The sequence below is a fragment of the Streptomyces sp. 5-10 genome (genome assembly GCF_014712245.1).
Taxonomy (GTDB): domain Bacteria; phylum Actinomycetota; class Actinomycetes; order Streptomycetales; family Streptomycetaceae; genus Streptomyces; species Streptomyces violaceusniger.
Map to the genome: position 1 here is coordinate 1 of NZ_JACVYG010000011.1, position 206,385 is coordinate 206,385.

General features: G+C 71.1%; 167 protein-coding genes, 6 pseudogenes and 1 riboswitch. Of the genes and pseudogenes, 90 read left to right on the forward strand and 83 right to left on the reverse strand.

The features are described 5' to 3' along the window. Position 1: 1 nt before the first annotated feature. The 3 genes from IEJ02_RS15595 to IEJ02_RS15605 form a co-directional block, all read right to left on the reverse strand. Positions 2-595 (reverse strand): histidine phosphatase family protein, encoded by a 594-nt coding sequence (locus IEJ02_RS15595; RefSeq protein ID WP_191065440.1) that lies wholly within the window; start codon positions 593-595, stop codon positions 2-4. A gap of 2 nt (positions 596-597) precedes the next feature. Then, on the reverse strand, positions 598-1,716 hold the full coding sequence (locus IEJ02_RS15600; RefSeq protein ID WP_317985805.1) for an IS630 family transposase: 1,119 nt from the start codon (positions 1,714-1,716) through the stop codon (positions 598-600). 90 nt (positions 1,717-1,806) lie between these two features. Next, on the reverse strand, positions 1,807-2,367 hold the full coding sequence (locus tag IEJ02_RS15605; RefSeq protein WP_191065442.1) for a PepSY domain-containing protein: 561 nt from the start codon (positions 2,365-2,367) through the stop codon (positions 1,807-1,809). Between the two features lie 112 nt (positions 2,368-2,479). Between IEJ02_RS15605 and IEJ02_RS15610 the strand changes: the two genes are divergently transcribed. Together IEJ02_RS15610 and IEJ02_RS15615 are read left to right on the forward strand one after the other, a co-directional pair. After that, positions 2,480-3,136: a response regulator transcription factor gene (locus tag IEJ02_RS15610; RefSeq protein WP_191065443.1), complete on the forward strand. Its 657-nt coding sequence runs from the start codon at positions 2,480-2,482 to the stop codon at positions 3,134-3,136. Beyond that, on the forward strand, positions 3,129-4,520 hold the full coding sequence (locus tag IEJ02_RS15615) for a sensor histidine kinase (protein ID WP_191065444.1): 1,392 nt from the start codon (positions 3,129-3,131) through the stop codon (positions 4,518-4,520). Before IEJ02_RS15610 ends, IEJ02_RS15615 begins: the two co-directional genes overlap by 8 nt. Before the next feature lie 10 nt (positions 4,521-4,530). Here IEJ02_RS15615 and IEJ02_RS15620 read toward each other — a convergent pair whose 3' ends face one another. The 4 genes from IEJ02_RS15620 to IEJ02_RS15635 form a co-directional block, all read right to left on the reverse strand. Beyond that, positions 4,531-5,007 (reverse strand): MarR family winged helix-turn-helix transcriptional regulator, encoded by a 477-nt coding sequence (locus IEJ02_RS15620; protein WP_191065445.1) that lies wholly within the window; start codon positions 5,005-5,007, stop codon positions 4,531-4,533. Positions 5,008-5,101: 94 nt separating this feature from the next. Beyond that, positions 5,102-5,782: an AIM24 family protein gene (locus IEJ02_RS15625; protein WP_191065446.1), complete on the reverse strand. Its 681-nt coding sequence runs from the start codon at positions 5,780-5,782 to the stop codon at positions 5,102-5,104. Next, the gene (locus IEJ02_RS15630; protein ID WP_137979607.1) at positions 5,779-6,429 is read right to left on the reverse strand and encodes an AIM24 family protein; all 651 of its coding nucleotides are present in this window, start codon (positions 6,427-6,429) and stop codon (positions 5,779-5,781) included. The genes IEJ02_RS15625 and IEJ02_RS15630 overlap by 4 nt, the downstream gene beginning before the upstream one ends. After that, positions 6,429-7,067, reverse strand: a complete 639-nt coding sequence (locus IEJ02_RS15635; protein ID WP_137979608.1) for an AIM24 family protein — start codon at positions 7,065-7,067, stop codon at positions 6,429-6,431. The genes IEJ02_RS15630 and IEJ02_RS15635 overlap by 1 nt, the downstream gene beginning before the upstream one ends. 163 nt (positions 7,068-7,230) lie before the next feature. Between IEJ02_RS15635 and IEJ02_RS15640 the strand changes: the two genes are divergently transcribed. Both IEJ02_RS15640 and IEJ02_RS15645 read left to right on the forward strand, forming a co-directional pair. Then, positions 7,231-7,575 carry a DUF3817 domain-containing protein gene (locus IEJ02_RS15640; protein WP_037958474.1) on the forward strand — a complete coding sequence of 115 codons (345 nt, stop codon included), beginning with the start codon at positions 7,231-7,233 and terminating at the stop codon, positions 7,573-7,575. Beyond that, on the forward strand, positions 7,572-7,865 hold the full coding sequence (locus IEJ02_RS15645; RefSeq protein WP_191065447.1) for an MTH1187 family thiamine-binding protein: 294 nt from the start codon (positions 7,572-7,574) through the stop codon (positions 7,863-7,865). Before IEJ02_RS15640 ends, IEJ02_RS15645 begins: the two co-directional genes overlap by 4 nt. Before the next feature lie 23 nt (positions 7,866-7,888). Here the strand turns inward: IEJ02_RS15645 and IEJ02_RS15650 are convergent, their stop codons facing one another. After that, positions 7,889-8,875, reverse strand: a complete 987-nt coding sequence (locus IEJ02_RS15650) for an ArsR/SmtB family transcription factor (protein ID WP_191065448.1) — start codon at positions 8,873-8,875, stop codon at positions 7,889-7,891. Between the two features lie 79 nt (positions 8,876-8,954). Here IEJ02_RS15650 and IEJ02_RS15655 point away from each other — a divergent pair, with 79 nt between their 5' ends. The 4 genes from IEJ02_RS15655 (at position 8,955) to icmA (ending at position 13,179) form a co-directional block, all read left to right on the forward strand. Continuing rightward, the gene (locus IEJ02_RS15655; protein WP_191065449.1) at positions 8,955-10,310 is read left to right on the forward strand and encodes an MFS transporter; all 1,356 of its coding nucleotides are present in this window, start codon (positions 8,955-8,957) and stop codon (positions 10,308-10,310) included. A 43-nt stretch (positions 10,311-10,353) separates the two neighbouring features. Continuing rightward, the gene (locus IEJ02_RS15660) at positions 10,354-10,863 is read left to right on the forward strand and encodes a MarR family winged helix-turn-helix transcriptional regulator (RefSeq protein WP_191065450.1); all 510 of its coding nucleotides are present in this window, start codon (positions 10,354-10,356) and stop codon (positions 10,861-10,863) included. A gap of 75 nt (positions 10,864-10,938) precedes the next feature. Further along, positions 10,939-11,271, forward strand: a complete 333-nt coding sequence (locus IEJ02_RS15665) for a DUF3817 domain-containing protein (protein ID WP_037958485.1) — start codon at positions 10,939-10,941, stop codon at positions 11,269-11,271. 207 nt (positions 11,272-11,478) lie between these two features. Continuing rightward, positions 11,479-13,179: a coenzyme B12-dependent isobutyryl-CoA mutase large subunit gene (gene icmA / locus IEJ02_RS15670; protein WP_191065451.1), complete on the forward strand. Its 1,701-nt coding sequence runs from the start codon at positions 11,479-11,481 to the stop codon at positions 13,177-13,179. Here the strand turns inward: icmA and IEJ02_RS15675 are convergent. Next, complete coding sequence (locus tag IEJ02_RS15675; protein ID WP_191065452.1) at positions 13,155-13,832, reverse strand: TetR/AcrR family transcriptional regulator; 678 nt, start codon at positions 13,830-13,832, stop codon at positions 13,155-13,157. The two genes, icmA and IEJ02_RS15675, sit on opposite strands and share 25 nt — an antisense overlap. 137 nt (positions 13,833-13,969) lie before the next feature. Here IEJ02_RS15675 and IEJ02_RS15680 point away from each other — a divergent pair, with 137 nt between their 5' ends. From IEJ02_RS15680 to IEJ02_RS15695, 4 genes are all read left to right on the forward strand, one after another. Next, a complete protein-coding gene (locus IEJ02_RS15680) occupies positions 13,970-14,941 on the forward strand; it encodes a tetratricopeptide repeat protein (protein ID WP_191065453.1) in 972 nt (323 codons plus the stop codon). Positions 14,942-15,503: 562 nt separating this feature from the next. Beyond that, a complete protein-coding gene (locus tag IEJ02_RS15685; protein WP_191065454.1) occupies positions 15,504-16,121 on the forward strand; it encodes a DUF6230 family protein in 618 nt (205 codons plus the stop codon). A gap of 136 nt (positions 16,122-16,257) precedes the next feature. Continuing rightward, positions 16,258-16,788, forward strand: coding sequence for a DUF6114 domain-containing protein (locus IEJ02_RS15690; RefSeq protein WP_137979617.1), 531 nt, complete (start codon positions 16,258-16,260; stop codon positions 16,786-16,788). Continuing rightward, positions 16,766-18,121, forward strand: a complete 1,356-nt coding sequence (locus IEJ02_RS15695; RefSeq protein ID WP_191065455.1) for a hydrogenase expression protein HypF — start codon at positions 16,766-16,768, stop codon at positions 18,119-18,121. Before IEJ02_RS15690 ends, IEJ02_RS15695 begins: the two co-directional genes overlap by 23 nt. A gap of 121 nt (positions 18,122-18,242) precedes the next feature. Here IEJ02_RS15695 and pyk read toward each other — a convergent pair whose 3' ends face one another. The 3 genes from pyk to pta all read right to left on the reverse strand — a co-directional run bounded on the left by pyk (position 18,243) and on the right by pta (position 23,025). Then, a complete protein-coding gene (pyk, locus tag IEJ02_RS15700; protein WP_191065456.1) occupies positions 18,243-19,670 on the reverse strand; it encodes a pyruvate kinase in 1,428 nt (475 codons plus the stop codon). Positions 19,671-19,765: 95 nt separating this feature from the next. Then, positions 19,766-20,911 (reverse strand): acetate kinase, encoded by a 1,146-nt coding sequence (locus IEJ02_RS15705; protein ID WP_191065457.1) that lies wholly within the window; start codon positions 20,909-20,911, stop codon positions 19,766-19,768. Continuing rightward, the gene (gene pta / locus IEJ02_RS15710) at positions 20,908-23,025 is read right to left on the reverse strand and encodes a phosphate acetyltransferase (protein WP_191065458.1); all 2,118 of its coding nucleotides are present in this window, start codon (positions 23,023-23,025) and stop codon (positions 20,908-20,910) included. The genes IEJ02_RS15705 and pta overlap by 4 nt, the downstream gene beginning before the upstream one ends. A 209-nt stretch (positions 23,026-23,234) precedes the next feature. Between pta and IEJ02_RS15715 the strand changes: the two genes are divergently transcribed. Next, on the forward strand, positions 23,235-24,260 hold the full coding sequence (locus tag IEJ02_RS15715) for an ATP-dependent 6-phosphofructokinase (RefSeq protein WP_191065459.1): 1,026 nt from the start codon (positions 23,235-23,237) through the stop codon (positions 24,258-24,260). A 255-nt stretch (positions 24,261-24,515) separates the two neighbouring features. On the opposite strand, the pseudogene IEJ02_RS15720 reads toward IEJ02_RS15715, so the two are convergent. The 5 genes and pseudogenes from IEJ02_RS15720 to IEJ02_RS15740 form a co-directional block, all read right to left on the reverse strand. Beyond that, positions 24,516-26,185, reverse strand: a pseudogene (locus tag IEJ02_RS15720) (nuclease/transposase family protein). Further along, positions 26,178-26,762, reverse strand: a complete 585-nt coding sequence (locus IEJ02_RS15725) for an IS607 family transposase (protein WP_191065460.1) — start codon at positions 26,760-26,762, stop codon at positions 26,178-26,180. Before IEJ02_RS15725 ends, IEJ02_RS15720 begins: the two are co-directional and overlap by 8 nt. A 251-nt stretch (positions 26,763-27,013) precedes the next feature. Further along, positions 27,014-27,910, reverse strand: coding sequence for a carbohydrate ABC transporter permease (locus tag IEJ02_RS15730; RefSeq protein ID WP_370467051.1), 897 nt, complete (start codon positions 27,908-27,910; stop codon positions 27,014-27,016). Positions 27,911-28,014: 104 nt separating this feature from the next. Beyond that, positions 28,015-29,343 (reverse strand): LCP family protein, encoded by a 1,329-nt coding sequence (locus IEJ02_RS15735; protein WP_191065461.1) that lies wholly within the window; start codon positions 29,341-29,343, stop codon positions 28,015-28,017. A gap of 201 nt (positions 29,344-29,544) precedes the next feature. Continuing rightward, positions 29,545-31,665 (reverse strand): bifunctional polysaccharide deacetylase/glycosyltransferase family 2 protein, encoded by a 2,121-nt coding sequence (locus tag IEJ02_RS15740; RefSeq protein WP_191065462.1) that lies wholly within the window; start codon positions 31,663-31,665, stop codon positions 29,545-29,547. A 156-nt stretch (positions 31,666-31,821) separates the two neighbouring features. On the opposite strand from IEJ02_RS15740, the gene IEJ02_RS15745 reads away from it, so the two are divergent. After that, the gene (locus IEJ02_RS15745; protein ID WP_191065463.1) at positions 31,822-32,607 is read left to right on the forward strand and encodes a methyltransferase domain-containing protein; all 786 of its coding nucleotides are present in this window, start codon (positions 31,822-31,824) and stop codon (positions 32,605-32,607) included. 10 nt (positions 32,608-32,617) lie between these two features. On the opposite strand, the gene IEJ02_RS15750 is transcribed toward IEJ02_RS15745, so the two are convergent. The 6 genes from IEJ02_RS15750 to IEJ02_RS15775 are packed head-to-tail and all read right to left on the reverse strand — an operon-like array spanning position 32,618 to position 37,749. Further along, complete coding sequence (locus tag IEJ02_RS15750; RefSeq protein ID WP_191065464.1) at positions 32,618-34,072, reverse strand: FAD-dependent monooxygenase; 1,455 nt, start codon at positions 34,070-34,072, stop codon at positions 32,618-32,620. A 33-nt stretch (positions 34,073-34,105) separates the two neighbouring features. Then, positions 34,106-34,714, reverse strand: a complete 609-nt coding sequence (locus IEJ02_RS15755; RefSeq protein ID WP_191065465.1) for an acyl-CoA-like ligand-binding transcription factor — start codon at positions 34,712-34,714, stop codon at positions 34,106-34,108. 54 nt (positions 34,715-34,768) lie between these two features. Beyond that, positions 34,769-35,977: a methyltransferase domain-containing protein gene (locus tag IEJ02_RS15760; RefSeq protein ID WP_317985806.1), complete on the reverse strand. Its 1,209-nt coding sequence runs from the start codon at positions 35,975-35,977 to the stop codon at positions 34,769-34,771. Continuing rightward, positions 35,974-36,939 carry an ATP-grasp ribosomal peptide maturase gene (gene tgmB / locus IEJ02_RS15765; RefSeq protein ID WP_191065466.1) on the reverse strand — a complete coding sequence of 322 codons (966 nt, stop codon included), beginning with the start codon at positions 36,937-36,939 and terminating at the stop codon, positions 35,974-35,976. The genes IEJ02_RS15760 and tgmB overlap by 4 nt, the downstream gene beginning before the upstream one ends. Positions 36,940-36,943: 4 nt before the next feature. After that, positions 36,944-37,240, reverse strand: coding sequence for a putative ATP-grasp-modified RiPP (gene tgmA, locus IEJ02_RS15770; protein WP_191065467.1), 297 nt, complete (start codon positions 37,238-37,240; stop codon positions 36,944-36,946). Continuing rightward, complete coding sequence (locus IEJ02_RS15775) at positions 37,237-37,749, reverse strand: ATP-binding protein (protein WP_223863891.1); 513 nt, start codon at positions 37,747-37,749, stop codon at positions 37,237-37,239. Before IEJ02_RS15775 ends, tgmA begins: the two co-directional genes overlap by 4 nt. A gap of 193 nt (positions 37,750-37,942) precedes the next feature. On the opposite strand from IEJ02_RS15775, the gene IEJ02_RS15780 reads away from it, so the two are divergent. From IEJ02_RS15780 to IEJ02_RS15795, 4 genes are all read left to right on the forward strand, one after another. Further along, positions 37,943-38,824 (forward strand): helix-turn-helix domain-containing protein, encoded by an 882-nt coding sequence (locus IEJ02_RS15780; RefSeq protein ID WP_191065468.1) that lies wholly within the window; start codon positions 37,943-37,945, stop codon positions 38,822-38,824. Positions 38,825-38,828: 4 nt separating this feature from the next. Further along, positions 38,829-39,035 (forward strand): DUF397 domain-containing protein, encoded by a 207-nt coding sequence (locus IEJ02_RS15785; RefSeq protein WP_191065469.1) that lies wholly within the window; start codon positions 38,829-38,831, stop codon positions 39,033-39,035. 78 nt (positions 39,036-39,113) lie between these two features. Continuing rightward, positions 39,114-39,335: a hypothetical protein gene (locus tag IEJ02_RS15790; RefSeq protein WP_191065470.1), complete on the forward strand. Its 222-nt coding sequence runs from the start codon at positions 39,114-39,116 to the stop codon at positions 39,333-39,335. Then, entirely contained in the window at positions 39,325-40,590 is a 1,266-nt protein-coding gene (locus IEJ02_RS15795; protein WP_191065471.1) for a sigma-70 family RNA polymerase sigma factor, read from the forward strand. The genes IEJ02_RS15790 and IEJ02_RS15795 overlap by 11 nt, the downstream gene beginning before the upstream one ends. Before the next feature lie 108 nt (positions 40,591-40,698). On the opposite strand, the pseudogene IEJ02_RS15800 reads toward IEJ02_RS15795, so the two are convergent. Next, positions 40,699-40,926 (reverse strand): annotated as a pseudogene (locus IEJ02_RS15800) (TetR/AcrR family transcriptional regulator); the annotation flags it as partial. Between IEJ02_RS15800 and IEJ02_RS15805 the strand changes: the two are divergent. Together IEJ02_RS15805 and IEJ02_RS15810 are read left to right on the forward strand one after the other, a co-directional pair. After that, positions 40,927-41,472: pseudogene (locus IEJ02_RS15805) on the forward strand (alpha/beta hydrolase fold domain-containing protein); the annotation flags it as partial. It abuts the pseudogene before it with no gap. 76 nt (positions 41,473-41,548) lie between these two features. Continuing rightward, positions 41,549-42,313: an NAD(P)-binding domain-containing protein gene (locus IEJ02_RS15810; RefSeq protein ID WP_191065472.1), complete on the forward strand. Its 765-nt coding sequence runs from the start codon at positions 41,549-41,551 to the stop codon at positions 42,311-42,313. Positions 42,314-42,325: 12 nt separating this feature from the next. Here the strand turns inward: IEJ02_RS15810 and pip are convergent, their stop codons facing one another. The 6 genes from pip to IEJ02_RS15840 form a co-directional block, all read right to left on the reverse strand. After that, the gene (gene pip, locus IEJ02_RS15815; protein WP_191065473.1) at positions 42,326-43,291 is read right to left on the reverse strand and encodes a prolyl aminopeptidase; all 966 of its coding nucleotides are present in this window, start codon (positions 43,289-43,291) and stop codon (positions 42,326-42,328) included. Positions 43,292-43,422: 131 nt separating this feature from the next. Next, a complete protein-coding gene (locus IEJ02_RS15820; RefSeq protein ID WP_223863893.1) occupies positions 43,423-43,815 on the reverse strand; it encodes a glycosyl hydrolase in 393 nt (130 codons plus the stop codon). Between the two features lie 243 nt (positions 43,816-44,058). After that, a complete protein-coding gene (locus IEJ02_RS15825) occupies positions 44,059-44,976 on the reverse strand; it encodes a carbohydrate ABC transporter permease (RefSeq protein WP_020868341.1) in 918 nt (305 codons plus the stop codon). A gap of 13 nt (positions 44,977-44,989) precedes the next feature. After that, complete coding sequence (locus IEJ02_RS15830; protein WP_191065474.1) at positions 44,990-46,366, reverse strand: ABC transporter substrate-binding protein; 1,377 nt, start codon at positions 46,364-46,366, stop codon at positions 44,990-44,992. Between the two features lie 136 nt (positions 46,367-46,502). Next, a complete protein-coding gene (locus IEJ02_RS15835) occupies positions 46,503-47,513 on the reverse strand; it encodes a chitinase (RefSeq protein WP_191065475.1) in 1,011 nt (336 codons plus the stop codon). A 199-nt stretch (positions 47,514-47,712) separates the two neighbouring features. Then, positions 47,713-48,693 (reverse strand): NADP-dependent oxidoreductase, encoded by a 981-nt coding sequence (locus IEJ02_RS15840; RefSeq protein WP_223863894.1) that lies wholly within the window; start codon positions 48,691-48,693, stop codon positions 47,713-47,715. Positions 48,694-48,719: 26 nt separating this feature from the next. Here IEJ02_RS15840 and IEJ02_RS15845 point away from each other — a divergent pair, with 26 nt between their 5' ends. Beyond that, positions 48,720-49,310, forward strand: a complete 591-nt coding sequence (locus IEJ02_RS15845; protein WP_191065476.1) for a TetR family transcriptional regulator — start codon at positions 48,720-48,722, stop codon at positions 49,308-49,310. 434 nt (positions 49,311-49,744) lie between these two features. Here IEJ02_RS15845 and IEJ02_RS15850 read toward each other — a convergent pair whose 3' ends face one another. Together IEJ02_RS15850 and IEJ02_RS15855 are read right to left on the reverse strand one after the other, a co-directional pair. Further along, on the reverse strand, positions 49,745-50,455 hold the full coding sequence (locus IEJ02_RS15850; protein ID WP_044569769.1) for a response regulator: 711 nt from the start codon (positions 50,453-50,455) through the stop codon (positions 49,745-49,747). A gap of 382 nt (positions 50,456-50,837) precedes the next feature. After that, a complete protein-coding gene (locus IEJ02_RS15855; RefSeq protein ID WP_191065477.1) occupies positions 50,838-52,460 on the reverse strand; it encodes a sensor histidine kinase in 1,623 nt (540 codons plus the stop codon). A gap of 163 nt (positions 52,461-52,623) precedes the next feature. Here IEJ02_RS15855 and IEJ02_RS15860 point away from each other — a divergent pair, with 163 nt between their 5' ends. Then, positions 52,624-54,063, forward strand: coding sequence for a cation:dicarboxylate symporter family transporter (locus IEJ02_RS15860; protein ID WP_191065478.1), 1,440 nt, complete (start codon positions 52,624-52,626; stop codon positions 54,061-54,063). A gap of 224 nt (positions 54,064-54,287) precedes the next feature. Here IEJ02_RS15860 and IEJ02_RS15865 read toward each other — a convergent pair whose 3' ends face one another. Beyond that, the gene (locus IEJ02_RS15865) at positions 54,288-54,482 is read right to left on the reverse strand and encodes a hypothetical protein (protein ID WP_191065479.1); all 195 of its coding nucleotides are present in this window, start codon (positions 54,480-54,482) and stop codon (positions 54,288-54,290) included. A gap of 254 nt (positions 54,483-54,736) precedes the next feature. Here IEJ02_RS15865 and IEJ02_RS15870 point away from each other — a divergent pair, with 254 nt between their 5' ends. Further along, positions 54,737-57,865, forward strand: coding sequence for an AfsR/SARP family transcriptional regulator (locus IEJ02_RS15870; RefSeq protein ID WP_191065480.1), 3,129 nt, complete (start codon positions 54,737-54,739; stop codon positions 57,863-57,865). 37 nt (positions 57,866-57,902) lie between these two features. Here the strand turns inward: IEJ02_RS15870 and glgB are convergent, their stop codons facing one another. From glgB to IEJ02_RS15915, 9 genes are all read right to left on the reverse strand, one after another. Next, positions 57,903-60,146 carry a 1,4-alpha-glucan branching enzyme gene (glgB, locus tag IEJ02_RS15875; protein ID WP_370467059.1) on the reverse strand — a complete coding sequence of 748 codons (2,244 nt, stop codon included), beginning with the start codon at positions 60,144-60,146 and terminating at the stop codon, positions 57,903-57,905. A gap of 807 nt (positions 60,147-60,953) precedes the next feature. Beyond that, positions 60,954-62,498, reverse strand: coding sequence for a maltokinase N-terminal cap-like domain-containing protein (locus IEJ02_RS15880; RefSeq protein ID WP_191065481.1), 1,545 nt, complete (start codon positions 62,496-62,498; stop codon positions 60,954-60,956). 706 nt (positions 62,499-63,204) lie between these two features. Then, positions 63,205-64,941 (reverse strand): maltose alpha-D-glucosyltransferase, encoded by a 1,737-nt coding sequence (gene treS / locus IEJ02_RS15885; RefSeq protein ID WP_191065482.1) that lies wholly within the window; start codon positions 64,939-64,941, stop codon positions 63,205-63,207. Further along, complete coding sequence (locus IEJ02_RS15890) at positions 64,938-66,932, reverse strand: alpha-1,4-glucan--maltose-1-phosphate maltosyltransferase (RefSeq protein ID WP_191065483.1); 1,995 nt, start codon at positions 66,930-66,932, stop codon at positions 64,938-64,940. Before IEJ02_RS15890 ends, treS begins: the two co-directional genes overlap by 4 nt. 279 nt (positions 66,933-67,211) lie before the next feature. Further along, the gene (locus tag IEJ02_RS15895; RefSeq protein WP_191065484.1) at positions 67,212-68,444 is read right to left on the reverse strand and encodes a S8 family peptidase; all 1,233 of its coding nucleotides are present in this window, start codon (positions 68,442-68,444) and stop codon (positions 67,212-67,214) included. 84 nt (positions 68,445-68,528) lie between these two features. After that, on the reverse strand, positions 68,529-69,392 hold the full coding sequence (locus IEJ02_RS15900) for a helix-turn-helix domain-containing protein (protein WP_191065485.1): 864 nt from the start codon (positions 69,390-69,392) through the stop codon (positions 68,529-68,531). 87 nt (positions 69,393-69,479) lie between these two features. Continuing rightward, positions 69,480-70,274 carry a pectate lyase gene (locus IEJ02_RS15905; protein WP_191065486.1) on the reverse strand — a complete coding sequence of 265 codons (795 nt, stop codon included), beginning with the start codon at positions 70,272-70,274 and terminating at the stop codon, positions 69,480-69,482. A 25-nt stretch (positions 70,275-70,299) separates the two neighbouring features. Beyond that, on the reverse strand, positions 70,300-72,207 hold the full coding sequence (locus IEJ02_RS15910; protein ID WP_191065487.1) for a rhamnogalacturonan lyase: 1,908 nt from the start codon (positions 72,205-72,207) through the stop codon (positions 70,300-70,302). A 243-nt stretch (positions 72,208-72,450) separates the two neighbouring features. Continuing rightward, positions 72,451-73,626, reverse strand: a complete 1,176-nt coding sequence (locus IEJ02_RS15915; RefSeq protein ID WP_317985808.1) for an RNA-guided endonuclease InsQ/TnpB family protein — start codon at positions 73,624-73,626, stop codon at positions 72,451-72,453. Between the two features lie 138 nt (positions 73,627-73,764). Between IEJ02_RS15915 and glgP the strand changes: the two genes are divergently transcribed. From glgP to IEJ02_RS15930, 3 genes and pseudogenes are all read left to right on the forward strand, one after another. Further along, positions 73,765-76,524: an alpha-glucan family phosphorylase gene (gene glgP / locus IEJ02_RS15920; RefSeq protein WP_191065488.1), complete on the forward strand. Its 2,760-nt coding sequence runs from the start codon at positions 73,765-73,767 to the stop codon at positions 76,522-76,524. Positions 76,525-76,691: 167 nt separating this feature from the next. Beyond that, positions 76,692-77,792, forward strand: a complete 1,101-nt coding sequence (locus IEJ02_RS15925; RefSeq protein WP_223863897.1) for a hypothetical protein — start codon at positions 76,692-76,694, stop codon at positions 77,790-77,792. A gap of 25 nt (positions 77,793-77,817) precedes the next feature. Continuing rightward, a pseudogene (locus tag IEJ02_RS15930) lies at positions 77,818-77,979 on the forward strand (IS5/IS1182 family transposase); the annotation flags it as partial. A gap of 29 nt (positions 77,980-78,008) precedes the next feature. On the opposite strand, the gene IEJ02_RS15935 reads toward IEJ02_RS15930, so the two are convergent. Further along, on the reverse strand, positions 78,009-78,944 hold the full coding sequence (locus IEJ02_RS15935; protein WP_191065489.1) for an oxidoreductase: 936 nt from the start codon (positions 78,942-78,944) through the stop codon (positions 78,009-78,011). A gap of 104 nt (positions 78,945-79,048) precedes the next feature. Between IEJ02_RS15935 and IEJ02_RS15940 the strand changes: the two genes are divergently transcribed. Together IEJ02_RS15940 and IEJ02_RS15945 are read left to right on the forward strand one after the other, a co-directional pair. Next, positions 79,049-79,633, forward strand: coding sequence for an acyl-CoA-like ligand-binding transcription factor (locus IEJ02_RS15940; RefSeq protein ID WP_191065569.1), 585 nt, complete (start codon positions 79,049-79,051; stop codon positions 79,631-79,633). A 296-nt stretch (positions 79,634-79,929) separates the two neighbouring features. Then, positions 79,930-81,174 (forward strand): pyridoxal phosphate-dependent aminotransferase, encoded by a 1,245-nt coding sequence (locus IEJ02_RS15945; protein ID WP_223863926.1) that lies wholly within the window; start codon positions 79,930-79,932, stop codon positions 81,172-81,174. A 57-nt stretch (positions 81,175-81,231) separates the two neighbouring features. On the opposite strand, the gene IEJ02_RS15950 is transcribed toward IEJ02_RS15945, so the two are convergent. After that, the gene (locus IEJ02_RS15950; RefSeq protein ID WP_191065491.1) at positions 81,232-82,131 is read right to left on the reverse strand and encodes a MurR/RpiR family transcriptional regulator; all 900 of its coding nucleotides are present in this window, start codon (positions 82,129-82,131) and stop codon (positions 81,232-81,234) included. A gap of 43 nt (positions 82,132-82,174) precedes the next feature. Next, positions 82,175-83,314 (reverse strand): C45 family autoproteolytic acyltransferase/hydrolase, encoded by a 1,140-nt coding sequence (locus tag IEJ02_RS15955; RefSeq protein ID WP_191065492.1) that lies wholly within the window; start codon positions 83,312-83,314, stop codon positions 82,175-82,177. Positions 83,315-83,468: 154 nt separating this feature from the next. Here IEJ02_RS15955 and IEJ02_RS15960 point away from each other — a divergent pair, with 154 nt between their 5' ends. Beyond that, complete coding sequence (locus IEJ02_RS15960) at positions 83,469-84,884, forward strand: amino acid permease (RefSeq protein ID WP_317985809.1); 1,416 nt, start codon at positions 83,469-83,471, stop codon at positions 84,882-84,884. A gap of 112 nt (positions 84,885-84,996) precedes the next feature. Here the strand turns inward: IEJ02_RS15960 and IEJ02_RS48580 are convergent. Next, positions 84,997-85,283: pseudogene (locus IEJ02_RS48580) on the reverse strand (IS630 family transposase); the annotation flags it as partial. A 111-nt stretch (positions 85,284-85,394) separates the two neighbouring features. After that, entirely contained in the window at positions 85,395-85,724 is a 330-nt protein-coding gene (locus IEJ02_RS15965; protein WP_191065493.1) for a hypothetical protein, read from the reverse strand. Between the two features lie 198 nt (positions 85,725-85,922). Here IEJ02_RS15965 and IEJ02_RS15970 point away from each other — a divergent pair, with 198 nt between their 5' ends. The 7 genes from IEJ02_RS15970 to IEJ02_RS16000 all read left to right on the forward strand — a co-directional run bounded on the left by IEJ02_RS15970 (position 85,923) and on the right by IEJ02_RS16000 (position 91,905). Next, the gene (locus tag IEJ02_RS15970) at positions 85,923-86,774 is read left to right on the forward strand and encodes a helix-turn-helix domain-containing protein (RefSeq protein ID WP_191065494.1); all 852 of its coding nucleotides are present in this window, start codon (positions 85,923-85,925) and stop codon (positions 86,772-86,774) included. Positions 86,775-86,787: 13 nt separating this feature from the next. Beyond that, a complete protein-coding gene (locus IEJ02_RS15975; protein ID WP_191065495.1) occupies positions 86,788-86,988 on the forward strand; it encodes a DUF397 domain-containing protein in 201 nt (66 codons plus the stop codon). A 128-nt stretch (positions 86,989-87,116) separates the two neighbouring features. Then, entirely contained in the window at positions 87,117-87,359 is a 243-nt protein-coding gene (locus IEJ02_RS15980; protein ID WP_191065496.1) for a hypothetical protein, read from the forward strand. After that, a complete protein-coding gene (locus IEJ02_RS15985) occupies positions 87,331-87,846 on the forward strand; it encodes a DUF6879 family protein (RefSeq protein WP_191065497.1) in 516 nt (171 codons plus the stop codon). Before IEJ02_RS15980 ends, IEJ02_RS15985 begins: the two co-directional genes overlap by 29 nt. A 25-nt stretch (positions 87,847-87,871) precedes the next feature. Next, on the forward strand, positions 87,872-88,720 hold the full coding sequence (locus IEJ02_RS15990; RefSeq protein ID WP_191065498.1) for a helix-turn-helix domain-containing protein: 849 nt from the start codon (positions 87,872-87,874) through the stop codon (positions 88,718-88,720). A gap of 87 nt (positions 88,721-88,807) precedes the next feature. After that, positions 88,808-89,119, forward strand: a complete 312-nt coding sequence (locus IEJ02_RS15995) for a hypothetical protein (protein WP_191065499.1) — start codon at positions 88,808-88,810, stop codon at positions 89,117-89,119. A 1,154-nt stretch (positions 89,120-90,273) separates the two neighbouring features. Next, entirely contained in the window at positions 90,274-91,905 is a 1,632-nt protein-coding gene (locus IEJ02_RS16000) for a substrate-binding domain-containing protein (protein ID WP_317985810.1), read from the forward strand. A 68-nt stretch (positions 91,906-91,973) separates the two neighbouring features. Here IEJ02_RS16000 and IEJ02_RS16005 read toward each other — a convergent pair whose 3' ends face one another. From IEJ02_RS16005 to IEJ02_RS16025, 5 genes are all read right to left on the reverse strand, one after another. Further along, on the reverse strand, positions 91,974-93,656 hold the full coding sequence (locus tag IEJ02_RS16005) for a M4 family metallopeptidase (RefSeq protein WP_191065500.1): 1,683 nt from the start codon (positions 93,654-93,656) through the stop codon (positions 91,974-91,976). A 145-nt stretch (positions 93,657-93,801) separates the two neighbouring features. Beyond that, positions 93,802-95,439 carry a M4 family metallopeptidase gene (locus IEJ02_RS16010; protein ID WP_191065572.1) on the reverse strand — a complete coding sequence of 546 codons (1,638 nt, stop codon included), beginning with the start codon at positions 95,437-95,439 and terminating at the stop codon, positions 93,802-93,804. Positions 95,440-95,763: 324 nt separating this feature from the next. Next, positions 95,764-98,031, reverse strand: a complete 2,268-nt coding sequence (locus tag IEJ02_RS16015) for a M4 family metallopeptidase (protein ID WP_191065573.1) — start codon at positions 98,029-98,031, stop codon at positions 95,764-95,766. Positions 98,032-98,523: 492 nt separating this feature from the next. Beyond that, positions 98,524-99,255: a dipeptidase PepE gene (pepE, locus tag IEJ02_RS16020; protein ID WP_191065501.1), complete on the reverse strand. Its 732-nt coding sequence runs from the start codon at positions 99,253-99,255 to the stop codon at positions 98,524-98,526. Positions 99,256-99,344: 89 nt separating this feature from the next. After that, positions 99,345-100,157, reverse strand: a complete 813-nt coding sequence (locus IEJ02_RS16025; protein ID WP_191065502.1) for an IclR family transcriptional regulator — start codon at positions 100,155-100,157, stop codon at positions 99,345-99,347. 242 nt (positions 100,158-100,399) lie between these two features. Here IEJ02_RS16025 and IEJ02_RS16030 point away from each other — a divergent pair, with 242 nt between their 5' ends. The 4 genes from IEJ02_RS16030 to IEJ02_RS16045 all read left to right on the forward strand — a co-directional run bounded on the left by IEJ02_RS16030 (position 100,400) and on the right by IEJ02_RS16045 (position 104,726). Next, on the forward strand, positions 100,400-101,362 hold the full coding sequence (locus IEJ02_RS16030) for a DUF1177 domain-containing protein (RefSeq protein WP_137980958.1): 963 nt from the start codon (positions 100,400-100,402) through the stop codon (positions 101,360-101,362). A 35-nt stretch (positions 101,363-101,397) separates the two neighbouring features. Further along, positions 101,398-103,104 (forward strand): OPT/YSL family transporter, encoded by a 1,707-nt coding sequence (locus IEJ02_RS16035; protein WP_191065503.1) that lies wholly within the window; start codon positions 101,398-101,400, stop codon positions 103,102-103,104. Positions 103,105-103,157: 53 nt separating this feature from the next. After that, complete coding sequence (locus tag IEJ02_RS16040) at positions 103,158-103,934, forward strand: AroM family protein (protein ID WP_317985811.1); 777 nt, start codon at positions 103,158-103,160, stop codon at positions 103,932-103,934. A 123-nt stretch (positions 103,935-104,057) separates the two neighbouring features. Further along, complete coding sequence (locus IEJ02_RS16045) at positions 104,058-104,726, forward strand: aspartate/glutamate racemase family protein (protein ID WP_191065504.1); 669 nt, start codon at positions 104,058-104,060, stop codon at positions 104,724-104,726. 102 nt (positions 104,727-104,828) lie between these two features. Here IEJ02_RS16045 and IEJ02_RS51070 read toward each other — a convergent pair whose 3' ends face one another. Beyond that, positions 104,829-108,506 carry an ABC transporter ATP-binding protein gene (locus IEJ02_RS51070; RefSeq protein WP_370467060.1) on the reverse strand — a complete coding sequence of 1,226 codons (3,678 nt, stop codon included), beginning with the start codon at positions 108,504-108,506 and terminating at the stop codon, positions 104,829-104,831. Positions 108,507-108,623: 117 nt separating this feature from the next. Continuing rightward, positions 108,624-110,972, reverse strand: coding sequence for a glycogen debranching protein GlgX (glgX, locus tag IEJ02_RS16060; RefSeq protein ID WP_191065507.1), 2,349 nt, complete (start codon positions 110,970-110,972; stop codon positions 108,624-108,626). Between the two features lie 328 nt (positions 110,973-111,300). On the opposite strand from glgX, the gene IEJ02_RS16065 reads away from it, so the two are divergent. The 5 genes from IEJ02_RS16065 (at position 111,301) to IEJ02_RS16085 (ending at position 115,726) form a co-directional block, all read left to right on the forward strand. Next, a complete protein-coding gene (locus tag IEJ02_RS16065) occupies positions 111,301-112,518 on the forward strand; it encodes a L,D-transpeptidase (RefSeq protein WP_191065508.1) in 1,218 nt (405 codons plus the stop codon). Positions 112,519-112,675: 157 nt separating this feature from the next. Further along, a complete protein-coding gene (locus IEJ02_RS16070) occupies positions 112,676-113,443 on the forward strand; it encodes an enoyl-CoA hydratase/isomerase family protein (protein ID WP_191065509.1) in 768 nt (255 codons plus the stop codon). A 301-nt stretch (positions 113,444-113,744) separates the two neighbouring features. Beyond that, the gene (locus IEJ02_RS16075) at positions 113,745-114,248 is read left to right on the forward strand and encodes an ATP-binding protein (RefSeq protein WP_165556277.1); all 504 of its coding nucleotides are present in this window, start codon (positions 113,745-113,747) and stop codon (positions 114,246-114,248) included. Positions 114,249-114,698: 450 nt separating this feature from the next. After that, a complete protein-coding gene (locus IEJ02_RS16080; protein ID WP_191065510.1) occupies positions 114,699-115,352 on the forward strand; it encodes an N-acetylmuramoyl-L-alanine amidase in 654 nt (217 codons plus the stop codon). 143 nt (positions 115,353-115,495) lie between these two features. Continuing rightward, complete coding sequence (locus IEJ02_RS16085) at positions 115,496-115,726, forward strand: EF-hand domain-containing protein (RefSeq protein WP_037960901.1); 231 nt, start codon at positions 115,496-115,498, stop codon at positions 115,724-115,726. Positions 115,727-115,850: 124 nt separating this feature from the next. Here the strand turns inward: IEJ02_RS16085 and IEJ02_RS16090 are convergent, their stop codons facing one another. The 7 genes from IEJ02_RS16090 to IEJ02_RS16120 form a co-directional block, all read right to left on the reverse strand. Then, a complete protein-coding gene (locus tag IEJ02_RS16090) occupies positions 115,851-116,159 on the reverse strand; it encodes a hypothetical protein (RefSeq protein WP_137979671.1) in 309 nt (102 codons plus the stop codon). 88 nt (positions 116,160-116,247) lie between these two features. Then, a complete protein-coding gene (locus IEJ02_RS16095; protein WP_191065511.1) occupies positions 116,248-116,895 on the reverse strand; it encodes a glycoside hydrolase family 25 protein in 648 nt (215 codons plus the stop codon). A 578-nt stretch (positions 116,896-117,473) separates the two neighbouring features. Next, entirely contained in the window at positions 117,474-118,205 is a 732-nt protein-coding gene (locus IEJ02_RS16100; RefSeq protein ID WP_191065512.1) for a DUF7873 family protein, read from the reverse strand. A gap of 98 nt (positions 118,206-118,303) precedes the next feature. Then, entirely contained in the window at positions 118,304-119,161 is an 858-nt protein-coding gene (locus IEJ02_RS16105) for a YhjD/YihY/BrkB family envelope integrity protein (RefSeq protein ID WP_191065513.1), read from the reverse strand. Positions 119,162-119,178: 17 nt separating this feature from the next. Then, the gene (locus IEJ02_RS16110) at positions 119,179-120,609 is read right to left on the reverse strand and encodes a hypothetical protein (protein WP_191065514.1); all 1,431 of its coding nucleotides are present in this window, start codon (positions 120,607-120,609) and stop codon (positions 119,179-119,181) included. A gap of 269 nt (positions 120,610-120,878) precedes the next feature. Next, positions 120,879-121,145, reverse strand: coding sequence for a hypothetical protein (locus IEJ02_RS16115; protein WP_191065515.1), 267 nt, complete (start codon positions 121,143-121,145; stop codon positions 120,879-120,881). Further along, positions 121,142-121,303 (reverse strand): hypothetical protein, encoded by a 162-nt coding sequence (locus tag IEJ02_RS16120; RefSeq protein ID WP_191065516.1) that lies wholly within the window; start codon positions 121,301-121,303, stop codon positions 121,142-121,144. Before IEJ02_RS16120 ends, IEJ02_RS16115 begins: the two co-directional genes overlap by 4 nt. A gap of 360 nt (positions 121,304-121,663) precedes the next feature. Here IEJ02_RS16120 and IEJ02_RS16125 point away from each other — a divergent pair, with 360 nt between their 5' ends. Both IEJ02_RS16125 and IEJ02_RS16130 read left to right on the forward strand, forming a co-directional pair. Next, complete coding sequence (locus IEJ02_RS16125; RefSeq protein WP_317985812.1) at positions 121,664-122,485, forward strand: helix-turn-helix domain-containing protein; 822 nt, start codon at positions 121,664-121,666, stop codon at positions 122,483-122,485. Continuing rightward, positions 122,485-122,709: a DUF397 domain-containing protein gene (locus IEJ02_RS16130; protein WP_191065518.1), complete on the forward strand. Its 225-nt coding sequence runs from the start codon at positions 122,485-122,487 to the stop codon at positions 122,707-122,709. Before IEJ02_RS16125 ends, IEJ02_RS16130 begins: the two co-directional genes overlap by 1 nt. 594 nt (positions 122,710-123,303) lie before the next feature. On the opposite strand, the gene IEJ02_RS16135 is transcribed toward IEJ02_RS16130, so the two are convergent. The 3 genes from IEJ02_RS16135 to IEJ02_RS16145 all read right to left on the reverse strand — a co-directional run bounded on the left by IEJ02_RS16135 (position 123,304) and on the right by IEJ02_RS16145 (position 129,753). Further along, positions 123,304-123,663: a hypothetical protein gene (locus IEJ02_RS16135; protein ID WP_191065519.1), complete on the reverse strand. Its 360-nt coding sequence runs from the start codon at positions 123,661-123,663 to the stop codon at positions 123,304-123,306. Between the two features lies 1 nt (position 123,664). After that, positions 123,665-128,893 carry a DUF6531 domain-containing protein gene (locus IEJ02_RS16140; RefSeq protein WP_191065520.1) on the reverse strand — a complete coding sequence of 1,743 codons (5,229 nt, stop codon included), beginning with the start codon at positions 128,891-128,893 and terminating at the stop codon, positions 123,665-123,667. A gap of 137 nt (positions 128,894-129,030) precedes the next feature. Beyond that, positions 129,031-129,753 carry a DUF4386 domain-containing protein gene (locus IEJ02_RS16145; protein WP_223863898.1) on the reverse strand — a complete coding sequence of 241 codons (723 nt, stop codon included), beginning with the start codon at positions 129,751-129,753 and terminating at the stop codon, positions 129,031-129,033. An 88-nt stretch (positions 129,754-129,841) separates the two neighbouring features. Here IEJ02_RS16145 and IEJ02_RS16150 point away from each other — a divergent pair, with 88 nt between their 5' ends. After that, complete coding sequence (locus IEJ02_RS16150; RefSeq protein ID WP_223863899.1) at positions 129,842-130,408, forward strand: MarR family winged helix-turn-helix transcriptional regulator; 567 nt, start codon at positions 129,842-129,844, stop codon at positions 130,406-130,408. 171 nt (positions 130,409-130,579) lie between these two features. Then, positions 130,580-131,146 carry a Uma2 family endonuclease gene (locus IEJ02_RS16155; RefSeq protein WP_191065521.1) on the forward strand — a complete coding sequence of 189 codons (567 nt, stop codon included), beginning with the start codon at positions 130,580-130,582 and terminating at the stop codon, positions 131,144-131,146. A 156-nt stretch (positions 131,147-131,302) separates the two neighbouring features. Here the strand turns inward: IEJ02_RS16155 and IEJ02_RS16160 are convergent, their stop codons facing one another. Together IEJ02_RS16160 and IEJ02_RS16165 are read right to left on the reverse strand one after the other, a co-directional pair. Next, complete coding sequence (locus IEJ02_RS16160) at positions 131,303-132,160, reverse strand: RNA polymerase sigma-70 factor (protein WP_191065522.1); 858 nt, start codon at positions 132,158-132,160, stop codon at positions 131,303-131,305. Beyond that, positions 132,157-132,714: a carboxymuconolactone decarboxylase family protein gene (locus IEJ02_RS16165; protein WP_191065523.1), complete on the reverse strand. Its 558-nt coding sequence runs from the start codon at positions 132,712-132,714 to the stop codon at positions 132,157-132,159. The genes IEJ02_RS16160 and IEJ02_RS16165 overlap by 4 nt, the downstream gene beginning before the upstream one ends. 363 nt (positions 132,715-133,077) lie before the next feature. On the opposite strand from IEJ02_RS16165, the gene IEJ02_RS16170 reads away from it, so the two are divergent. Continuing rightward, on the forward strand, positions 133,078-135,210 hold the full coding sequence (locus IEJ02_RS16170) for an ATP-binding protein (protein ID WP_191065524.1): 2,133 nt from the start codon (positions 133,078-133,080) through the stop codon (positions 135,208-135,210). Here the strand turns inward: IEJ02_RS16170 and IEJ02_RS16175 are convergent. From IEJ02_RS16175 to gcvT, 5 genes are all read right to left on the reverse strand, one after another. Next, positions 135,128-136,489, reverse strand: coding sequence for a CDP-glycerol glycerophosphotransferase family protein (locus IEJ02_RS16175; protein ID WP_370467061.1), 1,362 nt, complete (start codon positions 136,487-136,489; stop codon positions 135,128-135,130). The genes IEJ02_RS16170 and IEJ02_RS16175 overlap by 83 nt on opposite strands. Positions 136,490-136,974: 485 nt before the next feature. Further along, a complete protein-coding gene (locus IEJ02_RS16180; RefSeq protein ID WP_191065525.1) occupies positions 136,975-138,357 on the reverse strand; it encodes an L-serine ammonia-lyase in 1,383 nt (460 codons plus the stop codon). Between the two features lie 167 nt (positions 138,358-138,524). Further along, positions 138,525-139,790, reverse strand: a complete 1,266-nt coding sequence (glyA, locus tag IEJ02_RS16185) for a serine hydroxymethyltransferase (RefSeq protein WP_191065526.1) — start codon at positions 139,788-139,790, stop codon at positions 138,525-138,527. 26 nt (positions 139,791-139,816) lie between these two features. Beyond that, positions 139,817-140,197 (reverse strand): glycine cleavage system protein GcvH, encoded by a 381-nt coding sequence (gene gcvH, locus IEJ02_RS16190; RefSeq protein ID WP_046090265.1) that lies wholly within the window; start codon positions 140,195-140,197, stop codon positions 139,817-139,819. A 181-nt stretch (positions 140,198-140,378) separates the two neighbouring features. After that, complete coding sequence (gene gcvT / locus IEJ02_RS16195) at positions 140,379-141,506, reverse strand: glycine cleavage system aminomethyltransferase GcvT (protein WP_191065527.1); 1,128 nt, start codon at positions 141,504-141,506, stop codon at positions 140,379-140,381. A 170-nt stretch (positions 141,507-141,676) separates the two neighbouring features. Further along, a riboswitch (glycine riboswitch) is annotated at positions 141,677-141,787 on the reverse strand. Between the two features lie 169 nt (positions 141,788-141,956). On the opposite strand from gcvT, the gene IEJ02_RS16200 reads away from it, so the two are divergent. The 11 genes and pseudogenes from IEJ02_RS16200 to IEJ02_RS16250 all read left to right on the forward strand — a co-directional run bounded on the left by IEJ02_RS16200 (position 141,957) and on the right by IEJ02_RS16250 (position 153,452). Continuing rightward, complete coding sequence (locus tag IEJ02_RS16200) at positions 141,957-142,655, forward strand: AAA family ATPase (RefSeq protein WP_191065528.1); 699 nt, start codon at positions 141,957-141,959, stop codon at positions 142,653-142,655. 220 nt (positions 142,656-142,875) lie between these two features. Beyond that, positions 142,876-143,682, forward strand: a complete 807-nt coding sequence (locus IEJ02_RS16205) for an enhanced serine sensitivity protein SseB (RefSeq protein WP_370467056.1) — start codon at positions 142,876-142,878, stop codon at positions 143,680-143,682. A 111-nt stretch (positions 143,683-143,793) separates the two neighbouring features. After that, positions 143,794-144,591, forward strand: a complete 798-nt coding sequence (locus IEJ02_RS16210) for an enhanced serine sensitivity protein SseB C-terminal domain-containing protein (protein ID WP_191065529.1) — start codon at positions 143,794-143,796, stop codon at positions 144,589-144,591. A 476-nt stretch (positions 144,592-145,067) separates the two neighbouring features. After that, positions 145,068-146,072, forward strand: coding sequence for an ABC transporter permease (locus tag IEJ02_RS16215; RefSeq protein WP_137979691.1), 1,005 nt, complete (start codon positions 145,068-145,070; stop codon positions 146,070-146,072). A 131-nt stretch (positions 146,073-146,203) separates the two neighbouring features. Further along, entirely contained in the window at positions 146,204-147,964 is a 1,761-nt protein-coding gene (locus IEJ02_RS16220) for an ABC transporter substrate-binding protein (RefSeq protein WP_191065530.1), read from the forward strand. A gap of 160 nt (positions 147,965-148,124) precedes the next feature. Further along, positions 148,125-149,099, forward strand: a complete 975-nt coding sequence (locus IEJ02_RS16225) for an ABC transporter permease (RefSeq protein ID WP_223863901.1) — start codon at positions 148,125-148,127, stop codon at positions 149,097-149,099. Continuing rightward, positions 149,096-150,238, forward strand: a complete 1,143-nt coding sequence (locus IEJ02_RS16230; protein ID WP_223863902.1) for an ABC transporter ATP-binding protein — start codon at positions 149,096-149,098, stop codon at positions 150,236-150,238. Before IEJ02_RS16225 ends, IEJ02_RS16230 begins: the two co-directional genes overlap by 4 nt. A 20-nt stretch (positions 150,239-150,258) precedes the next feature. Further along, a complete protein-coding gene (locus IEJ02_RS16235; protein ID WP_191065532.1) occupies positions 150,259-151,335 on the forward strand; it encodes an ABC transporter ATP-binding protein in 1,077 nt (358 codons plus the stop codon). A gap of 53 nt (positions 151,336-151,388) precedes the next feature. Continuing rightward, the gene (locus tag IEJ02_RS16240; RefSeq protein ID WP_137979694.1) at positions 151,389-152,048 is read left to right on the forward strand and encodes a trimeric intracellular cation channel family protein; all 660 of its coding nucleotides are present in this window, start codon (positions 151,389-151,391) and stop codon (positions 152,046-152,048) included. 64 nt (positions 152,049-152,112) lie between these two features. Further along, positions 152,113-152,430: pseudogene (locus IEJ02_RS16245) on the forward strand (ArsR/SmtB family transcription factor); the annotation flags it as partial. 140 nt (positions 152,431-152,570) lie between these two features. Continuing rightward, positions 152,571-153,452 (forward strand): SRPBCC family protein, encoded by an 882-nt coding sequence (locus IEJ02_RS16250; RefSeq protein ID WP_191065533.1) that lies wholly within the window; start codon positions 152,571-152,573, stop codon positions 153,450-153,452. 532 nt (positions 153,453-153,984) lie between these two features. Here the strand turns inward: IEJ02_RS16250 and IEJ02_RS16255 are convergent. After that, complete coding sequence (locus IEJ02_RS16255; RefSeq protein ID WP_191065534.1) at positions 153,985-154,857, reverse strand: alpha/beta fold hydrolase; 873 nt, start codon at positions 154,855-154,857, stop codon at positions 153,985-153,987. 145 nt (positions 154,858-155,002) lie between these two features. On the opposite strand from IEJ02_RS16255, the gene IEJ02_RS16260 reads away from it, so the two are divergent. Together IEJ02_RS16260 and IEJ02_RS16265 are read left to right on the forward strand one after the other, a co-directional pair. After that, the gene (locus IEJ02_RS16260) at positions 155,003-156,172 is read left to right on the forward strand and encodes a cysteine desulfurase family protein (RefSeq protein ID WP_191065535.1); all 1,170 of its coding nucleotides are present in this window, start codon (positions 155,003-155,005) and stop codon (positions 156,170-156,172) included. Between the two features lie 207 nt (positions 156,173-156,379). After that, positions 156,380-157,819 carry an outer membrane protein assembly factor BamB family protein gene (locus tag IEJ02_RS16265; RefSeq protein WP_223863903.1) on the forward strand — a complete coding sequence of 480 codons (1,440 nt, stop codon included), beginning with the start codon at positions 156,380-156,382 and terminating at the stop codon, positions 157,817-157,819. 10 nt (positions 157,820-157,829) lie between these two features. Here the strand turns inward: IEJ02_RS16265 and IEJ02_RS16270 are convergent, their stop codons facing one another. Continuing rightward, on the reverse strand, positions 157,830-158,504 hold the full coding sequence (locus tag IEJ02_RS16270) for an N-acetylmuramoyl-L-alanine amidase (RefSeq protein ID WP_191065536.1): 675 nt from the start codon (positions 158,502-158,504) through the stop codon (positions 157,830-157,832). A gap of 194 nt (positions 158,505-158,698) precedes the next feature. Between IEJ02_RS16270 and IEJ02_RS16275 the strand changes: the two genes are divergently transcribed. From IEJ02_RS16275 to IEJ02_RS16285, 3 genes are all read left to right on the forward strand, one after another. Beyond that, entirely contained in the window at positions 158,699-159,610 is a 912-nt protein-coding gene (locus IEJ02_RS16275) for a TIGR03619 family F420-dependent LLM class oxidoreductase (RefSeq protein ID WP_191065537.1), read from the forward strand. A 70-nt stretch (positions 159,611-159,680) separates the two neighbouring features. Beyond that, complete coding sequence (mnmA, locus tag IEJ02_RS16280; protein ID WP_137979701.1) at positions 159,681-160,832, forward strand: tRNA 2-thiouridine(34) synthase MnmA; 1,152 nt, start codon at positions 159,681-159,683, stop codon at positions 160,830-160,832. Between the two features lie 149 nt (positions 160,833-160,981). Beyond that, a complete protein-coding gene (locus IEJ02_RS16285; RefSeq protein ID WP_498067037.1) occupies positions 160,982-162,715 on the forward strand; it encodes a glycine/sarcosine N-methyltransferase in 1,734 nt (577 codons plus the stop codon). 72 nt (positions 162,716-162,787) lie between these two features. Here the strand turns inward: IEJ02_RS16285 and IEJ02_RS16290 are convergent, their stop codons facing one another. Next, positions 162,788-163,861 carry a helix-turn-helix domain-containing protein gene (locus IEJ02_RS16290; protein WP_223863942.1) on the reverse strand — a complete coding sequence of 358 codons (1,074 nt, stop codon included), beginning with the start codon at positions 163,859-163,861 and terminating at the stop codon, positions 162,788-162,790. Between the two features lie 3 nt (positions 163,862-163,864). Between IEJ02_RS16290 and IEJ02_RS16295 the strand changes: the two genes are divergently transcribed. Both IEJ02_RS16295 and IEJ02_RS16300 read left to right on the forward strand, forming a co-directional pair. Continuing rightward, entirely contained in the window at positions 163,865-165,082 is a 1,218-nt protein-coding gene (locus tag IEJ02_RS16295) for a glycosyltransferase (RefSeq protein WP_191065539.1), read from the forward strand. 455 nt (positions 165,083-165,537) lie between these two features. Continuing rightward, positions 165,538-166,065, forward strand: a complete 528-nt coding sequence (locus IEJ02_RS16300; protein ID WP_191065540.1) for an LOG family protein — start codon at positions 165,538-165,540, stop codon at positions 166,063-166,065. Positions 166,066-166,176: 111 nt separating this feature from the next. Here IEJ02_RS16300 and IEJ02_RS16305 read toward each other — a convergent pair whose 3' ends face one another. Together IEJ02_RS16305 and IEJ02_RS16310 are read right to left on the reverse strand one after the other, a co-directional pair. Beyond that, on the reverse strand, positions 166,177-166,374 hold the full coding sequence (locus IEJ02_RS16305) for a DUF397 domain-containing protein (RefSeq protein WP_191065541.1): 198 nt from the start codon (positions 166,372-166,374) through the stop codon (positions 166,177-166,179). A gap of 12 nt (positions 166,375-166,386) precedes the next feature. Beyond that, complete coding sequence (locus IEJ02_RS16310) at positions 166,387-167,241, reverse strand: helix-turn-helix domain-containing protein (RefSeq protein WP_191065542.1); 855 nt, start codon at positions 167,239-167,241, stop codon at positions 166,387-166,389. Between the two features lie 290 nt (positions 167,242-167,531). Here IEJ02_RS16310 and IEJ02_RS16315 point away from each other — a divergent pair, with 290 nt between their 5' ends. The 9 genes from IEJ02_RS16315 (at position 167,532) to gatB (ending at position 178,417) form a co-directional block, all read left to right on the forward strand. After that, on the forward strand, positions 167,532-168,008 hold the full coding sequence (locus tag IEJ02_RS16315) for an ATP-binding protein (protein WP_191065543.1): 477 nt from the start codon (positions 167,532-167,534) through the stop codon (positions 168,006-168,008). A 165-nt stretch (positions 168,009-168,173) separates the two neighbouring features. Continuing rightward, the gene (locus tag IEJ02_RS16320; protein ID WP_137979707.1) at positions 168,174-168,863 is read left to right on the forward strand and encodes an SDR family oxidoreductase; all 690 of its coding nucleotides are present in this window, start codon (positions 168,174-168,176) and stop codon (positions 168,861-168,863) included. Between the two features lie 154 nt (positions 168,864-169,017). Beyond that, positions 169,018-170,034 carry a methionine synthase gene (locus IEJ02_RS16325; RefSeq protein ID WP_191065544.1) on the forward strand — a complete coding sequence of 339 codons (1,017 nt, stop codon included), beginning with the start codon at positions 169,018-169,020 and terminating at the stop codon, positions 170,032-170,034. Positions 170,035-170,049: 15 nt separating this feature from the next. After that, positions 170,050-172,272 carry an NAD-dependent DNA ligase LigA gene (gene ligA / locus IEJ02_RS16330; protein WP_191065545.1) on the forward strand — a complete coding sequence of 741 codons (2,223 nt, stop codon included), beginning with the start codon at positions 170,050-170,052 and terminating at the stop codon, positions 172,270-172,272. Between the two features lie 291 nt (positions 172,273-172,563). Next, positions 172,564-174,672 carry a putative bifunctional diguanylate cyclase/phosphodiesterase gene (locus tag IEJ02_RS16335; protein WP_191065546.1) on the forward strand — a complete coding sequence of 703 codons (2,109 nt, stop codon included), beginning with the start codon at positions 172,564-172,566 and terminating at the stop codon, positions 174,670-174,672. Positions 174,673-174,864: 192 nt separating this feature from the next. Further along, entirely contained in the window at positions 174,865-175,161 is a 297-nt protein-coding gene (gene gatC / locus IEJ02_RS16340; RefSeq protein WP_020868242.1) for an Asp-tRNA(Asn)/Glu-tRNA(Gln) amidotransferase subunit GatC, read from the forward strand. Positions 175,162-175,166: 5 nt separating this feature from the next. Then, positions 175,167-176,660 (forward strand): Asp-tRNA(Asn)/Glu-tRNA(Gln) amidotransferase subunit GatA, encoded by a 1,494-nt coding sequence (gene gatA, locus IEJ02_RS16345; RefSeq protein ID WP_191065547.1) that lies wholly within the window; start codon positions 175,167-175,169, stop codon positions 176,658-176,660. Further along, complete coding sequence (locus tag IEJ02_RS16350) at positions 176,657-176,896, forward strand: hypothetical protein (RefSeq protein ID WP_020868240.1); 240 nt, start codon at positions 176,657-176,659, stop codon at positions 176,894-176,896. Before gatA ends, IEJ02_RS16350 begins: the two co-directional genes overlap by 4 nt. 15 nt (positions 176,897-176,911) lie before the next feature. Beyond that, positions 176,912-178,417 carry an Asp-tRNA(Asn)/Glu-tRNA(Gln) amidotransferase subunit GatB gene (gene gatB, locus IEJ02_RS16355; RefSeq protein ID WP_191065548.1) on the forward strand — a complete coding sequence of 502 codons (1,506 nt, stop codon included), beginning with the start codon at positions 176,912-176,914 and terminating at the stop codon, positions 178,415-178,417. Between the two features lie 505 nt (positions 178,418-178,922). Here gatB and IEJ02_RS16360 read toward each other — a convergent pair. Beyond that, complete coding sequence (locus IEJ02_RS16360; RefSeq protein ID WP_191065549.1) at positions 178,923-180,413, reverse strand: M81 family metallopeptidase; 1,491 nt, start codon at positions 180,411-180,413, stop codon at positions 178,923-178,925. A 128-nt stretch (positions 180,414-180,541) separates the two neighbouring features. On the opposite strand from IEJ02_RS16360, the gene IEJ02_RS16365 reads away from it, so the two are divergent. The 3 genes from IEJ02_RS16365 to IEJ02_RS16375 all read left to right on the forward strand — a co-directional run bounded on the left by IEJ02_RS16365 (position 180,542) and on the right by IEJ02_RS16375 (position 186,833). Beyond that, complete coding sequence (locus IEJ02_RS16365) at positions 180,542-182,989, forward strand: MMPL family transporter (RefSeq protein WP_191065550.1); 2,448 nt, start codon at positions 180,542-180,544, stop codon at positions 182,987-182,989. Between the two features lie 150 nt (positions 182,990-183,139). Then, positions 183,140-183,331, forward strand: a complete 192-nt coding sequence (locus IEJ02_RS16370; protein WP_191065551.1) for a hypothetical protein — start codon at positions 183,140-183,142, stop codon at positions 183,329-183,331. Positions 183,332-183,518: 187 nt separating this feature from the next. After that, entirely contained in the window at positions 183,519-186,833 is a 3,315-nt protein-coding gene (locus tag IEJ02_RS16375; RefSeq protein ID WP_223863947.1) for a helix-turn-helix transcriptional regulator, read from the forward strand. Between the two features lie 119 nt (positions 186,834-186,952). On the opposite strand, the gene IEJ02_RS16380 is transcribed toward IEJ02_RS16375, so the two are convergent. The 3 genes from IEJ02_RS16380 to IEJ02_RS16390 form a co-directional block, all read right to left on the reverse strand. Next, on the reverse strand, positions 186,953-187,120 hold the full coding sequence (locus IEJ02_RS16380) for a DUF6191 domain-containing protein (protein ID WP_165556279.1): 168 nt from the start codon (positions 187,118-187,120) through the stop codon (positions 186,953-186,955). A gap of 143 nt (positions 187,121-187,263) precedes the next feature. Then, positions 187,264-188,439: a PQQ-dependent sugar dehydrogenase gene (locus IEJ02_RS16385; RefSeq protein ID WP_317985814.1), complete on the reverse strand. Its 1,176-nt coding sequence runs from the start codon at positions 188,437-188,439 to the stop codon at positions 187,264-187,266. A gap of 189 nt (positions 188,440-188,628) precedes the next feature. After that, complete coding sequence (locus tag IEJ02_RS16390) at positions 188,629-189,627, reverse strand: aldo/keto reductase (RefSeq protein ID WP_191065553.1); 999 nt, start codon at positions 189,625-189,627, stop codon at positions 188,629-188,631. A 75-nt stretch (positions 189,628-189,702) separates the two neighbouring features. Here IEJ02_RS16390 and IEJ02_RS16395 point away from each other — a divergent pair, with 75 nt between their 5' ends. The 9 genes from IEJ02_RS16395 (at position 189,703) to IEJ02_RS16435 (ending at position 203,035) form a co-directional block, all read left to right on the forward strand. Next, positions 189,703-190,701, forward strand: coding sequence for a 2-hydroxyacid dehydrogenase (locus IEJ02_RS16395; RefSeq protein ID WP_223863906.1), 999 nt, complete (start codon positions 189,703-189,705; stop codon positions 190,699-190,701). A gap of 346 nt (positions 190,702-191,047) precedes the next feature. Continuing rightward, positions 191,048-193,963 carry a putative bifunctional diguanylate cyclase/phosphodiesterase gene (locus IEJ02_RS16400; protein WP_191065554.1) on the forward strand — a complete coding sequence of 972 codons (2,916 nt, stop codon included), beginning with the start codon at positions 191,048-191,050 and terminating at the stop codon, positions 193,961-193,963. Positions 193,964-194,190: 227 nt separating this feature from the next. Next, positions 194,191-196,044, forward strand: coding sequence for an acetolactate synthase large subunit (locus IEJ02_RS16405; protein WP_191065555.1), 1,854 nt, complete (start codon positions 194,191-194,193; stop codon positions 196,042-196,044). Positions 196,045-196,077: 33 nt separating this feature from the next. Further along, positions 196,078-196,602 carry an acetolactate synthase small subunit gene (gene ilvN, locus IEJ02_RS16410; RefSeq protein WP_191065556.1) on the forward strand — a complete coding sequence of 175 codons (525 nt, stop codon included), beginning with the start codon at positions 196,078-196,080 and terminating at the stop codon, positions 196,600-196,602. Positions 196,603-196,739: 137 nt separating this feature from the next. Next, positions 196,740-197,738 carry a ketol-acid reductoisomerase gene (ilvC, locus tag IEJ02_RS16415; RefSeq protein WP_191065557.1) on the forward strand — a complete coding sequence of 333 codons (999 nt, stop codon included), beginning with the start codon at positions 196,740-196,742 and terminating at the stop codon, positions 197,736-197,738. A gap of 323 nt (positions 197,739-198,061) precedes the next feature. After that, positions 198,062-199,663, forward strand: coding sequence for a phosphoglycerate dehydrogenase (gene serA, locus IEJ02_RS16420; protein ID WP_191065558.1), 1,602 nt, complete (start codon positions 198,062-198,064; stop codon positions 199,661-199,663). A 216-nt stretch (positions 199,664-199,879) separates the two neighbouring features. Continuing rightward, the gene (locus tag IEJ02_RS16425) at positions 199,880-200,695 is read left to right on the forward strand and encodes a TetR/AcrR family transcriptional regulator (protein WP_317985815.1); all 816 of its coding nucleotides are present in this window, start codon (positions 199,880-199,882) and stop codon (positions 200,693-200,695) included. A 44-nt stretch (positions 200,696-200,739) separates the two neighbouring features. Continuing rightward, complete coding sequence (locus IEJ02_RS16430) at positions 200,740-202,242, forward strand: MFS transporter (protein ID WP_191065559.1); 1,503 nt, start codon at positions 200,740-200,742, stop codon at positions 202,240-202,242. 208 nt (positions 202,243-202,450) lie between these two features. Beyond that, the gene (locus IEJ02_RS16435; protein ID WP_191065560.1) at positions 202,451-203,035 is read left to right on the forward strand and encodes a Uma2 family endonuclease; all 585 of its coding nucleotides are present in this window, start codon (positions 202,451-202,453) and stop codon (positions 203,033-203,035) included. Between the two features lie 16 nt (positions 203,036-203,051). On the opposite strand, the gene IEJ02_RS16440 is transcribed toward IEJ02_RS16435, so the two are convergent. Both IEJ02_RS16440 and IEJ02_RS16445 read right to left on the reverse strand, forming a co-directional pair. Then, positions 203,052-203,339 carry a glycoside hydrolase family 6 protein gene (locus tag IEJ02_RS16440; protein WP_370467057.1) on the reverse strand — a complete coding sequence of 96 codons (288 nt, stop codon included), beginning with the start codon at positions 203,337-203,339 and terminating at the stop codon, positions 203,052-203,054. A 65-nt stretch (positions 203,340-203,404) separates the two neighbouring features. Then, positions 203,405-205,084 (reverse strand): MFS transporter, encoded by a 1,680-nt coding sequence (locus IEJ02_RS16445; protein WP_223863908.1) that lies wholly within the window; start codon positions 205,082-205,084, stop codon positions 203,405-203,407. 135 nt (positions 205,085-205,219) lie between these two features. Between IEJ02_RS16445 and IEJ02_RS16450 the strand changes: the two genes are divergently transcribed. Continuing rightward, a complete protein-coding gene (locus tag IEJ02_RS16450; RefSeq protein ID WP_191065561.1) occupies positions 205,220-205,870 on the forward strand; it encodes a TetR/AcrR family transcriptional regulator in 651 nt (216 codons plus the stop codon). 26 nt (positions 205,871-205,896) lie between these two features. Here IEJ02_RS16450 and IEJ02_RS16455 read toward each other — a convergent pair. Beyond that, the coding region (locus IEJ02_RS16455; protein ID WP_191065562.1) for a PucR family transcriptional regulator at positions 205,897-206,385 on the reverse strand (489 nt) is incomplete at its 5' end.

A 206,385-nucleotide genomic window follows, 5' to 3' on the forward strand; every position in this document is an offset into this window, starting at 1 on the left:
CCTAGTGCTCTGACCGGGAAGGTTCATCGGGTTGATCCGGCGGCGGGAGGGTGTACTCCCATCCGGGTTGCCAGTGCGCCGGGGCTTGGACGAGGTCTTCGAGGCGGGCGTCAGCAAGTAGGCAGTCCAGGGCCAGGCGGTTGGCCGAGTGGGCGATCAGCAGAATGCGGCTGCCGCCCCACCGGGTGGCCAGGTCGGCGAGGAAGTCTTCGGTGGCGGCCAGAACCTCGCGGTAGCTCTGGCCGCCGGGGAAAGGCTCGTCGATGTGCTGGCCTCGCCGCGGGGCGAGAACTGTCTGCGGGCAGCCGTTGAGGTGCCCGTAGTTGCATTCCCGCAGGCGGGGGTCGTGGTGGATGGGCAGTGTGGTGCCCGCGAAGGCGATCCGCGCGGTGTCCACGGCGCGGTGCAGGTCGGAGGTGAACACCGCCGCGATGCCGTCGTTGCGGCGGCGGTCGCCGAGTTCCCGGGCCTGTCGGCGGCCGGTCGGTGAGAGGCTGCCCGGCAGCCAGCCGGTGGCGATTCCGGCTTCGTTGTCGGTGGTGGTGGCGTGGGTCTCATAGACGAGCCGGATCGGCTTCGTTGCCCTGCCGGTCATCGTCAGGCCGCTTTGAGATGGCGTCCGCCCCAGCGGATGCCCTTCTCGCTGCGGATGCGGGCCCGTTCCCTCCGTTGGGCGGCGAGGACGTCGGGGTGGCGGGCGTTGGCGTTGCGCCAGCGCAGATAGCGGTGCAGGGCCTGCGTCTGCGCGGGGTGGCTGCGGTGGTGGGAGTTGGCCAGGGTGAACTGCCGCAGTGGGCCGAAGTGCGCCTCGATCGGGTTGGCCCAGGAGGCGTAGGTCGGGGTGAAGCACAGCTCGACCTTGTTCTTCTTCGCCCAGCGACGGATGTCTGCCCCGGTGTGGGCGGAGAGGTTGTCCAGGATGATGTAGATCGGGCCGCCGTCGGGTCGGGCGGCGCGGATCGACTTCAGCGCGGCCAGGGCGTTGGCGGTGCCTTTGCGGCGGTGGTTGACGCCCCACAGCCGGTCATCGCCCACGGAGTAGCAGCCGTGGAAGTAGGTGACGCCGTGGGTGCGGCGGAAGGTCGCCGGGAGGCGGTCGGGCTTGCCCTGCCTCGCCCAGCAGGAGCCGCCGGTGGGCCGGATCCCCAGGGGACCGAATTCGTCAAAGGCGAAAACCCGGTCTGGGAAGTGCTCCAGCACGTGCTCGATGCGGTCGAGCTTGGCGTCGCGGTCGGGGTCGGGGGACTCCTTCCAGGTCTTCGTCCGCTGGAAGGTGATGCCACGACGCGACAGCAGGCAGCGTAAGGCTTCCCGGCCGATGCGGATGCTGTGTCCATGGACGCGGCACAGGTAGGCGGCGAGTTTGCGGATCGACCAGCGGGTGAAGGGCTGGCCGAGTTTGGTGGGGCGGGTGGTGGCCGTCTGGATGACGAAGTCTTCGTCGTCAGGGGTGAGCAGGCGGGGGCGGCCTCCCGCCCATTGAGGGTCCAGGCAGGCCAGGCCGATCTCGTTGAACCGGTGGATCACCTCCCGCACGGTGTCCTCGTCCGCCTGGACCAGCTGGGCGATCACCGGCACGCGATTCCCGCCGGCGGACGCCAGCAACATCATCGCCCGCCGGTAACGCACCGAGCTGGTACTGCCCCGACGCACGATCTGTTGCAGCTTCTGCCCCTCTTGGCCGGTCAATCGGCGCACCCGCACAGGCTCGGCCACCACACCTCCAGCGGTCGGAACGAACATCACCGCCCATCCAACCGCGCCGACCGCCAGCCCGGCGAACATATGCGGTCACAGCACTAGTCGTCAGTCGTCGTCGCCGCTGTCGTCGTCACCGTGGTCGTCGTCGGCCGGAGCCTGGGTGACCTTGCCCGAGTGGGCGTCTACGGTCAGGTCACGCTCCTTGTGGTTCGTCACGGTCTCGACCTCCCACACCGGGGTGCGGTCGTCGTCGAATTCCACGGAGGTCACCGTGCCGCTGGACGCCTTCCGGGCCGCCTCGGTGGCCGAGACGTCGGCGTTCCGCAGGGCCTTGGCCTCGGCCGCGTCCTCGGCGTCGGTGTCCCTGTCGACGCGCTGGTCGATCACCTTGGCGTTGGCGTCCAGCGTGACCTCGTGCCAGGTGCCGTCCTGGCCCAGGACGTCCGCCTCCCAGCGGCCGTGGTCTCGCTCGATGGAGTCCAGCGTGCCCGGGACCGCCTTCAGCGCGGCATGGGCGGCGTCGGACAAGGACGCGCGGGCGGCGGTCGCCTGGAAGCCGGTGGACGAGGACCGTGCGCTGTCCGTCCCGTCGCTCGCCACGGCGAAGGCCGTCCCGCCGCCGACCAGGGCGGCTGCGGCGACAGATGCGATGATGATGCGCTTCATGTGGGTTCCTCCCCATTCGTGTTCGGACGTCAACCACCCTGGCCGATCGATGCTGAAGCCCACCTGAAGACACCTGAAGAGATCTTCAGGTTCGCTCTGCGACGCTGGGCGCATGCGTTTGCTGATCGTGGAGGACGAGCGGCGGCTGGCCCTGTCGCTGGCCAAGGGGCTGCGGGCGGAGGGGTTCGCCGTCGATGTGGCGCACGACGGCCAGGAGGGGCTGCACCGTGCGCAGGAGGGGGTGTATGACCTCGTCGTCCTCGACATCATGCTGCCGGGGCTGAACGGCTACCGCGTGTGCGGGGCGCTCCGGGCGGCCGGGAACGAGGTGCCGATCCTGATGCTCACCGCCAAGGACGGTGAGTACGACGAGGCGGAGGGGCTCGACACCGGGGCCGACGACTATCTGACCAAGCCGTTCTCGTATGTGGTGCTGGTGGCGCGGGTACGGGCGCTGCTGCGGCGGCGCGGCCCCGGGGCCTCGCCCGTGGTGCGGGTGGGGCCGCTCACGGTGGACCGGGGCGCGCGCCGGGTGGAGCGGGACGGCCGGGAGGTGCCGCTGACCGCCAAGGAGTTCTCCGTACTGGAGCAGTTGGCGACGCGGGCGGGGGACGTCGTCTCCAAGCCCGACATCCTGGAGCATGTGTGGGACTTCGCCTACGACGGCGACCCCAACATCGTCGAGGTGTATGTGAGCGCCCTGCGCCGCAAGTTGGGCGCGGGGCTCATCGAGACCGTACGGGGAGCGGGGTACCGGCTCCGTGCGTAAGGTGTTCGGTTCGGTACGGTCGCGGGCCGCGCTCGGGGCGACCCTGGTGGTGGCGGTGGCCCTGGTGGCGGCGGGGATCGCGGTGCTGCAGGTGCTGCGCGCCGATCTGGGGGACCAGGCGCGGCTGAAGGCCCAGGTGGACGCGCGGGAGGTGGCGTCGAAGATAGCGGCCGGGGCGGGCTACGGGGCGCTGAAGCTGGACGAGAGCGTCCCGGTGCAGGTCGTGGACGAGGACGGCCGGGTGCGGGCGGTCAGCGAGGACCTGGAGGCCGTGACGGGCACCGGGAGCGCGTCCGTGAGGCCTGTGGCGGTGGGTGGCGGGGACGACGACGATGACGACCGCGGCGCCGGAAAGGTCTCCTCCGGGGAGGAGTACGGCGACGGCTCCGCCCGTGTCGACGGGGAGACCGCGGACTACGTCTGGGCGGCCGTGGAGGCCACCGACCCGTCCGGCGAGGACGTCACCGTCTACGCGGGCGCCCCGCTGGCCACCGAGCGCGGCGCGGTCGCCACGGTGCGGAACGCGATGCTGCTCGGGCTGCCGCTGCTGCTGCTGGTCGTGGCCGCCGTGACCTGGCTGGTGACCCGGCGCGCGCTGCGGCCCGTGGAGGGCATCCGGCGGGAGATGGCCGCCATCACGGCGAGTACGGACCTGTCCCGGCGGGTGCCGGTGCCGGGGTCGTACGACGAGGTGGCGCGGCTGGCCCGGACCACCAACGAGACGCTCACGGCGCTGGAGGCGTCCGTGGAGCGGCAGCGGGCCTTCGTGGCCGACGCCTCGCATGAGCTGCGCTCCCCGGTGGCCTCGCTCCGTACCCAGCTGGAGGTGGGCGCCGCCCACCCGGAGCTGCTGGACCTGGACGGCGCGGTGGAGGACGTGGTGCGGCTCCAGCGGCTCGCGGCCGATCTGCTGCTGCTGGCCCGGCTGGACGCGGGGGAGCGGCCCACGGGTGGGGCGCCGGTGGCGCTGGACGCCCTGGTGCGCGAGGAGCTGGCCCAGCGGGTGGGGGACCGGGTGCCGGTGCGGGACGAGACGGCGCCGGTCGCGGTGCCGGGCTCGCGCGGGCAGCTGGCCCAGGTCCTGGGCAATCTGGTCGACAACGCGCAGCGGCACGCCCGGAGCGGGGTACGGGTGGCGGTGCGCGACGAGGGCCGGTGGGCCGTGCTGGAGGTCGCGGACGACGGCGCGGGCGTGCCCGAGGCCGAGCGGGAGCGGATCTTCGAGCGGTTCGTACGGCTCGACGACGCCCGCAGCCGCGACGATGGCGGGGCCGGGCTCGGCCTCGCCATCGCGCGGGACGTGGCGGTGCGCCACGGCGGCACGCTGGCCGTCCGGGCGGCACCCGAGGGCGGCGCCCTGTTCGAGCTGCGGCTGCCGACGTAGGCGTCGGTCCTTAGACCCGGCCCCGCTGGGTGCGCAGATGCTCCGCGACGGGCACCAGCGATCCGTGCAGCGCCTTGAGGTCCTCCGGCGCGAGCAGATCGATGAAGTGCCTGCGCACGGACGCCACATGGTGGGGGGCGACCTTGCGCATGGTGTCCCAGCCGTGCTCGGTCAGCACGGCGTACAGCCCCCGCCGGTCCGATTCGCAGTTCTCGCGGCGGACCAGGCCGGCGTTCTCCATCCGGGTGATCTGGTGGGACAGCCGGCTCTTGGACTGCAGGGTCGCGGACGCGAGATCGCTCATCCGCATCCGGTGGTCCTCCGACTCCGAGAGGTTGACCAGGATCTCGTAGTCGTTCATGGTCAGGCCGAACGGCTGGAGGTCCTTCTCGAGCTGGTAGGTCAGCAGCCGGCTGACGTCCAGGTGGGTGCGCCAGGCGCGCTGTTCCTCGTCGCTGAGCCAGCGCGTGCCGTTCTCGGTCTCCATGGAATGTATTCTACCTATAGAAGTTGAATTCCGAACCAATGGATGTATCGGGCTAGAGGTCACGTGTTCGACGTTACACTCCGCACCTTCGTGCTCACGAACCGGTACCCCCCGTCTCGCCGACCGATATCTCGGCGACCACCTCCTCCGTGGACTGGAGCAGTACGGTCCCCGCGCCCACGAACTCGAATTGGTGCTCCTCGCCCGAGGCGCCCCCGATGCCCGTGCGCGACCTGATGGCCCCGAGGAAGCCGCGCAGATATGCGTGGTCGTAGTGGTGGCACGGGGTCGGGCAGTCCGCCCAGCCCACCAGCGCCTGCGGGTCCACCCGGATCGGCGGCTCCATGAAGACCACGGGCCCGTTGGAGGCGGCCACGAACTTCCCCGTGCCGATGAGGGTGAGGAAGCCCGGGACGATGGACTGCTTCAGGGACAGCGAGGGCTGGAAGGCGAGCAGGTTGCCGGACCGGATGGAGAGGTTGCCGTCGTCCAGGTCGTAGGAGTTGACGTCGAAGGCGCGGTCCGCGAGCACCATCTTGCCGTGGCCCTCGGCCACCACCCAGTCCGCCGCGTGCAGCGGGGAGTGGAAGCTGTGCGCGATGAGGTGGTCGAGGTGGCCGAGCCCGACGCCCTGGAAGTCGATCTGCCCGTAGTAGGCGACCATCTTCCCCTTCTGCAGGAACCACTGGCCGTTCAGGTCCACGCTGAAGGCGTACGGATTGATGTTGTCGTCGACGGGCAGCGTCCAGGCGTCGTGGATGACGGGGCCGTTCACAGCTTCTCCTCCGATGCCTGGACGTAGACCATGCCGGTGCCGGACAGCTCCAGTTGGAACGCCTCCCCCGAGCCGCGGCCCACCATTTCGCGCCAGCCGATCGCCGTCGAGAGCTTATTGCGAACATCACCCCGGTGGGCGACATAGGCTTGCGGATCGACATGCACCGGACGTCCGGGGCCGATCGGCAGTTCCAGCACCCCGCCGTGCGCCATGACCGCCGCGGAGCCGTGCCCCTCCAGGGTGGTGGTGAACAGCCCCTGGCCGGTGACCTGGCCGCGCACCATGCCCATCACCCCGCCCTGGGAGCCCAGGAACATCGTGCCCTGGCGCAGCGAGCCGTCGAAGGCCAGCAGCCGGTCCGACTCCACGTAGAGGGTGTCGCCGACCAGGTCGATCACATGGACGTGGTGGCCGCCGTGCCCGAACATCACCGTGCCCTGGCCCTCGACGGTCATCAGCGGGGTGGCCTCGCCCGCGACCCGCCGCCCGATCATCCCCCGCACCCCGCCCTGGCCGCCGGTGATGCTGGGGGTGAACCGCACGTCCCCGCGATAGGCGAGCATCGCGCCACGCTGGCTGAACAGGGTCTGCCCGGGCATCACCTGGGCCTCGACCATCCGGGAGGTGAGGACGTTGAACGGCATCACACCTCACCTCCGATCGTGTTGCGCTCACTCGGCTGCACGTAGACCAGCCCATCGCCCTCGAAGCGGATCTGGAAGGACTCCCCGCCGCTCTCGCCTATCAGCGCGCGGAAGTTCACCCCGGCCTGGAAGTGCTGCTTGAGGCCGCCGGTGTGGGCGATGTACGCGCCCGGGTCGACCTGGAGCGGCGTCTGCGGGGTGACGCGCAGCACGACCGCCGTGCCGGCGGAGACGAGCGCGGCCTGGCCGGTGCCCTCGACGGTCGTGGTGAACAGGCCGTTGCCCTGCGAGGAGCCGCGCAGCCCGGTGAAGGAGGTGCCGGTGCGCAGCGCGGAGTCCGTGCACAGCAGATTGCTGGACTCCACATAGAGCTTCTCGCCGTTCAGCGACACCAGGTTGATCTCGCTCGCCCGGTCGGCGAAGTAGCACGTGCCGTGCCCCTTCACCTCCATGACCGCCATCTGCTCACCGGTGAGCCGCCGGGTCACCATCCCGCGCAGCCCCTCGCCGCCACCCGTCCTCTTCTTGAAGGTCATCTCCCCCTCGTAGGCGACCATCGCGCCGTTCTTGGCCTTCACGGAGTCGCCGGTCAGGTCGACCGCGAGCACCCTGCTTCCCTGGAGCCGAAACTGAGCCACGGAGCCGACGGTAGCGGTCCGGCGACGTCGGCGAACAGGGAGCGCCGGGGGCGTGGGGTGCCCCCCGGACGGTGATCGCCCGCGCGGCTGCGACAATGGGCGAAAGCTTGTGCATTGCTTCACAAGCTGCTCCGTGTCTCTCTCTTCACACGAAGGTGCTCTCGTGGACTTCAAGACCGCCACCGCGCTGCGCCGGCTCCGCCTGGTCTCCGCGCCCGAGGCCGTGTCGTTCCTGCTGCTGCTCATCTGCTCGGTGCTCAAGCGCACCACGGACTTCAACGCGGTGCCGGTGATGGGCATGGTGCACGGCGTGCTCTTCATCCTCTACGTGGTCTTCTGGGCGGACGCCTGGAACCGCGCCAAGTGGAGGTGGCAGACCGCGGCCCTGTACTTCGTCCTCTCCGTCCTGCCCACCGGCGGCTTCTTCGCCGAGCGCAAGCTCAAGCGGGAGGCCGAGGCCGGGGTGATCGCGGCCCGCGCCCGTAAGGAGGGCGTGGTCAACGCATGATCGTCGCCTTTTCGGCCACGCCGCTGGGCGTCGGCGAGGACGTGGGGGAGTACGTGGCCGACGCGGTGCGGGTGGTCCGCGAGTCGGGGCTGCCCAACCGTACGGACGCCATGTTCACCTCGATCGAGGGCGAGTGGGACGAGGTCATGGACGTCGTCAAGCGCGCCGTCGCGGCGGTGGAGGCGCGGGCGCCCCGGGTCTCGGTGGTCCTCAAGGCCGATATCCGCCCGGGCGTCACGGACGGTCTGACCTCCAAGGTCGAGACCGTCGAGCGGCACCTCTCCGACTGAGCACCCCGGTGCGGGCGGGGGCCTCAGCCCCCGCCCACCAGGGCGATGCCCAGCGGGGTCCGCTCGTACAGCACCTGATGGCCCTGGCGGCGCGAGCTGAGCAGCCCGGCGGCGCGCAGCACCGCCAGATGTGCCGAGACCGACGAGGGCGCCAGGCGGTGCCGGGCGGCCAGGGCCGTGGTGGACGCGGGCTCCTCCAGACCGGAGAGGATCGCCGCGCGGCTGGCCCCCAGGAGCCGTACGAGCGCGTCCGCCGTGACCGCGTCCGGCTCCCGCCACAGCCCGCCGACCCCGCGCGCCGGATAGATCACCGTGGGCTGCCACGGCGGGACGAAGCCGCTGATCACATCCGGCCAGACGAAGACGCTGGGCATCAGCAGCACCCCCCGGCCGTCGAGCTCCTGCGTCTGGGCGGGCACCACGGAGTTGCGGATGGTGAGCGTGGAGTCGGCCCAGCGCAGCGCCGGGTGCAGATCCGCGAACAGCCGCTCCAGGCCGCCCTCGGCCAGCTGCCGTGAGCGATGGGCGATATCGGCCTCCAGCAACGCCCGCAGCCGGGGCCAGTCCGGTGCCACCAGGGCCCGCCAGGCCCGTTCGGTCACCTCCGCCAGCCGCTGGACGGCCCGCGCCGGATCGTCCAGCATCGCCCGGCCCCGCGCGGAGTCGGCGGCCCCCGGGGTGCACTCCAGGGACAGGGCCAGCTCGCGGCGGGCGGCGGCGGGGTCCGTGGCCCGCATCCGCGCCAGCTCGTCCTCGAAGGGCGCGTACGGCGCCTCCGGCGGCGGGCCCAGGAAGTCCGGGGTGTAGCCGCGCCCCGGCATCAGCAGCCACAGCTCCGACAGGTCGAGCCCGGCCAGCGCCTCCCGCACCCGCCGCAGCCACGGCAGGTGATAGCCGTGCCGCTCGGTCCGGCGCAGCGTGCGCACCGCCTCGTGCGTCTGGCACAGCGGCGAGATGGCGAACCGGCAGCGCAGCAGATCATCCGCACCGAACTGCATGTGCAGTGGCATGGCGGCACCCCCGGGCCCGAAGATTCGGCTCAGTCCGAAACACTAGAGCCCGCCCCGCCCGTACGGGCACGCTTCCGGCATGGCAACGCCCTCCGGGCCCGGCACCACGGGCCCCCTCGAGTCGCGCCCCGACGCGCCCGCCTCCCGACCCGAGCTCGCGCCCGGCGCCGACGAGGGGCCGCCGCGGGGCCCGGGGAGCGTTGGCTACCGCGCGGTGTTCGCGGTCGGTGAGTTCCGGGCCGTCTTCGCCGCGCACCTGGTCTCCATGCTCGGCGAGGTGGTCGGCCAGATCGCGCTGTCCGTGCTGGTCTTCCGGCTCACCGGATCGCCGCTGCTGAGCGCCCTGACGTTCGCCACCTCGATGCTGCCGTACGTGATCGGCGGCACCCTGCTGTCCTCCGTCGCCGACCGCTTCCCGGCCCGCCGGGTGCTGGTGGTCTGCGATCTGGTGCACGCCGGGTGCGTGGCCGCCATGGTGGTGCCGGGGATGCCGGTGGCCGTGCTGCTCGCGCTGCGCTGTGTGCCCGCCGCGATCTCCCCGGTGTTCAGCGGCACCCGGTCGGCGACGCTCGGCGACATCCTCGGCGAGGGCGACGCCTTCGTGCTGGGCCGCTCGGTCCTGCGGATCACCGCCCAGACCGCGCAGCTCGCCGGGTTCGGCGTCGGCGGGCTGCTGCTGGCCGCCGTCTCGCCGCGGGCCGCGCTGGTGCTCACCGCGGCGGCGCTCGTCGGCTCGGCGCTGGTGCTCCGCTTCGGCACCCGCCGCCGCCCCGCGCGGCAGCTGACCGGGGGCGGGGCTCCCCCGGCTACCGCTGGGAGGTACCCCCTGCTCGGGGACTCGCTGAGCGGGATGCGGCGGCTGTTCGCGGACCGCCGGATCCGGGCGCTGATGCTGCTGTCGTGGGTGCCGCCGATGTTCGTGGTGATGCCCGAGGTCCTGCTGACGCCGTACTCCGATGGGCTGGGCCTCGGCTCGGTGGGTCTCGGGCTGCTGATGTGCGGGATGCCGGTGGGCGCGATCGCCAGTGAGGCGCTGGTGGGCTCGCTGCTGGGGCCGCGCGCCCGGGCCCGGCTGACGCTGCCGGTCGGCGTCGCGGCGATGCTGCCCGCCCTGGGATACGCGGTCCATCCCTCGTTCGGCTGGGCGCTGGCCCTCCAGGTGCTGACCGGCTGCGGTATCGCCTACAGCCTCGGCCTCGACCAGTGGTTCTTCGCCGCCGTCCCCGATGAGCTGTTCGGCCGGGCGATGACGGTGATGACGGCCGGGCTGATGACCGCGCAGGGTCTCGGCATGGCGGTCTCGGGCGCGGTCGCCGAGTTCGTACCGGTCCATGTGGTGGCCGCGGCGGCGGGCGGCTGCGGGGCGCTGTGCTCGCTGCTGGTGGCGCTGGAGGTACGGCGTACGGTCCCCGGACCCGTCCGGCCCGAAGTGTGAGATAGGGCTGACCGCGATATGACCGGCCGGTAGGGTCGGTGGTGTGCCGAAGCCGCTCAGTCTGTCGTTCGACCCCATCGCCCGCGCCGATGAGCTCTGGAAGCAGCGGTGGGGGTCCGTGCCCTCGATGGCCGCGATCACCTCGATCATGCGGGCCCACCAGATCCTGCTCGGCCAGGTCGACGCGGTCGTCAGACCCTACGGACTGACCTTCGCCCGCTATGAGGCGCTGGTGCTGCTCACCTTCTCCAAGGCCGGTGAGCTGCCCATGTCCAAGATCGGCGAGCGGCTGATGGTCCACCCGACCTCGGTCACCAATACGGTGGACCGCCTGGTCACATCGGGTCTGGTCGACAAGCGGCCGAACCCGAACGACGGCCGCGGCACCCTGGCCTCGATCACCGACCGGGGCCGTGAGGTGGTCGAGTCGGCCACCCGCGACCTGATGGCGATGGAGTTCGGGCTCGGGGTCTACGACGCCGAGGACTGCGGCCGGATCTTCGAGATGCTGCGCCCGCTGAGGGTCGCGGCGGAGGACTTCGAGGACGACTGAGCGGGGCTTCGGCGGCGGCCGGTGAAGACCGGGGGCGGCGGAGATCGCCCCGGAACGGGCGGTTACGCTCAGGGCATGAAACGCAGCGTGCTGACCCGCTACCGGGTCATGGCCTACATCACCGCAGTGATGCTGCTCGTGCTCTGCACCTGCATGGTGTTCAAGTACGGCTTCGACACGGGTGAGGACCTCACGCTCGTGGTCTCCCAGATCCACGGCGTGCTCTACATCGTCTACCTGGTCTTCGCCTTCGACCTCGGCTCCAAGGCCAAGTGGCCGTTCGGCAAGCTGCTGTGGGTCCTGGTGGCGGGCACCATCCCCACGGCCGCGTTCTTCGTCGAGCGCAAGGTCACCCGCGAGGTGGAGCCGCTGGTCAGCGGCGCCGAACCGGCGCCAGCCCAGGTCTGACCCGCGGGTCTTTCCCCTCGCCGCACCTTCCCGATCCAGGGGCTCCGCCCCTGCCCCCGGGGTCTGGGGCGTAGCCCCCCACGCGGCGGAAGAGCCCGCCGCAGGCGTACGCGTACCGCCGGACCCTCCTGGCCGGGGCCACCCGATCGGACGGGTGTGGCGAGTCTCCCGTCGACAATTAGTAGGACGTCCAAGTACTTTTGAAGCATGGACGCCGAAGGCATTGAGGCGGGCCGCCGACGCTGGCAGGCCCGGTACGACGCGGCACGCAAGCGCGACGCGGACTTCAGCACGCTGTCGGGGGACCCCGTCGAGCCGGTCTACGGACCCGCCCCGGGTGACTCCGTGGAGGGGTTCGAGCGGATCGGCTGGCCAGGGGAGTTCCCGTTCACCCGGGGCCTCTACGCCACCGGGTACCGGGGCCGGGCCTGGACCATCCGCCAGTTCGCCGGGTTCGGCAACGCCGAGCAGACCAATGAGCGCTACAAGATGATCCTGAAGGCGGGCGGCGGCGGGCTCTCGGTCGCCTTCGACATGCCCACCCTGATGGGCCGCGACTCCGACGACCCGCGCTCGCTCGGCGAGGTCGGCCACTGCGGTGTCGCCATCGACTCCGCCGCCGACATGGAGATCCTCTTCAAGGACATCCCGCTCGGCGATGTCACCACCTCGATGACCATCAGCGGTCCGGCCGTCCCCGTCTTCTGCATGTACCTGGTCGCCGCCGAGCGCCAGGGCGTGGACATCTCACGGCTGAACGGCACGCTCCAGACGGACATCTTCAAGGAGTACATCGCCCAGAAGGAGTGGCTCTTCCCGCCCGAGCCGCATCTGAAGCTGATCGGCGACCTGATGGAGTACTGCTCCGAGGGCATCCCCGCGTACAAGCCGCTGTCCGTCTCCGGCTACCACATCCGCGAGGCCGGGGCGACGGCCGCGCAGGAGCTCGCGTACACCCTCGCCGACGGCTTCGGCTACGTGGAGCTCGGCCTCTCCCGGGGCCTGGACGTCGACACCTTCGCGCCCGGGCTGTCCTTCTTCTTCGACGCGCACGTGGACTTCTTCGAGGAGATCGCCAAGTTCCGCGCCGCCCGCCGGATCTGGGCCCGCTGGATGCGCGATGTCTACGGGGCCACCACCGAGAAGGCGCAGTGGCTGCGGTTCCACACTCAGACCGCCGGGGTCTCGCTCACCGCCCAGCAGCCGTACAACAACGTGGTGCGGACCGCCGTGGAGGCCCTTGCCGCGGTCCTCGGCGGCACCAACTCGTTGCACACCAACGCCCTGGACGAGACCCTCGCCCTGCCCAGCGAGCAGGCCGCCGAGATCGCCCTGCGCACCCAGCAGGTGCTGATGGAGGAGACCGGGGTGGTCAATGTGGCCGACCCGCTGGGCGGTTCCTGGTACGTCGAGGCGCTGACCGACCGGATCGAGGCCGACGCCGAGAAGATCTTCGAGCAGATCAAGGAGCGCGGCCGCCGTACGGTGCCGGGTGGGCAGGAGCCCCGGTGGCCGATCACCGCGGGCATCCTCCAGGGCATCGAGGACGGCTGGTTCACCGGCGAGATCGCCGAATCCGCCTTCCGCTACCAGCGGGCCCTGGAGAAGGGGGACAAGAAGGTCGTCGGCGTCAACTGCCACGAGGGCTCGGTCACCGGCGATCTGGAGATCCTGCGGGTCAGCCACGAGGTCGAGCGCGAGCAGGTGCGGGTGCTGGGCGACCGCAAGGCCGGGCGTGACGAGGCCGAGATCACCAAGGGGCTCGAGGCGATGATCGCCGCCGCCCGCGAGGGGTCCAACATGATCGAGCCGATGCTGGCCGCGGTGCGCGCCGAGGCCACGCTCGGCGAGATCTGCGACGCCCTCCGCGACGAGTGGGGCGTCTACACGGAGCCGGCCGGCTTCTGAGCCCCGTCCGGGGCGGGTCCGGCGGCCGCCGCGCCCCCGGAGTCCGCCCCGGTCATCCCGTACAGCAGCAGATCCGTGAAGTCCCGCGCCCAACGCGGGTCCACCGGTTCCGCGCTGACCATCAGCCGGTGGAGCACCGTCCCGGCGACCGCGTCGAAGACCAGGTCCGCGTTGCGGGCCGACGCCTCAGGGTCCTCCTCGCGCGGCAGCTCACCACGGAGCCGGGCGCGCTCCCGGCCCATGGTCACCAGCCGCTTCTGCCGGTCCACGATCGCCGAGCGCACCCGGCACCGCAGCGACTCGTCGTGCATGGCCTCGGCGAGGACGGCCATCAGCGCGGTGCCCGTCTCGGGGCGCTCCAGCAGCGCCCCCAGCCGGATCACCGCGGCCTCCACATCGGCGTGCAGACTGCCGTGGTCGCCCGCCTCCAGGTGTTCGTCGAAGACCGCCGCGACCGCGTCCACCACCAGCTCGCACTTGCTCGCCCAGCGGCGGTAGAGGGTCGTCTTGGCGACTCCGGCGCGGGCCGCCACATCGCCCAGGGTCAGCTTCGCCCAGCCCAGTTCCACCAGGGCGGCACGCGTGGCGCCCAGGATGGCGCGGTCGGCCTCGGCGCTGCGTGGGCGCCCGGTGCGGCGTGCGGACGGGCTCATGCGCGGCACCCTACCCGCCAGTACCCGCAGCGTCCCGGGTGAGTTACGCTACGACTCGTAGCGTAAGGGTGTGCCACGGCCGGTCCATCGGCCGATGCGCTTTTCCCTTCACCGCGCGAAGAGGGGAGGATGGGACCATGCAGCCACGGAACATGTCCATGAGTGGAGTGGTCGACCTCGCCGCGGTGAAGGCGGCCGGAGAAGCGAAGCAGAAGGCGGAGAAGGCGCGGGCCGAGGCGGCCCGCACCGGGGGCGCGCCCGCGCCCGGCCGTCTGATCTTCGATGTCGACGAGGCGGGTTTTCAGCAGGACGTCCTGCAGCGCTCCACCGAAGTGCCGGTCGTCATCGACTTCTGGGCCGAGTGGTGCGAGCCGTGCAAGCAGCTCGGTCCCGTCCTGGAGCGGCTGGCCACGGAGTACGCCGGGCGGTTCGTCCTGGCGAGGATCGACGTCGACGCCAACCAGATGCTCTTCCAGCAGTTCGGCGTCCAGGGCATCCCCGCGGTCTTCGCGGTGATCGCGGGCCAGCCGGTGCCGCTCTTCCAGGGCGCCGCGCCCGAGGCACAGATCCGCCAGGTGCTGGACCAGCTGATCCAGGCGGCGGAGCAGCAGTTCGGCATCGTGGGTACACCGGTTGAACCCGGCGCCCAGGACGAGGCCGCCGAGGAGGCCGCCCCGGCGGCCCCCGAGTCGCCGCAGGACATCGCGCTCGCCGCGGCCCATCAGGCGCTGGACGCCGGTGACCTGGGCGGTGCGGTGCGGGCGTACCAGAACGTGCTCGCCGACGACCCCGCCAACAGCGAGGCCAAGCTGGGCCTGGCCCAGGCCCAGTTGCTGGAGCGCGTCCAGGGAGTGGACGCCGCGCAGGTGCGCAAGGCGGCCGCGGAGAGCCCGGCGGATGTCAAGGCCCAGATCGCGGCGGCCGACCTCGACCTGGTGGGCGGTCATGTGGAGGACGCCTTCGGCCGGTTGGTGGACGCGGTGCGCCGTACGGCGGGGGAGGACCGGGACGCGGCCCGCGTTCATCTCCTGAGTCTGTTCGATGTGATCGGCGGTGAGGACCCCCGAGTGGTGGCGGCGCGCGGCGCGTTGGCGCGGGTGCTGTTCTGACCTCTTGCTCCTCAAACAACACAGCGACCGCTCTTTGCCAAAACTTGGTAAACGCGGTCGCTGTTACTGCCAGTAAATGTCGGCCCGGACTTTGTCCGGTCTTGGAGTAAATCTCCCTCTCTTTCCGGTCACTGTCCGGCAACCCTGCGTGCCTGATCTCGACCGTCCTGCCGCGGTTCGGTTATCCGTCCGTTACTCGCTAGTAACGAACCCCTTGTGCCCGGGCCGGGAATGGACCACGATCGGCCAAGCTCGGTCCATCCCCCCGTAGCTCGGCATCCGGTCGGCGCGTCGGTGTGGTTGGGTCCCCACCGGGCAGGTCGGCGGCAGTGGCGCCGACCGTGGACAGGGGGGTCTCTGCCCACACGGCAGGGCCTGTCCAGGAGGTTGCGCGAGATTGCGTGGCCAGTGGTTGTCGCTCGGGGGTGATCGCCGGTGTTTCGGGTGCGGTGTGCGCCTGTGAGACGTGGGCGCTCTCCTTCCCGAGGACGTAGCACTTCTCCCATCCCAGGTCCGGGGCCCCGCCCCGGCCGGAGATGTACGTCCGAGAAGGAGGAAAGTCATGGAGTCCGTGGCTCGTGGCGGCACCAGATGGAAGCGGTTCGCCGTTGTCATGGTGCCGAGCGTTGCTGCCACGGCCGCGATCGGCGTCGCCCTGTCCCAGGGTGCGCTCGCGGCCTCGTTCAACGTGTCCGGTCAGCAGTTCAAGGTCTCGGTCGACCGGCTCGACGGCACCGGGTTCGCGCAGTACGGCGCGCTTGACACCCAGCACGGGGGCAAGAAGGTCCCCGTCGCGGTGTCGGCGTTCAAGAGCGCGAAGCTCAAGGGCCTGTGCCAGTCCGTCGTGATCCCGGTTCCGGTCTTCGGCGATGTGTCGCTGAAGCTGACGGCCGGCAACGGCAGCAAGCGGGTTGAGGCCAAGAACCTCTTCATCGATCTCGATCAGCTCAACGCGGACGCCACGTTCCGCGGCATCGACATCGGTGTCGCGGCCGGTGACGCCCACAAGGGTCCCGGGATCAACAAGGGCGACGCGGCCGATCCCGGTTCGTTCGGCCAGCAGTCCGATTCCGCCACGCTGACCGGTGTGAAGCAGACCGCCTGGGCGACCAGCGCGGGCACGTTCAAGCTCTCCGGCCTTTCGATGAAGGTCAGCAAGGGCAAGAACGAGTGCTTCTGATCAGCTGAGCCAAGGGTGGGGGGCCGCGGTGCTGCCCCTCACCCGGGCATCGACCCGCAGCGGGTATGCGCCACGCTAGTACCGCTGTAGAACAACCGCGATCACACCGATCGCCAGCCCCAGGGAGCTGTTTTCAATGAGTGCCGAGTCGCCGGGGGCGAGTGACCGTATCAGCCGCCTGCGGGAGTCCTTCAGGGCATGGCGCTGGCAGCGCCCGTTCTGGGCGGGGCTGTTGAGCCTGCTGGCGGGCGTACCGATCATGTACTTCCCGTACAACGACCTCAACGCCGGTGGATTCACCATCAACATGTCCACCACCGCCGGATCGGCCTCGCTGATCATCGGGGTGCTGTTGGTGGTCCTGGGCCTGACCATGTGGTTCCAGCCCATGGTGCGGGTGTTCGCCGGAGTCGCCACGATCCTGCTCGGTCTGGTGTCGATCCCCGTCTCGAACTTCGGCGGCTTCCTGATGGGATTCCTGCTCGCGCTGTTCGGCGGCGGCATGAGCATCGCCTGGGCCCCCGGGGAGGCTCCCTCCGCGCAGCCGGCCGAGGGGCCGGGAAACGCGTCAGAGGACGACGGGAACGGTGGAGACGTGCCGGAGCCGGCCGGGGCCGGGTCCGCGCCGGACCAGGAAGCCACGAATGGGAGGCACCGTGCGGGGTGAAGACCGACCCGAGCAGCCGGAGGGAGTGAGCGCACGCCGGGTCAGAACCGGCCCACGGCACGCGGCACCGAAGAAGTCGGTCCTCACCCGCCTTCAGGTGCCCGCCGGCAAGGCCATAGCGCTGGCCGCCATGCCGACGGCCGTGCTGATGGGCATGGGGCTCACCCCGCAGCTCGCCTCGGCCAACCCCCGGCCCGAGGACCGCTACAAGCCCGGACCGTGTGTGTCCCAGCCGGACGAGGCGGACAAGGACGCCAAGGGCGGCAAGGACGCCTCGGACTCCCAGAGCCAGGACAAGGACGCCAAGGGCTCCAAGGACAAGGACTCCAAGGGTTCCAAGGGTTCGTCCGAGAAGGGCTCCCGGGACGGCTCCAAGGGCTCTGAGGAGTCCTCGGACGGCCAGGCGGGGTCCCGGGACGACAAGGCCGCTCCCACGCCGTCCCCGTCCTCCTCCGCTCCGTCGTCCGACGCCGGGGACGAGAAGGAGCCCTCGGCCTCGCCGAGCCCGTCGAAGTCCAAGAACCCCCTGGACCCGCTGGGACTGGGGGACACGCTCCACGACATCTTCACGCCCGACGACAAGGGCGGGGAGGAGTCCGCCGAGCCGAGCGCCTCGCCGAGCCCGTCCTCCAGCGCCGAGCCCGGCTCGTCGCCGTCGCCGTCCCCGTCCAAGTCCTCCGGCAAGCCCACCGATCCGGTCAAGGACACGGTGGACAAGGTGGGCAAGGGCGTCAAGGACACCGCGGACGAGGTGGGCAAGACCGTCGACGACGCCAAGGACAAGGCGGACAAGGCGCTTCCCAAGCCCTCCGCGTCCGCCTCGAAGGGCGCGGACGGCAAGGAGCCGTTCCCCTGCCCGAAGTTCGACGCCGACGCGTACGAGAACGCCGAGACGGACCCGACCCCGAGCCTGCTGCCCGAGGACCCCTGGACCCTCAAGAGCACGCTGCTGACCCTGCACGGCCTGGACTACAAGGGCATCGTGGAGGTCAAGACGCAGGGGGGCCAGATCAAGAAGGTCCTGAAGTTCACCGCCTCGGGCGTGGACATCAAGGACCTCCACCAGCTGGTGGTGGGCCCGGCCGGGACCACCACGCATGTGCAGGCGCGCGAGGGGTCCACCTCGACCATTCGCAACGGCACGGTGACCATGTACACCGAGGAGCTGAAGGGGAACCTCCTGGGGCTCATCCCGATCACCTTCAACCCCAAGAGCCCGCCGCCGGTGAACATCCCCGAGGTGTTCTTCACCGATGTCACCGTCACACAGGCCGGTCAGTTCGGTGGCGATCTGACCGTGCCGGGTATGCACCTGTTCAAGACCGGGGAGTGATCCCGCGACACCACCGACCCGTTCGGGAGCCGCACACCCCTCCGTGAGGAGGGAAACGTCCGTGGGCACCGCCTCCACTTGGAGACGGTGCCCACGGACGCGTGACGGGCCCGTTCGGCGCTTACTGGTTCGCGCCGCCCAGGTGGTGCACCCGGACCATGTTGGTGGTGCCGGGGACGCCGGGGGGCGAACCGGCGGTGATGATCATGGTGTCGCCCTCGGCGTAGCGGCCCAGCTTCAGCAGCTCGGCGTCCACCAGGTCGACCATCGCGTCGGTGTGCTCGACATACGGCACCACGAAGGACTCCACGCCCCAGCTCAGCGTGAGCTGGTTGCGGGTGGCGGCGTCGGTGGTGAAGGCCAGGATCGGCTGCTGGGCGCGGTAGCGGGAGAGCCGGCGGGCGGTGTCGCCGGACTGGGTGAAGGCCACCAGCGACTTGGCGCCCAGGAAGTCGGCGATCTCGGCGGCCGCGCGGGCCACCGAACCGCCCTGGGTGCGCGGCTTCTTGCCCGGCACCAGCGGCTGCAGCCCGCGCGAGAGCAGCTCCTGCTCGGCGGCCTGGACGATCCGGGACATCACCTTGACCGTCTCGATCGGGTAGGAGCCGACCGAGGACTCGGCGGAGAGCATCACCGCGTCGGCGCCGTCCAGGATCGCGTTGGCGACGTCGGACGCCTCGGCGCGGGTCGGCCGGGAGTTGGTGATCATCGACTCCATCATCTGGGTCGCGACGATCACCGGCTTGGCGTTGCGGCGGCAGAGCTCGATCAGCCGCTTCTGCACCATCGGGACCTTCTCCAGCGGATACTCCACCGCGAGGTCACCACGGGCCACCATCACCCCGTCGAAGGCCGCGACGACCTCGGTCATGTTGGCGACCGCCTGCGGCTTCTCCACCTTGGCGATCACTGGTACCCGGCGGCCCACCTCGTCCATGATCCGGTGGACGTCCCGGACGTCGGCCGCGTCCCGGACGAAGGACAGGGCGACCATGTCGCAGCCCATCCGCAGGGCGAACTTCAGGTCCTCGATGTCCTTCTCGGACAGCGCGGGCACATTGACCGCCGCACCCGGCAGGTTGATCCCCTTGTGGTCGGAGATCACCCCGCCCTCGATGACGATGGTCCGCACCCGCGGGCCCTCGACGGCGGTGACCCGCAGCTCGACGTTGCCGTCGTTGATCAGGACCTGGTCGCCCTTGGAGACGTCGCCCGGCAGCCCCTTGTAGGTGGTGCCGCAGATGGTCCGGTCACCGTCCACGTCCTCGGTGGTGATGATGAACTCGTCCCCGCGGACCAGCTCCACCGGGCCGTCCTTGAAGGTCTCCAGACGGATCTTGGGGCCCTGGAGGTCGGCGAGGACGCCGACCGCGTGCCCGGTCTCCTCGGACGCCTTACGGACGCGGTGGTACCGCTCCTCATGCTCCGGGTGGCTTCCGTGGCTCATGTTGAACCGGGCCACGTTCATCCCGGCCTCGATCAGGGACTTCAGCTGGTCGTAGGAGTCGACGGCGGGGCCCAGGGTGCAGACGATTTTGGAACGGCGCATGAGGCGGATCCTATCGGGTTTGTTTCGGAGCGGAATATTTCAGTCAAGGGCACAGCGGAGCGGAACCGGAACCTGGGGGATCCATCAGCAGCCCCCTAGGCGCTGACCAGGTGATACGTCTGGCTGGCGATCTCCAGCTCCTCATCGGTGGGCACCACGGCCACCGCGACCCGGCTGGCCTCCGTGGAGATCAGCCGCGCCGTGGCGGAGCGCAGCGCGTTGCGGACGCCGTCCACCTCGATGCCGAACGCGGTGAGGCCGCGCATCGCCGCCTCCCGTACCGCCGCGGAGTTCTCCCCCACACCGGCGGTGAACGCGATGGCGTCCACCCGCCCGAGCACCGCGGCGTACGCGCCCACATACTTCCGCAGTCGGTGGATGTAGATGTCGAAGGCGAGCTGGGCGGCCTGGTCGCCCTCGCCCATCCGGCGGCCGATCTCGCGCATGTCGTTGTCCCCGCACAGCCCGGCCAGCCCGCTGCGCTTGTTGAGCAGCGTGTCGATCTCATCGGTCGACATGCCGCCCACCCGGGACAGATGGAAGATCGCCGCCGGGTCGATGTCCCCGGAACGGGTACCCATCACCAGGCCCTCCAACGGGGTCAGCCCCATCGAGGTCTCCACGCACCGGCCGCCTCGCACCGCCGAGGCGCTGGCCCCGTTGCCCAGGTGCAGCACGATCGTGTTGACCTCCGCGGGCTCCTTGCCCAGCAGCTCCGCGGTGGCCCGGGAGACATACGCGTGCGAGGTGCCGTGGAAGCCGTAGCGCCGCACCCCCCAGCGGTCGGCGGTCTCCACGTCGATCGCGTAGCGCGCCGCCGCCTCCGGGATGGTGGAGTGGAACGCGGTGTCGAAGACCGCGACCTGCGGCAGGTCCGGGCGCAGGTCGCGGGCCACCTTGATCCCCGTGACATTGGCCGGGTTGTGCAGCGGGGCCAGCGGGATCAGCTTCTCGATCTCCTCGACCACCTCGTCGGTGATCAGGGTCGGCTCGGTGAACCGGGTGCCGCCGTGCACCACCCGGTGGCCGACCGCCGCCAGCTCGGGCGAGTCGAGGCCCAGGCCCTTGGCGGCCAGCTCGTCGGACACCTGCTTGAGGGCCGCCGCGTGGTCGGTGACGGGGCCCTCGCCGATGCGCTCCACGATGCCGGAGGCCGGACGGGAGCCGTCGGCCATGTCCAGCAGCTGGTACTTCACGGACGAGGAGCCTGAGTTGAGGACGAGGACTCGGGAGCCGTTCACGCGGACTGCGCCTTCTGTGTCGGGGACGTCGGGGAGGTGGCGATCGCCGGGGACTGGGCCTGGATGGCGGTGATCGAGACGGTGTTGACGATGTCCTGCACGAGTGCCCCCCGGGACAGGTCGTTCACCGGCTTGCGCAGGCCCTGGAGCACCGGGCCGACCGCGATGGCGCCCGCCGAGCGCTGCACGGCCTTGTAGGTGTTGTTGCCGGTGTTCAGGTCCGGGAAGATCAGCACGGTGGCCTTGCCCGCCACCTCGGACTCGGGCAGCTTGGTCGCCGCCACCGCGGCGTCCACCGCCGCGTCGTACTGGATCGGGCCCTCCACCAGCAGGTCCGGGCGGCGCTCGCGGACCAGCCCGGTCGCCTTGCGGACCTTGTCCACGTCCGCGCCGGAGCCCGAGGTGCCGGTGGAGTACGACAGCATCGCGATCCTCGGCTCCACCCCGAACTGGGCGGCCGTCGTCGCCGACTGGATGGCGATGTCGGCCAGCTGCTCGGCGTCCGGGTCGGGGTTGACCGCGCAGTCGCCGTACACCAGCACCCGGTCGGCCAGGCACATGAAGAACACCGAGGAGACGATCTGGGCGCCCGGGGCGGTCTTGATGATCTCGAAGGCGGGCCGGATGGTGGCGGCGGTGGAGTGGACCGCGCCCGAGACCATGCCGTCGGCCAGCCCCTCCTGGACCATCAGGGTGCCGAAGTACGACACGTCGGCCACCACGTCGTACGCCAGCTCGTAGGAGACGCCCTTGTGGGCGCGCAGCTTCGCGTAGCCCTCGGCGAAGCGCTCCCGCAGCGGGGAGGTCTGCGGATCGATGATCTGAGCCTCGGCGAGCTGAATGCCGAGCTCGGCGGCGCGCTTGCGGACCGCCTCCTCCTCGCCCAGCAGTGTGAGATCGCACACATCGCGGCGGAGCAGTACGTCGGCGGCGCGCAGCACCCGCTCCTCCGCGCCCTCGGGCAGCACCACCCGGCGGCGGTGGGACCGGGACCGCTCGATCAGCTCGCGCTCGAACATCATCGGAGTGACCCGGCTGGAGCGGCCCACCGAGATGCGCTCGGTCAGCGCCGCGGTGTCCACATGCCTCTCGAAGAGACCCAGCGCGGTCTCCGCCTTGCGCGGCGCGCTCGCGGTGAGCTTGCCCTCGATGGCGAACAGCTCGGCCGCCGTCGGGAAGGACCCGCCCGCCACCGACACCACCGGGGTCCCCGGGGCCAGCCGCGAGGCCAGCGCCAGGATGTCAGGGCCCGGCCGCTCGTCCAGGGTGAGCAGCACCCCGGCGATCGGCGGGGCGCCCGCGCTGTGCGCGGCGAGCGCGCCGACGATCAGGTCCGCGCGGTCCCCGGGCGTCACCACCAGGCAGCCCTCGGTCAGCGCGGGCAGGAAGGTCGGCAGCATCGCGCCGCCGAAGACGAGGTCCCGCACGTCCCGGGAGAGCCCGGTGTGATCGCCGAGCAGCACCTCGGCACCCAGGGTCCGGACGATCTGGGAGACGGTGGGCGCCGACAGCGACCCGTCCTCGGGCAGCACATAGCTGGGGGCCGGCAGCTTGGCGGCCAGCCGCTCGGCGATGGCCGCGCGGTCCGCGGGCGCCACCCGGTTGACGACCACCGCGACCACGTCGCAGCCCCGCCCCTCATAGGCGCGGTAGGCGTTGTGGGCCTCGGCGCCGGCCGACTCGGCGGTCTGTTTCTGACCGCCGACCACCGTGATCACCGAGGCGCCGAACTCATTGGCCAGCCGTGCGTTCAGCCCCAGCTCGTCGGGGAGGCTGGTGGCCGCGTAGTCACTGCCCAGCACCAGGACGTAGTCATACGCGTCGGCCACCTCGTGGAAGCGGCCGACCAGCTGCGAGACCAGCTCGTCGGTGCCCCGCTCGGCCTGGAGCGTGGCCGCGGCCTCGTACGTCATGCCGAAGACGGACTCCGGCGACTGGCTCAGCCGGTAGCGCGCCCGCAGCAGGTCGAAGAGGCGGTCGGGGTCGTCGTGCACCAGGGGGCGGAAGACGCCGACCCGGTCGACATGGCGGGTCAGGAGCTCCATGACTCCCAGCTCCACGACCTGGCGTCCGTCGCCACGCTCGACTCCGGTCACGTACACGCTGCGTGTCACGCGTGCTCTCCGTTCCTCTGGCGTTCGTCGGTGTTTTCGTGATGTGCGCTCATCGGACACAAATTGGCCACATTGACCGGCCCAGTCCTCTTGACAATACCTGCGACCGTGATTAAGGCGCTTGTCGCTCGGGGGATACAGCACCACCCCGCCCATGAAACAATCGGACTGGCTCACATCTACCCGTAGGGAGCAGGAGACACAGCACGATGCGCATCGGAGTTCTCACCGCAGGCGGCGACTGCCCCGGCCTCAACGCTGTGATCCGGTCGGTGGTGCACCGCGCGGTCGCCGGCCACGGAGACGAGGTGATCGGGTTCGAGGACGGCTTCAAGGGGCTCCTCGACGGCCGTCACCGCAAGCTGGACCTCGACGCCGTCAGCGGCATCCTCGCCCGCGGCGGCACCATCCTCGGCTCCTCCCGGCTGGAGCGGGCCCGGCTCCGCGAGGCGTGCGAGACCTCGAAGGACCACGCCCGCGACTACGGGATAGACGTGCTGATCCCGATCGGCGGCGAGGGCACCCTCACCGCGGCGCGGATGCTCTCCGAGGCCGGGCTCCCGATCGTCGGCGTCCCGAAGACGATCGACAACGACATCTCCTCCACCGACCGCACCTTCGGCTTCGACACCGCCGTCGGCGTCGCCACCGAGGCCATGGACCGGCTGAAGACCACCGCCGAATCCCATCAGCGGGTGATGGTCGTCGAGGTCATGGGGCGCCACGCGGGCTGGATCGCGCTGGAGTCCGGGATGGCCGGCGGCGCCCACGGCATCTGCCTGCCGGAGCGGCCCTTCGAGGTCGACGGGCTGGTGAAGATGGTCGAGGAGCGGTTCGCCCGCGGCAAGAAGTTCGCCGTCATCTGCGTCGCCGAGGGCGCGCACCCGGCCGAGGGCTCCATGGAGTACCAGAAGGGCGAGATCGACCAGTACGGCCACGAGCGGTTCACCGGGATCGGCAACCGCCTCGCGGCCGAGCTGGAGCGGCGCCTGGGCAAGGAGGCCCGCCCGGTCATCCTGGGGCATGTGCAGCGCGGCGGCACGCCCACCGCGTACGACCGCGTGCTGGCCACCCGCTTCGGCTGGCACGCCGTGGAGGCGGCGCACCGGGGCGACTTCGGCATGATGACGGCGCTGCGCGGCACGGACATCACGATGGTGCCGATCGCCAACGCGGTCACCGAGCTCAAGACCGTGCCGGTGGACCGGATGGACGAGGCCGAGTCGGTCTTCTGATCGCCCACGCCCTCGCTCCCGCTCTTTCTCTTCGGCTCTTGTCCTCACCCCCGCCCCTACGTTTCTCCTCCCTCCGCGCCCCCGGTGGGGGGGATCCGGGGGTGGCAGGCGTGCGGCTGCCGCGCGCTCCGCAGCAGCCCACCGCTCGCGGCCACGCACCGCGCGAGAGCTGGTCCTCAGCGCACGGGACGGCTCACCGTTCTACCGGCTGGAGGCGTATGGCGGCCTCCTACGCGGAGGACGTCCGTTCCCAGTTCACCCGGGACTACGACTACGAGAACGTGACCGTTCCTCAAGGCTGAGCGGCGGTGAGTCCTGTTGCCAGGACCTGTGCTCAGCCGGACGCCCCGAACGGTGTTGGGCGTCCTGGTTCCTCGCGTTCTCGCCGCACCCGGCGTCAGCGCATCGTGTGCGTGCTCCGGGGATGCGGGGGCGGGGTCCCTCACGCCCTGGGGTACCCCCGTCGGCCTGGACGGTCCGATGCCCCGCACGATCGCTCTGGTCATGCGGGGGCGGTGCCGTCCGTCGCCGGATCGGGTGCCCCAGGGCGCGCCTGCCGATCGCCACTGCTGCCGCGTGGTGGCGAGTGGTCTTCCGGTTCTTGCTGGTGAGGGGCTTTTGCCAGTGCTGGGCGCCCCACCGTGAGGTGTAGGCCGGGTCCACGGCGACGACCGTGATACCAAGCTCGGCTGCCATCGATACGAGACGTGCCCGCAGCTTGGAGGTGGGCATGCCGGAGATCAGCTTGCGGAACGGCTTCTTGTGGCCGTGCTTCTCGCGGGTCTTCTCCGCTGCGAAATCAAGATCTTCAATCGCGATGGACATCCTGCGCCGTGCGGCCCAGTGCAGGAGGCGGATGATCGCGTGCCGGACCTGAGCGTCGCGGTGGTCCGCGCTGCCGGACAAGTCGTAGCCGAACCGGCGGGGCTGGCCGACCGGGTTGCCGTGCTCGTCCAGTCGCCAGGCCGCCAGGTGGTCGGCGTTGGTGTCCACGCCGATCAGCCCGCCGGCGCGGGCCGTCTCCAGCGGAACTGTCTGGATCGGCGGGATTGTCCACGACGCCGTCAGGTACCAGCGTCGGCGAATGGCATCTTCGTGGATGCGGTAGGCCACGGCCCGGTTCGCCCCGACGCGATCGCGCCACTGCTCGCCCCGGTGCGGAAATGACACTCTCGCGGCCAGCACGTACCGGCCCCCTGGCCTGTTCGCCAGCCCGGCCAGCGGCGCCGGAAGCTTGATGCTCACCTCACCGTCCGGGCTGACAGGGATTGTCTCGTTCCCATACCGCTTGCCGGACTCGCCGTTGGCCTGGAGGAACCAGCGCTCGGCCTCCCAACGCACGCGCCACTGGGCCTCGGTCAGTTGGGCGGCTTGGAGATTGTGCCGGTTGCGCAGTAGCTTCCTTCCGCCACGCACTACTCGCACGCGTCCGGTCTCACGGTCGACCCGCTCACGCTCCAGCCGGTCTTGGAGCAGGTGCAGGCGGCGGGACTTGGCGAACCACTCCTGCCGGGAGCGGTACCACCCGGCGAGCCCTTGGACCCCTTTGCCCCGACCGGCAGCGACAGTCGACGAACGATCATGTCGATACCCCTCTGGAGGGACTGGATATGGGCAAGCTGGCAACGCCGGGCCAGTGCCCACTGATCGTGCGTCGCCTTCGTGATGCTGCCCGCCCACCGCGACGACGACCGTCCGGTCAAGGCACGCTTGCGCTCCGCCCACTGGTCGCTGTCGTGGTCGAGCCCGGCCGCAGCGCGGGCCTTGAGGTCTTTCCCCGCGAGTGAGCCGAGCAGGTCACCGACCACGCGGAGAACCTTCTCATCCTCGGCTGTCAGTTCTTTGAGCCGGTCGCGGACCGCCACGCCCGAAGGCCCGAGAGCGACGAACGGCGGATCGATCGTGCGCAGCCGGGAGTCAACCATGCTCGGCGGCCTCCAGCGCCTTCCGAGCGCGGTCTCTGGCTGAGCGTCGACCGTACAAGCGAGCACAGAAGGAGGTCAGAACCTTCACCATGTCGCGTACGAGGTCATCATCGACGTCATCGGACTCGCCATCGTCGAGCGCCACCAGACGCCGCCCGCCGGCGGACAATGCGGCCTCAACGAGTTCGACGTTCACGCGGCCGAGCCGGTCTTTGTGCTCCACCACCAGACAGGTCACGACAGGATCGGCCAGCAGCCGCTTCGCTTTCGACCGGGAACCGTTCATGCCGGAGCCGATCTCCGACTCCACACGGACGACGTGGTGACCAGCCGTCGCAGCCCAACGGGTCAGCCGGGCGACCTGACGATCCAGATCAGCCTTCTGATCACGGGAAGAGACGCGGGCGTACAGACCGATCCCATCGGTCACCTCTGGTGTGGTAGCGGCCTCGATATTCACCAGGATCGTGCGTGGACCGACCCGCTGAGCCGGTACCGGCAGTGTCCCCTCACGGAACCAGCGATACGCGGTCTGCGGATGCACGCCCTGCGTCTTCGCCCATTCCGTCAGATTCACGCTCTGACAACGACACTCACTCGTACATGGTTACGCTCATTTACCCGACTTCGGTCGAAGGCCAGCAGATGAAGACCTCCGCCGAACGGCTCGCCGGGCGGCTGTGCAATGGCGCCCGCTGGGCCGGGGCCACCTGCCCACGCGAGCCGAGTCCGTCCTCATACCTGATCCGTGCTGACGATGCCGACGGGAAGCCCACCGCCCCGACCTTGCCCGAGGCTGAATCAACGGCCGGACCGGTGGCGGCGCCGTCATCCCTTGACGGCGCCGCCCAGGGCGAAGCCGCCGCCGAGGCGGCGGGAGATCAGGACGTAGAGCAGGAGCACGGGCGTGGAGTAGAGGATCGAGAAGGCGGCCAGCTGGCCGTAGACCACCTGGCCGTAGTTGCCGAAGAAGGTGAAGATCGAGACGGACGCGGGGAGTTGTTCGGGGGAGAGCAGGAGCATGAAGGGGACGAAGAAGTTGCCCCACATCATGATGAAGCTGTAGATCATGACGACCGTGATGCCCGGGCCCATCAGCGGCAGGATCACCCGGGTCAGGCTCTGCAGCCAGGACGCGCCGTCGGTCCACGCCGCCTCCTCCAGGATCACCGGCACGCCGTCCATGAAGTTCTTCATCAGCCAGATGGCGAACGGGAGTTGGGAGGCGGCGAGGAAGAGGGCCGTGCCGGACATGGTGTCGATGAGGTCCACCTGGACGAAGAGTCCGTAGACCGGAACCATGATCGCGGTGATCGGCAGACAGGTGGTGAAGAGCACCGTCAGCAGGTACGGGCGCACGACGCGGGAGCGGAAGCGGGAGAGGGGGTAGGCGGCGAGGGCCGCGCAGGCGACGGTCAGGATGGTGGCGCCGCCGCACAGGAGCAGGCTGTTGAGCATCGGTGTGAAGGTGATCTCGTCCGTCCACACCGCCGAGAAGTTGTCCAGCGTGGGCGAGCCGGGCGCCGAGACCCGCAGGGTGGCATCGTTGTCGATGGAGGCCAGGACCAGCCAGGCGAGCGGGAGCAGGAACGCGGCGGCGACGACCAGCAGCGCGGCGTCGGCGGCCAGCCGGCGGCGCAGCCGAGGGGACCAGCGGGGGCCGCCGGTACGGCTCTTGGCGGAGCGGGGCCAGGGGCGGGCGGGGCGGGCGGAGAGCGCGGACAACCTCGGACCTCCTCGCGCGCTTGCGAGCGCAGTCGATCAGCGTCCGTCCATGAAACCGGTTGCCACGCGCGTTGGGGAAGACGCGTGCGCGGGTCATACCCGCCTTACGGCGTCTGCGGGGCGATCGTCACCGGCTGGTCGTTCCGCAGCTGGTCGAAGAGGCGCCGCGCCTGCGTCACGTCCCACTGCACCGCGCTGCCCTTGGAGGTGCGGAGGTTGGTGTTGGACACCGGGACGTTGAGCTGCTTGCCGTTGCCCGAGGTGACGCCCTTCACCGCCTCGAACAGGGACATCAGGGTCGGCAGGCCCATGTCCTTGTCCACGATGAGCGTGTCCAGACCCGCGCGCACGGTCGGGAAGGCGGCGAACGGGTTGGCCAAAACGCCCGGGGTGGCGGCCTTTTTGGCGAGCGCCGCCAGGAACTTCTGCTGGTTCTGGGTGCGGCCCAGGTCGCCCTTGGCCTCCTGCTTGCGCTGGCGGACGAACGCGAGCGCCTTCGCGCCGTCGAGGGTGTGGCAGCCCTTCGTCAGGTCCAGCCCGGACTTGGGGTCCTTGATGTCCCGGTCCACGCACATCCGCACCCCGCCGACCGCGTCCACGACGTCCACGAACCCGGCGAAGCCGATCTCCGCGTAGTGGTCGATGCGCAGCCCCGTGTTGCGTTCGATGGTCGAGACGAGCAGATCGGGGCCGCCCATCGAATAGGCCGCGTTCAGCTTGTTCTGGGACGGGTTGTAGCGCCTGCCGGTCTCGGGGCGGACGAAACCGGGGATGTTCACCCAGGAGTCACGGGGCAGGCTCATCATCGTGGAACCGTGGGCGCCGGTGTGCAGCACCATCATCGAGTCGGTGCGGCGGCCCTCGGCCGAGCCGGTGCGCAGGTTCTTCCTGGCCTCCTCGGAAAGGCCCTCCCGGCTGTCGGAGCCCACGATGAGGTAGTTGGTGCCCTTGCCGGGCGGTGGGCGGTCCGGTGCCCTGCCGAGGTCGACCTCGCGGTTGAGCTGGGTGTCGGCCCAGACGTAGGCGCTGCCGGAGGCGAGGAGCAGCGCGGAGACCGCCACGATGGCCAGCCGGACGATCCGGCGGCGCCGGCTGAGCGGTTCCTTGGGGGCGCGGCGCCGGACGGTGGGGGTGGGCACGGGGGGAGGTACGGGCTCGGGTGAGGGTACGGGGTCGGGGGTGCGGGTCTCGTCGCCCGTGCGGTAGGGGGCCGGTTTGCTGGGCACGCCGGGGGACGCGGGGACACCCGGTGGCGCGGAGGGCCCCTGCGCGAAGAGGCCCCGGGGCCCCTGCGCGGGCATGCCCTGGGCCCCCTGCGCGGAGAGGTCCTGAGCCCCCTGCACGGGGATGCTCTGCGTGTCCGCCGTGGAGATCTCCCAGGCCCGCGCCGACGGCCGGTCCCCGGCGGCCCACCCGTCCAACCGATCGTTCATGGGCGGCAGTCTGCCGAGCGGCCGGAGGCGCCCGCCGTCCGTTCATAGAGGTATGACAACTTCGGCGCCGCGTTGAACGCGGAACCGGTCGCCGTACGTCACCCGCCTTGCGCCACCCCGCCTTGCGCCACCCCGCCGTACGCCATCCTGCCGTAGGTCATCCCGCGCTACGTCACACCGCCCTCGTCACCCCGCCCCACGTCACCTCGGTGTCAGGCTCCGGTGCGCGGCCGCCTCGCCGAGCGCCTGCGCGGCCGTCCCGGAGCGCTGGATGCGGTGCCACCGCAGCCGCGTCCCGAGCAGGAGGGCGACCACGGACTGGATGACCACCAGATACATCAGCTGCCGGTAGACGAAGAGCTGGAACGGCAGGGACCACAGCGCCCGCATCCGCTCCCCGTCCAGCCGCAGCGCGTACCCGGCGCAGACCATCTGGATGGCGAGGTAGCCGAACCACACCCCGGCCGCCTGAGCGGGGTCGAGGAAGAGGGCGCCGTACAGGGCGAAGAGGTCGATCACCGGCGCCAGCAGCGGCAGCAGCACCTGGAAGAGCGTGAGGTAGCTGAGCCCCCGGCGGCCGAACCGCCCCACCGAGCCCAGCGAGATCACCGCGCGGCGGTGCTTCCACATGGCCTGGAGCGTGCCGTACCCCCAGCGGTACCGCTGCCGCCACAGCTGGCGCAGCGAGGTGGGCACCTCGGTCCAGGCGACGGCGGTCTCCTCGTACACCACCCGCCAGCCCGCCCGCCACAGCGCCATGGTGAGGTCGGTGTCCTCGGCGAGGGTGTCCTCGCTGACCCCGCCGACGCCCATCACCGCGTCCCGCCGGAAGGCCCCGATGGCGCCGGGCACGGTCGGCATGCACTCCAGCACCTCGAACATCCGGCGGTCGAGGTTGAACCCGAAGACGTACTCCAGGTGCTGCCACCTGCCCAGCAGACTGCGCCGGTTGCCCACCTTGGTATTGCCGCTGACCGCGCCGATGGCCGGGTGGGCGAGCGGCTGGATGAGCTGGTGGATGGCGTCCGGTTCGAAGACCGTGTCGGCGTCGACCATCACCACGATGTCGTGCTTGGTGTGCACGAGACCGGTGTTGAGGGCGGCCGCCTTGCCCGCGTTGGGCTGCCGGACCACCAGCACCCGGCGGTCGTTGACGCTCGCGGCGATATCGGCGGTACGGTCCGTCGAGCCGTCGTCGATCACGATCACTTGCAGCCGCTGATGGGTGGAGGCGAGCAGCGAGCGGATGGTGGCCTCGATGCCCGCCTCCTCGTTGTACGCGGGGATCAGCACCGTCACCGGCTCGTTGACCTGCTTCCCGGGCCGGAAGCGGGTGAGCCGCCGGACATGGGTGCGGGCGAACACCACCAGCATCAGCAGCCGCAGCACCCCCAGCGCCCCCGCGATCCCCAGCACCCACGTCATGGTGGACACGAAGCCCCGGCCGATGGCCGCGACCCAGATCAGCGCCTTGCCCTCCCAGCGCTCCAGGCCGGAGACCGGGACGTCGACCGGGGGCACGCCGAGCCCGCCGGTCACGGTGGTGAACTTCTTGGCGCGCGGGTCCTTGAGCAGCTTCTCCGTCTCCTGGTACGCGGTGTCCGTCTGGCTGAACTGCCGGACCAGCCCCTGCGAGGGCTTCTTGCCCGACCGGTCGGCGGCCACCAGCGCGTAGCCCTCGGCGGCCACGCGCCGCGCCGCCTGCCACTCGTCGCCGCACAGCGTGTCCACATCGGTGGTCAGCGGCAGCCGCAGCAGCCTCGGCTGGACCCCCACGGAGCCCGCCAGCGCCGACTCGGTCAGGGACAGCTCCATCCGGGAGCGGCTGGAGGACGCCGTGCCCATGTCGGCGCCGGTGTAGGTGTTCGACCCGATCTCATGGCCCTCGGCGCGGATCCGGCGTACGAGGTCGGGGTACTGGGCCGCCTTGGCGCCGGAGACGAAGAACGTGGCCCGCGCGTCGTACCGGCGCAACAGGTCCAGCAGGCGCGGCGTCTGGACGGGGTCGGGCCCGCCGTCGTAGGTCAGCGCCACCGTCCCGGCGGGCATGCCCACGGTCCGCACCCGCCCCCCGTTGATCTGCACCACCGGCCCGCCGTCGGCCAGCGCCCGGGGCACCGGGCTGGTGCACGGCCGCCGCGTCTTCGCCGCGTCGACCTCGTGGTTGGTCCAGCCCTGGAACATCAGCAGGCCGAACATGACGGGAAGGACGAGCATCAGGAGCAGCCAGTGCGCGCGCGGATCACGGGCCGCCTTGTGTCGACCTCCCCGGGACAGGTGGTGTGGTTCCTGGCGTTTCTTCGACCGGTTGCCCTCAAACATGGTTGGTCGCACCGTAGTTGTCGGGCGCGCGGCGGATCCGGTGAAGCAGCGTGAATGGATAAGAATTCCCGGGACGCTCCCCGCCGCGTGGCCGGATCGCGTAGTGGGCACGCGGAAGGCCCGCCTCCGCGGGGCGGCTCTGCTTGACTGCCGCGTATGACCTCTCCCGTTCCCTCCGTCTTCGAGACCTCCAGGCCCGCGTCCGCCGACTACCTCACCCGTCTCGCCGCGAGCGACGCCGGACGCGACTACAAGGGGCGGATGCTGGACGCCCTCGAGCTTCGGGCAGGGCTGACCGTCCTCGACGCGGGCTGCGGACCCGGCGCCGATCTCCCGGCCCTCGCCGAGGCGGTGGCCCCCGGCGGTACGGTCATCGGGGTCGACCGCGACCAGGAGATGCTGGACGCGGCGGCGGCGCGCGGCGCCGCGCGTTCGTGCGTCGAGCTGCGGCGGGGCGATGTCCACGCCCTCCCGTTGGACGACGCCGCGGTGGACCGCGCCCGCACCGACCGGGTGCTACAGCATGTGGACGACCCGGCCCGTGCGCTCGCCGAGTTCCACCGGGTCCTGCGGCCTGGCGGGCGGCTGGTGATGGCCGAGCCCGACTGGGACACCCTCGTCGTCGACCACCCCGACCCGGCGCTCTCCCGCGCCTACACCCGCCACATCACCGAGCGGGTGATCCGCAACGCCACCATCGGCCGCGAGCTCACCCGGCTCGCCACCGGTGCCGGGTTCCGGGTGCCGGAGGTCATCCCGGCCACTCAGGTCTTCCGCGATGTCCGCGCGGCGGACCGGGTCTTCGGATTCGAGCGCACCACCCGCCGTGCCGTCGAGGCGGGCTACCTCGCCGAGGACCAGGCTGCCGAGTGGCTGCACCACCTCGCCGACGGCCCGTTCTTCGCCTCGGCGACGCTGTACGTGGTGGTGGCGGAGGCGTAGCCGGGCGGCCTCAGACGGGCCGGAACCAGGTGCCCAGGGCCTCGTGCAGACCGTCGTTCGTGGTGCCCTGCCAGGCGATGTAGCAGTCGGGGCGGAGCAGGAGGGCGGTGTCGAGGCCGGGGACGGTCGCGGTGTCGACGTGGGGTGACCAGGGGCCCGGGTCGAGGGTGCCGGTGGGGTCCAGGAGGAGGGGGCGAGCGGTGCGGGTCAGGTCGGGCAGGCCCGGGAGGTCCGGGGCCCAGTGGCCGACGAGGGGGCCGGTGGCCGGTCCCATGGCGTAGGTGATGTCCGCGCCGGAGAGCAACCCCGCGAGGTGCCGCCGGGCCGTGGGCTGGTCCAGCAGCTCGCCGAACAGTTCGCGCAGCGCGGTCACATCGCCGCCCGGCCGGGTCAGCAGCGACTGCGCCTGGGTATGCATGGCGACCCGCCGCGCCGCCGGGTGCCGCTCCGACTCGTACGTGTCGAGCAGCCCCTCCGCCGCGTGGCCGCGCACCTCGGCGGCCAGCTTCCAGCCGAGGTTCACCGCGTCCTGCAGTCCCAGGTTGAGCCCCGGGCCGCCGATCGCCGAGTGCACATGGGCGGCGTCGCCGAGCAGCAGGACGCGGCCCGCGCGGTATCGCTCGGCGATCCGGGTGTTACCGCCGAAGAGCCGCCGCATCAGATGCGGTTCCGGACCGGTCGGCGGGCCGACGGCGATGTCCGCGCCGAGCACCCGGCGGGCGCTGGCCCGCAGCTCGTCCAGCGACGCCTCGCCCTCGGCCGGCTGCCCCCATTCCACGGTGCTCAAGCTCGGGTCACGGCCCGGGAACGGCGCCCAGGTGATCAGCCCGTGCTCGGTCCGCAGATGCTGGAACGGCGGTATGACGCCGAAACCGGGCACGGTCAGGCCGCCGTCGGCACCGATGGCGTCCGGGGCCACGTTCACCTGCGCGGTGCGCGACACCGAGTCGTCCGTCGTCACGCCGGGGAACGCGATCCCGGCGAGCTTGCGGACCGCGCTGCGCCCGCCGTCGGCGCCGACCACGAACTCCGCCTCGATCGGGTCCCGTTCGCGCAGCTCGACCGTCACCGACTTCTCGCCCTGCGCCAGGCCGATGACCTCGTGGCCACGGCGGATGTCGACGCCCAGCTCCGCCGCGCGCTCGGCGAGCATGCCCTCGATCCGGCGCTGCGGCACCATGAGCGTGTACAGCGGGTTGTCCGGCAGATCGCTCAGATCGAGCGGGAACGCGCCGAACGTGAAGCGGGGCGCCGGTTCGGGTGTGGTGTGGGGCGCGGTCAGCCGCTCGTACAGCCCGCGCCGGTCGAGCAGACGCACGACCTGGCCCACGAGGCCGTTGGCGCGTTGAGCGTCGTGGGGTTCGGTGAGTCGTTCCAGGACGACCGGACGCACACCGGCCAGGGCGAGTTCGCAGGCGAGCATCAGGCCGTTGGGCCCCGCGCCTGCGATGACGACCTCGATCATGGATTCCCTTTCCGGGCAGGTTGGTTGAGGGCTCTACGGGGTGGACAGCCCCGCCGCGAACCGGGCGAGGGCGTCCGTGAGCAGGCGGCTCACCGGCACGGCCGCGTCGGTGCGGAGATGGTGGGCGATGGCGGTGTTGACCGCGCCCATGACCGCCGCGGCGACGAGGTGCGGGTACAGGTCCCGCTCCAGGTCACTGCCGGTACGTTCCGCGACGGCCGCCGCGATCTCGGCCTCGGCGGTGGCCCCGGCCCGCGACATCTCGCCCCGCAGGGCCGGCTCGGCGACCATCACCCGCACGCCCTCCGCCCACCGCTCCGCGTCGGCGACGGGCGGATGGGCGACCGCCTCCGCGTCCGGCGCGAACTGCCGCAGTACGGACTCGGTGATCGCGTCCCACAGCGGCTCGCCCGGCCGTTCGCGCAACGCCTCCGCGACGCGCAGACAGCGGTCGAGGTGGCGGAAGACGATCGCCTCGGCCTTGCTCGAGAAGTAGTTGTTGAACGTGCGCGGCGAGACCCCGGCGGCCTCGGCGATGTCCTCCACCCTGACCTTGTCGAACCCACGCTCCACGGTCAGCCGCACCGCGGCCCAGCTGAGCGCGGCATGCGTCTGGGCCTTCTTCCGCTCTCGCAGTCCCATGCGGGGAGCGTAGCAAAACTTGCGTGCCCCGCAAATGTGCGGACCCCGCAAGTTTTAGGGTTCGAGAGGCCAGCGATGTCGTCCGTCCGGAACGTGCCACGCGAAGTGGTGACCGTCGGCTTCGCGGGCATAGCCGAAACGGTCCTGAGCGGGGCGGTCGTGGTCGTTCCACCACCGCCAGGCGGCCTCCGCCCGCCGCCACAGGTCGGCGCTCCCGCCGTACGTGACGGTGGTGGTGTGTTCATCGGCGATCGGCGCGCGTGCCCATGTGCCGTCGCGCCCCTGGAGCTGGAGCGACATGGCCCCCGTGTCGTCGTCCATGTGATAGACCAGCTCGGCGCCGGGAAGGTGGAAGGCGAGCAGCAGCCGGAAGGCGTAGTGCGCCCGGATGTCGGCAGCGGTGAGCGAGGTGGAACGGGACCCGCCTTGCGGTGCGTAAGGCGCCCACCCGGGGTGCCGGTAGGCATGCGCGTCACTGCGGGCGGCCATGAACCGGCCGGTTGTGGTGGTGAAGTGGCCCACGGCACGTCCGTCTTCGTCCACGGTCAGGCGGACCAGGCCACCTTCGATGCCCAGGGACACGTCGGCGAGGATCGCGCCGCCGGGTCGCGTCTGCTCGATCCAGGCAGCCGGGATACGGGGGACCGAGCAGGTCGCGATGGTCCGGTCGAACGGTGCCGGGTGCCCCGGGAAGCCCTGTTGCCCGTCTCCGTCGGCGAGGTGCGGCCGGTACCCCACGGAGGCGAGCCGGCCACGGGCGGCTTCCACGAGCTCGGGGGAGACATCGACGGAGTACACAAGGCGATCGCCCAGCCGGGCGCACAAGAGTGCGGCGTTGTACCCCGTGCCGGTGCCGACTTCCAGCACTCGGTGGCCGTCCGCCACGTCCAGGTCCTCCAGCATCTGTGCCATGAGGCTGGGCAGTGTGCTGGAAGATGTCGGAATACCGGTCCACGCCCGCTCGCCGACGCGTTCGGCGGTGTCGGGGTCGAGTGCCGTGACGAGGGTCTGGTCGCTGTAGACGGCGGCTTCCCAGGCGTCACGGTCCACCGCGGCATCACGGTCCGCCGTGTCATGCCGGCGCCATACGGTGATACCCCTGCTGTCGGCCTCCTGCCCGTACCACTCGGGCACGAAGACATGGCGCGGCACTTTGGCGAACGCCTCGGCCCAGACGGCCGAACGGATCGCTCCCGCCCGCTGCAAGTCGTCGACCAGGGAGCGCAGTCGTGGCGGCGGGCCGTCGAAGCGGGGGACACTCACGTGGGTACTCCTTGCAGTTCATCGGCGATGGCTTCGGCGATGGGCAGACCTGTGGCGCCTTGAATCCAGTCCCATTGACCGCAGGGATTAGCCTCCAGGAACGTCCATGCTCCCGATGGCGAGACGACGAAATCGAGGGCGGCGAAACGAAGGCCCAGACGGCCCATCAGGCGGCGCACCCCCTCGGCGACGTCCGCGGGCGTGTCCGTCCGGCGATAGGTGAGGGAGCCGTAGTCGCTGCGCCAGTCCTCATGTCCTCGGGAGCTCCGGGCATGGACTTCTGCCGCGAGCAGACGGTCGCCCGCGGTGGCGAGCCGGACCTCGTACGCCTTCTCGATCCAGGCCTGAAAGAGGTGGGCGGTGGTGTCGATGCCGCGTAGATCGACCAGGTCGTGCGGGGAGAGGCGCCGGGTGTAGACGGTCTTGAGTTCATTTCCCTCGATGAATACCGGTGAGGCTACGGGTTTGCAGATGATCGGGCTCGGGATGTCCTCGGCGAATGCCCTGACGGCATCGGGATCGTTCGTCACGAGGGTCGCGGGGATGGCGAGGCCGCACTCACGGGCTGTCGCGAGCTGGATTGGTTTGTACTCGGCGCGCGTCATCGCCGCCGGGTGGTTGACCCACCGGGCGTCAAGCGCCGAGATCACTCCGCCGAACCCCGCGCGTGCCTGCGCCGCGGCGAACCGTCGTTCGGCCTCGGACATTCCGTCCGCGAGGCGGAACTGATGGGGGGCGCGGAAGTAGACGGCCTCGATGTCCGAGAGTTCGACAGCCCGGTGGGAGTTGGCGAGTTTGCCGCACCATCCTCGTCGGGTGTCGATGCGCCCAGCGAGGATGGCCCGCTGCGGAAAGTCCGCAGTGTCCATCCGGAATACCCGCACCCCTCGATTGGTGAGTACGTTCACGACGCGGTCCGTCGGCCAGTCGTCGCAGGCGGCGATCACGAGGATGGTGGGCATGCCCTCAATCCTTCGGACCCTCGTCGAGGGGCGGCGGATTGGTCATGTTGCCGTCGGGGACGGTGGGGCTGTGAGTCGTCATGTACGGCAGCGGGCCGTCGTAGAGGCCGACCGACATCTGCGATCCCTCGTCGTAGACAGCCGCTGGCAACTCGATCGCCTGTGTCGAGTCGGGCACACGGGCGAAACGAAGGATCCATGGGCGCGTGGTGGAGCCCGAGGGCCCCTCGTCGCTCTGCGGAATCCGCTCGCCAGGGGGCAGGAGCGGAAACGCCTCACGTGGATGCGCGAACGTGGTCACTGCTTGCTGTCCTCTTCCTCGCGATGGTCGAAGCGGCAGGAACCAGTGTGGTCCCATTCGCCTTGGTTACGGCTCGTTTGTGTGTCCAGCTCGGCCCAGATCTCCTTGCCGACGGTGCGTTCGCGGACGCCCCAGCGGTCCGCGAGGGCGCGGACGATGAGCAGGCCGCGGCCGTGCTTGTCGCGGGGCGAGGGGTGGCGGGGCCGGGGGAGCCGTTCGCCCCGGGGGTCGGATACGGCGATCCGCAGGCGGGTTTTGGTGAGCGTGAGCTCGACGCGGAAGAGCCGCCCGGGTACGTGTCCGTGACGCATGGCGTTGGTGGCCAGCTCGGAGACGATGAGCGCCGTGTCGTCGGCGAGCGCGGGGTGCCCCCACTCGGAGATCAGTCGGGTGGCGTGCTGGCGGGCCCTGGTCACGCTTATCGGTGTCGGGACGTAGTCGACGCGGCCCTCGTTGATGATGGGGTCGCTGGGGTCCGGGATCCGGGGGTCTTGGGGCGCGAATGCCATCGCGTACCTCCAGTGGGCAGGGCAGGGCGGAGTCCGTCCGCCAACTGACGTCCCTGTGCGAGCGGTTCATTACGGACCGTAGCCCCGTGATAGTGATCGGTTCAACTCCACTGAGGAAAATTCAACCGATCTCGATTGCGAGGCGCCCCGCTACGCTCCAGACTGGCGTCACATCACGGAGGAGAGGTATGCAGTGACAGAAGGTCAGTCCACCCAAGGGAACAGCACATCCAGCGTCTTGGGGAGGAGACTGGGCGCCGAGCTGATGAGCCTCCGGACCAGGGCGGGCCTGACGCAGACGCACGCGGCGAAGGCGCTCAGCGCTTCGACGGGCAAGGTCGCGAAGATGGAGGGCGGGTGGGTTCCCATCCGGGACCCGGACATCCGCGCCCTGTGCATGCTGTACGGCGCCAGCGATCCTGCGACTGTCGGCGGGCTGCTGGAACTGGCGCGTATCGACCGCGAACGCCGGAAGGCGAAGGGCTGGTGGAACGAGGCCGCGTTCACCGGCACCATGAAGGAGTACGTGCCGCTGGAGAATGCCGCCACTGCGATCAAGGCGTGGCAGGTTTCCTTCATTCCGGGCCTGCTCCAGACCGTTGGCTACGCCCGATCGGTGCGCCGAGCGACCGTGCCGGAAGAGCATCCGGACCGAGTGGAGGAGTTCGCCGCCTCCAGAGCCGCGCGGCAACGCAGGCTTTCAGGTGAGTCGCCACTCTCCCTCTGGGCCATCATTCCGGAGGCGGCACTGCGCATTCCCGGGGCCGAGCCCGCGATGGCGCGTGAGCAGTTGTCGAGCCTCCTCGACTGGGGAGAGCGGCCGAATGTCACCATCCAGGTACTCCCGTTCAGCGCCGGACTCGTCGCGAGTCTCACCGGCTCTTTCAACATCCTCTCGTTCGCGGAGCCCGGGGCCATGGACGTGGTCTACATGGAGCTGCCGCTCTCCGAAACGTGGGTGGAGGGTGGCGAAGGAGTCGCCCAACACGCAAAGCTGTTCGAGGAGACCGCGAGGATGGCTCTCCCCGAAGCCGAGTCCCATGCCTTCATCGGGGCGCTGATCAAGAAACTGTGAGCTCATGATGACCTTCGACTTCCGCAAGTCGAGCTACAGCAACGGAGCGCAGGAGTGCGTCGAGGTGGCCACGAACGTGCCCCACGTCGTGGCGGTACGCGACTCCAAGGACCCGGAGGGTCGAATACTCCGCTGCGCCCCCACCGCGTGGGAGACCTTCACGGCGGCGGTGCGCCACGGGCTGGACGAAAAAAGTTCCGCGTCGGCGTAACGGATCGGGTGTCCATCGACCCATACCGGTCGTGTGCCGCGTTATCAGGATGCGGCCGTCCGATCGCGAGGCGATGTGATGATCGATCCCTTGTTTCTTCCGGTGCTCGGCGCGGGCTTGTCCCTGGTGGTCCACCTGGGCGCTGCCGCCGCCGAGGTGTGGGTGTTGCGCGGGCGCGCCCGGCTGACCGCGGCGGCCGCCAGGGCGCCGGAAGGGGTTGAGCTGGGAGGGCGCGGGCGGGACGGCGCGACGTGGTACGTGCGGACGGCCCGGACGGAGGGCGGCGGGCGTGCGCGATGAAGCTGCGGGCGGTAGCCCCTGGCCCGATGGCCTGACCGTGGCCGACCTGGACCGTGACAACGGGCGGTTTTGGAAGGTGGACCTTCGCGCCTACGCCGAGCGCCAACTGAGACAGCACGGCGTGCCGTCGGGCCGGCTGGACGCCGACGATGTGGTCCAGTCCGCTTGGCTGGAGCTCCACACCGCGAAAACGGAGATCCGGTGGGCCGATCGGTACGCGTACCGGGTCGCTTGGAACGCGATCCGCCGGGCCGCCCGGGAAGGCCGTCGGACCGCCTCGACGGCCCTGGCTTCCGATGACGTACCCGTGCTCGGCGAGGCGTACCCGACCGCGCATGAGCAGGAGTGGAACTCCCCGGTCGAGTATCGGGTGCTGCAACAGGAGACGGCGAGCGAGATCGCCGCGGCCAAGGAGCGGCTGACCCCTTTGCAGCGCGGCGCGGTCGAGGGAACGGTGGAGCACGGGTTGCCGCGCTCCGATGTCGCTGCCCAGATGCGGGTGCGGGTGGGGACGGTATCGGCACATCGGGCCCGCGGGCTGTCCAAGCTCCGTGCCGAGTTGGTGGGGCTCTTCCTGCTGTGGTTGTTCCTGCTCTCGTGTGCCGTGTCGTTCGCTCTGGTGCATCCTCCGGGCTCGTTGGCCAGTGGGGTGGGCGGCCTCCTGGTGTTGCTCGTCACCGGCGTCGGGAAGTTGGTCCACTCGCTGAAGCGGGAGGGCAGGCGGATCATGACGTACGGGGTGGAATGGCTGGCGGTCGCCGCGACCCTGGGCCTTACCGCGTGTGTCGTGGTCTTGATCGTCGTGAGCCGTTCCGCCGACGGCACCCCCGGATTGGACTACGCGTCGGGGGCCGAGCCGACGCTGAACCGGTCGGGCCTGGAGAACTGCTTGGTGAGCGGCTACCCGCGATGCCCTGGCAACCAGTGGTGGTGGTCCGTCTCGACCGACGAGCCGCTGAGAACCACGCTCGCCCTGGACGGGGCCGGTACGTCCCGGGCCCTGCGTGGCCAGCTGTGGCTGGACCCCTGCGGCCTCGATGACATCTCCGTACGGTGGTCCATCGCGGCGGGCCCCCGGCAGGTCGCCTCCGGCACCATGACCACCCACGGCGCTCTCGAATCCAGGACGCTGACGGGGAAGGTCCCGCGGCAGGCCCGGACCCTGGTCCTCACCGTGCGGCGCACCGACTCCGATTCCGACTGCCACGGTGTCTTCACCTGGGACAGGGCCGGGGTTGAGGCGACGAGACGCTGACTGAGACTCACTCGACGGCGCGGCGGTGCGGGCCGGGTTCACACCCGCTGGTAGCGCTTCGGCGGGCCCACGCGGCCCGCCGTGCCGCCAACCGGCCGAGACGGCACATCAGGGGATCGCGGCCTCGATGTCGGCGAGTTGGGCGGCCAGGATCTCTTCGAACGCGGCGCGGCGGTCCGCCCCGAGGGGACGGACGTCGCGGGCGAAGTGGGCCAGGGCGGGGAAGCGTTCGGGGTCGGCGCCCAGCACCGCGACGCGGAAGAGTTCCATGCCCTGTTCGTACTCGTCGGAGGTGAGGGTACTGATTCCTCCCTCGGAGGAGATCAGCGCGGCGACTGGGACGTGCTCCGGCATGTGGTTCAGCACGCCGCCCAGTGGGGCATCGACCCGGCGCGCACGGCCCTGTTCGGCGAGAGTTGTGGCGCGTTGATCAGCGCCCTGGCCGCCCTCCGGGCCAGAGAGGCGGGCCCGCGCCTTACCTCGCAGGTGCTGGTCAACCCCGCTGTCGATGTGACCGAGACGATGCTCGACCACCCCTCGATCGCCGAGCACGCCCACACCCCCACCCTCACCGTGCCGCAACTGCGGCTGTTCCAGCGGCTCGCGGTGCCACCCGGAACCGACCCTCGCACGCTGTCGCCGCTGTACGCCGACACCCTGAGCGGGCTGGCCCCAGCGCTCGTGGTGGTGCCGACCCACGACCCGATCGCCGACCACGGCCGCCGCTACACCGAACGCCTGCGAGCGGCCGGAACGCCCGCGCGGCTGGCCGAATACCCCGGAGCGGGGCACGCGTTCCTCAGCTTGCCGGGCGTGGTGCCGCAGGCCGAGGCCGCGCGGAGGGAGATCCTTGCGTTTCTCCGGGCCTCCCTCGCCGCATGAGGAGAAAGACCGGGCGCTTGTCCCAGGCCCGGACCACCACGTGCCAGGACCACCACGGACCAAGGAGGCAGACACAGTGAAGCGCGTCGGCATCATCGGAGTGGGCGAGATCGGCCGGGCCATCGTGATGGGCCTGCGTCAGGGGGGCGGTGAGTCGCCGGAGGTGTTCCTCTCCCCTCGGGGAGCCCACACCGCCGCCGAACTGTCCGGGCGCTACGAGGGCGTACGGGTATGCGCCGACAACCAGGAGGTGGTGGACCGCTCCGAGCTGGTGATCATTGCCGTACGCCGCCAGGACCGGCACGCCGCTCTGGCCGGGTTGACGGTGGATGATGACAAGGTCGTGGTCAACGTGATGGCCGGCGTGGGCAACGACGAACTGCGCCGAACACTCGCCACCGACGCTCCGCTGATCCGGGCCATCCCCCTGCCCGCCATACGCGAACGCCGCTCCATCACGGTGACGTATCCCTCGCACCCGGAGGTGAACTCCTTCTTCGAGCGGATGGGTGGGGCGCTCCCCGTCGCCGAGGAGACCGCCTTCAACGTCCTCTCCACGCTGACGGGGACGCTGACCGCCCACTACGCCTATCTCGCCACGCTCACCTCGTGGGCCACCGGCCAGGGCATCGCCTCCGACACCGCCGACCGTTACGTCCGCGACCTCTTCCAGGGCGTCGCCCGCGCCCTGAGCGACGGGACCCGCTCTCTGCACCAACTCGCGGCCGACCACGAGACCCCGAACGGAAGCAACGAACGCATCCGCACCACCTGGTTCGACCCGGCCAACTCCGAAGCCCTCGAGAAGGCCCTCGACGACCTCCTCGCCGATCTGCGGTAGCCGGGGAGCCAGTCAGCGGCCCTTCTCGCCGAACCGTGCGATCGCGTCCAGGGCCGTGGCCCGCAGCGTGGGACTGCCCGTGTGTCCCGAGTCGTCGATCACCTTCAGCTCCGCGTCCGGCCAGGCCTTGGCCAGCTCCCACGCGCTCTTCAGCGGGCTGCCCAGGTCGAGTCGCCCGTGGATCAGCACTGCGGGGATACCGGCCAGCCGGTGCGCGTCGCGGAGGAGTTGTCCGTCCTCGAGCCATGCGTCATGGGAGAAGTAGTGGGTGCAGATCCGGACGAAGGCCATCAGCGCGTCGTCGGGCTTGTCGCTGTAGTAGCCCGGATGACCCAGTGCCTCGTGGGCGATGACGGCGTCCTCCCACGCGCACCAGGCCCGCGCCGCCTCGACCCTGACCGCCTCGTCCGGACTGTTCACCAGCCGGTCGTAGGACGCGACGAGATCGCCGTCCCGTTCCGCCTCCGGCACCGCGTCGCGGAACGCCTCCCAGGCGCCGGGCAGCAGGCGTCCGACACCGTGGTAGAGCCAGTGGGTCTCCTCCGGCCGGGTCATGGTGACGCCCGCGATGACGATCTCGGAGACCCGCTCGGGGTGGCGCTCGGCGTAGGCGAGGATCAGCGTCGAGCCCCAGGAGCCGCCGTAGAGGAGCCAGCGGTCGATGCCCAGGTGCTCGCGCAGTCGCTCCATGTCGGCGATGAGGTGGTCGGTGGTGTTGTGATCGAGGCTGACGGACGGGTCGGAGGCGTGCGGCAGGCTTTCACCGCAGCCACGCTGGTCGAACAGGACGATCCGGAAGACCTCGGGATCGAACATCCCGCGAACGCCGCGGTGTCCTCCGCTGCCGGGGCCGCCGTGCACGCACAGGGCCGCCTTCCCCTGGGTGTTCCCGCTGGTCTCCCAGTAGATCCGGTTTCCGTCGCCGACCTCGAGGAGGCCGTGCGCGTACGGTTCGACGGGCGGGAACGGCTCGGCCATGGCGGTCTCCTCCTGAAGGCGCGAACAACAACCTCGCGAGACTAGCGGCCGACTGACACGACGACACCTCATGTGTAGAGGCCCGTGGTGGCTGCGGAAGAGACACCACGGGCCGGGGAGAGGGGTCCGGGTCACCACCAGATGGTGCAGGCGACATCCGGATAATTGCTGGCCTTGCCGCAGGCCCGCATGAGGTTGCCCTTGTTGTTGAACGCGTCGGTATGGTTGCTGCCACCGGTGTTGATCTTGGTGACGCTGAGCTGGTTCCAGGTTCGGCCGCCGTCGTAGCTGCGGTCCACCCACACCAGGTCACCCGGGGAGCCGAAGATCCTGCCCCAGGCGCATGTCCCGTTGTACCGCAGCTCGATGCCGCGCGAGTGGGTCGAGGCGGACGCGACCGTCCGGGCGTTGTTGGTGTTGCAGCCTTCGGCGGCCTGAGCCGGAGTCGCGGTGACCGCGGTGAGCATGGCTCCGGTGAGCCCTGCCGCGGCGATGGTCCCGAGGAGGGCGTTGCGCATACCCATGTCTGGTGTCCTTCCGGTTGCGTGAATCGCTCGTTCAGCGACGTTCTGGGGTATATCGCAAGCCGGTTGGGACCGGTCCCGCCCGGTGTGGCGGGATATGGCCTGAAGTAGCCGGTGTGACGCAGGCCCCGGACGGGGCCGTTACCCCGGCCGGGCCCACCCCGGCCGGGCCCACCCCGGCCGGGCCCACCCCGGCCGGGCCCACCCCGGCCGGGCCCACCCCGGCCGGGTTCAGGGTGGGGTTCAGACCTCCTCGCGCATCAGCCGTAGGTACACCACCGAGAACACCGCGCCCACCAGCAGCAACAGCAGGGCCACCGCCGTGCCGTAGCCGATGAGGGACTTGTTGAACGCCTGGTCGTACATGAAGACCGGGAGTGTCTGGCTGCGGTTTCCCGGGCCGCCTCGGGTCATCGCCCAGATGAGGCCGAACACCGACAGCGTCTGCAGGGTGTTCAGCATCAGATTGGTGCCGATGGAACGGCGGATCATCGGCAGGGTGATGTGCCAGAAGCGGCCGAGGCCGCCGGCTCCGTCGACCTCCGCCGCCTCGGTGATCTCCTTGGGGATCTCCGAGAGCGCGGCCGAGTAGACGAGCATCGAGAAGGCGGTGCCGCGCCAGACGTTGGCGAAGGAGACGGCGAGGATGGGCAGGGTGTAGAGCCAGTTCTGGGACGGCAGGCCCAGCCAGTCCAGCAGGGCGTTGAGCGTGCCCTCGCGGCGGAAGAACGCATACAGCAGGAAGCCCGCCACGATCTCGGGGACGACCCAGGCCGCGATGACGATCGAGCCGGTCAGCGTGCGCACCGGCCGGGAGGCGCGCTGCATCAGGGCGGCCAGGGCCAGGCCGAGGGTGTTCTGGCCGACGAGGGAGGAGAGCAGGGTGAAGACGAGGGTGAGGACGACGGCGTTGCGGAAGTCGTCGTCCCCGAAGGCGCGCTGGAAGTTGTCCAGGCCCACGAAGTCCGTGGAGGACGCCCCCGTGAGCTGCATATTGGTGAAGGCGATATAGACGCAGTAGGCGATCGGGCCACCGAGGAAGAGCAGCAGCATCACGGTGGCGGGGGCGAGCGGAAGCCAGCGCAGGGGGCGGCCGCGACGGGGGCCCGGCCGGGCCGGGGTCTCCGTCGGGGCCGCCGCCACCTTGGTCGCGGTTGCCATCGGGGGGCGGCCCTCAGCCCTGGCCGCCCGCCGCCACCGTGGCGCCGTCGGCGATGGACTTCAGCTGGTCGTCGTAGGACTTCGCGGCCTTCTCCGGTGAGGCGTCACCCGTGGTCGCCGCCTCCATCGCCTCGCCGATCGCCGTGGACACCTGCGGATAGACGGGGGTGGTGGGGCGGTAGTGGGTGTACTTCACCAGGCCCGTGAAGAAGGTGATCCCGGGCATGGACGAGGTGTACTTCGGGTCCTGCGCGACGTCCTTGCGGACCGCGATCTGCGCGTCGACGATGTCCCAGGTGACCGCGTTGTCCTTGGTCTGGAGCTGCTCGATGAACTTCCAGGCCAGATCGGGGTTCTTGGACTTCGCGGTGATCGCCCACGTCCAGCCGCCGGACATGCTGACCTTGCCCGGCGCCTGGCCGTGCTGCGTGGGCATCGGGGCCTGGCCGAGGGTCTTGGACCACTCGGGCCAGGGCTTGCCGCCGGTCTTCAGCCAGTTCTGGCCGAGCCAGGAGCCGTCGAGGGCGATGGCCAGCTTGCCCTCGGGGAGCCATTCGCTGAAGACGGTGGTGCCGACGTTGGGGTCGAGGGCGTCGGAGATGTCCGGGCCCAGCTTCTCGGAGTAGACGGTCTTGAGGAAGCCGAGGGCGTCGCTGAACCCCTTGCCGCCGGTGACCCACTTCTTGGCGCCGGGGTCGTAGAGCGGGTTCCCGCCCGCCTGGCCCGTGCCGTACAGCAGCATCTCGAAGCCCTGCATCACGGAGGTCTCGCCCGGGGCCTTGCCGGTGTAGACGTTGAGCGGGGTGATGCCGGGGACCTTCTTCTTGATCGTGCGCGCCGCCTCGAGGATCTCGTTCCAGTTCTTGGGGGACCAGTCGGCGGGCAGCCCGGCCTTGGCGAAGATCTCCTTGTTGAACCACAGGCCCCGGGTGTCGGTGCCGTCCGGCACGCCGTACGTCTTGCCGTCCTCGGCCTTGGCCGCCGACTTCGCGGTGTCGACGAACTGGTCCCAGGTCTTCCACTTGGCCAGATAGTCGTCGAGGGGGCGCAGATAGCCCGCCTTGATGTCGGAGTTGATCCGGAAGGTGTCCTCGTAGACCAGGTCCGGGGCGGTCTTCGGGGACCGCATCATCTGCTGGACCTTGGTGGCGTAGTCGTTGTCCTGCGCCTGGATCGGGATCAGCTTGACCTTCTTGCCGGGGTTGGCCTTCTCGAACTGCTTCTTGACCTCGGCGAGATGGTTGTCCTTGAAGCGGATCTTGTTGTCGGTGGAGCGGTTGTAGGCGACCTTGACGGTGTCCGGGTCGCTGCCCGAACCGCCACCGCAGGATGTGAGTCCGGCGGTGGCGGCGAGGGTGGCGGCGAGGATCAGTGGGGCGGTGGGGCGCACGGGCACGACCTCCTTGCTGGCCTCTGTGGGCTGCGGGCTGACCGTAAGGTCGGCTTCAACGGAAGGTCAATCCCCGTGACCGGGATGGTCACTTGATCGAACGCCGCGCGGCGGGCGGATGGGGCTCAGCGCGGTGTCAGCCGTTGTAGCCCGCGAGCGCCTTGGTGAAGTCGTACGTGCCCTGGTTGATACCGCTGCACGCGTCCCCGTCCGTGCCGGAGCCGCACTTGCGGTCGCGGTTGAGCGACCAGAAGCTGACGCGGGCCAGGTGGTGGCTCTTGGCGTAGGAGACCATGTCCTTGAAGTTGTTCAGGGATATCGTCTCGCCCGCGACGTCGGTCTTGCCGTTCATCGAGGAGAAGCCGACCTTGCGGTAGGCGGCATCGGAGGAGAGGCCGTACGCGCTCGCCACGGTGTTCTTCAGGCCGTCCACCGCGGACTTGGTGGCCCCCGCCATGTCGATCGAGCCCTGGCCGAAGTCGAACGGCATGACCGTCCAGCCGTCCACGTCGAGCCCGGCGGTGGCGCCGCGCTTGACCAGGTCCTTTCCATTGGAGTCGGGACCGGACGTGGTGGTGCCGAAGGTGACGTACACCTTGATGCCGCTGTTCTTCTGCTTGACCGTCTTGAGCGCGTCGATCACGCGCTGGCGGACCGTCGCGTTCTCGAACTCGGTCGACTCGATGTCGATGTCGATCGACTTGAGCTTGTACGCGTCGATGACCTTCTGGTACGCGCCGGCGAGCGCGGAGGCGGAGGAGCACTTCTCGCCCAGCTTGTTACCGCTCCAGCCGCCGAAGGAGACGGTGACATCGCCGCCCGCCGAGCGGATGGAGTTGATCGTCGACTGGTCGTTGCCGCCGGTGAGCGCGCGGGAGCCGTCCCACTTGGGGTTGCAACCGCCGTCGGACAGCATGAAGGCCATCGTGAACTGCTGGATGCCGGTGGCCGACATGACGTCCGTGGCCTTGGGCGGGGAGCCCCAACCCAGGTAGAGGTAGGGGCCGTTGAGCCCGCTGGGAGCGGCGGCGGTGTGCGCCGCCCGCGGCGCCGCCTGGGCGGTGGCCGCCGTGGTGGCGCCCGCGGCGAGCAGGCCGATGGTGGCGGCGAGGGCGAGTCTGCGGTGCGTCGGCTTGGAAAGAGGCATGGCTGATGGAGCCTCCTGGTGGGGGGTGGGAGGAAGTCGAGCGAGGCCGAACCTAGCGAGGCGACATGGCCGCGACAAGATGTCGGATAGGAAACTTTCCTATTCGCGTACCGATGCGGTGGGGCACCTACGCATTCATGCGGTCACGCGCCCCCGGGCCTACACGCCCCCGGACCTACGCGCCCCCGGGCCTACGCGGCTAGGCGCTGACGCGGAGGACCGTCTTCCCCTTCGCCGTACCGGACTTGATGTCCTCCTGGACCTCGGCGATCTTCTCCCAGGGCTCGACGCGCCACACCGGAAGGCTCAGGGTTCCGGCGGCGATGGCGTCGGCCACCGTCTGGGGAGCGTCCAGGCGGAAGTCGGTGCCCTCGCGGCCGCTCGCCCGGACCCCGAACTCGGCGGCGTGCTCGAAGTCGCTGATCGTCACCAGGCGGGAGGGGTCCCCGGCGAGCGCGATCAGCGTGGGGAGCACGCCGCCCCGGCCCATGTCCACGACGCGGTCGACACCCTGCGGGGCGAGGGCGCGTACGCGCTCCTCAAGGCCCTCGCCGTAGCGCGTGACCTCCGCCCCGAGCTCGCGCATGAGGGCTTCCTTCGCCTCGCCGGACGTCACGATGACGCGGGCCCCGCGGCGTACGGCGATCTGGGTGGCGAGTTGCCCGACGGCGCCGCTTCCGCCGTTGAGGAACACGGTGTGCCCCTCGGCCACGCCCACTTCATCCAGAACGCGGACCGCGGTCTCGGCCACCATCGGGATCGCCGCCGCCTGCTCGAACGACATCCCGTCCGGGATGGCGCCCCAGTGCGCGAGCACGGCGAACTCGGCCGCGCCGGAGGTGGTGCCGCCGAAGAACAGGTTCCCGAAGACCCGGTCCCCGACGGCGGTGCCCTCGACGCCCTCGCCGAGCGCCGACACGACCCCCGCTATCTCGAAGCCGGTCCCCTGGGGCAGCTGCCCGCCGAGGGCGCCCTCGCGCACGACCCAGTCGGCGGGGTTGGTGCCGCATGCGCGCACCTCGACCTGGATCTGTCCGGGTCCGGGGGCGGGGGCGTCGGTCTCCACGAAGCGGAGCACCTCCGGGCCGCCGAACGTGTCGATCTGGACAGCTCTCATCATGGCCTCCTGATAACACTTGGTGTCGTCGTTCGCGATCGCCACGATAACACCAAGTGTCATCAGGAGGGTATGGATACCCTGAGGGCATGCCTCGATGGGAGCCGGATGCGCAGCTGCGCCTGGAGACGGCAGCTCTTGAACTGTTCGCCGAGCGTGGCTACGACGGCACGACCGTCGCGGACATCGCGGAGCGGGCCGGGCTGATGAAGCGCTCGTTCTTCCGGTACTTCCCGGACAAGCGGGAAGCGCTCTTCGGCGGAACGGAAAGGCTGGTCGCGCACCTGCGGCAGGAGGTGGAGGAGGCCCCCGCCGACACCCCGCCCTGGCAGGTGCTCATCGCCGCGCTCACCAGCTCCGGACGGCTCTTCCCGAAGGACCGGGCCGTCGCGCACCAGCGGCAGAGCGTCATCGCGGCCAACCCCGAGCTGCGCGAGCGGGAAGTCCTCAAGATGGCGACGCTCCACGATCTGCTCACATCGCTCCTGGCGCAGCGGGGCATCCCGGAGCGGCAGGCGGCGTATCTGGTGCGGCTCGCGCAGACGGTGTACGAGCAGGCCTTCGCGCAGTGGATCGCCCCAGGGACGGACATGACGTTCGAGGGCTGCATGGCGGACGCGGCGGCGGAGCTCGACCGCGCGCTGACGCTGGGGATGGTCGACGCGACGAGCGCCGGCTGAGCCGGGCCTGGGCGCGGGTGGCCCGCGACGCGCCTGTGGGCCGTCCGGCGGACCACGCGGCGGAGCCGCGTATTGATGCTGCCCCTCCCCGCCCGTTCCCGCGGCATCGATGTGCGGCTCCAGCCGCGTGGCGGGGCTTCGCCCCTGGGGCCCGGGGTCTGGGGCGGGGCCCCGGGCACCCCCTGGCGTGTTGGCGCGCCAGGGCGACGGGGTCTGGCGGGCGGGTGGTCAGCCTGGGTGACGCACGCTGGGGCGGCGGGGCCGGCGGGTGTTTCCCCCTCCCCGCCCCTTCCCACGGCATCGATGTGCGGCTCCAGCCGCGTGGCGGGGCTTCCCCCCCGGGGACCCGGGGGGTCTGGGGCGGGGCCCCGGTTCGGGAAGGGGCGGGGAGGGGAACAGCCCGCCGCGGGCGGCACGATCCGCGCCGGATACCCCTAGTGCTCGCTGAGCCAGCGGTACAGCAGCTCGGGCCGTCCGATCTGGCCGTAGTGCGGGGCGCGGGCGGCCCGCCCGGCCTCCACCAGGTGCTCCAGATAGCGGCGGGCGGTGATCCGGGAGATCCCCACGGTCTCGGCGGTCGCCGCGGCCGAGATGCCCTCCTCCGCCGCGCCGCGCAGCGCCTCCGTGACCGCGTGCAGGGTGGCCTGGGTCAGCCCCTTCGGCATCGCGGCGGGCTGCGGCGCCCGCAGCGCGGCCAGCGCCCGGTCCACCTCGTCCTGCCCGCTGGCCTCGCCCGCGGTCGCGCGGAACTCGGCGTACCGGAGGAGGCGGTCCCGGAGGGTGGAGAAGGTGAACGGTTTCAGCACGTACTGCACGACCCCGAGGGAGACCCCGTCCCGGACCACCGCGAGGTCCCGGGCCGAGGTGACCGCGATCACATCCGCCCCGTTCCCGGCGGCGCGCAGCGCCCGTACGAGCTGGAGGCCGTGCCCGTCGGGGAGGTAGAGGTCCAGCAGGAGGAGGTCGGCGGGCGTCCGCTCCAGCAGCCGCTGCGCGTCCCCGCCACTGCGCGCCGCCCCGACGACGGCGAAGCCGGGAACGCGCTCGACGTACATCCGGTGCGCGTCCGCCGCGACGGGGTCGTCTTCGACGACGAGAACCCGGATCGGCGCCGGATCCCCCGGTCTCGCCTGCGGCGGGCTCATGAACGGATTCCTCTCGAAACGCGGTCGACATGCGGTGCGCGCAGAAGCTCAGGCCTCCAATTTACGGAGGGTAACCGCAAGTGGCCAGATCCCTACGGTGACGATTCCCCTACGGCCTGCGTCCCGGGGGTGCCGCCCCTCGACCCCTCGCCGGGTGCGGCCGAATATGGCCGCCCGGCGGCGGGGCGGGATGGCGACCCGTCCGGGTCGTCCGGCGCCTTGGGCCGACTCGGGCGGGCCGCAATCCCCGCACGGGGTGGTCGGCGGCGGCCCGTCCCGGGGAGCCGGGCGACGCGCACCGTACCGGCTGCCGTCGCGTGCCCGGCAGTGCCCCGGCTGCCGCCGGGTGGTCACGTCGGGGCGGCCCCGCCCGACGCGGGGCTCACGGCGTGGTGGCCGGAGTCGTCAGGGGGAGGCGGGCGGTGAATTCGGCGCCGCCGTCCGGGGAGGTGGTGACCTCGACCGTGCCCGCGTTGCGGCGGGCGGCCTGCTGGACCAGGGCCAGGCCGAGGCCGCGGCCGGGGGACTTCGTGCTCCAGCCGCGGCGGAAGATCTCCTCGGCCGCCGCCGGGTCGAGCCCGGCGCCGGTGTCCGCGACGCGCAGGGTCAGCTCGCCGTCGTCCGTGCGGGCGGTGACCGTGACGCGGGCGCTGCGCGGGGCCGACTCGTTGCCGACGCCCTCGGCGGCCGCGTCCGTGGCGTTGTCGATGAGGTTGCCGAGGATGGTCACCAGGTCGCGGGCGGGCAGGCCGGGCGGGAGGACGCCGTCGTCGATGCGGCTGTCGGGGGCCAGGACGAGCTCGACGCCGCGCTCACTGGCCTGGGCCGCCTTGCCCAGCAGCAGGGCGGCCAGGACGGGCTCGGCGACGGCCGCCACGACCTGGTCGGTCAGCGCCTGGGCCAGCTCAAGCTCGGCGGTGGCGAAGTCGACCGCCTCGTCCTCCCGGCCCAGTTCGATCAGCGAGACGACGGCATGCAGCCGATTCGCGGCCTCATGGGCCTGGGAGCGCAGCGCCTCCGCGAAGCCCCGCACCGAATCCAGCTCGCCCGAGAGCGCCTGCAGCTCGGTGTGGTCGCGCAGCGTGACGACCGTGCCGCGCTGCTCACCGCTGCTCACCGGCGAGGTGTTGACGACCACGACCCGTTCCGCGGTCAGGTGCAGCTCGTCCACGCGCGGCTCGGCGGCCAGCAGGGCGCCGGTCAGCGCGGGCGGCAGGCCCAGCTCGGAGACGTAGCGGCCGACGGAGTCCTCGGGCAGGCCGAGCAGCTCCCGCCCGCCGTCGTTGATCAGCGCGATCCGCCGCTGGCCGTCGAGCATCAGCAGCCCCTCGCGCACGGCGTGCAGCGCGGCCTGGTGGTAGTCGTGCATCCGGCTCAGCTCGGCCGCGTTCATCCCGTGCGTATGGCGGCGCAGCCGGGCGTTGATCACATACGCGCACAGGCCGCCGACCGCGAGCGCGGCGGCCGCCACGCCCAGCAGCGCGAGCAGCTGGCGGCGCACCTGGGCGCTGATGGTGTCCACCGTGATGCCCGCGCTGACCAGGGCGGTGATCCGGCCGCCGGCGCGGGTGTCGCGCACGGGGGCCACGACCCGCACGGAGGAGCCGAGCGTGCCGGTGTAGGTCTCGGCGAAGATCCGCCCGCGCAGCGCGGGCTTGATGTGGCCGAGATAGGTGGCGCCGATCTGGCGCGGATCGGGGTGCGCCCAGCGCACACCGTGGGTATCCATGATCGTGACGAAGGTGACGCCGGTGTCCCGGCGCACCTTCTCCGCGTACGGCTGGAGCCGGGCCGTGGGGTCCTTCGACCGCGCGGCCTCGGCGACCGACGGCGAGTCGGCGACGGACGCCGCGGCGGCGGTCGCCCGCTGTCGCGCGGCCACCACCGCCTGCTCGCGGTCGGTGACGTAGGCGAAGACGGCGCATCCGGCCACCAGGGCGGCGACCAGTACGACCTGCATGGCGAACAGCTGGCCCGCCAGGCTCCGGGGGTGGGGGATGCGCATGGCCATCAGTCTGCACACGCATCTTTGTGTGAACGAAATGAACGGAAGGGTGACCCCCGTCACAGGCTGGGGCATAGTCGCCGGGACCGTTCAAGGCGGTGTGCGAGCCGCACACAGTACAGCGCCGGGACAGTTGGACGGCAGAACAGAAGGAGGCAGCACCGTGGCTGCGGACACCACGCCGCCCGCATCCGGGCGTACGGAACCGGATGGGACGAAGCCGAAGAAGGAAAGGATTCACTACCTCTACCTCGCCGTCATCGGCGCGGTGGCGCTCGGCATCCTCGTGGGCTTCGTGGCCCCCGATACGGCGGTGGAGCTCAAGCCCATCGGCGAAGGCTTCGTCAACCTCATCAAGATGCTGATCTCGCCGATCATCTTCTGCACGATCGTGCTCGGCGTCGGCTCGGTGCGCAAGGCGGCCAAGGTCGGGGCGGTCGGCGGTCTGGCGCTCGGCTACTTCATGGTGATGTCGACCGTGGCCCTCGCCATCGGCCTGCTCGTCGGCAACTTCCTCGAGCCCGGCAGCGGCCTGCACATGAGCCATGAGGCGGCCCAGGCCGGGCAGAGCCAGGCCGAGGGCGCCTCCGAGTCGACGGCGGACTTCCTGCTCGGGATCATCCCGAAGACGCTGGTCTCCGCCTTCACCGAGGGCGAGGTGCTGCAGACCCTGTTCGTGGCCCTCCTCGCGGGCTTCGCCCTCCAGGCGATGGGCAAGGCGGGCGAGCCGGTGCTGCGCGGCATAGGCCACATACAGCAGCTCGTCTTCAAGCTGCTGTCGATGGTCATGTGGGCCGCCCCGGTCGGCGCCTTCGGCGCGATCGCCGCCGTGGTCGGCGAGACCGGTCTGGACGCGCTCAAGGCGCTCGCGGTCATCATGGTCGGCTTCTACGTGACCTGTGCGCTGTTCGTGTTCCTCGTTCTCGGAACGATTCTGCGGCTGGTCGCGGGCATCAACATCTTCCTGCTGCTGAAGTACCTGGGGCGGGAGTTCCTGCTGATCCTGTCGACGTCGTCCTCCGAGTCGGCGCTGCCGCTGCTGATCGCGAAGATGGAGCACGCGGGCGTCAGCCGGCCGGTCGCCGGCATCACCGTCCCCACCGGCTACTCCTTCAACCTGGACGGCACCGCCATCTACCTGACGATGGCCTCGCTGTTCATCGCCGAGGCCATGGGCGACCCGCTCTCCATAGGCCAGCAGATATCCCTCCTCGTCTTCATGGTCGTCGCGTCGAAGGGCGCCGCCGGTGTGACCGGCGCGGGCATGGCGACGCTGGCGGGCGGTCTGCAGTCGCACCGGCCCGAACTGGTCGACGGCGTCGGCCTGATCGTCGGCATCGACCGCTTCATGAGCGAGGCCCGCGCCCTCACCAACTTCGCGGGCAACGCGGTCGCGACCGTCCTGGTCGGCACCTGGACCAAGGAGATCGACAAGGAGCGGATGAACGAAGTCCTCGCCGGACGGCTGCCGTTCGACGCGGAGGGCTTCGCGCGGAGCGGTGGCGGCCACGGCCCGGCCGCGGACGACTCCGAGACGGCCGAGGGCAAGTCCCTCCCCGAGCGGCGTGACGGTGACACGGCGAAGGAGCACGTGCCCGCCTGACACCCCGCGCGCAACGCGGCCCTGCCCTCCTGAATCGGGGCAGGGCCGTTGCGCGTCTCACGGGACTGGACCGTCGCACGACGAATGGCGCCCCGCGTCTTCCCCCCGTTGGAAGACGCGAGACGCCGGCATGGGGCCCAGCCGCGAACGGCCCTTGGCGGCCCTGGGCCGGCCCTCGGAGCCGCATGGCCCGCCGCAGGCGTACGCGTACCGCCGGACACCTCCTACCGCTCGCCGTCCGGCGCGCGGCGCAGTTGTTCCGGGAGGGCCGTCCACTCGGGGCCCTCGCGCAGGGGTTTGACCCAGGCGATGTTCCCGCCGGTGTCGACGTAGGCGACCCGGCCCATGGCCCCGCGTTCGAGGTCGTAGACGAGCTCGCCGATCCGTGGTGTGCTCCGTGTTCCTCCTGCGGTGGTCATGAGCCGCCTCCCCGGCACCTCACTGCCATACCGTCCCCCGTTCATCGTCGGAAGAGGGCCCGGAGACCGGAGAGTTCCGGTCCGGCCGCCGCCGACGGCGGTGACCGGGGAGAGCTTCTGGTGCCCGTGGGACCCTCGAACACTCGTAGGGTGCTACGAGCCGCTGATATCCCGCTGATGCCTCGCTGACCCGAACCCGTGGGTAGGCTTCCACGTGGTCACAGTGAAATCTCTGGTACCAACGGGGGCAGTGTGTGGACGGGACCGAGTTTCGCCTGTTGGGACCGGTCGGAATATGGCAGGGCGAGCGTCTGCTGGGGCCGACCGCCGCACAACAGCGGTCCGTTCTGGCGATGCTGCTGATGGCCTCCGGCCGCGTGGTGTCCGTCGACAGGCTGGTGTTGGCAGTATGGGGCGAGGACCCGCCGGGATCCGCGCGAAACGCCGTACAGGTGCAGATTTCCAAGCTGCGGCGGATCCTGTCCGCCCTGCCCGGGGCCGAGTTGACGACATCGGCGAAGGGCTATTCCCTGACCGTCGCGCGTGAGCAGGTCGATCTGCACCGGTTCCGCGATCTGGTGCGGGCCGCGCGGGAGGCTCCCAAGGACGCCGGGGCCACCGGGGAGCCCGAGGCCGCCGTGGCCGCCGAGGACCGGGCCGGTGAGCTGCTGCGCGCCGCGCTCCATCTGTGGCGCGGGCCCGCGCTGGCGGATGTCGCGGGCGGCTGGCTGCCCGAGACCCTGGGCGCCGGTCTTGAGGAGGAGCGGCGGGCGGCGGTCGAGGAGTGCGCCGCGATCGATCTGCGCTCCGGACGCCACCACGAGGCCGCCGCGGAGCTGTCCGTCCTGGTGGCCGAACATCCCTTGCGGGAACGTTCGGTGGCGCTGCTGATGGAGGCGCTGCGGCGCTGTGGCAGGCGGGCCGACGCCCTCGCGCTGTTCCGCTCCACCCGCCGGAGGTACGTGGAGGAGCTGGGCATCGAGCCCGGCGACGAACTGCAACGGCTCCACCGTCAGGCGCTCGAGGACAGCCAGGACAGCCAGGACAGCCGGGACGGCCGGGACGGCCGAGCCAGTCAGGACGGCCGGTCCGGGGATCCCTCCGGGCCGTCCGGCGCGTACGGGAGCGCTCCCGCGGCGCCGACGCCGGCGCCGTCGCCGCCCGACGCGGCACCCGCGCCCGCCCCCGCCCCGGAGGGCGTCCCGCCCGCCGCCGAGGCCCCCGAGCCCACCACCGAGCCCGCCACCGAACCCGCCGCCGAGCCCTCGGGCATGGCGGCCGCCACCGCCCCCGAGCCGATCACCGTCGTCACCGCCGTACCGCAGCAACTCCCCTCCGACGTCGCCCACTTCACCGGCCGCGAGCGCGAACTGGCCGGACTGGACGCCCTGCTGCCCGCAGGCACGGGCGCGGGCACGGGCGAGGGCGGGGGCGACGGCGAGGGCCGGGGACGGGCGCCCACGGCCGCCAGGATCACCGTGATCGCGGGCAGCGGCGGCCTCGGCAAGACGACCCTCGCCGTGCACTGGGCGCACCGCGTCCGCGACCGGTTCCCCGACGGCCAGCTCTATGTGAATCTGCGCGGCTTCGGCCCCACCGACTCGGCCATGACCGCCGCCGAGGCCGTACGGGGCTTCCTGGACGCCTTCCAGGTGCCCGCCCACCGGATCCCCGCGACCCTGGAGGCGCAGACCGCGCTGTACCGGAGCCTGGTGGCCGACCGCCGGATGCTGATCCTGCTCGACAACGCCCGGGACGCCGAGCAGGTGCGACCCCTGCTGCCCGGTTCCCCCGGCTGCCTCGTGGTGCTGACCAGCCGTAACGAGCTCACCGGCCTGGTCGTCGCCGAGCAGGCCCAGCCGCTGCCGCTGGATCTGCTCGACCGCGACGAGGCCCGCGACCTGCTGATCAGCCGGGTGGGCGCCGAGCGGGTGGCCGCCGAACCCGAGGCCGTGGAGGAGGTCATCACGGTGTGCGCCGGGCTGCCGCTCGCGCTCGCCATCGTGGCCGCCCGCGCCGCCACCCACCCCCGCTTCGGCCTGGAGGCGCTGGCCGGGGAGCTGCGCGACGCCCGCGGCAGCCTCGACGCGTTCGAGGGCGGGGACGCCACCACCGACGTCCGGGCCGTGTTCTCCTGGTCGTACCACACCCTGGGCGCCGACGCCGCCCGGCTGTTCCGGCTGCTGGGCGTCCACCCGGGCCCCGACATCGCGGCCCCCGCGGCCGCCAGCCTGGTGGGGATCCCGGTGCCGCAGGCCCGCCGGCTGCTGATCCAGCTGACCCGGGCGCATCTGATCACCGAGCGCGCCCCCGGTCAGTACGGCTTCCACGATCTGCTGCGCGCCTACGCCATGGAGCTCACCCAGGCGTACGACGAGCGGGAGGAGCGCCGCACCGCGCTGCACCGGATGCTCGACCACTATCTGCACACCGCCGTGGCCGCCGGGGCGGCCTTCACCCCGCACCGGGAGCCGATCGCGGTCGAGCCGGTCCGGCCCGGCGTCAGCGTCGGCGAGTTCGCGGGGCACGGCGAGGCGCTGCTCTGGTTCATCGTCACCTACCCGGCGCTGATGGCGGCCCTGCAGGAGGCCGCGGAGGCCGGATTCGAGACCCACGCCTGGCAACTGGCCTGGTCGCTGACCGAGTTCCTGGACCAGCGCGGCCACTGGCACGACCAGCGCACCGTGCACCGGATCGCCCTGGGCTCGGCCCACCGCATCCGCGACCTCACCGGTCAGGCCCACTCCTGCTACGCCCTGGGCCTCGCCGATCTGCGGATGGGGCGCTACGACCGGGCCCGCGGCCATCTGGTGCGCGCCCTGAACCTGCACCGCGAGACCGACAACGCCATCGGCCAGGCCCTGGCCCATGGCGCGCTCAACCTCGCCAGCGAGCGCGAGGGGCGCCATGACGAGGGGCTGCACCACGCGCTGCGCGCCCTGAAGCTGTACCGGGCGGCGGGCCACCGCAGCGGCGAGGCGTACGCCCTGAACAACGTCGGCTGGGCGTACGCCATGCTGGGCGACTTCCAGCAGACCCTCGTCCACTGCGAGAAGGCGCTGACCATGCTGCGGCAGGCGGGGGACAGGCGCGGGGAGTCCGCGGCCTGGGACAGCCTCGGCTACGCCCACAGCCACGTCGGCGACCACGAGCAGGCCATCAGCTGCTACCGGCACGCGGTGGACCTGCGGCGCGGCCGGGGCGAGCGGGTCCGGGAGGCGGAGTCCCTGCACCGGCTCGGCAGCGCCCAGCTCGCCGCCGGGGACCGGGCCGGGGCCCGCCGCAGCTGGCAGCGGGCCCTGACCCGGTTCGACTCCCTCGGCCACCCCGACGCCCACCGGGTCCGGGACGGCCTCACCGGGCTGGGCGGTCCCGACGGCTGACGGGGCGTAAGGCCGTGCACCTGTGCGTACGTACGGCTCAGGCGGGCCGCAGCCAGATCGTTCCCAGCGGCGGCAGCACCGGCAGGATGGAGGCCGGACGGCCGTGCCACCCCGTGGGCTCGGCCTTCAGCGGCTCGGCGTTGACCACGCCACTGCCGCCGTAAGCCCGGTCGTCGGTGTTCAGCACCTCGCGCCACACCGGCACCGCCTCCGGCGTCCCGACGCGGTACTCATGACGGACCACCGGCGCGAAGTTGCTGATGGCCAGCAGCGGCGAGCCCTCGGCGTCGAAGCGGAGGAAGGCGAAGACGTTGTCCTCGCGGGCATCGCCCTCGATCCAGGAGAAGCCCTCGGGGTCGGTGTCCCGCTGCCACAGCGCGGGCGTGGCCGTGTACGTCCGGTTGAGGTCGCGGACCAGATCGCGGACGCCCCGGTGGTCGGGCTCGGCGGAGTACGACGGGTCCAGCAGCCACCAGTCCGGACCGTGCGCCTCCGACCACTCGGCGCCCTGCGCGAACTCCTGGCCCATGAACAGCAGCTGCTTGCCCGGGTGGGCCCACATGAAGCCGAGGTAGGCGCGGTGGGTGGCGCGCTGCTGCCACCAGTCGCCGGGCATCTTCGACACCAGCGCCCGCTTGCCGTGCACCACCTCGTCGTGCGAGATCGGCAGCACGTAGTTCTCGCTGTACGCGTACACCATCGAGAACGTCATCTCGTGGTGGTGGTAGGCGCGGTGCACCGGCTCGTGCGCGAGATAGGCCAGCGAGTCGTGCATCCACCCCATGTTCCACTTCAGCCCGAAGCCGAGGCCTCCGAAGCCACTGGGGCCCACATGGTGGGTGGCCCGGGTGACCCCGTCCCACGCGGTCGACTCCTCGGCGATGGTGACCACGCCCGGGCAGCGGCGGTAGACGGTCGCGTTCATCTCCTGGAGGAAGGCGACCGCGTCCAGGTTCTCCCGGCCGCCGTGCGCGTTGGGCGTCCACTGGCCGGGCTCGCGGGAGTAGTCGAGGTAGAGCATGGAGGCGACGGCGTCCACGCGCAGCCCGTCGATGTGGAACTCCTCGCACCAGTAGACCGCGTTCGCCACCAGGAAGTTGCGCACCTCCGCGCGCCCGTAGTCGAACTCCAGCGTGCCCCAGTCCGGATGCGCGGCCCGCAGTGGATCGGCGGGCTCGTACAGCGGACGGCCGTCGAACTCCGCCAGCGCCCAGGCGTCCTTGGGGAAGTGCGCGGGCACCCAGTCCACGATGACCCCGATACCCGCCCGGTGCAACGCGTCCACCAGGTACTTGAAGTCGTCGGGGGTGCCGAGCCGGGCCGTGGGCGCGTAGAAGCCGGTCACCTGGTAGCCCCAGGAGCCGCCGAAGGGGTGCTCGGCCACCGGCATCAGCTCGACGTGGGTGAAGCCCAGGTCCTTGACGTACGCCGGGAGCTGCTCGGCGAGCTGCCGGTAGGTCAGCCCGGGCCGCCAGGACGGCAGGTGCACCTCGTAGACGGAGAACGGCAGCTCATGGACGCGCCCGCCCCTTCGCTGCGCCATCCACGCGTCATCGCCCCAGTCGTGGTGCGAGGCGTGGACGACGGACGCGGTGGCGGGCGGGCACTCGGTGCGCCGCGCCATCGGGTCGGCGCGCAGGGAGTGGCCGCCGTCGGGCCTGGCGATCTCGAACTTGTAGAGCGCGCCCTCGCCGACGCCCGGCAGGAACAGCTCCCACACGCCGCTGCCGCCGAGCGAGCGCATCGGCAGCGCGGTGCCGTCCCAGTAGGTGAAGTCGCCGGTCAGCCGCACTCCGAGGGCATTGGGCGCCCATACGGTGAAGCGGGTGCCGGACACGCCCTGGTGGGTCATCGGCCGCGCGCCGAGCGCCCGCCACAGCTCCTCGTGGCGGCCCTCGCCGATGAGGTGCAGATCGAGTTCGCCGAGGGCGGGCAGGAAGCGGTACGGGTCGTGCAGCTCCAGCTCGGCGTCCTCGTACGCCACCAGCAGCCGGTAGTCCGGGATCTCCCGCAGCGGCAGCACCCCGGAGAACAGCCCGTCCCCCTCGGCCCGCAGCCGCGCGCGCAGCCCGGCGGCGGCGACGGTCACCGACCGGGCGTACGGGCGCAGGGCGCGGAACAGCACCCCGCCGCGCACGGGGTGGGCGCCGAGCAGCGCGTGCGGATCGTGGTGCGCCCCGGCCAGCAGCCGCCGCCGGTCCTCGTCCCCCAGCGCGGGCGCGGGCCGCACCCCCCGCTCGTCCTCCACCACGTCGTCGGGGCCCGCACCATCCCCGGCCACGGGCCGCCCGTTGTCTCCGGCCACGAGCTGCCCGCTGTCTCCGGCCACGGGCCGCCCGCTGTCTCCGACCACGGGCCGCCCGGCCACCCGCGACGGCCCGGCCGCGCCGCCGTCCTCCTCGCGCCGCTCCTCGCCCGCGCGCGGCGCCCGGGGGACGGGCGGCGAGCCGTAGGACACCCGCTCCTCGCGGCCGGTGCGGGGGCTGTCGGCAGGCGCCTCTTGCCCCGAGCTGCCGCGGTGGGCGGGGGCCTCCAGCCCTGGGGTGTCGCGGTGGGTGGGCGCTTCCTGCCCTGGGGTGTCGCGGTGGGCGGGGGCCTCCCGGCCCGGACCGCTGCGGCCGACGGCCGCCTCTGGCCGCCTGGCCGGGTCCGCCGCTGTGGCGGCCGCGTCGGGGGGCGGGGGTGGCGCAGGGCGGTCCGCGCTCCCGGCCCGACGGGCGGGCTCGGCCGACTCCCGCTCGGGGTGCGCCGGGGGCTCGGAGCCCGGGCGGGTGGCGGCGGCCTCGGGCCGCGGGCGGGTGCGGCCGGGGAGGAACGTGGCCGGGACCGCCGAGCCGGTCGTGGCGCCGGTGGCGGCGGGCGCGTGGCCCGGTCCCTCGTCGGACGGGTACTGGCCGGACGGCGGTCGTGCGGTCACGGGGTGGTCCTCCCGGAGGTGTCGGAGGTGTCGGGGGTCGGACGGGGCGGCCGGAAGCGGGAGTCGGGGAAGCGGGGAACGGGCGGGGGCGGTGGGGCCGCGGTCCGGGGGAGCCGGTCCGGGCCCGGACCGGCTCCGGGCCACGGCCCGTTGCCGACCCCGGCCCCCGGATCAGGCGCGGGTGGCGGCCAGGCGGTGGATCGCGGTCATCGGGACGGAGAGCCAGTCGGGGCGGTGCCGGGCCTCGTACAGCACCTCGTAGACGGCCTTGTCGGTCTCGTGGGCGCGCAGCAGCTCCGGCTCGTCGCGCGGATCGCCGCCGGACGCCTCCGCGTAGCCCGCGCAGTACGCGGCGCGGGTGCGGCACGCCCACTCCTGCGGGTGCTCATGGCGTCCCACGGCCGCCGCGTAGTCGAAGGACCGCAGCATGCCCGCGATGTCGCGCACCGGCGGCTGCGGGCGGCGCCGCTCGGCCAGTGGACGGGACGGCTCGCCCTCGAAGTCGATGAGCGACCACCGCCCGCCTCCGCCGCCGTCCCCGTCCCCGCCGTCCCCGGTCAGCAGCGCCTGCCCCAGGTGCAGATCGCCGTGGATGCGCTGGGCCGCCCAGGTGCGGCCCGCGCGCCCCAGCGCGGCCAGGTCCTCGTACGCGCCGTGCAGCGCGGTGCGGTACGGCTGGAGGGCGGGCACCGCGGCGGCGGCCGAGTCGAGCCGTTCGCTCATCGCGGCGGCCAGGTGCTCGATCTGCGGGCGGCGCAGCACGGAGGTGGGCAGTGCGCGGGCCATCGCCAGATGGACCTCGGCGGTCGCGTGCCCCAGCGCGCGGGCGGCGCCGGTGAAGTCGCCGTCGGCGGCCAGGGCGTCCAGCGCGAGCTGCCAGCCGTCCCGGGAACCGGCCAGGTAGGGCTGGAGCACCCCCAGGGTGAACGGCTCCGGCCGTGGCCCGGCGCCCTCGGCCGGGGGCTCGGCCTCGAACCAGGCGGCGGGCGCGGGCACCCGGGTGCAGCCGGTGCGGGCGAGCGCGAGGGGGAGTTCGAGGTCGGGGTTGGTGCCGGGGCTGACCCGACGGAAGAGCTTGAGAATAAACGTATCGCCGTACACCACCGAGGAGTTGGACTGCTCGGCGGTCATCACCCGGGGCGCGAGCGCGGACGGGATCGCGCTGGACGGCTCCCGTACGAAGCGCAGCGGGCCGAGCCGCCCGGGCATCCGCAGCCGCTCCAGCAGCAGCGTGGTGAGCCGGGGGTCGGCCAGCGCCTCGTACACCGTCTGCCCGTCCAGCGGCCCGCCGCTGGGCCGGCCGATGAGCGCGGGGGCGAGCGGCGGCGGCAGGGCGGGGCGCGCTCCGAGCAGGAGCTGGTAGCAGTCGCTGGCCGCCGCCCCGCGCCGGTGGCCGCAGCCGAAGCCGTGCCGGTGGCCGGGCGGCTCCGGCTGCTGGGCGCGGACCAGCAGATGGAGCAGCCCGGGCGTGCCGCCGCTCGCCCGCCACGGCAGCAGCTCGGTCGCGGAGACCAGCGCGAAGCCGGTGACGGGGCGGCCCTTGCCCGCGAACCAGCGCTGCCGGGGCAGCCACTCGGCGAGCAGCGGCGCGAGTGAGGTGAGCAGCCCGGGCGGGCCCGCGGCCGCGGCGGTGCGAGCGGTGGTCGGTGGGGGCTGGTCCCGCGGTACGGCGGTCGGCGGGTGGTGTGCCCCCCGGGAGAGCGGAGCTTCCGGCATGGCGTCGCGTCCTTTCCCCGGGCACACGACAGATCAGGGCAAAGTGTCCCGGATTGCGGCATTGACTGTGCGACGGTGCGGGACGTGTCGGGCGAGGATCGTCCGTACGGCGAGCCCGGTGAACGCGATCGGGTCCGCCGGTGACGATGTGAGTACAGAGTGCCCATGACGGGGGGTCGAAAACGCCCGTACGCGGCCGAGATGGACGCGTACGGACGGGCGAAGGCCGTGCCCGGCCAAAACCACAGGGCGGCTTTGGCGCCTGCGGCGGGCCACGCGGCGGAGCCGCATATCGATGCCGCCCCTCCCCGCCCCTTCCCGAAACTGGGGCATCCGCCCCAGACCCCGTGCCGGGCCGTCGGCCCCGGCCCTGGCCCCGGGCCAGGGCTTCGCGGCCCCAGACCTTGGGCCGGGCCTTCGGTCCCAGGCCCCGCGCCGGGGCATCCGCCCAGGCCCCGGGTCGGGGCTTCGCGCCTTTCCGCGGCATCGATATGGGGCTCCGTCGCGTGGGGGCTCCGCCCCAGACCCCGCCTCCTCAATCTCCCCCAGCTACCGCTGGGAGGTGCCCCCTGGACGGGCTGAAATCAGCCCCTCCGGCGCTTGAGGAGCGGGGTCTGGGGCGGAGCCCCAGTTGAGGGAAGGGGCGGGGAGGGGAAAGCACATGCGGACCCGGACGCGTGGCTCGCCGGACACTCCGTAGCCGACTTCACTCGGCCCAATGTCCCGCCGGTTCGCCGCGTCGCAGCCGGAACCAGTAGAAGCCGTGCCCGGCCAGCGTGAGCAGATACGGCAGCTCGCCGATGGCCGGGAAGCGGACCCCGCCGATCAGTTCGACCGGATGGCGGCCGGCGAAGGACTGCAGGTCCAGCTCGGTGGGCTGGGCGAAGCGCGAGAAGTTGTTCACGCACAACACCAGGTCGTCCTCGCCGTCCCGGGTCCTCGGGGCCTCACGCAGGAAGGCGAGGACGGCCGGGTTGGAGGACGGCAGCTCGGTGAAGGAGCCGAGCCCGAAGGCGGGGTTCTGCTTACGGATCTCGATCATCCGGCGGGTCCAGTGCAGCAGCGAGGACGGGCTGCTCATGGCCGCCTCGACGTTGGTGACCTGATAGCCGTAGACCGGGTCCATGATGGTCGGCAGGAACAGCCGCCCCGGATCGCAGGAGGAGAAGCCCGCGTTCCGGTCGGGGGTCCACTGCATGGGGGTGCGCACGGCGTCGCGGTCGCCTAGCCAGATGTTGTCGCCCATGCCGATCTCGTCGCCGTAGTAGAGGATCGGCGAGCCGGGCAGGGACAGCAGCAGCGCGGTGAACAGCTCGATCTGGTTGCGGTCGTTGTCCAGCAGGGGCGCCAGTCGTCTGCGGATCCCGATGTTGGCCCGCATTCTCGGGTCCTTGGCGTACTCCGCGTACATGTAGTCGCGCTCTTCGTCGGTGACCATCTCCAGCGTCAGCTCGTCGTGGTTGCGCAGGAAGATGCCCCACTGGCAGCCGGAGGGGATGGCGGGGGTCTTGGCGAGGATCTCCGAGACCGGGTAGCGGGACTCGCGCCGCACCGCCATGAAGATGCGCGGCATCACCGGGAAGTGGAAGGCCATATGGCATTCGTCGCCGCCCGCCGAGAAGTCGCCGAAGTAGTCGACGACGTCCTCCGGCCACTGATTGGCCTCGGCCAGCAGCACGGTGTCCGGATAGTGGGCGTCGATCTCGGCCCGGACGCGCTTGAGCATCTCATGCGTCCGGGGCAGGTTCTCGCAGTCGGTGCCCTCCTCGGCATACAGATACGGGACGGCGTCGAGCCGGAATCCGTCGATGCCCAGGTCCAGCCAGAAGCGCAGGGCGGCCAGTACCTCCTCCTGGACGGCGGGGTTCTCGAAGTTGAGGTCCGGCTGGTGCGAGAAGAAGCGGTGCCAGTAGTACTGCTTGCGTACCGGATCAAAGGTCCAGTTGGACGTCTCGGTGTCGACGAAGATGATCCGCGCGTCCTGGTACTGCTTGTCGTCGTCGGCCCAGACGTAGTAGTCGCCGTACGGTCCGTCCGGGTCGCTGCGGGACTCCTGGAACCACGGATGCTGATCACTCGTGTGGTTCATGACAAAGTCAATGATCACGCGCATCCCGCGCTGATGAGCGGCGTCGACGAACTCCACGAAGTCCGCGAGGTCCCCGAACTCCGGCAGCACGGCGGTGTAGTCCGAGACGTCGTAGCCGCCGTCGCGCAGCGGTGAGGCGAAGAACGGCGGCAGCCACAGGCAGTCCACGCCCAGCCACTGCAGATAGTCCAGCTTGGCCGTCAGGCCCTTGAGGTCGCCGACGCCGTCGCCGTTGCTGTCCTGGAAGGAGCGGACCAGGACCTCGTAGAAGACCGCGCGCTTGAACCAGTCGGGATCGCGGTCGCCCGCGGGCGTGTCCTCGAAGGTGTCCGGTACGGGCTCGTTGACGATCATGTTGTGGGTGACCCTCCGATCGGTGAGGACGGTCGCAGGGACAGCACATGCGCCGGAGCCATATCCCGCCCCGGCTCCAGGCGCACATAGTTGTCCCTGCCCCAGTGATAGGTCTCGCCGGTGAGCTCGTCGCGCACCGGGACGGACTCATGCCACTCGAGGCCGAGTTCCGGCATGTTCAACGAGACCGTCGCCTCCTGGGTGTGGTGAGGGTCGAGGTTGACGACCGTGACCACACACGAGTCGCCCGCGCGCTTGGAGTAGACGATGACGGAATCGTTGTCGGCGTGGTGGAATCTGAGGTTGCGCAGCCGCCGCAGCGCGGGATGGCGGCGGCGCACCCGGTTCAGCCGGGCGAGCAGCGGGGTGATCGTTCTTCCCTCGCGCTCGGCCGCCGCCCAGTCGCGCGGCCGCAGCTGGTACTTCTCCGAGTCCAGGTACTCCTCGCTGCCCTGCCGCAGCGGGGTGTTCTCGCACAGCTCGTAGCCCGCGTAGACGCCCCAGGCGGGGGAGAGGGTGGCGGCGAGCACGGCCCGCACCGCGAAGGCGGGGCGGCCGCCCTCCTGGAGGTAGGCGTGCAGGATGTCGGGGGTGTTGACGAAGAAGTTGGGCCGCATCCAGGCGGCAGCGTCCCCGGACAGCTCGGTGAGGTAGTCGGTGAGCTCCTGCTTGGTGTTCCGCCAGGTGAAGTAGGTGTACGACTGGTGGAAGCCGACCGCGCCGAGGGCGTTCAGCATCGCCGGGCGGGTGAACGCCTCGGAGAGGAAGAGGACGTCGGGGTCGGAGCGGTGGATGTCGCCGAGCACCTTCTCCCAGAAGACCACCGGCTTGGTGTGCGGATTGTCCACCCGGAAGATCCGCACCCCGTGCGCCATCCACAAGCGCAGCACCCGCTCGGTCTCCCGGACCAGGCCGTGGAAGTCCCGGTCGAAGGCTACGGGAAAGATGTCCTGGTACTTCTTGGGCGGGTTCTCTGCGTACGCGATGGTGCCGTCGGCGCGCTGGTGGAACCACTCGGGGTGCTGGGAGACCCAGGGGTGGTCCGGGGAGCACTGGAGCGCGAAGTCCAGCGCCACCTCCATGCGCAGCTCCCGGGCGCGCGCCACGAAGTGGTCGAAGTCCTCGAAGGTGCCGAGGTCGGGGTGGATCGCGTCATGGCCGCCGTCGGCCGAGCCGATGGCCCAGGGCGAGCCCACGTCGAAGGGGCCCGCGGAGAGCGTGTTGTTGGGGCCCTTGCGGAAGGCGGTGCCGATGGGGTGGATCGGCGGCAGATAGACCACGTCGAAGCCCGCGGCGGCGATCGCGGGCAGCCGCTCGGCGGCGGTGCGCAGGGTGCCGCTGACCGGCCGCCGGCCCTCGGTCACCTTGGCGCCCTCCGAGCGCGGGAAGAGCTCGTACCAGGAGCCGAACAGCGCACGCTCCCGGTCCACCTGGAGCGGCATGGGGCGCGAGGAGGTGACCAACTCCCGCAGCGGGTGGCGGTCGAGGGCCGCGGTCACATCCGGCGCGAGGGCGGCGGCGAGCCGGTCGGCCACCGGGCGGCGCTCGTCGCGCAGCCCGTCGACGGCCGCCAGCACCGCCTCCCGGCCGTCGTTCTTGGGCACTCCGGCCGCGGCCCGCTCGTGCAGCCGGGCCCCTTCTTCCAGGACCAGATCGGTGTCGATCCCGGCCGGGATCTTGATACGGGCGTGGTGGCGCCAGGTGGCGATCGGGTCGCTCCACGCCTCGACCGTGTACGTCCAGCGGCCGGGCGCGCCGGGGGTGACCTCGGCGCCCCAGCGGTCGGTGCCGGGGGCGAGTTCACGCATCGGGGTCCAGGGGCCGGAGCGGCCGGAGGGATCTCGGAGGACCACATTGGCGTTGACCGCGTCATGGCCTTCCCGGAACACGGTGGCACTGACCTCGAAGGTCTCGTCCACCACCGCCTTGGCGGGGCGGCGGCCGCAGTCGATCAGCGGGCGGATATCCAGAATGGGAATGCGACCGATCATAGGATCACCTGACGGCAGTGCGAATGGAGACGCGGGAGCGGCTTTTGTCCTTTGTATCGGTTTTGCCGCCGGGCGTTGGGTTGCGGGCATGACAGCTCCTGTCCGCGTTCACTCTGGTGGGCGGATGGGGTCGGCCATGGGGGGCGCGCGTGGAAAGCCTTCCCCTGCGGAACGGGGAGACAATCCGGGTTCCCGTTAACTACCGGTTCGTAACGCGGGGTACATGAATCGGCCCCGCCCGTAGGCGGGGCCGTCCACCCGATGCGCTCTGTCGTTACGTCAGTTGGCCACCCGCAGCAGACGGTTCGGCGAACCCGGGCCCGCGCCGCGCACCCGGCCCTCGCTCGCACCGGCCGTCAGCGCCGCCCCGACCTGGGCCGGAGTCGCGAAGCGATGGCCGGCGAGGTACAGGGCGGCGGCGCCCGCGACATGCGGGGCCGCCATCGAGGTGCCCGACAGCGTCCTGGCCGCCGTATCGCTCGCGTTGGACGCCGAGACGATCCGGTCCCCGGGCGCGAACAGGTCAACTCCCGGGCCCCAGTTGGAGAATCCCGAGCGCCGGTCGGCGCGGTCGGTCGCGCCCACCGTGAGCGCCCCCGGCACCCGGCCCGGTGAGAACGAGGCGGCGGGCCGGTCCTGGTTGCCCGCCGCCACGGTGAAGACCAGACCGGCGGCGATCCCCGCCCGCACCGCCGCGTCCCATTCGGGCAGCGGGGTGGCGGCCGCCGAGCCCAGGCTCAGATTGACCACCGCGGGCCGCCTGGCGTGTCGCAGCACCCAGTCCATTCCGGCCAGCACCTGCGCGATGGTGCCCTCGCCCCGGTCGTCCAGCACCCGTACGGCCACGACCGCGGCCTCCTTCGCCACGCCGTAGCGGGTGCCCGCCGCCGTGGCGGCCACATGGGTGCCATGGCCGTTGCCGTCCTCGGCCACCGGATCGTCGTCCACGAAGTCCCAGCCGGAGCGGGCCCGGCCGCCGAAGTCCTCATGGGAGGTGCGCACCCCGGAGTCGATCACATAGATCGTGGTGCCGCGCCCGCCGCCGCGGGGCGCGGTGTACGCCCCGTCCAGCCGCCGGTCCGGCTGGTCGATCCGGTCAAGACCCCACGGCGGACGCGCCCGGCCGCGGTGCGGGGCCGGTAACCGCACCCGGGACCAGCGCAGCGACACCCGCTCGTCCCGGGTCACCGAGGCGATGCGCGGATCGGCCGCCAGCCGCCCGGCCTGCGCCGCGTTCGCCCGTACCGCATAGCCGTTGAACGCGGTGCGGTAGACCCGGCGCACCCGCGCCCCGTACCGCTCGATCAGCGCCCGGCCCGCCCCGGACGCCGCCGCGGGCGCTTCCGGGCCCCGCTTCAGCGCGACGATATAGCCTTCGGTTCCCGCCCCGCCCGTGGCCTGGACCCCCTGGGCGGGAACGGTCTGAGCGGGCGACAAGACCACCAGGACCACCGCGACGACGGCGGCCGGCGCCGCCACCCTCCGCCGGGGGCCCGCAGACGCACAAGCCATGGAACGATCCCCTCCCCAACTCGACGGCGCAAGCGTCGCGTGGGACGAAGGTCCCGACAAGGGCGCATCCCCGACAAGGGCGCATCAGGGGGCGTACAACGCGACGGCCTCCCGCGCCAGCAGCCGCAGCGCCGCCTCCGACGGCGACCCCGGCTCCGCCCCGTACATCAGCAGGGCCTGGCCCCCCGAGTCCGGCAGCCGGGTCATCTCGAAGTCCAGCTCCAGCGGCCCCACCAGCGGGTGGTGGAAGGACTTGGTGCCGAACGCGCACCGGCGCACCGGGTGGCGCGACCACAGCGCCGCGAACTCCCCGCTCTTCATGGTGAGTTCGCCGATCAGCTCCGCGAGCCGCCGGTCGTCGGGGTGCGCCCCCGCCACCACCCGCAGCGAGGCGACCGCGCGCCGCGCCTCGCCCTTCCAGTCCGGATACAGCTCACGGGTGTGCGGATCGAGGAACAGCATCCGCTGGGTGTTGGGCCGGTCGTCGGGGTGCTCGGGCGCGTCGGCGGGCAGATGCCCGGCGATCAGGGCGTGCCCCAGCGGATTCCACGCCAGGACGTCGAAGCGGAGGCCGAGGACCACGGCCGGTACGCCGTCCATCGCGGCGAGCAGCCGCCGGGTCGCCGGGCGCGCGGACTCGGCGCGCCGCGCGGGGCGGCGCCCGGCGCGCGGCGGACGGGCCAGGTTGCCCAGGTGCGCCCGCTCGTCCGGGCTGAGCCGCAGCGCGCGGGCGATCGCGTCCAGCACCCCGTCCGAGGCGCCGGTGGACTGGCCCTGTTCCAGCCGGGTGTAGTACGCCACGCTCACCCCGGCCAGCTGCGCCAGCTCCTCGCGGCGCAGCCCCGGGACCCGGCGCCTGGTCCCGTACGCGACCAGTCCGACGTCCTCGGGGCGCAGCCCGGCGCGGCGGGTGCGCAGAAAACTCCCCAGCTCGGCAGGTGTGTCCATACCCACCAGTGTCCGGCACGGGCACGCGCCGTGCCTGTCCCTGTGAGGGTCAGGCACGGCGCGCGGGTTGTCCGCCGTTTCCGGCGATCACTTATAGGTGATGTCGGAGCTGCTGTACTTGCAGTAGGTGCCGTCGGGGCCGCTGCCGTTCTCGGTGGGCTCCTTGCCCGTGTTGTTCCCGATGTACTTCTGGCACGGGACGATCTTCTTGCTGCTGTCCCCGATGATCGTGATCCCGCGCAGGGTCAGCGAGTCGCCGTAGTTGGTGTTGATCCCGCCGATGGCCTTGCCCGGGGCGGTGACCTCGGTGTTGCTCACGTTGATGGTGCGCTTGTACTGCGACGAGCAGTTGCCGCAGGAGCGGACCAGCTTGCCGAAGTCCTGGACGGCGAAGCCTGAGATGTTGAGCGTGCCGCCGCCGTTGAACTGGAACACCTTGTCGGACGCCTTACGGGCGCCGCCACCGATGACGTTGTACGTCTTGCCGGTGCCGCGGAAGGTGGCGGCGTCCTCGCCGACGTCCTCCCACCAGACGTTCTGCAGGGTGCAGCTGCCGGCGCAGTGCACTCCGTCGGCCGCCGGGGCGCCGAGGATGACGTTCTTCAGCGTGGCGCCGTCCTTGAGGTCGAACAGCGGGTCCTGGCCCTCGTTCTGGCCACCGGAGCCCAGGTCGCCCGAGCCGTAGTAGCGCTTCATGCCGCCGTCGAGGGTCCCGCTGACCGGGATGCTCTTGGTGACCGCCTGCGGGGTGCCGCTGGGGGTGGGCCAGGTGGCGGCGGAGGCCGTGGGCAGGGTCAGCCCGGTGGTGATCGCGCCGGCGGTGAGGGCGACGGCGCCGAGGGCCCCGGCTATCGCCCGGTGCCTGGTGCGTTGTGCAGCCATGTCGGATCTCCTTCGGTGGGGGGTTTCACGGGGTGGTGATGGCCGGCCGCGGCGGGGTCGCCATCTTGTTGCCGATGAAGAAGCTGGGGTGCGGGGGCTGGTTGTAGGCGGTGTTCTGCCAGGCCAGCGCCTCGCGGTACTGCCGGTCGTGGAGCAGCGTGGTGATCTTCCGGTCGGTCTCGTACGGCGTGGAGTAGATCCGCAGCGCCTTGTTGTCGCTGGTCGGCCAGACCACCTCCTCGCGCCAGTCGCCGAGGATGTCGCCGGACAGCGACGGGGTGGCCTTGGTGCCGTTGTTGGAGTGCACCCCGGAGCCGGTGAGCAGCCGGGTGTCACCGGAGGTGCCGTACTTGTCGATGTGGGTGCCGTCCAGCAGCTCGCGCACCGGATCGCCGTCCCACCAGGCCAGGAAGTTGATCGAGGAGGGCTTGCGGCCCTTGGCGCCGCCGCCCTCGTCGCGGATCTGGTCGTCCCGCGCGGACCACATCTCGGCGCCGTCGTTGCCCGCCCAGATGTCATCGGCCACGCCGCGCCCGTTGTCGCCGCCGGACGCGGTGGACCACAGCACCTGGCCGGTGCGGGCGTCGGCGAAGTACGAGCCCGGTTTCGAGGAGTCCTCGTCCACCTTGAAGTACTCCAGGCCCGCCCGGGAGGGGTCGAGATCGCCGAGGTGGGCGGCGTCGCCGTGGCCGTTTTTGTTCGTCCACAGCCCGTTGCCGTTGTCGTCCACGGCCATCGAGCCGTAGACGATCTCGTCCCTGCCGTCGCCGTCCACGTCGCCGGTGGCCAGCGCGTGGTTGCCCTGGCCGTCGTAGCCCTTGCCGGTGTTGGTGGAGCTGTTGGTGTCGAACGTCCACTGGCGGGTGAGCTGGCCTCCGCTGAACCTCCAGGCGGAGATCACGGTGCGGGTGTAGTAGCCGCGCGCCTCGATCAGCGAGGGGGTGGAGCCGTTGAGGTACGCCGTCCCGGCCAGGAAGCGGTCCACGCGGTTGCCGTAGGAGTCGCCCCAGGAGGAGACGGTGCCGCGCGGCGGGACGTAGTCCACCGTGCTCATCGCGGCGCCCGTGCGGCCGTTGAACATCGTCAGGTATTCGGGTCCGCTGAGTACGTAGCCGCTGGAGTTGCGGTAGTCGGCGGAGGCGCTGCCGATGGTCTTACCGGCGCCGTCCACCGTGCCGTCCGCGGTCTTCATCGCGATCTCGGCCTGGCCGTCGCCGTCGTAGTCGTACACCTGGAACTGGGTGTAGTGGGCGCCGGAGCGGATGTTGCGGCCCAGGTCGATCCGCCACAGCCGCTGCCCCTGGAGGGTGTAGCCGTCGACGATGGTGTTGCCGGTGACGCCCGACTGCGAGTTGTCCTTGGCGTTGGTCGGCTGCCACTTCAGGACGAAGTCCAGGTCGCCGTCGCCGTCGAGGTCGCCCACCGAGGCGTCATTGGCCTCGTAGGTGTAGTCCGAGCCGCCCGCCGGGGGTGAGATCGGCACATCGTAGTACCCCGGGCGGAACTGGATCGCGCTCGGCGAGGCGGGCTGCTCCGCCCCGCCCACAACGGCCCGTACGGTGTAGTCCGCGCTGTTCGGGGCGTCCTTGTGGAGGTAGTTGGTGGTGGTGATGGGGGAGGAGTTGACCTTGACGCCGCCCCGGTAGAGGTTGAACGTCACACCGTCCGGGTCGGTGGCCAGCCAGCGCCAGCTGACCAGGTTGTCATTGCCGGTGTGCACGCTCACCAGCCCCCGGTCCAGCTTCTCGAGCTGGGCCGCGGCGGCCGCCCTCGGCGTGGGCCCTGTGCCCTCGGCGGCCTCCGAGGCGCTCACCAGCGAGGTGACGGTCAGCGCGCCCGCCGCGCAGGCGGCGGCCAGCGTCCGGCCCCTGCGCGGGGTGGGTCTGGGCGGATGAGCGGGGGGCGGAGTGTGCGAACTGTCCCGAGAGCGCACGTGGTCCTCCAAGGCATGGGGGGAAGGTGTGACCCCTAGTCGTCCCCTTGGCCGGAAAGGTTGCCGCCTTCGGGCCGACTTCTCGGGAGCGGGGCGAAACAGCCGAAACGGGGACTCGTCGGCCGCTACCGTCGAAGGGTCAACTTCGCGGCTCTGCAGGACCGAGCTTGTTGACCCGGTTCCTCCAAGCCTCGTCGCGCTCCCGACTGCCCCCTACGACAGGGCGGTCACAGGTCGCATCCACTACAAAGGAGGTGTGCACGTCCCTTGCGATGCGGGTCCGTTGACAAGAACCCACGCCGAGCGCGCGCGGTTGCGCACGTTGACCCCGGCGACGATGTCGGCCGGGCCAGCGAGCCCGCACCGACGACAGCGAAATTGGTCCCGAGCGGGACGATTGGTCTTCGCGGTGTGCCCGCACCTTGGGCACCTCTGCGAGGTGTAGGCCGCGTCCACCCAGATCACCGGTACGCCGACGCGCTCGGCTTTGTACGCGATGTACCGGTCGAGCTGGTGGAACGGCCAGGAGGAGAGCGGGGCCCGCTGGTCGCGACAAGGCCGTACCCGGTCACGGATTCCCCGAAGCTCCTCCAGGGCGACCCCGCGTCCGGTGCGTTTCGCGACGGCCACGCACTCCTTACTGATCTTGTGGTTGATGTGCGCGGCGTGTCGCGCTTCCCTCTTCGCCCGCCGCTTCAGGCGGCGGTTGGCGCTGCGGGTCCGCTTGGCCTGCAACTCGGCTTTCTTACGCGCCTGCCATCTGCGGTAGCGGGACAGCCTCCGGCCGGAGTAGTTGGTGCCGTCCGAAGTCGTGGCGAGGTTGACGATGCCCCGGTCCACACCGATCCAGTCCACCGGAGCGGTATTCAGCGGCTCGGCCGGTACTTCGCACACTGCGATCAGGAACCACTTGCCGTCCCGGCATATCAGGTCCGTCTCGCCCTTCCGGAACTCAGCAAGGGTTTTGATCTGGTCCGGCGAACCTATGAAACGCATGCCTTTGAGCCGTCCCGCAACGGTCCAGATACTCACCGTCCCGGTGTCGTGCTGCCAGGACAGGATGCGGTCGTCGAATGGCTGCGCCGCGTCTTCGCGGAAGGTCACCGGCTTCGATGTCGCCTTCGCCCGCCGCTTGGAACCCTGCGGGCCCAAGCGGCCCGCTCGCAGGTTGGCGCGCAGCGTCGCGTATGCGTCCACAACCTTCTTCACCGTGCGCACGGCAGTCTGTGCGCCGAGCCCGAACTCGCCTTTCAACCGGCCATAGACAAGTTTCTGTAAGTCGTTGCGGGACGTGATGCCTTTCTCGAATGAGAGCGCGGAGGCCAGGTTCGCCCCGGCGTTCGCGGCGCGCAGGGTCGCTGTCAGAGCCAGCGCCTCATTCGGCGTCGGCAACAGCCTGACCTGCACCACGATCTTCACCCCACCAGGTTAAAAGGAGGCACTGACAATGCCCGCCGACCAGCGATTCCCCAGCGATGCTGCGGCGCCCCGTGCCACAGCCACAAGGACGATGTTCTTCTCGGCCCTCCAACAGTCGGCGTCCAAGGGAGAAGTCCAGTGAAGGCCATTCGTCGATTCAGCGTGCGCCCCGTCCTTCCGGAGCCCCTGCGACCGCTCAACCGGCTGGCGCGCAATCTGCGCTGGTCCTGGCACCCCGAGACCCGCGAGCTCTTCGAGTCCGTGGACCCCGAGGGATGGCGGGAGTCGGGCGGCGACCCGGTGCGGCTGCTGGGCGCCGTGCCCCTCTCCCGGCTCGCGGACCTCGCCGAGGACCGCTCCTTCCTGCGCCGTCTCGCGGCGGCCGCGGATGATCTGCACGACTATCTGACCGGGCCCCGGTGGTATCAGGGGCGGGTCGCCGCCGAGGACAGAGCCGGGCCGACCCCCGCCGAGCCCGTACCTCCGGCGTCCTCGGGCGCGCCCGCGCCGTCGGGCCCGTCCGGGCCCACGGAGTCCCCAGGCGCGCCCGTACCCTCTGCCACGTCCATGCCCTCGGGCGCGCCCGCCCCCTCCGGACCGCCCGTACCCTCGGGCGCGCCCGTACCCTCCGGACCGCCCACCGCCATCGCCTACTTCTCGCCGGAGTTCGGGATCACCGCCGCCCTGCCCCAGTACTCCGGCGGCCTCGGCATCCTCGCCGGTGACCACCTCAAGGCCGCCAGCGACCTCGGCGTCCCCCTGATCGGCGTCGGACTGCTCTACCGCCACGGCTACTTCCGGCAGTCGCTCTCCCGCGACGGCTGGCAGCAGGAGCACTATCCGGTCCTGGACCCCGACGAGCTGCCGCTCACCCAGCTGTGCGAGGCGGACGGCCGGCCCGTCCGGATCCCGCTCACCCTGCCCGGCGGCCGTCCGCTCCACGCCCGCGTCTGGCAGGCCCAGGTGGGCAGGGTGCCGCTGCTGCTGCTCGACTCCGACGTGGAGGAGAACGGCCACGGTGAGCGCGAGGTGACCGACCGGCTCTACGGTGGCGGCAGCGAGCACCGGCTGCTCCAGGAGATGCTGCTGGGCATCGGCGGCGTCCGCGCCCTGCGCGCGTACTGCCGGCTCACCGGCCACCCCGAGCCCGAGGTGTTCCACACCAACGAGGGCCACGCCGGATTCCAGGGCCTGGAGCGCATCCGCGAACTGATCGCCGACGGGGCCGCCTTCGACGCCGGCCATGAGGCGGTGCGGGCCGGGACCGTCTTCACCACCCACACCCCCGTCCCCGCCGGGATCGACCGCTTCGACCGCGAGCTGGTGGCCCGCCACTTCGGCGACGACGCCGAGCTGCCCGGGATCGAGGTCGAGCGGATCCTCGCCCTCGGCATGGAGACCTACCCCGGCGGCGAGCCCAACCTCTTCAACATGGCCGTGATGGGGCTGCGGCTGGCCCAGCGCGCCAACGGGGTGTCCACCCTGCACGGCCGCGTCAGCCGGGAGATGTTCGCCGGGCTCTGGCCCGGTTTCGACCCCGAGGAGGTGCCCATCACCTCCGTCACCAACGGGGTGCACGCGCCCACCTGGACGGCCCCCGAGGTCACCCGGCTCGGCGCCCGGCGGTTCGGCCACCTCGCCGACTCCGAGCTGTGGGAGCTGCGCCGTACCCTGCGCAAGCGGCTGGTCGCCGAGGTCCGGCAGCGGCTGTACGCCTCCTGGCGGCAGCGCGGCGCGGGCACCGCCGAGCTCGGCTGGATCGACGGGGTGCTCGACCCCGACGTCCTCACCATCGGCTTCGCCCGCCGCGTCCCCTCCTACAAGCGGCTCACCCTGATGCTGCGCGACCAGGACCGGCTGATGGAGCTGCTGCTCCACCCCGAGCGGCCGATCCAGATCGTCGTCGCGGGCAAGGCCCACCCGGCCGACGACGGCGGCAAGCGCCTCGTCCAGGAGCTGGTCCGCTTCGCCGACGACCCCCGGGTGCGCCACCGTCTGGTCTTCCTGCCCGACTACGGCATGGACATGGCCCAGAAGCTCTACCCCGGCTGCGACGTCTGGCTCAACAACCCGCTGCGCCCGCTGGAGGCATGCGGCACCAGCGGCATGAAGGCGGCCCTGAACGGCTGTCTCAACCTCTCCGTCCTCGACGGCTGGTGGGACGAGTGGTACGAGCCGGACTTCGGCTGGGCCATCCCCACCGCCGACGGCGACGCGATCGACGAGACCCGCCGCGACGACCTGGAGGCCGCCGCCCTCTACGACCTGCTGGAGCAGCGGGTCGCCCCGCGCTTCTACGACCGCGGCCTGGACGGCCTCCCCGGCCGCTGGATCGCCATGGTCCGGCGCACCCTCACCACCCTCGGCCCCAAGGTGCTCGCGGGCCGCATGGTCCGCGAATACGTCGAGCGCCTCTACGCCCCCGCCGCCCGCTCCCACCGCGCCCTGAACCTCGAGGCGGCCGCCGAACTGGCCACCTGGAAGGCCCGAATCCGCGCCGCCTGGCCGGACGTCGCCGTCGACCACGTCGAGGCCCACCTCACCCCACCCGCCCCGGGCGGCGCCGCCGAACTCGGCTCGACGCTCTCCCTCCGCGCCCGGGTGCGCCTGGGCACCCTGGACCCGGCGGACGTCGAGGTCCAGGCGGTGGCGGGCCGCGTGGACGACGCGGACCGCATCACCGACGCCACCCACGTTCCCCTCAAACCCACCGCGGGCCCCGACCTCGAAGGCAGTCGCCGCTACGAGGCCCCCCTGGCCCTCAACCGCACCGGCCCCTTCGGCTACACCATCCGCGTCCTCCCCACCCACCCCCTCCTGGCGGGCCCCGCCGAACCGGGACTCATCGCCCTGCCCTCGGAGACCACGGCCGAAGCGGCGGGAGTCCTGATGCGCTGAGGCCTCCGGCGGCTGGTGGACTCGGCGATCTCGCCGTGTGGCGCAGGCCGGGGCGGCCGCCGGTGATGCGGACCTGCGGGAATGAACCCGATCTCCGGGAACCCACGCGCCCGGCACGACGTCTTGGATGCCGTCACCACGTAGCCGCACGGAGGTCAGATCAGGTCATGGCGCACGAGGGAAGCCAGTCGACCGCCCGGGTGGCCGACGGCATGGGCGACAACCCCACCGAGCAGCCGGGCGGCGGCATCGGTGGGGCGCTCCGGTCGTCGCTCGGCGTCGTCAGACGCTACCGCGGCGCGCTGTACGGCTTCACCCTCCGCGTGTCCGCCCTGACAGCCGTGCTCGGCTGCGCGATCGTGGCCGGCGGGTTCGCGGCGGCATGGGACACCTTCGAGGGCGTCCGGGACTACGCGGACCGCAACATCGCCAACGAGGACTCCTATGTGGCCTACGCCGACGGTGGCTTGCCCCCGTTGGTGAGGGTCGGTGTCGTGGTGTCGCTGCTGTTGCTCGTGCTGGCACTCCTCGTCGTCACCGTCCTGCACACCGCGTACGCCATCGGCGACTCTCACGCCACGCGCGACGGCGGACCGCTGACCACCCGCGAGCTGTGGCGGCGCACCCGCCGGCGCCTGCCCGCCGCCCTCGTGGTCAACCTGCTGACCGGACTGGCCGTGGGCGCCGTGGAGCTGGCGGGCCTGGTGCTGTTCAGCCTCGTCGACGGCGGCGAGGTGCCCGGCGTCGAGCCCACGCCCCTGCACGAGACCGCGACCTGGCAGTACACACTGGTGGGATGGGTGTTGCCGATCGCCATCTGGTGTCTCGGCCCGCTGCTGTACTTCCGCCTGTCGGCGGCCACCGCCGAGACGGTGCTGGAGCGCCGTTCCCCCTTCGTGGCGCTGTACCGCTCCTGGGTGCTGACCCGCCGTGCACGACGGCGCACCCTCGGCCTGGGCACGCTGGTCACCGCGGCCGCCGTGCTCGTCTTCTGGCCGGCCCGGTACGCGGCCGCTCCCCTCGCCCACGTCGCCGGCCTCGGCATGCTGTGGCTCAGCGACGACAATGTGTGGATCACCGGCGTGCTGGTGATGATCCTCCCCACAGCCGTGGCCCTTCTCCTGCTGCCCCCGGTGGTCATGCCGCTGGTGTGCGCGGTGGTCGCCCGCCTCCACGGAGACCTGCGCGCCCGTGAGGAGGAGGCGGGGAGGGATGCCGGGGCGGCGGGTTCTTCGGCACTCAACCACCCAACCGGCGGGGTCGGTTGACTACGGCCAGGCCGTCGCAGCCACCTGGCAAAACGCCTTCCACCGCCTCGCCCGCTGCTACGAGCGCCGGGCCATCGTCATCGACGCCTTCTTCGATCTCGCCGACACGATCATCACCGTGCGGAGCCTGATCCGGCAGGCGTGGACAACCCATCGCTGGGCCGAACGCCCGCACCGCCGGCCATGACCCTCACGCCCATCCGCGCGACCTGTTCGTTAGAAGGTGGCCGGAAGCAGGAACCGCACGTCGGTGAGTTGTTCCGACAGTTCCCACAGACGGCGGCCGGTCTGGGGATCGGCTGCCGCGGTGGACAACCGCACTTGCTTCGGGCCGCCGCGCAGCTCGGCGAAGCCGTCCGGCCCGATGAACTCACCGCCCTTCACGTCCGGGGCGGTGGCCGCGTACAGCTGGGGCAGTGCACCCTGTTCCGGGGGCTGGGCGAGCGGGGCGAGGATGCGGCCGAACAGCATCTTCACCATGCCGACCGGCGCGCTGGTTTGGAGGTTGGTGGAGGTGTAGCCGGGGTGGGCGAGCAGGCTGCGTACCGAGCTGCCGGCCGCGGTCAGCCTCCGGTGGAGTTCCCATCCGAAGACGGCGTTGGCGAACTTCGACTGGTTGTAGAACCCCATGGGCGAGTACGTGCGCTCGCCGGAAAGGTCGTCGAAGTAGAGGTGCCCCTGCCGGTGGTTGGTCGAACTTACCGTGACCACGCGGGGGTCGTTGCCGTCGGTCAGCAGGTCGAGCAGTAGACCAGTGAGCGCGAAGTGGCCGAGGTGGTTGCAGGCGAACTGCAACTCGTGGCCCTGGGCGCTCAGCGAGCGGGGTGGCGCCATCACGCCGGCGTTGTTGACGAGCACGTCCAGCCGTGGATGATCGACGCGCAGCTGATCGGCGAACGCTCGGACCGAATCGAGATCGGCCAGGTCGAGGCGGCGCACCTCAAGGTCGGCGCCAGGCTCCTCAGCGGTGATCTCTGCGGCGGCCCGGTGGCCTTTTGCCTCGTCGCGCACAGCGAGGATCACGTGCCCGCCCTTGCGGGCGAGTGCCCGGGTGGTCGCCAGGCCGAGGCCGCTGTTGGCTCCGGTGACGACAAACACCCGCTTGGCCTGGTCCGGGATCTGATCGGCGGTCCAGCGCTGGTTCTTCGTCATGCGGCACACGTTGCCGTTTATGGCACTTGGTGTCAAGGAGCTACCGAGTGCCGTGAATGGCATGGCGGTAGAATTGCCCGGTGAGCTCCCGCCCTGAAGTCACCATGGCCCAGCGCAAACGCCAGCTCGTCTCCAACGAGCTGAGCGAAGCGGCACTGCAGCTACTGGCGCAGAAGGGGTTCGACGCGGTCACCATCGACGAGATCGCGGCCACCGCCGGCGTATCCAAGCGAACGTTCTTCCGGTACTTCGTCTCCAAGGAGGACGTGGTCGTCCAGTTCCTGGCCGACATGGGCACCGGCATGCGCGCAGCGCTGGCGTCTCGCCCCATCGAGGAGCAGCCTTCCGCGTCCTTGCGGCACGCCGTCTGGGTCACCATGGCCGCCTGCGCCGACCATTCCGACCGGGCACTGCGCGTGGTTCGGCTGATTCTGCGCACCCCCGCCCTGCGCGCACGCTTCCTGGAACGCCAGGACCAGTGGCGCGACGACCTGGCAGCAGAGTTGGCGCAGCGCCTGGGGCTCGACCCCGACACCGATCTGTACCCGCAGCTAGCCGCCGGGATGGCGCTCACCGCATTCGACGCCGTGCTGCAACGGTGGAGCGGCAGCGACGGTGCCGAGGACCCCGCCGAACTGACCGACCGGGCCTTCGCCACAATTGCCCCGGCGTTGGACTCTGTTGAGTGAGCTGTCTTGCGGCCGGCGAGAGATTTCTGCTCAGGAGTTGCAAGAGCATGTCCATGATCACCAGGGTCTGTGTCCGTTCTGTCGCTGAGCTCCCCCACCGCGCCTATCTGCGCGACCTCTGATACCAGCCGTTTCGCGTGCGCTCGTCCCGCGAGCCGCCTTCCGATCACGGTGAACCATCCCGGTCCCATCGAAGGCCGCTCTGCAATGCAAACATATTTGCATATACTCTCAGGCGTGCAGCTGCACTTGCTCTGCCGTGCCGATCCCTGTGAGGAGAGTGGGGCGCCGTGACCATGCATTCGGCGACCTTGGCCATCAACGAGACACTGCGGGCCCGCCGGGCGGCGGGGGAGAGGGTGTTGCACCTGGGGTTCGGCGAGGCGGGGCTGCCGGTGCCGGATTCGGTCGCGCAGGTGTTGTCGGCGGCGGCCGGGCGCAACGGATACGGGGCCGTCGTCGGGTCGCGGGAGGCCCGCGAGGCCGCTGCCGGGTGGTTCGGCCGACGTGGAGTGGAGACGGAACCCGAGCAGGTGCTGTTCGCCCCCGGCAGCAAGGCGCTGCTGTTCGCGCTGCTCGCCGCGCTGCCGGGGGACGTGGTGCTGCCGTGCCCGGCGTGGGTCAGCTACGCGGCCCAGACGGCGCTGGTGGGCAGGAAGACCATAAGTGTTCCGGTTCCGGCGGAGGCGGGCGGCGTTCCGGACCCGGAGCTGCTGGAGCAGGCGCTGGCCGACGCGCGGGCGGCCGGGGCGAACCCCGGTGTCCTGGTGGTGACGGTGCCGGACAATCCCACGGGGACGGTCGCCCGCGAGGAGCACCTGCGTGCGGTCTGCGAGATCGCCGAGCGGCATGGTCTGGCAGTGGTCTGCGATGAGATCTACGCCGAGGTGTGCCACTTCGGCAAGGCTCCCAGCGCGCTCGGCTATCTGCCCGAACGCACCGTTGTCACCAGCGGGTTGAGCAAGTCGATGGCCTTGGGCGGCTGGCGCATCGGGTTCGCCCGGGTGCCGTCGGGTCCCTGGGGCGAACGGCTGATGGGCGAGCTTGTCGGGGTGGCCAGTGAGGTGTGGTCCAGCCTGGCTGCGCCGATGCAGGCCGCCGCCACGTACATCCTGCAGGATCCGCCCGAGGTGCTGGCCCACATCGATGCCGCGCGCGGGCTGCATGCGAGGGTCGCGGCGGCGGTGTACGAGCGGTTCACGGCGGCCGGTGCGGTCTGCCGCCGTCCCGAGGCGGGCTTCTACCTCTACCCGGACTTCGAACCGGTGCGGCCGGTGCTTGCCGGCCGGGGCATCGACACCGGTGCGGGGCTGGCCGCAGCCCTGCTGGAGGAGCACGGGGTCGGTGTGCTCGCCGGTGAGGCGTTCGGGGACGCGGTCGGCGGACTGCGTGCCCGGGTGGCGACAAGTCTGTTGTACGGGGAGTCCGAGGCGGAGCGCTGGGCGGCGTTGCGCAGCGACGACCCGCTGCGGCTCCCGTGGATCGCGGCTTCCCTGGAGCACCTGCGCGGGGCGCTCGCCGCGCTGACGGCGCGGGGCTGAGGTGTGCGTCTGCCGGGCGGGCCGCACGGGTGCAGTGCGGCGCCGGCGGACGGCGGGCTACGGCAGAGGTGTGTCCGGGGCGTAGGCGCCGAACTCCTTCAGCAGTTCTTCTTCCTGCAGCAATGTCGAACGCGCCTGGTGCCCGCGCAGTTGGGCGACCCCGGCGGCGAGCGCCTGGACCAGCGCGGTGAACGCGGTCAACGAGCGCAGCACCGACGGGCTGGCGGCGTCCACGAAGAAGACCTGCTCGGCCGAGGACGCCAGGGGCGAGGAGGGGTTGTCGGTCAGCGCCACGCAGCGGGCGCCGCGTGCTCGGGCCCAGGCCGCGGCCCGCACCGTCTCCGCGCTGTAGCGGCGGATCGCGATGGTCACGAAGCAGTCGCCCTCCCGGACCCGGCGCAGGTCGTCGGTGAGCGTGCCCGTGCCCAGCGTGACGGTCTCGACGTCCTCGCGCAGCATCCGCAGCAGGTAGCCGAGCAGATAGGCCGGGGCGTGGCACTTGCGCAGGCCCATGACGTGGACGCGGGGGGCCTCGGCCAGCGCCTTGACGGCGGCCTCCCAGGTTTCGGGGTCGATCCGGGCGAAGGTGCGGGCGATGTTGGCCCCTTCCAGCGCGGCCGCCTGCTCGAGCAGGTTTCCGCCGTCGGCCCCCAGCTGCTCCAGGTTGTCGTAGCGGCGCAGCAGGTGCACCTGTTCGCGCAGATGCTCCCGGCACAGTCTGGTCAACCCGGGGTAGCCCTCGAGGCCGAGGCTGGTGGCGAAGCGGACCACGGTGGCCTCGTTGACGCCGACGGCGGACGCCAGCTCCGAGATCGTCATGAACGCCACGCCTTCCGGGTCGGCCATGACGCGCTCGGCCAGGAGCCGCTGGGAACGGGTCAGCGGCGTCGCCGGGTTGTGGAGAGTGGCGACGAGCGCGTCGTAGGTCCGCGGAGGTCGCTGCGAAGTTGTGGCCATGCGAGGAATTCTCCCTCCAAACGGCCGTGCCGCGGCCGCGGGGTCACCCGGTGGCGGCGTCGGCACGCCCCTGTGCGAAGTCCGACAGCGCCATCTCGGCGCTCTTCCCGGCCGGTCCGCGCACCGTGATCCGGTCGCCGGTGAGGTCGGCCACCACTGAGCACAGGGTCATCAGCGGGTCGGTGCCCGCGGCCGTGCGGTGCACCCCCTGGGGCAGCGGTGCTGAGGTGAGGATGTCCAGGAACCACTGCGCGCCGGGGTCGTCGGCGGGGAACGGCAGAGTGCTCAGGACCTTGCCGCGGGCGACGCTCTCCTCGAACTGGCCCAGGCTGCGGGCCGCCCGCGTGCCGTCGTTCGTGGCCGGGGCGGCGGTGGGCGCGTCCGCCGGTTCGGGCAGGTGGCGCAGGTGGTTGGTGTGCCAGTGCAGGGGGTGGTGGACCGGGTCGGCCTCCACTGCGGCGGTCCGTCCGGCGGCGCTCTCCACGACGACGACCCGGCCTTCGGCACGGTCGCCGATCGTGTAGGCGAAGCCGCCGGCGCTGGGGCGGGTGCGCAGGTGGTCGACGGCCGCGTCCAGGGTCGGAGCCTGCTGGAGGGCGCGGGCGACGAAGTGCCGTCCCGGGGCGTCGGCCGGGCGCGCGGCCTGGACGTGGTTGATGCCCCAGACCAGGCCGTTGCCGGTGGCCGTGAAGGTGTTGGCGGGAAGGAAGCCCGGATACCACTGGACCGTGACCGGCGCGTCCCCGTCGACGAGCAGGGTGAGCAGCATCAGCCGACCGTCGAGGGCGGGCGCCCCGTCCTCGTTGTGCGCGACGTAGGAGCGCGTCCGGCGCCAGCCGAGGTCCGTGCAGCCGGTGCCGTCGTCGACCCCGAGGTCGCCGCGGAGGTTGGCCAGCAGCAGGTCGTGGAAGTCCGCGCCGGCACCGGCGGCGAGGGCGCGCAACTCGGCCAGCTGCCGGCCGCACGCCGCGTGCGTGGCGTCGAGCAGTCGGCCGACCCGGATCCGCCCTCGTTCGGTCGCCGCCCAACGGCGCAGCGCGGAGCGTTCGGGCAGGGCGTCCTGGACGGCGTGGACATCGGCGCGGGCGGCCTGGCCGAGGGCGCGGAACACTTCCGTCCGCTCCCCGGAGACGACCAGCCACCGCAGCCCGGCGAGTTCCTGCTCACGGATGCCTGCCGCCATCGTCCGACCTCCTGCCGGTTGGGCTGCGCCGACCGCTTTCGCGGACGCGCTTGCCGCAACCCGTGACGTAAATTTAATTGCAGCGATACTACACCTTGCAATTCTGCTTGCATATCTTGTTGTTCCCGCCCCTCTCCCCAAGGTCAGGAACCCTGTGAAACCTTCCGCTAAAACCAACGGCTCCGCCCAACTGCGCGGTGCGCTGGGCAACCGGCAGATGACCATGATCGCGATCGGCGGCGTCATCGGCGCCGGGCTCTTCGTCGGCAGCGGCAGCGCCATCCGCCAGGCCGGACCTGCCGTACTGGTGGCCTACGCCGCCATCGGCGCCCTGGCCGTCCTGGTGATGCGCATGCTGGCCGAGATGGCGGTCGCCCAGCCGGAGACCGGTTCCTTCTCCAGCTACGCCAGCCGCGAGCTGGGCCCCTGGGCAGGGCTGTCGGTGGGATGGCTGTATGCCTACCAGTGGTGCATCACCGTCGGATTCGAAGCCATCGCCGGCGCGGCCGTCGCCCACCACATGCTGCCCGCCATACCCACCTGGCTGGCCGCGCTGGTCCTGATGGTCGCGTTGATCGCGGTCAACTTCGCCCGCGTCGAGTCCTTCGGCACCTTCGAGTTCTGGTTCGCCATGATCAAGGTGGCGGCGATCATCGCCTTCCTGCTCATCGGCCTCGCCGCCGTGCTCGGCGCACTCCCGAACACCAGCGCCCCCGGCACCACCAACCTCTTCGGCCACGGCGGCTTCGCCCCCAACGGCTGGCTGGCCGTGCTCCAGGCATCGCTGGTCGTCTTCTTCTCCTACTTCGGCACCGAGGTCGTCACCATCGCCGCCGGTGAGGCCAAGGATCCCGCCCAGGCCGTGCGGCGCGGCATCAACAGCGTCGTCTGGCGCATCCTGCTCTTCTACATCGGCTCGATCACCGTCGTGGTGATGCTGCTGCCGTGGAACTCCACCGCCGTCACCGACAGCCCCTACGTCGCGGTCCTGGGCCATCTCGGCGTGCCGTTCGCCGGCACCACAATGAACTTCATCGTGCTCACCGCCGTCCTGTCCTGCCTGAACTCCGGGATCTACTCCTCCTCCCGGATGCTCCACTCCCTGGCCGAACGAGGCGAAGCCCCCGCGCTGTTCGCCCGCACCACCCGGCTCGGCGTGCCCGCACCGGCCGTCCTCGCCGCCTCCAGCATCGGACTGCTCACCGTCGTGGCCAACTACTTCCTGCCCACCACGGCCGTCTACCAGTTCCTGCTCGACTCCTCCGGCGCCGTCGCCGTCGTGGTCTACCTGTGCATCACGGTCACCCACCTGCGCGGGCGTGCCCGGCTGATGCGGGAGCGGCCCGAAGCCCTCACCGTCCGCATGTGGGCCTACCCCTGGCTGAGCCTGCTCGTCCTCGCGGCACTCCTGGCCATCATCGCGGGCATGGCAGCCGACTCCGGAAGCCGGCGATCGCTCCTGCTGACGCTCCTGGTCACCGCCGTCGCCGTCGTCGCCGGACTGATCACCCAGCGAGCCCGGCACCCGAAGAACGCCGCCGAACCGGCGCCCTCACGCACCCTCGTCTGACCACGACCTCCCGCCGAACAGGACCCCAGAACCGGAGGCACGCGCCCTGGTGGGTGGCGCGGGATGCCCCATTATTCGCATGCCGCGCAGGCGCGGCGACCGAGGCGAGCAGCAGGCGGGCCGGCTCCAGGCGGCTCTGGCATCCGCTGGGGCGCCCGAACTCGTCGAAGGCGAAGACCCGGTCCGGGAAGCGGTCCAGCACCTGCTCAATCCGGTTTCGAGCTTGGCGTCGCGATCAGGGTCGGGCGACTCCTTCCAGGTCTTGGTGCGCTGGAAGGTGATGCCGCGGCGCCGGAGCAGGCACCGTAAGGCTTCACGGCCGATGCGGATGACGCGGCCGTGCACTTTCCGCAGGTAGGCGGCGAGTTTGCGGATCGACCAGCGGGTGAAGGGGTGGCCGTCTGTGTACACGGACAGGCTCGGCCACCGGGCCTCCAGCGATCGGATCGGACGTCGCCGCACATCCAACCGCCACGACCGCCAACCCGGTGCACCTATGCGGTCACAGCACTAGGCGGCCAGATCGGGGCCGAGCGTGGTGGCGGTGGCCGGGGCGAGCCACACGAGCTGGGCGGTGACTCCGTCCCGGGAGAACCACGCCGCCACCCGCTCGGGCGAGGCCAGCACCAACCGCTGCCCCGGGCCGACCACTTCGGTCCGCCCCTCCTCGTAGGCCATGCCCCACGCCGCGATCTCCACATCGGCCTCTCCGGTGTCTTCGTACGGGTGGATCCGGGCCACGGCGAAGAGGCGGGGCGCGGTGGCGAGGACGAGGGCGCGGAGTTCTTTGCCGAGGTCGAAAGGCTCGGAGGCGGGTTGGTGCGGGGATACGGTGGCCATGCGTGTCTCCTTGCTGCGAGGTGGAGTTGGGCCGTATAGACGCCGGCCACAGAGCAATCGTGGGGGTTGCCGCCTGGAGTGGCCTGGATCACAGAGTAGGGCGAGAGGTTGAATTACTTCTACGGAAAATCTGGAAGCATCTAACTTTGAACCTGTTCCGGTGACCACTGCATCACTTGTGCGACTGTGGAGGGCCGTATGCCGCCAAGGACAGTTCCGACCGCACGTCAGCTACGTCTGGGCATCGAGCTGCGTAAGCTCCGCGAACGTGCGGGCCTGAACACGAGGGAGGCAGCTGAACTGATCGGAGCCCAGCAGGCTCGCATCAGCAACATCGAGACGGGGCGCTTCGGGCTCAGTGAACGCAGCATCCGCACGCTGGCCGAGAACTACGCGTGCGGCGACAATGCCCTCATCGCCGCTCTCATCGCCATGACGGGCAAACAGCAACGTGGCTGGTGGGAGGAGTACCGGGACGTGCTGCCCCCGGGGCAACTCGACATCGCCGAGCTCGAACACCACGCGACGGAACTCGAGTTGGCCACGGTGCTCCACATCCCGGGACTGCTCCAGACAATCGACCACGCACGCGCTGTCTTCGCCGAAGGGGTGCCGGCGCTCCCTCCACCTGACGTGGAAGACCGCGTTTCGTACCGCATCAAGCGACAGCGCGTTCTCTACGCCGACAGTCCCACCCCATGCAAGGCGGTGATCCACGAGGCCGCCCTCCGTATGCCCTTCGGCGGGCCGCAAACATCCCGCGTGCAGCTCAAACACTTGATCGACATGAGCGAACGGGACCACATCACTATCCGGGTGATCCCGTTCCGTAACGGCACGTTCGCCGGGTCCGGTCAGTCGATCAACTACTTCGCCGGCCCCGTTCCTCAACTCGACACGGTTCTGCTGGAGCAGGCGCACGGCTCCCTCCTGCTCGATGCGGAAGCCCAGTTGGAGAAGTATCGGTTGGTGATCGGCAAGATGGACGCCATCGCTCTGGAGCCGGAGGAGTCCCGTGACTTCATCCACGGCCTCATCAAGGACCTGTGACAAGGAGCAGCACATGACCCCGGTTTCTTGGCGGCAGTCGTCGTACTGCCAGGAATCAGCCTCCTGCGTGAACGTCGCCGAAGGGGAGCACGACTCGATAATGCTCCGTGAGAGCGAGCAGCCAGAAGTCGTACTCACGACCACCCGGACGCGCCTGCGAACCTTCATACGCGCCGCCAAGGCCGGTCAGTTCGATCAAGTCGCCGAACTTTGATCTCGGTGGTGGGCTCACGGCGAGCGCCTTTTCGCGCCCCCTTCGAGGTGCGTGCGCTCTTGACCGAGCGACCACACAGGTGAAGAGTCGCCCACTGTCCGTGACTATGCTCGGCACAGGAGGCAGTGATGGCGCTGCGGTTCATCGCGAAAGACCCGAACACGGGAACCAATGAGTCGCCCACTGTCTGGGTGGACGATCAGAACGCGGACTTGGTGCTGCAGGGGTGGAAGGTCGACGACGTGACCGTCGCCGAGTGCTTGGAAACAGGGTCGATTCCGGAGCATGAGGCGGTGATTCGTATTCCTGCGCGGATGGTGCAGGCATTAAGGGAGGCATGCGATGTCGCAGAAGGTACCGCCATTCGCTGACTTGCTGGCCGACTGCCGTAAGTCAGCCGTACACCTGGAGATGCGCGACACGTACGCGGTCGACTACGAATCCGGAGACTTCCGCAGGTGGCGGGAAACCGGAAAGTGGGACAACCTCGAATACTGGAAGCCGTGGAAGGATCTCGTATCCGAGGCAGTCGGACGGGGTGTGATCATGCGACGGGCTCGGATTATTTCGGAGCCGGTGAGTGAATACATCCGATTCGAGTACTCGGGCACGATCCACAACATCGAGGCAGGCGAGCTGGTGCGTTGGTTGCCTCGAAGGCAGGCTTCGGATATAGCTCTGCCCGGAAATGACTTCTGGTTGTTCGACGACCAGTTGGTTGAGTTCAACCATTTCACTGGCGATGGGGCCTCTGCCGGTCCGTCGCTCAGTGATGACCCGGATGTCGTGAAGCTTTGCTCCGCCGCTTTCGAGTCGGTGTGGCAACGTGCTACTCCGCATGGGGAGTTCACGGTCTGAACTGCATACGCGAGTCGACCAACTCATGCCCGCGTCTCCGTCCTCAAGCGCTCAAAGAGCACGCGCAGCCGTTGCAGCTCGCCTGCGTGAGATCCGTCAGGACGCTGGCCTGACAGGGCGTGAGTTGGCTGCGTTATGCGGCTGGCATCCAGCGAAGAACTCTCGTATCGAGAACGGGAAAGCAGCTGTCTCCGATGCGGATATCCGGGTTTGGTGTACTGCCTGTGGAGCAGATGATCAAGTCCTCGATCTCATAGCGGCCTCCCGTACAGCCGATCAGATGTACGTCGCATGGAGGCGGCTGCACCGTACGGGACTCCGCCGCCTCCAAGAATCCTATGTACCTTTGTTTGAGCGCACGCACAGGTTCCGCATCTATTGCTCCCGAGTGGTGCCCGGTTTTATCCAAACGGAGGAGTACGCGACTGCACTTCTGACGAGAATTGCGGACTTCCGACAGGCGCCCAACGACGTGTCTGATGCCGTGCAGGCTCGTTTGGATCGCTCTCGCATTATCCATGAGGGTGATCACCGTTTTGCCCTGCTGGTCGAGGAGGACGTGCTCTATTACCGTTTCGGCACCGCGTCTGAGATGGTCGAGCAGCTTGCTTACCTTCTAGCTGTGATGGCTCTTCCCTCCGTGTCTCTCGGAGTTATCCCGCGTACCGCTCCCCGTCTCATGTGGCCCTTGGAAACATTTAGCATGTTTGATGATGTCCAGGTTGAAGTGGAACTGCTGACCGCTCAGGTGAACGTCACGCAACCAAGTGAAATCGCCATGTACGGACGAGCGTTCAGCGAGCTCGCTTCGATGGCTGTGTACGGTTCGAACGCCAGAGCGCTCATTGCTGAGGCTCTTGACTCTCTCGGGTAGCCCCCGCAATCATCCGCAATCTCGTTGTTGCCGTCCGCGCACCCGCCGTAACGTCTCCCGCACTGAACACCTGCGGGAGTGCAGCCAATGAAAATCACTGAAGAGGCCATCGACGCCATGCGTTCCGAGCGTCACCGCTCGGCCGGAGAAGACGCGAGAGCGGTCGCTGAACTGATCCGAGAGGCATTGGGCCGTCTCGGCTTCACTCCGGACGTGGCCATGCCCCACGGCGACAAGGACGACGCCCTGTTCTGGCCGGTCCTGCGGGGAGAGGTGACGGTCTCGGGACATCCGATGGTCGCCCTCGGCCGTATCCCGCTCGACAGTGCGAACCGGCTCGCGGAAATCCTCATGCGTGCCGCGCTGGAGGAGCACACCAAGAAGGCCGCCACTCGGTGAGCCGTCTCTAAAGACCCCCGTCCCGGCTGGACCGGAGCCCTGGCAGGTCGAGCCCAGCGCGGAACGGGTGCATGTGCACGACGGCGCGAGGAGAGTCCCCGCGTCGACAGCACCGAAGGGAATCATCTCGATGCGCTTACGCGGATTCAAGGCCATCGTCCGCCAAGACCCCGAGGACGACGGGCCGGCAGAGGGCGGACAGCAAGGCGGATGTGGCGACGGTGATGGCTGCGGTCGGCAGTAGGTATGTGCTGTAGACGGGCGGCCCTCACGCAGTGTGAGGGCCGCTCTCACTGAGAGAGCGAGTCCATGCACCATCACGGCTACACCTGGCTCGGATCCGCGCATGAATTACTCAAGGACGGCCCGCGCCGCCCCCTGCATCCGGAGTTCAGATCCAGCAAGGTCGTGCCCCTGGAATGTGCTCACTGGCTGCTCAAACCGGCGTCCTTCATCTTGGGGACGTGGACCGATCCGGGGCAGGCCGCGCAGTGGTTCGGCAGGCAAGCGCGGGATTTCGCGTCATCGTTCGCTTCGGAGCGCGAACGCGATGGCGCCCGTCTCGCCGATGCGGCCGGCCGCGCGGTGGAACGGGTAATGAGCGGCGAGGATGTGGTTGGAGGCTGGTACCTCACCGGGCAGAGATTTCTCTCCGTGAGTGTGATCGCGTGCAGTCCGCACCGTCTGCGCCCCGGAGATTGCCTGTCCTGCAGATGCTCCCAACGGACTCCGGGGCATCATCCGGGTTGTCCGGTTGTGTACTTTCCGTGGCTCAACGGGCCTCGTAGGCTCGCGGGTTGGCTGACCGGCCGTTTCGGGAGGTGTTGTGCGAGACCAGAAGATGTACTGCTACACCTGTGGAAGAGACGAGATGCACCGTCGGCTCACCGCTGACGAGAAGGCTTGGGTGAAGAACAGCACGCGCCGAAAGAGTGTTGAGGACGTCTTTATGTGCAAGGCGCCCGACTGCCGCAATCTGCGGACCGGATTCCAGAAGCGTCCCTTCGATCCCATCCTTCGTCTGCCGGACGACCTCTGACCGCGTGTGAGGCGGCGGCGCCGTGCGGCAGACGGGTTGCCGGCGCGGCGTCGCCGTGGTGCTCGCGCCCCCGGCGCGCGTGGTGGTTGAACGCGGGACGAACATTGGATGAGAGGTGGGCCACATCGGCCACTTGTGCGTTCTCGGAGCGTACATTCGCCCCCTGAAGCCATTGCATGCACGGGGGGCAATCATGAAGTGGCTGGAGCAGTTGACGGCGCCCGAGAATCTGCTGGCGTTGCTCGGCGTCGTGGTGACGGTCGGGGGGCTGTCGTATGAGCGGCTGATTCCTGGGCGGAAGCGTATCGGCTATCGCGTGCAGATGGATACGTTGATAGACGACAGCACCCAGGACGGGCCGATTCATCAGCGGTTGCGGATGTTGGAGAATACTCCGGATCTGGCCGGGGCCTCCTTGGTGTTGTTGCGGATTGAGAATGACGGGTTTCGGAGCATTGACGCCGACGACTACATCACGGCGCCGGCGACGAATCACCGTGGGCTCACCGCGACCTTTCCCAATCGCATCGTGCGGGACGTGGCGGTCACCGAGCCCAGCCATCCGGATCTGTTGCGGCATCTGCCGCAGCGCGGGACTCCGGAGAATCCCGGGCTGGTCTGTGCGGGCAATGAGATCTCGCTGCCCCGGGTGCCGCTGAACAAGGGGGATCACTTCAAGCTGCTGGTCCTGCTGACGGGTGCCGGGACCGATAAGCCGCCGCATGTGGGCGGGCGGATCAAAGAGGGCAGGATCCGGAACAATGAGAAGTTCCGGCGGCCCAGCAATCGGATGCTCGGGCTCATCGGCAGTCTGCTGGCCATGCTGATCCTCCAGTCGTTCGGTATGCCGCTGTGGCGGAACGATCCGCTGCCGCGCGGCTGTGCCGCGGGGAATCTGACGATCGTCGGCTCGACCGCGTTCAAGCCGGTGGCGCAGGACGCGGCGAAGGCGTATCAGGACGACTGCCGGGATGCCCACGTCACCGTGGAGGCGCAGGGCAGTGGGCGCGGTACGAAGACGCTGATCGATGCCGGAGAGGCGGCGAAGGGGGGATTCCCGTCGTATCTGGCCTTCTCCGACGGCCCGGACGGCGACGGGAACCCCAAGCTCAAACAGCATCTGGTGGCGGTGTCCGTCTTCAGCGTCGTGGTGAACAAGGACGTCCGGGTATCGGATCTCTCGCTCGACGAGCTCCGCAGGCTCTACTCGGGCCGGATCACCAACTGGAACCAGCTGCCCGGCGGGCCCGATCTGCCGGTGCGGCTGGTGAGCCGGGACGCGAAATCGGGGACGCGGGGCGTGTTCGAGAGTCGAGTGCTGGAGCGTAATGAGATCTCGCGGACGTCGGACAACTGCCGGACCCCGAAATTCACCGGGGACACCGCCGTCCGCTGTGAACTCGACAGCACCGGCGAGGTGTTGAAGACGGTGGCGAACACACCCGGCGCGATCGGCTACGCCGAATTGCATTCCGCCGAGGAGAGCGCGCGGAAGGGGGATCTGCATCTGGTGGCCCTCGCTCACCGTAAGCCTTCCATCGGCGCGGTGCGCGAGCGGAGCTACCCCTTCTGGGAGCCGGAGTACGCGTACACCTACACCGCGCCGCCCGCCAACTCCCTGGCCTCGAAGTTCCTCGACTATCTGGCCGGGGACACCGGGCGGAACCTCATCGAGACCCACGGCCATCTGCCCTGCGCCGCCGCCGAGAACCAGGGGGCGTGCCAACTGGCGGCCGGTGGGCGGTAGGGAAAGCGGCAGGGAAGTGCGACCGGTCGGCCGGAGGCGGTTACCTGGGCCCGGCCGACCGGCGGGGGTCACTTGACGTTCACGCCGCCCCAGGCGTTGTCGACCGCCTTGTACTCGGCGCTGCTCGCGCCGTACAGCGCCTTCGCGGCCTTGAGGGTCGCGGTGCGGGCCTTGGCGTAGTTGGTGGTCGAGGTCATGTATGTGGTCAGGGCCTTGTACCAGATCTTCTCGGCCTTGGCGCGGCCGATGCCCTTGACGGTGCGGCCGTCCTTGGTCGGGCTGTCGTAGGTCACCCCGCCGATGACCTTGCGGCCGCTGCCCTCGGACAGCAGGTAGAAGAAGTGGTTGGCGATGCCGGAGGTGAAGTGCGGGTCGTCGTCGCCCACACCGCTCTTCCAGTAGTCGTAGGACAGGCCGTCCTTGCTGGGCTTGTCCATGTAGCGCAGCGGGGTGCCGTCGCCGTTGATGTCGATCTTCTCGCCGATGAGGTAGTCGCCGGGGTCCTTGGCGTTCTTGGCGTACCACTCCACGGCGGTGCCGAAGATGTCGGAGGTGGCCTCGTTGAGCCCGCCGGACTCGCCGCTGTACTCGAGGTTGGCGGTGGCCGAGGTCAGCCCGTGGCTCATCTCGTGGCCCGCGACGTCGAGCGAGGTCAGCGGCTTCTTGTTGCCCGCGCCGTCGCCGTAGGTCATGCAGAAGCAGGCGTCGTCCCAGAAGGCGTTCTCGTACGCGTCGCCGAAGTGGACGCGGGAGTACGCGGCCTTGCCGTTGCCCTTGATGCCGTTCCGGCCGAGGACCTTCTTGTAGTAGTCCCAGGTCATCGCGGCGCCGTAGTGGGCGTCGACGGCGGCGGTCTGGGCGATGGTGGGCTTGCCGTTGCCCCAGACGTTGTTGGCGTCGTAGAAGGCCGACCCCTTCTTGGTGTCGTCCCACGAGTGCTTGAGGTTGTACGTCTGGTGGCCGCCGCGCGCGGTGTCCTTCAGCAGCCACTGGCTGCCGCTCTTGACCGAGCCGACGGTGACCTTGCCGTTGTGCTGGCCGGTGCCGGTGCCGTTCTCGACGGCCTGGAACTCGTAGAGCTTCCTGCCGGAGTCGGCGTCGGTGATGACGTGCAGCTTGCTGGGTGTACCGTCCTTCTGCACCCCGCTGACGACGGTCTCGTACGCGAGCACGGGCTTGCCGGCGGCGGCCCAGATCACCTTGCGCGCGTGTCCAGAGCCCGTCTTCTCGTCGCCCGCGGCCCGCGCGGCGCTCAGCGCGGACCGCTCGGCGCCGGAGGGGGCGATGGCGGCGCTGGTGTCGGCGACCTTGATGTCGGCGTCGGTCGCCTTGTCGACACCCTGGGAGGCGCCGCTCGCGGACTCATGGACGATCAGATCGCCGCCGAGGACGGGCAGTCCGGCGTAGGTGCGCTCGTAGCGGGTGTGGGTGGTGCCGTCGGCGTCCTTGACGACGTCCCTGACGACCAGCTTCTCCTTGGCCCCGAGCCTCAGCGACTTCGCGGTGGAGACCGCGGTGGAGCCCGCCTCCCGCAGCAGCTCGGCGCGGACCGAGGGGGAGAGCGAGACGGCGGAGGCACCCGAGGGGGTGGCCGGGGAGGTGGCCTGGGAGGTGGCCGCGTTCGCGGATCCGGCGGTGGCGCCGGCGGCGAGCAGGGAGGCGGCCAGGGTGGCCGCTCCGGCGGCGAGGGCGGTACGCGAGCGTCTGAGACGGGATATGCCGGATATGGCCGACGTCGAACGTGAATCCACGCGTATCTCCAGTTGTGATGGGGAGTTGGGCGAAGCTTCCGCCCAACGCGACAAAGATGTCGCTTTGCCGTGGATAAAACATACCGGTGCCCGGGGCCTCAGGCCCCGGGCACCGGCAGAGTGTCGTGCGGTAACCGCGTTGGTTTTACTTGACGTTGACCCCGGCCCAGGCGGCGTCCACACCCTTGGACTCGGCGCTGTCGGCGCCGTAGAGGTCCGTGGCGGCCTTCAGCGTGGCCTCACGGGCGGCGTGGTAGTCGGTGTTGGAGGTCATGTACGTGGTCAGGGCCTTGTACCAGATCTTCTCGGCCTTGTCCCGCCCGATGCCCTCGACCTTGGACCCGTCGGAGGTGGGGCTGTCGTACTTCACACCGTTGATCTCCTTCGCGCCGCTGCCCTCGGACAGCAGGTAGAAGAAGTGGTTGGCGACACCGGAGGAGTAGTGCACATCCAGGTCGCCGACGCCGTCGGACCAGGCGTCCGCGGACTGGCCGTCCTTGCTCGGCTTGTCCATGTAGCGCAGCGGGGTCCCGTCGCCGTTGATGTCGATCGCCTCGCCGATGAGGTAGTCACCGACGTCGGTGGTGTTCTTGACGTTGAACTCCACCGAGGTGCCGAAGATGTCGGAGGTGGCCTCGTTGAGGCCGCCCGACTCGCCGCTGTACTCCAGGCCCGCGGTCTTGGAGGTGACGCCGTGGCTCATCTCGTGGCCCGCCACGTCGAGCGCGGTCAGCGGGGCCTTGTTGCCCTGGCCGTCGCCGTAGGTCATGCAGAAGCAGCTGTCGTCCCAGAAGGCGTTGACGTAGGAGTCGCCGTAGTGCACGCGGGAGTAGGCGCCCTTGCCGTCGCCCGCGATGCCGTCGCGGCCGTGCACGTTCTTGTAGTAGTCCCAGGTGGCGGCGGCGCCGTAGTGGGCGTCGACGGCGGCGGTCTGGGGGTCGTCCGGCTTGCCGGTGCCCCAGTTGTCGTCGTCGTCGGTGAACGCCTTGCCCTCGCCGTCCTCCTTGTTCTCCAGGTTGGTGGTCTTGTGGCCGCCGCGGTCGGCGTCGGTCAGGGTGTAACCGCTGCCTTCCTTGCTGGTGCCGAGCTCGACCGAGCCGCTGTACTCGCTCTCGCCCTTGCCGGTCTCGATGCCCTGGTACTCGTAGAGCTTCTTGCCGGTGGCGGCGTCGGTGATGACGTGCAGCTCGTTCGGGGTGCCGTCCTTCTGCACCCCGCCGACGACGGTCTCGTAGGCGAGCACGGGCTTGCCGGTGGCGGCCCAGATCACCTTGCGCGGGGCCTGGTCGGCCGCCGCCTTGGCGGTGTCGTCGGCCTTGGCCAGCTTGACGGCCGACTTCGCCGCGGCGCTCGGGGCGATCCCGGCCGTGGTGGAGGCGACCTTGACGGTGGCCTTGGTGGCCTTGGTGACGCTTCGGACGTCACCGCCCTTGGCGCGGTGGACGATCAGGTCGCCACCGAGGACGGGCAGACCGTCGTAGGTGCGGTCGTAGCGGGTGTGGGTGGTGCCGTCGGCGTCCTTGATGACGTCCTTGACGACCAGCTTCTCCTTGGCGCCGAGGCCGAGCGACGAGGCGGTGTCCGCCTTGGTCGCGTTGGCCTCGCGGAGCAGCTCGGCACGGGCCGAGGCGCTGAGCGCCGCGGGCTGGGCGCTGGACGTGGCGTCGGCCGGGGCGGCACCCGCCGTGCCGGCGGTCAGTCCGGAGGCGAGCAGGGCCGCCGCGGCGACCGCAGTACCGGCCGCGATGGCCGAACGCCGCTTACCGGCACCGGATATGGGCATGCTGAAGGTCTTGCGCACGCGATCTCCTCGTTGCTGTGGGGGGTCAGCGCCGGGCTGCGGGGAAGTGCGGCCCGGTGCTGAACAAGAGGTACTGATGCGTAATGCGTTGGGCAGACTGTCACACAAGTCCGGGACATGTCACGGGTTTCACGACAGGTCGAAGGGAAAATGTTCGTTGAATGCTGATCAACCTTCGGATTCCGGACAGCTTGACGTCAGCTTTTGAAGCCAAAGACGTCAGCTTTTGAAACCAAAAGAGGCGCCGCCAGGGGGAGTCGGGTCGACCCCTGGCGGCGCCTGTCCGGTGGGAGCGTCAACGCCCCGTCAGAAGGTCAGCTTCCAGCTGTTGATGTAGCCGGTGTCCTGGGCGTACATGTCCTGGACCCGCAGCTTCCAGGTGCCGACCGCGGTCTCGGAGGACGCGTCCACCGTGTACGTGGTCCGCACGTCGTCCGCCGAGTCGAAGAGGCTGGCATCCTTCAGCCGGTAGGCCGTACCATCCGGGGCCACCAGGTCGATCACCAGGTCGCCGCGGTAGGTGTGCACGATGTCCACGCCCACCTGGAGGGTGCTGGGCGCGTTGCCCGCCCGGCTCACCGAGATCGGCGAGGTGACCGGCTCACCCGCGTCCGGGATGGCGATGTCCGCGGTGTTCTCGAAGACATTGCCGCCGCTGGTGTTGACCGCCCAGGCGAAGGACGCCGTACCGGTCTTGCCCGCCGAGTCGGTCACCGTGACGGTCACCGCGCTCGACCCTTCGGTGGTCGGGGTGCCGGAGATCAGACCGGTGGAGGAGTCGATGGCCAGGCCCGCGGGGAGCCCGGTGGCCACGTAGCTCAGCGCGCCCGGGTTGGAGCTGGTCGCGGTGATCTGGAGGCTGGTGGCCTGGTTGACGATGCTGGTCTGGTCGCCGGGCGGGGTGACGGTGACGCCGTCGGCGATCCGGGTGCCGACGTTGACCCCGGCCCAGGCATTGGCCACCGCGTTGTACTGCGCGCTGGCCTGGCCGAACAGCTCGGCCGCCGCCCACAGCGTGGCGTCGCGGGCGCCCGCGTAGTTGGTGTTGGAGGTCATCCGCTGGCTCAGCGCCTTGAACCAGATCTTCTCCGCGTTGTCCCGCCCGATGCCGGTGACCGGGAGGTTGTCGTACGTCGGGCTGTTGTAGCTCACGCCGTTGATGACCTTGGCGCCGCTGCCCTCGGAGAGCAGGTAGAAGAAGTGGTTGGCGATGCCGGACGAGTAGTGGACGTCCACATTGCCGACACCGGAGTACCAGCTGTCCTTGGAGGCCCCGTCCTTGCTGGGCTTGTCCATGTAGCGCAGCGGGGTGCCGTTGCCGTTGATGTCGATCTTCTCGCCGACGAGGTAGTCGCCGGGGTCGTTCGCGTTGTTCGCGTAGAACTCGACGGCGGCGGCGAAGATGTCGGAGGTGCCCTCGTTCAGCCCGCCGGACTCACCGCTGTAGGTGAGGTTGGCGGTGGCCGCGGTGACGCCGTGGCTCATCTCGTGCGCGGCGACATCGATGGAGGTCAGCGGCTTGGCGTTGCCCGAGCCGTCGCCGTAGGTCATGCAGAAGCAGGCGTCCTGCCAGAAGGCGTTGACGTAACCGCTGCTGTAGTGGACCCGGGAGTACGCCCCGACGCCGTCGCCCCGGATGCCGGTGCGGCCGTGGATGTTCTTGTAGTAGTCCCAGGTCTCGGCGGCGCCGTAGTGCGCGTCCACCCCGGCGGTCGCGGCGTCGGAGGTGGTGCCGTTGCCCCAGACGTCGTCGGCGTCGGTGAAGAGGGTGCCGGTGCCCGAGGTGGAGCGGTTGAGGTTGTACGTCTTGTGGTTGCCGCGCCCGGAGTCGGTGAGGTTGTACGAGCCCGCGCTGCCCGAGGTGCCGAGCGTCACCTGGCCGCTGTACTGGCTGTTCCCGGTGCCCGTCTTGACGCCCTGGAACTCGAACAGCTTCTTGCCGGTGGCCGCGTCGGTGACGACGTGCAGCTCGTTCGGGGTGCCGTCCTCCTGGAGGCCGCCGACGACCGTCTCGTAGGCGAGGGTCGGGGTGCCCTTCGCGGCCCAGATCACCTTGCGGGGCGCCCGGTCGGCCGCGGTCTTCCGCGAACCCTGCGCGTTCGCCGCCTTCACGGCGGCCTTCTCGGCGGTGGCGGGCGCGACGGCGGCGCTGGTGGTCGGCACGGTCAGCCGGGCCTTGGTGGCCTTGGCGACGGTCAGTTGCGCGCCGCTCTTCGCCCGGTCGACGACCAAGTCGCCGCCGAGGACGGGGAGTCCGGCGTAGGTGCGCTCGTAGCGGGTGTGGGTCGTGCCGTCGGCGTCCTTGATGACGTCCTTGACGACCAGCTTCTCCTTGGCCCCGAGCTTGAGGTCCTTGGCGGCCTCGCCCTTGGCGGCGTCGGCCTCGCGGATCAGCTCGGCGCGCTGGGCGGGGGACAGCTTGACGGGGAGGGCGCCGGGGTCGGGGGCGCCGGAGATCGTGCGGGCGGCGGGGCGGTTGGCGACGTTCGCGGCGGTCCCGGCCTTCGTGGCGTTCGTGGCGGAGTCGTCCGGGCGGGCGGCGGCGGTGCCGCTCTGGAAGCCGACGCCGATCATCGCCGCCGCGACGACCAGCGCACCGGTCGCGATGGCCCGACTGCCCGGGGTGCGACCGGATCTGCGGCTACTGGGTCTGAGGTGCCGTTGGGGGAGGGATCTCACGCTGACTCCTTCTGCGCTGGCCGCGCGGTGGCACGGCCGGGACGACCGGGCGGCTGGATCGCCGTCCGGGCAGGGCAGAGCGGGTGCATGTGTGTGTGGGGTGGCTGCGGCTTCGGGCGCGGCTATGAGCTGGGGGAAGCGCCGCGCCTCGGCCGAGGGAAGAGTGCCATCAATGGACTCGACCTGTCAGGATCGCGACAAGAACTTGTCCGGAAAGCGTCCGTTGACAGGTGTGCCGTGTTCATATGGCGGTGATTTACGGTCAATTTCGGCAAGAGGCGATGTCGGTGGCGTTTCCCGTCATCGCCCGCCATGTCCCACCCGGGCCATGTCCGGTCCCGGGCCATGTCCCACCTCCCCCGAACCAGGCGAACCCGACCCCCGCCGTCAGCGCGCGGCGGAGTCGAAGCGCGGCTCCTCTCGTAGCAGGGTGCTCAGGTCGGCGCAGGGCCGCAGTTCCTCCGGGTCCTCGCCCCGGCGGAAGAGGATCGCCCCGGCGTCGATGCCGCCCAGGGTCAGCCGGTCTTCGTCCCGGCGCAGCCAGGTGCCCTCGCGCAGGCCGACCACGGGGACGTCGTTCTCCTCGAGGAACTGCTCGAGCCGCTGGGCCCGGGTCTCGCCCATGTGGGCGGTGTCCGGCTTGGCATCGAGGTAGTGCGGGTTGATCTGGAACGGCAGCAGGCCCAGCGCCTCGAAGGTGGGCGGCTGGACGATGGGCATGTCGTTGGTGGTGCGCAGGGTCGGGCAGGCCATGTTGGTGCCCGCGCTGGAGCCCATGTAGACCGCGCCCGCGGCCACCCGCTCCCGAATCGCCCGGACCAGATCGCGCTCGTGCAACGCCTTGAGCAGCCGGAAGCTGTTGCCGCCGCCGACGAACACCGCCTGCGCCCCGCGCACAAGACCGGCCGGGTCTTCGGCGGTGTGCGCACCGGTGACCTCCACGCCCAGCGGCTCCAGGGCCGAGGCCACCTGGGCGGTGTAGCCGTCGTGGTCGGCCAGCGCGTACGGCACGAAGACGAGCCGGCGCGCGCCGTCCAGCGCCGAGGCGATCTCCTCCCGCGCGTGTTCCAGATAGCCACGGCCGGGCGCGGCGGAGTTCGACAGCAGCAGCAACTGCATGAGGGGGCCTTTCCGAGACGGGTCACGAGGGAGGCGGCGGGACGCCGGGCGGCTCGGTACCGACGACGACGCCGCCGACGCCGCGCCGCTCAGCGCCGCTCGCGGTGCGGGGCGCGCCGCGGCCGGGCGGGCGTCAGTGCCCGGCCCAGATCGGCGGCGCCCTGCAGCAGCGGCGCCACCAGCTGCTCCCGGCGCGGGCGCAGCACGTCGGGGGTGGCGGCCAGGGTCAGGGTGCCCACCGGACGTCTGCCCACCAGAACCGGCGCCGCGAGCGCCGCGGTGTCCGGATCGTACTCGCCCTCGGAGTAGGCGTAGCCCTCGCGCCGCACCTCGGAGAAGCGCTCCTCGAGCCGCACCGGATCGGTCAGGGTGTGCTCGCTGAAGCGCGCCATCGGGCGGCCGTACAGCAGCACGGCCCGGTCACCGGGCGGGAGCATACCGAAGTAGGCGCGGGAGGTGGCCCCGGCGTGCGCCGGGTACAGCTCGCCCGCCAGCACGTAGTAGCGCAGCGGGCCGGTGGCCCCGTCCACCGCCGCGACGCAGCGCATGTGCACCCCGTCAGGGACCGCGAACAGCGCGTTCACCCCGACCGCCCCGGCCAGCGCCTCCAGGGTGGGCCGGGCCAGGCTGGCCATGCCGCCGCCCCGCTCCCACACCCAGGACAGGTGCCACACCGCCGGGCCCAGCCGGTAGCGGCGTGAGCGCCTGTCGGAGACCAGGAAGCCCCGGTAGGCCAGCGCGGCCAGCAGCCGCTGGGCCACCGACTTGTCCAGCCCGAACTCCTCGGCGATCTCGGTGACGCCCCACTCCGGGCGCTCCCGGTCGAAGGACAGCAGCACGTTCAGCACGCGGTCCGCGGTCTGGAGGGGTGGGGCGCCGGTTACGGGCGACTGTTCGGCCATGACGAAAGGGTAAACATTCTCGGATATAGAGAAAACATTGCGCACTGCGTGACGGCGGGCGGACCCTGGCCAGGCCGGTGCCGGGAGGAACCCTGGCCAGGCCGGTGCCCGGTGGCAGTGCCCGCCCCGCGCGCCGCTTCCCCGCTCGTGTCCGGTCGGGCCATCGCCGTCGCCGACCGCATCTTCCCGACCGACCGCGTCACCCCCCGGACCACCGCATCACCCGCTGTGAGAGGCCAGCCGTGCTCAAACACGTCCTTGACATCATCGAACTCCTCGACCGTCCGCAGACCAGCGGCGCCCTCCTCGCCGACCATCTGCGCGCGGTCCAGGCCGCGGCCGGAGCCGACCCGCAGACGGCGCCCGCGATCGAGGTACGCACCGTCGAGGGCGACAAGGGCAGCACGGACTTCGTCTCCGTCACCGTCCCCGGCCGCCGCGGCAAGCTGTCCGGCGGCGCCGCCCCGACCCTGGGCATCCTCGGCCGGCTCGGCGGAGTCGGCGCCCGCCCGGAGCGGATCGGGCTGGTCTCGGACGCCGACGGGGCGGTCGCGGCGCTGTCCGCCGCGGCGAAGCTGCTGGACATGCACGCCCGGGGCGACGTCCTGGACGGCGATGTCACGCTCTCCACCCACGTCTCCGGCTGGGCCCCCACCCAGCCGCACGACCCCGTGCCCTTCATGGACTCCCCGGTGGACACCCTGGTGTGCAACCGCGAGGAGATCTCGCCCGCCATGGACGCGGTCGTCTCCATCGACACCACCAAGGGCAACCGGCTGCTCAACCACCGCGGCGTCGCCCTGTCGCCCACGGTCTGCCAGGGCTGGATCCTGCGGGTCAGCGAGGATCTGGTGTCCGTCCTGGAGAGCGTGACCGGCGAGTCGGCGCACATCCTGCCGATCACCACCCAGGACATCACCCCGTACGGCAATGGAGTGCACCACCTCAACTCCATCCTCCAGCCCGCCGTGGCCACCACCGCCCCCGTCGTCGGCCTCGCGATCACGGCGGGCACGGCGGTGGCCGGATGCGCCACCGGCGCCAGCCACGAGACCGACATCGCCGTCGCGGCCCGGTTCGCCGTCGAGACCGCCAAGGAGTTCGGACGCGGCGTCGCCCGCTTCCTGGACGCCGAGGAGTTCGCGCGCCTGGTCGAGCTGTACGGACCCATGACCCACCTCCAGGCCCTCACCCCGGCGGGGTGACCGACCGGTCCCACCCGGACCCCGCAGGAGTCCCCATGAACCCCAATACCCAGGCCACCGCCGCGGCCGCGGACGCCCCACCGCGGTCGCACCCCAGAGCCTTCGAACCGATCACCCTCGTCCTGACCATCGTGCTGTCGGTCCTCGGCGCCCTGATCGGCATCGTGCTGATCACCACGCTCGGGGTGTCGCCGAACACGGCGGTGATCGGCGCCCTGGTGGCGATGCTCATCGGCCGCATCCCGGTGGGCGTGCTGACCCGGATGCGCTCCCAGCACCGGCAGAACCTGGTGCAGTCGGCGATCTCCGGCTCCACCTTCGCCGCGGCCAACTCCCTGCTCACCCCGATCGCGGTGCCCTTCGCGCTGGGCCGTAACGACCTGGTGTGGCCCATGCTCGGCGGGGCCGTCATCGGCCTGGCGGTCGACAGCTGGGTGCTGTACCGGGTGTTCGACTCCAAGCTGCTGCCCGCCACCGGCTCCTGGCCGGCCGGTATCGCGGCCGCCGAGACGATCAGGGCCGGGGACACCGGCGGGCGCAAGGCCGCGATCCTGGGCGCGGGCGCCCTGGTCGGCTTCGTCGGCGCGCTGTTCAAGCTGCCGACCAGCGCGGCGGGTGTGGGCTTCCTGGGCAACATCTGGGCGCTGGCCATGTTCGGCATCGGGCTGACCGTGGGGCAGTACGCCCCCGACTTCGGCTTCGACCTGGGCGCGCACCATGTGCCGCACGGGCTGATGATCGGCGCGGGGCTGGTCGCCCTGACCCAGGCGCTGCTGCTGATGCGGACGCGGAAGGGCGGTGGCGATGGGGCTGATCAGGCGGAGAGCGCCGGTGACGGGCCGGACGCCGACGGTGACGCCGACGGCCCGGACGCCGACGGCGGTCGTACGGTCCAGGCGCCCCAGCTGCGGCGGGGACTGCTGGAGGGCATGGGCCTCTTCCTCTGCGGCGCGGTCGTGGTCGCGATCGCGGGCGGCGTGGTCGGCGGGCTCTCCCTGCCCGCCCTGGTCGGCTGGGTGCTGCTGGCGGGTGTCGCCGCCATCGTCCACCAGCTGATCGTGGGGCTGGCGGCCATGCACTCCGGCTGGTTCCCGGCCTTCGCCGTCACCCTGATCTTCCTGATCATCGGTCTGGTGCTGCACGTCCCGACCGTGCCGCTCGCGCTGCTGGTCGGCTACACGGCCTCCACCGGCCCCGCGTTCGCCGACCTCGGCTACGACTTCAAGGCGGGCTGGCTGCTGCGCCGGGACGCCGCGCCCTGGCGGCCCTTCGAGATCGAGGGGCGGCGCCAGCAGTACCTGGCCCAACTCGTCGGCTTCGGCGTGGCGCTGGTCGTCGTCGCCGTCGCCTGGAAGACCTTCTTCTCCGACGGCAAGGTGCCGCCGGTCGCCGAGGTCTACGTCACCACCATCAAGACCGGCCTCGAGCCCGGCACCATGACCACCATGCTGCTGTGGGCGATCCCCGGCGCGCTGGTCCAGCTCGTCGGCGGGCCCTCCCGGCAGATGGGCGTCCTGCTGGCCACCGGCCTTCTGGTGGCCACGCCCCAGGCCGGATGGATGGTCCTCGGCGCCCTGGTGGTCCGCCAGCTCTACACCGTGTGGCGGCGGCGCGGCATCGCCGACCCGCGGGCGCGTAAGGAGTCCGACGAGCAGGCCGAGAACGACCTCTCGCTGGTCGGCGCCGGACTCGTCGCCGGAAGCTCCCTCAACGACGTCGGCCAGCTCACCAAGGCGCTCTGAACGCGCCTGGGGCAGGCCCCGTCAACGGCCCTGTGAGGAAGGACAAGCACGCTGTGGACACCACGGAGACCACGGAGATCACTGAGATCACGGAGGCCGTGGACCGCGACCACCCGGCGGGCGGCCCGGCCCTCGGCCTGGTCACCATCGGCCAGGCCCCGCGCGCCGACCTCCGCCCGGACGCCGAACCGCTGCTGCCCGGGGTGCGCCTGGTCGAGCACGGCGCGCTCGACGCCGACCGGTTCGACGGCGACGCCGAGGCCGCGACCCGCCGGCTGCTGGCCCCCGAGGACGGCGAGGCACCGCTGGTCTCCCGGCTGCGCGATGGCCGTTCGGTGCTGCTCGGGCACGGGGCGATCGTCCCGCGCATCGCGGACGCGGTCGCCCGCGCGGAGCGGGACGGCGCCGCCGCGACCCTGCTGCTGTGCACCGGCCGCTTCCCGGCGGTACGGGCCCGGCGGCCGCTGCTGTTCGCCGAACCGCTGGTGCAGCAGGCCGTGGCAGCGGCCGTGGGCACCGACCCCGTGGGCATCGTCTGCCCGCATCCGGACCAGGCGGAGGACGTCTCCCGGCGCTGGGCGGAGCTGCTGCCCGGCCGGGTGGAGGCCGCGGCCGCCGATCCGTACGGCCCCGCCGAGCGCGTTCTGGACGACGTGGCCGCCGCCGCGCGTGGGCTCGTCGAGCGCGGCAGCTCCTGGCTCGTCCTGGACTGCATCGGCTACACCGAGCGGATGCGCACCGCCGCCCTTCGGGCCGCCGAGCGTCCCGTCCTGCTGGCCCGCGCCATCGCCGTCCGGATGGCGGCGGAGGTGGTGGCGGCCTCGGCGTAACGGGCGCGCGGCGCCTGCCGCGTACTCCCTCGCATCCTCGGCGTGGTCGGCGCGCGGCGCCTCCGTGCCTCCGCCCGCGCCCCCGCTGCCCCGCAGCCGGCACCTCACCACCGGAGGTCCACCATGTCCGTGCCCCCGTCCGAAGCCCCGGCCCGGCCCATCGGGGTGATCCGGGTCCTCACCAGCGAGGACCCCGTCGCCGTCGCCACCCATGGCACGGCCATCGAGGAGCGCTACGGTCTGCCGACCGTCTCGCGGTGCATCCCCGACCAGCCTTACGGCATCCATGACGACGAGTCCGAGGCCCGCGCCGAACCCAAGATCGTGGCGCTCGCCCGGGAGTTGGCCGATGCCGGGGCGCAGGCGCTGATCATCAGCTGCGCCGCCGATCCGGCGCTCCAGGAGACGCGTCGGGCCGTGGGCGTCCCCGTCATCGGCGCGGGGTCGGCGGCCGCCGCCGTGGCCCTGGGCCTCGGCCGCGGGGTCGGGGTGCTGGGCATCCGGGACGAGGCACCGCCCGCCGTACGCGCCCTGCTCGGCGACCGCTTCACCGCCTCCGTCCGCCCCCACGGCGTCCACCGCACCACCGACCTGCTCGCCCCGGAGGGGCCCGCGGCGGTGCTGGAGGCCGCGGCCGGGCTCGTCGCGTCGGGCGCGGACACGCTGCTCCTCGCCTGTACCGGCCTGAACACCATCGGCGTCCGGCCCCTGCTGGAGCGGCGGCTCGGCGTCCCGGTCGTGGACCCGGTGCTCGCCGCCGGGCTGCTGGCCTCGTACGCGTACGGGGCCTGAGCAGCGGTCCACGGATTGCCGGGCAGCCATCAACGGATTGCCGGGCGCCGTCCACGCGTTGCCGGGCCGCACCCGGTGCCCGCACCGCACCCGGCGCCCGCCTCACACCAAGCTGTCCCGCCACGCCTGGTGCAGTGCCGCGAACCGGCCCTCGCCCGCGATCAGCCGGTCCGGCGGGCCGTCCTCGACGATCCGGCCGTCGGCCATGACCAGCACCCGGTCGGCCGTCTCGACCGTCGACAGCCGGTGGGCGATGACGACCGCCGTACGGCCACGCAGCACCGTGTCCATGGCGCGCTGCACCGCCCGCTCGCCCGGGATGTCGAGGGAGGAGGTGGCCTCGTCGAGGATGAGGACCGACGGATCGGCGAGCAGCGCGCGGGCGAACGCCACCAGTTGGCGCTGACCGGCGGAGATCCGGCCGCCGCGCTTGCGCACATCCGTGTCGTAGCCGTCGGGCAGCGCGGCGATGAAGTCGTGCGCGCCGATCGCCTTGGCCGCCTGCTCGATCTCGGCGCGGGTGGCGTCGGGGCGGCCGATGGTGATGTTGTCGGCGATCGTGCCGGAGAACAGGAACGCCTCCTGCGTCACCATGACCACACCGCGCCGCAGTTCGGGTATGGCCAGATCGCGCAGATCCACCCCGTCGAGCAGCACCCGGCCGTCACTGGGGTCGTAGAAGCGGGCCAGCAGCTTGGCGAGGGTGGACTTGCCCGCGCCGGTGGCCCCGACCACCGCGACCGTCTGCCCGGCGGGCAGCGTGAGGTCGAAGCGGGGCAACACCTCGCCGCCAGTGCGATAGGCGAAGCGCACCCCGTCGAAGACGACCTCCCGGCCGGGGGCCTTCGTCGGGCGCGGCGGCAGCGGCTTGGGCTCCGCGGGCTCGGGCACGGAGGGGCGCTGGGCCAGCAGGCCGGCGATCTTCTCCAGCGAGGCGGCCGCCGACTGGTAGGAGTTGAGGAACATCCCCAGCCGGTCGATCGGGTCGTACAGCCTGCGCAGATACAGCGCGGCCGCGGCGAGCACCCCGAGCGCGAGCGAACCGGAGGCCACCCGGTAGGCGCCCCAGAGCACGATGGCGGCCACCGCCGCGTTGGCCACCAGCCGGGAGCTGACCACATAGCGGGCCATCTCCAGGATCGCGTCCCCGTTGGCGCGCTCATGGCGGTGGTTCTGCTCGCCGAAGCGCGCGTCGTTGGCGCGCTCGCGGCGGAACGCCTGCACGGGGCGGATGCCGTTCATGGTCTCGGTGAACGTCACGATCACCGCCGCGATGGCCGTCGACCGCTTGCGGTACACCCGCATGGAGCGGCGCTGGAAGGAGCGGATCAGCAGATACAGCGGCCAGAAGGAGAGCACGGCCGCCCCGCCGAGACCCCAGTCCAGATACAGCAGCGTGATGGAGATGTAGACCACCGACAGCGCGACCCCGAGCAGCTCCTCCAGGCCCTCGATGAGCAGCTCGCGCAGCGACTCGACGTCCGTCGTGGCGCGGGAGATCAGCCGGCCGGAGGTGTACCGCTCGTGGAAGTCCACGCTCAGCGCCTGGGCATGGCGGAAGATCCGGCCGCGCAGATCCAGCAGCACGTCCTGGCTGATCCGGGCGGAGGCGCGGATGAACGCGTACTGCAGCGCCCCGGAGGCGAGCGCACAGCCCAGATAGCCCGCGCCGACGGCGATCAGCGGGCCGTGGTCGCCGTCGCCGAGGGCGGGCACGGCGCGGTCGATGGCGTACGCCACGAGCAGCGGACCCGCCTGGACGGCGGCCTGCTGGAGCAGCAGCGACACGGCCGCCAGCCACACCCGCCGCCGGTGCGGGGAGAGCAGCGAACGCAGCAGGGCCAGCGACGCCCCCTTGGGCACCGGCAGCACATCGCGGTCGAACGGGTCGTCGGACGCCGCCGCCCGGCCCCCGTCTCCGTCCTTGTCGTCCCGGTCGTCCCAGTCGTCCGTGCCCTCCCGCTCCTCCTCGACCGTGGTCATGGGCTTCCCTCCCCCTCCTCGGCTTCCTGACCGGACATCAGCGAGCGGTACTCCGCGCTCTCCCGCAGCAGCCGCTGATGGGTGCCGACGGCGGCGATGCGGCCCTCCGACAGCAGCGCGACCCGGTCGGCGAGCAGCACGGTGGACGGCCGGTGGGCGACGACCAGCGCGGTCGTGGACGCCAGCACCTGCCGCAGCGCCGCCTCCACCAGCGCTTCGGTGTGTACGTCGAGGGCGGACAGCGGATCGTCGAGCACCAGGAACCGGGGGCCGCCCACGACGGCCCGCGCCAGCGCGAGCCGCTGCCGCTGACCGCCGGACAGGCTCAGCCCCTGCTCGCCGACTTCGGTGTCGGTACCCTCGGGCAGGGCGTGCACGAAGTCGGCCTGCGCCACCTCCAGGGCCCGCAGCAGCTCCTCCCGCCCCGCGTCGGCGGCGCCCATGAGGACGTTCTCCCCGGCGGTGGCGGAGAACAGCGTGGGCTCCTCGAACGCGACGGCCACCAGGGCGCGCAGCTCCTCCCGGGAGAGGGCGGTGATGTCCCGCCCGTCGAGGGTGATCCGCCCGCGCGTGACCTCGTGGAGCCGGGGGACGAGGGCGGTAAGGGTGGTCTTCCCGGAGCCGGTCGCCCCGACCAGCGCCATGGTCTCGCCGGGCCGGATGTGGAGATCCACCCCGCGCAGCACGGGCGGCTCGCCGGGCGGCGCGTCCGCGTAGCCGAACTCCACCCCCTCGAACCGCAGCCCGCCCTCGCCTTTTCGCTCTTCGCCGTCCCCGCCGTCCTCGCCGTCCTCGCCGTCCTCGCGGCCCTCGCCGGGCTCCCGCGCGGGCGCGGGCGCGGGCCGGGCCCGGTCGGCGGCCGTGGCCGGTTCCGCGTCCATGACGTCGAAATAGCGGTCGGTGGCCGTGGCCGCGTCCTGGCTCATGGCGAGGAGGAAGCCCAGGGACTCCACCGGCCAGCGCAGCGTCAGGGCGGTGGAGAGGAAGGCGACCAGCGTGCCCGCCGACAGATCCCCGTCGGCCACCCGCACCGTGCCCAGCACCAGCGCCGCGCCGATCGCCAGCTCCGGCAGCGTCATGATCAGCGCCCAGATCGTGGCCAGCAGCCGCGCCTTGCGCAGCTCGGTGGAGCGGACCTGCTCGGACAGGGCGCGGAAGGCGCGGGCCTGGCTGCGGTGGCGGCCGAAGCCCTTGACGATCCGGACGCCCAGCACCCCCTCCTCCACGACCGTCGTCAGATCGCCGGTCTGGTCCTGCACGGTGCGGGCCACCGTCGAGTACCGCGACTCGAAAAGCGAGCACAGGATCATCAGCGGCACCGCCGGAACCATCAGGACCAGGCCCAGCGTCCACTCCTGGGACAGCAGAATGGCGAACCCGGCCAGGATGGTGACCCCGTTGACCACCAGGAAGGTGAGCGGGAAGGCCAGGAACATCCGCAGCAGCATCAGATCGGTCGTGGCCCGCGACAGCAGCTGACCGGAGGCCCAGCGGTCGTGGAAGGAGACCGGCAGCCGCTGCAGATGGCGGTAGAGATCGGCGCGCATCGCGGCCTCGACGGACGCCAGCGGCCGCCCCACCAGCCAGCGCCGCAGCCCGAACAGCGCGGCCTCTGCCGTGCCGAGGGCGAGCAGCAGCGCACCGCCCAGCCAGACCCCGCCCGGGTCCCGGTGGGCCACCGGCCCGTCCACCATCCACTTGAGGACCAGCGGGATGACCAGCCCCATACAGGAGGCGACGACCGCCACCCCGGCCGCGCCGAACAGCCGCGCCCGCACCGGGCGCACATATGGCCACAGCCGCAGGAGCGAACGCGTGGCGGAGCGGTGCCGCGGGGCGGCATCGCCTTCCTGGGCGCGGGGTTCACTCGTCACAGCCATCAGTGGGGAGACTACGGTCCGCCACTGACAGTGCTCACTCGGTTTTTTGGCGTAGGTCCACGGAGGTGAGGGCGCGCAGCAGCAGGACCGAGCGTTCCGGAAGCTCGATGGGCGCGCCCGCCGCGAGGAGTGTGCCCGGGGGCGCGTCCTGCTCCTCGCGGGCGGTGTCCAGCAGGAGTTCGTACCCCCGGGCCCAGGGCCGCCCGGGCAGGGTGAAGGTGACCGGGTGCGGGCCCGCGTGCAGCAGTGCCAGGAAGCTGTCGTCGGTGACCGGGGCGCCGTGCGGATCGCGCTGGGGCAGTTCGCGGCCCGACAGATAGGCCCCGAGGGCGGTGGTGGGCGCGTACCAGTCGGATTCGGTCATCTCGGTGCCGCGCGGGGTGAACCACGCCAGGTCGCGCAGTCCCTCCGGGGGCCGGGCCAGCCCGGAGAAGAAGGCCGGGCGGCGCAGCACCGGATGGGCCCGGCGCAGCCGTATCAGCCGGGCGGTGAGCTCGGTGAGGGCGCGCCAGCCCGGGTCCTCCAGCAGCGACCAGTCCAGCCAGCCGGTCTCGTTGTCCTGGCAGTACGCGTTGTTGTTGCCGCCCTGGGTGCGGCCCAGCTCATCGCCCGCGACCAGCATCGGCACCCCGGTGGACAGCAGCAGGGTGGCCAGCAGATTGCGCAGCTGGCGGCGGCGCAGCGCGCGGATGCCGGGGTCGTCGGTCTCGCCCTCGGCGCCGCAGTTCCAGGCGCGGTTGTCGGGGGAGCCGTCGCGATTGCCCTCCCCGTTGGCCTCGTTGTGCTTGCGCTCGTACGAGACCAGGTCGCGCAGGGTGAAACCGTCGTGCGCGGTGATGAAGTTGACCGAGGCGTACGGGCGGCGGCCGCCGCGCTCGTACAGATCGCTGGAGCCGGTGAGCCGGTAGCCCAGATCGCGGGCGTCGGGCAGCGCCCCGCGCCAGAAGTCCCGCACCGCGTCGCGGTAGCGGTCGTTCCACTCCGCCCACAGCGGCGGGAAGGCGCCCACCTGATAGCCGCCGGAGCCCACGTCCCACGGCTCCGCGATCAGTTTGACCCGGCGCAGCACCGGGTCCTGCGCGACCACGGCCAGGAAGGGGGAGAGCATGTCCACGCCGTGCGCGGCGCGGGCGAGCGCGCTGGCCAGGTCGAAGCGGAAGCCGTCCACGCCCATCTCGGTGACCCAGTAGCGCAGCGAGTCGGTGATCAGCCGCAGCACGTGGGGCTGGAGGACGTTGAGGGTGTTGCCGCAGCCGGTGAAGTCGGCGTAGCGGCGGGGGTCCTGCTGCAGCCGGTAGTAGCCGCGGTTGTCGACACCGCGCAGCGAGAGGGTGGGGCCCAGCTCATTGGCCTCGGCGGTGTGGTTGTAGACGACGTCGAGGATCACCTCGATCCCGGCGGCGTGCAGGGCCCGCACCATCCGCCGGAACTCCCCGACCTGCTGACCCCGGGTGCCGCCGGCCGCGTATCCGGCGTGCGGCGCGAAGTAACCGATGGAGTTGTAGCCCCAGTAGTTGCGCAACCCCCGCCGCAGCAGATGGTCCTCATGGGCGAACTGATGCACCGGCAGCAGCTCCACCGCCGTCACCCCGAGCCGGGTCAGGTGCTCGATCGCCGCCGGATGCGCCAGCCCCGCGTAGGTGCCGCGCAGTTCGGGCTCCACCCCGGGGTGGCGCATGGTGAAGCCGCGCACATGGAGCTCGTAGATCACCGACTCGGCCCAGGGCGTCTTGGGCCGCCGGTCCTCGGTCCACTCGTCGGGCGCGCCGTCCGCCGTGTCGTCGCCGACGACCACGCCCTTGGGGACGTACGGGGCGGAGTCGCGGTCGTCCCGTACGGTGTCCGCCACATGCTGCTGCGGCCAGTCCCGCACATGTCCGTAGACCTCCGCGGGCAGTGCGAAGTCCCCGTCCACGGCGCGGGCGTAGGGATCCAGCAGCAGCTTCGCCGGATTCCAGCGGGCGCCGGTCCAGGGGTCCCAGCGGCCGTGCACGCGGTAGCCGTAGCGGCGGCCGGGCAGCACACCGGGGACGAAGCCGTGCCAGACCTCGTGGGTGAGCTCGGTGAGCGGACGGCGGAGCTCGTGGCCGTCGTCGTCGAACAGACACAGCTCGACGGCCTCGGCACCGCCCGCCCACAGCGCGAAGTTGGTCCCCCACGCCCCGTCAGGCCCCCGGCAGGGGCGGGCGCCCAGCGGCTCCGGGCTGCCCGGCAGCACGGCGGGGCCCGCCGCGGGGGCGGGGGACCGGTCGCGGCGCGGCGCGACGGCCGTGGGGCGGTGGCCGGCGGGGTGCCCCACCGCCGTCGCCGAGGGGCGTGCGGGGGTGCCGTCGCGCGTCTCCCGCTGGGCTGCGCGCGTCTCCTGCTCGGCTGCACTGGACACATCGGCCTCCGCGGCTCGCGGCCAACCGCCTCCGCTCGGCCGGAGGGAGGCGGGCAGCACCTCCTGGCGGGCCGGTGGGCCCGCGGTGTCCCGTACCGCACGGCCCGGCCCGCGCCCTCCCACCTGTTCTGCCCGTAATCCCGCCGACTCGCACGTTTTCCGGCACCGCCACCGGCCGATCACCCTGGGACCTCTCCGGCCCCGGGACTGAAACGTGACCATCGGGGGGAGCCCACTGTCGGTGGCGTGTGATTACCTATCGCCAGGCGCGCCTGCGCGTGATCAGGGGTTGCCGCGGGGGCGCGGCCCTGGGGAGGGGAGAGTTGTTGTGACGGTGCGGCGGATACCGGGGGCGGCGCGGGGCGGCCGCAAGGGGCTTCTCGCCCTGCTGCTCGGGGCGTTGCTGATGGCGGTGGCCGCGTGCGGCGGCTCCGACGAGGACGGTAAGAAGGGCGGGGACGGCAAGGGGGACCGGCCCAAGACCTCCCGGGCCGTGGTGACCATAGCGCCCAAGGACGGCGCCAAGGGCGTGGACACCAGCGGCGCGCTGAAGGTCACCTCGGCGAAGGGCACCCTGTCCTCGGTCAAGGTCAAGGACGCGAAGGGCACCGCGGTCGAGGGGAAGATCGCCCAGGGCGGGAAGAGCTGGCGGCCCGACGCCCATCTCCGCTCGGACACCACCTACACGGTGGACGCGGTCGCCAAGGACGCCCAGGGCCTGACCGCCACCAAGCACGCGACCTTCACCACCCTCCGCCCCAAGAACACCTTCCTGGGCGTCTACACCCCGGAGGACGGCTCCACGGTCGGCGTCGGCATGCCGGTCTCGCTCCACTTCACCCGAGGCATCACCCACCCGGCGGACGTGGAGAAGGGGATAAAGGTCAGCGCCTCGCCGTCGGTGCCGATCGAGGGCCACTGGTTCGGCAACGACCGGCTGGACTTCCGGCCGGAGAAGTACTGGAAGCCCGGCACCAAGGTGACGCTCCGTATGGACCTCGACGGGATCGAGGGCAGGCCGGGGGTGTACGGCGAGCAGCGGAAGTCCGTGACGTTCACCATCGGCCGCAGCCAGATCTCCGTCGTCGACGCCAAGTCCAAGAAGATGACGGTCAAGCGGGACGGCAAGACCATCAAGACCATCCCCATCACCTCCGGCGCGCCCGGCCACGAGACCTACAACGGCAAGATGGTGATCAGCGAGAAGCATCCGGTGACCCGGATGAACGGCGCCACGGTCGGCTTCGACGGGGAGTACGACATCAAGGACGTGCCGCACGCCATGCGGCTGTCGACCTCGGGCACCTTCATCCACGGCAACTACTGGGCGGGGCGGGCCACGTTCGGTTCGTCCAATGTCAGCCACGGCTGTGTGGGCCTGTTCGACCAGCGCGGCGGAGGGGACTCCTCCACCCCGGCGTCCTGGTTCTTCCGGAAGTCGATCATCGGCGATGTGGTCATCGTGAAGAACTCCCATGACGCGACCATCCAGCCGGACAACGGGCTCAACGGCTGGAACATGTCCTGGGAGAAGTGGAAGGCGTGACCTGGGCCGGTGTCCGGGCGCCCCGTTGAGGGCGCCCCGGCACCCGCCCCGCGCCGCCCCGGCACCCGCCCCGCGCTGCCCCGGCATCCCCCGGCGCCCCTGCCCGGCACTCGCCCCGGCCCTCCGCTCCCGTGTTAGCGGGCGCTAACCTGCGCACATGACTGTGAACCTCGAGGTTGCCGACGGCGTTGCCACCTTCCGCCTTGACCGCCCCCCGATGAACGCGCTCGACATCGCCACCCAGGACCGGCTGCGGGAGCTCGCGGCCGAGGTGACCCGCCGCGACGACGTACGCGCGGTGGTCGTCTGGGGCGGTGAGAAGGTGTTCGCGGCCGGTGCGGACATCAAGGAGATGCGGGAGATGGACCACGCCGCGATGGTGGTCCGCTCCGGTGACCTACAGGAGTCCTTCACCGCCGTGGCCCGGATTCCCAAGCCCGTGGTCGCCGCCGTCACCGGCTACGCCCTCGGCGGCGGCTGCGAGCTGGCGCTGTGCGCCGACTTCCGGATCGCCGCCGAGAACGCCAAGCTCGGCCAGCCCGAGATCCTGCTCGGCCTGATCCCGGGCGCGGGCGGCACCCAGCGGCTGGCCCGGCTGGTCGGCCCGGCCAAGGCCAAGGACCTCATCTTCACGGGCCGTCAGGTCAAGGCCGACGAGGCGCTCGCCATGGGCCTGGTGGACCGGGTCGTACCGGCCGAGGAGGTCTATGAGCAGGCCCATGCCTGGGCGGCGAAGCTGGCCAAGGGACCGGCGATCGCTCTGCGCGCGGCCAAGGAGGCGGTGGACCGGGGTCTTGAGACGGACCTCGACAGCGGTCTCGCCATCGAACGGAGCTGGTTCGCCGGGCTGTTCGCCACCGAGGACCGGGAGATCGGGATGCGCAGCTTTGTCGAGGACGGGCCGGGCAAGGCCACGTTCCGCTGACCCCCGACCGGTTCTGATCGCCTCGGCCGGGGTGTGCGGGGCCACCCCGGCCGAGGCCGTTGCGCCGCGTATGCCCCGTGCGAGCGAATTTTCTTCGCCAACCATCGGCCCTCGACCGACCCGGTCCGGTACGCTGGGTGATCACGCGTACGCGCGGTGACATCGCTGGTCAGATGGGGCGTTGCGGTTCTCCAACTGCCTTTGGCATATGTCGGATCGGATTTATGGAGCCTGGGGCTCCGGTGTTCGGAATCCCATGGTTCCGCCCCGGATGGCCTTTTGGGCGGCCATGATGGGGGGCATGGCGGGCTTGGAGGGAATGGAGCAGCCGCGGCAGCGCACTGGTACGGCTGCGGTGCGGGGGGTGTCGTCCGTCGAGGACGATCCGGCCCTCAGGGCGCTTGACCTCTTCGGGAACCCCGCGTGCGAGGAGGTGCGGCTGCCCTCCCGCCCCGAGTCCGCGGGGACCGCCCGCCGGATGGCCGAATTCGTGGTGGCGCGGGACTGGGGGCTGGGTCTTCAGCTCGCCGAGCACACGGTGCTGCTGGTCTCCGAGCTCGTCGGCAACGCCGTACGGCACACCGGCGCCCGCACCTTCGGGCTGCGGATGCTGCGGCGGCGCGGCTGGATCCGGGTCGAGGTCCGCGACCCCTCCCGGGGGCTGCCGTGTCTGATGCCGGTGGGGGAGCTGGATACCAGCGGGCGCGGGCTGATGCTGGTCGACCAGCTCTCCCAGCGGTGGGGGGTCGATCTGCTGCCGTGCGGCAAGACGACCTGGTTCGAGATGCGCGTGGCGGAAAACTGACCCTCCGTGCGCCGGTGTGGACCTCGCGCGGAGCGTGAAAGAGCTGAAAGGGGCCCCCGTGTCGTCGCGCGCCGACGGCACGGGGGCCCCTTCCCGTCCCCGGCCATGGCGCGAAAGGGGTGTTCGCCATGGCATTCGGGGGAAGCGACCTCGCTCGGGTCAATGGGGGCCGCGGCCCCGACTATCGCAGAGACGGTAGATCAGTTCCAAGCCAATCCCAGGTGAGGTGTAACACTTGCCTTGTTAATGGCGGGTAGAGCGGCAAATTTCCTTCGTTGTCTACCGGTTTCTTTCGAAACTCCAGTGGTCCAGACCGTGACACGAAATCTTTCTTTGCTCGTCGGTTCTTGGCATGGCCCTGTCGAGCACTCACCATGGAACCGCGCTACGCGCGTCACACCCCCACGCGTCACCCCCTTTGTCCCCGCTACGACATTCGGGAGACCCCCCATGGAAGCGCACGGCCGCACCCCCACCCGCCGCGCCCTGCTCCGCTCGGGCGCCTATCTCGCCACCGCCGCCACCGGACTCGCCGCAACCGCCACCACCGCAACCGCCACCACCGCCCACGCCGACGGCAGACACCGCCGCCGCGCGGCCGCCTATCCCCCCACCCACTGGATCCCGGCCTCCACCTCCAACTACCGCGTCTCCAGCCGCCCGACCTCGTATCCGATCGACTTCATCGTCATCCATGTGACCCAGGAGACCTTCCCGGACGCGATGAAGATCTTCCAGGACCCGGCCAAACAGGTGTCCACCCACTACATGGTCGCCTCGGCCGACGGCTACATCGGGCAGTTCGTCCGGGAGAAGGACGTCGCCTGGCACGCGGGCAACAAGGACTACAACAACCGCAGCATCGGCATCGAGCACGAGGGCTGGGTGGACGACCCCAAGTGGTTCACGGACGAGATGTACGCCTCGTCCGCCGCCCTGACCGCGGCCGTCTGCGACCGCTACGGCATCCCCAAGAATCGGGACCACATCATCGGCCATGTGGAGGTCCCGGGCACCGACCACACCGACCCCGGCCCGCTGTGGGACTGGGACCGCTACATGAGGCTGGTCAACGGAGGGAGCCGGGTACACCGCGGAGTCTGAGGCCGCGAACCGCGGCGTACGCCGTGGGCGCCGTGTGCGCCGCGAACCGGATGCCGAGCGCGCCGTGACACGGCCGAGACGAACCGGCCACCCCCGACCGCTAATCTGTGCGGGTCAGCAAACGCACGGAAGGGGCGGAACAGGTGGCGGACATCGAGGCGGCGCGCAAGGCGTTCGAGCGGTATGACCTCAACGGTGACGGCCAGATCACCGCGGCCGAGTACAAGAGCGTGATGGCGCAGCTGGGGGACCCGTATGTCACGGAGCCCGTCGCCCAGGCCGTCATCAACGCCCACGACTCCAACGGTGACGGGCTGCTCACCTTCGACGAGTTCTGGGCGGCCCAGAACAAGAGCGGTGAGAAGACCGCCTGAAAGCGGCGAGAAGACCGCCTGAAACAGGCCGCGAGCGGACCCGCCGAGCAGGCCGAAGACCGGCTGGCTGAGCGGGCCGAAGACCGGCGACACGGGCCGTACGGACGACGGCGCGGCCGGCGCGTCAGCGCCAGCCGCGCCGCTGTGCGCCGGCCCGCCGTCTGCGGTCGTTGCACAGCAGACAGCGGCCGTAGCCGGGCGGCAGCGGGTCCTCCGGATCCCCGTACAGCGGATCGACGGCCCCGCGCGGATGCTCCGGGCAGCCCGTGGAACCGTGCTCGGCGGTCAGCGAACCGGCCGCGGCGAGCGCCCGGCGCAGGGCGTCGGTGAGCAGCTCGGTCTCCGGCCCGGAGGGTGCGGCGTCCAGCGAGAAGGCGATGTCCGACGCGGTGGTGAGCGCGCTGCGGAGTTCGCGCAGGTCTGCGTAACTCATACCGGGCAGCGTAGGCGCCCCCACCGACAACGCCCCGAGGGGCCCGGGCCCGGGGCGCCCGGCCAGGCCCCGTTGGCCCGGGGCCCGGTCAGGCCTTCTCCACGTCCTCCACGTCCTCCACGTCCTCCGCCGTGTGGACGTCCGCCACGTCCTCCGTCTCCTCATCCGCGGTGAGTGCCGCCCGGCTGGGGTCGGCCCAGGCCTGGAGCGCGGACTTGCTGGAGAAGTTCGCCACGTCCTTGTCCAGCGGGCGATCGGTGTACTGGTGGATCCGCCACTTCGCCTTGATGCGCGGCTTGCCCGCCGTCACGTAGTCCGCTATCCACAGGCCGTCGCCGGCGTACGACGTGGTGTCGTGGTTGAGCCAGAAGTTCCGGTTGCAGTAGAGCATCACCCGGTGCGTGGGCCGCAGCTTCTTGACCTCGCGGATGAACCGGTCCTTCTCGGCGTTGCTGGCGCGGGTGCCGGAACCGGTGGTCTCCCAGTCCACGGCGAGCAGATCGTGCTTCTGGGACGCGCACTTCTCGACGAAGTAGCGCGCCTGTGCCGAGATGTTGCCCGGCCACAGGAAGTGGTAGAAGCCGACGACGCATCCCGCCTTGCGCGCCCGGGACGCCTGCGAGGCCTGCTTCGGGTTGATGTACGACCGGCCTTCGGTGGCCTTGATGAAGACGAAGGCCAGTCCGTCCGCGTCGAACGTGGACTGGTGCGAACTCACGTCGATGCCGTGCAGCATGGCGCCTACCTCGGGTCAAGAACGGGGTGAATACACGGGTGTTATTCCCCCTCTCGTAGGCAGGACCCTACTGGGACGGGATCGCGATCCGCAGCCGTTTCGGTGCCACCCACGGGGAGACGGGCGGGAGGAGAAGCGGACCCGAGGGTTTGGCCATCCCCCGGGCCCTGTGATGCCGCCCAACTGCGCACGCCCACCCGGATGGGAACGGGTCAGTCTGATGTCGTCGTGTTCTTCCGTTGAACTACCGCTCCACGAAGCGGGGCGGGCCGGATTCGAACCGGCATCCGACGACGGAGCCCGTGCCCGGTCGGTGAGGCGATCGGCGGCGAATGCTGAGGCTGGAGCGAGAATCTGAGATTGAACGCGTGCCACGGGCGCACGGCCCGCCCGAAGACCGGGGGCTAATCCCGGCTACCTCCTGGGACGGACCGTCCCCTCTCGTGACCAAGTGCTCGAAGGAGGTGGTCAAAACCTCCCAACGCAACCGCGTGCATCACGACGAGCTTCAGTATCAGCTTGCGCTCCTCGCGCACCCCGCACCGCCGCTTGACCCAGCGGCCAGGGAGTCCATGACGCTACCCGAACAGGTAGCCGAAGACCACCTCACCCACGCGCTGATCGGTGACCTCGACGCCGTCGGCCTCCTCGCGGGCGTACTTGACCGCCTGCTGGAGCTTCTCCACCCGGTCGAGCACCTCATTGACGCGCCGCGCCGGGAGGGCGCCGGAGAACTTCACGGTCGTCCAGTAGCCCACCGGGATGTCCTCGTAGTACACCTCGACCTGCGCCGGGTGCTTCTCCGTGGCCTCCGCCTTCACATGGTTTCTGGGCACCTTCTTCGTACGGACGGTCCGCACGGCCTCGGTCTTCCAGCAGTCCGTCGACGGGTCGAGCGACCACGACTCGGCGGCGTCCAGGGTCGGCAGCCGGCGGATGAAGGTGGCGAGATCCGTCAGCTGCTTCTCCAGGAACAGCAGATACGAGACCGGCACATCACGCAGCAGCGTGCGTCCCTCGACCTCGATGTCCGCGCGGGCCTCGCAGTTCGTCCAGTCCTTGGTGGCGGTCACATCGAACAGCCGGGTCAGCGTGGTCGCGGTCTCCCGGAGGACGTCCTCCGCCTTCACCTGCACCCGCGTCGACTCGGGCGGCAGCTGCTCGCCCTCCTCGTCCTTCGGCTGATACGTCCGGGAAATCCCCGCCAGCAGCGCCGGCTTGTCCAGCCGGCGCTGGGACGCCGTCAGGTCCGCTTGCGTCTTGGACTTGACGCCCTTCTCCACTGCGATGATCTGATTGAGTTTCGCCACGTGAGGGACGCTAGCAGTGCGGAACGCCCGCTCTCGAACGATATTCGAGGCGGCCTTCAGGGATGCTGGGGTGGCCTTCAGGAGCGCTGAGGCGGCCTTCAGGGGTGCTGGGGCGGCCTTAAGGGGCGCCTCCGTCCCCTCGGCGGGCGGATGGTCCGTGCGTACCAGGCCGACGAGGCCACCGCGGGCCCGGCCGCGAGACCGGTCACGGCGATGAGGAAGACGACGATCAGCCAGGTCAGAAGGGTGAAGACGGGGCCGAGCGGGCCGAAGTCGGCGAGGCTGCGGGCCATGGCCACGGGCATGAGCAGCCGGGAGAGGTAACCCAGCAGGACGGTCCCCACGCCGGCGAGCACGGCGCCCGGCAGCAGATGCGTCCAGGTGACGCGGCCGCTCAGCAGGAGGTGCTGGGTCCACCACCACAGCAGAACGGCCGACAGCAGGGACAGCGCGAGTCCGGAGACGACGCCCGTGCCGAACCCCTTGCGCACCGGCGCCTGGACGAGGAGCACCGCGAGCCAGACGAGCAGCCACAGCAGCCAGCGCCACGCCGTGACGCGCACGGCCGCCCTGGGCAGCCCCCAGCACCGTTCGCAGATCGCCTGGAGCGCCCTGCTGAACGCCGTAGCGGACACCAGGGCGACCAGCAGTCCGACCGCCCCCGAGGTGTTCTTGGCCGTTCCCCGGGTGGTGAACGTACGGCGTACCTCGTCGAGGACGTCACCGCGCACACCCACCACCGAGCGCAGGGAGTCGGCCAGGAGGTGTTGCAGCGTATCGGGGACGAAGGCCGCCACCGCCATCAGCAGGGGGAGGGCGGTGAGGAACGCCTGGGCCGCCAGCCGGGTGGCGGCTTCCAGCACGTTCACCGCCACCAGCCGCTCCAGGGACCGGGCGGCCAGGCCACCGCCGATCGCGGTCGTGACGGCCTCCCACAGCGTCCGCAGCGCCCTCATGGCCTTCCGCCCGGCCGTCAGGGACCGCCGGGACGGCCGTCGGCCGGGGGGCCGGGGGCTGCGGGGCCGCCCGCAGCGGGGCTGCCCGTCGCGGGGCCGTGCGCGGCTGGACCGGACGCCGCTGGGCCGGATGCCGCTGGGCCGTTCGCCGCTGGACCGGCCGCCCCGGCGAGGACGCCGAGCAGCGCCAGGGCCCCCACGACGATGCCGAGGACGAGCCCGACGGACGCCGGGGTGGGGTGGTTCCACAGCACCAGGGCCAGCGCGCCGCCCGTGATCACCACGCCGGTGGTCCAGGCCCGATGGATGTCCAGCCAGCGGCCGAAGCCCCCGGTGCGGGCCCCGAGGCGGGCCAGGCCCCGGCCGATGGCGCCGGTGCCGCGCGCCGCGGCCGAGCGGACGACGCGGGCCCCGCGCCCGGGGCCGTACAGATACGCGGCGAGCGCGGTGACGATCGCGACGACGAGAAGGGTGCGGGTGCTTTCGCGCAGGAAGCGTACGAGCGTGTCGAAGATGAAGGCCGCCGGGCCCCGGGGCAGGGTCGTGGGCGGGACGGAGTCCAGGTAGACGCCGCGCACCACGGCCAGACCGACCAGCAAGGCGGCCATCATCACCGCCGTGCCGACCCCGGCGGCCAGCAGCGTGATCCGATGCGCGGGGGAGACCCACACGGCGAGCGCGGCGAGCACGATCGTCACGGCGGGCAGCCAGGTGCCGAGGATGTCGAGGAGACGCATCGCGCCTTGCGCCTCGTCCAGCTTGTCCGTCCGCACCAGCGTGAACTGCCGGTCGATGTGGGGAAACTTGGCGGCCTTCTCGTAGCCCGCCCGGACCAGGCGCTGTTTGACGTTGTCGACGAGGGTGCCGATGTCCAGGACGATCGCGTTCCCACGGGCCTGGACCGCGCTGGTGCCCTCACCGGTGAGGACCTTGACGACGGCGGCGTGGGCGCGGCGGTTGGCCGCGTCCCACACCAACGGGAACTGTTCGCTGGTGATCGCCTTGTGGACCACGTGCTGCACGGCGTTGGTGAGGGCGCTCTCCAGCGGCCCGCCGAGCATCCGGGTGCCGTTCACGACGACGGACGGGGCTCCGGTCTTGTCCAGGTTCCTGGCGAGGTGGGCGGTGATGGCGGGCACGTCGACCCGGTCGACCACGCGTCGGGTGAGCCGGTTGGTGACGGCGGACTGGACGGAGGGGTTCCTGGCGATCGGGGCGACGGTCTGGACATACCGGTGAGGGTCGGTGATCTCTTCGTGCAGCCAGGTGGCGACGACGGCGAGCGGGGAGAGCAGCACCGCCAGGACGAGCAGCACGCACGCGCCCGCGTGGCGAAGCCGCCGGTGGTGTACGGCCGCCGTCCCGCGCAGCCGCTCGTACTCCCGCCGTTCGCTCCCGCTCAGCGGGTGGGGCTCGGCGGGACCGGAGGCGTCGGCGGACGGATCCATGGGTCCTCCCTCGCGCGGGACCTCGCGCGGGACGGAGGGGAGCGCCACCGGCCGGAGGCGCCGCCGGGGAGCGGCGGGCGGCGCGTCTCCTCGATCCGCGGTCCGAGGTTCTGGAAACGCGGCGACGGGCCGTTTCGATTCACGGTCGGGAGCCGGGAGCCGGGAGCCGGGAGCCGGGAGCCGACGTGGTGGCGAGCCCGGCGCGGGTGCGGCGACTGGCACTGACCACCGTCAGGACGGCGGCGGGGCGCGCACCGCACCGAGCATGGCTACGGCGCGTGCGGGCGTCGCGCGCCGCCCTCCCCGTCCGCCGGGAAACGGAGGGCCCCGGCGTCGGCCGTCCACTCGACGCCGCCTCGCTCCGGCCGGAGGAACGCGACGCGATCGCTGCTCATCCGGTGGTCGAAGCACAATTCGGCGACGCTGTGCACCGCCTGCACCACGCCGGTACGGCCACTGGCCGGGTCGTACGCCACCTGGCCGGGGGCGGGCACGGGACGGGTGCTGGGCTGTGGCTGACCGAGCTGGTGGTTCATACGGCTCGTCCTTCGGGCTGGCGGGGGATGTGGACGGTGTGGGCGGGGTGGCGTCGGCGCAGTACCTCGTAGTCGGTGGCCTTGCTGTGGTCACCGGCTCGTCTGGCCTGCTCGCGCAGTGCCGCGTAGTGGCGGCAGGTGGGGCAGGTGTCGTTCAACGGTCACTCTCCGGTGTGGATGTGGGTGTGGGCGGCTGCTGGCGCCGTGCGAGGTCTTCGGGGAGCGCCCCGCAGAAGAGGACGTACGGGGTCCCTCCCACCGGTGGCTCGGCCGGGCCCGCCGAACTCCACCCACGTCGCCGCGCCACTTCCCGCATCTCGCGGGTGACCCGGTCCGCGACGCGGAGTCGGGTGGATTCGGTGATGTGTTCGGAGGGAAACACCATGGGGGGTTCTTCCTGACCTGGATGTGCCTTGCGAGCTTTAATCACTCTGTGTACTCCCAGCGTTGCCCTGCGAGGCCGCGCGCAACAGGGATCGGGGCACACCAAGAGGCTTGGGGTGAGGGGAGAACCACAGGTGAGCAATGTGGACGAGCAGCCGGAAGCGGCCAGCGGGCCGGCGTTTTTCGGCGCCGAGGTACGGATCTGGCGGACGCGGGCGAAGCTGAGTCAGCGGGAATTGGGCTTGGAGGCCAACTACGGGCAGCAATATGTGGCCAAGGTGGAGGCGGGCGAGCGGCTGGCCAGTCAGGAGTTTGCGAAGGCATGCGACCAGGTCTTCCGCACGCCGGGTACGTTCGCGCGACTCCGGGAGTGCGCGAGCCAGCACGGCTATCCGGACTGGTTCGTGCCGTACGTCCAGTTGGAACGGCAGGCAACCAGCATCCTGGATTACTCAGTCACATTCATCATGGGCATGTTGCAAACGGCCGACTACGCACGGGCGGTCTTCCGTAGCGCCCATCCACGAGAGGACGCAGTCAAGATCGAAGCCAAAGTGGAGCGGCGACTGCGGAGGCGGGAGGTGATGGAGAAAGACGCAACTCCGCTTCTCTGGTGCGTCCTGAATGAGTCCTGTGTTCGTACCGTCGTGGGCGGCGTCGATGTGACGCGTGCGCAACTTGCTCACCTCCTCACCCAGGCGGAGTCCCCGGACATCACCCTGCAGGTACTGCCGTTCGCGGCAGGAGCACCCCCCGTCCCGGGAAGCTTCACGCTTCTGACGTTCGACGACGGACCGGGCATCGTGTATGCGGATACGGCGATGTCGGGCCAGATGGTCGATACGAAGGCAGAAGTGGAGCGCGCCGCTGCCAGGTACCAACGGTTGCGCGCTGCGGCTCTGCACCCGAACGAGTCATTGGCCATGATCCGTGGAGTGATGGAGGAGTACACCTAATGAAAGCGACCTTCGACCTGTCCCGCGCTGAATGGGCCAAGTCCAGCTACAGCAGCGGCGATGAAGGCCAGTGCGTGGAGTTCGCGCCCTCCATAGCCGCCACTGCCGGTGTCGTCCCCGTCCGCGACAGCAAGCACCCGGCAGGCCCCGCCCTCGTCTTCCCCGTGGAGGCGTGGACTTCGTTCACGAGCGCCGTGCGCAACGGAGAGTTCCCGGCGCCCTGAGGCGCCGCACCGCGCGGCCTCGTCGTCCTCGCACGTACACGAGAGCAGCGGGGCCACGCTCCATGCCACCTTCCATGCGTTAAGGGCTGTCGTGTTGTCGGCGTGGGGCATGTCGAAGATCCAGCCTCTTAGGTCTACCCCACGAAGCCGTAAGGAAGTAGATCCACCACCCCGGGTTGATGAAATTGAACCAGTTCTTCCTGCTCTTCAGGTGCTTTTCCCAGTAGGCATCCTGTTCTTCTACTGAGCCAGTGAGTTCGGCCGGGCAGTAGCCAAAAGTCGGAACAAGGTCCCGTACGGTGGGTGGCCGCCACAGGTGGAGAACGTAGATCATCCAAGCGCCATGCGATGCCGAAAGCCCGGAAGGTCTCACATCGACTCGTGCGCCGTGGCAGCAGACCTCCACTCCTTTCGCTGCAAGGCCAGGTCGCATCGAGCGTAACGCCTCGAACACATTGTCGCTGGCGGCTGTGGCTTCAACGCCATGTGGTGATTCCAGGCGCAAGTGCCACGGGCCGTCTCCCTCGATTGTCATCTTCCAATGCAGCCTCTGTCCTCTGCGTTGCACGCACAGATCGAACGCCTTGTTTGCGGTCATTCAATACCGCGCAGAGGTCCAAACCTTGATGGCGTGCGGGGTCCTCCTAGATCTTCGTGCCATTCGCAGTGGCTGCCCTGGACATAAAATTCCCCACCGTTTAGCAAGAAAATGTGACCCTTGTTCTGGAGGGGGGTGCCCAGCTGTAGGAAATCGCGGGCCTCCGAGATTTCCATTCTGTCGATGGACAGACTTTCGAAGCTGTTGCTGACATGCATCAAGTTAACGTTGGAGAAGAGGATGTCGACGCGAGACTCCGTGCCTTCGATATTGACGCTGCGTAGGAGGAGTTGAGAGTAACTGACCGTGTAATGCCAGAGCCGAAAATTGCGGTTCCACTCCACTAGTCGCTGCATTTTAATTCCTTCCTCCAAGGAATGGTGGATGCTTGACGTCGACAATCGCGCCTTTATGGTAAAACGTTATGGAGTCCCATGGTCGGTTCCCTCTTTTGACCGAGTCTCCAAGTATTGCCATCTCGCGTTCGGTCGTGTACCAGTTATCTCCCTTCCCTCGCATGTATGCGGCTTCGAATAGTTCGTTTATGTCGTCCGTTAGTTGTTCCTTCTTTCCGCGAAATCCGTCCATGATTACGTGTATGCGAACGTGTGGTTTTTCGTGTGCAACATCGCGAACAGATGCTAGGGCCCCATCTCGGGTTTGGTCCAGGAAATGCGTATAATTTCTCGAATTGGCCCAATTCTCTAAATCTCCCTCCGTTCGAGTGCCGAGAGCAACGTTATTCGGGCATGGGGACAAACCAAGGAGGTCGGTCCAGGTGTGCGGGTTGTGAACGTAGGCGACCGGGTTGGGATCGGGCGTGAGGCCCAGGGGGTCGGGGGAGAGATAGCGGGCGGAATCCGGGTCGTAATAGCGGTGGAAATTGTAGTGGAGGCCGGTTTCCGGGTCGAAGTACTGGCCGGGGAAGCGGAGTGGGGTATAGGCCGTGCTGTCGGCGGCCCAGGTCGTGGTGCCCCAGAGGGTGGAGCGGGTGCGCCAGGCGATGGTGCCCGATTCGTCGACGAGTTCGGTGGGGGTGCCGACGAGGTCGGTGACGATCGCGAAGAAGCGGGCGTCGATTTCGCGCTGGGTGGTGGCTTCGGTGACGCGTTCGGTCTGGGCTATGGGGCGGAGGCCGTCATGGTCCCAGGTGAGGGTGACCGGGTGGGGGAGGTCCGGGACGGTGGTGGTCTGTTCTATGAGAAGGGGGCCGTCCCAGGTGAAATCCGTTTGCTCCAGGACGGTTTTGCCGTCGGCCGCTAGGCGTTGTTTGGCGGTGCGGCGGCCGAAGGGGTCGTACAGGTAGCGCCAGACCGTGCCGTCGGGAGTGGTGACCGACACCAGGCGGTCTTCGGAGTCCCAGGTGTAGCGCCAGGTGTCGGGCTTCCTCGACAGGCGGGTCTTCTGGCGGAGGGTGAGGCGGCCCGCGTCGTCGTGTTCGTAGCGGACCGAGCCCGCGCCGGTGATGCGCGTGCCGGTGTAGCTGCGAGGGCCTGTCGCCTCCTGGGCGGGTTGCGTGCTCGGCCAGGTCGCGTGTGTTTGGTTGCCCGCCTCGTCGTAGGCGTAGGTCTCGGTCCAGCTGTCGGCGTAGACGGCCGTCACCCGGCCTGTCGCGTCCAGATCGAAGGTGCGTCGGCCCGTTAAGTGGTCGTCCACCGCGATCAGGTGACCGTCGGCTCGATAGTTGTACGTCCGGTGGTGGATGCCGCCGGGTGCGCCGGTCAGCGATTGCGTGGTCAGGCGGCCTAGCGGGTCCCACGTATGGGTGAAGGTGAGGGCGTTGCCGATGCGGCGCGTGGTCTCGCGGCCCGCCGCGTCGTGTGCCGAGGCGAGGATGTGGTTCCCGGCGGTCAGGGCGGTGCGGTTGCCCGCCGTGTCATAGGCGTACGTCGTTACGGCACCGGTGGGCGTGGTGCGGCGGATGCGACGGCCCAGGGGGTCGTAGGCGTGCGCCACGACACGGCCGTTCACCGTTTCTGACGTCACCCGGCCCATGCGGTCACGTTGGTAGACAACCTCCGCGTCCGGGCCGGCGGCCGAGGTCAGGAGCCCGGCGGGGTCGTAGGTGAAGGTTGTGGCGCGGTCGTCGGACGTCTTGCGCATCAGGCGGCCGAGTACGTCGTACTCGTACGTGATGGTCCGGCCCAGGGGATCGGTCCGGGCGGTGAGATGACCCGCCGCGTCGTATGCGTACCGAACGCGACGGCCGTCGAAGTCCGTCTCCGCTGTCAGGCGGCCCGCCGGATCGTACTCGTAACTCCACGTCAGGCCCTGCGGGTTGGTGACCTTCGTCAGTCGAAGCGCCGCGTCGTGCTCGAACTCGTAGCGGACCCCGTCCGGGCCCGTGCGGGCGGACAGCAGGTCGAAGTGGGTGTACTCGTACACCGTCGTGCCACCGACGGGGTCGGTATGAGAGAGGCAGTTGCCCTCGCCGTTGTACGTCCAGGACTCCGCCGATCCATCCGGCCCGGTGCGGTGCAGGAGTTTGCCCTCCGGGCTCCAGTCGTAGCGGGTCACCGCGCCCAGTGGGTCCGTCTCGGCCACGACACGGCCGAACGCGTCCCGCTGGTAGAAGGTCGTGGCACCCAGCGGGTCGGTGATCTCGACCGGGAGCCCGGCCCCGTCGCAGCGCACCCGGGTCGTCGCGCCCAGCGGATCGGTGACGGCGAGCAGACCTCCGTGCGCGTCGTAGAGGTAGCGGGTGGTGGCGGCAAGCGGGTCGGTGAGGGTGGTGCGGTTGCCCGCCGCGTCGAAGGTCTGCCGCCACACCGCGCCGCCCGGGTCGATGATCCGCAGAGGGTTGCCCCGTGCGTCGAGCACCGCGCTGATCTCGCTGCCGTCGGGCCGGATGACGGACGTCAGATGCCCGTGTTCGTCGTAGCGGAAGCCGGTGGTGCGGCCGAGCGGGTCGGTCTCGGCGACCGTACGGCCGGCCTGGTCGTACACCGTGCGGCTGACCGCGCCCGCCGCGTCGATCTCCCCGACGACCTGGTGCGCCTCGTCGATCAGATAGCGGGTGACCGCACCGTCCGGTGAGGTCAGGGTCGTGACCTTCAGCCCTGGGAAGTCCGGGTCCACCCCGTCGTAGCCGATGCGGAAGGTGGAGTGGCCGACCTCGCCGCCCTCGGCGATGACCCGGTCCCGCTCGTCGTAGGCGTAGGAGTACCAGCGGTCGTTGGTGTCGGTCCAGGACGTGATCCGCCCGGCCCGGTCGTAGGCGAAACGCAGCGGCAGGCCCGAAGAGCCCGTGACCTCGGTGAGATGGCCGTCGGCGTAGCCGTAGCCCATCACCCGTACGTCCCCCACCCACAGGCCGGTGATCCGCTCGTTCTCCGACGTCAGCCGCAGCCGGTAGCCACCGCTGTGCAGGATCTCGAGGGGTGTGCCGGAGGGGTCGTAGGCGAAGGTGACGCGGTTGCCGTTGCGATCGGCCATCTCCCGCAGAAGCGCAAGCGCCTCGTCGCGGTGCGGGGTGAAGGTGCGCACGAGCCCGGCATCCGGGTCGGTGAGGGTGTACGTACCGCCGTCCGCCGTCCGCGCCAGCGGCCACCTCGGCCCCTCCGCGGGCATGACCGCGGCGCCGCCCGGCACCGGATGCGGATAGGCCAGCAGCAGACCGTCCTCGGTGAAGAAGACCACGCCCCGCTCGTCGAACTCCAGCCGCTGGTCGGCCGTTGAGGCCCAGGTCGGGCCGAACCACCGCCCGGCGCGGTATCCGGAGTCCACCCGGCGGGAGAACACCAGCGGCAGCACACCCGGCAGCGCCACATCCGTCTGCGGCAGGAACATCCGCCCGGTCGCCAGGTCCACCGGATCGGTGCGCCCGTGCCGAACCCGGTCCCAGGTACGGGAGAACGCCCCCCGGCCACGGCTCCGGAGCGCGCCGCGCGCCCATCGCGTCGCCTCGCGCGCCGCCAGCCTCGCTCCGACGCGTGAGGCGATCGGGGCCAGGGCGCGCGGGGCGAGGCCCATCAGCAGGGTCTCCGCCAGCCCTCCGCCCATGGCGAGCTCCAGCGGCAGCGCGTAGGGCATGGCGAACATGGCGAGGGTGAGGAGGAGGGGAAGGCCGGTCTCGAGGAGCTTGTCCAGGAGGAAGCGGTCGGTGCCCAGGATGTCGTAGCCGGCGAGCGGGGCCTCCCCCTCCGCGATGGCCGACCAGCGGGACAGCAGCAGGACGCCGACGACGAGCGAGCCCGCGCAGACGGCGATCCGGAACTGGACCTGGGCGACGGCCTCGCCCAGAGGGGACGCGCCTGCGGCTCGGTAGCCGCGTACGGCGGAGATCAGGCGCCACAGGGCCAGGGCCAGCCCGGCGAGGCCGACGCCGACCAGAATCCGCAGCCCGGTGCCCCCGGTGAAGTACTCCTGCAGATCCTTCGTGGATGGGAAGGAGCCCACCGCCAGATACAGCAGGGAGGGGACGGCCAGCAGCAGGCTGAGCACCAGAAGCGCCTTCTCGTGCCGCGGCCAGCGGGGTCGCTGCTCCCGGGCCCGGCGCCACAGCCGCGTCAAGGTCACGCCACGCCATGCCTCCTGGCTGTGGGTGGCGTCCATACGGTGGGTCTGCTGGACGACCGACGTGCGCAGCGGCTCCAGCTTCTCCGCGCGGGTACGGGGGTGCGCCGTGGCGTACAGCAGCGCTCGGCGCTGCCGGGCGTAGCCCAGGGCGATGATCCAGGTGGCCGGAAGGCGCAGCAGGGCGTACCCGGAGAGGGCTTCGAGGGCGGTCCGGCCCTGGCGCTCGGCCGCCAGCGCGACGTCAGGCGCGCGGCGCCGGCCCAGGCGGGAGCGGCGCAGATCCCAGATCCACGCGGCGGCGAGGCACCCGAGGATGATCCACAGCCCCCACTCCCCGGCCAGCCGCTCCCGCCACTCCATCGCCGTGTCGTCGCCCTGGAAGGCCGCGGCGTAATTGGTCACCCAGTGGATCGCCACCGCCCCGGCCAGCGGCACCAGCGCCGCGACCCGGGTCAGCACGCGGGCACCGCACCACAGCAAGCCCACCGCCAGCCCGGCCAGCGCGCTGGTGAAGATGTGCGCCCCGTAGGGGAGTACCGGCCCTCCGGCCCCGACGGTGCCGGTCGGGGCGGGAAACCAACTGCCGAGGATCTGCCCGAGGCCGGGAACGTACGGGTGGTCGACCAGCCCCTTCGCGATCACCCAGCCTCCCTCGTCCGAGGGACTGGCCTTGCCCGCGGACTCGGCGTACATCAGAAGGTTTTCCAGCAGACCGAATCCGGCCCCGGCCGCCCCGCCCAGCACCACGAAGTCCGCCAGACCCCACTGCATCCGCCCGCGCAGCGCCCACCCCGCGACCAGGAGCGGCGCGATCTTGATCAGCTCCTCCACCACCGGAGCCGTCGTCCACGACACCACGTCCATGACGGCCGACAGCGAGGTCTCCCGCGCGGTGGCCAACTGCCGTGCCACCACGAGCTCCAGCACCATCGAGAGCACACCGCAGCCGTAAGCGCCCACCCCGAAGGCGAGCAGCACCGTCGGCCACCGCACCGTCCGCACCGGCCAGGACAGCAACAACAGCTGCAGCACGGCCCATACCGACGCGAGCGCCATCCAGAACGCCACGCCCCGCGACCCCCTCAACGTTGCCAGTGATCCGTCACGCTAAGTCGAACAGCGGTTACGTACAAGGGACTTCATGGTCCTGTGGATAACCGGCGTGCGCTCTGTGGGTGTCCTCGGCGGGTCCGCGCGTCCGGCGCTCACTGGTGCCGGGACGGGCGGGTGCGGGGCAGCAGGAACGCGGTGATGACCAGCCAGATGAGCCCGCCGAAGCGGACGACCGGCAGCAGGTAGGCGAACGGGTCGGCGATCAGCGTGAGCAGGGAGACCATGCCCGCGGCGGCCAGTGCCAGTCCGGTCCAGGTGAGCGGGCGCGGCAGCAGGCGGGTCATCAGCCCGGTCACCGAGATGCCGGAGACGAGCATCGCGAACGTCACCGAGTAGGCGACGCCGCCGGACAGGAACGACAGGTCGGCCAGTGCGCGAGCCAGGGCCGGATCGGCGTCCATGGGCAGGCGGCCGCCGGCCCAGCCGAACAGCGCGCTGCCGGTCAGCGCCACGGACGCCAGCACCCCGCCCACCAGCGTGATCGCCGAGCCGGGTGCGGTGATGCCCAGCGCGCGCAGCCGCCGGTAGAACACCGCCGCCAGGAGCGCCAGGGGCGTGGCCGAGGCGAACAGCAGGAGCGAGCCGAGCTCGATGGTGGTGCCGTTGTCCCGCGCGTACCGCAGGACGTCCTCGCCGGAGGCGGCGGGGCGTGGGGTCGAGCTGTTGACGACGACGTAGCCGATGGTCAGGACGGCGAACGCCAGCACGGGCGCCGGCAGCGGAGGCCCGCCCTGCGGGCGACGGCCGGGGGTGTGCTCGGCGGGGGCGGTCCGGGTGGAAGGGGTGGGGGACGTCTGTGGGGTCGTGCTGGGCATGGCTTCTCCTCCGTTGGTCGGCCAGACAACCGATGTGGAAGATAATGATTACGAACTGAAACGATTGTCAAGCGAGTATGATGTCCGCATGGGAATGACCAATGAAGGTGAACGGCCACCGGGTGCGCCCCCGACCGGTGCCGCCTTCCTGCTCGCCCAGCTCGGCGCCCACGCCGCCGAGCTGTTCGCCGAACGCCTCGCCGAGTTGGACCTGACCCCACCGCAGGGCGGCCTGCTCCGGCTGCTGGCCGACTCGCCGGGCCGCAGCCAGCGCGAGCTCGCCGACGACCTGGGCATGCCGCCGAGCCGGTTCGTCGCGTTCGCCGACGAACTGGAGGAGCGCGGGCTGATCGAGCGCCGCAGGAACCCTGTCGACCGGCGCCTGTACGCGGTCCATCTGACCGACGAGGGCGGGAAGCTGCTGGATCAGCTGCGGAAGGTGGGCGCGGAGCACGAGCGTCGGCTGACCGATGGCCTCTCGGAGCAGGAGCGGGACCAACTCACCGACCTGCTTCGGCGCTTGGCGGCCCGCCAGGGCCTCAGCCCCGGCGTCCACCCCGGCTTCCGCTCGATCCGCGCCGAGCGCTCCGGCCGCCCGGGAAGCCGCCGGAAAGGGGTGCCCGCCGACGGCGGGGACGCCGGGGTCGCCCCGTAAGCGGCAGGCGGGAGTCGACGTGGAGATCTTCACCCGTGAACCGTGAGGGGACAGGGAATGCATCCCAGCAGGTCCCTGCGCTGGATCCGTGAGTCCGGAGCGGGGGCGCCTGCCCCGGTACGCTGAGCCCAGCGGTGCCACACCCGTCGCGCGGGTTCAGGGAGGTGAGTCATGACCGCCGAGATGGTCGCTCCGGCGTGGATGCACGAGCAGATCACGGCTGAGCAGTACGACTCCTGGTCCGAGGAGCAGTGCGCGGGTATTGAGATCGTGGACGGGATGGTCGTGGTGAGCCCCAGCGCGTCGAAGCGGCACAACCGCCTGGCTCGGATCCTTGCCAACGCCCTGGAAGACGCCGCGGGTCCAGACTGGAACGCCGATACCGACTTCGATGTCCGGCTCCAGGACGTGCCGCTCACCAATCGTCGTCCGGACGTGGTCGTGTATCGCGCGGAAACGATCGACGTCACGCCCACCCGTCCCGAGCATGTGCTGCTGGTCGCCGAGGTCGTGTCGCCCGGTTCGGAGACCACCGACCGCATTGTGAAGGTGGACCAGTACGCCAAGGCGGGCATTGCCTTCTACTGGCGGATCGAGCAGGCGGCCACCGGCGTCCCGCTCGTCTACACCTACGTCCTCGACCCCGCGGCCAGGGTCTACCGGGAGGGGGACGTGTTCACCGGTGTGGTGAAGGTGGCGGCTCCGTTTCCGGTGCGGGTTGATCTCGGTCAGCTCTGAGAGGGGCGGCGGTCCGGGGGGTGGGGGCGTCGGGGGTGGTGGCGGTCTCGGCGGCCCACCGAGGACTACCACCTGGCCCGGTCCCACGTCGACATCGACGTCGATGTCGCGACTCCCGAGGACGACCTGTTCGACGGTGTGCGGCGCCCCGGTGGCCTACGGCGGCGGCAGGTGCCGCAGCTTCTCCGGGTTGCGGATGATGCGGATCTCGGTGATGCGCCCGTCCTCGACCTCCGCACAGGCGACCGTGTCCGGGCGGCCCGCGACCGTGAGCAGCAACCCCGGACGGCCGTTGACGTCCACCACGTGCACCCGGGGGTCGTCCATCGGCTGGGCGAGGACGGCGGCGAGGAAGCGGGCGACCTTCTCCGCGCCCCGCTGCGGGCGCAGGGCGGCCTTCACCTTGCCGCCGCCGTCGCTCCACGCCGTGACATCGGGGGCCAGCAGCTCCATCATCCGGTTCAGATCGCCGCCGAGACACGCGGCCAGGAACTCCTCGGTGACCTGCCGCCGCACCTTCGCCGGGGCGTCGTAACGCGGCCGGCGGGCCTGGACATGGGCCCTGGCCCGGCTGCCCACCTGCCGTACGGCCGCCTCGCCGCGCTCCAGCATTCCGGCGATCTCCTTGAAGGAGAAGCCGAAGACCTCCTTGAGCACGAAGACCGCCCGCTCCAGCGGCGACAGACTCTCCAGGACGACGAGCATGGCGAGCGAGACCGACTCGGCCAGCTCCACCTCCTCGCCGACGTCCGGCCGGGTGACCAGCGGCTCGGGCAGCCAGGGTCCGACGTAACGCTCGCGGGTGGCGGCGGCCGAGGTGAGCCGGTTGAGCGCGAGGTTGGTGACCGTACGGGCCAGATAGCCCGCCGGGTTGTCCACCGGCGTGGACACCTGACTGCAGCGCAGCCAGGCGTCCTGTACCACGTCCTCGGCGTCGGCGACGGAGCCGAGCATGCGGTAGGCGATGCCGAACAGCGTCCGCCGGTGCTCTTCGAAGGTGGTCGTGTCGATCACGCCCGCGACGCTACCCCGCAGGCGTCCGAGAAGCCCTGGCTGGTCAGGCCGAAGGCGCTGTTGACGCGCGAACGGTAGTTCTCCAGGCCGACCATGGCGGTGAGTTCGACGAACGCCGCCTCACCGAGCCGCTCGATCAGGGCGGCCGCGAGTTCGTCGGTCACGCGCGGTTCCGTCTCGGTCATCGCCTCGGCGTAGTCCAGGACGAGCAGTTCCAGCTCGGTGAAGGCGTCCTCGTGGTCGCGCCACCGCGGCACCTTGGAGGTCTTGTCCATCGGGAGCCCGAGGGCGTCGGCCTCCCAGTGGCCGAAGTCCATGCACCACGAGCAGTTGATCTTCGCCGTCGTGGCCATGACCGCGAGGTGCTTGAGGGTCGGGTCCAGGCGGTTCCACCTGGCGGCACCGCGCTCGGCCCGGACATAGGTGAGCAGCACCCGCGGATTGTGGCCGGCGGCCAGACCGGGGTCGAGCACCTTGCCGTAGGCGCGCCGGGAGTACCAGGCGCCGATGCGGTTGAGCAGCGTGCTGGGCGGGGTGAGCGAGATACGGGCCATGGCGGGCTCTCCATCGTGTCGTACCTGTGGTGGCAATGGCGTGCGCAGGTACGACAGAGAAGCCCGCCGGAGTGTGACATCCGGCGGGCCCGCATCCGGAACCGACGGACCGATGGATCGACGGACCCGACGGACCCGACGGACCCGACGGACCCGACGGACCCGACGGACCCGACGGACCCGACGGACCCGACGGATCGACGGATCGACGGATCGACCGGCCCGACGGACCCGGCGGACCGACGGCCCGGCGGACCCGGCGGCGTCGGGACGAGGCCGCCGAGGCCGAATGGTTTTCCGGGGCGGGTACCGCGGGGATACAGTCCGGCCAGGGACCGGACCGGGACCAGGGGAGGGGCCGGTGTGATCGAGATCGTCACGGTGAGCGCGCTCACCGCATTCCTCGCGGCGGTGGGGAACGGCGCGGCCGGAGAAGTCGGTAAACAGGTGCTCCTGTCGACGGGTGTGCTGGTGAGACGGACCTTGGGCCGGGAGACGCCGCTGCCGGCCACCGCGGAGGGGTGGGAGGCGCTGGCGCGTCAGATGCATCCGCGTCTGGGCGAAGACGGCCGCGGGTCCGGCGAGTGGGCCCTTCTGCTGCGGAGCCTGCCGGACGCGGCGGTGGCGCTGCGCCCCGCGGCGGGACTGCCGCCCGCCACGCGGGACTTCACCGACCGCGAGGCCGTCCTCAGGCAGCTGAAGCGGGAGGCGACGCGCGCCGCGGACGGGCGGCCACGGGTCGCGCTGCTGCACGGTCCGCCCGGCATCGGTACCAGCGCGGTGGCCCTGCACTGGGGCGCCGCCCAGATCGCGCGGTACCCCGACGGGCAGTTCTACGTCGACCTCTCCGACGCCGCCGGAGACCACGGACCGGAACCGGCCACCGTCCTGCTGCGCCTGCTGCGGCAGATGGGAGTCGAGCCCGAGCGGATTCCGCCGACCGAGGCGGGGCGTGAACAGCTCTACCGGCGGTTGACGGCCGGCCGCAGGGCGCTGGTGGTGATCGACCACGCGTCCTCGGTCGCGCAGGTCCGCAACCTCATTCCGGCCACGCCGGAGGTGTTCTTGCTGGTGGTGGCGTCGGGTCCGCCGTTCGCGCTGGAGGCGGAGCGTATCGCCGTCCCTCCGCTGAGCGAGCGGGACGGCTTGAGGATGCTGAGGAAGGTGGCCGGGGCCGAGAGGGTGGCGCGAGCCAAGCCGCGGATGCCCGCCCTGCTGGACACCTGCGCGGGCAACGCCTTCGCCCTGAAGGCGGCGGCGATGCGCCTGCTGGCCGAGGAACCGCCCTTCGCGGATCCGCCCGACGAGCCCACGGGGCACCATCCGGTGCACACCATGACGCGGGACGCGTGTCGCCGTCTCGGGCCCGAGGTGGCGCGGCTGTGCCGGCTGACCGCGCTGGGCGGCTGGCCCGCGATCGACGCCCGGCTGGCCTCGGACGCCGCCGCCGTCGCCGAGGAGGAGGCCGCCCGGATGCTCGCCGCGGCGGCGGACGCGCAGTTGGTGGAGTCGGTGGGGGACGGACGTCACCGCTTCCGGCCCGAGGTGCGCCGCCATCTGGCCGACGCCGCGGGTCCCGAGCACGGGATCCCGGAGTGCTTCGCGGCGGTGTCACGGGTGCTCGACGGACTGCTGAACCGGGCGCTGCACGCCGCCCACGCGGCCCTGCCGCAGAGCTGGCGGACCGAGCCCGCACCCGAGCGGGGGACCGCGTACGGTGACGAGGCCGAGGGCATGGCGGCCCTGCTGGCCGAGGCCGGGAACCTGGTGCGGGCGGTCGCCGTGGCGGACGAGTACCAGCACATCGACACGGCGCTGCGACTGGCCCGCGCGCTGTGGCCGCTTCAGCTGAAGGCCGGACACGGGGACGAGGTGCTGCCCGCCCTGCGGATCGCGGCCCGGTGCGCCGACGAGCATCAGCCGCGGTCCCGCATGGCGGGTGCCCTGCACTTCCAACTGGGCCACTGTCTGGGCGAGATGGGACGGTGGGAGGAGGCCGAACACGCGGTGCGCGCCGCCGTCGCCTGCGAGCGCGCCGCGGGCCACTTACGGGGCGAGGCGTCGTCCGTGGAGTTCCTGGGCCTGCTGTGCTTGAACCAATGGCGGTACGAGGCGGCGTACGAGCGGTTCGTCGAGGCGGAGGGCGTCTACCGGCGGATCGCCCCCGGCCAGGAAGGCGCGCGGGACCTTCCGCGCGCCCTCGCCCTGATCGGGCGTCACCAGGGACGTGCCCTGCGTGGCCTGGGGCAGCTGGCGGAGTCCCGCCTTCGCCTGGAGGCCGCGCGGGACTTCTTCGCGGAGCGGGGAGAGGCGTACAACCAGGCCCGTACCCTCACGGACCTCGCCGAGACGCTGCACGACGCCGGTGAGCACTCCGAAGCCCTGCTGAGGATCGCTGAGGCCGAGCGCCTGCTCAGGCCGGAAAGGGCGACTCCGCACCTGGGCTATCTCTCCCGTCTGCGGCTGCGCTGCGAGGCGGCCGGGCAGGCGGAGTAGCGGGGGTCACCGTCACCGGGTGCACCCGGCCGGCCGCGTGCACCCGGAGCGTCGTCCCACCCGGCGCCACCACACCGCCGCCCGCCCGCCACGCGTGCAGCGCGGAGGCGTAGGCCGCCGGATCGGCGTCCGCTCCCGGGCCCGCCGACAACCGCAGCACGCCGTCATCCCGGCCACGCGCGGCGCAGCTGTGCGGGCCGGTCACGTACACGGCGAGCGAGCAGTGCGGATACCGGCGCAGCACCTCGGCGGTCCACTCCTCCGGGCCGCCCAGGCGGGGGTCGTCCGGCTGCCCCTCACGGAAGATCACGTCAGCCGGCGTCAGGCTGCCGGGGTCCCGGGTGTCCTCATGGACGGCGAGGTGCCGCTCGCCGACCGCGTCGTACGGGTGCCCGGTGGAGCGCTCGATCCAGACGTCCGCTCCCCGGACGCGGGTACGGACCTCCAGCGGAGTCGTACGCCGTGGGGGGTCGTACGGTGGCAGCGGCAGCGGCTCCAGCAGGGCGGGAGCCGCGGGCTCGGGCAGGTCCATCAGCGTGTAGAAGAGCCTCCGCAGCAGCGCCGCCGACGAGCCCGGGGCCGAGCTGATGAACTCCGCGGGACCGGCCACCGGGCGATGCCGCGCCAGCAGGTCCTCCAGCTGCCCGCGCAGCGGTTCGTACGGGTCGAGCCGAGGGGCCTTCCGGACGAACGCCGCGAGGGGCGCCTCCGGGTCCAGCCGGTCCCGCGTGGCGGACGCGAGCAGCACGGGGATGTCCAGCGCCGCGGCGTAGTAGGACACCGCTCCGAAATCCCCCAGGACGACGTCCGCCGCCAGCAGGGCCTGTCGCCACGCGTGCACGGGGTCGATCAAGGTCAGTCCGCCGCGGCGGGCCCGGTCCAGCCAGACGCGTATCTGCCCCGGCCCGTGCCCGTACCAGATGTTCGGATGCAGTACGGCCGCCAGCCGGTAGTCGTCAGCCGGCAGCTCGGAGGCGAGCCGGGGGAGCAGACTCGGCAGGATGTCCTGGTCGCCGCCGGTTCCGAAGAAACCCTCGGGGTTCCAGGTGGAGTTCAGCACGACGAGCCGCTGGCCGCGACGCACGCCCAGGGCGCGGCGGAACCGCTCCCGGTGGGGACGCCCGGCCAGCATGCGGTCGAAGCAGGGGTCGCCGGCGAGTACGGATGCTCTTTCGGCTTCCGGGCACACCCGCCGCAACCGCTCCAGCTGCTCCGGGTGGGAGAGGACGAGGCCGTCCACGAACGGCTCGCCGTTCGCCAGCAGCCACTCCGGCGCCAGGCCGAATGTGGGTTCGTGTCTCGTGTCTCGTGACTCGTGACTCGTGACTCGTGACTCGTGACTCGTGACTCGTGACTCGTGACTCGTGACTCGCCCAGTTTTTTAGTGTATCCGACGCCATGTGACAAGACAGCCAATTTGCCTTGTATGTCCTGGAGTTGACCACCGAAGCTCGCGGAGATCGCCAGCGCCACCGGTGTCGCCAATGCCTGTTCCCAGGGCAGCACGGGCAGACCCAACTCCGCGAACAACTCGCCGATTCCGGCCTGAAACGCGGAGGACTCGGTCGAGGTGACCAGGAGTTGTACCCGGAAGTCGTCGTGGAACAGCGGCAGTACGTCCAGCAGGCGGCCCGCGGAGGTGACGTTGTGCACCACGAGCAGTACCCGTCGGCTCGTCGCCCGGCTGGCCCAGCGCTCCGCGTCTTCCCCGACCGGCACCCGTATCGCCTGGGCATCAGCCGATCCCACTCGCCGTTCCCTCCGTCAGCACTCGATGACGTTCACCGCGAGCCCGCCCCGCGCCGTCTCCTTGTACTTGACCTTCATATCGGCGCCCGTCTGCTTCATCGTCTTGATCACCTTGTCGAGCGAGACATGGTGGCGGCCGTCGCCGCGCAGGGCCATCCTCGCGGCGGTGACCGCCTTGACCGAGGCCATGCCGTTGCGCTCGATGCAGGGGATCTGGACCAGGCCGCCGACGGGGTCGCAGGTGAGGCCGAGGTTGTGCTCCATGCCGATCTCGGCGGCGTTCTCCACCTGTTCCGGGGAGCCGCCCAGGACCTCGGCGAGGCCGCCGGCCGCCATCGAGCAGGCGGAGCCGACCTCGCCCTGGCAGCCGACCTCGGCGCCGGAGATCGAGGCGTTCTCCTTGAAGAGCATGCCGATGGCGCCCGCGGCGAGGAGGAAGCGGATGACGCCCTCCTCGTCGGCGCCCGGGACGAAGCGGGTGTAGTAGTGCAGGACGGCGGGGATGATGCCCGCCGCGCCGTTGGTGGGGGCGGTGACCACGCGGCCGCCCGCCGCGTTCTCCTCGTTGACCGCCATGGCGTAGAGGGTGATCCACTCCATCGCGCGGGCGCCCGGGTCGCCCTCGGAGCGCAGGGCGCGGGCGGCGGTGGCGGCGCGGCGGCGGACCTTGAGGCCGCCGGGCAGGATGCCCTCCTGGGACATGCCGCGGGCCACGCACGCCTCCATGACCTGCCAGATCTCCAGCAGCCCGGCCCGGATCTCCTGCTCCGTGCGCCACGCCTTCTCGTTCTCCAGCATCAGGGCCGAGATCGACAGGCCCGTCTCCTGGGAGAGCCGCAGCAGCTCGTCGCCGGTGCGGAAGGGGTGGGTGAGGACGGTGTCGTCGAGCTTGATGCGGTCCTCGCCGACCGCGTCCTCGTCCACCACGAAGCCGCCGCCGACCGAGTAGTACGTCTTCTCCAGCAGCGGATGGCCCTCGGCGTCGTACGCGCACAGCGTCATGCCGTTGGCGTGGTACGGCAGCGAGCGGCGGCGGTGCAGGATCAGCTGGGCCGAGTCGTCGAAGTCGATCTCGTGGCCGGGGCCGATCTCGGCGCCGAGCAGCCGCAGCCGCTTGGTGGTGCGGATGCGCTCCACCTCGCCGTCGGCCGCCTCGACGTCCACGGTGCGCGGGGAGTGGCCCTCCAGACCCAGCAGTACGGCCTTCGGGGTGCCGTGGCCATGACCGGTGGCGCCCAGGGAGCCGAAGAGCTCGGCGCGGACGGACGTGGTGTGGGCCAGCAGACCCTCGTTCTTCAGCCGGCGGACGAACATCCGCGCGGCGCGCATCGGGCCGACGGTGTGCGAACTGGACGGGCCGATGCCGATCGAGAAGAGGTCGAATACGGAAATGGCCACCGGGGGACTCCTTCGTCTGCACGCCGGGGGAAGCGTGTGCCCGCCGGGCGAGGCGTGCGGGCCGTGCGTGGGGTGGTGCGGGTGGTGCGGGGCCGGTGCGGTCGGTGCGGGTGGTGCGGCGGGGGCGCGCCAGGTCGGGCGCGCCCCCAGGCCCCGGTTACTCCGGGTTACTTGGACAGGTGCGCGTACAGCGGGTGCTTGTCGGCCAGGGCGGTGACCCGGGCCTTCAGCGCCTCCGCGTCGTACGACGGCTTCAGCGTCTCCGCGATCACGTCGGCGACCTCGCGGAAGTCCTCCGCGGTGAAGCCGCGCGTGGCCAGCGCCGGGGTGCCGATCCGCAGACCCGAGGTGACCATCGGGGGCCGCGGGTCGTTCGGGATCGCGTTGCGGTTGACCGTGATGCCGACCTCGTGGAGCCGGTCCTCGGCCTGCCGCCCGTCCAGCTCGGAGTCGCGCAGATCGACCAGGACCAGATGGACGTCGGTGCCGCCGGACAGGACGGCGACGCCCGCCTCCCGCACATCGTCCTGGGCCAGGCGCTCGGCGAGGATCCGGGCGCCCTCCAGCGTGCGCTCCTGGCGCTCCTTGAACGCCGAGCTCGCCGCCACCTTGAAGGACACCGCCTTCGCCGCGATCACATGCTCCAGCGGACCGCCCTGCTGGCCCGGGAAGACCGCCGAGTTGATCTTCTTGGCCAGGTCGGCGGTGGAGAGGATCACGCCACCGCGCGGACCGCCCAGGGTCTTGTGGGTGGTGGTGGTCACCACATGGGCGTGCGGTACGGGCGAGGGGTGCAGCCCGGCCGCCACCAGACCCGCGAAGTGGGCCATGTCGACCATCAGGTACGCGCCGACCTCGTCCGCGATCCGGCGGAAGGCGGCGAAGTCCAGCTGGCGCGGGTACGCCGACCAGCCCGCGATCACCAGCTTGGGGCGGTGCTCCTTGGCCAGCCGCTCGACCTCGTCCATGTCGACCAGGCCGGTCTCGGCGTCCACGTGGTAGGGCACCACGTTGTAGAGCTTGCCGGAGAAGTTGATCTTCATGCCGTGGGTCAGATGGCCGCCGTGCGCCAGGTTCAGCCCCAGGATGGTGTCGCCGGGGGAGAGCAGGGCGAACATCGCGGCCGCGTTGGCCTGGGCGCCCGAGTGCGGCTGGACGTTCGCCGCCTCGGCGCCGAAGAGCTCCTTGACCCGGTCGATGGCGATCTGCTCGACCACGTCGACGTGCTCACAGCCGCCGTAGTAGCGGCGGCCGGGGTAGCCCTCGGCGTACTTGTTGGTCAGGACCGAGCCCTGGGCCTCCATGACCGCCGCCGGGGCGAAGTTCTCCGAGGCGATCATCTCCAGGGTGGACTGCTGGCGGTGGAGTTCGGCGTCGACAGCAGCGGCGACGTCCGGGTCGAGCTCGTGCAGGGAGCTGTTAAGAAGCGACATCGAGGGTCCCGATCGAATAAGGAGGGTCAGTTTTCGGCGAAGGCGGTGTACTCGTCGGCGGAGAGCAGGTCCTCCGGCTCGCTCGTCACCCTCACCTTGAACAGCCAGCCGCCCTCGAAGGGGGCGGAGTTCACCAGCGCCGGATCGTTCACCACGTCCTCGTTGATCTCGGTGACCTCACCGGAGACCGGCGCGTACAGGTCGCTGACCGACTTGGTGGACTCCAGCTCACCGCAGGTGTCACCGGCGGAGACCGTGGAGCCGACGTCCGGGAGCTGGACATAGACGACGTCGCCGAGCGCGTTGGCCGCGAATTCGGTGATGCCGATCGTCGACACGCCGTCCTCGCCGGCGGCCGACAGCCACTCGTGCTCCTTGCTGTACCGCAGCTGCTGGGGGTTGCTCATGGTCCGATTCTCCTGGATACGGGGGAGTGCTTGGGAAACGGGTCTTAGCTGGTGGGATGCGGCGCCGACGGGAGACGACGCCGAGGGACGCGACGGGCCGGGCTCGCCGTGGCCGCCGCTCAGCGAGGGGCCGGGGCGCCACCCGCGCTCGCGGAAGCTCAGCGCCCGCGCTCGCAGGAGCTCAGCGCTCGCGCTTGTAGAAGGGGAGCGCCACGACCTCGTACGGCTCCCGGGTACCGCGGATGTCCACGAACACCCCCTCGGTGCCGGGCCCCGCGTACCGCGGGTCCACGTACGCCATCGCGATCGGCTTGCCCAGCGTCGGCGAGGGCGCGCCCGAGGTGACCTGGCCGATCGGCGAGCCGTCGGCCGCCACCACGGCGTAACCGGCGCGCGGCACCCGGCGGCCTGAAGCGATCAGGCCGACCAGGGTGCGCGGGGTGACGGTGTCCGCCTGGCGGGACGCGGCCTCCAGGGCCGCCCGGCCGACGAAGTCGCCCGGCTTGTCGAACTTCACCACCCGGCCGAGGCCCGCGTCGAAGGGGGTGGTGTCGGTGGTCAGCTCATGCCCGTACAGCGGCATGCCCGCCTCGAGGCGCAGGGTGTCCCGGCAGGAGAGACCGCAGGGCACCAGGCCCACCGGGGCTCCGGCCTCGGTCAGCGCCTCCCACACCCGCTCGGCGTCGTCCGGCGCCAGGAACAGCTCGAAGCCGTCCTCGCCGGTGTAGCCGGTGCGGGCGATCAGGGCGGGGACGCCCGCGACGGTGCCCGGCAGCCCGGCGTAGTACTTCAGCCCGTCCAGGTCGGCGTCGGTCAGGCGCTTGAGGATCCCCGGGGACTCGGGCCCCTGGACGGCGAGCAGCGCGTAGGCGTCGCGGTCGTCCCTTACGGTCGCCTCGAAACCGCCGGCCCGCTCGGTCAGCGCGTCCAGCACCACCTGGGCGTTGGCGGCGTTGGCCACGACCAGGAACTCCTCGTCCCCGAGGCGGTAGACGATCAGGTCGTCCAGGATGCCGCCCTCGTCGTCGCAGATCATGGTGTAGCGGGCGCGGCCCACGGCGAGCGCGGACAGCCGGCCGACCAGCGCGTGGTCCAGGGCGTCCCCGGCCCGCGGACCGATGAGAGAGATCTCACCCATGTGGGAGAGGTCGAAGAGCCCGGCGCGGGTGCGCACCGCGGTGTGCTCGTCGCGCTCGCTGCCGTAGCGCAGCGGCATGTCCCAGCCGGCGAAGTCGGTCATGGTGGCGCCGAGCGCGCGGTGCCGCGCGTCCAGCGCGGTACGGCGTGGGGTGGGCGGGGCGTCGGTCACGATTCAGGCTCCAGGGGTCGGGGTCGCGCGACGGCGAGGACGGACGGCAAGGACGCGTGCGTCCTCCCCATCTGTCATCGGAACCTGAGAGGTTCGCCGTGACGCCCGTAAGGGGCCCGGCTTGCACCTTGGGTGGAGCCGCGCCCGCGCGGCCCGCTTTTCAGATCTGCCTCGTCCGCGCGGTATCGGGGCCTGAGAGATTCAAGGGAGGACTTGCTCCTTCGGCGCCCTGGACACCCGGCACGGATGCCGATGGCCAAGGACTCTCCCGCGCGGATTCAAGCGGCCGGTATGGAGTTGCGCGGACATCATCGCATGTATGGCCGAGAAGGGAAGCCCCGATCCGATCGGGCTCCGGCCGCCCGGCCAGGGGCAGCCTTGCTCGACATTACCTTTTCTTGACACTCTGCGGGTACGAGCAGCGTTGACCGACCTGGGAGGACGATCACGGTGCATGGGCAGGGAACGTACGCGACGACACAGAGGCTCCTGCCGGCGCGGCGTGGCCGCACCCCCACCGGGTCGACGGCTCGCCCCGGCCGGAGAAGCGCGGTGCACGATCTGCGCGGCGGGGCGGAGGGCGGCCGCGCGGACCCGCGTGAGCTGCGCTTTCCGGCGGGGGATGTGCTGGTCGCCTCCGGGCTGCCGGGCAGCGGCAAGAGCACGCTGATCAACCGGACGGTGCCGCTCCTGGACGAGACGGGCGCGGTCGTGATCAGGGTGGACTCGCAGAACACCCGGGAGGCGTGGGAGCGCAGGCTGCCCGGCTGGCTGCCGTACGCGCTCTACCGCCCGCTGGTCCGGTACGCCCACTACGCCGGGCTGCGCCGGGCGCTGCGCTCGGGCGCGAGCGTCGTGGTGCACGACTGCGGTGCGCTGCCGTGGGTCCGCCGCTGGCTGGCCCGGGACGTGCGGCGCCGGGGCCGCGACCTCCACATGGTGCTGCTGGACGTGGGCGCCACGGAGGCGCTGGAGGGGCAGGCCGCCCGTGGCCGAGGGGTATCCGCCTACGCCTTCGGGCGTCACCTGCGCGCGATGCGGCGGCTGATCGCGGGGATGGAGGAGGGGCGGCCGCCGCGGGGGTGCGCGTCGGCGGTGCTGCTGGACCGGCCGACCGCGAGCGCGCTGCGCTGCATCTCCTTCGAGTGATCACGCCTGTCTCTCGCGTGATCAGGCCTCTTCCCTCGCGTGATCAGGCCCCTCGCGCGAGTGGCCGGAAATCGGTCATGGGGCATCACACAGCGTGACGAGGGCGAGCCCGGGCGAGGTGGGGAAGTGCTGTGGAGATCGCCGCCGCCCCCTCCGGCCCCGGGCCGCCCAGCGGTTAGGGTGCTTCGGGCAGGTCGGACGAGATGGCGGTTGGACGAAGATGAGCTTCCCGGAGCAGTACGGAGTGGCCCCGGCGCACGGAGGATTCCCGGACGGCGGGTATGCCGCGCATCCGGGGTTTCCCGGCAATGAGCTCGAAGAGGTGATGGCCGCCTCCGTCGACGTCCCCGGGGCCGGAGCGCGCATCGTCGAGACGCTCTCCCGCAGCCACCTCTGGGTTCCGCTGCCCAACGGCGGGGGCCCGGGCAGCCCGAGCCTCGATCTGCCCACGATGGAGATCGACGGCGGCGCGTATGTCCCGGTGTTCAGCTCCGAGCAGCAGTTCCTGCGACTCGTCGGCTCCCATATGTCCTTCACCGTCGCCCCGGCCGTGGAGTTCGCCCGCGGGCTGCCGCCCCAGCTCGGCATCGCGGTGAACCCCGGTGGCGCGGTGGTCGTACCGCTGCCTCCGCCCGCCGTCCGGGAGTTGTGCCGCGCCGGGCGTACCGAGCTCGACGGTCCGGCCACCGGTGGCCGGGTGCGGCTCTTCGAACCGGACTGGCAGGACGAGCCGGTGGACTTCCTGGCCGCCGCCGGGATCGAGTTCGCCAAGGGCACCGGGGTGCGGACCGCCCGGCGCGCCCTGGCCAGCGTCGAGGGCGACGAACCGGCGCTCTTCGTCGGTGTGCAGCTCGACGAGCCGGGCCCCGAGGGGCAGGCGCGCGCGGTGGAGGCGCTGGGCCTCGCCCTCGGCTCGGTGCCGGTTCCGTGGAAGGTCCAGCTGGTGCTGCTGGACGTGGCGCAGGGCGATCCGGTGGCCGACTGGATGCTGGGACGGGTGCGGCCGTTCTACGACCGTGACTTCTGACTCACCCCTGGGTCCGCTGCCGGGGCCCGTAAGCTGGTTTGATGACCAAGAGGGGTGCGAGCACGCTCCCCGGTGAGGTGCGGGCAAGGCCGAGAGAAGGGGCGGACCCAGGTGAGCGCGGGCGCGGATTGGGGGGCGGCGGCCGGCCAGGTTGAGCGAGCGTTGCAGCAGGTCGCTCCCGGCCGGTACGACGCCTATGAGGCGCTGCTGCACGCCATCGGCGAGGGCCAGGTCTGGATGCTGCTGTGGCACGGCGCGCCCGGCTCGCCCGACGCCCAGTACGGGAACATGGACGTGGACGGCCTCGGTTACGCCCCGTGTGTGACCTCCGCGCAGGAACTGGCCGCCAGTGGCTGGAACCGCGCGCACGAGGTGGTCGACGGACGCCTCATCGCCGACTCCCTCTACCGCGACCGCTACGGCCTCTGGCTCAACCCCCACGCCCGCGGCGGCGGAGTGGGCATCCCCTGGCCGGATCTGCGCCGGATCGCGGGCGGCCTGGACCGGCTGCCCGCCGGGCCGCTGCGGCTGACCGAGCCCGCCATCGACATCCCCCAGTTCTACGCCCTGTTGGGGCAGAACGCGCATCGCACCGCCGCGGTGCGCTCGCTGCGGCGCGCCTGGGTACAGCCCTCGCTGGGCGCCCCGTACCTGGCGATCGGCCTGGATCTGTACGACACCGGCCCGGCGGCGGTGCAGTCGGTGCGGGTGATGATGGAGCAGTCGATCACCGCCGTGCCGGACGGGCTGCCGGTCTCCACGGTCGCGCTCTCGGACGAGTACGACCCCGTCGCCCTGTGGATGCGGGCCAACGCCCGCCCCTTCTTCGACCGTGACGCCTACGGCGCCGCGCCCGCGGCGCCGCCGTCCTACGGCTACGGCTATCCGCCGCCGCGCCCCGCGTACTGAGCGACCCCGGCCCCGCGTACCGAGCCTCCGCGCCCGCCGCGCCGCGTACCGATCCGCGGGCGCGGTGACTTCGCGTGCCCGCCGGCTCCGCGTGCCCGCCGGCTCCCCGTGCCCGCTGACTCCGCGCCCAGCGACTCCGCGCACCGATTGACGGGATTGCCCGACGGGCCATCCACTCCTATCGGGCCGAACACCCCATTACGGACGCGATGTTACTGCTGCGTTCTCGTGTCGCGACCGTCCGTATAGCGGAGCGGTACTCCTCACATCACGGTTAGGCATCCATTGCCCGGGAGTACTGGCGGGTGATCACAAACGCGTTGAAGACTCCCGCTCCAAGGGGTGCGGTTCCTGCGTACGACCCCTTCCAGAAAGGTTCCGTACCAGAACGCGACTTTCACCCAGGTTGTGAACGAAGCCGCCACAGCGGCAAGTCGTGGGCCGGTCACCACCGGTCGAGAGGGGTCTCCACCACGATGACGGCACCATTGCACGGCACGAGCACGGACAGCGATCCGGTCGCGACTGCCGATGTAGCGGCGGATGTGGTCAAAGCGTCCGTCGAAGGCAGATCGCTGCGGCAGATCGCCTGGTCACGCCTGAAGCGGGACAAGCTCGCACTGGCGGGTGGCATCGTTGTCGTCTTCCTCGTACTGGTGGCGATCTTCGCCCCGCTCATCGTGAGCCTGCTCGGGCATCCACCCAATGAGTTCCACCAGGAGGAGATCGACCCGCTGTTCGGCACCCCGAAGGGATCCCTGGGCGGCATCAGCTCGGACTTCCTCTTCGGCGTGGAGCCGTCCAACGGCCGCGACGTCTTCAGCCGGGTCGTCTACGGCGCCCGGATCTCGCTGCTCGTGGCCTTCCTCGCGGCGGTGGTCGCGGTGGTCCTCGGCACCGTGTTCGGCATCATCGCCGGGTACTTCGGCGGCTGGGTGGACTCGGTGATCAGCCGGGTGATGGACATGCTGCTGGCCTTCCCGCAGCTGCTCTTCATCATCTCCCTGGTCTCGGTGCTCCCCAACGACCTGCTGGGACTGACCGGCAGCGGAGTGCGCATCGCGATCCTGGTCTCGGTCATCGGCTTCTTCGGCTGGCCGTACGTCGGCCGCATCGTGCGCGGCCAGACGCTGTCGCTGCGCGAGAAGGAGTACATCGAGGCCGCGCGGAGCCTGGGCGCCGGCCGGCGCTACATCCTCTTCCGCGAGCTGCTGCCCAACCTGGTGGCGCCGATCACCGTCTACACGACGCTGATGATCCCCACCAACATCCTCACCGAGGCCGCGCTCAGCTTCCTCGGCGCGGGCGTGAAGCCGCCCACCGCCTCCTGGGGGCAGATGCTCTCCAAGGCGGTCGGCACCTACGAGGACGACCCGATGTTCATGATCATCCCGGGTGCGGCGATCTTCGTCACGGTGCTGGCCTTCAACCTCTTCGGCGACGGCGTCCGCGACGCACTGGACCCGAAGGGCACCCGATGACGGTGCGGCACACGGCCCCCCGGTCGTACTCGAACGCAATCAGCAGCCCCTGCCACATCCGGCAGACGGCTCCCCAAGGTATTCCGCGGCGCCATGCTCAGGACCGCTCTAACCCGGAGGTTGCAGCAACTATGAAACGGCTCTCGAGAAGCAGGCGGATCGCCGGAGCGACGGCTGTCGTCGGCGCTCTCCTGGCCACCGCCGCCTGCGGCGGTGGCGGTTCCGACGACGAGGGCTCGGGTGCCGGGTTCAACGCCGCGGTCAAGGGTGTCGCAGCCAAGTCCGCCAAGAAGGGCGGCACCCTCAAGTTCATCAACAAGCAGGAGTTCGACTCCCTCGACCCGCAGCGTCAGTACTACGGGTTCGCCTGGGACTTCTCCCGCTTCTACACGCGCCAACTGATCTCCTACGCGCCGAAGCCGGGCAACGCCGCGAACGAGCTGGTCCCGGACCTCGCCACCTCCACCGCCAAGATCACGAACGGCGGCAAGACCTACACCTACACCCTGCGCGACGGGATCACCTGGGAGGACGGCTCCCCGATCACGTCCAAGGACGTCAAGTACGGCATCGAGCGCATCTGGGCCAAGGACGTCGTCTCCGGCGGCCCCGGCTATCTGCGCCAGGTCCTGGACCCCAAGGGCGAGTACAAGGGCCCGTACAAGGACAAGTCCAAGGACAAGCTGGGCCTGAAGGCGATCCAGACGCCGGACGACAAGACGGTCGTCTTCAACCTCGCCAAGCCCAACGGTGACTTCGAGCAGATGCTCGCGATGCCGACCGGCTCCCCGGTGAAGGCGGACAAGGACACCGGCGCCAAGTACACCAACCGGCCGTTCTCCTCCGGTCCGTACAAGGTCCAGTCGTACACCCCGGGCAAGAGCCTGTCGCTGGTCCGCAACACCAACTGGAAGAAGGCGTCCGACCCGATCCGCCCGGCGCTGCCGGACAAGGTCACGGTCACCTTCAACTCCAACCTCGAGGCGATCGACCGGCTGCTGATCAAGGGCGACTACGACGTCTTCCTCAGCGCCACCGGTATGACCCCCTCGGGCCGCAACGACGCCCTCAAGCACAACAAGGGCAACGTCGACAACATCACCACCAGCTTCGTCCGGTACGTCGACTTCGCGACCAAGGTCAAGCCGCTCGACAACATCCACTGCCGCAAGGCGGTCATCTACGGCACCGACTACAAGTCGCTCCAGACCACCCGCGGTGGCCCGCAGGCCGGTGGTGACATCGCCACCAACATGTTCCCCAAGAGCGTCAAGGGTTCGGACGACTACGACCCGTACGGCATCCTCAAGCGCGGCGGCAAGCCGGACGCGGCCAAGGCCAAGGACGAGCTCAAGCAGTGCGGCAAGGCGGGCGGCTTCTCCACCACCATCGTGGCCCGCAACGACCAGCCCGCCGAGGTCGACGCGGCCGAGGCGCTCCAGGCGTCGCTGAAGAAGGTCGGCATCACCCTCAACGTGGAGCCGATCCAGGGTCAGTCCTCCGCCAGCATCACCGGTTCGCCGTCGGTGATGAAGAAGCGCGGCTACGGCATGTCCATGACCGGCTGGGGCCCCGACTTCCCCACCGGCCAGGGCTTCGCCCAGCCGCTGATCGACGGCCGCTTCATCGAGCAGACCGGTAACTACAACGTCTCCGAGACCAACGACCCGGAGATCAACAAGTTCTTCGACGACGCGCTCAAGGAGACCGACCCGGCCAAGGCCGGCGCGATCTACCAGAAGATGAACCACAAGGTCAGCGACCTGGCCGTGCAGATGCCGTTCATGTACGAGAAGAACATCACCTGGCGCAGCTCGCGGCTGACGAACGCCTTCTCGTCGGCGGCCTACAACGGCCGCTACGACTACTCCCAGCTGGGCGTCGTCAAGTGACGGCAGGTCACCTGACCCGTCGTACACGTTAACCATCGCCGCACCCGATAGGCCCGAAGGGCAGGTGATGGCCGCGGGCGGTGGCCCGTGATCCCCCTCGACCGGGGGGTCACGGGCCACCCCCGGGCCGCGCACAGTGCTTGCTTATCTCATCCGGCGCTTGTTCGCCGTCGTCGTGATGCTGATGGTCGTCACCCTCACGACCTTCGCCATCTTCTTCGTGATCCCGAAGTGGGCCGGTACCGATCCCGCGCTGCTGTTCGTCGGCAAGCAGGCCGACCCCGCGGCCATCGAGGGCATCCGGCAGAAGCTCAGCCTCGGTGATCCGGTCCTGGTGCAGTTCTGGCACTTCGTCCAGGGCCTCTTCGTCGGCCGGGACTACGCCAACGGCTCGGACGTCACCCACTGCTCGGCGCCCTGCTTCGGCTACTCCTTCCGCACCGAGCAGGCGGTGTGGCCGCAGCTCACCGACGCCATGCCGGTGACCCTCTCGCTCGCCGCGGGCGCCTGTCTGCTGTGGCTGGTCGGCGGCATCACCACCGGTGTCGTCTCCGCGCTGCGCCGCGGCACCCTGTGGGACCGCTCGGCGATGACGATCGCGCTGGCCGGTGTCTCGCTGCCGATCTACTTCACCGGTCTGCTCTCGCTGGCGATCTTCAGCTACTCGCTGAAGTGGGTCAACGTGGACTACAAGCCGTTCGGCGACGATCCGGCGATGTGGTTCGAGAGCCTGATCCTCCCGTGGATCACGCTCGCCTTCCTCTACGCGGCGATGTACGCCCGGCTCACCCGGGCCACCATGCTGGAGATCATGGGCGAGGACTACATCCGCACCGCCCGCGCCAAGGGGCTGCGGGAGCGGGTGGTCATCGGCCGGCACGCGATGCGCTCGACCTGGACCCCGGTCCTCACCCTGCTCGGCCTCGACCTGGGCGCGCTGCTGGGCGGCGCGGTCCTCACCGAGTCCACCTACAACCTGCCCGGCCTCGGGCGGCTCGCGGTGAACGCGATCACCGACAAGGACCTTCCGGTCATTCTCGGCGTCACCCTGATCGCGGCCATCTTCATCGTGGTCGCCAACCTCGTCGTGGACCTCCTGTACGCCGTCATCGACCCACGAGTGAGGCTCGGATGACCGATCTGACCAAGTCCTCCGGACAGCCCGGGAACGGTGATCTGCCGGCCACCGGGACCGCCGCCGTGGGCGAGGTGGCCGCGGCGGGCTCGCCCGCCCCCACCGCCTTCCTCGAGGTGCGCGATCTGCGCGTCCACTTCCCGACCGACGACGGCCTGGTGAAGTCCGTGGACGGGCTCAGCTTCCGGCTGGAGAAGGGCAAGACGCTCGGCATCGTCGGCGAGTCCGGCTCCGGCAAGTCCGTCACCTCGCTCGGCATCATGGGGCTGCACACCGCGGGCCAGTACGGCCGCCGCAAGGCGCGGATCTCCGGGGAGATCTGGCTCAACGGCCAGGAGCTGCTGGGCGCCGACCCCGACGAGGTGCGCAAGCTGCGCGGCCGCGAGATGTCGATGATCTTCCAGGATCCGCTGTCCGCGCTGCACCCGTACTACACCATCGGCCGCCAGATCATCGAGGCGTACCGGGTGCACCACGAGGTCACCAAGGAGGTGGCCCGCAAGCGCGCGATCGAGCTGCTGGACCGCGTCGGCATCCCGCAGCCGGACAAGCGGGTGGACAGCTATCCGCACGAGTTCTCGGGCGGGATGCGCCAGCGCGCCATGATCGCGATGGCGCTGGTCAACAACCCCGAGCTGCTGATCGCCGACGAGCCGACCACCGCCCTGGACGTCACCGTCCAGGCGCAGATCCTCGACCTCATCCGGGACCTGCAGAAGGAGTTCGGCTCCGCGGTCATCATCATCACCCATGACCTGGGCGTGGTCGCCGAGCTCGCCGACGATCTGCTGGTGATGTACGGCGGCCGCTGTGTCGAGCGCGGCCCGGCCGACAAGGTCTTCTACGAGCCCCAGCACCCGTACACCTGGGGGCTGCTGGGCTCGATGCCCCGTATCGACCGCGACCAGACCGAGCGGCTCATCCCGGTCAAGGGCTCCCCGCCCAGCCTCATCAACGTGCCGTCCGGCTGTGCCTTCCACCCGCGCTGTCCGTACGCCGATGTGCCGAAGGACAACATCACCCGCACCGAGCGGCCGGAGCTCACCGAGGCCGGGGGCGGCGGGCACTTCTCCGCGTGCCATATGACGCAGGAGGAGCGCACCCGGATCTGGACCGAAGAGATTGCGCCGAAGCTGTGACCGACACGAAGGATCCGAAGATGACGGTCCCGGAGAAGGCGACGACGTCGCCCGAGCCCCTGCTCAAGGTGTCGGGTCTGGTCAAGCACTTCCCGATCAAGAAGGGGCTGCTCCAGCGGCAGTCCGGTGCGGTCCAGGCGGTCGACGGGCTCGACTTCGACGTCCGGCCGGGGGAGACCCTGGGCGTGGTGGGCGAGTCGGGCTGCGGCAAGTCCACCATGGGGCGGCTGGTCACCCGGCTGCTCGAACCCACCTCGGGCACGATCGAGTTCGAGGGCAAGGACATCACGCATCTCAACACCGCCCAGATGCGGCCGATGCGGCGTGACGTCCAGATGATCTTCCAGGACCCGTACTCCTCGCTGAACCCCCGGCACACCGTCGGCGCGATCGTCAGCGCGCCCTTCCGGCTCCAGGGCGTCACCCCCGAGGGCGGGATCAAGGCCGAGGTCCAGCGGCTGCTGGCGCTGGTCGGGCTCAACCCAGAGCACTACAACCGCTATCCGCACGAGTTCTCCGGCGGTCAGCGGCAGCGCATCGGCATCGCCCGGGCGCTGGCCCTCAAGCCCAAGCTGGTCGTGGCCGACGAACCGGTCTCGGCGCTGGACGTGTCGATCCAGGCGCAGGTGGTCAACCTGCTGGACGACCTCCAGGACGAGCTGGGCCTGACGTACGTGATCATCGCGCACGACCTGTCGGTCATCCGCCATGTCTCGGACCGGATCGCGGTGATGTACCTGGGGAAGATCGTCGAGCTGGCGGACCGCAGGGACCTCTACGAGCGCCCCATGCACCCGTACACCAAGGCGCTGCTGTCCGCGGTGCCGGTGCCGGACCCCAAGCGGCGCGCCAAGCGGGAGCGGATCCTGCTCAAGGGCGATGTGCCCTCGCCGATCGCCCCGCCGTCCGGCTGCCGCTTCCACACCCGGTGCTGGAAGGCGACCGAGGTGTGCAAGAGCCAAGAGCCGCCGCTGGTGTCGCTGGCCACCGGCCACCAGGTGGCCTGCCACCACCCGGAAAACGCACCTGACCAGGCGCCTGACCAGAAGCCCGGTGCCGCGTCGGCACAGAAGGTGACGAAGAAGACCGACAGCTGAGACGGGACGGGGGTCCGGACGGGACCGTGGGCATGCGCGGATAACAATGGCGGGTGCCCACCGAACTGTTCACCCCGTCCGTCCAGCACGCCCTGGAAGTCGCCGGGATCTTCGTCTTCGCGATATCCGGCGCGCTGCTCGCCGTGCGGAAGAACTTCGATGTCTTCGGCATGGCGGTGCTCGCCGAGGTCACCGCGCTGGGCGGCGGTGTCTTCCGCGATCTGGTGATCGGCGCGGTGCCGCCCATCGCCTTCACCGACCTCGGCTACTTCTTCACCCCGCTCGTCGCCACCGCCCTCGTCTTCTTCCTCCACCCCGAGGTCGAGCGGATCACGGCGGCGGTGGGGGTCTTCGACGCGGCCGGGCTGGGGCTGTTCTGCGTCGAGGGCACGATGAAGGCGCATGACTTCGGGCTCGGGCTCACCTCGTCCGTCACCCTCGGCATGGCCACGGCGGTCGGCGGCGGTGTGCTGCGCGACCTGCTCGCCCATGAGGTGCCCTCGCTGCTGCGCTGGGACCGGGACCTGTACGCCGTCCCGGCCATCGTCGGCTCCTCGACAGCGGCGCTGCTGCTCCATTTCGACGCCCTTACGGCGGCCACGAGTGCGCTCGCGGCCGCCGTGGCGTTTGTGGTGCGGCTGGCGGCGATGCGGTGCGGCTGGCGGGCGCCGAGGGCGTGGAACCGGCGGAGTACGGCGACGGAGGAGCCCTGAGGCGGCCGGGCGGCGGATGTTTCATTCCCTTGCGGTTATATAGCCAAGGCGTTATGTTGGGGGTATGGCCATACCGTTCGATGTGCTCGCGGAGCCGAGCCGACGGCAGATCCTGGACCTCCTGCTGGAGCGGCCCCGCCTGGTCGGTGAGCTGACCGAGCACCTGGGGCTCACCCAGCCGGGCACCTCCAAGCACCTGCGGGTGCTGCGCGAGGCCGGTCTGGTGCGGGTCCGCCGAGACGCCCAGCGCCGCTGGTACGAGCTCTGCCCGGAGCCGCTCGCCGAGGTGGACGCCTGGCTGGCGCCGTACCGCCGGCTGTGGACCGACCGTCTCGACGCGCTCGAACGACACCTGGACACGATGCCGGAGCTCCCCGACGAAACCGGCGAGACCGGCGAACCCGAGGCACGCGACGCACACGACGCACACGACGCACGCGACGCATGCGACGCACGCGATTCGCGCGAGGCACCGCCCAACGCGCGCGACGCACCCCCCGACGCACCCGACGGAGAAGCACCATGAAAGACACCCTCGCCCAGTCCGACGGCGGCCGCTCGGCCCTGCGCCTCGAGCGCCGGCTCGCCCATCCGCCGGAGAAGGTCTGGCGGGCGCTCACCGAGCCCGCCCAGCTCGTCCACTGGTTCCCCTCCGAGGTCCAGGTCGAGCTAGCGGTGGGCGGCCGGATGGGCTTCGTCTTCCCCGGGCGCGAGGCCCCGGACATGGACGGCGTCGTCACCGAGCTCGACCCGCCCCATGTCTTCGCCTTCACCTGGGGCGAGGACGAGCTCCGCTGGGAGCTGCGCCCCGAGGGCGAGGGCTGTGTGCTGACCCTCACCCACACCTTCGGCGACCGCTTCGGCGCGGCCAGCTTCGCCTCCGGCTGGCACGCCTGTATCACCGGGCTCGCCGCCCTGCTCGGCGACGAGGAGGTCGTCCACGACGACATCGCCGAGCTGCACGAGAGTTACGTCGAGGCGTTCGGGCTCGCCGAGGGCACGGTGGAGACCACCGAGGACGGCGGCTGGCGGCTGCGCTTCGAGCGGCAGCTGGTCCGCCCCGCCGAGACGGCGTGGCGGGCGCTGACCGGCCCGGCCGCCGACACCGCCGCCGAGCCGGTGGCGGGGTCGCCGGTCCCCTCGGGCTTCCGTACGGACGCGGTCCCGGCGGGCCCGATCACCGAGGCGCGGCCGCCCCGGGTGCTCACCTACGACTGGGAGCGCGGCGGCCACCCCGCCGGAACGGTCCGCTGGGAACTCGCCAAAGGCACCGGCCACGGCGCCCGCCTCATCCTCACCCAAACGGGCCCGGCGGCCGCCCAAGCGGAACGCACCGAAGCCCAAAAGGCCTGGCGCCACCACATCGGCCGACTGGCCGCCGAACTTCTCCGGATGAGCACCTGAACCTCCACCCCGCCCGGGGCTGACACCCGGCCCGTCCAGGGCCGACTTCCGGCCCGTCCGGCCGGGGACCGGGCCCGTGCGCGGCTGCGCCCCTGACCGCGAGCCTGTCCGGGGGTGACTTCCGGCCCGTCCGGCCGAGGACTGGTGCTTGTGGGCGGCTGTGCCCTTGGGCCGCGAGCCCGTCCGGGGCTGACTTCCGGCCCGTCTGGCGTTGGCGGCCCCCGCGATGCGGTTCGTCTGGTGTTCGCGGACCCGCAGTCCGGTTCGTGCGGCGTTCGCGGACCCGCAGTCCGGTTCGTGCGGCGTTCGCGGACCCGCAGTCCGGCTCGTCCGGTGTTCGCGGACCGACAATCAGGCCCGTCCGGCGTTTTGCGGCTGCGCAATCCGGCCCCTCTGGCGCTCGAGGGCCCCAAGCCGGCCCGTCCGGCGTCGAGGACCGGGGTCTGGGGCGGAGCCCCCCACGCGGCGGAGCCGCATATCGTCAGGCGTCGGGAAGGGGCGGGGTGGGGGAACGACCGCCGCAGGCGTCACCTCAGCCTTCGCCGAGGAACCCGCTGAGCGCAACCCCCAACTCCGCAGGCGCATCCTCCTGCACCAGATGCCCCGCACCCTCGATCAGCCGCAGCCGCGCCCCCGGAATCCGAGCGGCCAGCGCATCCGCATGCGCCACCGGAATCCACGCGTCCTCCGTGCCCCAGCACACCAGCACCGGAGGCTCAACCTCCCCGTACCGCCCCTCGATCTCATCGATGAACCGCTGATCGTTCTGCGCGATCTGCCGGTAGAACGCGGGCTGCCCCGACTCACCACACCACGGCTCGACGAGCCGCTCCCACACCGCCGGGTGCAGTCCCGGCCCGCCCGTCGACCCGATGTACTCCCGCACCAGTGCCCGGTGCAGCGCCGGTGGAAGCTGCTCGAAGACCTCGGCGTGACCGCCGAAGAGCTGATAGGCGGCGGAGCCGAAGGGCGGAAGGGCCACCGGATCGACCAGCGCCAGTCGGCGGTAGCGCGCACCGTGCAGCAGATGGGCGCGCAGGGCGACGCAGCCGCCGAAGTCATGGCCGACGACCGCCGGTTCCGCGCCCTCCCCGGTCAGCCCCCACTCCTCCAGCAGCTCGGCGAAGATCCGCCCCTGGTCGGCCAGCGAGACCTTCTGGTCGGCCCGCTTCTCGGAGGCCCCATAGCCCGGCATGTCCCACACGAACACCCGGTACCGGTCGGCCAGCGCACGGGCGACGCCCCGCCATACGTATGACGAGAACGGCGTGCCGTGCAGCAGCACGACCGGCGGCGCGTCCGGCGCACCGAGCACGGCCCAGCGGACCTCGCCGGAGGAGCTGAGGTAGGTGCGGTCCAGGTTCCACTCGCTCTTCCACGTGCTGTTCCACTCAGTGCCTGTCATGAGTAAAACCGTAGACACTCCTTACCGCCCCTGTCGAGGGGCGCCGCGAGACGATCCGAAAGGGCGGCGCGAGAAGCCGCTGAGCGCAACGCGCCCCCACGCACCCGGTACGCACTCCCCAACGCCTCGTAGAATCGAGGCCACCATGGTTTACCTCGACCACGCCGCCACCACCCCGATGCTCCCGGAGGCGGTGCAGGCGATGACCGCCCAGCTCGCCGTCACGGGCAACGCCTCCTCGCTGCACGCCGCCGGCCGGCGTGCCCGCCGTACCGTCGAGGAGTCGCGCGAATCCCTGGCCGCCTCGCTGGGCGCCCGCCCGAACGAGGTTGTCTTCACCTCCGGGGGGACCGAGGCCGACAACCTCGCGGTCAAGGGGCTCTACTGGTCCCGCAGGGACGCCGACCCGGCCCGCGTCCGGGTGCTCGCCAGCCCCGTGGAGCACCATGCCGTGCTCGACGCGGTCGACTGGCTCGCCGAGCACGAGGGCGCGCGGGTCGAATGGCTGCCGGTCGACTCCCTCGGCCGGGTCCACCCCGAGGCGCTGCGCGAGGCGATCGCCCGCGACCCCTCGGACGTCGCCCTCGCCACCGTCATGTGGGCCAACAACGAGATCGGCACCGTCCAGCCGGTTCGCGAACTCGCCGCCACCGCCGCCGAATTCGGCGTTCCGCTGCATGCCGACGCGGTCCAGGCGTTCGGCCAGATCGAGGTCGACTTCGCCGCCTCGGGGCTGGCCGCGATGACCGTCAGCGGCCACAAGATAGGCGGTCCCTACGGCATCGGCGCGCTGCTGCTCGGCCGTGAGCACACCCCCGTGCCCGTGCTGCACGGCGGCGGCCAGGAGCGCCAGGTGCGCTCGGGGACGCTCGACACCCCGGCCATCGCCGCCTTCGCCGTGGCCGGTGCGCACGCCACCAAGCACCGCGAGGAGTTCGCCCGCGAGATCGGCGCCCTGCGCGACGCGCTGATCACCGCCGTCCGTACCGCCGTGCCCGACGCGGTCCTCGGCGGCGACCCCGACCCGGCGGGCCGGCTCCCCGCCAACGCCCACTTCTCCTTCCCCGGCTGCGAGGGCGATTCGCTGCTCCTGCTGCTGGACGCGCAGGGCATCGAATGCTCGACGGGCTCGGCCTGCACGGCCGGTGTCGCCCAGCCCAGCCATGTGGTCCTGGCCACCGGCAGCGACCCCGACCTGGCCCGGGGCACCCTGCGCTTCTCGTTCGGCCACACCTCGACCAAGGCCGATGTGGAGGCCGTCGCGGAGGCGATCGGCCCGGCGGTGGAACGGGCGCGCGGGGCGGGGCTCAGCTGACGGCCCCGCCGACGGCCCCCGCCCGGACCGCCTCATCATCACCACGGAATTCGAATTGTTCCGGCGGCCATTTCACATAACCTACGGAACACCAATCTCCGCTTGAAATGGCGGAGAGCCGTGGGAAAGGATTTCCCCGTCAACGAAACCTGCCATGCGCGGATATGCGCACAGGTTTTCTTCACGGGGAAATCCAGGAGTTCATCGATGTCGCAGCCTTCGCTGCCGCCGCACCACCAGCCGTCGCACCAGCCCCCGCAGCCGCAGGGGGCGCGGCGGGCGCCGTCGCGGGGGTGGCGCTCCAAGCCCGCCCTGAAGCTGATCGCGGGCGGGGCCCTCGCGGCCGTCCTGGTGACCGGCTGCGGGTCCGGGGACGATGACGACGGCAAGAGCGGCGGCTCGTCGTCCCAGGGCGCCCAGGCGAAGACGCTGGGCAAGGTCGCCATGCCGAAGGTCGGCAAGGAGACCAACACCATGGGCACCTGGGTGACGGACTCGGCCTTCGTGAAGGGCGACGTCAACAAGATCGTCGGCTACTCGCTCGACGGCGCCAAGCCCACGTGGCGGATTCCGCTCGGCGGACAGCTCTGCTGGGCCTCACCGCATATGACCAAGGACGGTCTGACCGCGATCCTGTTCCGGGACGGCGCGGGCGAGGACGCGCTGTGCACCAAGGTCGGTCTTGTCGACCTGAAGAAGGGCGAGCTGGTCTGGCAGAAGGAGGGGTCGGACAGCGAGGGCAACGCCGGGGTGCAGTTCGACGAGGTCACCATCGGCGGCGGCACCGTGGCCGCGGGCGGCACCGGCGGCGGGGGAGCCTGGTCGCTCGACGGCAAGCCGCTGTGGAAGCCCGCGTACCTCGCGGACTGCGACGACAACGGCTACGCGGGCGGCGATGACAAGATCGTCGCGATTCGCGGCTGCGACAGCGAGGACTCCAGCACCGAGCGGCTGGAGGTCCAGACGGTCGACCCCAAGACCCGCGACGTGATGTCGTCCTACGAGCTGGACGAGAAGGTCGAGTACGCGCATGTGATCTCCACCGCGCCGCTCGTCGTGGCCGTCGACACCGGCGACTCGGACGCCGGGACGGGCACCACGGACATCCTGACCATCGACGACAGCGGCAAGCAGGGCAAGCTGCTCAGCACCATCGACGTGCTGGCCAAGGGCTACCAGCCCAACTGCCCGGCCACGAGCGTGGAGGGCTGCACCGAGCTCGCCCTCGACAAGGCGAGCAGCACCCTCTACCTCGCCTCGGAGGTGGACGTGGACCATGGCGGCCCGGGGGACCGCATCACCGGCCTGGACCTGAAGACCGGCAAGGAGACCGGGAAGACGAAGATGGCGGAGAACCGGTCGCTGATCCCCATCCGGACCGATGACGACGGCTCGCTCCTGGCCTACCTGGGCTCCACGTACAGCGAGGCGGGCGGGGTCGTGCGCGTCGATGCCAAGGACTTCGCGATGGACACGCTGCAGACCCACCCGGAGGACATGAAGGACGCGGAGTCCGGCATGGACATCTACGGCGACTGCACCATGATCTACACCGGCAAGAAGCTCTACATCGGCGACAACAAGGCGACCAGGCCCACCAGCGGCGACGGCGCGGGCCGCCCGCTGGCCATCGTCTTCGGAGCCTGAGCCAGGTCCGTCACTTCGCCGTCCGTGTCACGCGCACCGCTCGCACCAGCCGTATATAGCGGTCCCAGTCCCAGTGGCGGCCGGGGTCGGTGTGATCGGTGCCCGGCACCTCCACATGGCCGACGATGTGCTCGCGGTCCCGAGGGATGTCGTACCGCTCGCAGATCGACGCGGTCAGCCGTGCCGAGGCGCGGTACATCGCGTCCGTGAACGAGCTCGGCTTGCTCACGAACCCCTCGTGCTCGATGCCGATGCTGCGCTCGTTGTACGAGCGGTTGCCCGCGTGGAACGCCACGTCCAGCTCCCGGACCAGCTGCGCGATATGCCCGTCGCGGCGCACCACATAGTGCGCCGCGGCGCGGTGTCCGGGATCCCGGAAGACCCGCACCGCGTCGTCGAAACTGCCCTGGACCACATGGATCACCACCCGGTCGATGGCGTAGTCGTCCGGGCGGTCCGCCCACCGCCAGTTCGCGCCCGAGGCCGCGATCCACTCCGCACCCGGCTGATCGACCGCGCCCGCCTTACGGGGCTTGTCGACCCCGGGCAGCCGCCACCACATCCGGGACAGCTCGTCCCGCGCGGCATAGGCCGCGACACCCGCGCCGAGACCGGCAGCCGAGCCGCCGATCAGGAGGGTGCGCCTGTTGACGCGGCGTCCACCGCCGGTCGTGGTCTCGCTCACGGAACGCTCAACGCGCGGGGGAGGGCGTCGGGTTCCGGCCGCCGGGATCATGGCGGGAACCCTACGCTCCGGGCGGTGGCCCTCTGGCCCTCCGGGTAGATGAACGTTGAACTGTCTATGAGGTGTTCCGGATCTCGTTCCCGTGGAACGTATCCGCTGGAATGTGTCCATCCGCTCGACGAGGAGCTGACGGTATGCGCATCGGATTCGCCCTCCCCCAGTTCGGGCCGCTCGCCCACCACCCCGAGGACATCGCACGGTTCGCGCGCCAGGCCGAGGAGCTCGGCGCGGACAGCCTGTGGGTCGGGGACCGCCTGCTCGCCCCGGTCGACCCGATCGTCGGCTACGCGGGCACCGATGTGATCCCGCCCGAATTCCGTGCCGCGCTGGACCCCTTCGCCGTCCTGGCCACCGCCGCCGCGGCCACCGAGCGGGTCGAGCTCGGCACCGATGTGATCAACGCCCCCTGGTACCCGCCCGCGCTGCTCGCCCGCTCCCTCACCACCGTCGATCTGCTGAGCGCGGGCCGGCTGCTGGTGGGGCTCGGCACCGGCTGGTCGCCCGAGGAGTACGAGGCGGTGGACGTCCCCATGGCCGAGCGCGGCCGGCGTCTGGACGAATGCCTGGACGCCCTGGAGGCCTGGTGGACCCGGAACCCGGTCGAGTACCGCGGCGACCACTGGACCGTGCCCGCCTCCCACGTGGACCTCAAACCCGCCTCGCGCCCCCGCCCGCCCGTCTACCTCGCCGCCTTCGCGCCCGCGGCCATGCGCCGGGTGGCCCGGCGCGCCGACGGCTGGCTGCCCATCGCGGTCGTCCCCGCCACGTCCGGAGCCCCCGACCCCGTCGCCGCCCTCGCCGAGCGGCTGCCCGGGGTGCGGGAAGCGGTCGAGCGGGAGGGCCGGGACCCGGCGGCGTTCGACGCGATCCTGCGCGTCAACCCGAGCGCCGACGCCTCCGTGGACGACATCGCGACGACCCTGGTCCGGGCCGAGCGGGAGGCGGGTATCCAGCACGCCTTCGTCGATCTGATCTACCTCGGCAAGGACGCCGACCAGGCCCTGGACCTGGTCCAGCGGGTGCTGGAGCGGGCGCGGGCGAGCTGAGCGGGGCGGTGGCCGGCCGCTCCTTACCCATTTAGCCGTTGCCCATGCGGCGACTTATGCTGGCCGGGTTATGACTGACTTCCCCGGTGCGCCCACAGGTCCCCGCGACGGCCGTCGGCTGCGCGTCCTCGCCGCCATGTCCGGCGGTGTGGACTCCGCGGTCGCCGCCGCGCGGGCGGCCGAGGCGGGCCACGATGTGACCGGCGTCCATCTCGCGCTCTCCGCCAACCCGCAGTCGTTCCGCACCGGCGCCCGTGGCTGTTGCACCATCGAGGACTCCCGGGACGCCCGGCGGGCCGCCGATGTGATCGGCATCCCCTTCTATGTGTGGGACCTCGCCGAGCGCTTCCGCGAGGACGTGGTCGAGGACTTCATCGCCGAGTACGAGGCGGGCCGCACCCCCAATCCGTGTCTGCGCTGCAACGAGAAGATCAAGTTCGCGGCGCTGCTGGACAAGGCCATCGCCCTCGGCTTCGACGCCGTCTGCACCGGGCACTACGCCACGATCGTGGAGCGCGAGGACGGCTCGCGCGAGCTGCACCGCGCCAGCGACATGGCCAAGGACCAGTCCTACGTCCTCGGCGTGCTCGACGAGCGCCAGCTCGCCCACGCGATGTTCCCCCTCGGCGACACCCTGACCACCAAGGACGAGATCCGCGCGGAGGCGGAGCGGCGGGGCCTGGCCGTGGCCAAGAAGCCCGACAGCCATGACATCTGCTTCATCGCCGACGGCGACACCCAGGGCTTCCTGGCCCAGCACCTGGGTACGGCCGAGGGCGACATCGTCGACGAGGACGGGCACAAGCTGGGCACCCACGAGGGCGCGTACGGCTTCACCATCGGCCAGCGCAAGGGGCTGCGCATCGGCCATCCGGCGCCCGACGGCAAGCCGCGCTATGTCCTGGACATCTCCCCGGTGAACAACACGGTCACGGTCGGCCCCGTCGAGGCCCTGGACGTCACCGCCCTCACCGCCATCAAGCCGCGCTGGTGCGGGGCCCCTCCGGTGGGCCCGGGCACCTACACCGCCCAGCTGCGCGCACATGGCGGCGAAACCGAGGTGATGGCCGAGCGAATCGGGGAAACCGAGCTGCGGGTGACCTTCACCGAGCCGGTGCGGGGTGTGGCGCCCGGGCAGGCGATCGTGCTCTACGACGACACCCGGGTGGTCGGCTCCGCGACCATCGCCGCGACCGAGCGCGCCCAGGCGGTCGCCTCGTAGACCCCGGATCCCCAGGTGGATATCCGCTTTTGGTGAGAAAGAAGCCGAAAGTCAGGATTGGGTGGTTGATCTCCGTTTGGCGCGATCAGTTTCTCTGAAATTAACGTGCGTCCGGTCATTCCGGTGGCATGCGTCACGTGAATCCGGGAATGCGCCCGGCGGACACGGGTGCCGTGGTCCGCTGTCTCAGCACCGGAGGTTCCGTTATTTCTGCGCAACCTGTACAGAAATTTGGCGACAATCCAGTTGATGTCAGGGACACTGATCACTACACAGAGGAGTACGTACCCAGCTTCGTCGAAAAGTGGGACTCGCTGATCGATTGGGACCGGAGGTCGGAGAGCGAGGGTACGTTCTTCATCGACCTGCTGCGCGAGCGCGGCGTCAAGAAGGTCCTGGACGTGGCCACCGGGACCGGCTTCCACTCCGTCCGGCTGCTCGAGGCCGGATTCGAGACCGTGAGCGCCGACGGCAGTGCGGAGATGCTCGCCCAGGCGTTCTCCAACGGGCTCAAGCACGGTGACCACATCCTCCGCGTCGTCCAGGCCGACTGGCGCTGGCTCAACCGCGACGCCCACGGCGAGTACGACGCCATCGTCTGTCTCGGGAACTCCTTCACGCATCTGTTCTCCGAGCGCGACCGGCGCAAGGCGCTCGCGGAGTTCTACGCGATGCTCAAGCACGACGGAATCCTGGTCCTGGACCAGCGCAACTACGACGCGATCCTCGATCGCGGCTACAGCAGCAAGCATGTGTACTACTACTGCGGAGAAGACGTCGCCGTCGAACCGGAGTACGTGGACGAGGGGCTGGTGCGCATGCGCTACAGCTTCCCCGACGAATCCGTCTACCACCTCAACATGTTTCCGCTGCGCAAGGACTACACGCGCAGGCTGTTGCAGGAGGTCGGCTTCCAGCGGATCGAGACCTACGGCGACTTCCAGCACACCTACCGGGAGGAGCGGCCCGACTTCTTCATCCACGTCGCGGAGAAGGAGTACCGCACGACGGAGGAGCCGGTCGGCCCGATCGGTTCGGCCACGGCGAACGGGGAGTACGCGGGAGCCGTGGGCACCGCCCGCGACTACTACAACTCCGCGGACGCCGACGCCTTCTACTGGAGTGTCTGGGGCGGCGAGGACATCCACATCGGCATCTACGACCGGCCCGACGAGCCGATCGCCGAGGCCAGCAGGCGCACCGTGGCCCGGATGGCCGGGCAGTTGGACCTGACCGAGTCCTCCGTCGTCCTCGACCTCGGAGCGGGCTTCGGCGGCTCGGCGCGCTATCTGGCCGAGACGTACGGCTGCCGCGTCCTCGCGCTCAACCTCAGCGAGGTGGAGAACGAACGCCATCGCGCGCTGAACGCCGAGCGCGGGCTGTCCGAGGCCATCGAGGTGATGGACGGCTCCTTCGAGTCCATCCCGCTGCCGGACGACAGCGTCGACGTCGTCTGGTCGCAGGACGCGTTCCTGCACAGCGGCAACCGCGCCCGCCCCCTGGAGGAGGCCGCCCGCGTGCTGCGCCCCGGCGGTCACCTCATCTTCACCGACCCCATGGCGGCCGACGGCTGCCCCGCCGAAACCCTCCGCCCCATCCTGGACCGCATCCATCTGGAGACCATGGGGTCGCCCGAGTTCTACCGCCACGAACTGGCGCGGCTCGGCTTCGTCGAGGTCGGCGGCGGCTTCCAGGAGCACCGCGAGCATCTGATCACCCACTACGCCCGGGTCCTGGAGGAAACCCGGCGCCAGGAGGCGGACGGCCTGACGGAGCGCGTCAGCGCCGAGTACCTGGCCCACATGAAGAAAGGTCTCAGCAATTGGGTCCAGGGCGGCAGAAACCGCCATGTGACCTGGGGAATCTTCCACTTCACCCGCTGATCCGGGGGTGACCCCGCCGGGTGGCCGGCGCGGTGGGCTTCGAGGCCCGCCACCCCGGCCACCCCGGGGCGCTCACCGGGCGTTCGCGGTCAGGGGGAGGCCCGCGACCCGGTGGTGCAGGGCGGCGAGCGGTGCCGCGAGGTGCCCCTGGCCGGAGGTCGCGGATTTCGGCGGGGTCCCGCCGGTGATGACGAGGGCCTGTCGCCAGTAGCGCAGCGAGAACGAACCGGTGCGCGCCCCGCGGCGGAACAGGGCGCGCAGACGCGCGCGGAACGCCGGTGTGTCGTCGTGGCCGTCGACGCGGGCGTAGGTGCGCACGAAGTGGCCGTGCGCTTCGGCGAGCCGGTCCGGGCAGCCGGCCGCCAGGGCCTCACCGGCCAGCGCGCAGGCGTCCAGGAGACCGGCGTAGAACGACGCCACGTCGCCCACCTGGTGGGGCTGCGGCTGGCGGCGCCGGTCGTCCGCGGTGGCCAGGGCATGCAGCTCGGCGTAGGCGAGGACGGTCGCGGTGGTCGGGGCGGCCGGTGGCGTGGGCACCGCGCCGTCGATGACGGCCTGGGCGAGGCGGCGCGGCAGTCCGGCCGGAAGCGCCCAGTGCCAGTACCGCACCAGCCGGTCGTGGGCGTCGTCCGGCTTGCCCACCCCGGCGAGCAGGGCGAGGCGGCGCAGCCGTTCGGGCGCGGGGCAGTCGTCCAGCGCGCGCAGCGCGGCCCGGCGCCAGGTGAGCGCACGCAACTGCTCCCGCACCGCGCCCAGTTCACGGCCGACGAGCTCACCCAGCGAGCGTTCCCCCGCCATGACCGCGGCGATCGCGGCGATGGGCGTGCCGAGCGCGCGGAGGCGCTGGATCAACTGGAGCCTGGGCAGCGCGTCCGCGGCGTATCTGCGGTGGCCGCCCGGGCTGCGTCCGCTCTCGGGCAGCAGCCCGGCGTCCGAGTAGTAGCGGACGGTCTTCACCGGCAGTCCGGTGCGCGCGGCCAGCTCGCCGATGCCCATCGTGTCGCCGCCTTGGGTGCCGTCCTGGGCGCCGCCTTGGGTGCCGCCCGTCATCGCTGCTTGAACCTCCACCGCGCAGGAGCCCTTAGCGTCCGTGGCGAACGCCGTCGTCCGGGTGCGCGCCGGGCGGCGCTCGCCGAGGAGGATCATCACATGCGGATTCTGATCGTGACTGCCGGTTCGCGCGGGGACGTCGCTCCGTACACGGGCCTGGGGCGGCGGCTGCTGGAGGCCGGTCATGAGGTGGCCGTAGCCGCGCACCCGCCCTTCGCCGGGCTCATCGACGGATGCGGTCTGGACCACCGGCCGCTGCCGGGCGATCCCCGGGAGTTGATCCGCGCCAGGGCGCGGGCGGCCTCGTGGGACGAGGCGCGGGCGGCGATGGCGGCGTTCCTGGACCGGCTCGCCGACGGGGTGGCGGCGGCGGTGGCGGACGGGGCCGACCTGGTGCTCACCGCGTTCGGCCCGGCGGCGCTCAGCCGGGTGGCCGGTGAGGCGTCCGGCGTCCCCGTCATCGGCACCTTTCTCGCACCGGCCTGTGCCACGAGGGAGTTCCCGCTCGCCGGTGCGACGGACGCCGACGACCTCGGGCCGGACGGCAATCTGGCGGCGGGGCAGCGGCTGCTGGCGGACGCCGGAGCGCTCCAGGCGGCCGCCGTGGCGGGGCTGCGCACCCGGCTCGGGCTGCCGCCCGCCACCGCGCGGACGACCGGAGCGGACCTCCGGCCGGTCTTCCACGGCTTCAGCCCGCTGGTCATACCGCGCCCGGCGGACTGGCCGTCCGGGGTCGAGGTCGCGGGCTACTGGTGGCCCGCCCGGCCCCGGGACTGGCGGCCCCCGGCCGAGCTGGTCGACTTCCTCCAGGCCGGTCCGCCGCCGGTGTTCATCGGGTTCGGCAGCATGGCGCCGGGCGAGGGGGAGCGGCTGGGCGAGCTGGTGACGGCGGCGGTGGCCCGGGCGGGGGTGCGCGCGGTGGTGCAGGCGGGATGGGCCGGGCTGACGGCGGCCGGGGACGACGTCCTGGCGGTCGGCGACCTCCCGCACGACTGGCTGTTCCCGCGCACGGCCGCCGTCGTCCACCACGCCGGAGCGGGCACCACCGCGGCCGGACTGCGCGCCGGGGTCCCCGCGGTGCCGGTGCCCGCCATGGCCGACCAGCCGTTCTGGGCGGCGCGACTCCACCGCCTCGGAGTCGCCCTCCGGCCGCTGCCGCTCGACGCTCTCACCGCCGAATCCCTCGCCACGGCGATCACCACCTGCCTGACCGACCCCGCCCTCCGCCGCCGGGCGACGGAGCTCGCCGAGGCCATCGCCGCGGAGGACGGCGCGGCGGCGGTGCTGGCCCACATCGGCGCGGTGGGCAGGCGGTAAGGCCGGGCGCGGAGGGCATCTCTCCTCGGCGGCCCCGGCTCCTCCTGACCCAGCACACACGATGACGGGGTCGGGCGCGCTGTCGCCCCCACCAGGGGTGTCCGACGGACCTTGCCGCCTGCGGCGGGCTGTTCCCCTCCCCGACCCTTCCCGAAACTGGTGCTCCGCCCCAGACCCCGGACCCGGGGCTCCGCTCCAGGTTCCGGATTCCGGGCCCCAGCCCTGGGCCGGGGCTCTGCCCCCTCCCAGAACCCAGGTGCCCCTGGCCCTGGCTCCGGGCCCTGGCCCTGGCTCCGGGTCCTCGCCCTCGGGATCCAGGGGCGGAGCCCCTGCCACGCGGCGGAGCCGCAAATCGATGCTGCGGGAAGGGGCTGGGAGGGGAAAGATCCGCCGCACGGCGCGACCCGTGGCGCGGGACGGCGGGGGTGTCCGACCCGGCTCGTAGAGTGGCGCGCATGAATATCTGCGTCTTCTGCTCCGCCGCCGACCTCGACGACCGCTACACCACCCCCGCCCGCGAGTTCGCCGAGCTGATCGGCAAGGGCGGGCACACGCTGGTCTGGGGCGGGTCCGACGTCGGGCTGATGAAGGTGATGGCGGACGGGGTGCAGGAGCACGGGGGGCGGCTGGTCGGGATCTCGGTGGAGTTCCTCGCCGCCAAGGCCCGGGAGAACGCCGACGAGATGCTGATCGCCAAGGACCTCGCCGAGCGTAAGGCGCAGCTGCTCGCCCGCGCCGACGCCGTCGTGATCATGGTCGGCGGCACCGGGACGCTGGACGAGGCGACCGAGATCCTGGAGCTGAAGAAGCACGGGCTGCACATCAAGCCGGTGGTGCTGCTCAACGCGGCAGGGTTCTACGACGGCCTGAAGCAGCAGTTCCAGCGGATGGAGGAGGAGGGGTTCCTGCCCCGGCCGCTGAGCGAGCTGGTCTTCTTCGCGGAGAACGGGGTGGAGGCCATAACGTACCTGGAGTCCGTCTGACGCGGGTGCCGCTGGAGACATGCATCCGCGCCGCGCGACGCCCGGCGCGCAGGCAGAGGCCCCGAGGTGGCGGCTCCCCGTCTGACCGTCGCACACTCCGACGACAGCGTGTCAGTTCGGCAACCGGTCAAAGTGCCCGCGCTTAACACCGGAGATGAACGTGCGGAGCGCGATCCTGTCGGTATGGAGAACGGTGCTGGGTTCCGAACTCTCCCGGATGGCTATGTCACTGTCGTCGGCGGCGACCTCTATGCAGTTGTTGCCGCCGCCGCTGCAGAACGACGACCGCTGCCAGGTGCGCTCGTGCACGAATGGCTCCTCTCACATCTCACGGACGATGGACCGGATGAGCTTCTGCGACTCGTCGGGCGGGAGCGCGGAGTCTTCCATCAGGTCCAGAAGCGAACGATAGTTGGCCAGCGGTGTAGGGGAGTCGGCGAAGTGCGCTCCGTACGCCGTATCCAACTGCACGGTGTCGAGCTGGGGCACCGGTCCCTCTGCGTAGAGGATCGACTGCCCGGCACCGTAGAAGCTTCCCGCGCTAAACGGGATGACCAGTAGCGTGACGTTCTCGCGGTCGGCAGCATCGGCCAGGAACTCAAGCTGCGGTCGGGCCACAGCAGGTCCGCCGAACTGCATCCGTAGCGCCGCCTCATGAATGATGCCGACGTAAGGGGTAGGGCATTCCCGATCGAAGATGCCCTGACGGCCCATTCGGTGGGCGACGCGCAGCTCTACGTCCAGGCGTCGCAGCGCTGGCACGGAAAGATCGAAGATCGCGCGGGCATGCTCCTCGGTTTGCAGTAGCCCCGGGAGGTGCACCGTCTGAGCGGTACGGATCCGCGTGGCGTGGTGCTCGATTTCGGAGATGTCGAGAAAGCCATCCGGTAGCTTGCCTCGGTACTCCTCCCACCAGGGCTGGTCTCCGCGTGTACCGGCCATGGCTGCGAGGGCTTCGATGAGAGCTTCATCGGGGCATGCGTAGTTGCACGCGAGTTGGCGAACGCGTTCCTCGCTCACCCTGGTCCGGGCGGCCTCGATGTGAGCGACCATCGTTCGGTCCGCTCCGAGCATGGCCGCAGCCTGCTGGACCGAAATGTCAGCCTGTTCGCGCATGCGACGAAGTTCCGTGGCCAAACGACGCTGGCGGGCCGTAGGGGCAGGTCTTGATGCCATTGGTCCTCTCTCTGCGCTGCAAGCTGAGTTTGGCAGCGGGGCTCGCAGCCGTCGAGTGAGGCGCCAATTATTCACTCGATAGTGGAGGTGGCATCACGTGTGAAGGATTGTGCTCTAGCTTGTGATGCGAACCACTCGCCCGCGCCGCCGCCCCGCAACGGAAGCGCACCGTTCGCCCCTGCCCGGGAGGGCGAACGGCACTGACACCGTTGCGCCACTCGACCCAACGAGCGTCGGCGCCCGCGAACACACCCACGTACCGCGAACGAAACCCGCACCGGAGGTGCCGCGTGACCCCGTTTCCGCCGCCGCTGCTGTTCACCGAGCCCTGGGAGTACGAGCTCCGCTTCCCTCGCGATCCGCGCGGCCCGGGGATCGTCCGGGCCACCCTGCGCGCCGTGCTGACCGCGCACGGATTGCGCGAACTCGTCGAGCGGGCCGCGCTGCTGACGTCCGAGCTGACCACCAACTCCGTCCGCTACTCCGGCAACCACGCCTCCGTGCGTCTGCTCTGGCTGCATCCCGTCCTCCGGATCAGCGTCACGGATACCAACCCCGAACTGCCCGAGCCACTGAAGCCGTCCGCAGAGTCGGTGTCGACCGAGTTGGAGAAGGGGCGCGGCCTGTTCATCCTCGACGTCCTCGCCGACCGTTGGGGCGGCTGCGCCATCGGAGAAGAGCCGTTCGGGCTCGGCGGCAAGACGCTGTGGTTCGAGCTGTCCTGGGGTGGGCCGCCGTCGGCACCGGTTCCGGCCCTCGCCGCCTGAGCCTGCAGAGCGCCGGACCGCGGCTACAGCAAGCGCCGGACCCGTTACAGGATGGGAGCGCTCGGCGGGAAGCCCGCGCGGGTTTCGGGCATGGGATCGCGCCAAGCCGGGACCAAGCCGGGACCGTCGGCGGGGCGCGTCCCTGGGTGAGGCAAGCTGGGGAGCATGGGAACGCATCTGATCACTGGGGCAGGCTCGGGCATCGGCGCGGCGGTCACCGAGCGGCTGGCCGAGCGCGGCGACGAGCTGTGGCTGCTCGCGCGGGACGCCGGGCGGGCGAAGGAGCTGGCCGGGCGGTTCCCGGGGGTGCGGACGGTCGTCGGCGACCTGGCCGACCCGGACCGGCTGTCCTGGGCGCTGGGCCATCAGACGCTGCCCGACCGGCTGGACTCGCTGCTGCACATCGCCGGAGTGGTCGACCTGGGCGAGGTCGGGGAGCTGACCCCCAAGGCGTGGAACCGCCAGCTCGCCGCCAACCTCGTGGCGCCCGCCGAGCTGACCCGCCTGCTGCTGCCGCAGCTGCGGCTCGCCCAGGGGCATGTCGTCTTCGTCAACTCCGGTGCCGGGCTGCGCGCCAACGCCCAGTGGGCCGCGTACGCCGCCAGCAAGCACGGGCTCAAGGCGCTGGCCGACGCGCTGCGCTGGGAGGAGAGCGGCAACGGCGTCCGGGTGACCACGGTCTACCCGGGGCGCACGGCCACCCCGATGCAGGTGAAGGTGCACCAGCAGGAGGGCAAGGAGTACGACGCGGAGCGCTGGATCGCGCCCGAGACCGTGGCGAGCACCATCCTGACCGCGCTCGACCTGCCGCGTGACGCCGAGATCACCGACCTCCAGGTCCGCCCCCGCGGCTGAGCCGTCTCGGCGGCGGAGGTCGACTCCGGTTCGGGAGGCGCCCCGAAGGGGCGCGGGGCCGAGTCGATGTGCGGCTCCGCCGCGTGGGCGCGACCAGCCACAATGTTGCCGCAGACGACCGACGGCACATCAACGCTTTCAGCGGAGCGCTTACGTGAGCGAGAAGAGCACCACCACCCACCCCTGGCCCCCCGGAACCGCAAGCGGCGTCGGATCGATGCCGGGCGGCGACGCGCGGGAGGCCGCGAAGACCGTCACCGGCTCGCTGGAGGCCCTGCCGTACCTTCCGGAGCTGCCCGCGCGCGGGCCCGGCGCGGACATGATCGGGCGCACCGCCGGGATGCTGGTCGAGCTGTACGCGCATGTCGAGCCCAGCGGCTGGCGGATCAGCGACCGGCCGGGCCGGGACACCCGGCGGGCCCGCTCCTGGCTGGGCGAGGACCTGGACGCGCTGGAGGAGTTCACCCAGGGGCACCAGGGCGCGCTCAAGGTGTCGGCCGTGGGGCCCTGGACCCTGGCCGCCTCCCTCGAACTGCGCGGCGGCGAGGCCGCGCTGAGCGACCCGGGGGCCTGCCGGGACCTCACGGCCTCGCTCGCCGAGGGCGTGCGCGCCCATCTGGCGGAGGTGCGCCGCCGGGTGCCGGGCGCCGAGGTGGTGCTGCAGCTCGACGAGCCGTCGCTGACGTCGGTGCTGCGCGGGAGCGTCCGTACGGCCAGCGGCTACCGCACCCACGCGGCCGTGGACCGGGGCGTGGTCGAGGGCGCGCTGCGGACCCTGGTGGAGGCGGCCGACGGGCCGGTGGTGGTGCACTCGTGCGCGCCGGCCGTGCCGTTCGGGCTGCTGCGGCGCGCGGGGGTCGCGGGGATCTCCTTCGATCTGTCGCTGCTCACGGAGGGTGAGGAGGAGGCGATCGGGGAAGCCGTGGAAGGCGGTACGGCACTCCTCATCGGCGCGGTACCCGGCACCGACACCCCATTGTCGGACCCTGCCGGTAGCGTCGAGGGTGTCAGGACGCTGTGGCGCAGGCTGGGGCTGGCACCGGCGACTCTCGCGGAGTCGGTGGTGGTCACCCCGTCGTGCGGGCTCGCGGGCGCCTCGCCCGGGTACGCCCGCGCCGCGCTGGCCCACTGCGTCCGGGCGGCGAGATCGCTCGCGGACAACCCTGAGTAACGGAAGGACGACACGGTGGCCGGCGAACAGCAGTCAGAGGTCCCCGCCGAGGCGCGGGAGAGGCACGCCAGGCTCGCTGAGCAGATCGAGGAGCACCGCTTCCGGTACTACGTGAAGGACGCGCCGGTCGTCAGTGACGCCGAGTTCGACAAGCTCATGCGCGAGCTGGAGGCGCTGGAGGAGGAGCACCCCACGCTCCGTACGCCCGACTCGCCGACCCAGAAGGTCGCGGGGGCGTACGAGACGGAGTTCACCGAGGTCGAGCACCGCGAGCGGATGCTCAGCCTGGACAACGCCTTCGACGACGAGGAGCTGGCCGGCTGGGCGGACCGCATCGCCAAGGAGCTGGGCAGCGGTTCGTACCACTTCCTGTGCGAGCTGAAGGTGGACGGCCTCGCGGTCAACCTCACCTATGAGCACGGCCGGCTGACCCGCGCCGCGACCCGTGGCGACGGCCGCACCGGCGAGGACATCACCCCCAATGTGCGGACGATCGCCAAGATCCCCAACCGGCTGACGGGCGACCGCGTCCCGGCGCTGGTGGAGGTGCGCGGCGAAGTCTTCCTGCCCCGCGAGCGGTTCGCGGAGCTGAACGCCCGGCTGGTGGAGGCGGGCAAGCCGCCCTTCGCCAACCCGCGGAACGCGGCGGCGGGTTCGCTGCGCCAGAAGGACCCGAAGATCACCGCGTCCCGGCCGCTGGACATGGTGGTGCACGGCATCGGGGCGCGCGAGGGCTTCGACATCGACCGGCTGTCGCAGGCGTACGAGCTGCTGCACGAGTGGGGGCTGCCCACCGCCGCCCACTTCTCGGTGGTGGACTCGATCGAGGGCGTGCGGGAGTACATCCGGTACTACGGCGAGAGCGAGCACCGGCACTCGGTGGAGCATGAGATCGACGGCGCGGTCGTCAAGCTGGACGAGATCCCGCTGCAGGGGCGGCTGGGCTCCACCTCGCGGGCGCCGCGCTGGGCGATCGCCTGGAAGTTCCCACCCGAGGAGGTCAACACCAAGCTGGTGGACATCCGGGTGGGTGTGGGGCGCACGGGGCGGGTGACGCCTTATGCGGTCGTCGAGCCGATCACGGTCGCGGGCTCGGAGGTCGAATTCGCGACGCTGCACAACCAGGATGTGGTCAAGGCCAAAGGCGTGCTGATCGGTGACACCGTGGTGCTGCGCAAAGCGGGCGATGTCATTCCGGAAATCCTGGGCCCGGTCGTCGATCTGCGGGACGGCAGCGAGCGGGAATTCGTGATGCCGGCCGCCTGCCCCGAGTGCGATACGCCGCTACAGCCCGCCAAGGAGGGCGATGTCGATCTGCGGTGTCCCAACGGCCGGTCCTGCCCGGCGCAGCTGCGCGAGCGGATTTTCTATCTCGCCGGGCGGAAATCCCTGGACATCGAGAACCTCGGCTATGTCGCCGCGGCCGCCCTCACCCAGCCGCTGGAACCCGCCGAACCGCCGCTGAAGGACGAGGGCGATCTGTTCGACCTGAAGATCGAACAACTGCTGCCCATTCGGTCGTATGTACTGGACCCGGACAGCGGACTGCCCAAGCGTGATCCGGAGACCGGTGAGGAGAAGGTCGTCACCTTCTTCGCCACCCAGAAGGGCGAGGCGAAGAAGAACGCCCTGGCGATGCTGGCCAATATCGAGGCGGCCAAGGAGCGCCCGCTGGCCCGGATCATCACCGGCCTTTCGATCCGTCATGTTGGCCCCGTCGCCGCCACCGCGCTGGCCCGGGAATTCCGCTCGCTGGACCGGATCGCCGAGGCGGACGAGGAGGAGCTGGCGGCCGTGGAGGGGGTCGGGCCCACCATCGCCGCCTCGCTCAAGGAGTGGTTCGCGGTCGACTGGCACCGCGAGATCGTCGAGAAATGGCGGCGCGCCGGGGTCCGGCTGGAGGAGGAGGGCGGCGAGGACGAAGGCCCTCGTCCGCTGGAGGGGCTCACCGTCGTCGTCACCGGAACGCTGCAGTCGTACACCCGGGATGGGGCCAAGGAGGCGCTGCAGAGCCGTGGTGCCAAAGTCACCGGATCGGTTTCGAAAAAGACCGATTTCGTGGTAGTCGGCGACAATCCGGGCTCGAAGTATGACAAGGCCATGCAGGTGAAGGTTCCCGTGCTCGATGAGGACGGATTTGGCGTCCTGCTCGAACAGGGTCCCGACGCGGCGAGAGAGGTCGCGTTGACGCCCGGGGAAGAGCCCGCGGAAGAGTCCGGGGAAGAGTCCGCGGAGTAGCACGGATGGCCGGTGGAGCGGCGGTTGGAGTAGCCGCTCCACCCATCCGGCGCAGTGCTCCGGCCATCTTGTCCGCTCAATGGGTCCAAACCTGGCCGGATTACGACTGGGAGCACTTCCCGGGTACAGCCGGCGGGCATCACCCTTACAGCGCATAGCAGAAGGTCATGGATCGTCGGGCGGCATTCGGGGAACCGTCGCCGATCGCCGCCCGTCTTCCCCTTCTGCCGCCTACTGTTGAGGTGTGCGCCCGCCGTGGCGCTGGCACCGCCGGCTGTGAGAGGGACGGGTATGAAACCGACCGAAAGCGCCGCCCCGGCGTCGCGGCTGCGCCGGGCCGTGCTGCCCGCGCTGCCGGCCGCTGCGGTCGCCATGGCGGCTTTCGCACTCGGTATCGGAGTGTTCCGAGTGCTCGACGCGGGCAATGCGCTCTTTCCCGACGGAACCGTGGGCTGGTCGCTCGCCGTGCTCACCGGAATCATCGTCGGCCATCTGGTCGCCCTCGGCCGCGACCGCTGGTGGGGCGGCACCGGCTCCGGGGCCGCGTTAACCCTGGCGGCGCTGCTGCTCTACGGCTGGATTCCGGCCGTGCTGGTCAGCCTCGCCGTGGTCGTCCTGGTCGGCGCCGCCCGCCGGCACCGATGGCGGCAGGCCGCCCTGCACGGCGCGGTCGACATCCTCGGGGTCGGCGCGGCCGCCCTCACCCTCGCCGCCTTCGGCACCACCCCCTCCGTCGAACACCCCTGGCGCACCGACACCTGGCAGGTGTCCGCCATCCCCCAGACGGCCCTGGCCGCCTTCGTCTATCTCGCGGTGACGCGCGCCCTGTTGTGGTGCTCCCTCGCCCCGCCCGGCGCCGGGCTGCCCACCGTCGCCCGCACCGCCCTCTTCCGGCAGGCCCTCGTCGGCATCGCGCTCCTCGGCATCGCCCCCCTCATCGTGGTCGTCGCCGGGGACACCCCGCTGCTGCTCCCGCTGTTCGCGGTGCCGCTGGTCGCCCTGGACTCCACGCTGTGGATCGCCCGGGTCCGCGCCGAGGAGCAGCTGCGCGACCCGCTCACCGGGCTGCCCAACCGCCAGTGGCTGCTGGAGCGCACCTGGACCGCGCTGGACGAGGCCGAGCGGGCCGGCACCCGCACCGCGCTGGTGCTGCTGGACCTCGACCGCTTCCGTTCGGTCAACGACACCCTGGGCCATCTGGCCGGTGACCGGCTGCTGCTCCAGATCGCCGAGCGGCTGCGGCTCGCCCTGCCGCGCGGGGCGGAGGTGGCCCGGCTCGGCGGCGACGAGTTCGCGGTGCTGCTGCCCACCACCGACTCGCTCACCAGCGCCCAGCGCAGCGCCCGCGTCCTCGTCGGCGACCTCGGCTCCCCGCTCGACCTGGACGGGCTGACCCTGGTGCTCGAGGCCAGCGCCGGCGTCGCCGTCTACCCCGACCACGCCCTGGACGCCGAGGGGCTGCTGCGCCGCGCCGACGTCGCGATGTACCAGGCCAAGCGCGACCGCAGCGGTGTCGAGCTGTACGAGGCGCGGCGCGACGGCAACACCCCCGACCGGCTCGGTCTGCTCGGCGATCTGCGGCGCGCCCTGGACGCGGGCGACGTCGAGCTGCACTACCAGCCCAAGGTCGGCTTCGACGGGCATGTGGCGGGCCTGGAGGCCCTGGTGCGCTGGGTGCACCCGGACCGGGGGAAGGTGCCGCCGGACGAGTTCATCTCCATGGCCGAGAGCTCCGGGCTGATGCCCCGGCTGACCGAGTACGTCCTGGAGACGGCCCTGGGCCAGGTCGCGCGGTGGCGCGCCGACGGCCTCGAGGTGCCCGTCGCCGTCAATGTCTCGCCGCGCGATGTCCACACCCCCGGCTTCGCGGGCGCGGTAGCCGGGCGGCTGGCCCGGCACGGGGTCCCGGCGGGCGCCCTGCAGCTGGAGATAACCGAGCACGTCCTGCTGGAGGACCCCCAGCGGGCCGCGGACACCCTGGCCGGGCTCACCGGGCACGGGGTGAAGATGTCGCTCGACGACTTCGGCACCGGATACTCCTCGCTGGTCCATCTGCGGCGGCTGCCGGTGAGCGAGCTCAAGATCGACCGCTCCTTCGTGGCCCGGCTGGCCGTGGACAACGAGGACGCGGAGATCGTCCGCTGTACGGTCGACCTCGCCCACTCGCTGGGCCTGCTCGTGGTCGCGGAGGGCGTCGAGGACGACGAGACCTGGGAGCGGCTGCGGGATCTGGGCTGCGACGCGGTCCAGGGCTGGCTGGTGGCCGCGGCGATGCCGCCGGAGGAGATGACGGCGTGGCTGCGGGCGCGGGGCGAGGGTGGCTGGCACCGCGAGACGGCGGAGCCGTCGAGTAAGGAAGCCACTCCCGCGGAAGAGGACGCGGATCAGCCGGTGACGTAGGCGCGTGGCGCCGGTGCTGCGCGTTGGCGTTTCGTTGCCGGGTGCGGGCCGGTGGGTGGCGTTGTGCCCACCCGTTCCGCCCCGCAGAACGATTGCCCACAACGCGGGTGCGCCAAAGCCTTTCGCGCGCCGTGTGGGGAGAGCCATAGGATTGGGGCCGAAACACTTCACACTCACCCAGAGGATCGCTGCATGCCTGGCATCACGCGCGAGGAGGTCGCCCACCTCGCCCGGCTGGCGCGTCTGGAGCTGAAGGCCGAAGAGCTCGACCACTTCGCCGGACAGCTCGACGACATCATTGGCGCGGTCGCCCGCGTCTCCGAGGTCGCCGACCAAGACGTTCCGCCGACCTCCCACCCGCTGCCGCTGACCAACGTCATGCGCCCGGACGAGGTCCGTCCGTCCCTGACCCCGCAGCAGGCGCTGGCCTGCGCCCCGGCCCAGGAGCAGCAGCGTTTCAAGGTGCCGCAGATCCTGGGGGAGGAGTGACCACCGTGACCGACCTGACCAGGCTCACCGCGGCCGAGATCGCCGCCAGGATCGCCTCCGGCGAGGTCACCGCCGTCGAGGTGACCGAGGCGCACCTGGCCCGTATCGAGGCCGTCGACGAGAAGGTGCACGCCTTCCTGTACGTGGACCGCGAGGGGGCGCTCGCCCAGGCGCGCGCCGTCGACGCGAAGCGGGAGCGCGGCGAGGAGCTGGGCCCGCTGGCCGGTGTCCCGCTCGCGCTCAAGGACATCTTCACCACCAAGGGGATTCCGACCACGGTCGGTTCCAAGATCCTCGACGGCTGGATCCCGCCGTACGACGCGACCGTCACCCAGCGGCTGCGGGACGCGGATGTGATCGTCCTCGGCAAGACCAACATGGACGAGTTCGCCATGGGGTCCTCGACCGAGAACAGCGCCTTCGGCCCCACCGGCAACCCCTGGGACCTCACCCGGGTCCCCGGCGGCTCCGGCGGCGGCTCGTCCGCCTCGCTGGCCTCCTTCCAGGCCCCGCTCGCCATCGGCACCGACACCGGCGGCTCGATCCGCCAGCCCGCCGCCGTCACCGGCACGGTCGGGGTCAAGCCGACGTACGGCGGGGTCTCCCGCTACGGCATGGTGGCGTTCTCGTCCTCGCTCGACCAGGGCGGCCCGTGCGCCCGCACCGTGCTGGACGCGGCGCTGCTGCACGAGGTCATCGCCGGGCACGACCCGATGGACTCGACCTCCATCGACGCGCCGGTCCCGGCCGTCGTCGAGGCCGCCCGCAACGGAAGCGTGCGGGGCATGCGGATCGGCGTCGTCAAGGAGTTCGCGGGCGAGGGCTACCAGGCCGGCGTCATGCAGCGCTTCAACGAGTCGGTGGAGCTGCTGCGGGAGCTGGGCGCCGAGATCGAGGAGATCTCCTGTCCGTCCTTCGACAAGGCGCTGGCCGCGTACTACCTGATCGCGCCGTCCGAGTGCTCGTCCAACCTGGCCCGCTTCGACGCCATGCGCTACGGCCTGCGGGTGGGCGACGACGGCACCAAGTCCGCCGAGGACGTCACCGCGCTCACCCGCGCGGAGGGCTTCGGCGCCGAGGTCAAGCGCCGGATCATGCTCGGCACCTACGCGCTCAGCTCCGGCTACTACGACGCGTACTACGGCTCCGCGCAGAAGGTCCGTACGCTGATCAAGCGCGACTTCGAGCAGGCGTTCGAGCGGGTCGACGTGCTGGTCTCGCCGACCACCCCGACCACCGCCTTCCCGATCGGCGAGCGCGCCGACGACCCGATGGCGATGTATCTGGCCGACCTCTGCACGATTCCCACCAACCTCGCGGGGAACGCGGCCATGTCACTGCCCTGCGGTCTGGCGCCGGAGGACGGTCTGCCGGTCGGACTGCAGATCATCGCCCCCGCCATGGCCGACGACCGGCTCTACAAGGTCGGTGCCGCGGTCGAGGCCGCGCTCATCGACAAGTGGGGCCATCCGCTGATCGAGGAGGCACCGTCCCTATGAGTGCGATCAAGAAGGCGAAGGGCTTCAAGAAGTCCAGGCCCGGCACCTACCTGTCCATCGCGACCTCGCTGTTCGGCGCGGTCAGTGTGGCGAAGCAGGCCAAGAAGGCCCGATTCGAGAACGACAAGCTGCAGCTGGCCGACGCGGTGGTCTCGGCCGCCGCCATCGTCACCGGCGTCGCCCTGCTCATCCGCGAGCTCAAGCGCATGGGCGACGACGACGTCCTCGCGGACTGAGAGGTTAGTTTTTCCGTGACCGTCACTGAACTGGTGTCGTACGAGGACGCCCTCGCCACCTACGACCCCGTGATGGGGCTCGAGGTGCACGTCGAGCTCGGCACCAAGACCAAGATGTTCTGCGGGTGCTCCACGGCGCTGGGCGCCGAGCCCAACACGCAGACCTGCCCCACCTGCCTCGGCCTGCCCGGCTCGCTCCCGGTGGTCAACGCGACCGGCGTCGAGTCCGCCATCAAGATCGGGCTCGCGCTCAACTGCGAGATCGCCGAATGGTGCCGCTTCGCCCGGAAGAACTACTTCTATCCGGACATGCCGAAGAACTTCCAGACGTCGCAGTACGACGAGCCGATCGCCTACAACGGCTATCTGGACGTCGATGTCGACGGTGAGGTCTTCCGCGTCGAGATCGAGCGCGCCCATATGGAGGAGGACACCGGCAAGTCCACCCATGTGGGTGGCGCGACCGGCCGCATCCACGGCGCCCAGCACTCCCTCCTGGACTACAACCGGGCCGGGATCCCGCTGATCGAGATCGTCACCAAGCCGATCGTCGGCGCCGGGGAGAAGGCCCCGGAGGTCGCCAAGGCGTATGTGACCGAGCTGCGCGAGCTCATCAAGTCGCTCGGGGTCTCCGAGGCGCGCATGGAGATGGGCCAGATGCGCTGCGATGTGAACCTGTCGCTGCGCCCGCGGGGCGCCGACAAGTTCGGCACCCGCTCCGAGACCAAGAACGTCAACTCGCTGCGGTCGGTCGAGCGCGCGGTCCGCTTCGAGATCCAGCGCCATGCCGCGGTGCTGGGCGACGGCGGCACGATCATCCAGGAGACCCGCCACTTCCACGAGGAGGACGGCTCCACGACCTCCGGCCGGGTCAAGGAGGAGGCCGAGGACTACCGCTACTTCCCCGAGCCCGACCTGGTGCCGGTCGCCCCCGCCCGGGCGTGGGTGGAGGAGCTGCGCGGCGGGCTTCCGGAGCTGCCGCGGGTGCGCCGCAACCGGCTGCGCGAGGAGTGGGGCCTGTCCCGGCACGAGATGCAGTCGGTGCTCAACGCGGGCGCGATCGACCTGATCACGGCCACGATGGACGAGGGCGCCCCGGCCGACCAGGCCCGTAAGTGGTGGATGGGCGAGCTGGCCCGCCGTGCCAACGAGGACGGGGTGGAGCTCGCGGCGCTGCCGATCACCCCGGCGCAGGTGGCCCGGGTGTGCGCGCTGGTCAAGGAGGGCTCGCTCAACGACAAGCTGGCCCGCCAGACCATCGAGGGCGTCCTCGCGGGCGAGGGCGACCCGGACGAGGTCGTGGCCAAGCGCGGGCTGAAGGTCGTCTCGGACGAGGGTGCGCTGGGCACCGCCGTGGACGAGGCGATCGCGGCCAACGCGGCCATCGCCGACAAGATCCGCGGCGGCAAGGTCGCGGCGGCGGGTGCGCTGGTCGGCGCGGTCATGAAGGCCACGCGCGGCCAGGCGGACGCGGCGCGGGTGCGCGAGCTGATCCTGGAGAAGCTGGGCGTCGAGGGCTGACCGGCCGGACGTTCGTCCGTTTCGTTGCCCGACGGCGGCGGGGCGCGCGAGAGCGCACCCCGCCGCCGTCGTACGCGCTCGGGGGCGCCCGGCGGCTCGTTCCCCTCCCCGCCCCTTCCCGCTACCAGGGGCTCCGCCCCTGGACCCCGGGGCGTCGCCCCGCCGCGATCAGCTACCCGGCCAGGGCGGACCGAGCCGCCTGCGACGCGGCGGTCGAGCAGTCGGCCGGTGAGCAGGGAGCCAGGGCGCCCGCAGGGCGGGCGGTGGCGGCGTGAGCACCTGCACCGGCGGGCTGATCGCGGTCGCACGCCCCCGCGTCGGATGACCGGGCGGATGCCCGCGCGCATCCGGGGTGTCCGGCCGGGGTCTGGGGGCGGAGCCCCAGTTTCGGGAAGGGGCGGGGAGGGGAAAGCGTCGATGTGCGGCTCCGCCGCGTGGCCCGCCGCAGGCGCCAAGACCCGCCGGACCCCAGAGCGGCCCGGACCCCAGAGCAGCCCGGACACCCCTACAGCAGCAGCGGCTCCAGATGCGGCACCTCGAACCCCTCGTCGTCAAAGGGGTACAGCGGCCGCACAAGGCGCCGGTGGCCCAGGCGCGCCAGATCCTGGTCCACCCCGCCAGGGGTGAGCGCGATCCGCCAGTCCGCCGCCAAGTCGTACAGCTCGGGCTCCAGATAGCCGATCTTGACGACGACGAGGTCATAGCCGCGCGGATCCAGCTCGCCGAAGTCGGCCAGGGTGTGGAACGGCTTGCGGCGGCTGACCAGGATCGCCGTGACGCCCCCGTGCCGCACCGCCGCGAGGTCCCCGCCGACCGGGTCGTCCCGGCGCAGGGCGACCACCTCGCCGGTCAGCTCGCAGGGCGCGGCGTGGTCCGCCGTCCCCCGGCTGATCCCGCCGCCGACGGACAGCCGGACCGTCGCGCCCGGCCCGGCGGCGATGCACTCCGCGACCGCCGCCGGATCGGTGATCCCGGGGTGCAGGGCGGTGGCGCGGCCGGCGGCCAGGTCCTCGTTGGCCAGCAGCCGTCCGAGCATATAGGCGAGGTCCCCGGCGCCCCCGGCCGTCGGATTGTCGCCGGAGTCGCTGATCAGGAAGGGGCGGGCGGAGGAGGCGACCGCCTCGGCGATGCACTCGTCGGCGCCGCCGGTGGGGCCGACGAAGGTGAAGTCGCGGCGCATCTCCCAGTACTCGCGGGCCAGGGAACGGGTCTGCTCGACGGCGAGCACGGGGTCGTCGCCGGTCACCACCACGGCCGCCCGGCAGCGCGGCTCGTCGGCCCAGGCGTAGCCCACCCAGATCGCCGCGTCCACGACACCGTCCATCGCCTCCACGGCTGCCAGCCGCCCGTACAGCGACTTGGCGGGCTCCAGACGGGTGCTGGTGCGCTCACCGGGCAGCAGCACCGGGATCTGCACCCAGGCCAGGTGCGGGCGGCCGCTGCCGGAGGCCAGGCGCTCCACCAGCTTGCGGGCGGCGCGCTCGCGGGTCTCCCAGGCGTCCTCGTGCGGGGCGAGCCGGTGGGCGGTGATCAGGTCGAGCCGGCCGGCGAAGCGGCGGGAGACATTGCCATGCGGGTCCATGGCGGCGGAGATCAGCGCGTCCGGCCCGATCGCCTCCCGTACCGCCTCGGTCAGATCGCCCTCGGCGTCCTCCAGGCCCACGACGCTCATCGCGCCGTGGATGTCGTACACCAGCCCGTCGAGCGGACCGGCCCGGCGCAGCCGCTCGATCAGCTCGTCCTTGATCCGGTCGTAGGTCCCGCGCTCGACCGGGCCGCCGGGGAGCGAGACGGCGTGGAGCAGCGGCACCCACTCGGCGCGCCCGGCCAGCTCGCCGTCCGGCCGGGTCCAGGCGTAGCGGTCCAGCAGCTCGGCGCCGCGGGTGACGCGGAAGTCGTCGTAGGCCGCGCGGTGCGGGCTGAAGGTGCTGGACTCGATGTGCATACCGCCGATGCCGATACGCGGGCGGCGGCCTCCGGACGCGGCAGGATTCATGCTCTCCGAATTCCCCCTCCCGCATGTGGTGAAGCCCACAAAGGGGACAAAGGATCTTTTTCGCCTGGCAGAGTGCCAGGTCACAAGCACATCACGCCGCCCCCCGGCGCACGACCCGGAAAGCAGCCATGGCCGCACTCGCCCGCTGGTGTCTCAGGCGCCGCGTCATCGTCATCGTGCTGTGGCTGGCCGCCTTCGCCGGGGTCGCCGCGGCGGCGGCCGTGACGGGCTCGGCGTACTCCAACGACTACGACATCCCGGGCACCGACTCCTCCAAGGTCTCCGCCCTGATGGAGCGGCGGCTGCCGGACCGGGCGGGGGACAGCGACACCATCGTCTGGCACACCGCGGACGGCGCGGGCACCGTACGCGCGCCGGAGGTCGAGCGGCGGATGACGGCGGCGCTGCGACAGGTCGCGGGCCTGCCCGGAGTCGCCTCCGTGACCGGTCCGTACGGCGCCGTCTCCGCGACCGGCCCGTACGGCGCCGACCCCGCGACCGGTCCGTACGGCGCCGGTGACACTGGCCGGTTGGGCGGGTCCGGCGGGCTCGGCGAGGCCGGTGACAACGGCCGTATCAGCGCCGACGGGCACACCGCCTACGCCACCGTCGTCTTCCGCGAACCCGCCGCCGACCTGGGCGAGGCGGAGGTGCGCCGGGTGCTCGACACGGTCCGCTCCGCCGCCTCCGGCGCCAAGGGCCTTCAGGTCGAGATGGGCGGCGCGGGCGCCGGGCTCACCGAGCGGACCGGGCCCGCCCATCTGAGCGAGGCCATCGGGGTCGGCGTGGCCGCCGTGGTGCTCTTCCTCGCCTTCGGCTCGCTCGCGGCCACGCTGCTGCCGATCGCCACCGCGCTCATCGGCGTCGGCACCGCGTACGCGGCCATCGGGCTGCTCGGCCACGCCATGACGATCGCCGACTTCGCGCCCATGCTGGGCATGCTGATCGGCCTCGGCGTGGGGATCGACTACGCGCTGTTCATCGTCACCCGGCACCGCAAGGGGCTGCGGCGGGGGCTGTCGGTCGAACAGGCCGCACAGCGCGCGGTGGCCACCTCGGGGCGCGCGGTGGTCTTCGCGGGCGCGACCGTCTGTCTCGCGCTCCTCGGCATGCTCGTCCTGCGGCTGTCCTTCCTCAACGGGGTGGCGGTCGCGGCGGCGCTCACCGTCGCCCTTACGGTCGCCGCCTCGCTCACCCTGCTGCCCGCGCTGCTCGGCCTGATCGGCATGCGGGCCCTGAGCCGGAGGGAGCGCAGACGGCTGGCCGAGCGGGGGCCGGAGGCCGCGGCGTCACAGGGCCTGAGCGCGCGCTGGGCGCTCTACGTCGAGCGCCGCCCCAAACTGCTGGGGGCGGTCGCGGCCGCCCTCATCGCGGTGCTCGCGCTCCCCACCTTCTCGCTCCACCTGGGCACCTCGGATCAGGGCAACGGCTCCGCGGCCTCGACCACGCGACGGGCCTACGACCTGCTGGCCGAGGGGTTCGGACCAGGTTTCAACGGCCCGTTGACGCTCATAGGCAGCATGGACGGGGCCGACGACCGTATGGCCTTCACCCAACTGCCCGAGACCCTGCGCACCATCCACGGGGTGGCCTCGGTGAGCGCCGCGGACCTGGGCGGAGGCGGCGACACCGGCGTCATCACGGTCGTCCCCACGACGGCACCGCAGTCACGCGACACCTCCGACCTCGTCGGACGGCTGCGCGCCGAGGTGCTGCCCCGGGCCGAGGAGGGCAGCTCGCTGCGGGTCTACGTGGGCGGGCTGACCGCGGGCTACGACGACTTCGCCGCGGTGATCGTGAGCAAGCTGCCGCTGTTCGTGGGGGTGGTGGTGGCGCTGGGATGTGTGCTCTTGCTGCTCGCGTTCCGCAGCATCGGCATCCCGATCAAGGCGGCGGTCATGAATGTGGCCGCCGTCGCGTCGTCCTTCGGCGTGGTGGTCGCGATCTTCCAATGGGGCTGGGGGAGCGAACTGCTGGGGCTGGGCAGGGCGGGCCCGATCGAGCCCTTCCTGCCGGTGATCATGGTGTCGGTGCTCTTCGGGCTCTCCATGGACTACCAGGTCTTCCTGGTCAGCCGGATGTACGAGGAGTGGCGGCGCACCCGCGACAACCGCACCGCGGTCCGGGTGGGGCTCGCCGAGACCGGCCGGGTCATCAACTCCGCGGCCGTCATCATGATCGCCGTCTTCTCGGCATTCGTGCTCAGCGGCGACCGGATCATCGCGATGTTCGGCATCGGGCTGGCTGCCGCGGTCGCCCTGGACGCCTTCGTCCTCCGTACGCTCCTGGTGCCCGCGCTGATGCATCTGCTCGGGGGCGCCAACTGGTGGCTGCCGGGCTGGCTGGAGCGGCTGCTGCCGAGGATCAGCATCGAGGCGGAGGGCGACGCCGAGGGCGACGGCGCGGGCGGCACCGAGGGCGGCGCTGAGGGGGATGGCGCGGGCGGCGCCGAGGTCGGCGCCGAGGGCGATGGCGAGGGTCCGCCGTCCGGGCCGGGTCCGGTGCCCGTGTCGCTGCCGGGGCAGCCCGCGGGCGGCGCGGCGCGGGCCGGTACGGAGCGGTCTCCGGTGCCCTAAGGACCCTCCTCAGGCTTCCTCAGACGTTCGGGCGGGGCGCCTAAGGCCCCGGTTCGAGCGAAGATCGGGCAGCCTCCCGATGTGCCGGACCCCGTTGGGCGACGAGAGTGGACGCGTTCCACGAAACCACTCGTCACCAGGGAGAACACCATGCTGCACCATGAGTTGCACCGGATCCGCGAGGCCGAGCTGCTGCGGGAGGCCGCCGCCCACCGGCTGGTCCGGGAGGCGGCGGAGGGGCTCGGTGGCCGGTCGGCCGGGCGCGGGAGCGGAGGGCGGGTGAGGCCGGTCCGGCGGTGGCGCGGCGACCGCTCACCACGGTCGTACCGCACGGCGGCCTGACGGCGGCCGGGCCGTGCCGCTCGTCATCGGGGCCGGGGCGGGAGCCGGAACGGGGAGCGCCGAAGCGGGGAGTACCGGAGCGGTGGGTGCCGAAGCGGTGGGTGCCGAAGCGGTGGAATCCGGAGCGGCGGGCGCCGGAGCGATGGGTGCCGGAAAAGCCGGTGCCGTGGTGTCGGAGCCCTGTGCGATGCTCGACGACGTGCTCACCACGTCTGTCAGCCCGGTGTTCATCGGCCGCGCCCAGGAGTTGGCGACCCTCGAAGACGCGCTCGCCCGCGCCACCGCGGGCGAGCCGCAGGTGCTGCTGGTGGGAGGCGAGGCGGGGGTCGGCAAGACCCGGCTCATCGACGAGTTCCTGGCCTCGGCCGTGGCCGCGGGGGCGGTCGCGGCGGTCGGCGGCTGCGTGGAAATCGGCGCCGACGGGCTGCCGTTCGCGCCCGTGTCCACCGTCCTGCGCTCACTGCGCCGCAAGCTGGGCACCGAGTTGGACGGGGCCGTCGCCGGGCAGGAGGGCGAACTGGCCCGGCTGCTGCCCGAGCTGGGCGAGACCTCCCGCGCGTCCCACGACGGGGACGGCCGGGCCCGGCTGTTCGAGCTCACCGTACGGCTGCTGGAGCGGCTGGCCGCGGAGCGCACCCTCGTCGTCGCCATCGAGGATCTGCACTGGGCCGACCGCTCCACCCGCGAGCTGCTCGGCTACCTCTTCCGGTCGCTGCTCAGCGCCCGGCTGCTGGTCGTGGCCACCTACCGCTCCGACGACATCCACCGCCGCCATCCGCTGCGCCCGTTCCTCGCCGAGGTGGACCGGATGCGCGAGGTGCGGCGCATCGAGCTGTCCCGCTTCACCCGGGGCGAGGTGCACGCCCAGCTGACCGGGATCAACGGGGCCGAGCCGGAGCGCGACCTGGTCGACCGGGTCTTCAAGCGCAGCGACGGCAACGCCTTCTTCGTGGAGGAGATCGCCCGCTCCCTCAACGAGGGCTGTGCCACCGGGCTCAGCGAATCGCTGCGCGATCTGCTGCTGGTGCGGGTCGAGGCGCTGCCCGAGGAGGCCCAGGGGGTGGTGCGGATCCTCGCCGAGGGCGGCTCCTCGGTGGAGTACGAACTGCTGCGCGCGGTCGCCCGGCTGGGCGAGGACGAGCTGATCGACGCGTTGCGGGCCGCCGTCGGGGCGAACATCCTGCGCCCCACGGCCGACGACAGCGGCTACCGCTTCCGGCATTCGCTGGTGCGCGAGGCCGTGCGCGACGATCTGCTGCCCGGGGAGCGCTCCCGGCTCAACCGGCGCTTCGCGGAGGTACTGGAGGCCGAGCCCACGCTGGTGCGGGCCGATGAGCGGGCCGCCCGGCTGGCCAGTTACTGGTACCACGCGCACGACCCGGCCAAGGCCCTGCCCGCCGTGCTCCAGGCGTCCGTCGAGGCACGGCGGCGGTACGCCCACGCGGAGCAGCTGCGGCTGCTGGAGCGGGCGATGGAGCTGTGGGAGGACGCCCCCAAGGAGATACGACGGGCGCAGCGGCCCATGGACTACGCGGAGGTGTACCCCGCCCGCGGCTGTGAGGACCAGGCGCTGCGCCATCTCGATCTGCTCGCCGAGGTGGTGGTGGCCGCGCACATGTCCGGGCAGCGGGAGCGCGCCCTGGCCGTCAGCAAGCGGGCGCTGCGGACGCTGGACCGCGGCGGTGACGACCCGCTGCGCGCCGCCTGGTTCTGGACCCAGCAGGGCAAGCTGATGGAGGGCCTGGCCCGCGGTGACGGCTGGGAGGAGCTGAGCCGCGCCCAGGAGCTGGTCCGCGGGCTGCCGCCGTCCCCCGTGCACGCCGAGGTCATGGCGCAGGTGGCGGGCTGGACGATGACCCACCGGCCAGGTGCCGAGGGCCTGGCCGCCGCCGAACGGGCGGTGGAGCTGGCCCGGATGGTCGGGGCCGAGAGCACGGAGCTGAACGCCCGCCTGACGCTGGGCTACTTCACCGGTGACTCCGGTGACATCGAGCGCGGGCTGGCCGAGATGCGCGAGGTCTGCGAGCGGGCCCTGGCCCTCGGCGACATCAGCGTCCTGGGGCGCTGCTATGTCAATCTGGCCTCGGCGCTGGAGGGGGTCGGCCGGTCGGCCGAGGCGGTGGAGACCGCCGAGGAGGGCGCCCGGATCCTGGACCGCGTCGGCCTGGTGGACTCCCGGGCCTGGGTCTACGGGAATCTGGCCGAGTCGCTGTTCTCCCTGGGCCGCTGGGACGAGGCGGAGGCGGCGGCCCTGAAGACCCGGCGGCTCGCCCTCGGCACCAAGCCGCGCGGCACCGCCGCCAACCGGCTCGCCCAGCTGGCGCTGGCACGCGGGGAGTGGGACACGGCGGAGCGCGAGCTGGCCGCCGCCCGGGAGCACTACGGCGCCCACAACACCGAGCCGCAGTACACCCTCCAGGTCGCGGGGCACGCCATCGAACTCGCGGCGGCCCGCGGCCGGATCCTGGAGGTCAGGGCCCTGCTGCGGCAAGTCGTGGAGGCCGGTTTTCCGCCCGGGATGCAGCGCTATGCCTGGCGGTTGCTGTACACGGCCGCCGCGGCCGAGTCGGCCGCGCGCGGACTGCCCACGGCGGAGCCGGGCCGGGGCGAGGCGCTGGCCCACCTCCGGGCCGCGGTGAAGCGGGTGCCGCAGCCCGTGCCGGTATGGCGGGCCCACGCGGCGATGGTCCAGGCCGAACTGGCCCGCGCCGAGGGCCGGAACCGGCCCGACCTCTGGGCCGAGGCCACGGCCGCCTTCGCCACACTGGACCGCCCGTATCCGCTGGCCCACGCCCGCCACCGCTGGGCAGAGGCGCTACTCACCCCCGCCCGGGGCGCCCACGGCCAGGATGCCCCCGGCCAAGGCGCCCCCGGCCAGGGCGCCTCCGGTCAAGCCGCCTCCGGCCAGGGTGCCCTCGGGCATGGTGCCTCCGGTCAGGGCGCCCCCGCTCAGGGTGCTTCCGGTCAAGCCGCCCCCGGCCAGGGTGCTTCGGGCCAGGGTGCCTACGGCCAGGGCACCCCCAGCCAGGCCGATCGCGAGCACGCCGCCGAACTGCTCGCCCAGGCGTATGCCGTGGCCGAACGGCTGGGCGCCCGGCCGCTGCGCGAGGAGATCGAGTTGCTGGCCCGGCGTGCCCGGCTGTCCCTGGCGTCCGCCGCGACCCGCGCCGCGCTCGACGCGTCCCGGCCGCGCACCCCCGCGCTGCCCCCGGCCCCGGGCTCCCCGGCGCCGACCGCCGGACTCACCGGACCCACCGAACCCGCCGATCCGGCGGCGGAGCTGGGGCTGACGCCCCGGGAGCGGGATGTGCTGCGGCTGGTCGCCGACGGGCGCAGCAATCGCCAGATCGCCGAGGAGCTCTTCATCTCACCCAAGACGGCCAGCGTCCATGTCTCCAACATCCTGGCCAAGCTGGGCGTCTCGGGCCGGGCCGAGGCAGCCGCCGTGGCCCACCGGCTGCGCCTGGTGGACGGCCTGGCCGACGGCGCGGCGGCCCGCTGACGGTGTGCGCGGTGCGCACTGGCAGGACGCGGGGCGCTGACAGCACGCGCGGTACGCCGACCGCCCGCCGGGGCAGTTCCCTTTCCGGCTCAGTCCCTTCCGGGGCATCCCCTTCCGGGTCAGTCCCCTTCGCGGGGGCGGATCACCACTCGCCCGGAGTCAAGGTCTATAGGGCCCTTCCCCGGGTCGCTGCTGCGCGTCTCGTCGAGCGTGTACTCCAGCCGGTTGCGCTCTTCCTCGGTGTGCTTGCGCCCGGGCGCGAACAGCTCCTCGATGAGGTTGAACATGACGACCCCCGTAGGCGTGCGACTGCTGCCAGTGTAGGCAGATCCGTCACAGAACGGGCACGCGCGACATGTCCGCCGAACTCAACGCCACAACCGGCCGGTTCGCCCTCCCCGCAGTGGATCTCCCGTCAGTGGATCTCCCTTCAGCGGACCTCCAGTCGCAGGATCCGGTCGTCCTCCGGGCCCGGCTTACCGCGCCCATCCGTATTGCTCGTGGTCAGCCACAGCCCCCCGTCGTCCGCCGCCACCACGCTGCGCAGCCGTCCGTACTTGCCGTCCAGGAACGACTGTGGCTTCGCCGCCGCCTTGTCGCCCTTCAGCGGAATGCGCCACAGCCGCTCACCGCGCAGCCCCGCCATCCAGATCGAGCCCTTGGCGAAGGCGATTCCGCTCGGCGAGGCGTCCTTGGGCTTCCACTGCTCGAGCGGATCGGCGAAGCCCTTCTTCCCGGCCTTGCCCTCGGCCTCCGGCCAGCCGTAGTTCTTGCCCGGCTCGATCAGATTGAGCTCGTCCCAGGTGTCCTGGCCGAACTCGGAGGCCCACAGCCGCTTGTCCGCATCCCAGGCCAGGCCCTGCACATTGCGGTGACCCGGGGAGTAGACGACCGACTGGGCGTCCGGATTGCGGGGCGCGGGCCCGCCGTCCGGGGTCATCCGCAGGATCTTGCCGCCGAAGGAGTCCATGTCCTGGGCGAGCCCGCGGTCACCGCTCTCGCCCGTGCCCGCGTAGAGCATCTTGTCCGGGCCGAAGGCGATGCGGCCCCCGTTGTGGATCGTGCCCTTGGGGATGCCCTTGAAGATCGTGTCCGGGGCACTGAGCTGATCACCGGCGGGGCGCTTGTCGTCGTACATCATCCGGACGATGCGGTTGTCCGAATCGGTGGTGAAGTACGCGTAGACCATATGGTCCGCGCCGAAGTCGGAGGAGACCGCCAGCCCCAGCAGCCCGCCCTCACCGGAGGCGGAGACGCCCGGGACGGACCCCAGCTCGGTCTTCTTCCCCGAGTCCGCCGAGACCTTGAAGATCTTTCCGGTGTCCCGCGAGGAGACCAGCAGATCCCCGCCGGGCAGCGGCGCGAGCCCCCAGGGGGACTTGAGCTTCGTGGTGAGGGTGCGCTCCACCTTCACCGAGCCCTTCGCGGGCGCCGCGGACTCCGTCGGCGAGGGCGTGCCCGAGGCGGAGCCCCCACCGCCCGGCTTCGAGGGCGCGGACGACCGGTCGCCCGGTCTGGTGATGCTGTCGCCGTCGGACGAGCAGCCCGCCACGAGCACCACGGCGGCAGCGGCGGCGAGAACGGAGGTGACGCGAGGACGTCGCACGGTCGGGTTCCTCTCCATGGGCACGTGTGCCGCGGCACGGCACTGATTCTTATACACCGCAGGCCCGCGCCGGGTTCCCATCCCCGAATCGGGCCCGGACCAGGGCCGAATCCACATCGGCGACCCGCGCCGGGCGGCCGGGCGCGACGCGCTCAGTCCGACGACCCCGCTCAGCCCGACGACCCCCGCTCAGTCCCACGACCCCCGCGCCGGCGGCAGCTCCGCGATCTCCGCGAGGTCCTCGGGGGAAAGCGGAAGACCGGCCGCCGCGCAGTTCTCCGCCACCCACCGCTCCCGCTTCGTCCCCGGCACCGGCACCACATGCGGCCCCTGCGCCAGCAGCCAGGCCAGGGCCACCTGCGCCGGGGTCACCCCGTCCCCGTGCCGCTGGGCGACCCGTCGCAGACCGGCCACGATCGGCTGGTTCGCGGCCATCATCTCCGCCGTGAACCGCGGATGCCGGGCCCGCATGTCGTCCGGTTCGAAGCCCTGCCCGGGGGTGAGCGTCCCGCTGAGGAAGCCGTTGCCCAGCGGCATCGCCGCCAGGAAGCCCACCCCGCGCGAGGCGCACCACGGCACCAGCGCCTCCAGCGCGTCGGGCGACCACACCGACAGCTCCGCCTGCACACAGCTGACCGGAAAGACCTGCTGGACCCGCTCCAGCTGGCGCACCGTGGCGTCGTGCATCCCGGCACCCGCCCTCCGCTGCGCCCGCGCGCCCACGGCGCACAGCCCGAGCGCCCGTACCTTCCCGGCCGCGACCAGCTCCGCCATCGCGCCCCAGGTCTCCTCTATGGGGACCTCCGGGTCGGCCCGGTGCAGCTGGTAGAGGTCGATCACATCGGTCTGGAGCCGGCGCAGCGAGGCGTCGCAGGCCCGCTTCACATAGCCGGGCCGCCCGTTGGCCACGATGTGCTGGTCGCCCACCAGCAGTCCGCATTTGGTGGACACGAAGGCGTCCGCCCGCCGCTCCTTGAGCACCCGCCCCACCAGCAGCTCATTGGTGAAGGGGCCGTACATGTCGGCGGTGTCCAGCAGGCTCGCCCCCGAGTCGAGCGCGGTGTGCACGGCGCGCTCCGACTGCTCGCCACTGCGCTGCGAAGCGGTGTACGCCCAGCTCATCGGCATGCATCCAAGGCCGATGGCCCCCACTTCGAGCGCCGCCGCTCCGATTCTCCTGCGCTCCACCTGGCCTGACCCCTCCCGTTCCTCGGACCCCAAACTAACCTCTGCCAACGGCCGGTGATCGCATAGCCTCCTGGCATGAGTGCAGATCACAGCGATACGTTCCGCCACCACGATTCGACTCACAGTTCATCCGAGGCGCGCGACCTGGTGTGGCTGCCGATCCCACCCGAGGAGATCGACGGCCTTCCCGACACCCTCGAATACGCCCATTGGGACGGCGGCGAGGACTTCCCCACCGACCCGGCGCGCTGCGCGTTCTACTGCGTCCCCTACATGAAGCCGCCGCAGGTGTGCACCCGCCCGCTGCCCGCCATGGCCAACCTGCGGGTGGTGCAGACCCTGACCGCCGGAATAGACCACATCAAGCCCGCGCTGGCCGATCTCGCGCCCGGGGTGCGGCTGTGCAACGCGCGCGGGGTGCACGACGCGAGCACCGCCGAGCTCGCCCTCACCCTCATCCTGGCCTCGCTGCGCGGTATCCCCGACTTCGTCCGGGGCCAGGACGCCGAGGAGTGGCGCTCCGGCTTCCGCCCCGCGCTCGCCGACAAGTCCGTACTGATCGTCGGCTACGGGGCCATCGGCAGCGCGATCGAGTATCGGCTTGTGCCGTTCGAGTGCGAGCGGGTGGCGCGCGTCGCGCGCTCCCCGCGCACGACCGAGCGCGGCCCGGTGCATCCGATCGACGCATTGCCCCGACTGCTTCCGGAAGCCGATGTGGTGGTGCTGGTGACCCCGCTCACCGAGGCCACCCGTGGTCTGGCCGGGGCGGAATTCCTGTCCCGGATGAAGGACGGGGCGCTGCTGGTGAACGTCGCCCGTGGTGGGGTCGTGGACACCAAGGCCCTGCTCACGGAGTTGGAGTCGGGCCGGCTGCGGGCCGCGCTCGATGTGACCGACCCCGAACCACTGCCCGCCGGGCATCCGCTGTGGCACGCTCCAGGGGTGCTCATCTCCCCGCATGTGGGCGGCCCTACGTCGGCCTTCCTCCCGCGTGCCAAGCGGCTGTTGAGGGATCAGCTGCACCGTTACGCGCGCGGCGAGTCGCTGGCACATCTCGTCGCCACGACGGGGTAGACATGCCTCTGGCACCACATACAGGCACCGATTGACTCCCCTCCGTATATACAACGCCCTAGTCGGTTACGGTCCGTAGATGGCCTATGTCCCTGAGTGACCACTCTGGTGTATCGTCCCGAGCGGGGGCTGCGCCACTGACCTGACGGCGTCAGCGATGGACCGGAACTCGAGGGGGGCGACGGGCGATGTATGGCCGATGGACCGACAACCCGACGCAGCTCAGGCGTCGACCGCGACACTTCCGCGCAGCCGCGCGGTTCTCCAGCTCGACGAGGCCCGCGGGGATACCGCTTCCGGGAGCCCCGAGGCGCCAGTGGTCCGCCACGCAGTGGATGGCAGTCCAGTGAGCGCCACGGGAGCGGTGCTCGCCCGGCCGTCGGTCTCCAGCGGCGGGGCCGGGCTGCTGCCGCAAGTGATCCTCGCCCTGGTCTGCGGCGGTTACGCGGTGGGGGCGATCGTCGGCTGGGGATCGTCCCGACTGGCCCTCGTCATGGGTGACTTCGGGCTGAGCGCCGCCGCGTTCGCCGCCGCGGCCTCCTGTCTGTGGCACGGCCGCCGGCACGCCGGGCGGCTGCGCCCGGCCTGGCTGCTGTTCGCCGCCTCCTCGGCCATGGCCGGGCTGGGGAACGCCGTCTGGGGCTGGTACGAGGTGGTGCTCGGCCGCCCCGTGCCGACCCCCTCGGTCGCCGACTTCTGCTTCCTGCTCTTCGCCCCGCCCGCCATCGTCGGGATGCTGGTGCTCGCCAAGCGCCCCACGAGCCGCGCCCGGTGGATCTGTCTGGGGCTCGACGCCTGGCTGATCGCCGGATCGCTGGTCACGCTCTCCTGGAGCCTCGCGCTCGCCCACACCGGGGAGTTCGGCGCGGACGGCGCCTCCGTGGCCCGCGGCGCCCTGACGCTCGCCTATCCGCTGCTGGACATCGTGCTGGTCAGCATGGTGATCGTGCTCCACTTCCGGCGCTCCTCCGGCAACCGCTCCGCGATCAACACCGCGATCGCCGCCTTCGCGCTCACCGTGCTGTGCGACGCGCTGTTCACCTCGCCGCTGCTGCGGGAGCACTACCGCTCCGGGCAGATACTCGACGCCGGGTGGTTCGCCGGTTCCGCGCTGCTGGCGTACGCACCCTGGGTGGCCCGCCGCGAGGCCGCCCAGAACCCGCCGCCGGCGCGCCGCTCCCCGCAGCAGAGCGTCCCCATCGCGGGCTCGCTCGCCGCACTCGCGCCCTATCTCGCCGCCGGCGTCTGCACCTTGGGGGTCCTGTTCAACGTGATGGACGGCCGGCCGATCGACGGGGTGGTGCTCTTCACCGCCTGCGCGGTCGTGCTCGCGCTCGTCGTCCGACAGGCGATCATGCTGATGGACAACATCAGGCTCACCCAGGAACTCGCCCAGAAGGAGAACCACTTCCGCTCCCTGGTGCAGAGCTCCAGCGATGTGATCATGATCGCCGCGCCCACCGGAATCCTGCGCTACGTCAGCCCGGCCGCCTCCGGGGTCTACGGCCGCGACGCGGACGAGATGGTCGGCTCCGAGCTGGCCTCCCTCATCCACCCCGAGGACCTCGGATCGGTGGTCCACGAGGTCCGCCGGTTCCTGGCCGCCTCACCGGGCGAGGAGCCCACCACACGCATCGAATGCCGCTTCCGCTCCGGCTCCGGCGACTGGCTCAACGTGGAGTCCACGATCAACCGCCACCACGGCGGGCTGATCTTCAACAGCCGCGATGTCACCGAGCGGGTCCGGCTCCAGGCCCAGCTCCAGCACAACGCCGAGCACGACCCGCTCACCGATCTGCCCAACCGCGCCCTGTTCACCCGGCGGGTCGCCCACGCCGTCGCCGGCCGCCGCCGTACGGACGCCGGCACCGCCGTGCTCTTCATCGACCTCGACGGCTTCAAGGCGGTCAACGACACCGTCGGCCACCACGCCGGTGACGAGCTGCTGGTCCAGGCCGCCCGCCGGCTCCAGGAGTCCGTGCGGTCCGGGTCCGGCGACTGCGCGGCCCGGCTCGGGGGCGACGAGTTCGCCGCCCTCATCCTCGGCGACGGCGAGGGGGACGCCGGCACCCGCGAGCAGCGCATCATGGAGATCGCCGACCGGCTGCGGCTCCGGCTCTCCCAGCCCTACCGGGTCGAGGGCGGCACCGAGGTCCGCGTGGCCGCCAGCATCGGCGTCGCCTTCGCCGAGCCCGGCACCAGCCCCGGCGCCCTGATGCGCAACGCCGACCTGGCGATGTACCGCGCCAAGGCCGCGGGCAAGAACCGCGTCGAGCTGTACGCACCACAGATGCAGGCCGAGGTGGCGCGGCGCGCCGAGGTCGCCACCAGACTGCGCGCCGCCCTGCACGACGGGGAGTTCGTGCTGCTGCACCAGCCCGTCGTCGAGCTGACCAGCGGCCGGATCACGGCGGTCGCGGCCCAGGCCCGCTGGCGCTCGGCCCAGGGCATCCTGTTCACCCCCGCCGAGTTCCTCCGGGTCGCCGACAACGGCCGGGGGAGCGGCGAGGACACCGCCCGCACCGCCGAGCTGTCCCGCTGGATGCTGGAGGCGGCCGTCGAGCAGGCCGCCCAGCGGCGCCGCGACGGCCATCCGGTCCCGGTCTGCGTACGGCTCCCCGCGAGCCGGCTGGTGGACAAGTCGATGCCGCCCAAGGCCGTGGAGACCCTCCTGGCCCGCCACGGGCTGCCGTCCGGCGCGCTGATCCTGGAGCTGACCGACAGCGATCCACGGGTTCCGCTGGACGAGCTCGAGCACCGCCTCGGGGCGCTGCGCCGCCTGGGGGTGCGAATCGCCCTCGACGGCTTCGGCAGCGGCTATGGCGCGATCAGGGCGCTGCGCAGGCTCCCCATCGATGTGCTGAAACTGGACCCCGGACTGGTCGAGGGAGTGGTCGAGTCCTCACGGCTGCACAAGATCACCGCAGGGCTGCTGAGGATCGCCGGCGACCTCGGAATGCAGTCCATCGCAGAGGGGGTGGAGTTGCCCGAGCAGATCGTCACCCTGCGCGGTATGGGATGCACCCACGCCCAAGGGGCGGCCTTCAGCGGGCCGCTGGACGAGCACCGGCTGCGTCGGGCGCTGCTGCGCGGTGGCTATCCGGTGCCGCGCCCGGAGCCTCCGCTGCTGGTCGGCGGCGCCCTGCCGATCCGGCACGGCGCTCACGGCGGGCACGGTGGCTCCCACGGGCCGCGCCGTACGGAGCCGCACACCCACCCGCCGACTCGCTCAAATACTGAGACGCCCGTCCCACCCACTTGACACCCGATATGCGCCGGGGGGAGGGTCGGAGCCATGCGCACCCGAATTCTCGTACTTGGACAGCGCGTCGGCTGAGCAGGGCTCAATGAAGCCCTGCGGACCCTCACCGGCGCGCTCCCCTCGCTTGCCTTACGGCACGAGGGGTTTTTTGTTGCACCGGCAGGGCCGGTGCACCGCCCCGCCCCCTCCCTCCCGCACCGAACCTCATCTTCGAGAAGAGAATGCCGATGACCGAGCAGGCCTCCGGGTCCCATCATCCCCAGCCTCGGCCCCGTAGCGGCGGACCGCAGTCCGCCCCCGTCGAGCACGTCACGGGCGCGCAGTCCCTCATCCGCTCCCTCGAGGAGGTGGGTGCCGACACCGTCTTCGGCATCCCCGGTGGCGCGATCCTCCCCGCCTACGACCCGATGATGGACTCCTCGAAGGTCCGGCACGTGCTCGTCCGCCACGAGCAGGGCGCGGGCCACGCCGCCACCGGCTACGCCCAGGCCACCGGCAAGGTCGGCGTCTGCATGGCCACCTCGGGTCCCGGCGCCACCAACCTGGTCACCCCCATCGCCGACGCCCATATGGACTCGGTCCCGATCGTCGCGATCACCGGCCAGGTGGCATCCAAGGCCATCGGCACGGACGCCTTCCAGGAGGCGGACATCTGCGGCATCACCATGCCGATCACCAAGCACAACTTCCTGGTCACCAAGGCCGAGGACATCCCGCGCACGATCGCCGAGGCGTTCCACATCGCCTCCACCGGCCGCCCCGGCCCGGTCCTGGTCGACATCGCCAAGGACGCGCTCCAGGCGCAGACCACCTTCTCCTGGCCGCCGCAGCCCGATCTGCCCGGCTACCGCCCGGTCACCAAGCCGCACGCCAAGCAGATCCGCGAGGCCGCCCGCCTGATCACCCAGGCCGAGCGCCCGGTGCTGTACGTCGGCGGCGGCGTGATCAAGGCCCAGGCCACCGCCGAGCTGAAGGTGCTGGCCGAGCTGACCGGCGCGCCGGTCACCACCACCCTGATGGCGCTCGGCGCCTTCCCCGACAGCCACCACCTCCACCTGGGCATGCCGGGCATGCACGGCACCGTCGCCGCCGTGACCGCCCTGCAGAAGGCGGATCTGATCGTGGCGCTCGGCGCCCGCTTCGACGACCGCGTCACCGGCAAGCTGGACTCCTTCGCCCCCTACGCCAAGATCGTCCACGCGGACATCGACCCGGCCGAGATCGGCAAGAACCGCGCCGCCGACGTGCCCATCGTCGGGGACGCCCGCGAGGTCCTCGCGGACCTGGTCGTCGCCGTCCAGGCCGAGCACGACGCGGGCCGCGCCGGTGACTACACCGGCTGGTGGGAGGACCTGAACCGGTGGCGGGAGACCTACCCGCTCGGCTACGACCAGCCCGCCGACGGCAGCCTCTCCCCGCAGCAGGTGATCCAGCGGATCGGGCAGCTGGCCCCGGAGGGCACGATCTTCGCCGCGGGCGTGGGCCAGCACCAGATGTGGGCCGCCCACTTCATCGACTACGAGACCCCCGCCACCTGGCTGAACTCGGGCGGCGCCGGCACCATGGGCTACGCCGTCCCGGCCGCCATGGGCGCCAAGGCCGGTGCCGACGAGGGCCGTACGGTCTGGGCGATCGACGGTGACGGCTGCTTCCAGATGACCAACCAGGAGCTGGTCACCTGCGCGCTGAACAACATCCCGATCAAGGTCGCGATCATCAACAACGGCGCGCTGGGCATGGTCCGCCAGTGGCAGACCCTCTTCTACAACCAGCGCTACTCCAACACGGTCCTGCACTCCGGCCCCGACGCCCCCGCGCAAGCGAACCTGGGCACCCGCGTCCCCGACTTCGTGAAGCTCTCCGAGGCCATGGGCTGCGTCGGGCTGCGCTGCGAGGACGCGGCCGACCTCGACGCCGTGATCGAGAAGGCCAACGCGATCAACGACCGCCCGGTGGTCGTGGACTTCATCGTCCATGAGGACGCCATGGTCTGGCCGATGGTCGCGGCCGGCACCTCCAACGACGAGATCCTGGCGGCGCGCGACACCCGCCCGGACTTCGGCGACGGCGCAGACGACTGAGGCCAGGACCGAGAGAGAGAAGAGACCGAGCCCATGTCCAAGCACACGCTCTCCGTCCTGGTGGAGAACACCCCCGGCATCCTGGCCCGGATCGCCGCCCTGTTCTCCCGCCGCGGCTTCAACATCGACTCGCTGGCCGTCGGCGTCACCGAGCACCCCGACATCTCCCGGATCACCATCGTGGTCAATGTCGAGGAGCTGCCGCTGGAGCAGGTCACCAAGCAGCTCAACAAGCTGGTCAACGTGCTGAAGATCGTCGAGCTGGAGGACGGCCAGGCGATCCAGCGGGAGCTCGTCCTGGTCAAGGTCCGCGCCGACAACGAGACCCGCTCCCAGATCGTCGAGATCGTCCAGCTGTTCCGCGCCAAGACCGTGGACGTCTCCCCGGAGGCCGTGACCATCGAGGCCACCGGCAGCAGTGACAAGCTCGAGGCCATGCTCAAGATGCTGGAACCGTACGGCATCAAGGAGCTGGTCCAGTCCGGCACCATCGCCATAGGGCGCGGCGCCCGCTCCATCACCGACCGGAGCCTGCGCGCGCTCGACCGGTCCGCCTGACCCCCGCCCCGCCCGACCAGCGGGGCCACGGTCCGGCGCCACCCGTGCGCCGGACCGTATGGCGAGACCCCGAAACCTTCACCCGCCCGCCCGTCATACGGTGGGAAGCACAACCCACACGCTAGGAGATTCCCGAAGTGGCCGAGCTGTTCTACGACGACGACGCCGACCTGTCCATCATCCAGGGCCGCAAGGTCGCAATCCTCGGCTACGGCAGCCAGGGCCACGCCCACGCGCTGTCGCTGCGCGACTCGGGCGTCGACGTCCGGGTCGGCCTGCACGAGGGCTCCAAGTCCAAGGCCAAGGCCGAGGAGCAGGGCCTGCGCGTGGTCACCCCGGCCGAGGCGTCCGCCGAGGCCGACGTGATCATGATCCTGGTCCCGGACCCGATCCAGGCCAAGGTCTACGAGGAGTCCGTGAAGGACAACCTGAAGGACGGCGACGCGCTGTTCTTCGGGCACGGTCTCAACATCCGCTTCGACTTCATCAAGCCCCCGGCCAACGTGGACGTCTGCATGGTCGCCCCCAAGGGCCCGGGCCACCTGGTCCGCCGCCAGTACGAGGAGGGGCGCGGCGTGCCGTGCATCGCGGCCGTCGAGCAGGACGCCACCGGGAGCGCCTTCGAGCTGGCCCTGTCCTACGCCAAGGGCATCGGCGGCACCCGCGCGGGCGTCATCAAGACCACCTTCACCGAGGAGACCGAGACCGACCTCTTCGGTGAGCAGGCGGTGCTGTGCGGCGGCACCTCCGCGCTGGTCAAGGCCGGGTTCGAGACCCTGGTCGAGGCCGGTTACCAGCCGGAGATCGCGTACTTCGAGTGCCTCCACGAGCTCAAGCTGATCGTGGACCTGATGTACGAGGGCGGCCTGGAGAAGATGCGCTGGTCGATCTCCGAGACCGCCGAGTGGGGCGACTACGTCTCCGGTCCGCGGATCATCAACGAGTCCACCAAGGCCGAGATGAAGAAGATCCTCGGTGAGATCCAGGACGGCACCTTCGCCAAGAACTGGATGGCGGAGTACAACGCCGGCCTGCCGAAGTACAACGAGCTGAAGAAGGCCGACGAGAACCACCTGCTGGAGACCACCGGCAAGGAGCTGCGCAAGCTCATGAGCTGGGTCGACGAGGAGGCGTAACCGCGCCTGGTGGCGCGGAGGCCGTGCCCCGGGTGCGGCGGGGGTCCGACGGACCCCCGCCGCACCCGGTTCGCGCTTTGTCCATCGCGCACCACCACGTGCGGGTGATCCTGCCGCAACGGCACATGACGAAGGCCCGNCACCACCACGTGCGGGTGATCCTGCCGCAACGGCACATGACGAAGGCCCGACCGCCACTACACTCATCAACAGCAAGCGCGTCAGGCTCACAGCGTCGTGCGTCTCCCACGCGGCTGACCCCTTCACCGCCAGCGGCCGTCGGGACGGCCGTCCGCTGAGGACTAGTGAGGACTGAAGACCACGTGAGCACTGCTTCCACTGGTAAACCCGTCGTACTCATCGCCGAAGAGCTCTCTCCGGCGACGGTCGACGCCCTGGGCCCGGACTTCGAGATCCGGAACTGCAACGGGGCGGACCGAGCCGAGCTCCTTCCCGCCATCGCCGATGTGGACGCGATCCTCGTCCGCAGTGCCACCAAGGTCGACGCCGAGGCCATCGCCGCGGCGAAGAAGCTGAAGGTGGTCGCCCGCGCGGGCGTCGGTCTGGACAATGTGGATGTCTCCGCCGCCACCAAGGCGGGCGTCATGGTCGTCAACGCCCCGACGTCCAACATCGTCACCGCCGCCGAGCTCGCCTGCGGTCTGCTGGTGGCCACGGCCCGGAACATCCCGCAGGCCAATGCCGCGCTGAAGAACGGCGAGTGGAAGCGCAGCAAGTACACCGGTGTGGAGCTGAGCGAGAAGACCCTCGGCGTGGTCGGCCTCGGCCGCATCGGCGTCCTGGTGGCCCAGCGGATGTCAGCCTTCGGGATGAAGGTCGTCGCGTACGACCCGTATGTGCAGCCCGCGCGGGCCGCGCAGATGGGTGTGAAGCTGCTCTCGCTGGACGAGCTGCTCGAGGTCTCCGACTTCATCACGGTCCACCTCCCCAAGACGCCCGAGACGACGGGTCTGATCGGCGACGAGGCGCTGCACAAGGTCAAGCCGGAGGTCCGGATCGTGAACGCCGCGCGCGGCGGGATCGTGGACGAGGCGGCGCTGGCCGCCGCCCTCAAGGAGGGCCGGGTGGCCGGGGCCGGGCTGGACGTCTTCTCCCAGGAGCCGTGCACCGAGTCCCCGCTGTTCGAGTTCGACAATGTGGTGGTCACCCCGCATCTGGGCGCCTCCACCGGTGAGGCCCAGGAGAAGGCGGGCATCGCGGTCGCCCGCTCGGTGCGGCTGGCGCTGGCCGGCGAGCTGGTCCCGGACGCGGTGAACGTGCAGGGCGGCGTCATCGCCGAGGACGTGCGGCCCGGGCTGCCGCTGGCCGAGAAGCTGGGCCGGATCTTCACCGCGCTGGCGGGCGAGGTCGCGGTCCGCCTCGATGTCGAGGTGTACGGCGAGATCACCCAGCACGACGTCAAGGTGCTGGAGCTGTCGGCGCTCAAGGGCGTCTTCGAGGACATCGTCGACGAGACCGTCTCGTATGTGAACGCGCCGCTGTTCGCGCAGGAGCGCGGGGTCGAGGTGCGGCTGACCACCAGCTCGGAGTCGAGCGAGCACCGCAATGTGGTGACCGTGCGCGGCACCCTCTCGGACGGCGAGGAGGTCTCGATCTCCGGCACGCTGGCCGGCCCCAAGCACCAGCAGAAGATCGTCGCGGTGGGGGAGTACGACGTGGATCTGGCGCTCGCCGACCACATGGCCTTCCTCCGCTACACCGACCGCCCGGGCGTGGTCGGCACGCTCGGCCGCATCCTGGGCGAGGCCGGGATCAACATCGCGGGGATGCAGGTCTCGCGGGCCACGGCGGGCGGTGCCGCGCTGGTGGCGCTCACGGTGGACGACACCATTCCGCAGCCCGTGCTCACCGAGATCGCCGAGGAGATCGGCGCCACCTCGGCCCGCTCGGTCAATCTGGTCTGAGCCGCGTAGGCAGTCACCCACCTGGGCCCGGTCCCCGCTTCGGCGGGGGCCGGGCCCAGGTCTTTGTGCGTCCACGGCAGCGGGGCATGCCGGAGGGGTTCCGGATCTTTTTCATCGCGTGTTGAATAATGGCGGTGGGCTCGCTACGCTCGCAGCTATGTGGAGAAAATTTCTCCACATAGCTGTAGGTATGTGCTGTGTTGTCAGGAGAGCCCCGTGTCCGCAGACGCTGAGACCGACACCGACACCGGCGCCGACGCCCTTGCCGGTGTCCCGTCGCCCCCCATGCGCGCCGACGCGCGGCGCAACCGGGAGCAGATCCTGCGCGCCGCCCGCGAGGTCTTCGCCGATCAGGGGCCGGATGCCCCGCTGGATGAGATAGCCCGGCGCGCCGGGGTCGGCATCGCGACCCTCTACCGGCGGTTTCCGCACCGTGCCGATCTGCACCGAGGGGTCGCCATCGAGGTGCTGACCGCGCTGGTCGAGGCCGCGAGCCGGGCCGCCGCCGAGGAGGGCGACCCCTGTCTGGCGCTGCGCCGCTTCATGCACGCCGCCCTCGATCTCAAGATCGGCTCGGTGATGCCCGCGCTGCTGGGCGGGTTCACCGTGGACGAGATCCTCGACAGCGTCCCCGGCGACGCCGTCGACCCGATCGACGCGATGCTCCTGCGCGCCCAGGCCCAGGGGCTGATCCGGAGCGATGTCGTCTTCGGTGACATCACGCTGATGATCATCCGGCTGACGCGGCCGCTGCCCGGCGGCGGCCGGTTCGCCCCCGATGACGCCCTCGCCCATCGCCAACTGGATGTCTACATCGACGGGCTGCGCCCCACCGGCTCCCCGCGCCCCACCACTCCGCTCGGCGGCCCGGCCGTCGACGCCGAGGCGTTCAAGCGCATCAGGGAGCGAGTGATCGACGACGCCCACGACGCCCACGACACGCGTGACGCCCGAGGCACCCACGACGCCCACGACACGCGCGACGACCGCGACGCCCGAGGCGTCCGTGAGACCTGCTCCGACCCCGCCTGACCTCCCCCGCCGCTCGCCTTCCGCAAGACCAGAAAGGCATCGTCATGTCCCAGCCCTCAGACGCACCGCCGCAAGCCAACCCCCGGCGCTGGCTCGCCCTCGTCTTCATCGGCCTGGCCCAGCTGATGATCGTCCTCGATATCACCATCGTGAACATCGCCCTGCCGTCGGCCCAGAAGGACCTCGGCATCTCCGACGGCGACCGGCAGTGGATCATCACCGCCTACACCCTGGCGTTCGGCAGTCTGCTGCTGCTCGGCGGCCGGATCGCGGACTACACCGGCCGTAAGCGCACCTTCCTCATCGGGCTGCTGGGGTTCGCCGGGGCCTCCGCGCTCGGCGGCGCCGCCTCCGGCTTCGAGGTGCTGCTCGCGGCCCGTGCGCTGCAAGGTGCCTTCGCCGCGCTGCTCGCCCCCTCGGCGCTGTCGCTGCTCGCGGTGAACTTCACCGAGCCCCGTGAGCGCGCCAAGGCGTTCGGCATCTTCGGCGCGATCGCGGCGGGCGGCGGTGCGATCGGGCTGGTCGTCGGCGGGCTGCTGACCGAGTACCTCGACTGGCGCTGGTGCCTGTACGTCAATGTGCCGATCGCCGTCGTCGCCGCCGTCAGCTGGTCCGTGCTGCCCACCGACACCCGCGCCGAGGGCCGCGCCCGCTTCGACATCCCCGGGGTGCTGCTGGCGGTGTGCGGGCTGGTGGCCGTGGTCTACGGATGCAGCGAGGCCGAGTCCGAGGGCTGGGACTCCCGGCTGGTGACCGGGCTGCTGATCCTGGGCGCGGTGCTGCTCTTCGCCTTCGTCATGGTGGAGCGGAGCGCGGCGCGGCCGCTGCTGCCGCCGCGCGTGGTGGCGGACCGCACCCGGGGCAGCGCCTATCTGGCGGTCGGCCTCTCGGTGGTCGGCATGTTCGCGATGTTCCTCTCCCTCACGTACTACATGCAGCTCGTCAAGGGGTACTCGGCGCTGCTCACCGGTGTGGCGTTCCTGCCGATGACCGGGGCGGTGCTGATCGGCGCGGGCGGTGTCGCCTCCCGCCTCATCCCCAAGGTGCCGCCGCGGCTGCTGGTGGCGCCCGGCCTGCTGATCGCGGCCACCGGTGTCGTCCTGCTGGTGCCCCTGGACGTCGACAGCTCGTACGCGGCGGGGGTGCTGCCCGCCGAGCTCCTGGTCGGCTTCGGCATGGGCCTGGTGATGGCGCCCTCGATGAACTACGCGACCCATGGCGTGGGGGCGGGGGACGCGGGCGTCGCCTCAGCCACGGTCAACACCGCCCAGCAGATCGGCGGTTCGATCGGCACGGCGATGCTCAACACCATCGCCACCAGCGCGACCTCCGACTACATGGCCTCGCACGCCCGGCAGATGACACCGCGGACCGCCAAGGCGACCGCGAAGGCCGGTCTGGTCGAGGGCTTCTCGCACGCCTTCGTCGTCTCGTCCTCGATCCTCGTGGGCGCCGCGGTGGTCGTGGCCCTGCTGATGAACACCCCGCGCCCGGTACGCGAACCCGGCGCCGAGGGCGCCACCCCGCTCCCCGCCCACCTGGGCTGACGGCGCCCCGCGCCCCGGCGGCCCTCCGCTCCACGGCCGGGGCGGAGGGCCTTCGGCGATGGGTGAGTCAGGGCGCGGGATCTCGGCGTGGGGCGCGGTCGGCCCGGGTCAATGGTGGGAGCCGCCTCCACTCGTGTGGGTGGCGTCTCCGGCGTTCCTGCCCGCTACCCTTGGTCACGCGGCCAGAATCCCGTCCATGGGAGGAACCATGACTGCTGAACCGCTTCCGGCCTGGGCGTTTCCGCCCTCGGGCGGATTCACCGCAGACGATCTTGACCGCATGCCGGATCTCCCGCCGCACACTGAGCTGATCGACGGGAGCCTCGTCTTCGTGAGCCCGCAGAAGTATTTTCATTCGCTGGCCATGTACTTGCTGGAGAAGGGGCTCCGGGCATCGGTGCCCGAGTCGCTGCGGGTGTGCCGCGAGATGACCATTGCCCTCGACAAGCGCAACCGGCCCGAGCCCGACATCTCCGTCCTACGGGCGGAGGCCGTATCGGCCGAGGCGGACGAAACGGGCTATGAGGGGGCCGACGCCGTGCTCGCGGTGGAGGTCGTGTCCCCGGAGTCCGAGGACCGTGATCGCAAGCGCAAGCCGCAGCTCTACGCCGAGGCGGGGATCCGGCACTTCTGGCTGGTGGAGAAGGGCGAGGGGCGCCGCCCGGTGGTCCACGTCTTCGAGCTGGACCCGGTGACCCGCGCCTACGTGCCCACTGGCATCCATCATGACCGTCTGAAGGTCCCGGTCCCCTTCACCATCGACATCGACCTCACTGAGATCGACCACCTGTGATCGAGGTCGGTTGCGCTCAGCCCGCCAGCTCGTAGGCGTAGTCCGGTGCGAAGGTGCCCGCCGGGCCCGCGCAGCCGTCGACTTCGCCCGGGGGCTTGACCCAGGGGTAGGCGTCGATGGCCGGGTCGCCGGTGTTCGCCGTGGGGTTTTCGCCGACCTTGCGGCCGTGGGTGTCGCACCATTCGTTGTCGGGGGCGGGGCCGTTGCCGTTGCGGCTGGTGTCGATGACGGCGGTGAGCCCGGAGGAGGCGCCGAGCTGGGCGAGCAAAATGGTTGCCGTCGTCGTACGGGCCGGCGCGGTCACATCGCTCCGCGCGTGACGCCTGTAGGGGCCCCACCGCGGTGGGGCCCCTACAGGCGTCACGCGGCTCAGCGACTCGGCACCGCCTCGCCGCCGTCCGCCGTCCCGGCCGCGCCGACCGAAGCCGCGCCGGTCGAGAGCGTGCCGGTCGAGAGCGCGTCAGTTGAGGCCGCGTCGGGCGAGGGTGCGTCGGGCGAGGCCGCCTCCTCGACCGCCGGCCCGGCGTCCTCCGCGCCGACCCGGCGCAGCGTCACCAGGGCCAGGATCGCCCCCGCCACCAGGACCACCGCCCCGGCCCCGCACGCGATCCGCATCCCGTGGGTGAACGCCTCGCGCGCCGTGTCCAGCAGGTGCTCCCCGGTCCGCCCCTTCAGCGAGCCCGCCACCGCGGCGGCCGCGCCCAGCGTCTCGCGTACCTGGTCGAGCGCGTCGGCGGGCAGTCCGGCGCCCAGCGCGTCCTTGACGTCGCCGCGGTAGACGGCGGTGCCGACGCTGCCGAGCACCGCCATGCCCATGGCCCCGCCGAACTCCTGGCCCGTCTCCAGCAGCGCGGCCGCCGAACCCGCCCGCTTCGGCGGGACGGTGCCGATCGCCATGTCGGTGACCAGCGACATCACCGCGACGATCCCGCTGGCCAGGACGGCGGCGCCGATCAGCACGGTCCACAGCGCGTCCGTACCGGCCAGGGCCAGAATCCCGTAGCCGATCGCCGCGGTGACGAACCCGGCGCCGATCACATACGCCCGGTTGGCGCCGCGCTGGACCGCCGCGGCCGCCACCGGCCCGGCGATGCCGACGCAGACGGACGGGGCCAGGCTCCACAGCGCCGCCTCCAACGGGCCCTTGCCGAGCACGGACTGCAGATACTGGGTGGTGAAGTAGGCCGAGCCCATCATGGCGAAGGTGGCCAGCGCGTTGAGCGCGATCGACGGGCCGAAGCCGCGGTGGTGGAACAGCTCAGGGCTGATCATCGCGTCGCGCCGGGTGCGTTGGCGCCGTACGAAGACGGCGCCGATGGCGAGACCGGCGACGATGGACAGCACCGGGACCAGCCCGACGCCGTTGTCGGCGGCGATCTTCTTCAGGCCGTAGATCACCGGAAGCACGGCGGCCATCGACAGCGGCACGCTCGGCAGATCGAACGGCCCGGGCGCGGGGTCCTTGAACTCCGGTACCAGGAGCGGCACCAGCGCCAGCAGCAGCACCATCGCCGGGACGTTGATCAGGAAGACCGAGCCCCACCAGAAGTGCTCGATCATCACCCCGCTCAGCACCGAGCCCAGCGCGATGCCGCCCGCCATGGCCGACGACCAGATCGCGATCGCCTTGGCCCGCTGCCTCTCGTCCAGGAAGAGGTTGCGGACCAGCGCCATCGTCGAGGGCATCAGCGTGGCACCGCCGATCCCGAGCACCGCCCGTGCGGCGATGAGCATTTCGGCGCTCTGGGCGTACGCCGCCGCGACGGACGCGGCGCCGAAGGCCGCGGCCCCGAACAGCAGCAGCTTCCGCCGTCCGAAGCGGTCGCCCAGCGCCCCCATGGTGATGAGCAGCCCGGCGAGGGCGAAGGCGTAGATGTCGAAGATCCACAGCTGCTGGGTGGAACTGGGGTGCAGCTCCCGGCTGATGGCCGGCACCGCGAAGTACAGCACCGACACATCCATGGAGACCAGGAGGAGCGGAAGCATCAGGACCACGAAGGCGGTCCATTCCCTGCGTCCGGCGCGCGGGCCGGTGGAAGTCGAGGTCATGACGGCGACTATACGAGCGTCTTAAACAAGCGTCTAGTACGTCTGTGTAAAACGCCTGTGTGAGACGTCCGTCTGGGACGGTCGTATGGGACGTTTGTCTGGGACGGTCGTATGGGGTCGGGATACCCTGACGCCATGGGACATCGAGAGGATCTGCTGGCCGGGGCCAAGCGCTGCATCGAGGAGAAGGGCTGGTCCCGTACGACGGCGCGGGACATCGTGGCCGCCTCGGGCGCCAATCTGGCCTCCATCGGCTACCACTACGGCTCCAAGGACGCCCTGATGCGCGAGGCGCTCTTCGCCTCCATGGGCGACTGGGCCGATGACGTCGAGCGGTCCCTCGCGGCGGACGCCCCGGCGGGCGAGGGCCCGGACACCGGGCTGCGGGAGCGGTTCGAGGCCCGGTGGACCCGGGTGCTCGAGCTGTTCGACAAGCACCAGGCGGTGTGGCGCTCCCAGTTGGAGGCCATCCTCCAGGTTCAACACGACCCCGAGCTGCGCGCGGCCTTCGGCCGGGCCCAACCGGAGGGACGCCAGGGGCTGGTGGGGCTGATCCACGGCATCGACGAGCGCGATGTGGACGAGGAGACCTCCCGGGTCATGGGCTCGTTCTATATGACGCTGGTGAGCGGGATGGTCGTCCAGATGGCCATCGACCCCGACCTCATGCCCAGCGCCCACGACCTGGTCGAGGCGATGCGCCGGATCGTCGGTGACGCCCCAGACGCCCCAGACGCCCCAGATGTCCCGGAAGCACCAGAAGCCCCCCAAGCCCCCGCCGACTGACCTCGGGGCTCAGGCAGGCTTCCGGCTCAGCGCCCCGGCGGCCCGAGGCGCGCCGCCTTCAGCGTCATATGGAGCAGCAGCCGGTCCTCGCCCGCGTCCAGGTCGAGACCGGTCAACTGCCGCACCCGCGAGAGGCGGTAGTACAGCGTCTGCCGGTGGATGCCCAGCCGCTGTGCGGTGCGCCCGGCCTGGCCCGCGCAGTCGAGGAAGGTCTCGGCGGTGCGGGCGAGCTCGGCGTGCGCGGGCTCCAGCAGGGGCCGTACGGCGGCGTCGGGCGGCAGCGCGGGCAGCGCGGCCAGCAGCCGGTACGGGCCGATGGCGGACCACTCCGCGACCGGGCCCAGGTGGGTGTCGGCGTGGGCCGCCCGCGCGGCGGCCAGCGCCTCCTGCCAGGCGGCGGGCAGGTCCTCCAGCCCGCGCCGGGGAGCGCTGACCCCGGCGGCGGCCCTGGGTGCCGGTCTCCCCGGGCCCTTGCCGCGCGCCGTGGCCCGGGGCGAGCGCAGCAGCTGCTCGGC

Bases quoted from the DNA above. Each gene is read 5' to 3' on its own strand.
- tgmB (WP_191065466.1), bottom strand. From the start codon at position 36,939: ATGCCCACCATCCTCGTGATCGCCGCCTGCGACGACTGGCCGACGGAC.
- IEJ02_RS15935 (WP_191065489.1), bottom strand. From the start codon at position 78,944: ATGACGAAGAACCAGCGCTGGACCGCCGATCAGATCCCGGACCAGGCC.
- IEJ02_RS16320 (WP_137979707.1), top strand. From the start codon at position 168,174: ATGGGAACGCATCTGATCACTGGGGCAGGCTCGGGCATCGGCGCGGCG.
- IEJ02_RS16130 (WP_191065518.1), top strand. From the start codon at position 122,485: ATGAAAGCGACCTTCGACCTGTCCCGCGCTGAATGGGCCAAGTCCAGC.
- IEJ02_RS15610 (WP_191065443.1), top strand. From the start codon at position 2,480: ATGCGTTTGCTGATCGTGGAGGACGAGCGGCGGCTGGCCCTGTCGCTG.
- IEJ02_RS16335 (WP_191065546.1), top strand. From the start codon at position 172,564: ATGAAACCGACCGAAAGCGCCGCCCCGGCGTCGCGGCTGCGCCGGGCC.
- IEJ02_RS16135 (WP_191065519.1), bottom strand. From the start codon at position 123,663: ATGCAGCGACTAGTGGAGTGGAACCGCAATTTTCGGCTCTGGCATTAC.
- IEJ02_RS15865 (WP_191065479.1), bottom strand. From the start codon at position 54,482: ATGACCACCGCAGGAGGAACACGGAGCACACCACGGATCGGCGAGCTC.
- IEJ02_RS15755 (WP_191065465.1), bottom strand. From the start codon at position 34,714: ATGGGACTGCGAGAGCGGAAGAAGGCCCAGACGCATGCCGCGCTCAGC.
- IEJ02_RS15790 (WP_191065470.1), top strand. From the start codon at position 39,114: ATGATCGATCCCTTGTTTCTTCCGGTGCTCGGCGCGGGCTTGTCCCTG.
- IEJ02_RS16045 (WP_191065504.1), top strand. From the start codon at position 104,058: ATGTCCGTGCCCCCGTCCGAAGCCCCGGCCCGGCCCATCGGGGTGATC.
- icmA (WP_191065451.1), top strand. From the start codon at position 11,479: ATGGACGCCGAAGGCATTGAGGCGGGCCGCCGACGCTGGCAGGCCCGG.
- IEJ02_RS15785 (WP_191065469.1), top strand. From the start codon at position 38,829: ATGATGACCTTCGACTTCCGCAAGTCGAGCTACAGCAACGGAGCGCAG.
- IEJ02_RS16350 (WP_020868240.1), top strand. From the start codon at position 176,657: ATGAGTGCGATCAAGAAGGCGAAGGGCTTCAAGAAGTCCAGGCCCGGC.
- IEJ02_RS15735 (WP_191065461.1), bottom strand. From the start codon at position 29,343: ATGAACGATCGGTTGGACGGGTGGGCCGCCGGGGACCGGCCGTCGGCG.
- IEJ02_RS16380 (WP_165556279.1), bottom strand. From the start codon at position 187,120: ATGTTCAACCTCATCGAGGAGCTGTTCGCGCCCGGGCGCAAGCACACC.
- IEJ02_RS15955 (WP_191065492.1), bottom strand. From the start codon at position 83,314: ATGGCGGCAGGCATCCGTGAGCAGGAACTCGCCGGGCTGCGGTGGCTG.
- IEJ02_RS16070 (WP_191065509.1), top strand. From the start codon at position 112,676: ATGACTGTGAACCTCGAGGTTGCCGACGGCGTTGCCACCTTCCGCCTT.
- IEJ02_RS16285 (WP_498067037.1), top strand. From the start codon at position 160,982: ATGCGCCCGGCGGACACGGGTGCCGTGGTCCGCTGTCTCAGCACCGGA.
- IEJ02_RS16395 (WP_223863906.1), top strand. From the start codon at position 189,703: ATGAGTGCAGATCACAGCGATACGTTCCGCCACCACGATTCGACTCAC.
- IEJ02_RS15595 (WP_191065440.1), bottom strand. From the start codon at position 595: ATGACCGGCAGGGCAACGAAGCCGATCCGGCTCGTCTATGAGACCCAC.
- IEJ02_RS15605 (WP_191065442.1), bottom strand. From the start codon at position 2,367: ATGAAGCGCATCATCATCGCATCTGTCGCCGCAGCCGCCCTGGTCGGC.
- IEJ02_RS15925 (WP_223863897.1), top strand. From the start codon at position 76,692: ATGGCGCACGAGGGAAGCCAGTCGACCGCCCGGGTGGCCGACGGCATG.
- IEJ02_RS16310 (WP_191065542.1), bottom strand. From the start codon at position 167,241: ATGGCATCAAGACCTGCCCCTACGGCCCGCCAGCGTCGTTTGGCCACG.
- IEJ02_RS15835 (WP_191065475.1), bottom strand. From the start codon at position 47,513: ATGCCTCTTTCCAAGCCGACGCACCGCAGACTCGCCCTCGCCGCCACC.
- IEJ02_RS16090 (WP_137979671.1), bottom strand. From the start codon at position 116,159: ATGAGTTACGCAGACCTGCGCGAACTCCGCAGCGCGCTCACCACCGCG.
- IEJ02_RS15655 (WP_191065449.1), top strand. From the start codon at position 8,955: ATGGCAACGCCCTCCGGGCCCGGCACCACGGGCCCCCTCGAGTCGCGC.
- IEJ02_RS16015 (WP_191065573.1), bottom strand. From the start codon at position 98,031: ATGATCGGCGTCGGCTTCCAGAGCGGCACCGCCGCCGCCCGCCCGGAC.
- IEJ02_RS15820 (WP_223863893.1), bottom strand. From the start codon at position 43,815: ATGGGTATGCGCAACGCCCTCCTCGGGACCATCGCCGCGGCAGGGCTC.
- IEJ02_RS16215 (WP_137979691.1), top strand. From the start codon at position 145,068: ATGACGGCACCATTGCACGGCACGAGCACGGACAGCGATCCGGTCGCG.
- IEJ02_RS15685 (WP_191065454.1), top strand. From the start codon at position 15,504: ATGGAGTCCGTGGCTCGTGGCGGCACCAGATGGAAGCGGTTCGCCGTT.
- IEJ02_RS15740 (WP_191065462.1), bottom strand. From the start codon at position 31,665: ATGTTTGAGGGCAACCGGTCGAAGAAACGCCAGGAACCACACCACCTG.
- IEJ02_RS16105 (WP_191065513.1), bottom strand. From the start codon at position 119,161: ATGAGGGCGCTGCGGACGCTGTGGGAGGCCGTCACGACCGCGATCGGC.
- IEJ02_RS16025 (WP_191065502.1), bottom strand. From the start codon at position 100,157: ATGGCCGAACAGTCGCCCGTAACCGGCGCCCCACCCCTCCAGACCGCG.
- gatC (WP_020868242.1), top strand. From the start codon at position 174,865: ATGCCTGGCATCACGCGCGAGGAGGTCGCCCACCTCGCCCGGCTGGCG.
- IEJ02_RS15620 (WP_191065445.1), bottom strand. From the start codon at position 5,007: ATGGAGACCGAGAACGGCACGCGCTGGCTCAGCGACGAGGAACAGCGC.
- IEJ02_RS16430 (WP_191065559.1), top strand. From the start codon at position 200,740: ATGTCCCAGCCCTCAGACGCACCGCCGCAAGCCAACCCCCGGCGCTGG.
- IEJ02_RS16150 (WP_223863899.1), top strand. From the start codon at position 129,842: ATGGGAATGACCAATGAAGGTGAACGGCCACCGGGTGCGCCCCCGACC.
- IEJ02_RS15840 (WP_223863894.1), bottom strand. From the start codon at position 48,693: ATGACACTTGGTGTTATCGTGGCGATCGCGAACGACGACACCAAGTGT.
- IEJ02_RS16165 (WP_191065523.1), bottom strand. From the start codon at position 132,714: ATGGCCCGTATCTCGCTCACCCCGCCCAGCACGCTGCTCAACCGCATC.
- IEJ02_RS15990 (WP_191065498.1), top strand. From the start codon at position 87,872: ATGCCCGCGTCTCCGTCCTCAAGCGCTCAAAGAGCACGCGCAGCCGTT.
- IEJ02_RS16035 (WP_191065503.1), top strand. From the start codon at position 101,398: ATGAACCCCAATACCCAGGCCACCGCCGCGGCCGCGGACGCCCCACCG.
- IEJ02_RS16405 (WP_191065555.1), top strand. From the start codon at position 194,191: ATGACCGAGCAGGCCTCCGGGTCCCATCATCCCCAGCCTCGGCCCCGT.
- IEJ02_RS15630 (WP_137979607.1), bottom strand. From the start codon at position 6,429: ATGCCGTTCAACGTCCTCACCTCCCGGATGGTCGAGGCCCAGGTGATG.
- IEJ02_RS15995 (WP_191065499.1), top strand. From the start codon at position 88,808: ATGAAAATCACTGAAGAGGCCATCGACGCCATGCGTTCCGAGCGTCAC.
- IEJ02_RS16220 (WP_191065530.1), top strand. From the start codon at position 146,204: ATGAAACGGCTCTCGAGAAGCAGGCGGATCGCCGGAGCGACGGCTGTC.
- IEJ02_RS15745 (WP_191065463.1), top strand. From the start codon at position 31,822: ATGACCTCTCCCGTTCCCTCCGTCTTCGAGACCTCCAGGCCCGCGTCC.
- IEJ02_RS16365 (WP_191065550.1), top strand. From the start codon at position 180,542: ATGGCCGCACTCGCCCGCTGGTGTCTCAGGCGCCGCGTCATCGTCATC.
- IEJ02_RS16435 (WP_191065560.1), top strand. From the start codon at position 202,451: ATGACTGCTGAACCGCTTCCGGCCTGGGCGTTTCCGCCCTCGGGCGGA.
- IEJ02_RS16375 (WP_223863947.1), top strand. From the start codon at position 183,519: ATGCTCGACGACGTGCTCACCACGTCTGTCAGCCCGGTGTTCATCGGC.
- IEJ02_RS15650 (WP_191065448.1), bottom strand. From the start codon at position 8,875: ATGCCACTGCACATGCAGTTCGGTGCGGATGATCTGCTGCGCTGCCGG.
- IEJ02_RS15775 (WP_223863891.1), bottom strand. From the start codon at position 37,749: ATGGCATTCGCGCCCCAAGACCCCCGGATCCCGGACCCCAGCGACCCC.
- IEJ02_RS15825 (WP_020868341.1), bottom strand. From the start codon at position 44,976: ATGGCAACCGCGACCAAGGTGGCGGCGGCCCCGACGGAGACCCCGGCC.
- IEJ02_RS16370 (WP_191065551.1), top strand. From the start codon at position 183,140: ATGCTGCACCATGAGTTGCACCGGATCCGCGAGGCCGAGCTGCTGCGG.
- IEJ02_RS15940 (WP_191065569.1), top strand. From the start codon at position 79,049: ATGGCCCAGCGCAAACGCCAGCTCGTCTCCAACGAGCTGAGCGAAGCG.
- IEJ02_RS16275 (WP_191065537.1), top strand. From the start codon at position 158,699: ATGCGCATCGGATTCGCCCTCCCCCAGTTCGGGCCGCTCGCCCACCAC.
- IEJ02_RS15750 (WP_191065464.1), bottom strand. From the start codon at position 34,072: ATGATCGAGGTCGTCATCGCAGGCGCGGGGCCCAACGGCCTGATGCTC.
- IEJ02_RS16230 (WP_223863902.1), top strand. From the start codon at position 149,096: ATGACCGATCTGACCAAGTCCTCCGGACAGCCCGGGAACGGTGATCTG.
- IEJ02_RS15900 (WP_191065485.1), bottom strand. From the start codon at position 69,392: ATGGACACACCTGCCGAGCTGGGGAGTTTTCTGCGCACCCGCCGCGCC.
- IEJ02_RS16145 (WP_223863898.1), bottom strand. From the start codon at position 129,753: ATGCCCAGCACGACCCCACAGACGTCCCCCACCCCTTCCACCCGGACC.
- ilvN (WP_191065556.1), top strand. From the start codon at position 196,078: ATGTCCAAGCACACGCTCTCCGTCCTGGTGGAGAACACCCCCGGCATC.
- IEJ02_RS16155 (WP_191065521.1), top strand. From the start codon at position 130,580: ATGACCGCCGAGATGGTCGCTCCGGCGTGGATGCACGAGCAGATCACG.
- IEJ02_RS16295 (WP_191065539.1), top strand. From the start codon at position 163,865: ATGCGGATTCTGATCGTGACTGCCGGTTCGCGCGGGGACGTCGCTCCG.
- IEJ02_RS15855 (WP_191065477.1), bottom strand. From the start codon at position 52,460: ATGCGCATCCCCCACCCCCGGAGCCTGGCGGGCCAGCTGTTCGCCATG.
- IEJ02_RS16080 (WP_191065510.1), top strand. From the start codon at position 114,699: ATGGAAGCGCACGGCCGCACCCCCACCCGCCGCGCCCTGCTCCGCTCG.
- IEJ02_RS15850 (WP_044569769.1), bottom strand. From the start codon at position 50,455: ATGAGCCCGCCGCAGGCGAGACCGGGGGATCCGGCGCCGATCCGGGTT.
- pyk (WP_191065456.1), bottom strand. From the start codon at position 19,670: ATGCGCCGTTCCAAAATCGTCTGCACCCTGGGCCCCGCCGTCGACTCC.
- mnmA (WP_137979701.1), top strand. From the start codon at position 159,681: ATGACTGACTTCCCCGGTGCGCCCACAGGTCCCCGCGACGGCCGTCGG.
- IEJ02_RS16450 (WP_191065561.1), top strand. From the start codon at position 205,220: ATGGGACATCGAGAGGATCTGCTGGCCGGGGCCAAGCGCTGCATCGAG.
- pepE (WP_191065501.1), bottom strand. From the start codon at position 99,255: ATGCAGTTGCTGCTGCTGTCGAACTCCGCCGCGCCCGGCCGTGGCTAT.
- IEJ02_RS16010 (WP_191065572.1), bottom strand. From the start codon at position 95,439: ATGCCCATATCCGGTGCCGGTAAGCGGCGTTCGGCCATCGCGGCCGGT.
- IEJ02_RS16095 (WP_191065511.1), bottom strand. From the start codon at position 116,895: ATGCTGCACGGCATCGACGTGAGTTCGCACCAGTCCACGTTCGACGCG.
- IEJ02_RS16205 (WP_370467056.1), top strand. From the start codon at position 142,876: ATGAGCTTCCCGGAGCAGTACGGAGTGGCCCCGGCGCACGGAGGATTC.
- glyA (WP_191065526.1), bottom strand. From the start codon at position 139,790: ATGTCGCTTCTTAACAGCTCCCTGCACGAGCTCGACCCGGACGTCGCC.
- pip (WP_191065473.1), bottom strand. From the start codon at position 43,291: ATGGCCGAGCCGTTCCCGCCCGTCGAACCGTACGCGCACGGCCTCCTC.
- IEJ02_RS15985 (WP_191065497.1), top strand. From the start codon at position 87,331: ATGTCGCAGAAGGTACCGCCATTCGCTGACTTGCTGGCCGACTGCCGT.
- IEJ02_RS15845 (WP_191065476.1), top strand. From the start codon at position 48,720: ATGCCTCGATGGGAGCCGGATGCGCAGCTGCGCCTGGAGACGGCAGCT.
- gcvH (WP_046090265.1), bottom strand. From the start codon at position 140,197: ATGAGCAACCCCCAGCAGCTGCGGTACAGCAAGGAGCACGAGTGGCTG.
- IEJ02_RS15695 (WP_191065455.1), top strand. From the start codon at position 16,766: ATGGGAGGCACCGTGCGGGGTGAAGACCGACCCGAGCAGCCGGAGGGA.
- IEJ02_RS16260 (WP_191065535.1), top strand. From the start codon at position 155,003: ATGGTTTACCTCGACCACGCCGCCACCACCCCGATGCTCCCGGAGGCG.
- IEJ02_RS15905 (WP_191065486.1), bottom strand. From the start codon at position 70,274: ATGGCTGCACAACGCACCAGGCACCGGGCGATAGCCGGGGCCCTCGGC.
- IEJ02_RS15890 (WP_191065483.1), bottom strand. From the start codon at position 66,932: ATGATCGGTCGCATTCCCATTCTGGATATCCGCCCGCTGATCGACTGC.
- IEJ02_RS15680 (WP_191065453.1), top strand. From the start codon at position 13,970: ATGCAGCCACGGAACATGTCCATGAGTGGAGTGGTCGACCTCGCCGCG.
- IEJ02_RS15675 (WP_191065452.1), bottom strand. From the start codon at position 13,832: ATGAGCCCGTCCGCACGCCGCACCGGGCGCCCACGCAGCGCCGAGGCC.
- IEJ02_RS15945 (WP_223863926.1), top strand. From the start codon at position 79,930: ATGCATTCGGCGACCTTGGCCATCAACGAGACACTGCGGGCCCGCCGG.
- IEJ02_RS16360 (WP_191065549.1), bottom strand. From the start codon at position 180,413: ATGAATCCTGCCGCGTCCGGAGGCCGCCGCCCGCGTATCGGCATCGGC.
- IEJ02_RS16235 (WP_191065532.1), top strand. From the start codon at position 150,259: ATGACGGTCCCGGAGAAGGCGACGACGTCGCCCGAGCCCCTGCTCAAG.
- IEJ02_RS16300 (WP_191065540.1), top strand. From the start codon at position 165,538: ATGAATATCTGCGTCTTCTGCTCCGCCGCCGACCTCGACGACCGCTAC.
- treS (WP_191065482.1), bottom strand. From the start codon at position 64,941: ATGATCGTCAACGAGCCCGTACCGGACACCTTCGAGGACACGCCCGCG.
- IEJ02_RS16115 (WP_191065515.1), bottom strand. From the start codon at position 121,145: ATGAACCACCAGCTCGGTCAGCCACAGCCCAGCACCCGTCCCGTGCCC.
- IEJ02_RS15690 (WP_137979617.1), top strand. From the start codon at position 16,258: ATGAGTGCCGAGTCGCCGGGGGCGAGTGACCGTATCAGCCGCCTGCGG.
- IEJ02_RS16250 (WP_191065533.1), top strand. From the start codon at position 152,571: ATGAAAGACACCCTCGCCCAGTCCGACGGCGGCCGCTCGGCCCTGCGC.
- IEJ02_RS16075 (WP_165556277.1), top strand. From the start codon at position 113,745: ATGGCGGGCTTGGAGGGAATGGAGCAGCCGCGGCAGCGCACTGGTACG.
- IEJ02_RS15950 (WP_191065491.1), bottom strand. From the start codon at position 82,131: ATGGCCACAACTTCGCAGCGACCTCCGCGGACCTACGACGCGCTCGTC.
- IEJ02_RS15895 (WP_191065484.1), bottom strand. From the start codon at position 68,444: ATGGCTTGTGCGTCTGCGGGCCCCCGGCGGAGGGTGGCGGCGCCGGCC.
- IEJ02_RS15665 (WP_037958485.1), top strand. From the start codon at position 10,939: ATGAAACGCAGCGTGCTGACCCGCTACCGGGTCATGGCCTACATCACC.
- IEJ02_RS16255 (WP_191065534.1), bottom strand. From the start codon at position 154,857: ATGACAGGCACTGAGTGGAACAGCACGTGGAAGAGCGAGTGGAACCTG.
- IEJ02_RS15715 (WP_191065459.1), top strand. From the start codon at position 23,235: ATGCGCATCGGAGTTCTCACCGCAGGCGGCGACTGCCCCGGCCTCAAC.
- IEJ02_RS15645 (WP_191065447.1), top strand. From the start codon at position 7,572: ATGATCGTCGCCTTTTCGGCCACGCCGCTGGGCGTCGGCGAGGACGTG.
- IEJ02_RS16290 (WP_223863942.1), bottom strand. From the start codon at position 163,861: ATGATCCTCCTCGGCGAGCGCCGCCCGGCGCGCACCCGGACGACGGCG.
- IEJ02_RS16110 (WP_191065514.1), bottom strand. From the start codon at position 120,609: ATGGATCCGTCCGCCGACGCCTCCGGTCCCGCCGAGCCCCACCCGCTG.
- IEJ02_RS15965 (WP_191065493.1), bottom strand. From the start codon at position 85,724: ATGGCCACCGTATCCCCGCACCAACCCGCCTCCGAGCCTTTCGACCTC.
- IEJ02_RS15880 (WP_191065481.1), bottom strand. From the start codon at position 62,498: ATGCCGGAAGCTCCGCTCTCCCGGGGGGCACACCACCCGCCGACCGCC.
- IEJ02_RS15980 (WP_191065496.1), top strand. From the start codon at position 87,117: ATGGCGCTGCGGTTCATCGCGAAAGACCCGAACACGGGAACCAATGAG.
- IEJ02_RS16265 (WP_223863903.1), top strand. From the start codon at position 156,380: ATGTCGCAGCCTTCGCTGCCGCCGCACCACCAGCCGTCGCACCAGCCC.
- IEJ02_RS15970 (WP_191065494.1), top strand. From the start codon at position 85,923: ATGCCGCCAAGGACAGTTCCGACCGCACGTCAGCTACGTCTGGGCATC.
- IEJ02_RS15975 (WP_191065495.1), top strand. From the start codon at position 86,788: ATGACCCCGGTTTCTTGGCGGCAGTCGTCGTACTGCCAGGAATCAGCC.
- IEJ02_RS16445 (WP_223863908.1), bottom strand. From the start codon at position 205,084: ATGACCTCGACTTCCACCGGCCCGCGCGCCGGACGCAGGGAATGGACC.